Source organism: Pantoea sp. X-Soil-TKNS-1280 (assembly GCF_059730475.1).
Genome location: NZ_AP035962.1, coordinates 1,089,554 through 1,316,111 on the forward strand (window position 1 = coordinate 1,089,554; position 226,558 = coordinate 1,316,111).

The following is a 226,558-nucleotide window of genomic DNA, read 5'->3' on the forward strand; positions in this document are numbered from 1 at the left end:
GGTACCCGTAAAGATTTGCAGGAAGCGCTCGATTTTGCTGGTCGCCACAAGGTGAAAGCCAATGTCGCCGTGGAGCCGCTGGTCAACATCAACGACATCTTTGCGCGTATGCATGCGGGTAAAATCGAAGGGCGTATCGTGGTAGATATGTCGCTGTAAACAACAAGCCCGACGCAAAGGTCGGGCTTGGTTTTAACTGCTGGCGAGCAGCGCTTCCAGTTCGACGCGGCTCGTCACCTTGCTGTCTATCTTGATATAAGCACTTTTCTCTTCCGGCACGATAAACACCGAGGCAACGCCCGGCTGTGCTTTCAGACGTTTTTCCAGGTTCGGCACCGCCAGCACCGCATCGCTCAGTACCAGACGCAGGCTGCTGACGTAGGGCGGTTCCTGCATGGACATACTGACGAATAACCAGATGGCTGCCACCACCGCGCCGACCAGAAACACCGTTTGTGCGTCAAAATGACCAAATACCCAACCGCCCATGCTGCCGCCAATCGCCACTCCAAGGAACTGGCTGGTGGAGTAGATACCCATCGCGGTGCCTTTGTAACCCGGCGGCGACTCTTTGCTGATCAATGACGGCAGAATCGCTTCCATCAGGTTAAAGGCGAGGAAGAACAGTTGCACGCCAATCACCAGCGTCCAGAAGTGATTGCCTGCACCCCATAGCACGATTTCAGCGATGACAATTAAGGCGACGCAACTGACGAAGACGCGCTTCATGCGGCGTTTCGCTTCGGCATAAATGATGAACGGAATCACGCTGACGAAGGAGATCAGCATGGTCACCAGATAAACCTTCCAGTGCTCAGAGGCTGGCAGGCCAGCCTGCTCAAACTGACCCGGCAAGGCTACAAAGCTCGACATCAGCAGAATATGCAGACACAGAATGCCGATATTGAGTTTCACCAACCGGGTGTTGGTTAATACCGCACGAATGCTGCCTTTCACCATCCCGGATTCACGGTTCAGCACATGATGCGGCGCATGGGGTACCACCAGCAAAGTAATGACAATGCCAAGGCTGGCAAGAATGGCAATCATCCAGAACAGTGCGTGCAGACCCAGTGCATGGGTCACGATCGGGCCAATCACCATAGCGATGGCGAAGGTGACGCCAAAGCTGATGCCGATAAAGGCCATCGCTTTGGTGCGATTCTGTTCGCGGGTGAGGTCAGACAGCAGGGCCATCACCGCAGCCGCGATGGCACCCGAACCTTGCAATGCACGGCCAAGAATGACACCCCAGATGGATGTGGTCGTAGCAGCAATCACGCTACCCAGTACAAACAGCAGCAGGCCGCCGACGATCAGCGGCTTACGACCGATACGGTCGGAGAGTAAGCCAAAAGGGATCTGAAAAACCGCCTGTGCCAGGCCATAAATACCAATTGCCAGACCAATCAACGTTTCACTGGCACCCTGTAACGCCATGCCATAAGTGGTGAGTACCGGCAGCACCATAAACATTCCCAGCATACGCAGGGAAAAAACCGTACCTAAGCCCCATGTAGCGCGCAGCTCTACTGGAGTCATTTTATTGTCGTTCATTCCAACCTCTGTAAGTTTGCTGCACTTATTTTAGGGAGCAGGGCAGGGCGGGTAAAACAATTGTTTTTAAGCGATGGTAACAAAAAGAAAGGGCGCGAAATTCGCGCCCTTTCATGGATTTGCGGAGCTAAATTACCAGACGTAAGTCAGCAGGTCTTTTGACGCCGGGGTCATAAAGTCCACCGACATCATTACGCTCAATGCAGTGACAGCAACAATGGAGAACACAAACAGTTTACGCGCCCAAACTTTGTCGTTTGAGGTTTTGTAACCTGAAAGTGCCATCCCAAGCCACCAGACACTCACTGCCGCAGCAACCACCAGATATTTGTAGCCAGCGTAACCGCCCAGCGAAAGCATCAGGGTGGCAATCATAAACGCCAGGATATACAGCGTAATATGATTCTTCGCCACTGAAATGCCTTTCACTACCGGCAGAACCGGGATATTCGCTGCCTGGTAATCTTTAAAGCGGAAGATGGCAATCGCATAGGAATGCGGCATCTGCCACAGGCTAAAGATCGCCAGCAGAATCAGCGCGCCAGCATCAAACTCGTTGGTCACCGCGCAGTAGCCAATCACCGGCGGCATTGCGCCGGAAAGGCTACCAATCAGCGTACCGTAGACTGAATTACGCTTCATGTAGAGGCTGTAAATGCCGACGTATACCACGAAGCCCAGCACCGCCAGCCACATGGCCAGCGGGTTAGCTCCGAAATAAAGCAACGCAAAGCCAGCAATACCTAATGCGGTTGCATAAACCAGGCTTACTTTCGCCGAGATCAGGCCTTTCACCAGCACTCGATTCCGCGTTCTCTCCATCTTGATATCGATATCGCGGTCAATCACGTTGTTGAAAACACAACCTGATGCAACGACCAGCGATACACCAACCAGTGAGATGAGGAACAGGGTGTAATCAATGCTGCCTTTGGAGGCCAGCAGGAATCCACCGATCACAGAAATTAAATTGCCGAAAATAATTCCTGGTTTTGTTACTTGCAGGTATTGCTTAATCATCATGAGCGACTCTTAGTGGACCATCATGTTGTAGTTGAGGTTCCACATAATCCACAGTGAGCCTACGACGACAATCAGGATAATAACTGCCGCAAAGACAATGGCCACCATGTTCCAGCCACCCTCAGATTTGCTGTCCAGATGCAGGAAGTAAACCAGATGCACCAGCACCTGAACCACCGCACACACCAGAACCACACCCAGAATGGTGCCGTGAGAAGCGCTGCCATCCATCACCATCCAGAATGGGATTGCCGTCAGGATGATCGACAGGATGAAGCCAATCATGTAGGACTTCACGCTACCGTGAGATGCACCATGGTCAGTTACAGAATGACTCATTACATGGCCCCCATCAGATAAACAATGGTGAATACGCAGATCCACACAACATCGAGGAAGTGCCAGAACAGGCTCAGACACATGATACGAGTGCGGTTAGTCGCCGACAGGCCACGTTTGGAGATCTGGAACATCAGAACGGCCATCCAGATCAGACCAGAGGTGACGTGCAGACCGTGCGTACCAACCAGGGTAAAGAATGCCGACAGGAAGCCGCTACGGTCTGGACCGAAGCCTTCCATGATCAGGTGATGGAATTCATAGATTTCCATCCCGATAAATCCGGCACCGAACAGGAAGGTCAACGCCAGCCAGCTGATGACCGCACCCTTGTTCTGGTTGTTCATCGCGATAACTGCCATACCGTAGGTAATGGAGCTCAGCAGCAGCAGCGCGGTTTCTACCAGTACAAACGGCAGTTCGAAGATATCTTTACCTGCCGGGCCACCGGCAGTGTTGTTGACCATGACTGCATAAGTCGCGAACAGGGTTGCGAAGATGATGCAGTCACTCATCAGGTAGATCCAGAAACCAAAGACTTTATTGGCTCCTGCATCGTGATGCCCATGCTCCGCATGGGCGTCGTGGTGGTGTGTCGTCACAGTTTGAGTTGACATTATTTCAGACCTGCTTTGCTGATTTCGTCAAAGTGCTTCTTCTCGATCTGCTCGATTTCCGCAACCGGTACGTAGTAATCCACGTCTTCATCGAAACTCTTCACAATCCAGGAGATGATCATGCCCAGGAAGGCAACAACCACCAGCCACCAGATGTGCCAGATAGCCGCGAAACCGAAAATCGTACCGAAGGCAGCGATAACAATGGCAGCACCACTGTTTTTCGGCATATGAATTTCTTCATATTTAGCCGGCTGCTGATACGCTTCGCCTTTCTCTTTCATTTCCCAGAAAGCATCGCGCTCGTGAACGTGCGGGATTACAGCAAAGTTGTAGAACGGCGGCGGTGAAGAGGTTGCCCACTCCAGCGTACGACCACCCCACGGGTCACCGGTCAGATCACGGTTCTGGTCGCGGTCACGCACAGAAACGTAGAACATGATCAGCTGGCACAGGATGCCACAGGCAATCAGCGCAGCACCGCAAGCGGCAACCACCAGCAGTGAGTGGAACTGCGGATCGATGTCCTGGCTGATACGACGGGTCATACCCATGAAGCCCAGCGCATACAGCGGCATAAACGCAACGAAGAAGCCGATGATCCAGAACCAGAAGGCACGTTTGCCCCAGGTCTCGTTCAGGGTGAAGCCGAAGGCTTTCGGGAACCAGTAGGTCACGCCAGCCATACAACCGAATACCACACCACCGATGATGACGTTGTGGAAGTGCGCAATCAGGAACAGGCTGTTGTGCAGGACGAAGTCCGCACCCGGTACCGCCAGCAGAACACCTGTCATACCACCGATAGAGAAGGTGACCAGGAAGCCGATAGTCCACAGCATTGCTGAGTGGAACTCGACACGACCCTGATACATGGTGAACAGCCAGTTAAAGATTTTCACGCCGGTCGGAATCGCGATGATCATCGTCATGATACCGAAGAAGGCGTTTACGTTCGCGCCCGCACCCATGGTGAAGAAGTGGTGCAGCCAAACGATGAACGACAGTACGGTAATCGCGATGGTCGCCCACACCAGAGAGGTGTAACCAAACAGACGCTTTTTCGAGAAGGTCGCAGTGACTTCAGCGAAGACACCAAATACCGGCAGAACGAGGATGTATACTTCCGGGTGACCCCAGACCCAAATCAGGTTGACGTACATCATCATGTTACCGCCCATTTCATTGGTGAAGAAATGGAAGCCGAGGTAACGGTCGAGGGTCAACAGTGCCAGCGTGACGGTCAGAACCGGGAACGCAGCGATGATCAGGACGTTAGTACACAGGGAAGCCCAGGTAAATACCGGCATTTTGAACAGGTCCATGCCCGGCGCACGCATCTTCAGAATGGTCACGAAGAAGTTGATACCGGTCAGCGTGGTCCCGATACCGGATAGCTGGAGACTCCAGATCCAGTAATCGACCCCGACGCCAGGACTGTACTCCGCACCCGAAAGCGGCGGATAGGCCAGCCAACCAGTCTGCGCGAACTCGCCCACACCCAGCGACAGGTTAACCAGGATCACACCGATCGCAGTGAACCAGAAGCTCAGGTTGTTCAGGAACGGGAAGGCAACGTCACGTGCACCGATTTGCAGCGGTACCGCGATGTTCATCAGACCGACCACGAAAGGCATCGCCACGAAGAAGATCATGATCACGCCGTGGGCGGTGAAGATCTGGTCGTAGTGGTGCGGTGGTAGTATGCCTGCTTCCCCGGCGGAAGCCATAACCTGTTGGGTACGCATCATCACCGCATCGGCGAAGCCGCGCAGCAGCATGACAAACGCCATGATGATGTACATGACACCCAGTTTTTTATGGTCGATTGACGTCAGCCATTCAGACCAGAGATATTGCCATTTACCAAAGTAGGTGATGGCTGCAATGACAGCCAGACCACCTATGATGATACCGGCAACCGTGACCATGATAATCGGCTCATGATACGGCACTGCATCCAGTGTTAATTTTCCGAACATCGTATTATTCCTCGGCTCCGGCGTGACTCATGTCCATGCCTGCAGGCATGTCCATCTTCCCGTGGCTCATCTTGAACTTATCAATAACTTGCTTGAACAGTTCTGGATTGGCTGTTGAGAAATATTCCACCGGGTGATTTTCGCTTGGCGCAGCCAGTTTCTCGAAATCATCCATGGTGGTCAGCGTGTCAGGTGCCGCTTTAACTTTGGCGACCCACTGCTGGAATTCCGCGTCGTCTTTGGTGGCAATGGCTTTGAACTTCATACCAGAGAAACCGCGACCACTGAAGTTAGCAGAGATACCGTCGAAAATTCCCGGCTCGTTGGCGATCAGGTGCAGTTTGGTCTGCATGCCCGCCATCGCGTAGATCTGGCTACCCAGCGTAGGAATAAAGAAGGAGTTCATGACGGAGTTGGAAGTAATTTTGAAGCTGACTGGCGTGTTTGCCGGGAAGGCAATTTGGTTAACGGTTGCAATACCCTGTTCCGGGTAGATAAACAGCCATTTCCAGTCCAGCGCCACGACATCGATCTCAACCGGTTTCACGTCAGAGGCCAGCGGTTTGCTCGGCTCCAGCGCGTGGGTTGATTTCCAGGTCAGAACGCCGAGGAAGAGAATGATCAGGATCGGAATGGTCCAGACCACGGCTTCCACTTTGTTAGAGTGTGACCAGTTGGGGCTATACTTCGCTTCGGTATTGGTCGCCCGATATTTCCAGGCAAAAAATACCGCCATAAAGACTGCGGGGATAACGACGATCAACATCAAGCCGAAAGCTGTCAGAATCAACGAACGTTGCTCCAGTGCAATCTGTCCTTTGGGATTTAACAACGCACTATCGCAGCCGCTGAGTAATACAGCGCCTGCAATTAATGACAAAATCCCCAAACTTTTATTGTATTTCCTGAGTCTCATTTAACGACCTCAATGACAAAGGGCTCTATTGTCGTTTAAGTGTGCGCGCATTTTACGGGAAGGTTTATACAGTGTAAACCAGCTTAAGGATGTGTCAGGAGCCTGTTGACACCTTTTGCTAAGGGTGTCACAGATGTTGCGTAGGGTGACAAATTATTAAAAGAGACAAGTAGTTGGCGTTAATATAACAAAAACAAATGATAGTAACCGCAGTAAAAACAGGGAAAGCATAAACCGTACTTTTAATACCCATTTATTTAACAATTTTGCATCATTTATGCGATAAGAAAGCTACAAAATAATTGCTCACCGGGTTTTAATATTTTCTGCGATTGTTAATTTAATGTTTCTTTTTGTCGTTGCAAAAAAATGCTATCTACTAAAATTAGTCGCAGATATTTTTTCGTCAATTATTTCGCCAACGACAATATAGTGATTAAGACTGATACTGTTTTATCCGCGGGTGTTTTCGCAGCGCCAGGTAATCCAGTGTCACCCCAAATGCCACGGCGATTAAGGCCAGGGCCATTCCGGCTTCGAACAGATGTGTGACCAAATCCCCGCTTTGCCAGATTCCTGCGGCACCGAGCGCCAGCGCCAGCAACCACAGAGCCAACAAAGCACATCCGAGGCTGAACAGGCGTACGGTCCAGCGATACCCCTGCGGGCAATAGCTACGGGTGATAAATTCGCCACTTTCCTGGATCGCCTGAAGCGTGTTACGGCATACCCAGAGCAGCAGCAGGCCCGGCACGCCAGCGAAGACCGTAAAGGCGTAAAACGTTGACCAGCCCCAGAGTTCAACCAGCCAGCCAGCCGCAGGGCCGACATATACCCGGCCAACGGCGGAAAGTGCCGAGAGCAGGGCGAACTGGGTGGCGGAAAAGGATTTATTGCAGAGCGTCATCAGCAGCGCGACAAAGGCTGCCGTGCCCATCCCACCGCACAGGTTCTCGATAAATACCGCGCTGGCCATGCTCCACAAATGCGGTGGAGTAACCGCCAGCAACCAGTAAGCAAAGTTGGATACCGCCTGTAACACGCCAAAGATCATCAGCGCGCGGAACAGGCTGAGGCGCTGCATTAACACGCCGCCATACAGCGCACCCACGATGGTGGCCAGTAAACCAAGGGTTTTATTGACCAGCCCGACATCGCCTGCATTAAAACCGACGCCCCGGATCAGGAACGTGGTGGTGAGTGAGGCTGCGAACGCATCGCCCAGCTTATAAAGGATGATCAGCGTGATGAGCAACCAGGCATTGTTGCGCAGGAAGAAGTCTTTCAGCGGCAGCGAAACCGCCTGACGCAGGCTGTGCGGCTCATTGGCCGGGGCCGCCGGCTCTTTTGCCAGTAATGTGGCGATCAGGCCAGGCACCATCAGCCCGGCCATCAACCAGTAAGTGGCCTGCCAGCCCAGATAACGGTCAGCCAGCCACAGCGCGAGACCGCCGGAAATCAGCATCGCCAGACGATAACCTAATACGGTAATTGCCGCGCCGCTGCCACGCTCTTCGGGTGGCAAAACGTCGGTTTTCCACGCATCAAACACAATATCCTGTGAGGCGGAGCAGAAGGCGACCAGCACTGCAAGGGCCGCCAACAGCGTTAAATCGCGTGAGGGTTGCATATAGCCCATCGCGATAATGCCACCGATGAGCGCCAGTTGCGTAACCAGCAACCAGCCACGGCGACGGCCAAGAAAAGGCGGGGTGTAACGGTCCATCATCGGTGACCACAGGAACTTGAACACATAGGCCTGGCCGACAAGGGAGAAAAAACCAATGGTTTTCAGATCAACGTTCTCAACGGTCATCCATGCCTGCAATGTCCCTGCAGTTAACGCCAGTGGCAGTCCGGAAGCGAAGCCCAGCAGCAGTAAAACGGCGGCGTTACGTTGGGTAAAAATGCGCAGATAGTGAGAAGTCATAGCCAACCTGAAGTGAAGCCCGGCCAGAGGAGGCCGGGCGAAGAACGGCGAGATTAACGGGCGTTCTGTTTGATGAAGTTATGTACGCTGGTGTCCTGCGCCATATCAGCAATCACGTCGCCAAGCGTGGAGTTAACCGCGTTGGTGATCTTGTCGTTGGTCGCAGTGAATGCGCCTTCTACGCTGTAGGTCTGGCGGTAGTTTTTAATCTGTTTGTTACCATTTTTCGCGGTAGCAATAATAGAAATGTCCGCTTTAGTGGTAATGCTGTAACGCACGTTGCCCTGTGTCACATCGGCATACAGACCATTGACCACAATTTGCAGATCAACCGCGCCATTCGGGCCAACCATATAGCCACGTGCGGTCATCTGTTTCTCCAGCACTTCCTGCAGCAGGAAACGCAGGTCACGGGATGGTGTGAGGGTGACCAGCTGGCCGTCGCGGTTTACTTTTGCCAGTGCCTGATCGCTACGTTGATCGGCGCCATTGATGCTGACGGTCACGCCCATCAGGCTCGGATCCTGCTGTGGCAGCTGAATTTTTGGTTCGATATTCAGCGTCGTATTATTGCTGGCGCAGCCGGCCAAAATAAATGCAGCCAGCAGAGGGAATAACAGTTTTTTCAACATACTCATTCTCGTTAGCGGGTATATAGGTTGGTTTGCAAAACTGCGGCCATCATAGCATTGCGTGACAGCGAAAAAAGCCCTCCGCCAGTGGAAATTGATTGTAAAGGCTTTTTTCAGATTGACTGAGATAAACCCCCGTTGACCTGCGTGGCAGGCAGGTTAAGATGCGCAGCGCACATTATTTTTTCCAGCTTCCCTGCGGAAATGGTTAAAAACCTACTAATATTTAAACAGATGAGGCACAGCGCTCGCCGTAGAGGAGTGTTAACAATGATTCGCGAAGAAATAGAAGAAAAGCTGCGTAAGGCATTCGACCCTGCACACCTCGAAGTGCATGATGAAAGCTACCGTCATAACGTGCCTGCTGGTTCTGAAAGTCACTTTAAGGTAGTGATCGTCAGTGACTGCTTTACCGGCCAGCGTTTTTTAGCCCGCCATCGCTCCATTTACAGTGAGCTAACGGCAGAGTTTGCAGGAGGCGTACATGCGCTGGCACTGCATACTTACACACAAAAAGAGTGGGATGGCTTACAGGACACGGTGCTGGCTTCCCCTAATTGTCGTGGTGCTGGTACGCTCGCCTGATTTTTCTTACTTAATCTCTATAAAACGGCCTGCGGGCCGTTTTCTCTTCCTTATTTACTCCTAAACGCGATCTGCGGCGCAAAAAAGCAGCAAAACCGTTTAAAAGTGGTGACTTTGCAGCCTCGACTCGCCCCGGTGATGCCGCTATAATGCGGCGTCTATTTTTCCGGAATGTCTTCGGGAGCTTCTGACAACAGGGAACAGGTTCTGTCAGCAGATGCCCTCCCGCTAGTTGGATACGGCGCATTTCATATGTGTGGTGTCTGAAGTTGACCGAGCACGTGATTTTTTGAGGTAGCAAGATGACAGTTTCAGTAGAAACCACTCAGGGTCTGGGCCGTCGCATTACGATTACTGTTGCAGCTGACAGCATCGAAAGCGCAGTGAAGAAAGAACTGGTGGATGTGGCGAAGAAAGTCCGTATCGATGGTTTCCGTAAAGGCAAAGTGCCGATGCAGATCGTAGCTCAGCGCTACGGTGCATCTGTTCGCCAGGACGTGCTGGGCGATCTGATGCAGCGCAACTTTGTTGACGCCATCATTAAAGAAAAAATTAATCCGGCTGGTGCACCGAACTACGTTCCAGGTGAATACAAGCTGGGTGAAGACTTCACCTTTACGGTTGAATTCGAAGTCTATCCGGAAGTTGAGCTGAAAGGTCTCGACACCATCGAAGTTGAAAAGCCGGTTGTTGAAGTGACCGACGCTGACGTCGATACCATGCTGGAAACCCTGCGCAAGCAGCAGGCAACCTGGAAAGAGAGCGATGCAGCCGCTGGTGCTGAAGATCGCGCGACCATCGACTTCACCGGTTCTGTTGACGGCGAAGAGTTCGAAGGTGGTAAAGCCTCTGACTTCGTTCTGGCCATGGGCCAGGGCCGCATGATCCCGGGCTTTGAAGAAGGCGTTGTGGGTCACAAAGCCGGTGAAACCTTCACCATCGACGTGAAATTCCCGGAAGATTACCACGCGGAAAACCTGAAAGGTAAAGACGCGAAGTTCGAAATCGTACTGAAGAAAGTTGAAGTACGCGAACTGCCGGAACTGACCGAAGAATTCATCCAGCGTTTCGGCGTGGAAGATGGTTCAGTCGCGGGTCTGCGTACTGAAGTACGTAAGAACATGGAGCGCGAGCTGAAAGGCGCAATCCGTAACCGTCTGAAGTCTCAGGCGATCGACGGCCTGGTTAACGCCAATGCTATCGACGTGCCGGCTGCACTGATCGACAGCGAAATCGATGTTCTGCGTCGCCAGGCGGCTCAGCGTTTCGGTGGCAACGAGAAGCAAGCGCTGGAACTGCCGCGCGAGCTGTTCGAAGAGCAGGCGAAACGCCGCGTTGTTGTGGGTCTGCTGCTGGGCGAAGTGATTCGCACCAACGAGCTGCAGGCTGATGAAACTCGCGTTAAAGCGCTGATCGAAGAGATGGCTTCTGCGTACGAAGATCCGCAGGAAGTCATCGAGTTCTACAGCAAGAACAACGAGCTGATGAACAACATGCGCAACGTAGCGCTGGAAGAACAAGCAGTGGAAGCGGTGCTGGAAAAAGCAAAAGTTACCGACAAAGCGACTAACTTCCAGGAACTGATGAACCAGACTGCTTCAGCCTGATTCGTTAGTTAACACGAAGTGCGAAGCCCGCGACCAAAAAGTCGCGGGCTTTTTATTTTTTTCGCTAAAGTCCCTGGATTTGTCTTCTATTTGATTAATTAATCGGCAAATTATTCGCTAAGCTCTTTTTCCGTGTTAGCGATTAGGGAAAAGGTTGTTATGCTTGAAATAACTGGGCAGCATCCCCAGATACAGGGAGAATGCATGAAGACAGTGAAACTGACTGATTAACCGTCCTGTTGGTGTCGGAGTGAGGAGGCAGCGCATGGTTTTCGTCGCACGCCTCACGTAAAATCGGTACAGAATGTTGCCAACGAAATTTATCCAGGAGACGGTAATGTCATACAGTGGCGATCGTGAATTTACTGCACCGCAGATGGCGCTGGTGCCAATGGTGGTCGAACAAACCTCGCGCGGCGAGCGTTCTTACGACATCTATTCCCGCCTGCTCAAAGAGCGTGTGATCTTCCTGACCGGCCAGGTTGAAGATCATATGGCTAACCTGATCGTGGCGCAGATGCTGTTTCTGGAAGCGGAGAATCCTGAGAAGGATATCTACCTCTACATTAACTCACCGGGTGGTGTGATTACCGCCGGTATGTCAATTTATGACACAATGAAATTCATCAAGCCTGACGTAAGCACCATTTGTATGGGCCAGGCTTGTTCGATGGGTGCGTTCCTGCTGACCGCAGGCACGAAAGGCAAACGCTTCTGCCTGCCTAACTCACGTGTCATGATTCACCAACCGCTGGGTGGTTATCAGGGTCAGGCTACGGATATTGAAATCCATGCGCGTGAGATTCTGAAAGTTAAGCAGCGTATGAATGAGCTGATGGCTGAGCATACCGGTAAATCGCTGGAGCAGATCGAGCGCGACACTGAGCGCGATCGTTTCCTCTCTGCCAGTGAAGCGGTAGAGTATGGCCTGGTCGACTCCATTTTGACGCATCGCCAATAAGACACATCTGCCCGGCTCCTGCGCTATAGTTAACAGGACGAAGGGCAGGTGGGTTGAATGAATATCGGCCGTAAATGCACGGCCAGTGCCGTACGCCAGTATGGCCTGAGAACGAAAAGAGGTTAGCTGATGACAGATAAGCGCAAAGACGGTTCAGGTAAGTTGCTGTACTGCTCTTTTTGCGGCAAAAGCCAGCATGAAGTGCGTAAGCTGATTGCCGGGCCGTCAGTGTATATCTGCGACGAATGTGTCGATTTATGTAACGACATCATTCGCGAAGAGATTAAAGAGGTTGCCCCGCACCGCGAGCGCAGTGCGCTGCCGACGCCGCATGAAATCCGCCATCATCTCGATGATTATGTCATCGGTCAGGAAAAGGCGAAAAAGGTGCTGGCTGTGGCGGTGTACAACCACTACAAGCGTTTGCGCAATGGCGATACCAGCAATGGTATCGAGCTGGGCAAAAGTAACATTCTGCTGATCGGTCCAACCGGTAGCGGGAAAACTCTGCTGGCGGAAACGCTGGCACGTTTGCTGGATGTGCCGTTTACCATGGCCGATGCAACCACGCTGACTGAAGCGGGTTATGTGGGCGAAGATGTGGAAAACATCATCCAGAAACTGCTGCAGAAATGCGATTACGATGTGCAGAAAGCCCAGCGCGGCATTGTTTACATCGATGAAATCGACAAGATTTCACGCAAGTCTGACAACCCGTCAATCACCCGTGACGTATCGGGCGAAGGCGTGCAGCAGGCGTTGCTGAAACTGATCGAAGGCACCGTGGCTGCCGTACCGCCGCAGGGTGGCCGTAAGCACCCGCAGCAGGAATTTTTGCAGGTTGATACCTCGAAGATCCTGTTCATTTGTGGCGGCGCATTCGCCGGTCTCGACAAAGTGATTTCCCAGCGCGTAGAAACCGGTTCAGGTATTGGTTTCGGTGCGACGGTGAAAGGCAAGTCACAGAAAGCCAGCGAAGGTGAACTGCTGTCACAGGTGGAGCCAGAAGATCTGATCAAGTTTGGTCTGATTCCTGAGTTCATTGGTCGTCTGCCAGTGGTTGCTACGCTGAACGAGCTGAGTGAAGAAGCCCTGATTCAGATCCTGCGTGAGCCGAAAAATGCGCTGACTAAACAGTACCAGGCGTTGTTTAACCTGGAAGGTGTGGAGCTGGAGTTCCGTGATGAAGCGCTGACGGCGATTGCTAAGAAAGCGATGTCACGTAAAACCGGTGCGCGTGGTCTGCGTTCAATCGTGGAAGGTGCGTTACTTGAAACCATGTACGACCTGCCTTCAATGGAAGACGTGGAGAAAGTAGTGATTGATGAGTCGGTTATCGATGGTCAATCAGAGCCGATGTTGATTTATGGTAAGCATGAAGCGCAGGCTTCTGGCGAATAAATAAACAATTAAACCACGTTGTTATCTTAAAAAAGGGGAAAATCTTTCCCCTTTTGTTTTTCTCACGCCTGTGACATTGAATGTCGGATAAGCATCCCCATATACTCAATATCCTGTGGGTTTAACTGCAAATTGACTGTGTTCAGGCGGTTCCCATCACCTGGCGGACATTAAACTAAGAGAGAGCTCTATGAATCCTGAGCGTTCTGAACGCATTGAAATCCCCGTGTTGCCGTTGCGCGACGTGGTGGTTTATCCGCACATGGTAATTCCGTTGTTTGTTGGTCGGGAAAAATCGATTCGGTGCCTCGAAGCCGCGATGGATCATGATAAAAAGATCATGCTGGTTGCACAGAAAGAGGCTTCAACGGATGAACCTGGTATTAACGATCTCTTCTCTGTAGGGACCGTCGCTTCGGTATTGCAAATGCTGAAGCTGCCGGACGGCACGGTCAAAGTGCTGGTTGAAGGTTTACAGCGTGCCCATATCACCACGCTGGCAGACAACGGCGACCACTTTGTAGCCCAGGCTGAATATCTGATCTCGCCGGAAATTGAAGAGCGCGAGCAGGAAGTGCTGGTCCGTACCGCCATCAATCAATTTGAAGGCTACATCAAGCTTAACAAAAAAATTCCTCCTGAGGTCCTGACCTCACTGAATAGCATTGACGATGCAGCCCGTCTGGCTGACACCGTTGCGGCGCATATGCCGTTGAAACTGGCAGACAAACAATCGGTGCTGGAGATGTCCGACGTTAACGAGCGTCTGGAATATCTGATGGCGATGATGGAGTCTGAAATCGATCTGCTGCAGGTTGAGAAGCGTATTCGCAACCGCGTGAAAAAGCAGATGGAGAAAAGCCAGCGCGAGTATTACCTGAATGAGCAGATGAAAGCGATTCAGAAAGAATTGGGCGAGATGGACGATGCGCCTGATGAATATGAAGCGCTGAAACGCAAAATCGAAGCGGCAAAAATGCCAGACGAAGCGCGCGAAAAAGCCGAAGCTGAGCTGCAGAAGCTGAAAATGATGTCGCCGATGTCGGCTGAAGCAACCGTGGTACGTGGCTACATCGACTGGATGGTGCAGGTACCGTGGAATGCGCGCAGCAAAGTGAAGAAAGATCTGCGCAAAGCCCAGGAAACGCTGGATACCGATCACTACGGCCTGGAACGCGTGAAAGACCGTATCCTTGAGTATCTTGCGGTGCAAAGCCGCATCAGCAAAATCAAAGGACCGATCCTGTGTCTGGTCGGACCGCCGGGGGTAGGTAAAACCTCGCTGGGCCAGTCTATCGCCAAAGCGACAGGCCGTAAGTATGTCCGTATGGCGCTGGGTGGCGTGCGTGATGAAGCGGAAATCCGCGGTCATCGTCGTACCTATATTGGTTCTATGCCGGGCAAACTGATCCAGAAAATGGCGAAAGTCGGGGTGAAAAACCCGCTGTTCCTGTTGGATGAGATCGACAAAATGTCGTCGGACATGCGTGGCGATCCTGCTTCTGCATTGCTTGAGGTGCTGGATCCGGAACAGAACATCGCCTTTAACGATCACTATCTGGAAGTGGATTACGATCTGTCAGACGTGATGTTCGTGGCGACCTCAAACTCAATGAACATCCCGGCGCCGCTGCTTGACCGTATGGAAGTGATTCGTCTTTCCGGTTACACCGAAGATGAAAAACTGAACATCGCGAAACAGCACCTGCTGCCGAAACAGATTGAGCGTAATGCGCTGAAAGAAAAAGAAATCAGCGTCGATGACAGCGCGATTATGGGCATCATCCGCTACTACACCCGTGAAGCGGGCGTGCGTAGCCTGGAGCGTGAACTCTCCAAATTGTGCCGTAAGGCGGTGAAAGCGTTGCTGATGGATAAAGAGAAAAAACACATCAGCATCAACGGTGACAACCTCAAAGATTTCCTTGGGGTACAACGCTTTGACTATGGCCGTGCCGACAGCGAAAACCGTGTAGGTCAGGTGACGGGTCTGGCGTGGACAGAAGTGGGTGGTGATCTGCTGACCATCGAAACCGCCTGTGTACCGGGTAAAGGTAAACTGACCTATACCGGTTCACTGGGTGAAGTGATGCAGGAATCCATCCAGGCTGCTTTGACCGTGGTTCGCGCTCGCGCTGAAAAACTGGGTATTAACGGCGATTTCTACGAGAAACGTGATATCCACGTTCACGTGCCGGAAGGTGCGACGCCGAAAGATGGTCCGAGCGCAGGTATCGCGATGTGTACTGCGCTGGTGTCCTGTCTGACCGGCAACCCGGTGCGTTCTGATGTGGCGATGACCGGTGAGATCACGTTGCGTGGTCAGGTACTGCCAATTGGTGGCTTGAAAGAGAAACTGCTGGCAGCACACCGTGGTGGCATCAAAACGGTGCTGATCCCGGATGAGAACAAACGCGATCTGGAAGAAATTCCACAGAACGTGATTGCCGATCTGACCATTCATCCGGTGAAACGCATTGAAGAGGTGCTGAATCTGGCACTGGAAAATGCGCCTTACGGGATGCTGGTTGCGACCGCAAAATAGTGATTAACGGCAAAAACCGCTAAAAAGCGAGGCTGGCAGGCCAAATGGTGCTTGCCAGCCTTTTTTTGTGCCGCTAAGTTAGGGGGCTGCTGGATCAACGATTAAGATGAATACCGTTGTTTCGGCTCGAAAGGCTTGATATAACTGGCTGCGCGTTCGTACCCGGCGGGAAGCTCGGATACGATGTGAATAATAAAAGAGGGGATGAATAGAGTGAATAAGTCACAGTTGATCGACAAAATTGCTGCGGATGCGGATATTTCTAAAGCGGCAGCGGGACGTGTATTAGATGCATTCATGGGCTCCGTTTCTGATGCGCTGAAAGGCGGTGATGAAGTGGCACTGGTTGGTTTCGGTACTTTCTCTGTTCGTGAGCGCGCTGCTCGCACCGGCCGTAACCCGCAAACCGGTAAAGAAATCACCATTCCGGCTGGTAAAGTGCCGGGCTTCCGTGCTGGTAAGGCACTGAAAGACGCTGTCAATTAATGACTGTTGTCACATCCGTTGAAGCATTTTCTTCGATGGATTGAGGACGCAAAAGCCGTTCTCATGTAACATACGGGCACATCATTTTTGATGTGCCTTTTTTATTCTGATGCGCAGCAAAAAGCCTTTGGCTCTTGTCTCCGCAGGGTTGCCAGCTGCCAGCCTGAACTGCAGCTGCACGATGATGACATCGTGTCAGAGCTTTACATTCACACTACAGCGGAGTGTTGTCATACCATGATGGACAATTTACGTGCGGCGGGAAATCACGTCGTGCTCAAAATCATTCTGGGATTGATTATCCTGTCCTTTGTACTGACCGGGGTGGGCAACTACCTGATTGGCGGTAACAGTGATTATGCTGCCAAAGTGAACGGCCACGAAATCAGCCGGGCAGAGCTGGAGCAGGCTTATAACAATGAGCGCAATCGCCAGCAACAGATGCTGGGTGATCAATTCTCGCAGCTGGCCAGCAACGAAGGCTATATGCAGCAGATGCGCCAACAAGCGCTTTCTCAGTTGATTGATCAGGCTCTGCTTGATCAGTACATCAAAGATTTACACATTGGTATCAGCGATGACCAGGTCAAGCAGGCGATTTTCAGTCAGCAGGCTTTCCAGACCAATGGTAAGTTCGACAACGTCAAATATAACGGCCTGATCAGCAGCATGGGGTTCACCGCTGACCAATACGCTGAAGCACTGCGTAAGCAGCTGGCGACACAGCAGCTGATCAACGCTGTGGCCAACACCGATTTCATGCTGAAAGGCGAAACCAGCAAACTGGTTGACCTGGTGGCACAGCAACGTGAAATTCGTCAGGCGACGATTGATGTCAATGCGCTGGCGGCAAAACAAACCGTGACTGACGATGAAATCAGCCAGTATTACCAGCAGCATCAGAGCAGCTTTATGGCGCCTGAGCAGTTCCGCGTGAGCTATATCAAAATGGATGCCGCCAGCTTGCAGGAAACGGCCAGCGAAGCGGATATCCAGAGCTGGTTCGATCAGCACAAAGCCGATTATTCTCAGCCGCAGCGTAACCGTTACAGCGTGATTCAGACTAAAACTGAAGCAGATGCTAACGCTGTGCTGGATGCGCTGAAAAAAGGCGAAGATTTCGCGACGCTGGCGAAGAGCAAATCTATCGACCCGATCTCCGCACGCAAAGGCGGTGACATGGGCTGGCTGGAACCGAACACTACCCCTGATGAACTCAAAAACGCCAACCTGACGGAAAAAGGTCAGCTCTCTGGTGTCATCAAGTCATCCGTGGGCTTCCTGATTGCGCGTCTGGATGACATCCAGCCGGAGCAGGTGAAACCGCTGGCAGAAGTACATGCTGCCGTTGCTGACAAAGTGAAGCAGGAAAAAGCGGTGGATGCCTTCTATAAAATGCAGCAGAAAGTCAGCGAAGCGGCCAGCAACGATAACGAATCCCTGGCGGGTGCCGCCGAGGCTTCAGGTCTGAAAGTGGTGGAAACTGACTGGTTTAGCCAGGACAGCGTACCGCAGGATCTGGATTTCGACGCGGTTAAACAGGCGATTTTCAACGGTGGTCTCGTGGGCCAGAACGGTGCGCCGGGCAATAACTCGGACATCATTTCAGTCGATGGTGATCGCGCGTTTGTACTGCGTATCAGCGAACATAAACCAGAAGCAGTGAAACCGCTGGATCAGGTGAAAGCGCAAATCGCCGATACTCTGAAACATGATAAAGCCACGCAGCAGGCGAAAGAGCAGGCGAACAAACTGTTGGCCGATCTCAATGCCGGTAAGCAGGATGTGTTGCAGGCCGCCGGTCTGACGCTCAGCGCCAGCAAATCGGTTGATCGCAATGCGCAGGATCCGGTCGCGCAGTCAGCATTTAATCTGCCACAGCCAGCGGATAACAAACCGTCTTGGGGTGTGAGCGAAGATATGCAGGGCAATGTGGTACTGGTGGCACTGGATAAAGTCAGCGCGGGTAGCATGCCGCAGCCGCAGATTGACCAGATGGTGAAAGGTGTGACGCAGAATAACGCGCAGATCGCCTTCGAAGCCCTGCTGGAAAACCTGCGTAAAGACGCCAAAATCAAGTACGGCGCAGCCGCACAAATGCAGTAAGCCTCGCAAAAAAATCAGAACCGCTGAAACAATCAAAGGCCGCTTATGCGGCCTTTTCCATTTCTGATTATCCGCTTTTGAGCCTTTATCCATGCTGTGACACCCTGCATCTGCTGTTAAACACAAGGAGAGACACAGCATGGTCAAACACACTTTTCAGGTTTTATTCTTCTCGCTGGCCCTGGCTGGCACGGTCGCTACCTCCAGCCTGGCTGCGGCGGAAAGTCCCAGTGAAACTCAGGCCACACAGGTTTCGTCACCGGCAGAAGGGCAGATCAGCATCAATGAAGCCACAGCAGAGGAACTCGCCGCCGCCATGAATGGCATCGGTCTGAAGAAAGCCCAGTCCATCGTCAGCTATCGGGAACAGTACGGCCCGTTTACCGCGATTGATCAATTAAAGGAGGTGCCAGGCATTGGCAGTGCGTTGGTTGAACGTAATAGCGCCCGGCTGAAATTGTGAGAAAGCTCGCGACTCATGAAGGATGAAGCAAACCTGCCTATACGCTGTGCTATGCTCAACAGGTCCAACCAGTTGTCATTCTCAGCCTAATCAGGAGCAACAATGCAGACCACAATCAAAGTGCGCGGCTACCATCTTGATGTCTATCAGCATGTTAACAACGCGCGTTACCTGGAGTTTCTGGAGGAAGCGCGCTGGCAGTGGCTGGAAGATGTCGATGCGTTTAACTGGCTGGTACAGCAGAAACTCGCCTTTGTGGTGGTGAATATTAACATTAACTATCGCCGCCCGGCTGTGCTGGGCGACGTACTGACCATTGAGAGTGAGATTGCTCAATTGAATGGCAAGAGTGGTGTCATTTCGCAACGTGTGTTGCTCGCCAGCGATGGTTCGCCGGTTGCTGATGCGGCATTAACTTTTGTTTGTATTGATTTGCGCACACAAAAAGCAGTGCCAATGGAAGGGGAATTGCGTGAACGTCTGGCGGCACTGATGGTTTAGCTGACAGAGCTGGCGTCAGCGACGCCAGCCGATTTCGGAGGGATCAGGCCAGAGCACTTTTCTGTTTCATCTGCGCCATAATCGCCGCTGCATTCGCCTGGTAATCCGCCAGACCACGCGCACGTAAATGGCAGGCGGCACATTCGCCACAACCATCGCCTTTTACGCCGTTATAGCAGGTCAGCGTTTCAGCACGTACCAGTGGCAGTTGCTGCCAGTAGTCGGCCAGCGCCCAGGTTTCGGCTTTGTTCAGCCACATCAGCGGTGTTTCGAAACGAATATTGCGCGCCATTCCCAGACTGACGGCGTTATTCAGGGCCTTAACAAACTCATCGCGGCAGTCAGGGTAGCCGGAGAAGTCAGTTTCGCACACGCCGGTGATCACCGCTTCGGCTTCAACCTGATAGGCATAAATTGAGGCCAGCGTTAGAAACAGGATGTTGCGACCCGGCACAAAGGTACTTGGCAAACCGCTGGCTTCAGGATCATAAGCCGGGACCGGGATGTTATCGCGCGTCAGGCTGCTGACGGCTAATTCGTTCAGCAACGTCACATCCAGCACTTTGTGCGCCCGGGCACCGAGCTTATGCGCCAGTTCGGATGCCACCTCAATTTCTTCACGATGGCGCTGACCATAATCAAAGGTGACGCAATGCACTTCATCATATTGTTGCAACGCCTGAATTAAGCAGGTGGTGGAGTCTTGTCCGCCACTAAAAACTACAACGGCTCTTTTCATCTTTTCTTCCGTATAAAACCGAGCCGCTATGGTAATGGCTCGGGTGTGTGATGAACAGTATCGACTGCGGCTGGTGGTGGTATCCAGGCACGCGTGAAGTCGAACCAGCCCAGGCTATTGAGTTGAATGCCTTCCACGCCGGGCGGGGCTGAAATCTGGTAGCGATAATTAAATAATGGCAGCAGATAACCGGCGCGCATCAGTTGCTCAAACAGCTGGTGGCTAAGAATAGCACGCTGCTCCGGATTCTGTTGTTGAGCGATCTCGCGCAAATGTTGACGTAAATGGATGTCACTTTGTGCACCCCTGAGCGGTTGCCATACCGGATCGTTTTCCAGCCAGCTGATCAGGGTAAACAGTGGCGCATCGCCAATCAGACGGTCACCCATCACCACGTCTGCATCGGCCAGCTCGCGTTCATCGCGCCAGCTTTTCACATCATGGAATATGCAGGTCAGCTGGCAACCATAGCTGGCCAGCAGGGGTTTCAGTGCTTCAGTCATCACATGAAGCTCAACCGGCAGATGATAATGCAGTGTCAGTGTGGCGGGCAGCGGCGCATTTTCTTCGGCGGGTGGGGGGACTGGCCAGCCGGGCAGCAGCTCCAGGCTTGGCGTGATGAGTCCCTCATCCAGCGGTAATTGCTGAATCATGCCGCTACGCTGAATCAGTGAAATCAGGGTTTTGGCTTGTGCTGAGCTGAGCCGGGATGAGATGCGCGGTGCCAGGTAGCAGAATCCCAGGCTGATGCTGCGATCGACCGGGCGCAGAGCATCAAGCTCGTCAGGATCACCAATAGCAATTTGCACCGGATGACGACAACTGGTGCCAAGGGTACGATCAAACAATTGCGGGGTGATCCAGTACTCAACGGCCTGGATCAGCGGCCGTTGCAGATGCCAGCGCGGGTGGCTTTCCAGTCGCACCAGTTCATCGGTGAAATGCGCCAGTTTCCACGCACCGCTGCCGATGGTAGCAAGCTCCGGGTGTGGCAACAGGCAAAACTGATGCGCCAGTCGTTGTGGCAGCCAATAATCACTGTGGCGCAGGCGGATACGCAGCGCCAGCGGGTGAGGGGCCGTGATGCTTTCAACCGAAGCCAGCAAGCGTAATCCCGGTGCGCTACGCAGAATCTTGTGTAACTGCGTGACCAGTTGCGTGGCATACAGCGGTTCATCGTTATGCCAGCTGAGCTGCGGCCGCAGCCAGAAAAACCAGTCGCAGCCACTTTCATCATGCTGCCAGTGATGGGCTAAGTCGCCTTCAACATCATTGTCCCGAAAGCGCGTCAGCCCGGAAAAGATCTGACGGGCGAGGTGTTGTTCGGCGCGCCCGGTCAGATGCAGCGGCAGCAGCGCTTCGAGGGACCGATAGTAAGGAATACGCAGTACCGGGGCCTGATTGAGCCATTGTCCGCCCATTAATGGGCGCAGCATCGTTAGCAAATGCTCCGGTTGCACATCCAGCACCTGCAATGCCTGCGTTGCTTCCCCCGCCGCAAGCTGCTGCTGCAAAAGTTGCTGGCGTAGCTGGTCAGGGGTGGTGAGAAAGGTCAGCGTTCCCTGTTTACCGCGTCCCGCGGTGCCCTGCCAGCGCAGCCAGTCGGCCTCCTGCCATTGTCGTAACAGGGTGCGGATATGGCGTTCACTGCAAAAACAGTGCTGTGCCATCGTCGCGACACTTAGATGCTGCGTTTCACCCTGGCTAAGTTGCCAGAGACGCTGAAATTGATTGACCCGATTAAGCTGGCGCATCTCTAAACCCGGAACAGTTTTCTAAAAGTATTCACTATTAGTTCCGTAATTACCAGGCGATAGTAAAGGTCTCTAACCGACAGGAGAATTCGCATGGTCCGCCTCGCGGCATTTGATATGGATGGCACGCTGTTGCTGCCAACACATCGCTTAGGCAAAGAAACGCTCGCCAGTCTGCACGCCTTACACCATCGTGACGTCACGCTGACCTTTGCCACCGGACGTCATTTGCTGGATATGCAACCGGTGGTGAAGGAGCTGATTACGCTGCCTGCATGGCTGATTACCGGGAATGGCACGCGCGTGCACGATCTGGATGGCAACCTGTTATTTGGCTGCGATTTGCCACCATCGATCGCCGAAGAGGTGCTTCATCGCCATTGGCAAACTCCCGCGTCTATCCATGTATTCAATGATGAAGGCTGGTTTACCGACAAACCGTTGCCCTTTGTACGTGAAGCGCATGTGATGAGTGGTTTCCAGTATCAGCTACGTGACCTGAAGAAAATGTCAGCTCATGAAGTGACCAAGATCTGCTTTATTGCCCCGCATGAAACACTGCGTGCGCTGGAAATCGAACTGCGTGAAGCGCTGGGCGAACGTGCGAATATTTGTTTTTCTGCCTGGGATTGTCTGGAAGTATTGCCGCTGGGTTGCCATAAGGGTGCTGCGCTGACATGGCTGTGCCAGCACCTTTCACTGTCGTTAGCGGATTGCATGGCGTTTGGCGATGCCATGAACGATCGCGAAATGCTGGAGCAGGTAGGTAACGGCTTCATTATGGGCAACGCCATGCATCAATTGAAAGCGGTGTTGCCCCATTTACCGGTTATTGGCCATTGCGAGACACAGGCGGTGTCTCACTATTTAAATCACTGGATGACCACACCACACCTCGATTATTCCCCCGAATGCTGAGGTTTGCAGTGAACCGGACAGGATGTCCGGTTTTTTATTGCAGTTCACGCACCCACGGCGCGATATCGCCAATGTGATCAGCCACCCATTGGGTATCGTAATAGGTATCCGGATAACGCTCGCCACTGTCGCATAAAATGGTCACCAGTGACCCTTGCTCACCCTGTTCGCGCATGCGCTTCGCCACCTGCATCATGCCCCAGAAGTTAGTGCCGGTCGATGCGCCCGTTCGACGCCCTAGAATCTGCTCCAGTTTCAGCATCGCTGCAATGGTTGCGGCGTCCGGTACTTTCATCATTTCATCAATGACATCCGGCATGAACGAGGGTTCAACGCGTGGGCGGCCAATGCCTTCAACCATGCTGCCACGTTCGCTGCGCAGCTGGTTATCACGGCTATGCCAGTAATCAAAAAAAACCGAATGTTGTGGATCGACCACCAGCAGCCGGGTGTCAAAACCCTGATAGCGAATATAACGTCCCAGGGTAGCGGAAGTACCGCCGGTGCCAGCACTCATGATCAAGGTATGCGGCACCGGGAAAGGTTCATGCGCCATCTGGCGGAAAATACTTTCGGCAATATTGTTATTACCCCGCCAGTCCGTAGCACGTTCAGCGTAGGTGAACTGGTCCATAAAATGGCCATTCAGTTCACGCGCCAGGCGCTCTGATTCGCTGTAAAGCTGGCAGGGGTCGCTGACGAAGTGACATTCGCCGCCATAAAAGCGGATCTGCTCAATTTTACGTTTGGCGGTACTGGCAGGCATCACCGCGATAAACGGCAGCCCCAGCAGACGGGCAAAATAGGCTTCCGATACCGCCGTACTGCCGGAGGAGGCTTCAATAATTGGCGTTCCTTTGCGGATCCAGCCATTCGCCAGACCATACAGAAACAGCGACCGTGCCAGACGATGCTTCAGGCTGCCGCTGGGATGGGTGCTTTCATCTTTTAGATAGAAACGAATGCCGGGGAAATCATCCAGCGTAAAGCGAATCAGGTGTGTATCAGCAGAACGCTGAATATCAGCGTTAATTTCATTGATAGCGTGACGAATCCAGGGCGTTTGCATGCTGTGTTTCCGCAAAATTGAATGGCCACAGTTTAAGGCACTGGCAGGAAAAAGAGGTTGCTTTAATCCGGGTATAATGGCCCGATGAGAGAAAAATTTTCTCCCGGAGAGGTAAATGCTAGATAAAACTGACCGTAAACTGCTGGCTTTATTGCAGCAGGACTGCACCCTGTCGCTACAGGCGCTGGCGGATGCGGTCAATCTCACCACTACGCCGTGCTGGAAACGCCTGAAAAAACTGGAAGATGATGGCATTATTCGTGCGCGCGTTGCATTGCTGGACGGGGAAAAAATCGGCCTGGCACTGACGGCGTTTATGTTTGTCAAAACCCAGCAACACAGCAGTGACTGGTACCAGCAATTTGTCAGCGTCGTCCAGCAGATGCCGGAAGTGATGGCGTTCTATCGTATGGCCGGGGAATACGACTATCTGCTGCGTATTCAGGTAGCGGATATGAAAAGTTATGATGGTTTTTATAAGCGGCTGGTGAATGGCGTACCGGGCCTGATTGATGTGACCTCCAGCTTCGCCATGGAAGAGATTAAATATACAACCGCATTGCCGGTGGCACCCTGAACGGGTAAAGAAAGAGACAGTCTTGTGCGATTATTCAGCCAGTTAAGTTGGTATTTTCTGCGTGAGTGGCGGCGATATCTGGGCGCAGTCACGTTGCTAATCATTATTGCGCTTCTGCAATTATTGCCACCGCATCTGGTGGGGGTGATTGTGGATGGCGTCACCCAACATACCTTAAGCACCGGAAGGCTGATGATGTGGATCGGCGTGATGCTGATCACCGCTGTTATCGTCTATCTGCTGCGCTATGTCTGGCGCGTGTTGCTTTTTGGTGCCTCGTATCAATTGGCGGTCAAATTGCGTGAAGATTTTTATCTTCAGCTGAGCCGCCAGCATCCGGCATTTTATCTGCGCCACCGCACCGGTGATTTGATCGCCCGTGCCACCAACGATGTCGATCGCGTGGTGTTCGCCGCCGGGGAAGGGGTGCTGACACTGGTGGATTCGCTGGTGATGGGCTGCATGGTGCTGGTGGTGATGAGCGTGCAAATCAGCTGGCAGCTTACCTTACTGGCGCTGGTGCCAATGCCGATTATGGCGGTGATTATCCATCGTTATGGTAACCAGCTGCACAATCGCTTCAAACTCGCTCAGGCAGCGTTCTCCAGCCTGAACGATCAAACTCAGGAAAGCCTGACCAGCATTCGTATGATCAAAGCCTTTGGTCTGGAAGATCATCAGTCGCAGCAGTTTGCTGCTATCGCACGCGATACCGGTGAGAAAAACCTGCGCGTGGCGCGGGTGGATGCGCGTTTTGATCCCACCATTTACATCGCCATTGGTTTCTCAAACCTGCTGGCGATTGGTGGCGGTAGCTGGATGGTTTGGCACGGCAGCCTGACGCTGGGACAGCTCACCAGCTTTGTCATGTATCTCGGTCTGATGATTTGGCCGATGCTGGCGCTGGCGTGGATGTTCAATATTGTCGAGCGTGGCAGTGCTGCCTGGAGCCGTATTCGCGCGCTGCTGGCAGAGGCTCCGGCGGTGGAAGATGGTCAGACGGTCCTGCCGCCGGAAGCGGGAAATTTGCAGGTGGCAATTCGTGAATTTCGCTATCCGGCCACTGCCAGTGTGGCGCTGAGTCATGTCAATTTTCAACTCAGACCTGGTCAGATGCTGGGATTATGCGGACCGACCGGCTGTGGTAAAAGTACGCTACTGAGCCTGATTCAGCGCCATTTTGACCTTGAGCAGGGCGACATTCGTTATCACAACACACCGCTGCCGCAGCTGCGTATCGATAGCTGGCGCAGTCGCCTGGCGGTGGTCAGCCAGACGCCTTTTCTGTTCTCCGACACCGTAGCCAATAATCTCGCGCTGGGGCGACCTAATGCCAGCCAGCAGGAGATTGAACGCGTGGCGAAAATGGCCTGTGTCCACGAGGATATCCTGCGCTTACCGCAGGGTTATGAGACCGAAGTGGGTGAACGTGGTGTCATGTTGTCGGGAGGACAGAAGCAGAGGATTGCCATTGCGCGTGCGCTGTTGCTGAATGCCGAGATCCTGATTCTGGATGATGCGCTGTCTGCCGTGGATGGGCGCACCGAACACGATATCCTGCACAACCTGCGACAGTGGGGCCAGGGGCGAACCCTGATTATCAGCGCCCACCGTTTGTCGGCACTGACGGAAGCCAGCGAAATTCTGGTGTTGCAGCAGGGCATGGTGGCACAGCGCGGTGATCACGATGAGCTGGCGGCACAAAACGGCTGGTATCGCGATATGTACCGTTACCAACAGCTGGAAGCGGCGCTGGACGAGGATGAGATCACCGAAGGAGCGAGTCGTGGCTAAATCTGTACGCTTGTGGCCCACGCTAAAACGTTTACTGTCTTACGGTAAACCCTGGCGCAAATCGTTATGGCTGGCGGTGGGGATGCTGTGGCTGGCCGCGGCGGCGGAAGTCACCGGGCCGGTGCTGGTCAGTTATTTTATCGATCATCTGGTGGCGAAACATCAGATGCCGTGGGGGATTGTCGCCGGGCTGGTGGTGGGTTTTATTCTGCTGCAACTGCTGGCGGCCGGGTTGCATTATTTTCAGGCTTTGCTGTTTAACCGCGCCGCGATTGGTGTGGTACAGCAATTACGTTCTGATGTGATGAATGCCGCATTGCGTCAGCCGCTCAGCGCCTTTGATACCCAGCCGGTGGGGCAGATTATTTCGCGTGTCACCAACGATACCGAGGTTATCCGCGATCTTTATGTCACCGTCGTGGCAACGGTGTTGCGCAGTGCCGCGCTAATTGGTGCCATGCTGGTGGCGATGTTTGCCCTCGACTGGCGTATGGCGCTGGTGGCGATTGCCATTTTCCCGCTGGTACTGGTGGTGATGCTGATTTACCAGCGTTACAGCACGCCAATTGCCCGTCGGGTGCGTAGCTATCTCGCTGATATCAATAATGGCTTCAATGAAGTGATTAATGGCATGAGCGTGATCCAGCAGTTTCGCCAGCAGGCGCGTTTTGGCGAACGCATGGGGGAGGCCAGTCGCTCCCACTATCTGGCGCGTATGGAGACGTTACGACTTGATGGCTTCCTGCTGCGTCCGTTGCTGAGTTTGTTCTCTGCACTGATTTTGTGCGGTCTGCTGATGCTATTCAGCTTCGCCACTCCGGGCGTTTTTGAAGTCGGTGTGCTGTACGCCTTTATTACCTACCTCGGGCGTCTGAATGAGCCATTAATCGAACTCACCACCCAGCAATCCATGCTGCAACAGGCGGTGGTTTCTGGCGAACGTATTTTTGAGTTGATGGATGCGGCCCAGCAGGATTACGGTGCGGACAGCCGTCCACTGGCGTCCGGGCGTATTGCGTTGCGTGATGTCAGTTTTGCTTACCGTGCCGATCGTGATGTGCTGAGCCGGATCGATCTGGATGTGCCTGCGCGTGGCTTTGTCGCGCTGGTGGGCCACACCGGCAGCGGCAAAAGCACGCTGGCGAATCTGCTGATGGGCTACTACCCGGTCACGCGTGGCAGTATCGAACTGGATGGTCGGCCGTTGCCACAACTGACGCATCAGGTGTTGCGCCAGGGCGTGGCCATGGTGCAGCAGGATCCGGTGGTGCTGGCCGATACCTTGCTTGCCAATGTTCGTCTTGGCCGCGATATCCCGGAAGACACGGTATGGCAAGCGCTGGAAACGGTGCAACTTGCGCCTCTGGTGCGCTCGATGCCGGATGGCATCCATACCCGGCTGGGCGAGCAGGGCAATAATCTGTCAGTCGGGCAGAAGCAGTTGCTGGCACTGGCGCGGGTATTGGTGTCGCTACCGCAGATTCTGATTCTCGATGAAGCCACCGCCAATATCGATTCCGGCACCGAACAGGCCATCCAGCACGCACTGCGCGCGTTGCGCCAGCACAGCACGCTGGTGGTGATTGCGCATCGCCTTTCCACTATTACCGAAGCGGATCAGATTCTGGTGCTGCACCGTGGGCAGGTTGCCGAGCGGGGCACACACAGCGAATTGCTGGCGCAGCAGGGCCGTTACTGGCAAATGTATCAGCTGCAACAGGCAGGTGATGAACTCGCGGCGGGCATTCCCTTACCCATTGAAGGGTGAGTTGCACCTTTTTTGAGCGCCATTATCGGATTATTCTGTACAAATGCACTTCTTTGAGGCTGTGCGCACCAAAGAAGTGCAAATATTCCACTCCTTTCTTCCTATCCTTGTTGCATTTGTGTTGTCCATCACATAACGAAGCGTGCTGCCACGCGGCTAATGCGCTGACTCTGCGGTTTTTTTATTTATGGCACACCCTTTGCTTATATCCCTGCGTGTCCGGTAAGACTTACTCATTAAATACCTGGAGGGGATCGTATGAAGCTGGTTACCGTGGTAATCAAACCATTTAAGCTGGAGGACGTGCGTGAAGCCTTATCCTCTATTGGCATTCAGGGACTGACAGTTACCGAAGTGAAGGGTTTCGGTCGCCAGAAAGGTCACGCAGAGCTTTATCGCGGTGCCGAGTACAGCGTGAACTTCCTGCCAAAAGTAAAAATTGATATCGCCATTGCTGATGATCAGCTGGATGAAGTGGTCGATGTCATCAGTAAAGCCGCTTACACCGGCAAAATTGGCGACGGTAAAATTTTCGTCGCGGAACTGCAGCGCGTTATCCGTATTCGTACTGGCGAGACCGACGAAGCAGCACTGTAACTGGGCCTTGATTGTGATGGGATGGAAAGAAATGAATAAAATGATGACGAAGTTGGGCCTGACCAGCCTGGCGCTGTTACCGTCTCTGGCCATGGCGGCAGCACCTGCCGTTGCGGATAAAGCCGATAACGCGTTTATGATGATCTGCACCGCGCTGGTGCTGTTCATGTCAATTCCTGGTATTGCCCTGTTTTACGGCGGTTTGATTCGCGGTAAAAACGTGTTGTCGATGCTGACTCAGGTAGCGGTAACCTTCTCCCTGGTCTGCGTGTTGTGGATGATTTACGGTTACTCGCTGGCCTTCAGCGAAGGTAACGCCTTCTTCGGTAGCTTCCAGTGGGCGATGCTGAAAAACATCGAGCTGAAAGCACTGATGGGGACCTTCTATCAGTACATCCATGTTGCGTTCCAGGCTTCCTTCGCCTGTATCACCGTGGGCCTGATTGTCGGTTCTATCGCTGAACGTATTCGTTTCTCTGCGGTGCTGATTTTCGTTGCGGTATGGCTGACTCTGGCCTATCTGCCGATTGCACACATGGTCTGGGCTGGCGGCTTGCTGGCGACCGATGGCGCGCTGGACTTCGCAGGCGGTACTGTGGTGCATATCAACGCCGCGGTGGCTGGTCTGGTGGGTGCTTACCTGGTGGGCAAACGTGCTGGCTTCGGTAAAGAAGCATTCAAACCGCACAACCTGCCGATGGTCTTCACCGGAACTGCGATCCTGTATGTGGGCTGGTTCGGTTTCAACGCCGGTTCTGCCTCTGCTGCGAACGAAATCGCTGCCCTGGCGTTCCTGAACACCGTGATTGCGACTGCGGGTGCGGTACTGTCATGGACCTTCGGTGAGTGGGCGCTGCGTGGTAAGCCTTCTCTGCTGGGTGCCTCTTCAGGCTTCATCGCGGGTCTGGTTGCTATCACCCCGGCGTGTGGTTATGTTGGTGTTGGTGGTGCGCTGATTATCGGTCTGGTGGGTGGTCTCGCTGGCCTGTGGGGTGTCACTACCCTGAAGAAATGGCTGCGTGTTGATGACCCGTGTGACGTGTTCGGTGTGCACGGCGTGTGTGGCATCGTAGGTTGTATCCTGACGGGTGTGTTCGCTTCCTCTTCACTGGGTGGCGTGGGTTATGCCGAAGGCGTGACTATGGGTCATCAGGTCTGGATTCAGCTGTTCAGCGTGGGTACCACCATCGTCTGGTCCGGTGTGGTTGCCTTCATTGGCTTCAAACTGGCCGATATGATTGTTGGCCTGCGTGTTCCGGAAGATCAGGAACGTGAAGGTCTGGATGTTAACAGCCACGGCGAAAACGCTTACAACCAGTAAGAGCCAGGCTGAAGAAGAGCAGTGCGCTAAAACAATAAAAAGCAGAAGGGGCGAGAAATCGCCCCTTTTTTTATGCGTCGCGCTGGCGCATTACCCCTTCCTGCACCGTGGTTGCCACGAGCCGGCCATCCTGAGTAAAGAACTCACCGCGCACAAAACCACGCGCACCCGAAGCCGAGGTGCTGACAACGCTATACAGCAGCCATTCCGACAGATCAAACGGGCGGTGGAACCACATCGAGTGGTCGATAGTCGCTACCTGCATATCGGGTTCGAGAAAACCTTTGCCGTGCGGCTGAAGGGCGACAGGCAGGAAATTAAGGTCTGATGCATAGCCGAGCAGGTATTGATGAATCCGGCGATCCTGCGGCAACTGCCCGTTGGCGCGAACCCATACCTGACGTACCGGCTCATCGACGCGCCCTTTTAGCGGGTTGTGGATTTGTACCGGGCGGATATCCAGTGGCCGTTCGGCAAGAAATTTTTCCCGCAGCTTGCCAGGCAGATGTGCTGCCAGCTTATGTGCCAGATCCTGTTCCGATGGCAGATTATCCGGCGGCGGCACCTGCGGCATGACATTTTGATGCTCAAAACCGCTTTCCGGAGCCTGAAATGAAGCCGTCATATAGAAGATAGGTTGCCCGTTTTGCACCGCACTGACGCGGCGCGCGCTAAAGCTTTTACCATCACGCAGGGTTTCGACATCATAGATGATGGCTTTCTGGCTATCGCCTGGGCGCAGGAAGTAGCTGTGAAACGAATGGATGATACGTGCTTCCGGCACTGTCTGTTTCGCCGCATACAGGGCCTGACCAACCACCTGGCCACCAAACACCTGTCGCAGGCCGAGGTCTTCGCTTTGGCCGCGAAATAATCCCTCTTCCAGTTTTTCCAGATTCAACAAATTAAGCAGGTTGTGCAGGGCCTGGCTCATAACGGATTCCTCAGTGATACCGGTCGGGCAAGTGTGAAAGATCCGACCAGTTGTCGTCAATCTTTTTGCCGTGGTTTCAGCGATCTAAGACCAGTCTCAGGCGCAACGTGGATTTTTGTGCCAGAATTAATGGCATTCGGCGGTTGAAAAGTTGCACATTATTTTTACCACCGATAATCATAGTGTTCATAAGGAGACGACATCGATGAAACTCTGGCAAATCATTAGTGGTATGACGCTGGCCGTGGCGGTCGCAGGGTGCGCGGACCACAGCAAGCCGGTAGCAACACCGACCTTAGGTGCAAGCGTCGCAGGGCAGCAATCAACCATTGCGCAGCCGAATGTGAGTGGGACCATTTATATTCGCCAGCGCATTGCACTGCCACCCGATGCAGTCCTGACGGTAACGCTGTCGGATGCTTCGATATCCGATGCGCCATCCCGAGTGCTGGCGCAGCATGTGGTACGCACCGAGGGCAAACAGGCACCGTTCCAGTTTGTGCTGCCGTTCAATCCGGCTGACATCCAGCCGAACGCCCGTATTCTGTTAAGCGCGGCGATTGCCATTGATGGCAGACTGGCGTTTATCACCGATACCGTGAAACCTGTGATTAATCAGGGGGGCACGAAGGCGGAACTGCTGTTGGTACCGACCACCAATATGGCGATGCCGACGCAGCCGGGAGCCGCGACGACGGTACCATCGACCTCACCGACGCAGATCACGCCGTCTTCTTCGGTACCTGCGCCAACCAGTATGTAACATTGAAAGCGGCTTTAAGGATAAAGCCGCTCATTCAATCCTGATCCCAGCGATAACGCGCCAGTTCGATTTCCCCGGCGTCACTGACTTCAATGCCTTCGGCTTCCAGCGCGTCACGCTGACGAAACAAATCATCACCCTGGAGCGAAATACGACCATGACGGTTAAGAACGCGATGCCAGGGGAGCTGGCTACCAGGCGGCAAACGTTTCAATACGCCGCCCACCTGGCGTGCCGCACGCGGCGAACCTGCTAAGCGGGCGACATCGCCATATGTCATCACTTTCCCCGGCGGGATGGCGGCGATAATCTGCCATACGCGCTGTGGAAAGCTATCGTGCTCGCTCATCGAGGCAACCCTGAGTCATTGTAAAGGCCAGACTTTAGCATGAGTGTGGTGAATGAAGCAGCATCCGGTGGCTTGGCTGTTCAAGAAACCAACGGTCATCCGGGGTTTGCTTGCAATTGCCGGGGGCTTACCTGATAATGCCAGCGCTCTCGTAATGAGGGCTTGTCAATGGGGGCCCTGTTGGTTCTCCCGCAATGCTAACTTGTGAACTCGGTCAGGTCCGGAAGGAAGCAGCCGCAGCAGGCGACGCGTGTGCCGGGATGTAGCTGGCAGGGCCTCCACCATTTCAGCCTTCCGAAAAACCCCCATAATTCAACCCAATAGCGTAATGCTGGCACTCCTTTGCCAGTGGCATGGTCAATCCCTGAAATTCGGTTGCTATGGCAGGCCGTAGATGAGAAGGGGAAAACTTAGCGGACAAACTTCCAGACAGAACCGGGCACTTTATCGTAGAGCTTATTCATCGTCAGCTCTGCAAGGCGGTGATCGGCAGCAGAATAGAATACCGCTAACTCGTCATCGGACAATTCATACTTGTTTTTCTCAATCACCCGCTCAAGGGTGTCGATTGAGCGACAGCGGCGCAGTCGCATCAAATAATCGGTTTTGGTTAAGGCTTGGTTGCTCATAAATAAGTCGTTCTCACTCTGATGCTAAAAGGAATGGCTGGGTTGCTGTAGAAAAGCGCACTCTTCGGCAAACAGGTTAAATAGGCGTCGGGCTGAACGTTGCCAACGTTGAAGATCCTGAGTATTGATTCCGTAGCTGCTAAACAACATAAAGGTATCGTCAAGATATTCATCGATTTGCGTTATCAGTGCTTCATCTTCAACATGCTTAATTTTGTAATTCATCGTGAAAGACGCGATATGCTCAATCAAATCGTTGAGCTGTAAATTGCTTTCCGAAGTTGGATCATTAACCCAGCCATGATGACTGTCAGTTAATGTTGCCATACTTTCGTCAAACAGGTTCTCACACAGGAATTTAAGCTGGGCAATATCATGCCGTTTCGGTGAGTATTCGTCCATCTTTTTCCCCTCCATAGCTAGCACAGTTACCGCAGCGCGGCGAGATTAGGAAAAGCTACCTGGAAGCGATCACGAATAAAATGAATTCAGCGACTCCTTAAATATAATCCACAATCATTAGTTTTGCTCACCTCCATTACCAAATATTACAATTCATCGGCAGGAGAAGGGCGTGTATTGTCGATCACTTCAAACACCAGCGCACCGGGGACGATATGAAACAGAACATCTTCCTGGCGTGTAAAGGTTTCATTTAAATCCTGACAGGGACTAAATAAATTCCACATGAAATCGTAAAGCATTTTAAATCGATTATTAGGACCGGGCGTAATGGATATAATGCGAAAACTCTCGGGAACTAATCGCGCATTTTGTGAATACCATTGCAAATCACCCGCAAGTGCTTCCGCTATTTTGAGAATATTCCCCTGAATTATTGCCTGCAACTTAGTGCAGTCATCCTCACCTTCAGCAATATCACAATGAATAATGGCCTGCATCGTTAATCCGGTAAAAAAGAGGATGTTTATATCATTGGGGTTTCATGCGGATATTGCAAGCACGCCTTAAGCAGAAATAGCTATTGTTGTGATGGATTCCAGTACCTGTTGAGGAAGAAAAGGATGCAAACCGCACCGTAACCCCTTTGATCGGCGGTGCTGGTTAACTTTTGAAACACTTTCCTGCGCGGCAGCCTGGGGCATAATCTGATAGTGTGTTTGTTATGTTATAACATTTTGGTTGTGTCGTATGAATCATAGTGGATTACTTCTGTCTCTGGGCGGACGCCTGCTGGTCGCCCTGTTGCTGGTGGCGCTGCTGGGGATGGCGATTGTCTGGGGTATGCAGAAATGATGCAGTTTCACCATCTGCAGGCTGGTTATCAGGGACAAACCGTTACGCCGACAATTAATGGCGAGTTGCCCGCAGGGAGTATGACGGCGCTGATTGGCGCAAACGGCAGCGGCAAATCCACCTTACTGAAAACTATCGCCGGTTTGCTGACCCCAATTGCGGGACGTTGCGATCTTGCTGTTTCCCGTAAAGAACTCGGCTGGCTGCCACAACGCACCGAGCTGGAGACGCGTTTTCCAATCACCGCTTATGAGCTGGTGGCGATGGGATGCTGGCCGCGCTGTGGTTGGTTCGGTGCGATTAACCGTGCTTTACGCAAAGAAATTGATGCGGCGCTGGATGCGGTACAGATGCGAGATTTTGCCGATGCCCAGCCTGCCACCTTGTCCGGCGGCCAGTTACAGCGGGTACTGTTTGCGCGTCTGATGCTGCAACGTAGCAAGCTGTGGCTACTGGATGAACCTTTTAATGGTATCGACAGCCAGACGGTGACCTTGCTGATGTCAATCCTCGAACAGCAGCAGCAGGCTGGCACCACGTTACTGGTGGTGCTGCACGATCGCCCGCTGGTGGCTCGTTATTTTCAGGATGTGCTGTCGCTGGATGAACCCGAATCCGCCCATGCGCCGTTGCTGCGGAGGGTGGCATCGTGACCCTGCTGCAACCTTTTATTGAGTTCGGCTTTATGCGCCGCGCGCTGGTGGCCTGTGTTGCGCTGGCGCTCAGTGCCACGCCGCTGGGCGTTTTCCTGTCGCTGCGCCGTATGAGCCTGATCGGTGACGCGCTTTCTCACGCAGTGCTGCCAGGTGCGGCTATCGGTTATCTCATTTCCGGGCTATCGCTGGTGGCGATGGGAATCGGCGGTTTGATCGCCGGTCTGGCGGTGGCGTTGCTCTCCGGCGCGGTCAGTCGCTATACCCCGTTGAAAGAAGACGCCAGCTTTGCCGGTTTCTATCTTGGCTCTCTGGCGCTTGGTGTCACCCTGGTTTCCCTGCGCGGTTCCAGTGTCGATCTGCTGCATGTGCTGTTTGGATCGCTGCTGGCGGTGGATAACGCCGCCATCATGCTGGTGGGGGGTATCGCCGCATTCACCCTGCTGATGCTGGCCCTTATCTATCGCCCATTAGTCATCGATGCTTTTGACCCCGATTTCCTGCGCGCGCAGGGCAAATGGAGTGCGCCGCTGGTACACGGCATTTTTCTCACCCTGGTGGTACTCAACCTGGTGGCGGGATTCCAGGTGCTGGGCACACTGATGTCCGTGGGATTAATGATGCTGCCTGCCGCCAGCGCCCGTTTCTGGAGCCGTCATCTCGCCTGCATGCTGGCGATTGCCATGTTGCTGGCAGTCATTGCCGCGCTGATCGGCCTGATTTTATCGTGGCACTACTCGCTGCCAGCCGGACCCGCAGTGGTGCTAAGTGCCGCCGGACTCTTTCTGCTTTCTATTTTGACAGGACCATGTGGCGGTTTACTGCGCCGCCGATAACGAAACCAATAAGGGGATATGTATGAAGAAGTTACCGATTAGCCTGGCGTTGGGTGCCATGTTGATCAGCCCGCTGGCGCTGGCGAAAACAGTGGATGCGGTGGCGAGTTTTACCGTGCTGGCGGACATCGTTAAACAGGTTGGTGGCGATCACGTCAACGTGAAATCGCTGGTGGGGCCGAATGGTGACCCACACACCTTCGAACCGACGCCACAGGACAGCCAGGCACTGGCGCAGGCGGATGTGGTGTTTGTCAGCGGTCTGGGCCTGGAAGGCTGGATGGATCGTCTGGTCAGCGCATCGGGCTATAAAGGCTCGCTGGTGGTGGCTTCACAGGGCATCAATACGCGTGAAATGGTGGATGATGGTAAAACCATCACCGATCCGCATGCGTGGAACAGCATGGCAAACGGCGTGATTTATGCCACCAACGTCATGAATGCTTTGATCAAGGCGGATCCGGAAGATGCCGCAGCGATTCGCAAGCAGGGTGAGAACTATATCCAGCAATTACAAAAACTGGATAGCTGGGCGAAAACGTCGTTTGCTGCCGTGCCGCAGAGCAAACGTAAGGTGCTGACCAGCCATGATGCATTTGGTTATTTTGGTCAGCGCTATGGCGTGTCCTTCCTGGCACCGGTGGGCTTCTCCACTGAAGCGGAAGCCAGCGCGAGTGATGTGGCATCGATCATCAAACAGCTCAAGTCTGAGCACATCACGACTTACTTTATGGAGAACCAGACTGACCCACGTCTGGTGAAACAGATTGCCAGCGCGACTGGCGCGAAACCGGGGGGCGAGCTGTATCCGGAAGCCCTGTCGGAAGCCAATGGTCCGGCTGCCAGCTATGAAGCGGCGTTCAAACATAACGTCAATGTCATGCTGAAAAGTATGAAGTAATAAAAAAGGCCGGGGATTAACCCGGCCAATTATCACGACACATCCTAACGTTTTTTCTTCCTTCCCTGTACCGCTTTAAAGCGCGGATTGGTTTTGCAGATCACATAGATGCGACCTTTACGACGCACGACTTTGCAATCTTTGTGACGGGTCTTCGCTGACCGCAATGAACTCAATACCTGCATGATATTCTCCGTTATGCCTTACTGCGGCCCAGGAAACGGCCAAAACGCTGGTTGAAGCGTGCAGCGCTGCCTTCTTTGGCAAAGTCTTTCTGCTTACCGGTGTAATACACATGCGATTTCGAAGAGACATCAAGCGTGACGTAGGGCAGCACTTCACCTTCGAACTCGATGGTGCGTTCGGTTTTGATGGTGGAACCTACTTTGAAATATTCGTTCGCCGTGGTGTCGTGGAACACCACCGGACGGTAATGTGGATGGATATCAGGTTTCATGATTTTTCGCCTTATGCAATGTTATAATATAACAATAGTATGAACCTGAGCGCGTAACAATGCAACGCGTAGCGGCGCGATTTATCGCGCGGTTTTGTTTTTGTGCAGTGAAGATGCGCGATAAATAGCGCCGTTACGGTCTATGAGGAAAGAAAAAAAGGCCGCATCAGCGGCCTTTTAAGGAAGAGTCTATCTTAGTGGTTGACCGGATGGCCCTGTTCCAGCTCGCTCTTATTCTTGCTGAAACGACGGCGTACCACGACGAAGAACACCGGTACGAAGAAGATTGCCAGCGCAGTAGCGGTAACCATCCCGCCCATTACGCCAGTACCTACTGCGTTCTGTGCACCCGAACCGGCACCGGTACTGATTGCCAGCGGCAGTACGCCAAGGATGAAGGCCAGTGAGGTCATCAGAATTGGACGCAGACGCATACGGGATGCCTCCAGTGTTGATTCCACCAACCCTTTACCTTCTTTCTCCATCAGATCTTTGGCGAACTCAACGATCAGGATGGCGTTCTTCGCCGACAGACCTATGGTGGTCAGCAGGCCTACCACGAAGTAGACGTCGTTGCTCAGGCCGCGCACGGTGGTGAACAGCAGGGCACCGACGACGCCGAGTGGCACCACCAGCATAACGGAGAACGGAATCGACCAGCTCTCATACAAGGCTGCCAGACACAGGAACACCACGATCAGCGAGATAGCGTACAGTGCCGGAGCCTGGTTGCCGGACAGACGTTCCTGGTAGGACATACCCGTCCAGTCGTAGCCAATACCGGCAGGCAGTTTCGACGCCAGCTGCTCCATCAGGTCCATCGCATCACCCGAACTTTTGCCTGGTGCTGCCTGGCCGAGGATTTCCATCGATGGCAGACCGTTGTAACGCTCCAGACGCGGCGAACCATATTGCCACTTCGCACTGGAGAAGGCTCCGAACGACACCATCTCACCGGCGCTGTTGCGCACATACCATTTGCTGACGTCATCCGGCAGCATACGGGCATTGGCCTGGCCCATCACGTACACCTTCTTCACACGACCACGGTCGATGAAGTCGTTGACGTAAGAACCACCCCAGGCGGCACCCAACGTGGTGTTGATGTCAGACAGCGACACACCCAGCGCCGAGGCTTTTTCCTGATCGATAATCAGTTTGTACTGCGGCGTATCTTCCATACCGTTTGGACGCACACCCACCAGGGTATCCGGGTGCTGAGCCACCATGCCAAACAACTGGTTACGCGCCTCGGTCAGCTTCTCGTGGCCCAGGTTACCCTGGTCAATCAGCTGGAAGTCAAAGCCGGTGGCGTTACCCAGTTCGATAATCGCTGGCAGGTTAAACGGAATAACCATCGCATCTTTGATCGCACCCAGCGCGCGCATGGCACGGGCTGCAATAGCCGGCACTTTCATGTCGGAGCTGCCACGTTCGTCCCACGGCTTGAGGCTGACGAAGGCGATACCGGTGTTCTGTCCACGTCCGGCAAAGCCGAAGCCGTTAACGGTAAACACCGAGTTCACGCTGTCTTTCTCTTTGGTCAGGAAGTAATCCGATACCTGATCCAGCACTTTCTGGGTACGTTCCTGCGTCGCACCGGCAGGCAATTGCGCCTGAGCCAGCAGCAGACCCTGGTCCTCTTCCGGCAGGAACGAGGTGGGTAAGCGCAGGAACAGGTAGGCCATGCCGATCACGATAAGCAGGTAAAGCACCAGATAACGGCCGGTGCTGCGTACGATATGGCCGACGCTATCAACGTAGTGATGGGTGCTCTTATCAAACAGACGGTTAAACCAGCCGAAGAAGCCGGTGGTTTTGCCGTGGCTGCCTTTCTCCACCGGTTTCAGCATGGTGGAACACAGTGCAGGCGTCAGAATCAACGCCACCAGCACCGACAACGCCATGGCTGAAACGATGGTGATCGAGAATTGACGATAGATAACCCCGGTGGACCCGCCGAAGAAGGCCATCGGAATAAATACCGCCGAGAGCACCAGCGCGATACCGACCAGCGCGCCCTGAATTTGCTCCATTGAGCGTTTGGTGGCTTCCTTCGGCGGCAGACCTTCTTCCGCCATCACACGCTCAACGTTTTCGACCACCACGATGGCGTCATCCACCAACAGGCCGATGGCGAGCACCATCCCGAACATGGTGAGCGTGTTTATCGAGTAACCGCAGGCGGCAATGATCGCAAAGGTCCCCAGCAGTACCACCGGAACAGCAATGGTTGGGATCAGTGTGGCACGGAAGTTCTGCAGGAACAGATACATAACCAGGAACACCAGCACGATCGCTTCGAACAGGGTTTTCACCACTTCGAAGATGGAGATTTTAACGAACGGTGTGGTGTCATACGGATACACCACTTTCATGCCCGACGGGAAGAAAGGTTGCAGTTTTGCCAGCTCACTTTTTACCGCATCGGCGGTATCCAGAGCATTGGCACCAGTTGCCAGCTTGATACCGATACCGGAGGCTGGTTTGCCGTTATAACGGGCGATGATGTCGTAGTTTTCACCACCCAACTCAATCTTCGCGACGTCACGCAGGCGTACCTGAGAACCATCGGTGTTCACTTTCAGCAGGATATTGCCAAACTCTTCGGTCGAGGTCAGACGGGTCTGAGCAATGATCGAGGCGTTCAACTGCTGGCCCGGAACCGGTGGCGTACCACCTAACTGACCGGCTGCAACCTGGGTGTTCTGCGTGCCAAGCGCGCTGATCACATCCACTGGCGTCAGCTGGAAGTTATTGAGTTTGTGTGGGTCCAGCCAGATACGCATTGCATACTGCGCACCGAACACCTGAGTATCACCTACACCCGGGGTACGGCTGATCGGGTCTTTGATATTCGAGGCAACGTAGTCCGAGATATCGTTCTGCGTCATGTTCGGGTCGTCACTGACGAAACCGGCCACCATCAGGAAGCTGCTGGAGGATTTTTTAACCTGAATCCCCTGTTGCTGTACTTCCTGCGGCAGCAGCGGCATTGCCAGCTGCAATTTGTTCTGCACCTGAACCTGGGCGATATCCGCATCCGTACCGGACTGGAAAGTAATGGTCAGGGTGAGGGTACCGGACGAGTCACTGTTCGAGGACATATACATCAGCCCGTCGATACCGTTCATATTTTGTTCGATGACCTGGGTCACCGAATCCTGCAGCGTTTTCGCATCTGCACCCGGGTAGGTAGCCTGGATTTCAACCGCTGGTGGAGCAACATTAGGATATTGCTCGATCGGCAGGCTGATAATCGATAGCGCACCCGCCAGCATGATGATGATGGCGATTACCCACGCAAAAATGGGGCGATCGATAAAAAACTTAGCCATGTATTAACGGCTCCTGTTTATGAAGACGATTTCTGAGACTGCGCCTGAGATTCGGGTGCTGCTTTGGTATCGTCTGACACTTCTTGTGGTGTTACCTGCGCACCCGGTTTTGCACGTTGCAGGCCGACGGTGATCACGCGATCGCCCGCTTTCAGCCCTTCAGTGACCAGCCACTTATCGCCAATGGCCTGGCTGGCTGTCAGGTTACGCATTTCAACTTTATTGTCGGCACCGACCACCATGGCTGTGGCCTGACCGGTTGGTGTACGCGTTACCGCCTGTTGCGGCACCAGCAGTGCTGACGGGTTAGTCCCTTCATCCAGACGTGCACGAACAAACATACCTGGCAGCAGGCGATTATCCGGGTTCGGGAAGACGGCACGCAGGGTAATGGAGCCAGTGGTTTCATCAACCGTCACATCAGAGAACTCTAATGTCCCGTTCTGCGCGTAGGTGCTGCCGTTTTGCATCAGCAGGACGACATTGGCTTTGCCATCGTTCTGCTTCAGCTGACCGGATTCCAGCTCTGCGCGCAAACGCAGGAAGTCTTCACTGGATTGGGTCACATCGACATACATCGGATCGAGCTGCTGCACGGTGGCAAGTGCGGTGGTTTGCGCATTGGACACCAATGCCCCTTCCGTCACGGAAGATTTACCAATACGACCGCTGATAGGCGAGGTCACTTTGGTATAGGCGAGGTTAATACGCGCGCTTTCCACATTTGCCTGTGCGGCCTGAACGGCGGCGGCATTCTGTGCGGCGGTAGCAACGGCGGTGTCATAATCCTGCTGGCTGATATACTTCGTCCCCAGCAGCGGTTTATAACGTTTTACCGTCAAATCGGCGATACGGGCATTGGCCTGGGCCTCAGCCAGCGCGCCTTTGGCGTTATCGTAGGTGGCCTGATACGTTGCCGGATCGATCTGGTACAGGGAAACCCCGGCCTTCACGTCACTGCCTTCGACAAAATTACGCTTCAGAATGATTCCCGAGACCTGAGGACGAACTTCCGCTACCCGGAAAGCCGAGGTACGACCTGGTAGTTCTGTAGAGATGGTCAGTGGCTCGTTTTTTAACGTCACAACACCCACTTCTGGGGGCTGCTGCTGGGCGGCTTGTTGGGATTTATTATCATCACATCCTGTTAACACAAAGCTGCCTGAAAGCATCAGGACGGCCGCCAGAGGGGCTAATCCTCTGTTTTTATTCATAAATAAACCTCGAATGTCCGATATCAAATGATCAATGGATCACAAACCGATAAACCCATTGCTGCGTTAAAACACGGGTCGTGCTATGGTACATACATTCACAAATGTATGTAAACTTGCCAGTTTGTAAAAAAAGTCCTCTATGGCACGAAAAACCAAAGCGCAAGCGCTTGAAACACGTAATCAAATTCTCGATGCCGCGTTAGCACACTTCTCTGAACACGGTGTTGCTGCTACTTCACTGACGGATATCGCAACGGCTGCCGGCGTCACGCGGGGAGCCATCTACTGGCATTTCAAGAATAAAGCCGATCTGTTACATGAAATCTGGCTACAGTGTGACGCTGGGCTTGACGATGTGGAACTTGAGTATCAAACAAAATACCCCGGCGATCCACTCTCTGTTGTGCGTTCGATGTTGATCTATATCCTTGACGCTACTGCAAAGGATCCACAAAGACGCGCATTGATGGAGATCATTTTTCATAAATGTGAATTTGTGGGCGAAATGGCGACCCTGCAGAAGATGCAGCAAAGCTTATTGTTGGAATGTTACGACAGAATAGAAGATGTACTGCGTTTATGCATTGATGCGGGCCAGTTACCCGCCAGCCTCAATACCCGGCAGGCGGCGTTGATTATGCGCGCCAATATTAATGGCCTGATGGAAAGCTGGTTATTCAACCCGGAAAGCTTTGATCTGGCGGCAGAAGCGCCGTGTCTGGTGGATGCATTGCTTGATATGCTGCGCTTTAGCCCCACGCTGGCGGGGCCGCGTTAAACGTTATTCGCGTCGTTCTCTGCCGCGCTTTTCTGTTCATAATCGCGCTGGACAATCACCAGCGCCGCCAGCACCGTGGCGGTTGGGATACGGTTCTCTTCCAGCAGCTGAATTAAATCCACCGCCAGTTTGATCTCGTCTGATGCAGTTTCCAGGGACATCTTTGCTCCTAAATACGTAATTTTGCCACCACCAGCAACATCAGCAAGGCACCCGCCAGCGCCATGCCCGCCGTGGCCAGGCTCAGGGTCACCATATCACCGGCGTTAAAATAACTTGCGATATAACCGCCGATCAGCGCACCGATCACCGTCAGTACCAGCGTAACGAAAAATCCGCCGGGCCGTCCGGGAAAAATCACCCGTTTTATCCAGCCGACAGCAATACCTGTCAGAATCCAGGTGATAAAGGCCATGCGTAGCTCCTTCTGTCAGAAGAGAAGAGTATAGAAGAAAGAGCGATGGGCTTACCGTGCGGAAAATTGCAGTTCCAGCTTGTGTATCGCCTGACGGCAGCGGCCGAGGCGAACTTTTAGCTGCTCCACTTCGCGAATCAACTGCTGTTGGATGCTCAGCGTCTCGGCGCGTTGCAGATGCTGCTCGCGTTCGGCAATCATTGCCAGCAAACGGGTTTCATAGCCGCGATACTCTTCGCGTTTTTGCTGTCTGCTATCACCCCGCGGACGTTCGCGCGCCACGCGCAGCTGCTGGCTCTGGCACTCGCGTTGCAGGGCGGCAATCTGATCCAACACCTTATCGGCCAGCCACTGGCGACGTGCCACATCGGTATCCATGGCGGTGAGCTGCACGATATTGTGTTCCAGCTCCCGTAAATAATCGGCCAGTCGCGTTCCCTTGCAGTGAAATAACTGGGCGTCAAAGCGTGGCTGACGGCAGCGGCCATCCGGCTGCTGAGCAATTTGCTGACGCAGCAGATCGAGGGTGGATCGCAGGCGTTGCTGGGGTTGCGGTAGGGGCATCACTCTTTTCCCGACTGTGTTAACGTAGCGCGGTATTGATTTTATCAGGCATCGGGCATGCAACGCATTTTATTACTGACGCTTGGCTGGCTGGCAATCGTGCTGGGTACGCTGGGGATTGTATTACCTTTATTACCAACAACGCCATTCGTGTTGCTGGCGGCCTGGTGTTTTGCCCGTTCGTCACCGCGCTTTCATCACTGGCTGCTGTGGCGCTCACCTTTTGGCCGTTACCTGCGGCACTGGCAGCAGCATCGTGCCATGCCACCCGGTGCAAAAGGACGGGCCATGTTGCTGATTATTCTTACCTTTGCCGTGTCTATCTGGCTGGTTCACCTGCTGTGGGTACGTATCATGCTGGGGGGGATGTTGTGCATTTTGCTGCTGTTTATGTGGCGCATTCCGGTGGTGGCAGAAAGTACAGACGAACGCGAAACGGATTGACAGGGTTGCATTTAGGCGGCCATTTGCTTAGATTTGGGCCTCTTCGTGCGTGGCTTCCCTCTGTGAACTGACTTCGCTTAACCCGGTCCCTGGGTAATGGCGCTATGGGAGCTGCGCGAAATAGAGATTTCATCAGGCGTAACACTATGACCGCAACTGCCCAGCAGCTTGAACTCATCAAAAACAGCATCAAAAGCATTCCTGACTACCCTAAGCCGGGCATTCTGTTCCGTGACGTCACCAGTTTGATGGAAGATCCGCAGGCGTATGCCGCGTCGATCGCCATCCTGGTTGAGCGTTATCGTGACAAAGGCATCACCAAGGTGGTGGGGACGGAAGCGCGTGGTTTCCTGTTTGGTGCGCCAGTCGCACTGGGTTTGGGTGTGGGTTTTGTCCCGGTACGTAAGCCGGGCAAACTGCCGCGTGCCACTTACAGCGAAAGCTATGAACTGGAGTACGGCACCGATACGCTGGAGCTGCATCAGGATGCTATCCAGCCGGGTGACGTGGTGCTGGTGGTGGATGATCTGCTGGCAACCGGCGGCACTATCGAAGCCACCGTGAAACTGATTCGCCGTGCGGGCGGTGAAGTCAAAGACGCTGCCTTCATTATTAACCTGTTTGACCTGAGTGGCGAAGCGCGTCTGCAAGCGATGGGCCTCGACTGTTTCAGCCTGGTCAATTTCCCCGGCCACTGAGGCCAGTGCGCTCCGCCTTAGCGCGGGGCGCGACTTCCGCAAAGTAATAGGCATATCCTGTTGTGGCTGTTAGACTACTGCCAAAATAAACAGGGTTTGCAAAGCAGCATTTTTCCCCTTTTGACTTACGGCGGACTGCGGTTCTTCAGCCGTGCCGCTGTGCCAACTCAACCAAATCCAGTGATCGAATCCACATGAGCTATCAGGTACTTGCGCGAAAATGGCGTCCCCAGGCTTTTGCTGACGTAGTCGGTCAGGAACATGTGCTGACTGCGCTGGCCAACGGGTTGTCACTGGGACGAATCCATCATGCTTATCTCTTTTCCGGCACCCGTGGCGTGGGTAAAACCTCGATTGCGCGTTTGCTGGCCAAGGGCCTCAACTGCGAAACCGGCATCACCTCGACGCCCTGCGGCGTGTGTGATAACTGCCGGGAAATTGAGCAGGGACGTTTTGTCGATCTGATTGAGATCGATGCCGCCTCGCGGACCAAAGTCGAAGACACGCGCGACCTGCTGGATAATGTGCAGTACGCACCAGCGCGCGGTCGCTTCAAAGTCTATCTGATTGATGAAGTGCACATGCTGTCGCGTCACAGCTTCAACGCGTTGTTAAAAACGCTGGAGGAGCCACCGGCGCACGTTAAATTCCTGCTGGCCACCACTGACCCACAAAAACTGCCGGTCACCATTTTGTCGCGCTGTTTGCAGTTCCATCTCAAGGCGCTGGATGTGGAACAGATTCGTCAGCAGCTGGAGCATATTCTGCAGCAGGAGCAGATCACCGCAGAACCGCGAGCACTGCAACTGCTGGCGCGTGCAGCCGAGGGGAGCATGCGTGATGCCCTCAGTCTGACCGACCAGGCGATTGCCATGGGGCAGGGCAGCGTGACACGCGATAGCGTGGCGCAGATGCTCGGTACGCTGGATGATGAGCAGCCGCTGGCGTTAATCGAAGCGCTGAGCGACGGTAACGGCGAACAGGTGATGGCGCTGCTGAATCAGGCGGCGTCACGCGGTGTCGAATGGGAAGCGCTGCTGGTGGAGATGTTACGCCTGCTGCATCGTATTGCGATGGTGCAGTTACTTCCCAGCTCCCTCAGTGATGATGAGTTCAGCCAGGCGCAACGCCTGCGTGAACTGGCGCGCGTGCTGCCACCTGCGGACGTGCAGCTGTATTACCAGACGCTGTTGATGGGGCGTAAAGATCTGCCGCTGGCACCGGATCGACGCCTGGGCGTGGAGATGACTTTGCTGCGTGCGCTGGCGTTCCATCCGCAGGCGGCGATTGCTGAGCCGGTGGCGCGCCCGGTATTAACCCCCCAGGCGGTTCCGGCTCAGACCCCGACCCCGGTTGTGGCGGCTCAACCACAAATGGCACCGCCACAGACTGAAGCGCCGCCGATTCCTGCCGATTATCCTGATATGCCCCCCGCGGCGGAAAACCTGCCGGATGCGACCAGCCAGTTATTGCAGGCGCGTACCCAGCTGCTGCGTCAGGGAGCCAGCAAAGCAAAAAAGAGTGAGCCGGCAGCGCGTTCCGCGCGGCCGGCTAATGCGGCGCTGGAACGTCTGGCTAACGTCACGGAACGGGTACAGCAACGCAGCGAGCCGGCGGTAAAAGCGGCGGCGAAGCCGGAAGCGTATCGGTGGAAGGCGCAAACGCCGACTGAGGAAGTGATCGCTGCCCCGGTTGCGACGCCAAAAGCCTTGCGTTCGGCACTGGAGCATGAGAAAACGCCTGAGCTGGCGCTGCGTCTGGCGGAAGAAGCGCAGCAGCGCGATGCCTGGGCGGCTGAAATCGCTGCACTGACGCTGCCGAAGCTGGTGCAGCAACTGGCGCTGAACGCGTGGAAAGAGCAGGGTGACAACAGCGTCTGCCTGCATTTGCGCAGCAGCCAGCGTCATTTGAATTCAGGTTCTGCGCGCCAGGTGTTAGCGGAAGCGCTCAGCACGGCGGCCGGTCAGACAGTTGAACTGACCATTGTTGAAGACGATAATTCCACGGTAATGACGCCACTGGAATGGCGTCAGGCCATTTATGAAGAGAAACTGGCGCAGGCGCGTCAGTCGATCATTAGCGATACCCACATTCAGACGTTGCGTCGTTTTTTTGATGCCGACCTGGATGAAGAGAGTATTCGACCCGTATGAACACGCTGCCGCGCGATGAGCGCGCGACGCAGCCCCAGCAGAGAGAGAAAACTATGTTTGGAAAAGGCGGATTGGGCAACCTGATGAAACAGGCCCAGCAGATGCAGGACAAAATGGCCAAAGTTCAGGAAGAGATCGCCGCGCTGGAAGTGACCGGCGAATCAGGTGCTGGCCTGGTCAAAGTCACCATCAACGGCGCGCATAACTGCCGTCGCGTAGAAGTCGATCCCAGCCTGCTGGAAGATGACAAAGATATGCTGGAAGATCTGATCGCTGCGGCATTCAACGACGCAGCACGCCGCATCGATGAAACCCAGAAAGAGAAAATGGCTTCCGTATCTGCCGGTATGCAGCTGCCGCCAGGCTTCAAGATGCCGTTCTGATGCAAACCAGTCCACTGCTTGAATCTTTGATGGAATCGCTGCGTTGCCTGCCGGGTGTTGGTCCTAAGTCGGCGCAGCGTATGGCGTTTCATTTGTTGCAGCGCGATCGTAGCGGTGGCATGCGTCTGGCGCAGGCATTGACCCGCGCCATGTCGGAAATCGGCCACTGTGCCGATTGCCGCACCTTCACCGAGCAGGAAATCTGCACCATCTGCGCCAATCCGCGCCGTCAGCAAAACGGTCAGATTTGCGTGGTGGAGAGTCCGGCGGATATCCACGCCATTGAGCAAACCGGCCAGTTTGCCGGACGCTACTTTGTGCTGATGGGGCATCTGTCGCCGCTGGATGGCATTGGTCCGCACGATATCGGGCTGGATCGCCTTGAGCAGCGCCTGGAGCAGGAAAGTTTGCAGGAAGTGATCCTCGCCACCAATCCAACGGTGGAAGGGGAGGCGACGGCAAACTATATCGCCGAGCTGTGTAATCAGTATGGCGTTGATGCCAGCCGCATTGCGCACGGTGTGCCGGTGGGGGGCGAGCTGGAGATGGTCGATGGCACCACGCTGTCGCACTCGTTAGCCGGACGTCATAAGATTAAATTCTGAACACTTGCTGGTGTCGTCACTGACACCGGCTTGAAATTCTCCGCACCATCCCCATCTCTTCCTCAACGTTCGATCAACCCGATTCAGTTGAGGTAGCAATGACCATGAAAGGACAAGAGACGCGTGGCTTCCAGTCAGAGGTAAAACAACTTCTGCACCTGATGATCCATTCCCTCTATTCAAACAAAGAGATTTTCCTGCGTGAACTGATCTCCAACGCCTCTGATGCGGCTGACAAACTGCGCTTCCGCGCGCTGTCGGCACCGGATCTGTATGAAGGCGATGGCGAGCTGCGAGTGCGGATCTCGGTCGACAAGGAAAATCGTACGCTGACGCTGAGCGACAACGGCATCGGCATGCGTCGTGATGAGGTGATTGAGAACCTCGGTACCATCGCGAAATCAGGCACCAAAGCGTTCCTGGAGTCGATGGGTTCTGACTCGGCAAAAGACAGCCAGCTGATCGGCCAGTTTGGTGTCGGTTTCTACTCCGCGTTTATCGTTGCCGATAAAGTCACGGTACGCACCCGTGCCGCCGGTGCCAGCGCAGATGAAGGTGTGTTCTGGGAATCCGCTGGCGAAGGTGAATATACCCTCGCAGAAATCGAAAAAGCCGATCGCGGCACCGAAATCACCCTGCATATGCGTGAAGGCGAGGATGAGTTCCTTGATGCCTGGCGCGTGCGCAGCATCATCAGCAAATATTCCGATCACATCGCGCTGCCGGTAGAAATCGAAAGCAAAGATGAAGAAAGCGACGCGACCAGCTGGGAAAAGATCAACAAAGCCCAGGCGCTGTGGACGCGTAACAAAGCGGAAATCAGCGACGAAGAATACAACGAATTTTACAAACATATCGCCCATGACTTCAGCGATCCGGCGATCTGGAGCCACAACCGGGTAGAAGGCAAGCAGGAGTATACCAGCCTGCTGTATATCCCGGCGCGTGCCCCGTTCGACATGTGGAACCGTGACCACAAACATGGCCTGAAACTTTATGTGCAGCGCGTGTTTATCATGGATGATGCCGAGCAGTTTATGCCGAACTATCTGCGTTTCGTGCGTGGTCTGATCGACTCCAACGACCTGCCGCTCAACGTGTCGCGCGAAATCCTGCAGGACAGCCGTGTGACGCAAAGCCTGCGTGGTGCGCTGACCAAACGCAGCCTGCAAATGCTGGAAAAACTGGCGAAAGATGACGCGGAAAAATACCAGCAGTTCTGGAAAGAGTTCGGGCTGGTGCTGAAAGAAGGTCCGGCGGAAGATAACGCCAACCAGCAGCAGATTGCTAAGCTGTTGCGTTTTGCCACCACGCAAAGCGAAGGGGCGGAACAAACCATTTCGCTGGACGATTACCTGAGCCGTATGGTGGAAGGTCAGGATAAGATTTACTACATCACCGCCGATAGCTACGCCGCGGCGAAGAGCAGCCCGCATCTGGAGCTGTTCCGCAAAAAAGGTATCGAGGTTCTGCTGTTGTCCGATCGTATCGACGAATGGATGATGAGCTACCTTACCGAGTTCGACGGCAAATCCTTCCAGTCCGTGAGCAAAGCGGATGAATCGCTGAGCAAGCTGGCTGACGAAGAAACCGAAGAACAGAAGGAAGCGGAAAAAGCGCTGGAGCCGTTCGTTGACCGCGTGAAAACCCTGCTGGGCGAGCGTGTCAAAGAAGTGCGTTTAACCCATCGTTTGACCGATACTCCGGCGATTGTCACCACTGACGCCAATGAAATGAGCACCCAGATGGCGAAACTGTTCGCGGCTGCGGGCCAGGAAGTGCCGGATGTGAAGTATATCTTCGAACTGAACCCGGATCATACGCTGGTGAAACGCGTGGCAGATACCCAGGATGAAAGCCGCTTTGGCGAATGGGTGGAGCTGCTGCTGGATCAGGCGCTGCTGGCCGAACGCGGTACGCTGGACGATCCGAACCAGTTTATCCGTCGTATGAACCAGCTGCTGACAGCGTAAGGTTAAGAAAGGGCGCCCCCTGGGTCGCCCTTGCATCAATCGTAGCGGCGCGATTTATCGCGCGGGTTTTTCTGGCAGCGCGCGCTGAATTGCGTGATAAATCGCGCCGCTACAGATCGCAATCTAATGCAGCGCCTCATCCCGTAACCAATCGCGAAACAACGTAATCTCCGCATCATGCTGCCGCGAGGCTTTGGTCATCATCCAGGTGGCACGATCTACGCGCACAAAGCCAAGCGGAGCGATCAGCGTGCCGTCGTTTAACTCCTGACGTACCAGCAGGCGCGGTGCCATGATCACCCCCAGCCCATTTCTTGCCGCCTGGATACCCAGCGTAAGATTGTCGAAATGTTTACCCACCCAAAAATTCCCCCGGGTGCCGCTGGTTTTCGACCATTCAGCCCAGGCATGCAGCCGCGTGTCGGCATGCAGCAGCGGCAGCGTGGCCAGGTCCTGTTCATTCTGGAAACGCGCAGCAAATTGCGGAGCGCACAGCGGGCCGATGTAATCATCGCTGATCAGCGTGGCATCAATATCGTCATCAGGTGATTGTTCATAGCTGAGAATCAGCACATCGGTGTGTTCACTGCGCAGCAGATCGATCTCCACCAGTTGCTGAAACTGGATCTCGATGTCGGGATAACGCAGATAAAAGCTGCTGATACGCGGGATCAGCCATTGGGAAAGAAAACTGGGTGCGCAGGAGACGCTAAGGTGGTGGCGCATGCCGGTACGGATACTTTCGCAGGTGGTGGACAGTTCGCTAAAGGCTTTCTGGCAACTGACCAGCAAGCGCTCACCATGTGAGGTTAATTTGACGCGTCCATTGGTGCGAACAAACAGCGGCTTGCCCATCCAGCTTTCCAGCTGACGAACCTGATGGCTGATGGCGCTGTGAGTCACATGCAGGCGTTCAGCGGCGACGCTAAAACTGCTGTGGAGGGCCGCCTGGTGAAAATAATGCAGTGCACGTAACGAAGGTAGCCCGGTCATACTCATCCCCTGTGTAAAAACCTAACAGGGATTGTCAGTTTATATCATTTCAAAGTCCAGCCGCATTGGCCTAACCTTTCCCCCTGATTCTGGCGGGTTGACTGGCAGGCGTCTCTGTGTTTACGCCGGTGATTTTCGCCATGGACCTGAGCATCACCCGCCATCCCACACAGCAAAAAAATAAGAGAATAATCACGCGATGGCTCGACAGAATGCTTCTGCCAGGGCGGCGGCGCGCGATCGGCTTCGCGGCTTGCTTTCCCGTCACTACCGGCTTGAACAGTACGATCTGTTCTTCGTCCCTTCATTACATATTGCGCGGGTGCTGCTCTCGCAGCTGTTCTTGCGTCAGGAACAGGCACGCAATCAGTCACGTTACGCCTCGCAATATCGCGCCAGTGAATTAAGCGTGTTACCCGCGGTGCCGGTCATGGCGGGAAATATCGCGCTGGTTGAACATGTGGATCTGTTTTATGGCCGCGTGCGCCCGCTGGATGAATGCCAAAGCCAGGGGGTGACGGATGCGTCAGAGTCTTTTGCCTCGCAGTTGCACCGTCGTCTGATCAGTGAGGCGCGACTGTTTGTGGCACGACTGGATCGCCACGCTGAGTTGAGTGCAGATCTGGTGCTGATTGCGCTGCGTACCCAGGATTTCAGCACGCTGGTGCGCAGCGAGTTGCGGTTGTTCGAACAGGGTCTGGCCCTTGGTGATGCACCGGAGCAGGCGTTGGCGCAGATGGCGACAGCGGAGTGGCGGCCCTATAATATCGCCAGTGTTGACACAATCACGCTGGAAGCGCCATTTTCACTGCAATCACTCCAGCAGCCCGGTCTGCCGTTTGCAATTTTGCCGACAGTACCCGGCAAGCCGCCCCCGGAGCCGCATCCCGATTTGCAGCTGTGGCCTGCGCAGAGGCGCATGATGTTACGCGCTAATGTGCGCGGTAGCGCAACCAAAAGTCAGAATATGACCAGCAAACTGGCGAAACGTCTGCGCGAGCTGCTGAATAGCGGTCGCGATTCTGAAAAAGTGGAAAAATCCCGCATCGGGCTGGTATCCGTAACAAAAGGCAGTAAAGTAGGACATTAGGCGTAACCGCGCCCCCTTTCCTTGTGGTGTGCGGGTCATAATGGTATGGTCTTCGCCTTCTCAGATTGATCAATGCGATTCGCAAGGGGAATTACGCAATGCGTATTATTCTGCTCGGGGCACCGGGCGCAGGTAAGGGCACTCAGGCTCAATTCATCATGGAGAAATACGGTATTCCGCAAATCTCCACGGGCGACATGCTGCGTGCGGCAGTGAAAGCAGGCACCGAGCTGGGCCAGCAGGCGAAAGCCATTATGGATGCCGGCAAACTGGTGACCGACGAGCTGGTAATTGCGCTGGTTAAAGAGCGTATTACCCAGGAAGACTGCAAAAACGGTTTCCTGCTTGATGGCTTCCCGCGCACCATTCCGCAGGCTGATGCGATGAAAGAGGCGGGTATCAACGTCGATTTCGTGCTCGAGTTTGCCGTGCCGGATGAACTGATTGTGGATCGCATTGTTGGCCGTCGCGTGCATGCGCCGTCTGGTCGTGTTTATCACATCCAATACAATCCACCGAAAGTGGCAGGTAAAGATGATGTGACCGGCGAAGAGCTGACCACGCGTAAAGATGACCAGGAAGAAACCGTGCGTAAACGTCTGGTGGAATACCATCAGCTGACCGCGCCGCTGATTGCTTACTACAGCAAAGAAGCAGAAGCCGGTAACACGCAATATCACAAAATCGACGGCACCCGCCAGGTTGCTGAAGTGAGTGCACAGCTGGCAACCATCCTCGGTTAAGCCATCTCAGGGCCGGTTTACCGGCCCTTTTGCAGCAATTGCTTTCCCCTCCGGCTTTTTCCGCTACAATTTCTCCCGATTTTGACCCATTCGTTTTGACAGCAAGGAAATACAATGAGGCAAGAAAAGCCCGGGGTTTTACTGGTCAATTTAGGCACACCAGAGGCACCCACTACACCCGCAGTTAAACGTTATCTGAAACAATTCCTTGGTGACCCGCGAGTGGTTGATACACCGCGCTGGCTGTGGTGGCCGATTCTTAACTTCATCATTTTGCCATTCCGATCGCCGCGTGTGTCCAAACTGTATGCGTCGGTATGGATGGATGAAGGCTCACCGTTGATGGTGTTCAGTCAGCGGCAACGCGCTGCGCTGGCGCAGCAGCTGGATATGCCGGTCGAGCTGGGGATGAGCTACGGCCAGCCGAGTCTCGATAGCGCGCTTCAGCGCCTGCTGGCACAGGGCGTGACCAAATTGATCGTGCTGCCCCTCTATCCACAATTCTCCTGCTCAACGGTGGCGGCCGTTTGGGATGGGCTGGCGACCAGCTTCAAACCGCTGCGTTCATTACCCGAGGTGGCATTTATCCGTGATTATGCCGAGCATCCGGCGTATATCGCCGCCCTGAAAGCGTCAGTCGAGCGTTCGTTTGCACAGCATGGCGAGCCGGATCTGCTGGTCCTTTCTTATCATGGCATCCCGCAGCGCTTTGCTGACGAAGGCGATGATTATCCGCAGCGCTGTAAAGACACCACCGATGCGCTGGCGGCTGCGCTGGGGATCGCCCCGCAAAAAATTATGATGACCTTCCAGTCGCGCTTTGGTCGGGAGCCGTGGCTGACGCCTTACACCGATGAAACCATGCAGGGTTTACCTGCGAAAGGCATCAAACATGTACAGGTGATGAGTCCGGGCTTTGCGGCCGACTGTCTCGAAACGCTGGAGGAGATTAGCGAGCAGAATCGTGAGTTTTTCCTGCACGCCGGCGGTGAAAAATTTGAGTACATCCCTGCGCTCAACGCTGACGATGAACATATCGAAATGATGGTACAGCTGGTCAACGCACGTCGTTAAGGGAGCGGCAGAGAATGTGTTATCATTCTCTGCCTGATTTTCCACACGGCATCTCCCATGAAATTTCCCGGCAAACGTAAATCCAAACACTACTTCCCCGTTAGCGCGCGCGATCCGCTGCTGCAGGTTTCGCAACAGGTTCAGGAGGAGGGGAGCTGGGTGGTCGGTATTGACCAGACGCTGGTGGATATCGAAGCGAAAGTTGATGATGACTTCCTGCAACGCTACGGCCTCAGCGCCGGTCATTCGCTGGTGATTGATGACGCAACGGCCGAAGCGCTCTACAACGAGCTGTTGCGTGACCAGTTGATTAGCCATCAGTTTGCCGGAGGCACCATTGGCAATACGCTGCATAACTACTCAGTGCTGGCCGATGATCGTTCGGTGCTGTTGGGGGTGATGTGCAGCAACATCCAGATTGGCAGCTATGCCTATCGCTACCTGTGCAACACTTCCAGCCGTATGGACCTCAACTATTTGCAGGGAGTCGATGGCGCGATTGGCCGCTGCTTTACCCTGATTGGTGAGCAGGGCGAGCGTACGTTTGCCATCAGCCCGGGGTTGATGAACCAGTTGCAGGTCGCCAGCATCCCGGAAGAGGTGATCGCGGGCGCGTCCGCGCTGGTGCTCACCTCCTATCTGGTGCGTTGCCAGCCGGGTGAACCGATGCCTGAAGCGACGTTGCGCGCGATTGAATACGCCAAAAAACATAATGTGCCGGTGGTGCTGACGCTGGGCACTAAATACGTCATTCAGGATGATCCGCAGTTCTGGCGTGATTTTCTGCGCGATCATGTCGCCATTGTGGCGATGAATGAAGAAGAAGCTCTGGCGCTGACCGGTGAAACGGATCCGCTGCTGGCAGCCAATATGGCGCTGGACTGGGTCGATCTGGTGTTATGTACGGCGGGGCCGACCGGGCTTTATATGGCGGGCTTTACCGAACAGGAATACAAACGCAAAACCAACCATCCATTGCTGCCGGGGGCGATTGCGGAATTTAACCAGTTTGAGTTCAGCCGCGCGATGCGTCAGCAGGATTGTCAGCAGCCATTGCGTATCTTCTCGCATATCGCCCCGTATATGGGGGGGCCGGAGAAGATTATGAACACCAACGGCGCAGGTGATGCGGCTCTTGCGGCGCTGTTGCATGACATCACCGCCAACAACTTTCATCGCCAGAAAGTGCCGAACTCCAGCAAGCATGCGCGGGAGTATCTGACCTATTCGTCACTGGCGCAGGTGTGTAAATATGCCAACCGTGTGAGTTATCAGGTGCTGAACCAGCATTCTCCGCGTCTGACGCGTGGCCTGCCGGAGCGCGAGGATAGCCTGGAAGAGTCGTACTGGGATCGATAAGCAGTAGAGGCGCGATAAATCGCGCCGCTACGCAGATCATACGAATGACTTAAATCGGGCACTCACGCACAATCGGGTTTTGCGCGATCGCTTCTTCCAGCATATGCAGCATGCTGTTAGCGATCTCGCGTTCACCCATCACCACGCGATTGGCACCACGCTCAAGAATATATTCCACCTCGTCGTCATAATGGGCGCGGGCGATAATCTCAATATTGTCACGTTTTTCGCGGGCGGCAGTAACAATCTCACCGGCTTCATAGCCATTGGGGATGGTCAGCAACAGCCAGCGGGCGCAATCAAGCCGGGCCAGTTCCATGGTATCGCTGCGGGCGGCATTGCCCAGCACCGCTTTGATCCCTTGATCGCGCAGGGCTTCCACGCGCGCTCGTGAGTTCTCCACCACCACCAGCGGGACATCGGCTTCCATCAATTTTTGCCCCAACAGACTGCCGACACGGCCATAACCGACGATCACGGCATGATCGCAGATATCCACCGGAATTTGCTTTTCTTCTTCAATGGCTTCCTCCAGTGTCTGTTCTGCCATGGTCTCGGTTTTCTCGAGATAGCGCTCCAGCAGGGTGAACAGAATCGGGTTGAGCATAATCGAGAGAATAGCGGCGGCCAGCACCAAATTGCGTCCCTCCTGGCTCAGCAATCCCAGCGAAATGCCCAGACCGGCCAGAATAAAGGCGAATTCGCCAATCTGCGCCAGGCTGACGGAAATCGTCATGGCAGTACGGCGTGAGTGGCCCAGTAGCGTCACCAGCAGCCAGGCGGCTACGGATTTACCCACCACGATGATCACCAGCGCACCCAGCACCGCCAGCGGTTGCTCGATCAGGATCATCGGGTCGAACAGCATACCCACGGAGACGAAGAACAGTACGGCAAAGGCATCGCGCAACGGCAATGTATCGTGCGCCGCACGGTGGCTGAGTTCCGATTCATTCAGTACCATCCCGGCGAAGAACGCGCCGAGGGCAAAGGAGACATCAAAAAACTCAACCGCACCAAACGCGATGCCCAGCGCCAGCGCCAGCACCGCAAGGGTGAACAACTCGCGTGAACCGGTGGCCGCGCTTTTTGCCAGAATCCACGGTACCACACGACGGCCCACCACCATCATCAGCACCATAAAGGCGACCACTTTACCGATGGTCAGTAACAAATCCCACGCCAGTAGCGTCGGGCTGGCATTGCCTTGTTCCAGCATGCCAGCGATGGCCGGGAGCAGTACCAGCGTCAGGACCATCACCAGGTCTTCCACAATCAGCCAGCCGATAGCGATTTGCCCGCGCTGGCTGTCAATCAGTTGACGCTCCTCCAGCGCACGCAGCAACACCACGGTGCTGGCGGTGGAGAGACACAGGCCAAATACCAGACCGGTCATCACTGACCAGCCCAGCGCCCACGACAGCCCCATTCCCAGCAGCGTTGCCACGGCGATTTGCGCCACAGCGCCAGGAATGGCGACGGACTTTACCGACATCAAATCCTTCAGCGAAAAATGCAGCCCCACACCAAACATCAGCAAAATCACGCCTAATTCAGCCAGTTCGGGTGCCAGATTGGTATCGGCGACGAAGCCGGGCGTAAAGGGACCCGCGAGGACGCCAGCCAGTAAATAACCGACCAGTGGTGAAATGCGCAGGCGATTAGCCAGCATACCAAGGAGAAAGGCGAGGACCAGTGCCCCGACAATGGTGGTGATCAACGGTGTGGTGTGATGCATGCCTGTCTCCTTGTGTGCAAATGTATCCGCTTGTAACAACCTAGTTTACTGCACAATGGCTAACGGCGTTTATACATTTGCGCAGAATATGTAGAAAACTGACAAAAAAGCCGCCGAAGCGTCATTTTCATCAGTTATCCCCCTCTATCGGCAGGATTTATGCTGGATAGAGGGGGAAGGGAAAAATAATTCCCCCCGGAAACAGGCTCAGGCGTGACGATTATCAGGCAGGAAAGCAGTCAAAAGGCCAATAAGTGGCAGCCAGGCACAGATTTGGTATACCCATTCGATGCTGGTGTGGTCTGCAACCACGCCCAGTACCGCGGCACCCAGTCCACCCATACCGAAGGCAAAACCGAAAAACAGCCCGGAAACCATACCGATACGTCCCGGTAACAGCTCCTGTGCATAAACCAGAATGGCGGAAAATGCCGAAGCGAGAATCAGGCCGATAATCACGCTGAGTACACTGGTCCACATTAAAGTGGCATGTGGCAATAACAGCGTGAAGGGGGCAACGCCCAGAATTGAACCCCAGATTACATATTTACGGCCAATCTTATCGCCAATTGGCCCGCCAATAATGGTGCCAGCCGCCACTGCGCCCAAAAAGGCAAACAGATGAAACTGCGATGCCTGCACCGAGAGGCCGAATTTCTGCATTAAATAGAAGGTGTAGTAGCTACTCAGACTGGTGAGATAGAAATACTTGGAAAAAATCAGCAGCAACAAAATGCTGATCGCCAGCGCCACTTTTTTGCGTGGCAGCGGGTTCGCTGGTGTGATGGTGGTTTTGGCTTTAGCGGCGCGCTGCTGATGGCTGTACCAGCGGCTGACCTGTAGCAGCACGATAATGCCCAGCAGCGCTGCCAGCACAAACCAGCCGAGGTGACCTTTGCCATAGGGGGCGACAATCATCGCCGCCAGCAGTGGGCCGAGGGCGCTACCAAAGTTGCCACCGACCTGGAACAGCGATTGCGCCAGGCCGTGGCGTCCGCCCGATGCCATACGCGCCACGCGCGATGATTCCGGATGAAAGACCGATGATCCGCTACCCACCAGCGCGGCCGCCAGCAGAACCTGGACATAATCGCTGGCAAAGGTCAGCAGCACCAGACCACATAGCGTAAAACCCATCCCGACCGGGAGTGACCAGGGTTTGGGGTATTTGTCAGTGTAATAACCCACCAATGGTTGCAACAGAGAGGCGGTCACCTGAAAAGTCAGGGTGATCAGGCCAATCTGCACAAAGTTAAGGCTGAAGTCTTTTTGCAACAGCGGGTAAATCGCCAGCAGCAGTGACTGCAACATATCATTCAGCAGATGGGCGAGACTGATAGCCCCTAAAATGCCAAATGCAGTACGCGCTGGAGCGCGTGTCGGGGAAGTGAGGGTATGATCGCTTGCCATAAAAGTCCTGAAATGTGCCAATTTTCGTTATCAAGTTGTTACTTCTCACATGACTCTATAAGCCTTTCATCTTGAGTTAAAGTGCGATCTGTGCGACACAGAAGGGCGATAAAGCACATAAAGTCCACTGGTTAGTGGAAACACGCAGAATAAGGAGATCGGCTTTGTTGTTACTTCCACGCAGAACGCATTGGCTGGCATTGATCATCTTACTGTTGCCAATGCTGGCACAGGCCTGGCAAACCGATCGCACCTATCGTCTGACTATCCTGCATACCAACGATCAGCACGGCCATTACTGGCCCAATGCGCAGGGTGAGTATGGCCTTGCGGCGCAGAAAACCCTGATGGATTATCAGCGCTACGATGCGCAGTCCAAAGGGAACGGCGTGTTGATTCTGTCGGGGGGCGACGTGAATACCGGTGTGCCGGAGTCTGATTTGCTAGATGCGGAACCCGATATCCGCGGCATGAATCTGGTGGGCTATGATGCGATGGCGCTGGGGAATCATGAGTTTGATAAGCCGCTCAGCGTGTTACAAAAGCAGCAAAAATGGGCCAAATTCCCTTTCCTTTCCGCCAATATTTACGACAAAAGCACCGGTAAGCGGTTATTCAAGCCGTGGGCGGTCTTCAACCGTATGGGGCTGAAAGTGGCGGTGATCGGCCTGACCACCACCGATACGCTGCGCATCGCCAATCCCGCCAGCGTGGCGGGTCTGGATATTCGCGATCCGGTCACGGAAACCGAAAAGGCGGTGGCGGAACTGCGTGCCAGCGTAAAACCGGATGTGATTATTGCGCTGACCCATATGGGCCACTATGACGATGGCAGGCACGGCAGCAATGCGCCGGGGGATGTGGAGCTGGCACGCAGTCTGCCGCCCGGCACCATCAACCTGATTGTCGGCGGCCACTCGCATGATGCGGTTTGTATGGAAAAAGAGAATGTCAGCGTCAAAAATTATCAGCCAGGCCAGCCCTGTCAACCGGATCGCCAGAATGGTGTGTGGATTGTGCAGGCGAAAGAGTGGGGTAAATATGTCGGGCGCGGCGATTTTACTTTCCGCAACGGCGAGCTGTCGCTGGAGAACTACCAGCTGATCCCGGTTAACCTGAAGCACAAAGTGAAGAATTTCGACGGCAGCGAGTCGTGGCTGACCTGGCAGGAAGAGATTCCGCAGAATCCGGCGATGATGAAATTGCTGACCCCGTTCCAGAAACGTGCCGAAGCAAAACTGGATGTGAAGGTTGGCAGCAGCGATGGTGTTTTTGTTGGCGATCGTGACCAGGTACGTTTTGTGCAAACCAATCTGGGGCAGCTGATTTTACGCGCCCAGATGGCGGCGACCAAAGCGGACTTTGCGGTGATGAGCGGCGGCGGCATTCGCACCTCGCTGGCGCAGGGAGAGATCAGCTGGCGCGATTTATTGCAGGTGCAGCCGTTCAGCAATCAGGTGGTTTCCGTGACGCTGACTGGCCGGGAATTGCTGGCTTATCTGGCAAAGGTCGCCAACATCACAACCGATGCGGGCGGCTTTGCGCAGTTTGCCCATATCAGCCTGGTGGCCGATGGCAGCAGCGTCAGTGAGGTGAAAATCAACGGTGTCCCGCTGGATATGGATAAAACCTATCGTATGGCGACCAACAGTTTTAACGCCACCGGCGGTGATGGTTACCCGCGCATCGACAGCCATGCGGGCTATAGCAACACCGGGTTGCGTGATGCTGATGTCTTGCGTGACTGGGTCAGCCATCATTCACCGCTGAAGGTGAGTGATTACGCGCCAGGTGATGGCATTGTTCACCTGACGGAAGCACAGAAGCAGCAACGGGATAAAGCGCAGGAGCCACCGCAGGAGAAACCAAAGAAGCGCAGCTATCCGCAAACGGTGCTGGCGTGGATTCTGCCCCATGCGGTGGAGAAATAAATCTCAGGCCTGACAGGACTTACGCGTCAGCCAGCGCTGGCGCAACTTATCCCATAACCAGTTATACGCCACGGTATAAGGCAGGAAGAACAGGAAAAACGCCACTTCCAGCATAAAGGCTTCCAGCAGGGAAATACTGAGCATCCAGGCGGCGATCGGCAAGCCAATCACGATAAAGCCGCCTTCAAAGCCCAGCGCGTGCAGAATACGCAGCAGCGGACCCCGATGCACTTTACCTGGCGGGCAAAGGCGGTCAAAACCGGTGTTGTAAATCATGTTCCACAGCATGGCGACGGTTGACAGCATAATCGCCAGCGATCCCATCTGAAACAGCGGCTTTTCCATCGCCCAGGCTGCCAGAGGTGCTACAGTCAAAATCGCCAGAATTTCAAAGCATGCGGCGTGATAAAAACGCTCTTTTAATGAACGGGTACGCATAAAAACCTCCTGATTTGTTACGCGGCGCATTTTCTCACTTGCTGATACTAAGATAAAATGAACACCTATCGATAAAAGCGATGGATAACGATGAAATACTCCCCAGAATCCCTTGAGGCTTTTGTACAGACTGTGGCCAGCGGCTCCTTTTCTGCGGCCGCGCGTACGCTGGGCAAAAGCCAGTCCACCATCAGCAGTGCGGTGGCGAATCTGGAAGATGATTTAGGTTTTATGCTGTTTGATCGGCAGGGGCGTCAGCCGGTCATAACCGAGCAGGGCCAGCGTGCGCTGGCGCAGGTGCAGCAAATTCTGGCAGCCAGCCAGCGATTGGATGAACTGGCGGTGCGTCTGGCACAGGGCGTGGAGCCACGCCTCAGCCTGGCGATTTCTGATTTCTGGCAGGCGGATCATCATGAAAATCTGCTGACTCGTTTTGAGGCGCGTTATCCGGATATCGAATTTGAATGCATGATTGCGGAAGACGCCGATGTGCTGGATCTGCTACAGGCCGGGCGGGTACATCTGGGCGTGGTGCGCGCCCAGCCTGCGCTGCCTGCGGATATTGCGGTGACACGGTTGCAGGTGGGGGCGCAGATGGCGATTTATCTGCATCAGGATCACCCGCTGGCGCAACAGGCACAGGTCAATGAGGGGCAATTGGGCGATTTGCGCCAGCTGCGACTCAATACCTGGGTGGAAACGCGCGAACCGATGCCCGCTGGCCGGGTGTGGTCAGCGCCTTCCTATCTATTATTGCTGGAGATGGCTGAACAGGGGTTTGGCTGGAGCGTGCTGCCGCGCTGGCTGGTACAGCAGTTTGGTCATCAGGTATTGCAGGAGTTGCCGGTGCCGGGATGGCCGCAGCATATTGCGGTGGAAGCGGTCTGGTCGCGGCGCAATCCGCCCGGACCTGCCGGGCGTTGGATGATCGATCAACTCTGCGCTCAGCAGCCTGTTTAATCGCGACGGGCTACATCCGCCAGCGGCGCATCCAGCAGACGCGACAGATCCTGCGCCGCCAGTTCAATATCCAGCCCACGTTTCCCACCGGAAATAAAAATGGTGGCGAACTCTGCGGCCTGTTGATCTATCACCGTGGGCAGACGCTTTTTCTGCCCCAGCGGGCTAATCCCACCCACCAGATAACCGGTTACGCGCTGAGCCAGCAGTGGATCGGCCATGTCGGCTTTTTTCGCCCCCAATGCTTTGGCGACCTTCTTTAAATCCAGCTGGGTGGAAACCGGGGTGACGGCCACTGCCAGTTGTTTGGCATCACCGTTTAGTGCTACCAGCAGCGTTTTGAATACCTGACGTGCATCCAGATTCAGCTTACGCACTGCCTCGTCACCAAAATTGGTTTCATGGCTGTCATGTTCGTAAGGATGCAAAGTAAAGCTGACTTTTTGTTTTTCCAGCAGTTTTACGGCGGGAGTCATTTTTTTAATCCTTGCTAAGAAAAATCTTAAACTTATTGTGGCGAATAATGCTGGCGAAATTCTGAACTTTGCGCGAGAATTGGCCCGCGCCAGTCAGTAATGGCTGTGTGATAACCAAAATCATAAACAAATTCTTCTTTGACGGGCCAATAATAATATTGGCCTTCTTTTTTTAGCGCGTCTTTAACAGGCCCGGTAAATTATCATCCCCGTAAAGATGGAGCGCACCCACCGCCACCACATAACGCCCCGGCGGCAGTGCCAGCATCAATTCCCGCCAGTGCTGGTTGCGATTACGCATCAAAGTGTCATTCAGTTCATTGCTGAAGGTGGTAGGTAACGCCACCGGTTGCCGTTTCGGCGGGGCATCAAGCCACCAGCTGATCATGGTTTGCAGCAAACGGGCGTTGGTGTGCCAGTGCTCCAGCGTATCCAGCAGCAGCGGCAGGCCATCGTCTGGCAGCGATTTCAACAGGGCGATTTGCGTGTCAGGGCCTTCCAGCTCAATCACCGGCTTATTAACGTTTTTGGCCGCCTGCAACAACTGATAATCAATGCCATATTGTGGTCGCAGTCCGAGACGCTGCGCCTGTTGCGCCTGCAACATCAGGGCAATCTGCCAAAGGGGCAGATGATCAAATATCGCTATCGACAACGTCAGCTCGTCACACAAGCTGTTCAGCCTGCTAAAGGTGGCGCTATCCAGACGCTCCGCCAGCGACGGCAGCTCATCACTGTTGGCGAACGGTGAGCCACCCTGGGTGATATCGGCTTCAACGATCAATGCATCAGCTTTTGCTAACTGCCGCAGCAAACGGGCGGGCAGCGGCTGCATATCGCGTGTGCCCATATGAATGCTGCCGACCAGATGTAACCGGCGATCGCCCAGCTGAATATCCATCGCGGGCCAGGGGTAGCTGGCCGGAAACAGTCGCGCTATCAACTGTGTTACGCATTGCCACAGGCTGCGTCTCATTCCCTGTCCTTTTTAAGTCAAAAATCCATGCTAGCGATTTCGACGCACAAAAAACAGCGCAGGGCTTGCTATTAGCGCACCGGCGGCTTAAAGCGCAGCAAACGATTCGCGTTACTCACCACGGTTATTGAGGAGAGCGCCATCGCTGCACCGGCCACAATCGGGCTAAGCAGCATCCCGGTAAACGGATAGAGCACACCTGCTGCAATCGGAATACCTAAGCTGTTGTAAACAAATGCACCCAGCAGGTTTTGTCGCATATTACGCAGTGTGGCGCGGGAAATGGCCAGCGCATCAGCGACACAATGCAGGTCGTTGCGCATCAGCGCCATGGCGGCGGTTTCAACAGCGACATCGCTGCCGCCACCCATAGCAATCCCCACGTCTGCCTGCGCCAGTGCCGGAGCGTCGTTAATCCCATCGCCCACCATCACCACTTTGCGCCCCTGCTGTTGTAACTGCGCAATGGCCTGCGCTTTGCCTTCAGGCAATACGCCCGCAATAACCTGGTCAATGCCGGCTTCGGCGGCAATGGCCCGCGCGGTTTTTTCATGATCGCCGGTCAGCATGATCAACTGGTATCCCTGTTGATGCAGGCGTTGCAGCGCGTCGCGGCTCTCCGGACGCAGGCTGTCACGCAAGGCGATCAGCCCCAGCAGTTGGCGCTCATCCGCCAGCAGTACCGGGGTAGCACCCAGCGCTGCCAGCCGCTCGATATCATCGCGAGCGACTGCACAATCAACCTGCTGCGCTTCCATTAACGCAAGGTTACCCAGCAATAACGTTCTGCCTGCGACTTTAGCGCTGACGCCCTTGCCGCGTATTGTACGAAATTGCTCAATGTCGGCGGCAGGCAACTCTGGTGTAGCCGCAATGATCGCTTTTGCCAGTGGATGGCTGGAGCCTTGCTCCAGCTGTGCCGCCGCCTGCAGCAACTGCTGACGATCCCAGTCGGCATACAACAGCACATCGCTCACCTGAGGCGAGCCCTGCGTCAGGGTGCCAGTTTTATCAAACACCAGCGTGTCTACTTCGCTGGCGCGCTGTAGCGCATCAGCATCCCGTACCAGCACACCCAGCTCTGCGGCACGACCCACCCCGGCAATCACCGACATCGGCGTTGCCAGCCCAAGGGCGCAAGGGCAGGCGATAATCAGTACGGTGGTGACAATCACCAGCGTGTAAGCCAGCTGCGGTTGCGGGCCTGCCAGATACCAAATCAATCCACTAAGCAGCGCAATCGCCACCACTACGGGCACAAATACCGCAGAGATACGGTCAGCAAGACGTCCGATATCGGGTTTACTGCTCTGTGCCTGGCGCACCAGATTGATGATGCGTGCCAGGGTGGTGTGGCTGCCGGTAGCTCGCGCGGTAAAACGTAGCGTGCCATCCTGTACCAGCGTACCGGCGTAAACTTTGTCTCCGGGCTGTTTGCTTTGCGGTACGGCTTCGCCCGTCAGCATGGCTTCATCACACCAGGCTTCGCCACTGGCTACTTCGCCATCGACCGGCACGCGGTCACCGGTGACCAGTTTAATCAGCATGCCGGGCTGAACTTCACTCAGCGGCAGCAGGGTTTCACCCTGATCGCTGATAACGCGAGCCTGGGCCGGGGTTAAATCCAGCAAACGTTCCAGCGCCTGGGAAGCCCGTTGCCGTGCTCGCTGCTCAAGCGCATGGCCCAGATTGATCAGACCAATGATCATCACGCTGGCTTCAAAATAGAGATGACGCGCCTGCATCGGGAAAAATTCGGGCCACAGCGCCACGCTCATGGAATAGAGCCACGCTGCGCCGGTGCCGAGGGCAACCAACGTATCCATGGTTGCGGTGCCGTGGCGCAGGCTGCGCCAGGCGCTACGGTAGAAGTGGCCACCCGCTATCACCATCACCAGTAACGTTATGACCCCCAGTGTGCGCCATAACGTGATGTTGCTGGCGTTGAGCATCATATTGTCGCCCAGCATGCCCCAGATCATCATCGGGACGCCGAGCAACAATGCCAGTGCCGATTGCCAGCCAAAACGGCGCATCGCCTGACGGGCGCTGACCTGCTGGCGTTCACGGCGAGTTTGTTCATCTTCGATAATTTCTGCGGAATAACCGGCCTGATCGACCGCACCTATCAGGTCTGCGGGTTGTGCATCACCGAGCACCAGCGCGCTGCGCTCGCCAAGGTTAACGCGTGCCTGACTGACGCCAGGCACTTTTTGTAGTGCCTGCTCAACACGGCTGACACAACTGGCACAGCTCATACCACCAATTAATAAGTGATGGACAGGCTGGGTTTCATCTGCCGGGGGCGAATAGGACTCCGTTGCCAGCGCCTCCGGCTGCGGCTCTGATGCTGCCAACGGTTCAGACTTTGGGCTGTCTTTCAACGCTGCGTGATACCCCGCCTGTTCTACGGTGGCGATCAGATCGCTGGCGCTGGCGGCACCCGTGACGCGTGCTTCCTGCTGAGTCACTTCAGCCTGTTCAACATCGCCGCGCTGTTCCAGCGCCTCTTTGACCCGTTTGACGCAGTGGCCGCAGGATAAACCATCCAGCGCCAGCAACTGTGTATGTGACATGTTTAACTCCTTATGCGTTCAGGTTTGACTGCATGCAGACTTTGCATTAGTTATAAAGCCTAAACCTTCCATTCAGGGGAAGGTCAAGGGGAGCATATGAACATTAGCGATGTCGCCAAAAAAACCGGGCTGACCAGCAAAGCGATTCGTTTCTACGAAGAGAAGGGCGTAGTGACGCCGCCGCTGCGCAGCGAAAATGGTTATCGCAGTTACAATCCACACCATATTGATGAACTTAACCTGTTACGCCAGGCACGGCAGGTGGGGTTCACCCTTGAAGAGTGCCGCGAACTGGTGACGCTATTCAATGATCCCGCGCGTCATAGCGCTGATGTGAAGGCGCGAACGTTGCAAAAAGCGGATGAGATTGCTGCCCATATCGAGGAATTACATGCGATGCGAGCACGTTTGCTGGCGCTGGCCGAAGCCTGTCCGGGTGATGATGGCGCTGAATGCCCCATCATCAATCACCTGGCGGGATGCTGCCATCAGGGTGCAGGAAAGCGCGGCTGAATCCGTAGCGTGATGCCGACCACACCCGTGACCACCACCTGAGTACCGGCAGGTAGATCGTCTTCTGCCTGCACGCGCCAGCTGCTGTCGCCAATGCGTATATGGCCAGTGCCATCTTTCAGGGTGCTTTCCAGCGTGAAATGCTGCCCGATCAGTTGCGTACCGCGTTGATTAAGAACGTTAGGCTGCTGAGAGGCTTCGCGGTAGCGCAACCAGCGATACCAGAAAAATGCACACAGTAGCGTCAATACCGCAAACAGCAAGCCCTGGCTGGTCCACGAGAAGGGAAAAAACCACTCAATGATGCCAACCAGCACCGCTGCCAGCCCGCTCCACAGCAGATACCCACTGGTGCCAAGCATCTCAGCAGCCAGCAACAGGCCGCCGAGTGTCAGCCAGAACCAGTGCGGATGCGCAATCAGCTCCATCAGGATCACGGTTTGCGCTCCCGGCCACTCTCTTTCAGCAGCTCGCTAATTCCGGCCACCGAGCCGAGCAGGCTGCTGGCATCCAGCGGCATCATCACGACCTTGCTGTTGTTGGCTTCACCGATTTTTTGCAGAGCATCGGTATATTTTTGTGCCACAAAGTAGTTCACCGCCTGAATATCCCCGGCGGCGATCGCTTCGGATACCATACGTGTTGCAGTGGCTTCTGCCTGCGCTTGACGCTCACGTGCTTCGGCATGCAGGAACGCGGCTGTTCGTTCTCCCTCGGCTTTCAGGATCTGTGACTGTTTTTCCCCTTCAGCGCGCAGAATCGCTGCCTGACGCACCCCTTCTGCCGTCAGGATGTCGGCACGTTTGGTTCGTTCGGCTTTCATCTGCGCGTTCATGGCGGCAATCAGTTCCTGTGGTGGACGCACATCACGAATTTCGATACGGGTGATTTTCACTCCCCAGGGGTTGGTCGCTTCATCGACAATGTGCAGCAAACGGGTATTGATGTTATCGCGCTGCGACAGCATTTCATCCAGCTCCATGCCACCGAGAACGGTACGGATGTTTGTCATGGTGAGATTGAGTATGGCCAGCTCAAGGTTGCTGACTTCATACGCCGTGCGAGCGGCATCGATTACCTGAAGAAAGCAGACCGCATCGATAGTCACGTTGGCATTGTCTTTGGAGATCACTTCCTGGGAGGGGATATCGAGTACACGTTCCATCATATTGACCTTGCGGCCAATGCGATCCATGAACGGCACGACTAACGTCAGACCGGGTTGCAGGGTACGGGTATAACGCCCAAAGCGTTCCACCGTCCACTGATACCCCTGTGGCACAATTTTTACTCCGGCCCAAACGGTAACCAGCGCGAGTACGATGATTACCGGCATCACAGTCAACATATAACCTCCTGGTTGTCAGATGAGGGAGCTGAGTCTCTTCGCTCCCTTTTAACGCTAGTACAGCAGCGAATAGAGCTGGCGGCGATAGCGTGCAGCCAGTGCGTCACCCGTTCCCAGCGCGGCCAGAATTTCCTGCAACATCTTACGTACCTGGCCGTCACCGGCGTTGAGATCGCTTTTCAGAAAGCTATACAGAAGCTCAAGCGCTTCTTCATTACGGCCCACCTGATGCAGCTGTAAAGAAAGTTTAGCAGCCAGATCGGCGTTCGCGGGGTCCTTTGCCAGCTGTTCCTGCAAATGCTGAATTTCCGGGGTGTCGGCCGCCTTTTTGAGCAGTTCGATTTGCGCGACCAGACTCTGATAACGGGTGTCCTGATCCTGCAACGGCACCACGTTCAGCACCGCTTCTGCTTCATCGCTGCGGTTCAGGGTGATTAGCACTTCTGCCAGCAGAAAGCCAATTTCACTGGCCTGATTGCTTAACTGCCAGGCGTCTTTCAGCAGCGGCAGCGCTTCCAGCGGTTTACCTTCATCCATCAGGGCCATTGCCTGCTGTGCTTTCAATTCTTCTTCGCGCGGCAGGACTTTTTGCAGCAGGGCGCGAATAGCTTCTTCAGGCTGCGGTCCCTGGAAACCATCGACGGGCTGACCATTCTGGAACAGATACACCGTCGGGATTGAGCGCAGACCAAACTGTGACGCCACCATCTGCTCTTTATCGCAATCCAGTTTTGCCAGAATAAACTGCCCGGCATATTCCTGGGCCAGATGCTCCAGCACCGGCGTCAGTTGCTGGCAGTGCTGGCTGCGGTCGGACCAGAAATAAAACAGCACCGGCAACTGCATGGATTGTTCCAGCGTTTGATGCAGGTTGGATTCGTTGATGTCGATAATTAAAGCGTGTGACATGAATGCGTCTCTTTGCTGAAAGTGTGTTGAGGATATGGGGGCAAGCTGCCCGGCTTCAAGTTCAAATCAGGGTTGCAGGCTATTTGCTGCGCAAAATGCGATCCAGCATCCAGCCTGGCAAGATGCGTTTTAACAGGCTCATACTCCAGGCCACCAGCGTCACCGGATAGCGCAGGCGCGGGTGCTGACTTTCCAGCGCATGACGTAGCTTTGGTAAAATCGCCTCGGGCGGCAGGGTAAAGCGTGCGGCAATACCGGGATTGCGCACCGGTTTATCGCTCTCGCCCTGATGAACGTTATCGGTGAAGCGGGTACGAATCGGTCCTGGTTCAATCAGGCTGACACGGACGCCGGACTGACGCAACTCCATCCGCAGCGCATCACTCCAGGCTTCCAGCGCATACTTACTGGCGGCGTAAGCACCGCGTCCGGGGGTGGAAATCAGCCCCAGCACTGAGCTGGTGTTGATGATACGGCCATCACCGCTGGCTTGCAGCGCGGGTAGCAGACGCATCGTCAACTGATGGGTGCCGAAAAAGTTGGTGGAGAATTGCTGTTCCAGTTGCTGACGTGACAGGCTGGCGAGCGGGCCATAAATACCAAAGCCACCGTTGTTGAATAAACCGTGCAGGCGATTTTCCGTCAGTGCGATCACCTGGTCGGCAGCGGCATCAACGCTGGCGGGGTCGTCCAGATCCAGGGCAATCCCGATAAATCCCAGTGCGTTCATGCGCTCAACATCTTCCGCCTTACGGCAGGCGGCAATTACGCGATAACCGCGTGACAGCAGATCATTTGCGGCCACCAGGCCAATACCACTGGAACAGCCAGTGATCAGAATGGTTTTTTGCATGACTAACTATCCATCGAAATTAGACTTATTAATTGAATTTAAATCAATTTGTCTTTTTTGAGAACGCCGAGTTTGAACTGTTTGCTACCCTCTTGTCGCGATGGGAATGCGCGATTCGCGCTACGTTGTGAATTGCCAACGGGTTGATGTTGATGGAAAACCGGATGACAGTGCGCCTGTTTATCCCGCTGAACCGCCAGAGATCGCGTTTCTGGTCTGGCGACTGAGAGTTGATAGCAATAGCAAAGTCATCCTCTATTTGGCTGACCCTGACGTTTCCTCACTGACACCGGGGCATTGTGATGATACGCCATTGAGTCCCTCAGAATCCCGTGTAAAGGATATGAAGTGCTGCTGAGCATCAATCCGCACAATATACAATGAATCGAAATCTGATGATGGCCAGTCAGGAACCTGCCCGTCATCGCCACCTGTTTTTTTAACAAGTTCCCGGGCTGCGATGACCAGGTTCTTATGTTCCCAGGAGATAAACGTCAGGGGGACTTTTTTTTCTTCAAGCAGTGCGGATACCAACGGAAGGGGTTCATCGGCATTAAAGCGAATTACGACAGGTTTTGAAATTTGTATGGCTAAAGGGAGGATGGTGGTAAGTGGGCGCAGTGAGCTGCCGGTCTTGTCCTCGTTGGGTCCCGAGGCATAGAGTGCATCAGGTTGACCATAACGATTCAGCAATACAGACGGCAGGTTTAACGCCCGGTTCAGTCCTTTGCAGGTCAGTTGACCACTCCGGTTATCCGGTTTTTCTCCATGACGAAAAAACACATAAGTGCTGTCAGCGCTCGCCGCCAGCGGAGTGATGATTGCGACACTGAACAGCAGTGCAAAAAATTTATTCATTTCTATCTTCCTGTCAGTAATGGATTTTGTGCATTATTCCTTTTTGCAATGGATTGGAATGTGACAACCGATACTTGCTGTCGCCACATTGTCGCCATGCAGTTTTTCTTTATATTATTGTTTTAACGTGCTTTGTTTTCCATTTTGTATTTTTGCATAACTTTACCTGTTAAAAATCACGCGCCTGCGTTAATCATGCTTTACTAGCGGGGCCAGTGCTTTCGCCATCACATCGGCGATAAAGGGCTGTGCATCCGGGTTTGGATGTATGCCATCCTGTTGCATCCACTCCGGTTTCAGGTAGACCTGCTCCATAAAGAAAGGCACCAGAGGAATGTCGTACTGCTGTGCCAGCTGCGGATAAATCGCGCTAAACGCCTCCGTATAACGACGTCCATAATTTGCCGGTAAACGAATCTGCATCAGCAGCGGTTGAGCATTTGCTGCTTTTACCTCGTTGATGATTTTGCTCAGATCCTGCGCGATATTTTGTGGTGGGAAGCCGCGCAGACCATCGTTACCGCCCAATTCGATTAACACCCAGCGCGGTTGATGCTGTTTTAATAACGCCGGTAAACGCGCCAGTCCCTGTCCGGCGGTATCGCCGCTGATACTGGCGTTGATAATTCTGGGCTGCTGCTGCCATTGTTTATCCAGCAGGCTCGGCCAGGCGACGGTGGCGGACATCCGGTAACCGGCGCTGAGGCTATCGCCCAGCACCAGCAGGGTATCAGCCGCGGCAAGACGTGACACCAGCAGAAGCAATAACAACAGGAAGGGATAATGCCAGCGGAAAACATTGTTGAAGTTCATCATCTTACTAAGTCCGTCGGTCAGGGAGAGCATCAGCTGACCATCCTTACCGGAGTTGAGCTGGTTGTCAAACCAGCCGAGACCATTGCGTTGATTGGAGAGTCCGGCTCGGGAAAATCGACGCTGCTGGGCATCCTCGCCGGGCTGGATGATGGCAGCAGCGGCGAAGTCCATCTGCTCGGCGAACCCCTGCATACCATGGATGAAGAGCAGCGGGCTGCGCTGCGCGCCCGTGAGGTCGGTTTTGTTTTTCAATCCTTTATGCTGGTGCCAACGTTAAATGCGCTGGAGAACGTGCAACTGCCTGCGCTGTTGCGTGGCGTGAGCGATCGGGAAAGTCGCGCTCAGGCGGTGGATTTGCTGACCCAGCTTGGGCTGAAAGCGCGTTTGCATCATCTTCCCGCACAACTTTCCGGCGGAGAACAACAGCGGGTGGCGCTGGCGCGTGCCTTTAACGGACGGCCAGGTTTACTGTTTGCTGATGAACCGACCGGCAATCTCGATCGCCAGACCGGTGACCGCATTGCTGATCTGTTGTTTTCCCTGAACCGGGATTTCGCCACGACACTGATCCTGGTGACGCACGATGAACAGCTGGCGGCACGTTGCGATCGTCGCCTGCGGCTGCGTGACGGAAAATTGTGGGAGGAGTCATGATCTGGCGCTGGTTCTGGCGCGAGTGGCGATCGCCCTCGCTGTTGATCGTCTGGCTGGCGCTGACGCTGGCGGTGGCCTGTGTGCTGGCGCTGGGTTCGATCAGCGACCGCATGGAGAAAGGGCTAAGCCAGCAAAGCCGTGATTTTATGGCGGGCGATCGCACGTTGCGCAGCAGTTCCCCGGTACCGGAAGCCTGGCTGGCAAAGGCGCGCGAGGAGGGCTTGTCAGTCAGCCGCCAGCTCAGTTTTATGACCATGACCTTTGCGCAGCAAACGCCGCAGCTGGCGGATGTGAAGGCGGTTGATGATGCGTACCCGATGTTCGGTACCTTGCAAACGGATCCCCCTGGCCTGCGCCCTGTTGCCGGAACGGTGCTGGCAGCCCCGCGCTTGCTGGCGTTACTCAACCTGAAAACCGGCGACCAGATTGATGTGGGTGACACCACGCTGCGTATTGCCGGGGAGGTGATTCAGGAGCCGGATGCCGGTTTCAATCCCTTCCAGACCGCCCCTCGCCTGTTAATGAACCTGGCCGATGTGGAGAAAACCGGTGCTATTCAGCCGGGTAGCCGTCTGAGCTGGCGTTACAAATTCTCCGGCGATCCGGCCCCATTGGCACGCTATGACAGCTGGATTCAGCCGCAGCTGAAGCCCGATCAGCGCTGGATCAGCGTCGAAAACTCAGAAGATGCATTAGGACGATCGATGCAGCGGGCGCAGCAATTTTTGCTGCTTTCGGCGTTACTGACGTTGCTGCTGGCGATCGCCGCCGTCGCGGTGGCGATGAGCCACTATTGTCGCAGCCGCTATGATTTGGTGGCGGTGCTGAAAACCCTCGGTGCGACGCGGCGGGTACTGCAACGCTTAATCATCGGCCAGTGGCTGGCAGTGCTGCTGCTGGCAGCGCTGGCGGGGAGCGTGCTGGGGCAGGGAATTGAGGTCATCCTGCTGGTGATGCTGAAACCGGTCCTGCCTGGCGCGCTGCCGGCCGCCAGTTTCTGGCCCTGGCTGTGGGCGCTGGGGGCGATGTTTGTGATTTCGCTGCTGGTGGGCCTGCGACCTTATCGTTTATTAATGGCAACCCAGCCGCTACGCGTATTGCGGCGGGATGCCGTGGCGAATGTCTGGCCGCTGCGTTTCTATCTGCCGGTGATGGCACTGGTGGTGATTGGTCTGCTGGCGCTGCTGATGGGCGGCAGCAAAATGTTGTGGGCACTGCTGGTGGGCGTAGTGATGCTGGCAATATTGCTGGCGGTACTTGGCTGGGGCGCGCTGCTGCTGTTGCGGCGTCTGGTGGTGCGCAATCTGGCGATGCGATTGGCGATTAATCGTCTGCTGCGCCAGCCTGCCATGACCCTCAGCCAACTGGCGGCTTTTTCGCTCTCCTTTATGCTACTGGCACTATTGCTGGTGATGCGCGGTGACCTGCTGGATCGCTGGCAACAGCAATTGCCACCGGATAGCCCCAACTATTTTCTGCTGAATATGACGCAGGAACAGGTGCCGCAGGTACGTGATTTCCTCAATTCGCATCACATCAAAGCAGAAACCTTCTATCCGATTATTCGCGCGCGTCTGACGCAGCTGAACGGTAGAGATGCCGATCCGAATATGGATAACGCGCTGAATCGCGAGCTGAATCTGACGTGGCAGGCTGAACGACCGGATCATAACCCGCTGGTGGCGGGAACATGGCCGCCGCGTGCCGGGGAGGTTTCAGTAGAAACTGAGCTGGCGGATCGGCTGGGAGTGAAACTGGGCGATACCTTAACCTTCAGCGGCGATACCCAGCAGTTCAGCGCCAAAATTACCAGCCTGCGTAAAGTTGACTGGGAAAGCATGCGGCCAAACTTCTTCTTCATTTTCCCGCCGGGTGCGCTGGATGATCAGCCGCAGACGTGGCTGACCAGCTTCCGTATGGAGAGCAATCCGGCATTGCTGGCGCAACTGAATCGTAGCTTCCCGACCCTGAGCCTGTTGGATATTGGCAGCATGCTGCGCCAGATTGGTCAGGTGCTGGCGCAGGTCAGCCAGGCACTGGAAATTATGGTGGTGCTGGTGACGATTTGCGGCGTGTTGCTGTTGCTGGCGCAGATTCAGGTCGGTATGCGTCAGCGGCGTCAGGAACTGGTGGTGTATCGCACGCTGGGGGCGAGCAAGCGGCTGCTGCGTGGGACGTTATGGTGCGAGTTCGCGCTGCTTGGCGTGGTGTCGGGTGTGGCAGCGGCGCTGGGAGCGGAAGCGGCCCTGTGGGGATTACAGCGTAAAATCTTTGATTTTCCGTGGGAACCAGACTGGAGCCTGTGGCTGGCGTTACCGATCTGCGGAGCAGTTTTGTTGTCGTTGTGCGGCGGCTGGTTGGGTGTGCGCTTGCTGAAGGGGAAAGCGTTGTTCAGAAGGTTTGAGGCGGCGTGATAAATCGCGCCGCGTAACAGAACGGTCGCCATCAATGGCGACCGTTTTCGTTACAGTTTCTCCACTGCCCAGGCGATACCACTGGCGTACTCAGGCGGCAGCAAAGGCACCAGCGCGTTCAGCGCCGCAGCCAGGCGGGCCTGGTCGCTGTCCGTGAGATTCAGGTGACCCACTTTACGTCCCGGACGCACTTCTTTTTCGTACCAATGCAGATGCACCAGCGGCTGATGCAGCCACGCCAGATTCACATCAGTACCGATCAGGTTGACCATCACGGAAGGCGCATACACCACCGGCTGTGGCAGCGGTAAGCCCAGTACGGCACGTAAATGCAGCTCGAACTGGCTGATGGAGGCGCCATTCTGTGTCCAGTGCCCGCTGTTGTGCACGCGCGGAGCCAGCTCGTTGATCAGCAGGCCTTGTGGTGTGATGAAACATTCCATCGCCATCACGCCCACGTAGTTCAGCTCATGCATGATGGCGCTGAGCATGGCTTCGGCCTGTTGTTGCTGCGCGGCATCCGCCTGCGGGAAGGCCACGCTGGTACGCAGAATGCCGTCCTGATGCAGGTTATGAGTCAGCGGGTAGAAAACGGTGCTGCCGTCCTGACCGCGCGCGCCCACCAGTGAAACTTCGCCGCTGAAGTTGATGCCCTGCTCAACGATGCATTCACCGTAGCATTCATCCGGCAGGCTGTCGGCTTCATTGGCGCGCAGACGCCACTGACCACGCCCGTCATAACCACCGGTACGGCGTTTGACAATGGCAAGTTCGCCCAGTGAACTGAACACCTGTGGCCACTCGCTTTTATCCGCCAGCAACTGCCACGGCGCGGTGGCAAGGTTGAGCTGATCGAGCAGTTGTTTTTGCGTCAGGCGATCGGCCAGACGCGGGAAAATATCGCGATTCACAAACGCCGGATGGCTTGCCAGTTCACGCGTCAGCGCAGTTTCCGGCCAGCGTTCAATTTCGGCGGTGATAACGCTTTGTGCAATCGGCAGGGCAGAGGGTTCCGCATCCAGCCCTACCGGGTAGACAGCGATACCCAGCGGTTCACCGGCCTGACGCAGCATCCGGCCTAACTGACCATTTCCCAGTACGCAAACCGGCTTCATGCATCCCCCCGCGGGTCCGGGTTGTTCAGCACTTCATCAGTCTGGGTCTGACGCCAGGTTGCCAGGCGAGTTGCCAGCGCGCTGTCGTGAATCGCCAGAATCTGTGCGGCCAGCAGTGCGGCGTTCGCGGCACCGGCTTTACCGATTGCCAGCGTGCCTACCGGAATACCACGCGGCATTTGCACGATGGAGTAAAGGCTATCGACCCCGCTCAGCGCGGCGCTTTGTACCGGTACACCCAGCACCGGTACCAGCGTTTTGGCTGCCAGCATGCCCGGCAGATGTGCGGCACCGCCAGCACCGGCGATAATCACCTGAAAACCATTCTGGGCGGCGTTTTCGGCAAAGCTGAACAGTTTGTCCGGCGTACGGTGAGCAGAGACCACTTCAACGTGGAAGGGGACATCCAGGCTGTTAAGAATTTCCTCGGCGAACTGCATGGTAGCCCAGTCACTTTTGGAACCCATGACGATGGCGATACGAGCCGGGGCGGCGTTGGATGACATGCGGTCAACTCCTGTGAATATACAAACGAACCTGGCCGGGCGGGCAGGTGAAGAAGGGCACAGAGAATAGCATGAGATGGCAGCAAGGAAAACGGTTGCGTGGCCGGAAAACGGGCAAGATTGCCCGTTTGTCAGAACGGAAATTCGATAAGCCTGACGCCATCGGCATCGACCTGAACCATCGATCCCTGCTGATGCCAGGCACCGAGCACCACGCGTTGCGCGTTTTCACCCTGCAAAACAAACTCATGGAGTGCCGGGCGATGGGTATGGCCGTGAATCAATAGCCGCACCTGCTGGCGCGTCATGGCCTCGATAACCGCCTGTTGATTGACATCCATGATGCTCAGCGACTTATGCTGATTGGCCTGTTTGCTGTTGGCACGCATTCTGGCGGCAATCCGCATCCGCAAACGTAATGGTAAAGCGAGAAACAGTTTTTGCAGCCAGCGCTGATGCACTTTGGCGCGAAAACGCTGATAGCCTTCATCGTCGGTGCAAAGGGTATCACCGTGCATAATCAGCAGCCGCTGACCATACAGAGTTAACACCTGTTCTTCCGGTAGCAACGTCATGCCGCAGGCAGCAGCAAAACGCTGGCCGAGCAGGAAATCGCGATTGCCGTGAATAAAATACTTCGGCACCGGCAACGCCTTGAGCGCAGCGGCGATTTGCTGATGCAACGGATTGGGATCGTCATCGCCGATCCAGGCTTCAAACAGGTCACCGAGGATATAAAGCGCATCGCACTGATGCGCTTCACGCTGCAAAAAATGCAGAAAACCGGCAGTAATTGCCGGTTCGTCCTGACACAGATGAAGATCTGCGATAAACAGCGTGCGCGACATTACTCGCTAACGGTCACTTTCTGGATGATCACGTCATCTTTCGGCACATCCTGGTGCATGCCGCTGCGGCCGGTAGCGACCGCTTTGATTTTTTCGACTACGTCCATACCTTCAACCACTTCAGCAAACACGCAGTAACCCCAGCCCTGCAGGCTTTCGTCACGGAAGTTCAGGAAGTCGTTGTCGGCAACGTTGATGAAGAACTGCGCAGTGGCAGAGTGCGGGGCCTGAGTACGTGCCATCGCCAGGGTGCCACGGGTGTTTTTCAGACCGTTATTGGCTTCGTTACGGATTTCTTCTTTAGTGGCTTTCTGTTTCATGCCAGGCTCAAAACCGCCGCCCTGAATCATAAAGCCATTGATGACACGGTGGAAAATGGTGTTGTCGTAGAAACCATCACGGCAGTAATCCAGGAAGTTCTTTACGGTTGCCGGCGCTTTATCATCGAAAGTTTTAATTACGATATCGCCATGGTTCGTCTGGAAAGTGACCATCATTCTCGTCCTGTAAAGGTTGTCGTCGGTGCCAATAGCCGCGCATGCAAAGCAGCGGGCCTTTTTGTAGACGCTCCTTATATCACAAATTGTGATGACGCGTCAGCAAGGTGGCGGCTGTTGCTATGCTGGCGTCGCGCTGGCGTAAAAAATACGGCACAATACGCAGCTAGCCTGAATAGGCCTTCTTCGCACACGTTTATACGGAACCTTTCAATGTTAAAGATTTATAACACCCTGAGTCGACAGAAAGAGGAATTCAAACCCATCCATGCTGGCGAAATCGGCATGTACGTGTGCGGCATCACGGTGTACGACCTCTGTCATATCGGCCACGGGCGTACCTTCGTTGCGTTTGATGTGGTGGCGCGCTACCTGCGCTATGTCGGTTATACGCTGAAGTATGTGCGTAACATCACCGATATTGACGACAAAATTATCAAACGTGCCAACGAAAACGGCGAAAGCATCGAAACCCTGACCAATCGTATGATCGGTGAAATGCATAAAGATTTCGCCGCGCTGGGTATCCTGCCGCCGAATCTGGAGCCACGCGCCACGCGTCATATCGACGAAATTATCGAGCTGGTTGGCCTGCTGATTGAGCGTGGTCACGCTTATGTGGCAGATAACGGCGACGTGATGTTTGATGTCCTCAGCGACAAAGATTACGGTGCGCTGTCACGCCAGGATCTGGAGCAATTGCAGGCCGGTGCGCGCGTGGAAGTGGCTGAAGTGAAACGCAATCCGATGGATTTCGTGCTGTGGAAGATGTCCAAAGCGGACGAACCGGCATGGAGTTCACCGTGGGGCAATGGTCGTCCGGGCTGGCATATTGAATGTTCGGCGATGAACTGCAAACAACTCGGCACCCATTTCGATATTCACGGCGGCGGTTCCGATCTGATGTTCCCGCATCATGAAAACGAAGTGGCGCAGTCCACCTGTGCGCATGATGGCCCGTACGTTAACTACTGGATGCACTCCGGTATGGTGATGGTTGACCGCGAGAAGATGTCAAAATCCCTCGGCAACTTCTTTACCGTGCGCGATGTGCTGCAGCACTACGATGCGGAAACCGTGCGTTACTTCCTGATGTCGGGCCACTATCGCAGCCAGCTGAACTATGGCGAAGATAACCTCAATCAGGCGCGTGCGGCGCTGGAGCGCCTCTACACCGCGTTGCGTCACACTGATGCTGCTGCGGTGGCGGCGGGTGGTGAAGAGTTTGAAACACGCTTCCGTACAGCAATGGATGATGACTTCAACACGCCGGAAGCTTACTCGGTACTGTTCGATATGGCGCGTGAAGTGAACCGTCTGAAAACAGAAGATAAAGCGGCTGCCGATGCGCTGGCGGCGAAACTGCGTCAGCTGGCGGATGTGCTGGGCATTCTGCAACAGGACCCGGAGCAGTTCCTGCAAAGCGGTGCGCAGGCGAACGATGATGAAGTGGCGGAGATTGAAGCGCTGATTCAGATGCGTAACGATGCGCGTAAAGCGAAAGACTGGGCGCAGGCCGATGTGGCGCGCGATAAGTTGAATGCGTTGGGGATCGTGCTGGAAGATGGTCCGCAGGGCACGACATGGCGTCGTAAATAAGAACAAGGGCGAACTTCGGTTCGCCCTTGTTGTTTATGCCACAACGGTAATGCGTTGACCGGCAAATTCCACCGTTTGACCGGCGAAAATCTTACAACGTTTACGGGTTTCCACTGCGCCATCGACGAGCACTTCACCTTCGCCGATGACCGCTTTAGCCTGAGCGCCGCTCTCCACCCAACCTTCGAGTTTTAGTAGATCGCACAGATCAACATGCGGGTGTTTACCCAGAGAAAAACTTGCCATTATGCGTTCTCCTCATCGTGATATTCTTCGCACGCCTGCAGCGTGTTTTGGATCAGGGTGGCAACCGTCATCGGGCCAACACCGCCCGGCACCGGCGTGATATAAGAAGCGCGTTCGGAAGCCGCGGCGTAATCCACATCACCTACGACTTTACCGCTTTCCAGACGGTTAATACCCACATCGATCACGATCGCGCCCGGTTTAATCCAGTCACCTGGGATAAAGTTTGGTTTACCCACCGCGACGATCAACAGGTCAGCATGCTCAATATGGTGACGCAGATCTTTAGTGAAGCGATGGGTGACGGTGGTGGTGCAACCCGCCAGCAGCAGCTCCATGCTCATCGGACGCCCAACAATATTCGATGCACCAACCACCACGGCATTCAGGCCGTAGGTATCGATGTTATAGCGCTCCAGCAGCGTCACGATACCGCGCGGGGTGCAGGGGCGCAGTTTCGGTGCGCGCTGACACAGGCGACCGACGTTATACGGATGGAAGCCATCGACGTCTTTGTCCGGCACAATGCGTTCCAGCACTTTGACGTTATCGATGCCTGCCGGCAGCGGCAACTGCACCAGAATGCCATCGATCTCGTGATCGTTGTTCAGGGCATCGATTAAATCCAGCAGCTCGGCTTCGCTGGTGGTGGCAGGCAAATCGTATGAACGGGATATGAAGCCCACCTCTTCACAGGCGCGGCGTTTGCTGGCGACATAGATCTGTGAAGCAGGGTTTTCACCCACCAGAACGACTGCCAGTCCCGGGGCGCGTTTTCCGGCTGCCAGACGCTGCTGTACTTTTTCCGCAACCTCAAGGCGCACCTGCTGCGCAATCGTTTTACCGTCAATAATTTTTGCTGCCATCAGAGAGGAAATCCACTGTGTTATGTTGAAACGGGGAAAGGCGCCTATTCTGTCAGAAGCGCGCCGCGCTGTCAGGCACAGAATGATCCTGAGGTCTGCTTTTGTCACTTCAGATCGTCTGCGTTAACCCGTATCATGCCTGGCGATTAATTTAGTGGAATGCATATGATCTGGCTAATTCTTGCGACTTTAGTGGTGGTGTTTGTAGTGGGTTTCCGCCTGCTGACTGCCGGTTCTCGCCATGCGGCGCAGGCGCTGAGCAAGCGACTGCAATTGCCCCCGGTGCATGTGGAATCGATGTTGTCGCTAATGGGCAAAGAGGCGGCGAAAGAGTTTACCGACTACATCACCGGCGACCATGAAAGCCATTTGCAAAATGCCGCGGCGGTGCTGCTGATCTGGCAGGTGTTTATCGTCGATAGCGGGGATGCGAATATGCAGCGCTGGCATCAGATTCTGACGCGCGCGCATTTTTCTCCGGTCATCACACAGCAGCAACTGTTGCTGGCGATGGGTTTTCTGCGCGAGCTGGAACCAGACAGGCAGGAGATGAACGCGCTGCGTGAACGTTTCAACGGCAGTTTTGCCCAGGGAATCGAGCTGGAAGGCGAGGCGAAAGAAGAGACGAATCTGATCTCACTGAGTGAATATCGCAATCGTCACTGAGGGCCGATTGGCTGGCGGGTGCAAAAACGTGCAACCCATAATTTGGCGCAAGCGTACTTACACCGCAAAAAAATGTCCCCGTCTGTCACCCGGCGGGGGCATTTTTATTGCTGACACAGATGATTATTTGCGGTTTTTACGCATGAAATCATCCATGAAATTGGTCAGTTTTTCAGCCGCAGGCAGGGACAGTGCATTATAGATAGAGGCACGGATACCTCCGATGGCGCGATGGCCTGCCAGACCTGAGAAGCCTGCTTCATGGCTTTCAGCCAGGAATTTTTTCACCAGCATTTCATCAGGAAGTTTAAACGCCACATTCATTTGTGAGCGGTCTTCGACGCTGCTCCAGCCATTGTAGAAACCATCGCTGTTATCCAGCATGGCGTACAGCAACTCAGCTTTATGGCGGTTGGTTTGCGCCATATTTTCCAGACCACCAACATCATTAAGTAACCAGCGGGTAACCAGCAGTACAACGTAAATTGCAAACACCGGCGGTGTGTTGAGATTGGAATGGGATTCCACCTGACGGCGATAGTTCAGGAAAGAGGGCAACTCCTCAGAAGAGGCTTTTACCACGGTGTCATGTACCAGCACGATGGTGACGCCTGCCGGGCCGATGTTTTTCTGAGCATGGGCGTAAATCACCGAGAATTTATTGGCATCGCAAGGTTTTGACAGGAAATCAGAAGACATATCGCACACACGCGGAACATCATCGCGGCCCAGGATACGCTGGAATTGCAGTCCTTCAACCGTTTCGTTCGACACGTAATGCAGATAAGGCGCATCCGGTGAAAAATCGAGTTCATCATCAGCAGGCAGGCGGTTAAATCCGCAAGATTCCCCGCTCCAGAGCACTTTAACCGGGCCTTCGCGGCGAGCTTCAGTGACAACTTTACTGCTCCAGTAACCGGTATCAAGATATTCAGCGGCGTGTTTCTGACCGCGAAGCAGTGTCATCGGTACCATAGAGAACTGCTGCGTGGCACCGCCTTGCAGGAACAGAATGTGGAAATCTTTCGACAGTCCCAGCAGGGTGCGAATGTTGTTTTCAGTTTCTTCAACAACGGCAGCAAACCAGTCAGAACGATGGCTGATACCGAGGATGGACAGACCAACTTCTGGCACTTCTTTAATTGCAGCTTCAACCTGTGCGAGAACCGTTTCCGGCAATGCCCCAGGGCCACCGGAGAAATTCAGGGCGTTACGTGAAATCATGTTTATTTTTGTCCTTTTAACGCATCATCAGATGTGTCGGTGTGCGCAAAGGCACGGGATAACAGCAAATCGCGGCATGCTGTTTTAACTTTGTTCATGTGGATTTGTTTATGCGGGAACATCTCTTCCAGATCCATTGCATGGACGACCATTGCCGGGTCAATTTCAAACACCAGCAGTGTGCCTTCCGGTGTTTCACTGCAATCAATTCCCAGATAATCGAGCTGCGTGGTGTCGTAAATAGCTTTCAGCGCCTGCTGGTGACGGTCTGCAAAATCCTGGAAGTGATCCAGAAAAGCTGCTTCTTCTTCACGTTTTTTCGGATCTTCGTACATGAACGCGTTGACGTAATGCACCATCCAGTGTGATGAAATTGCCATGTGGCAGGCATAAGGCACACCGTCGATCAGCGAAATGCGGTACTTGCGGAACTGACCATCTTCATTGCTGTAATCAATAAAACGAGACAGGAAATAGTCTTCAACCTTAACGCGTGTCAAATATCCGGCCAGTTCGTCCTGGCTGGTGATTTTCTCCAGACCATGACCGCCATGCGACCCTGCCGGGCGCAGGATAACCGGGAAGTCACTGTCGGGCAGGGCATCGCGCAGTGTCATTTGTCCGGCGGCGACTGCGGCCAGTGTCGAAAATGTCACCGGATGTGCCTGCGCGATGGTTAAACCCGGTTTGTTCTGCAACACCCTGCTGGCTGTATGGCGCTCAGAACTCGGAATATGTTGTGGTGCATTGATCACCGGTACCGGCCACTGATTCGCGATGCTTTCAAGCTGTTGCAGCAGGAACAGATTTTCGGAGGTGGCACTGATGCCAATCATCAGTAGATCGTGTTCAGGGAGCGGGGATTCAAACGGGGCTTCTGGCGTAATGTAGTAATAAATCAGCTCGATATCGCTGTTTTCCAGCAGGCAATCGAGGGGCACATTAGCGGAAAGCGTGCCGGGAACCATCAGCATCAGTAAACGCAGCCTGGCGGGTTGTTGTGCAGCCCTGAGGGTGTAAACCTGTTGCATCGCCAGGGCTTGATTCTGAATCGTCAGCCCCAGGTCAGTGCATTGCAGGCACTGCATGACGGTGGAAAGATTCATCCACAATACCGCGTCATCAGGATGTTGCTCAGCGCGCTTGACCAGTTCCTGTGCGATCGGAGTACATTCATCGCCCGCAATACTCATGCGTAAAAACGGTGCCAGCCCAAGGAAATGTGTCGCGTCAAAAGCCCTGGGCGTTGAGTTCTGGTCCGGAGAGATGGGGGATAGTGTTTGCAAAGAAGTCGTCTCTTTTGGCCGTATGGTGCATCGAATACTGCATCGGTTTCTGTCCGTAGGATATCGAACCAGAGGGGGCACCAATCGCCAGAAAATCGCTAAATTATTCGTTGACTAATACTGATTAAGGGCTTTTTATCTGGCTTAAACAGGGTGGGTGTATCTAAACGTAAAAATTAATGTTGGTATGCTTCTGGCTGATAACAAAGAAAAAGGCAGCCACCCGTTTCCAGACATGGCTGCCTTTTCTGCCAGTCATCATCACATTCGGCATTGTTATCGTGATGCGGCACAGACGCTCAGCAAATGGCTGCAACTGCTTTCAATCCATATGGAATCGAACTGTAAGGTGAGACGAAAGAAGAGACGAATCTGATCTCACTGAGCGAATATCGCAATCGTCATTGAGGGGGGATTGGTTATATGATCATCACTCTGCACTTAGCGGGTGCAAAAACGTTGACGCGACAACGTGCCAACGTATAATTCGACGCAACCGCATATGCGCCCTTAGCTCAGCTGGATAGAGCACCGGCCTTCTAAGCCGTAGGTCACAGGTTCGAATCCTGTAGGGCGTGCCATTTTTTCCTCTTCCACCGTCTACTGAAGTCCACAAAATCCCAGCCAGCAAGCGCCTTCCCGCGAATGCCGTTATCTCAACGTCTAATAGCATCTATTGAAATCAACAATAATGTGGGGGTACATTTGGGGGTATAGTGCTGTTCAATGAAATGAGATACCCCCAAATTGAAACTAAATGCCCGTACAGTGGACACTTCAAAGGCCAAAGACAAAGCCTACAAACTTTCTGACGGCGGCGGTTTGTACCTTCTGGTTAATACCAATGGATCACGATACTGGCGTTTAAAGTACCGTGTAGCTGGAAAAGAAAAGCTGCTGGCGTTGGGGGTATATCCGGATGTCTCTCTGGCTGATGCAAGGGCAAAACGTAGCGAGGCCAAACGCACTTTAGCTGCCGGTGGTGACCCGGGAGAGGTCAAACAATCAGAGAAGCAGGCAAAGATTCTTGCCGTCAGCAACAGTTTTGAGGCGCTGGCGGTTGAATGGCATGAGCATAAACGCCCTAACTGGTCACAGGGCTATGCAAATGACATTCTCGAATACCTGCAAAAAGATGTATTCCCTTTTATCGGTAAACGCGCTATCGCAGAAATTAAAGCTGCTGAAATGCTACTGGTGCTCAGAAAGATGGAGCAGCGTGGCGTTCTGGATAAACTGAAGAAAACCCGGCAGGCTTGCCGCCAGATATTTACCTATGCTGTTATCACGGGCAGGGCAGAGCATAACCCTGTTGTTGATTTAGCTGGCGCTCTCAAAGCGCCAAAGCAAAAGCATTTCCCTCATTTGCTTGCTGACCAGATAGGCGAATTCCTTCGTGCCCTCAGTAACTATACAGGCAGCAGAGTGACACAGAACGCCACTCGTTTACTGATGCTCACTGGCACGCGCACGATTGAATTACGCGCAGCAGAGTGGGCTGAAATCGACACAGAAAAGGGTATCTGGCAGATTCCAGCAGAGCGAATGAAGATGCGCCGCCCCCATGTTGTTCCGCTTTCCAGACAGGCAAAAGCATTGCTGGAAGAAGTCCGCCAGCTTACAGGCCGCGGGCGCTTTGTCTTTCCAGGACGTAACGATGCCGGTAAGACAATGAGCGAGGCCAGCATTAATCAGGTAATCAAACGCATTGGCTACGATGGTAAAGCTACCGGTCATGGCTTCCGCCACACAATGAGCACCATCCTTCACGAACAGGGATATAACACTGCCTGGATTGAAACACAGCTGGCACACGTTGATAAAAACAGTATCCGGGGCACCTACAACCACGCCCAATATCTGGATGGTCGCAGAGAAATGCTCCAGTGGTATGCCGACTACCTAGATTCACTAGAGTTGTCGATAACTGGATGAATAGACAGCATCTGTAGGTTGCAGTAGACTTCATTGGACAATTAAGAATAAGGCTATGTCTAGGCTGATCACCGAAAACCAGTACCACCTCTACTGGCTGGCATGGCCCATAATTTAGAGGGCGTGAGGTGGTGTAATGATTAACGATAGGTTTTTAAAAATAAAGAAATGGATAGGGCTTGATGAGGCCGCAGAACGGCTTTCATCTTTAGTTGAGAGCAGTGTTACTATCTTGGATTTGATAGAGCTGAGCCTGTCGAAAGACCTGATCCTGTCTGTGAGATTACCTTATGGCGAAAAATTTGTTGGCCGTGAAATGGTTTATAAAGAAGTGCCAATTATTGACCATTATCAGGAAATTTTCCTTTTCACGCTGTCTTGCAAAATCGGCCTGAAATGTTCGAGCAAAGAGGATGTCCTGTCCGTATACGAAGAAGAGTTTCAGAAGTATTTGTTGGAAGAGTATCAAAAATCCATGGAGAAAATGTCCACTAAATATGGCTCTGAATACCAGGGAATGTCACTGGAAACATACCTCGAGAAAGGAATTTTTGGCGATTATGAATATGTAACCGGACCTGAGTATCTGACAGATGTTATTTATGATTTGCCGATGATTGGCGCTGAAGTGCTGGATGTTCAGCGGGTTTACTCTGCCAATAAAGGTTATGAATCAAATGGGTTGATAAATTTAAATGGTCCATTCTTGCGGGATATGGATGGACGATTGATTAACCTTATGGAGCCATTTGAAAAAGGAAAAATAAAGAAAGAAAAGAATGGTAATAGACGCTTGTTTGAATTGGATGAAATGAATTACTTCCCTACTGACGGACTTCCGACAAATAGTGAGCTAGGATTGCGCCCGGAAAATCTAATTGCTTTTGAGCGAACCATTACTGATACACAAGAATCTAATGTAATTGATTTCGGTTACTTGGTTGGTTCAATGATAAGCGTTCTGAAGAATACAAATAGTAAGCAAAGGCGCTGGACTCAAGACCTACTTAAAGAGGAATTGGTTGAAGCGTGCCCTCATTTCACTCGCCGTGCACTTGATAATTACTTTGCCGAAGCCAATAAGAAATACAAAGAAAAATTCAACTAAATCATACTGATAACTTCGCTGCGAAAATTATACTTTCGGTGCGATGACTTCGCTAGCTTGGTTGATTGTAATTGCTCCAGTTATCAAGACGTCTACAGGAGCTTACAATGTCAGCAACACTCATTCGTTTACCACAAGTACAGCGCCGAACCGGATATGGCAAGGCGTGGATTTATAAGCTTATTGCACAAGGCCGCTTCCCTCAGCCAGTAAAAATCGGGTCACGCTCGATCGCGTTCATTGAAAGCGAAATTGACGAGTGGATTAATCAGCGCATTGCTGAATCTCGTGCTGAGGTGGCCTGATGAATATCTTTATTCCTCCAACCCCTGAACAACGCCGCTCTATCCTCTCTGAATACGGCATCCAGTATGATCGCCGCATCCGCGAAGAAGAATGTGGCGAGATCACCAGTCTTTCCCGTTCCAGCCGCTGGAAGATGGAACAGGAGGGCCGCTTTCCTCCGCGCTGTCACTTTGGCCGCAATAGCTGCGCCTGGCTCCTTTCTGATGTGCTCTGGTGGGTTCGCAATCCACCGGCAGTGGAGAACGTCAATAACCCATACAGCCGCAAGTCGGCCTAACAGAATCACTATGCAATTACTCGCAAATTCGTCTGATCAGCGAAAGAAAATAACTTGCGAGAGTTTGCGTTCAATTTAATGCAGCATCACTAACGCTGTCGCGGCGGCTCTGAATAAATAACTTATTGGAGCATTAGAAATGAACCAGGAAAAAATTACTGGCTTAACTGGCAGCGGCCAGACTCAACCTGAAGCAAGCCAGAGAGAAATTCTTATTCAGCATAAGCAGGAGGCACGAATTGATTCACGTGTAATTTCACAACGCGCAGGAATCCAGCACGAAAGTTTGATGGCGACTATCAAATCGCATCAGGAAAAGCTGCGTCAGTTGGGTACGCTGCCGCGTCAGTCGCTGAGGGAGTTTTCCGATTTGAAATCGGAAAACCCCAAAAGCAAGGGAAAGGGTGGGCGTCCGGAAATCAGTTATCTGCTGAATGAGCCTCAACTCGATTACATTCTCCGCGTACTCCGTGGGCGCGATCCGGAGCGCATGAATCAGTTCAAACTGGATGTGACCAAAGCATTCTCCAGACGCCGTGCTGCCGAACCGATTCGCCGGGAATACCTGCCCGGATATCATGAAAGCCGTGACAGCCTCAAGGCGCTCGGCGCACAGCGTCGCCATTACATCAATTTGGCCCGTGCTGAAAATCGCGTTGTTGGCCTGTCCGATGGTGAGCGCGGCACTGCTGATGAGCAGCAGTTGGGCCTGCTGGTGGTAATGCAGAAGATTGAGCAGGCGGCTTTTGATGAAGCAGTGCATAACGGCATGAGTCCGGGCGATGCTGTTCGTGAAGTAGCACGCCGCATGGAAGCATTCGCCAGCCTGATCTCATCTTCGCCTGTGCTGGGAGTTCGTTAATGAGTCCTCAATCTGAAAATCTGAGCTCCCCCGTTTGGGGGCGCTCAAATCCGTTTGAAACAGCAGCGTGCAATTATCCGGGGCGTATTTTGCGGGTCAGCAATCCTGACGCACAAAAGCAAAGGACAGATTTGTCCCTTGCTCCAACTAAACGTAATCCTTTGATTATTTCGAAATCCTCCAACGGAGGACTTTGGAATGATTGGTTTTTCAATCATGAGGAAAATCAAGATTATCCAAATCTGGATTACGGAAACCAACTATCTTTTAGCGAGTCGGTAAACCAATCCTCTTTCAGAGGGGCAGTTAATCGCATGGGGGGTTACGAAAATTTCGTAGGTGAAGAATCAACCTACACAAAAAGTGCAGGTCACCGCATTTCGGGGAACATGCCTGTTTATCGTCAATGCGCCAGATATTGGATGGCGGCTTTAATCAGCAATCCAATCCAGTATGGAGATGAGGCCAGGACAACCAGCAGTGTTACGGCAATCGCATCTTTATATTTCATTTCCGGTATTCCGACTGGTGAAGCCGTCAATATTTGCAAGCTCCCTCTTCAGATAGCCCCTGCATTTAGAAATAGCGGTTGCAAGAAGAAAGGCTCTTCTCCATTGAAAGTAAGTAATGGCCGGGAGCCTGACATAAGTGGTGCGAGTACTATCACTAAAAACTCGGACTCTTATAGTCCTTGGGTCTGTCTCTTCGAATTCGATGTCGTAACCGCTGAACGCGCTTCTGATTACGTCATATGCCTCGGTCTTATTGTATCGCATATGCTCACCCTACAGCTTAATAAGGGGAATAGACACCGTAACGGTTATATCGTGCGGTACAACCAGAAAAAATACTCCAATCAGTCCTTTGGCTCATTTTCGCCACGGCCCAACATTTTTTTGCAGACAGCGGTCAACTGGTCCTTCAGAAGTTTGCTGCATGTTGCTGGTGGTGCGGATATGAATTTAAAAGCCAGAAATGCCACTGCAACGATGATTATCAGGATTATCCATCTGCGCATCATTTATCCCTTGGATGTTCAGTGCCTAGAGAAAAACAGGAACATACAGAAAGCAACTGTGATAACTACGATCAAAACTGACTGCCACGGTCTGATCATCTCACGGCCTCCTTTAGTCGATTGCTATCAGCCTGAAAGGCTCGGGTCTGTGGAGCGGTCTTTAGTTTTTGCTCGCTGGCGGCGCTTGATCTCTCCTTTAGCTGCAATCACCAAAAAACCAGCCGTGCTCTCACCTTCTTCTTTGAGGCGTTCAATATCTTCAAGTACATCATGGGGTATGCGAACCGTTGTCATTTGTGATTTTGCGTTCTTCGTACCAGTTGCCATTACTGAAGCTCCTTTAGTTAGGTGTATTTCAGTATACGCAAAAAAAATGACAAGAAAAGACTTGAGGTGTATTTCACTATGGGCTAGCTTTAAAAAAGAAGGTGACATACACCTTTTAAGCGCGAAGCCCGGAAGTGGTGGAACACTAACCGGGCCTCTGACCAAACCGCTAGTTGGAGTAACGATTATGGCTGAGCAACAGCATACCCAAACTCGTCCCAAATATCAGTATCGTTTTCTGGCACTCAGCGCCACTGAAAGCAACGTCATTCACATCACCGCCACCACTGAACATGAAGCCCGTAAGCAGTCACCGGCTGGCTGCGTGATGGTCTTTGCTGGCCGTCTGCCTGCTCAGGAGGTGCGCCATGCGTGATCTTACTCAATCAGAAGTGCTCGAAGTGGTAACCGGTATTGAGAATGCCCTGTGCTTCAGTGCTCAGGCTCTGGCCGTCATGGATTTATGGATGGATAGCCTGACCAGAGATGATGAAGGCGAGTGCAACCGGCTGTCAGCAATTTACACCCTTCTCCATGAGATGAAATCCCACCTGGAAAAAGCAATGGAGCAGAGCCATGTGTGAAATCACTTTAGAGCAGGCCGCTGAAATGGCACATCAGGCCGAGGTTATCTGCCTGCTGGCAGAAGATACCCCTCACCAGCTTGATCAAGTGGATATCGAAGCGATTTTCTCATTGCTGAGAGCGCTGACCGGGAAAGTTGCGGGTTGTCTCATCAACGAAGTTGCAAATCAGGAGGCAGGGAATGCGTGAACCTCAGATTAACGACCGCTGGCAGGATGTGCGGGGCGAAGGCGTGACAGTCACTGACGTGGCATTTAACCGCGTGTCGTTTCGGCGGGATGGCTATGAGCATCCCTGTGTTTACCCGGTCAGCCGGTTTGTTAAGGAATTTCAGTTTGTGAGCTGGGGGATGCCTGAATGAGTGACGCAGCAATGAAATATGAAGAAATGTCTGACCCCCTTTTTTCCTGCGTCTACAAATGGGTTAACGGGCACATTCTGGACAAAAAGGAAACGGTAGCAGCGGCGGCTCGCCATAAGGACAAATCCTCTGCATATGGTGCGCTGGCAGAGCAGCTTAAAGGGCTGGTGGTTGGTCATGGCGTCACACCTGATGAGCTGATTAATCGCGGTCTGCTGCTGACTGATTCCGCTAAACAGAAACAGAACCGTATCGGGCTGGTGGCGGGGTTGATTGGTGATGACGGTATTAAGTCGGTGCTAACGGATTCGGACCGTATTAACCGTCTCTGGCCTCTGCCAAAGCCGGAGAAGAAAAAGCGTATTACCGATGCGGCCACCTCATCACTGGCGCAGATGGGGCCAAGCCAGCGCGGTGAGGTGCTGCTGAGCCACTATGATGGCCTGCTGTCACTGCACGGCGATTCAGACACCGTACACCATTATAACGGAGTGATCTGGCAACCGGTTAGCGATAAAGAGCTGGCGCGGGAAATGGCAAATATCTTCCGTGAATCGGACGTTCCCTATTCGATGGCCGCAATGAAAAACACTGTGGATACCATGAAGCTGAGCCTGCCAGTAATGGGGGTGACAGAGCGTAATCTCATCGGTTTCCGCAACGGTGTTTTTGATACCCGGAAAGGCGAATTCAGGGAGCACAGTCAGGATGACTGGTTGCTGATCGCCAGCGATGTTGATTTCATCCAGGTTGTAGAGGGGGAATCATTGCAGGACCATGCACCGGCTTTCTGGAAGTGGCTCAACTGGTCAACGGCCGGTAATCAGCGTAAAGCTGACCGCGTGCTGGCGGCGCTCTATATGGTCATGGCAAACCGCTATGACTGGCAACTGTTCCTTGAGGTCACCGGCGCGGGTGGCAGCGGCAAGAGCGTGATGGCTGAAATCTGCACTATGCTGGCCGGTAAAGGTAACACTGTCTCAGCCAGCATGAAGGCGCTGGAAGATCCACGCGACAGAGCGCTGATTGTGGGTTATTCACTCATCGTCATGCCTGATATGACACGCTATGCCGGTGACGGTGCGGGCATTAAGGCGATTACGGGCGGTGATAAGGTGGCGATTGACCCCAAACATAAACCGCCCTATTCAACACGTATCCCTGCTGTCGTGCTGGCCGTCAACAATAATGCCATGACGTTCAGTGACCGCAGCGGCGGCATATCGCGGCGGCGGGTGATTTTCAATTTCTCCCAGGTGGTGCCGGAGAACGAACGTGATCCAATGCTGACGGAAAAGATTGAGGCAGAACTGCCGGTGATTATCCGGCATATGCTGAATCGCTTTGCTGTTCAGTCTGAGGCAAAAGCGCTGTTGTTCGAGCAGCAGAAGTCTGAAGAAGCCCTCGCCATCAAGCGAGAGGGCGATTCACTGGTGGACTTTTGCGGGTATCTGATGGCGCTGGTGGAGTGCGAGGGGATGATTGTGGGTAATGCTGAAATGGTGCCATTCAGCCCGAGACGTTACCTCTATCACGCATACCTGGCTTATATGTCCGCTCATGGGCTGGGCAAGCCCGTATCGTTAACCCGGTTTGGTACGGATATGCCCGGCGCTATGTCAGAGTATGGCAAGGAGTATAAGCGCAGGCAGTGCACCAGAGGGGCAGATAAAGGAAGAACCATTTCCAACATCCTGCTGGGTGATGATGCTGAAGGGTGGTTGCCGTCAGCAGCAGGAGGCAAGGAACAGGTGTAAGGTCAGATATAAAAAATTATTCAAAAAGTGTCTACCGTGTCTACTCAGTAATATTACATATTAACTATCAGTAACTTAATAGGGTAGACAGTTGGTAGACACTCTTTAAAAAGTGTCTACCGTGTCTACCATTTGGTTAATTATCACCCAGAAAGTAGAGAGTCTGGTAGAGAGTAGTAGACAGTTCAACAGCCTACTCCCTACCACTTAAAAATATGATTTGAATGAATAAATAAACCCCGGTAGACAGGTAGACACTTAAACGCATAAATTTTATTTTTATACCCCAATCCATCATCAAGCAGGAGCAGATATGCCGATCACAATGAAGGACATAAGAGAATATCAGGAGCAGTTTGGTATCCATGACCTGAGCGCTATGCCAACGAGTGAATACCGTCAGGCGCTGGACTCAGGTGCATTCGTCTGGTTAGACCACCATGAACAAATCAGAAGCACTTTTTCTGATGAGGTTCTGGCGACGAACCGCGAGCAGGTTGATGCATTAATTCAGCGACTTCAGGAGTTTAGAGAGCGGATGGCGACGCCACCAGACTGGGTGAGTGAAAAGTAAGATAATGGTTTGGCACAAGAATAGCGGGGGGTTATAGGGAGGTTAATTGGTAATGAGCTATATATTTTCTTAGATATTTTTGAGAAACAATCTATTTATTAACCCTCAATAAAAGTCATGGAGGTATTTTGAATATCAGTTCTGATAGAATGGTAGAATGGATTTATCAAAGGCGGGAGTCAGTTGTCGGTTTAGTCTCTCATTTTTTTGCTGCTTTATTTCTATTCAAAAATCACCCAATCCTTGCTTACGTTATAGTTTATGCCTTTAGCTTATGGAAGCTCAATGATATTAAAGATGTAGTGGTGAAATTTACCAAAAGCACCATCGCCATTAAGTTTTACAATATCGCTGTCTGGTATATTTCCTACCTTTTATCCACCAAGCTCCTGAGCTATCTATTCTCTATAAATGAAAGCAATCTTAAATTTTCCCCGGGAATTCTAGCTATTCCCGTTTCCATCATCCTTATTTATTTGTTGATTTTGATTTTTGCACTATTTCCAATGATAATCATGCAAATTATTCCTTTCTTATCAATATTCATCAGTCGAAGCATCAGGGATAAGATCTCAGAATCAACATTCTATAAAGTATGCAAAAACTATTACCACCTGATAATAGTACTGTCTCCCATATACATTCTTGTTGCCTTCGCAATTCCATATGTTGTGAAAGTATCTCTTTTAGCGGATGCGCAGTATGTTTCTGATTGTGGGCCAAAGCAACGTGACAAAATGTACCTTACAATTAACGACAAAGAATGTTATGAGCTGACACTGGACAGAAACTTCCTGTTCTCAAATCCCCAACTAAAACCAAAGCCCGTAAAGAAAGAAATGTAAATTATTTGCTCTCATGCTTGCCAGTGTTTAGCCTGATTAATTTCGGGCTTTTCTTTATATTTTTCATGTATATGTTGATTAGTGGCACTCAGACGTGAGCCGCCACTGGCCGTTAAATCAAGCTGCGCGAAGTAGCCTGCGAGATGCAGAAAAAGGTTTAACGGCCACCCCCTTCCGAGCTGGTTTCACGTCTCAACTTCCTTATTGCTACGAGAAACCATTCATGAAAAAACTGTTTGAACTGCGCCAGCAGAAAACCACCCTCAAAGACCAGATGCGCTCCCTGCTGACCACCGCTGACGGTGAGAAACGCAGCCTGACCGAAGAAGAAGGCAAACAATTCGATGAGCTGCGCGGCAAAGTCGCTGAGCTGGATATCGAGATCACCCGCCTTGAAGCCGTTCAGGATGAAGACCGTAATCTGCCCGGCACTCAGGTGGATGGCAAAAAGGTCAGTAACGACGAACTGCGCCACTACATCATGACCGGTGACACCCGCTCACTCTCCACGCTGGTGCAGGCTGACGGCGGCTATACCGTTATCCCTGAGCTGGATACGCAGATTATGCGCCAGTTGCAGGATGACAGCGTGATGCGCTCCATCGCCACCGTTAAGACCACCAAAACCAACGAATACCAGAAGCTGGTATCTGTGGTCGGTGCAACGGTGAATCGCGGTACTGAGGGCGAAGATCGCACCGAAACCGCTACTCCGAAACTGGAAGAAGTCAGCATCAAGCTGAATCCGATCTACGCCTACCCCAAAACCACGCAGGAGATTCTCGACTTCTCCGAGGTGGATATTCTGGGCTGGCTGTCCTCTGAAATTTCCGACACCTTCAGCGCCACCGAAGAAGACGACTTTGTAAACGGTGACGGCACCAAAAAGGCCAAAGGCTTCCTGGCTTATCCGCGTGTGGCGACCGGTGATAAAACCCGTCCGTTCGGCACGCTGGAGAAAGTGGAAACCGCAGCCGTTACTGCTGATGGCCTGATCGACCTGCTTTACAAACTGAAAGCGAAATACCGCAAAAATGCCACCTGGGTGATGAATTCCAACACCGCCGCCACCCTTCAGAAACTGAAGAACGGCAACGGTGATTATATCTGGCGTGATCGTCTGGTGACCGGTTCCCCGGATACGCTGCTTGGCCGTCCGGTGCAGTACGTGGAAACCATGCCGGATGCGGCAGCGGGCGCTGCGTTCCTGGCTGTGGGCGACTTCCAGCGCGGTTACTTCATCGTGGATCACACCACTGGTGTGCGTACCCGCCCGGACAACATCACCGAACCGGGCTTCTACAAAGTCCACACTGACAAATATGTTGGCGGCGGCGTGGTGGACTCAAACGCTATCAAAGTTCTGGAACAATCAGGCGCTGGTTCCTGATTTGGTTCGTGAGGGGCTTCGGCCCCTTTTCAGTCTTTGTGGAGCACACCAATGAAAACAAAAGAATTTGAATTAAGGACCGCAGATTTTCAGCGTGAAGGCCAGAAAATAAAGGGCTATGCCGTCCGCTGGATGGATGAGTCACATTTATTATTTGGCGAGTTCAGAGAACGATTTGCGCAGAAGGCATTTAGCCAATATTTATCTACTTCGCCCGATGTGCGTTTTCTGTTTGAGCATCAGTTTTCGTCACTGCTTGGCCGCACAACGTCTAAAACACTGCTGGTGGAAGAAGATAATACCGGCCTGCGCTTTGAATTAGATATCCCTGACATTCAGATTGGCCGTGACGCCGCAACCATGATTGATCGTGGTGATATCACCGGCGTCAGCTTCGGGTTCAGGGCGTTAAGTGATGAATGGATTACTGCAAGCACGCCCTATCTCAGAACCGTTCTGACCGCTGAACTGAGCGAAATCAGCCTGACCAGCGTTCCGGCATACCCGACGAGCAGCGTTGAAGTGGCTCAGCGTTCTCTCTTTATCCAGCATCCTGAGCTGCGCCGCCGTTACGACAACCGCCGCCGCTGGGCCGAATTAGCGGGGCTGTGATATGTGGCCTTTCAGCCGTAAAAAAGAAGAAAAACGCAGCATGACCATTGATGAATGGTTAGCGATGGCAGGGATTCCCAATACCGGCTCAGGTGAGTATGTCTCGTCCGGTACAGCGGAATCTCTGCCGGCGGTCATGAATGCAGTGTCAGTCATCAGCGAAGCGGTAGCGACCATGCCCTGCTATCTGTATCAGGTACGCCATCAGAAAGGGCAGGAAACGCGGGAATGGCTCAGCAATCACCCGGTGGATTTTCTGCTAAATGAGCGCCCCAACGAGGTGCAGACCGCCTATCAGTTCAAGCGCACCATGATGCGCCACTGTCTGCTTAACGGTAATGCCTACGCGGTGATCCAGTGGGGGAATGACGGCCAGCCGCAGGCGCTGTATCCGTATGCGCCCGGGTCGGTTGTGCCGGAACGGATTGGCGAGCGGAAATATCGCTACACCATCACCGAACCCTATACCGGCAGCGTCCGTGCTTACCTTCAGGAAGAAATCCTGCATCTGCGCTATGCCTCAGACGATGGCTTTATGGGGCGCTCGCCCATCACCATCTGCCGTGAAACGCTGGGGCTTGGCCTGGCTCAGCAGCGTCACGGTGCCAGCATTATGAAAAACGGCATGATGCCATCTTCAGTCATCACCACCAGTGAGTGGTTTGACAGTATCAAAGGCAAGCAATCTATGGATGCTTTGGATCGTTATAAAGGCGCTAAAAACGCCGGTAAGACGCCGATCCTTGAGGGGGGCATGAAATACGAACAGCTTGGCATGAGCAATCAGGATGCCGAGTGGCTCTCATCACGCCGCTTCACCATTGAAGACATTGCCCGCATGTTCAACGTGTCTCCGATCTTCCTTCAGGAATACAGCAACAGCACTTACAGCAACTTCAGCGAAGCGAGCCGGGCCTTTCTCACCATGACCATGCGCCCGTGGCTGGCGAACTTCGAGCAGCAGATTAAATCCGCGCTGATTGCTGCGTCATCCGTTCCGGGTGTGCGCTACCAGGTGGAGTTTGATTCTGCTGACCTGCTGCGCGCCACCCCAACCGACCGTTACGCCACCTACGAGAAAGGCATCAAAAACGGGATTCTCAGCCCGAATGAGGCCCGCGAGCGTGAAGGCATGGCCCCGCGAGAAGGGGGCGACGAGTTCAGCCAGGCATGGAAGCAGGAAGTCAGTATCAAGAAATCCGGGGAGGCTGACGAGTGAGAGCAGGAGACATGAATCGCCGTGTGACGGTGCAGGCCTATGTCAGCGTGCAAAGCCCGACGACCGGCGCTGTCACCAGGCAGTGGCAGGACCTGTGCACTGTCTGGGCTGATATCGCTGATGTGAGCGGCAGAGAAATCATCGCATCCGGTGCTGTAATGAGTGAGATCACCACCCGCATCTGGATTCGCTACCGCCCGGATATTGTGGCCGCTTATCGCGTTCTCTGGCAGTCACCCAACGCACGCGGCATGGTCTACACGATTCAATCTGTTATCCCGGACAGGAACCACACCCGGCTTGAACTGCTGTGCAAGGGGGGCATTTTCAATGGCTGATTTCATTACTCTGGCAGAGGCAAAGCTGCACTGCCGTATCGATGATGACTATGAAGACACGCTGATTCAGGCCTATATCGCTGCCGCGCTGGAAGTTTGTCAGAAGCACATCGGCAAGCGGTTCGACAGCGACACACCGGATATTGATTTCAATCCGGCGCTGAAGGTGGGTTGCATGATGTACATCTCACAGCTGTATGAGTACCGCACCACCATCAGCGATATCGAGGCCAAAGAGGTGCCGTTTGCCATCTCTGCGCTGTGGTCTGCTTACCGTGACCCGGGAGTTTACTGATATGCCGTGGCAACCCTTACGCCGGTGTACTGAGCCGGGATGCAATAAGCGCGTGAAGTCAGGTAAATGCGATGAGCATAAGCGCGTGGCACAGCGTGAGCTGGATAAACGCAGAGGCGGACGCCGCGAGCGGGGCTACTCCGCATCGTGGGAGAAATACCGCCTGACGTTTCTGAAGGCAAACCCGTTGTGCGTTGAATGCCTGAAGCTGGGCCTGTATGTGCCTGCCAGAGTGGTGGATCACATCATCCCGATTGTAGGCGGCGATGACGTGCTGTTCTGGCCTGTCTGGAATCACCAGCCTTTATGCCAGACACACCACAATCAGAAGACGGTTCAGCAGGACCCGACCACCAAAGCAAACCGCAGGGCTGGTATGTACTGCGAGCAGGAAGCACGCGCTGCCAGCCGCAATGACTGGATGTATGAGGCAGACCATGAATGAGAAAGAGCTGGCGAACCTCTACCGCTCACTGATGAACAGCCGCGATGATTTCACCCGGAAGCGCAGCAGGATGAATGAACGTCTCAGTGAGCCACGCCTGACACCACGCGAACGGGACATCCGGGAATGCATGCGCAACCGATGATGATTCAATCTGAAATGATTGCATTTGAAACCATTTCAAATGGGAATGATTCTCATCAGAGGGGTGGGGGAGTCTTTCAGGACAAAGCCAGAGGCCGCAGGCACCAGCCGCCCCCTCAGATTTTTACGCGCGGTGATTTTTTTGATAGCAGTAAGCCTTAAGGAAACAATAAGTTATGGCAAGACCACCCAAACCACCTGCCTACCTTGATGAAATTGCGGTGCAGCAGTGGAAAGCAAAGGCAAAGCAACTGGCCGAACGGGAAGACCTGACCCCGGCTGACTGGAACAGCCTGGAATTATATTGCGTCAACTACTCGATGTATCGCCGGGCCGTTGAAGACCTTGCGGTGCGCGGGTTTACCGTCGAAGGTTCGCGGGGCGCAGCGACCAGCAACCCGGCACTGAAGGCAAAATCTGACGCCGAGCGGATCATGATAAAAATGTCGTCGCTGCTGGGCTTTGACCCGGTAAGTCGCCGCAGAACGCCGGTAGAAACGGATGAGAGAGACGAGCTTGACTGCCTGGAATGAGTACGCCAGCGCTATAAAATCGGGCGAAATTCCGGCCTGTAAGCGCGTAAAACAGGCCGTGGACAGGTACTTTTCCGACCTGAACGACCCCCGATACGGGTTCGATACGGCGACTGTGGAGCGGTTTATCGCGTTTTCCCGGCTGTGCCCCCACGTCAAAGGGCCACTGCGCGGCAAACCGATTGAGCTGGAGCCGTGGCAGCAGTTCGCCTTTGCCTGCCTGCTGGGCTTCAGGGTGAAGGAAACCGGGCGGCGTAAATACAAAAGCGCTTACATTCAGGTGCCCCGTAAGAACGCCAAATCCACGGTGGCCGCGATGCTGGCTAACTGGTTTCTGGTCATGGAAGAAGGTCAGCAGGATATTTACACCGCTGCCGTCAGCCGGGATCAGGCCCGTATCGTGTTCGAAGATGCGAGGCAGATGTGCCTGCTGTCAAAGCCGTTGAAAAAGCGCCTGACCATTCAGCAGCATAAAGTCATCTTTGCCAAATCTAACAGCCTGCTGAAACCGCTGGCGGCCAAAGCAGCTACCATTGAGGGCACTAATCCCAGCCTTTCAATTGTGGATGAGTACCACCTGCACCCGGATAACGGCGTGTATTCGGCGCTTGAGCTGGGCATGGGCGCTCGTCCTGAAGGCGTGCTCTTTGCCATCACCACCGCTGGCAGCAATATCGTCTCAGCCTGCAAGCAGCACTATGATTACTGCTGCCAGATACTGGCAGGCGAGGAAGTGAATGAATCGCTGTTCGCGCTCATCTATGAGCTGGACGACGAAGCGGAGATTGATGACCCGGCGCTGTGGGTGAAGGCCAATCCCAACCTGGGTATTTCTGTTGATGCGGCCGCACTGAGCGACACGATAGCCAAAGCACGCGGCATTCCCTCGCAATGGGTGGAAATGCTGACCAAACGTTTCAACATCTGGTGCCAGGGTGCCACGCCGTGGATGGGTGCCGGTGCATGGGAGGCATGCGGCGCTGATTACAGTGAATCCGATTTGCGCGGCATGGAGTGTTACGCCGGGCTGGACCTTTCCTCAACCGGTGACATTGCCAGCATATGCTATGCCTTCCCGTCAGACCGTGAAATCCGGTTACTGACCCGGCACTATCTGCCTGAAGCGCAGTTGCAGAACGTGGCGAACAAGAATCGTGCCATTTACCGCCAGTGGGCCAGAGCGGGATGGATACGCACCACGCCGGGTGACTGCATCGACTATGACCGTATCCGCGACGATATCCTGCGCGATGCGGAGATGTTTAGTATCCGGCTGGTGGGCTTTGACACCTGGAACGCCACGCATCTGCGAACCCAGCTACAGGGTGCCGGTCTGGACGTTGAGCCGTTTTCACAGACCTATCTCAAATTCAGCCCGGTAGCGAAATCACTGGAGGTTTTCGTTAACCGTAAGGTGATACGCCATAACGGTGATCCGGTCCTGGCATGGGCCATCAGTAACGTGGTGATGGAGAGTGACGCCAACGCCAACATCAAGCCCAACAAAAAGAAATCGGCCAACAAGATTGACCCGGCTGTTGCGGCGCTGATGGCGTTCGGCACCTGGCAGGCTGAGCACGAAGATTTCAGTTTTGATATGTCCGAGGCCCACAAAAAACGGCTGGCGACCTTTACAGGTATCTGAGGTGCAGATGGACCACAAAGACGTTGCAGAAGCACTGGCCGCCGCCATGAAACAGGATGGCTGCGAGCTTGACGGCACCGACAGGCTGTTAATTCGTAAAACTGTATCAGATGGGCTAGTGGCACAACGGCATAAGGAGAGCCAGAAACGAGCCGCAGCCGGATCGTTCACCTGGCAGAAACCGCGCAACCCCCGACTACGCTAATTTGTGACTCATGTTTTTGGGGGTACATTTGGGGGTATGTGTGATTTTGAATATTAAAAAAATAATTAAATAACAGGTTATTAGTTTTTATTATTCAATCCTGTAGGGGCCGAAACATTCCTCCCCGCATCCGGTGCCAGCCTCACCATATCCACCACCCCAATCAGCGTAATAATAGCAATCACCACAAATCCCACCTTAAACCCCATACCGGGCACCGATCCATAGCCTAAATCATCCCCCAGCACCGTTCCCAACCGAATACACAGCGCGCCCAGCGTCACGCCCAGCCCGCTTGCCAGTTGTAATGACGTACTAAACAACGTATTTGCCGAACTCATTTCCTGGGCGGGTACTTCGGCAAACGCCAGAGAACTGATCCCGGTAAATTGCATCGAGCGGCTTAGTCCTCCTAAGAAAAGCAGCACCAGCGTAATCACATGCGGCGATGTCGGCGTCAGGAAAGCACACAGTAACAACGTCAATACGCATGCCACTCCATTACCAATCAGCAATTTACGGAAGCCAAAATACCGAATCAGCGGAGTCGTGGCGGGTTTCATCGCCAGGTTGCCAGCAAATACCGCCAGTACCAGAGAACCCGCCTGAAATGCATTCATACCAAAACCCACCTGGAACATTAGCGGCAGCATAAATGGCGCGGAACTGATGGTGGCGCGCAGCAGAAAACCCCCGCGCATGGTGATACGAAAAGAGGGCACAGTCAGTGATGACAGCCCAATCAGCGGCGCTTTGCTGCGGCGCAAATGCCGGATGCTCCAGACCAGCGTTCCCAGCCCGATGGCAATTGTCACTGCCGCACTCGTCAGGTTTGCGCTTTGCTGGCTCAGCATCTCCAGCCCGGCGACCAGGCACAGCATCGTGATGCCCGTGGCAACAAATCCGGTGAAATCGAATGAACGTCGCTCGTGCGCCGACTGGTTTGGCATCATGCGCAGGGACAGCACGATGGCGATAATCCCCAGAGGCACGTTGAGGAAAAAGATCCAGTGCCAGCTGGCGTAAGTGGTGATAAATCCTCCCAGCGGTGGTCCGATGATCGGGGCCACCAGCGCGGGCCATGTCAGGGTAGCAATGGCTTTTATCAGCTGATTTTTAGGTGTGGTGCGCAGTACCACCAGACGTCCGACAGGCACCATCATGGCACCGCCAACACCTTGCAGAATTCGCATCAATATGAATTCTGTGACGTTATGCGTCAGGCCGCAGAACAGTGATGACAGGGTAAAAATACTCAGCGCGAGGGTGAAGACATTCCGTGCTCCAAAGCGCTCCGCCACCCAGCCATTGGCCGGAATTAATACTGCCAGCGTCAGCAAATAAGCACTGATACCAATATTCAGATCGACGGCTGAGACACCAAACGCTTTCGCCATATCCGGCAACGCGGTAGCGATCACCGTGCCATCAAGGAATTCCATAAAGAATGCGCTCGCCACCAGCAGCGCCAGCCCTGAAATGCGGCCCGAACCAGAACGGGAAATATCGTCCCCGGTTGAATCAGATAAAGCCATGAGGCGTCCTTAGCATGCAACTTTTCAAAGCAGAGGTTGATGTCTGACAGGTTTGAAAAGTTGTTATACCAAAAAAACAATTGGCATAAGAACCCTCTCTTCATACTTCTTCGCTAAATATTGATATTTGACAATCATTTCCCTCTCTGATGATGCACGCAATTTCCATCACAAGCCGTTCTGCAACCGGTGTTCAGGATGGTAAGATACGGCAATAATCAGCCCCGGAAGAGGTCAGAATGAGTCAGGTCGCCACCGCGAAACAGCGAGAAGTGCAGCGTATTGTTGATGCGTTGTCGCTGGCCATTGCGCAACATCGTCTAAAGCCCGGTCGGCGCTTGGTCGAAGCGCAGATTGTTGAGGCGCTGAAAGCCAATCGCAACCATGTTCAGGCCGCTTTGCAGCGCCTGGCGTTGCAGCATATTGTCACCATTGAACCGAATATCGGGGCGATGGTGGCTCATCCCGAAGCGACCGAAGCGCGCGAGATTTTTATCGCGCGTCGGGCAATTGAGAGCGCCATTGTGGCCTCCATCACCCCTGAGCAAATGGCGCAGTTTGCCGATGAGATCGAGGCGCAGCAAACGGCGGAACATGCTGCCACCGGGCAACAGGACCGTCGCCACATTGTGCGTGAATTAAGTGCGTTTCATCTGCTGCTGGCAAAGGTCAGTGGCAACAAGGTGCTGAGCGAGATCCTGTCCAACCTGATGGTGCGCAGTTCCCTGATAGTGGCGCTCTACCAACGCAATGATGTGCCGTCCTGTCAGTGTGCTGAACATGGAGCCATTCTGGCGGCATTAAAAGCGGGCAATATTGCAGAAGCGCAGCAAACCATGCTGGCGCATCTGGATGAGCTGGAAGCCGAGCTGGATTTAACCGAAGTGGTTTCTGAGGATTTGTCGCTTAGCCAGGCATTGATTTAGCGGCGCAATTTCGTACGCCGCTTCAGGCTTTCAGGGGCGATAGAGCGTTGCCTGCGGACGGGAAAAGGTTTGCCGCCCGCGCTTAAATCCGGCGATCGGCGGCGCTATCTGCGCCACAATCTGGTCTGCGCGTTCCACATCAAACACCACCATATCAGCCAGACATCCCGGTGCTAACCCGTAGTCGGTTAAGCGCAACAGCTTTGCAGACTGGCTGGAGATCCAGCTCAGGCAGCGTAGCAAATCCGCCTGTGTTCCCAACTGACGCACGTTGGCGAACAAATTTGCCTGACGCACCAGCGAAGCATCGCCAAACGGCGTAAAGGGATTGGCGATATTATTGGTGGAGAGCGAACACACCACGCCGCAGCGATCCAGTTCATCCAGCGGGGCTACGCCACGCGGTTGCAGTGCAAAGCGATCGCGTGCGGTGAGGAACAGGTCGGTGGCGGGCAGGGCAGTGACCTGCACTCCGGCCCCGGCCAGTTTCCGGCCTAACTCATGCAGCTTATCCCTTGCCAGAATCGACAGCTTAGTGACGTGCCCAACAGTGACGCGGCCACCCCAGTTGGCACCTTGCGTTTCATCGATGACGCAGTCAATCAGCCGATTCTCTGGCGCGAGATCGAAATCGAGGTGGAAGTCGATATCGACATCATAGCGCTGGGCCAGAGCGAATAGCCTGCGAATCTGTCCAGCCGGATCGCTGTCGGTATACGGACATCCCCCCAGCAGATCCGCGCCCGATGCCAGCGCTTCACACAACAGTTCCTCGGTGCCAGGATTATTCAGCATCCCTTCCTGCGGAAACACGCAAAGTTGCAGATCCATCGCCCAGGCATATTCCGTCTGTAAACGGCGAATGGCACGAAAACCTTTCAGACCGACTACTGGATCGATTTCGATATGGGTACGCATACGCGTGGTACCCTGCGCAATGGCTTGTTCCAGCACGCGCGCGCCGCGTTGATAAACATCTTCTTCACTGAAATCGGCTTTGGCGCGTGCCGTTTCACGAATCGCCTCAGCCAGCGTACCTTCCTGCTGATGGCAACGATCAATGATGCAGGCTTTGTCGAGGTGGATATGGGTTTCCAGCAGACCGGGCAGCACCAGCGCACCGGCAAAATCCAGCGTTTCTGCCGCTCCATTCTGCGTAGCAACAAAATGCTCCCCGGCGATGTGCAGGGTCTGCAATGCATCTTCACCCGGCACGCGGGCGTTGATTATGGTGAGTCGCTTCATGCGTTTCCTGCTCCCAGCCAGGCTTCTGCCAGATCCGCCTGCGCCAGCAAATCCTGCGCACGTCCGGCTTTTACCACTTCACCCGATTCCAGCACCAGCGCCCGGTCAGCAATGGTCAGGGCGAGGTTAGCCATCTGATCGACCAGCAGCAGCGTGACGCCTTCATTACGTAATCCCGCCAGCGCATCATATAACTCGCCAATCATCGCTGGCGACAAGCCCAGGCTGGGTTCATCCAGCAATAGGATCGAGGGGCGGGACATCAACCCGCGACCAATGGCCACCATTTGCTGCTCACCGCCAGAAAGCAGCCCCGCCTGGCTGTGCAGACGTTCGCGCAGACGGGGGAAGCGGCGCAGAATCGACTCCACTTCTGCCTGCGGATCGAGGCGTTGGCTACAGGCATATTGGCCGATCAACAGGTTTTCCAGCACGGTCATTTGCGGGAACAGCTGACGGCCCTCCGGTACCAGCGCCAGGCCGCGAGCGGCGATCTGGGCGGCATTGAGTTCCTTGATCGAGTGATCGTGCAGATAGATCGCGCCGCTGCGTGCCGGATGCAGGCCCGCCAGCGTTTGCAGAATGGTTGATTTTCCGGCTCCGTTCGCCCCGAGGATGGCGACGGTTTCGCCCGGATTTACGCTAAAGCTGACATTACGCACCACCGGTGCGGCACCATAATCCAGCGTCAGCTTATCCACCACCAGGCCAGGTTCGCCGGTGGATCGCAGCGGCATCACGCGTGGCTTGCCGCGATATTCTGTCCCGCCGAGATAGGCGGCGATCACTGCTGGATTGCGCTGCACTTCAGCCGGGTTACCCTGTGCCAGCGGCTTACCGGCATCCAGCACCTGCAAACGGTCGCTCACGGCCATCACCAGTGCCATGTCGTGTTCAACAACGATCACTGCCAGACCAAAGCCAGCCAGACGACGCAGCAGCGGGATCAATGCGTCGGTTTCTTCCCGGCTCAGTCCGGCGGCAGGTTCATCCAGCAACAACAGGGCGGGATCCAGCGCCAGCGCACGGGCAATCTCCACCAGACGACGATCAACATGGGGCAGATCTTCTGCCGGGGTGTGCACCGAACCGCGATATCCCACCAGCGCCAGCAGTGCCATCGCCACCGCCTGTGCCTCCCGGCCCGGATGACGCCACGGCAAGCCCTGACGGCCACGCTGCTGCGCCACCAGCAGGTTTTCCAGTACGCTCATGCCGCTGAATAACTGGGTGGTTTGATAGGTGCGGGCGATACCGGCACGCGCCACCCGCCATGCAGGCAGACCACGCAGTTCCTGTTGCAGACGGATGCTGCCGCTGTCGGCGCGATAGAACCCGCTGATCATATTCAGCACCGTGGTTTTACCGGCCCCATTTGGTCCCATCAGTCCCAGGATTTCTCCGGCGCGCACGTTGAAGCTGACGTCTTTTGCCGCCTGCACGCCACCAAAACGGATGCCAATACCTTCAACTTTCAGGACATCCTGGCCCGCACGCTGGAAGTGGCGTTGCAGCAGAGATTCATCCGGGGTGTCCGGGGCAAATTGCGGAGCGGGTTTGACCAGCCAGCGCGCCAGTGTGCCCAGCAGGCCACGCGGTGCCAGCCACAGTACGCTGAGCAGCAGCACGGCGAAAATCAGCAGACGATATTCGGCAAAGGATGACAGCAACTCCGGCAGCACCACAATCAACAGCGCACCGAGCACCGGGCCGAACAGCGTGCCGCTGCCGCCCACCACCACAGCCAGCACAAACAGGATCGATTGAGAAAAAGGGAAGGAGTCCGGGTTGATAAACATCATCAGTGGCGCAACCAGGGTTCCGGCAGCACTGGCCAGCATGGCGGAGAGGGTAAACGCCAGAGTTTTGCTCACCACCGGATTAAAACCCAGCGAGCGCGCGGCAATATCGCTGGCCTTGACGGCACGCATTGCCAGTCCCCACTGGCTGCGTTGCAGCCGGGCAAACAGCGTCAGCGCCACAATCATCAGCAGGGCGCAACACAGCGCCAGACCCACCGTGGGATCCAGCGGCCCGAAGTCCGGCATCGGGATCCCCATCAGCCCGTTCGAGCCACCCGTCACCTCGCGCCACTCAATCAGGACATGGCGCACCACCAGCGCAAAGGCGATGGTGATCATCGCCAGGAACGGACCGCTGACACGCAACGCCGGAATTGCCAGCAGCCCGCCAATCACTCCACATACCAACATGGCTGCCAGCATCGCGACGCCCAGTGGCACGCCGTTCATGGTCAGCCCTGCCGAGATATAGGCTCCGACAGCATAAAAAGCGATATGACCGAAGGAGATTTGCCCGCTCAGTCCCAGCAAAATATTCAGCCCGACCACCGTGGTGACGGCGAGGGCAAACAACGAAAACACCAGCAGGGCATAGCTGCCGAGCACGAAGGGCAGCAGCAGGCTCAGCAGCGCGACGGCCACCAGCGCGAATGCATTGAAGGGGAGGGTTTTGATCATACTTTTACCCTTAATTTTTGCCCAAACAAACCGTTCGGACGCAGCGCCAGCGCCAGAATCACCAGTGAGAAAGTGAAGATTTGCGTGAAGGCGGAACCAAACCACAGCGTGACCAGCGCTTCGCTGAGGCCAAACAATAAACCGGCGACCCAGATACCGCTGCTACTGGCGAGGCCACCAAGGATCGCCACCGCAAAGGCTTTCAGCCCGAATAGCGTGCCCATATCACTTTGGATGCTGAACAAGGGAGCGATCAGCAAACCCGCCAGCGCGGCAAATACGGTAGAGAGGGCAAAGGCCGCAGCCACCACCCGGTTGACCCGGATCCCCATTAACTGCGCAGCTCGCGGATTTTGTACCGTGGCTTCCAGCACTTTGCCGATGCGGCTGTAACGCCGCACCAGCGTCAGAGCCACGACGATCACCACGCCGGTCAGAGGGATCAGCAGGTTGATCAGTGACCATGAGGTACCGAACAGGGTAAAGGTGACGTCGGTCACCGGGAACTGGCGCGGTTCTTTACCAAAGGTGAACATCGCGAGGTTATCGACCAGGATCCCGCCCGCCACCGTTGCCATCAGCCAGGCTTCAGAATTGCGCGCCACAAACGGGCGCACCAGCAGGCGTTCAATCACTACGCCATACAGCGCGCAGCACAGCAGCGTGGCGGGTAAGGCCAGCCACAAGGGCCAGCCAAATGTCACGTACAAACTGTAGCCAAGGGTAGCACCGACCATCATTGCGCTACCCTGAGCAAAATTCAGGGTGCGCGATACAATCCAGGTGATGTGAAAACCCAGCGCCAGCAGGGCATACATGCTGCCGAGGCTCAGTCCGGTGGACAGGGCGGTGCTCCACATAATCCGTCTCCTTACTCAGTGACTGGCAGGATCTGCTCGCCTTTGAACTGGGCGAAAACATAATCTTTTGGTCCCAGCGCATCGTGCTGCTGCACTGTGAACGGTTGCTGGTAGTGCTTAATCAGCCCGTCATAGTCTTTAATGGCGTAGAAACCGTCACGAATGGCGGTGCCATCGAGGCTGCTGGCGTTGTTAAGTGCCATCGCTGTCAGGTGCATCGCATCGTAGGCGTTGGCGATACCCACAGCCGGGGTGACATCCGCCAGCCCTTTGATTTGCGGATACTGTTTTTTCAGTTCATCCATCACCTGGTTGCCTTTGGCCGAATTGTGGTCGGTGAAGACAAAGGTCTGGATAAAGGTCACCTGATCGGCTCCCGGTCCTGCCAGCTCGCTGAAGCGTCCACCGGCTGGTCCCCAGTGCGAAACCACCGGCACCTGCCAGTTCATCTTATGCAGCGATTTGACCACCTGAGCAGAAGGTCCGACGTTGCCGACCATCAGCAGGGTGTCGGCACCGTCGTTTTTCAGCCGGGTCAGCTGCGGCACCAAATCAACATCGCTGTCTTCAATACGCTCGACGCCCGCTACCGGGATGTTGTTTTTCTGCAACGCGGCACGGAAGCCTTTCTCGTTTGATTCACCCCATGGGTTGTTGACCAGAATCATGCCGGCTTTTTTCATGCCTTTCTTTTCGCTGGCGTATTCCACCAGCGCTTCATCCACCAGCTCATCCACGGCAGAGACGCGGAACACGTAGTTTTCCTTCGCACCGTTATGGGTAATGCCAGTACCGGCGGCCCACAGTCCGACAAACGGGGTTTTCAGTTGATTAGCCAGCGGGACGATCGCCAGAGATACCGGGGTATCGAGGCCACCAAACAGCACGGCGACTTTTTCCCGTTGGATCAACTCACGAGCTGCCAGCATCCCTTTGCCGGGGTTACTTTCGTCATCACGGCGTACCAGCTCCAGTGGATGGCCTTTCACACCACCCGCTGCGTTGATCTCGTTGATGGCGATGGTCAGCCCGCGCGTCAGGGCTTCACCTGATTTTGCTGACTGACCGGATAAGGCCGTGACCAGGCCGACTTTGATCGGTTCTGCTGCGATAGTGGCTGCTGACATCATGCTCATCACGGCCACGACAGCGCATTTACGCCAGTTTTTCAGTAACGATTTTCCGGACATCTCTCACCTCAGGTAGATTGCTAGCAATAATATTTTTATTTCTAGCAATTACGATGCCAGTTTGATATTGCTTAGAAACAGGCGCTTTTTGCCGCAAGTTAGCGGAAAAACTGCGTCATTTTGGTGCTGGTGCGCCAGCGTTGTGCAAATTACCTTCAGGGGGTGTTATGTCTGGCATTGAGCAGGCAGTAGAAGTGGTGAAGAAGTTTCTGGCGGCATCGATGGCACCCGATGCGGTGTTAGCAGCAACCTATATGCATCCGCAGGTGAGCATTACCTTTACCGGTAAACGTGAGTTTCCTGGCACTAAAGGGATCACCGATTTTAATGGTACGCGTTATAAATGGGTGAAGAAGTCGCTCGGGCAGTTTGACTGGATGGATCGTGGCGATCACGTGGTGGTGTACTCCAACGGCACGCTGTATGGGGAATGGCCGGATGGTAAGCCTTTTGCCGGTAACCGTTATCTGGATCGCTATGAAGTGCGTGATGGGCTGATCGTGAAAATGGATGTGTGGAACGACAGCGCCGAATGGATATTAATGCCGGAAATTGGTCGGGTGGCGTAGTTCTGAGCCATGGCGGCGTGATGAACTGCGCGATAAATCGCGCCGCTACAACCTGGCACTGGCTAGCTGCTGACGTTTTGTGCATCGAAACTGATATACAGATTTTCCGGCATGCTGAAAATCCTTTCCAGTGACAGTATGTTTTTCGCGCCGGTATCAATATGAGCTGGAACCAGGCGCGGACCTTCAGCATTATTTTTTGATTCAGTGGATTTAATAACGTGTGGCACTATCATTCCCGTTATTTTCTTATTATCACAACCAATAAGAACCAGACAGCACAGCAGTGCGGTGAGTATCGGCCAGTTATTCATTTTCCTCGTCCCTGTAAGTAACAGTAGGGGGAATATAAAGGCATATCCCGGACGAAATACTGATTACCCGCAAAATTTTCTGTGATAATTAAATTTCCCCACTTCCGTTTAACTCCGGTTAAATGTTGTTTGTGCTACACAGCCAGCCATGACACGATATTAAAGGTCAGCAGGCCTACTAATGTAGTGGCGATAATAGCGCCAAAAACAAAGAAGATAATCAATGTAACTAATTGTTTTTTCATTGTTTGTTTTGAAACCTTTTCGTCTGTCAAAAACAGAATAAACAGCCAATAACCTCTTATTATTTGTGGATTAGAATCTTCTTACCCTGATAATAATTTACCCTTGTTACTAGCCCGCACTGAATTATCGTGGCAGCTTTTAACTGAAGAAAACATGATGCTGGTCATCACGCTAGCGGGAAAGATTATTAAAGTATGTTTTTTGTTTTTCTTGTCATTTATTGATTGAACCGCGCGGGGTAATTATGACTATCATTCCTTTTGAGGCGAGACGAACGGAAGTATCCGATCGTCCCTTATATCAGCAAGAGAGTACGGCGGCATTTGCGGCGTTAAATAGCTCACCGGCAGGTTTAAGTGGCGAAGAGGCACAGGCGCGGCTACGCGATCATGGCCCCAATGTTTTGCCGCAGAAGCGGGGCAAATCTGCCTTCATGCGTTTTATTGCCCACTTTAAAGATGTGCTGATTTATATCCTGCTGGCCGCTGCGGTGATCACCGCACTGATGGGCCATTGGGTCGATACCTTTGTCATTCTCGGCGTTGCTGTCATCAACGCACTGATTGGATTTATCCAGGAAAGTAACGCCGAGAAGTCATTGAAAAGCATTCAGAATATGCTGTCGAACGATGCCATCGTGTTACGTGAAGGGCTGCAGGCTACCGTGGCAACGCAAAATATCGTGCCAGGGGATGTGGTGATGTTGCGTCCAGGCGACAAGGTCCCGGCCGACTTACGTCTGTTCGAAGTCCATAATCTGCGCGTTGAAGAAGCAATTCTGACCGGTGAATCCACCGTGGTGTCGAAAAACACCGCTGCGCTGGAGGGGGAAAAATCCCTCGGTGACCGTTTCAATCTGGCTTATTCCGGCACCACCGTCAGCTCCGGTACTGCCATGGGTATGGTGATTGCCACCGGTGGCGACACTGAACTGGGGCATATCAATGCGATGATCTCCTCGATTGAGGAGGCAAAAACACCGTTGCTGGTGCAGATCGATAAACTCGGTAAAGCCATTTTCGCCATCATTCTGCTGATGATGGCGGGTCTGTTCGTGTTTGGTTTTCTGCTGCGCGACATCCCGCTGGGGGAGTTGTTGCTGTCGGTGATCAGCCTGGCGGTGGCGGCGGTGCCGGAAGGGTTGCCGGCCATTATCTCCATCATTTTGTCTCTTGGTGTGCAGTCGATGGCGCGCAATCAGGCCATTATTCGCAAATTGCCGACGGTGGAAACCCTCGGGGCGATGTCAGTGATCTGCTCCGACAAAACCGGCACTCTGACCATGAACGAGATGACGGTGAAGGCGGTGGTGCTGGCCGATAGCCAGTGGCGTATCAGCGGCCATAGCTATGAACCTAAAGGTGAGTTTCACGCCGAAGTCAGTGCCCGCGGCGTGCCCGCGGCACAGGATGAGGTGTTGCAGGGCTTTTTACAGATTGTCGATATCTGCAACGAAAGCCAGCTGCATCAGGACGCCAGCGGTCATTGGGGCATCGTCGGCGGCCCCACCGAAGGGGCGTTAAAGGTGCTGGCGGCAAAAGCGGGTATCAGGTCCGACAGGGTTGACGTGGTCAGTAAGCTGCCGTTTGATTCGCTGTACAAATATCAGGCGGTCAGTGCGGTCATTGATGGCAAACCTGGCATTATGCTGACCGGTGCGCCGGATGTGCTGCTGTCTCTGTGCCAGCAGCAGCAGGGTGATCAGGGCGTCGCGCCGCTCGATAGTGCGTATTGGGAGCAAGCCATCAGCACCTACGCCAGTGAAGGTTTACGCACCGTAGCTGCCGCATGGCGCTGGTTACCGACGGCTAAACAGACGCTGGAACATGACGATCTGCGTGAGGGCATGGTGTTGCTTGGCCTCGCCTGCATGATGGATCCGCCGCGCCCGGAAGCCATTACCGCCATTCGTGACTGCCAGCAGGCCGGTATCCGCGTGAAGATGATCACGGGCGATCATCAGGAAACGGCGATGGCGATTGGTCAGATGCTGGGCATCGGCAACAGTCAGGCGGCGGTGACCGGTTATCAGCTGGAGCATATGGATGATGCCGAGCTGAGCGTGGCGGCGCAGAAGTATGACATTTTTGCCCGCACCAGCCCGGAGCATAAGCTGCGCCTGGTGAAGGCGCTGGCGTCGGTTGGCGAAATTGTTGGGATGACCGGCGATGGCGTGAATGATGCGCCTGCGCTGAAGCAGGCCAACGTGGGTATTGCGATGGGGATCAAGGGCACGGAAGTGACCAAAGAATCCGCAGATATGATCCTTGCCGATGACAACTTCGCGACCATCGCTGCGGCGGTGAAAGAGGGGCGTCGTGTCTATGACAACCTGAAGAAAACCATCCTGTTTGTGATGCCGACCTGTTTTGCTCAGGGGTTATTGATCATCATTGCGATTCTGATGGGCAACCTGTTGCCGTTAACCCCGGTGCAGATCCTGTGGATGAACATGGCGACTTCCGCCACGCTCTCCTTTGGCCTCGCCTTTGAACCGGCGGAACAGAACATCATGCGGCGTCCACCACGTAACGTGCGCAGCAATGTGATGGATGGGTTCGCCATCTGGCGTGTGGTGTTTGTCGGCCTGTTGATCTCGGTCAGCGCCTTTATGCTGGAAGCCTGGTTACAGCCACGCGGTTACAGCCCGGAATTTATCCGCACCGTGCTGTTGCAGATGCTGGTCACGGCGCAGTGGGTGTATATGCTCAACTGCCGTAACAGCGACGGCTTCTCACTGGATGCTGGCCTGCTGAAGAATCGGGGGATCTGGCTGGTGACCGTGGTGCTGATTCTGCTCCAGGCGTTGATCATCTATGTGCCGTTGATGAACACCTTGTTTGGTACGCAACCGCTGCCGCTGAAATACTGGTTGATCGCCTTAGTGGTCAGCGCCGGTATCTTTGTGCTGGTGGAGATAGAGAAACGCCTGACGCGCGGCTGGCGTGCATCAGGCGAACAGGGGATGGTGCGATAATTCTCGTGGCGGGTGCCGTTCGGCACTCGCCCTCAATCGCGTTTTTTACCCTCTTCGATAAATTCTTCGTCAATTTCCTCAACGTTATCGCGATTGTCACGTCCGGAGAGCAGATTCCAGCAGGCGATAAACAGCGCGGCGATGAGGGGACCGATAACGAAGCCGTTGATGCCATACACTTCCATACCGCCGAGGGTGGCAATCAGAATCATATAGTCCGGCATTTTGGTGTCTTTCCCCACCAGCAATGGGCGCAGAATATTATCCACCAGACCCACCACCACGACGAAAAAGCCGATCAGGAAGAACCCTTTCCACAACGCGCCGGTGGCGAAGAAGAAAATGGTTGCCGGTACCCACACGATCGCGGAACCAATCGCCGGAACCAGTGACAGGAACGCCATCAGCGCGCCCCACAGCAGACTGCCGTCAATGCCAGTGAACCAGAAGGCCAGTCCCCCCAGTATCCCCTGAACTATCGCGACCACCACCGTTCCTTTAACCGTGGCGCGGGATACGGCGGCAAATTTCAGCAGCAGGTGATGCTTAACGTGAGTGGAGAGCGGCAGTGATTCCAGGATCAGGCTGACCAGCCAGGCACCGTCTTTCAGCAGGAAAAACAGCAGGTACAGCATCACGCCAAAACCCACGGTAAAGGTGAAGGTACCTTTGCCAATGATGAACACGCTGCCTGCCATGTACTGGCCGCCCTTGAGGGCAAAACCGGAGAGTTTTTCCTGAATTTGTGCGGCATTATTCAGGTGATGGTCAGACAGGTAACTGCGCGCCCACCCGGGCAGATGCTGAAACAAATCGGCAAACACCGCTGGAAACTGGGAGGAGTTGTTTTGCAGTTTGTTGTAGACGGTATTGATCTCCACCACCAGCGACGACGTGACGATTGCCAGCGGTGTGAAGACGATCAGGCAGATAATCAGCAGCGTAATCAGCGAAGCCAGTCCATTACGATCCCCCAGTTTTTGCCGCAGCAGTGATTTCAGCGGATGGAAAATCACCGCCAGAATCGCCGCCCACAAAATGGCGGAGAAGTAAGGTGCGAGCACATCAAAAAACGCCACCGTGACAATCGCCAGGATGACAATGAAAAAGCCGATATTCAATCCTTTAACTTGCATTAACACGTCTCTTAGAAAATGGGGACGAATGAACTATAGAAGGTCTGAAGAGGAATGGAACAAATTCGGATGACAGGAAACCGGCCAGCTGATGTCCCGATTTGTCCCTGCTTCGTCCGGCCAGGGGCTGGTCACGTACCCTCGGCACCCGCGATGATGGCATTTTACCGACAGGAGAAAACCATGCTGGAATTACGTCCCAACTGTGAATGCTGCGATAAAGATTTACCGCCGGAAGCACCTGACGCGCGTATCTGCTCGTTCGAATGTACCTTCTGCGCCAGCTGTGCCAGCGAGGTTCTGCATGAACGTTGCCCTAACTGTGGCGGGGAGCTGGTGCGACGCCCCATCCGCCCGGCTGCTGAGCTGCTACGGCATCCGGCTTCGACCACGCGCCATAAAGCGACGCTGCGTTGACTGACATTTTTTCTACCGGCGGTTTCTGCCAAAGCAAATACCTGAACATGAGTATTACACAGGGTATTATTCGCTTCATCTTTAAGGTGGAAAAAGAAAAGAATCTCCAGAAGGCTGATTCAGGCAGAATTAACGCATCTTATAAACTTCGTTAATAATGCTAATATTGAGCTCTGTATTAATCACTGTTGTGTATTAAATCTTCCTGGCAGGAATTTATACCAGTTGGTGAAAAATAAATTTTTTCTGAGTGGACGCGAGGCGTAAAGTCTCGTCAGTGATGAATGGCTTTTTATGTTGATTTTAATGATTTTTTTATGATTTCAGGGTTTCATCTCCCTGAAGTTAGTTGATCCGGTAAAATATTGTATGATTTGTGCTGGTCGGAGCACAGACCTTATTCTCTGTGAAATGACGTTGCGCAATACATTATTTCTTTAATCCGCTAACTCTTTACGTATTTTTCCGAAAAATAGTCATTTTTAAAAGTTTTTTTCATTTTTAAATGGTATTGTTTACCGGCAATGCTAGTGATGTGGCGTTGTGTGCTTCAGTTTTACCCTCACTTTTTGCAGGGTTCTCCCTCTTTATGCAATAAATGGAAATTGATTCCTCCCGATCCCTGCGATCGGGCTTTCTTTTCTCTTCCGCTGGTTTCCGCATGGCAAATATTGCTGCTTTTTCGGTCCATTTAATGTCAGTCCAGACACAAGTGTTAAGGAAGCGATAAATCGAGGTAATTTATTGTAAGACGACGGTTTTTTAGGAATTTTGGAAATGCGCTTTTGCCTTCCTATAATCAATAGTAGTGCTTAACGGCGCAACCATTGCCGTTATCATTGGAGGCAACACCATGAAAAAAACAACATTAACGCTAGTCGCTTCGCTTATTGCATGCAGCTCACTGATTTCCAGCGTATCCTGGGCCGATGGTCCGGGCGATCAACACTGGCAGCCACACGGTGGCAACCAGCATCAGGATCACGGTAATGGCCCCGATCGTGGTGGCAATCGTGGTCCTGACCATGGCTATGACCGTGGTCCGGATCATGGCCATGATCATTATGCTGGCCGTCCGATGCCGCAAGACCATCATGGCGGCGATCGTTTCGCCTGGAATGGTCATGACTTCCGTCGTGGCTACCCGGCACCTCCGGAATTCCGTGGTCCGCATTATCGCGTTGATGACTGGCGTGGACGCGGTCTGTACGAGCCGCCACGCGGCGAGCACTGGGCATATATCGACGGTAACTATGTTCTGGTCGCGGCAGCCACCGGTATCATCACCGCCATTCTGCTGAATAACGCGTTCAACTAATCTCCCGCAGACGGATGGCACTCGCCATCCGTCTTTTCGCTGTTTTCTCCTCCCCGCCAGGCTATCCTGTAAAGCGTCTGTTTTCCTTTCAAAGCGCTAAGGAGTGATGATGGCCGTGGTAAAAATGGTGGCGGTGGATATGGACGGCACCTTTCTCGACGATAAAAAACAGTACAATCGCGCACGTTTTCAAGCCTGTTACCACCAGATGCAACAGCGTGGCATCAAATTCGTGGTCGCCAGCGGTAACCAGTATTATCAACTCAAATCTTTCTTCCCCGATATTGCCAGTAACATCGCTTTTGTGGCGGAGAACGGCGCGTGGATTATCGATCGTGATGAAGAGTTGTTCTGCGGCTCTTTCTCGCGTGATGACATCCATGCGGTGATGGATACGCTGCAACGCGGTCACTATCCCGACCTGAAATACCTGATCGCGGGTCGTAACAGCGCTTACTACTTCTCGGGTGTCGATGAACAATGGCTGACGAAGATGCGCCATTACTGCCATCGGCTGACCGCCATCGACAGCCTGAGTGATACCGGTGATGACAAACTGTTCAAGTTTGCCCTCAACCTCTCCGACGACTATGTAGCGATTCTGATGGCCGATATCGAGCGTTTGCATCATGGGGCTGCGGCGGCGACGTCCAGCGGCCATGGTTCGGTGGATTTGATTGTGCCGGGCCTGCATAAAGCCAATGGCCTGCGGTTGCTGCAAAGCCGCTGGGGCATCAACAATGATGAAGTGCTGGCTTTTGGTGATGGCGGCAACGATCTCGAAATGCTGGTGCAGTCCGGCTTCAGTTTTGCCATGCAAAATGCCCCGCAGCGCGTGAAACAGGCGGCGCGCTATCAGGCTCCGTCCAACAATGACGAGGGCGTGTTGCAGGTGATTGAGCAGATGCTGGCAGGGCAGGGACCGTTCGAGGTTTGAGGGCATTATGGTAGCGGCGCGATTTATCGCGCGGGTCTATTTCGGCGATGCTGCCAAAGACGCGCAATAAATTGCGCCGCTACGAATGGGGCGTGTATGTCTGGCTTAATCAATCGGCCAGGCGGCGGCGATCATGTCGCGCAGGATCTCTTTGTCGTAGCTGACCCAGCCGTTTTTACTGTTCGCACGGGCCACTATCCACTCCACCTCGGTGGTGGATAAGGCAGGTCCATCCAGCCAGAACGGCATGATGGCATGTTGTTGCAGCCAGGCTTTCAATGCCAGCGCCGGTGGTGCCGGATCATCGGGCAACAGTTGCTGCGCCAGTTGTGCCATCAGGCGCTGCTGTTCGGGATGTTCACTTTCGGCCAGTACCTCAAGGAACGGAAACAGCAAACGCCCGCAGACTTCCCCATGATGGAAAGGTTTAATCGCCCCCAGCTCACCGGCGATGCCATGGATCACACCTAATCCGGCGCTGCTCAGGCACACGCCGCCCAGCCAGGAAGCCATCATCATTGCTTCGCGCGCGTCATCACCTGCCTGGTCGTTGCGATTGAGCGCAGGCCAGGCTTTAAAGAACAGTTGCAGACCATTCAGCGCCATTTGCTGACTGAACAGATTGCCTTTGCGTGACAGATACGCCTCAAACAGATGGGTGAAGGCGTCAATGGCGCAGGTCGCCAGCACCGAATCCGGCGTTCCTTGCAGTAAATCCGGGTCGAGAATTGCCACCTGCGGCACAAACACCGGATGGCGTAGCGAGGCTTTCACCTGGATATTTTGCTGATCGGTCACGACGGCATTCTGCGTCGCTTCGCTGCCGGTACCGGCGGTAGTGGGAATGGCAATCAGTGGCAATGTTACGGGCTGCACCGGTGTATCACCGACCTTTTCCAGATAACGCGCGGTCGGCAGCGGGTGTTGCATCATGGCACTAAAGGCTTTGGCTGCGTCCAGCACGCTGCCGCCACCGATCGCTACCACGCGATCCACATGACCCCGCCAGCGCGTTACCCAGGCATCGATCTCAGCGGGCGATGCCTCATGGCTGACGATCTCATAACCAAGAATGTGATCGTTGAGCGCTGTACCGAGGCGCGCCCAGGCCGGACCGTTAAGAAACGAGCGACCACAGAACAGCAACGTGGGCTGTGGATTAGCGGCAAGCAACGGCACCAGCCGGTCAATACTGCCGCGGGCAAACAGGGTTTGTTGATTACTGTACAGCTCAATCAGATTCTCACTCACCTGCAGATCCTTTTTCATGGGCGGAAAACCCTTAGTTTAACCAAACCCTCCAGGCTGTCGGGGCAAACATTCTGATAACTGACTGGCAAAAATTTGATCACCTTCTCAATTCAGAAATTCACCTGGCGTAGCAGGTGATTTCTTCATCTTGTTACCCTTAACATGATACCGGTAACAAGATGCATCGCGATGTAACAACATCTCAAACGCTGCTGTATCCATCGTCCTCAGGACTTATCACAACAAACCGCTGCCGGTGGAAGACCGTGCAAAAAGGTGGAGAAAAATTATGCCATTACTCTACGTGGCAATTGGCGTGGCGTTACTGCTATTGCTGATGATTCGCTTCAAACTGAACGGATTTATCGCGCTGATTCTGGTGGCGCTGGCGGTCGGCATGATGCAGGGCATGCCCGTCAACAAAGTGATTGGCTCGATCAAAACCGGTGTCGGCGGCACGCTGGGCAGTCTGGCGCTGATCATGGGGTTTGGTGCCATGCTGGGCAAGCTGCTGGCCGATTGTGGCGGCGCACAACGTATTGCCACCACGCTGATTGAAAAGTTCGGGCAAAAGCATATCCAGTGGGCACTGGTACTGACGGGCTTCACCGTGGGCTTTGCACTGTTCTACGAAGTGGGCTTCGTGCTGATGCTGCCGCTGGTGTTCAGCATTGCCGCGTCAGCGCGCGTGCCATTGCTGTTTGTGGGCGTGCCCATGGCGGCAGCCTTGTCGGTTACGCACGGCTTTTTACCGCCGCACCCGGGTCCAACTGCGATTGCCACGCTGTTCAATGCGGATATGGGCAAAACACTGCTGTTTGGCACCCTGCTGGGCATTCCTACCGTTATTCTGGCGGGACCGGTCTACGCACGTTTTCTGAAAGGTATCGATAAACCGATTCCGGAAGGACTGTGGAATCCGAAAACCTTCAGCGAAGCGGAAATGCCGGGCTTTGGTGTCAGTGTTGGCACCGCGCTGGTGCCGGTGATTCTGATGGCTCTGCGTGCGGTGGCCGAAATGGTCCTGCCAAAAGGACATGTGATCCTGCCTTACGCTGAGTTCTTTGGCGATCCGATCATGGCGACGCTGATTGCGGTGCTGATTGCTATCTTCACCTTTGGTCTGAATCGCGGACGCAGCATGGATGAAGTGATGGGCACATTAAGTGACTCCATCAAAATCATCGCCATGATGCTGCTGATTATCGGTGGCGGCGGGGCGTTTAAGCAGGTGCTGGTGGATAGCGGTGTCGATAAATATATCGCCAGCATGATGCATGAAACCAATGTCTCCCCGATCTTTATGGCCTGGTCAATTGCGGCGGTACTGCGTATCGCACTCGGTTCCGCTACCGTGGCCGCAATTACCGCAGGTGGTATTGTGGCACCGCTGATCGCTACCTCCGGTGCCAGCCCGGAGTTGATGGTGATTGCCGTTGGATCGGGCAGCGTGATTTTTTCTCACGTCAACGATCCGGGGTTCTGGTTGTTTAAGGAGTATTTCAACCTGACGATCGGCGAAACCATCCGCTCATGGTCAGTGCTGGAGACCATCATCTCAGTGTGCGGTTTAGTGGGTTGTCTGCTGCTGTCGATGGTAATTTGATGTGAAAATGCTGAGGCATGGCACCTCAGCATTCGCGGTCTACTGCGCCAGTGCGCGGAAGGCCGCCAGTTCTTCTTCCGGCATCCCCGCCTGTAAAGCCGCCTGGCAAATTTTTTCCCAGCTATTGGTATCCAGCGGAATGCCTTCGCGTTCCCGCTCCAGACGATTGTTCTCTTCCCATTCGCCCGGTATCTGAATTGGCGCATCGCCGCTTTGTGGCGAACGTTTTACCCAACTGAGGAAGGCTTCCGCTTCCTGCTGCATCGCGGGTGCATCGAAGGCTTCCGGATTCACGATGATGGTGGTCATGCAGTTGAAGATGGCATCGTGGCAGCTCACCAGGGTTTCGTCATGTGTGGTGCGTCCACCTGACAGTGCGCCGCCGAGAATTTCACACATGGTAGCCAACGCATAACCCTTATGTAGCCCAAATGGCAACAGCGAGCCATAAGGTTCCTGATGCATCACGCCGGGTTCGGTGGTGCCTTTGCCCTGGTGATCGATCAGATAACCCGGTGCAACCTGCTGTTCTTTGTTCCATGCCACACGGGTTTTGCCGAAGGCAATGCCGCTGGTGGCGAAATCAAGCAGCAGCGGTTTGGCGTTGGTGCGCGGGAAGATCGCACAGAAGGGGTTAGTACCAAAACGCCGGTCGCTGCCGTTGAACGGTGCAACCATCGGGTCACCCGCGACGTTGACGAAGTGAAAAGAGACAAACCCGGCAGCCGCACATTGTTCAGCCCAGTGACCGATGCGCCCGATATGATGTGAATCGTGCAGGCCAACGGCGGCGATACCAAATTTAGCCGCGCGCTCGATCCCCATCTTCATGGCTTCCCATGCCGCGACCTGGCCAAAACCATTATGACCGCTCAGGGTGATCACTGCGCCGACATCTTTCTCAACCGTGGTGTGCTGGTTAAGCTGGAGAAAACCCTGAGAGAGAGAAACCATATAACTCGGGATCATGCCTACGCCATGCGAATCATGACCCGCCAGATTCGCTGCTACCAGGTGGTCGGCGACCAGCCGTGCTTCGTCGGCACTACTGCCTGCATGTAACCAGATAGCCTGTACAAATTGATGGAGCCGGGAAGAAGGGATACGAAGAAGGGCACTCACGCGGTTGATCTCCTTTCAAAATAGGTACTCCATCCTGCGACGAATGCTTAATAACGGCAAGTGAGAATTGTCGAAAGCAAAGGGCCACAAGATGTGGCCCAAAAACTCAGTGCGGTTGTTCGAAACCCGCTTTAACCATTTGGTCGCGCAAGGCGCGGGTAATTTCACGGTTCCCGCCCGTGACAGGGTAAATGACATTGTTGACGACATCGTCAAGATAATGTTCTTCAAACTCCTGCATGGTGAGCTGGGTGCCACCTTCGTCATTGATGGCAATGCTTCCTCTGATGTGATTGCCATAGTCCTTTGCCTTCAGGCTATAACGTCCCATGCTGGTATTTATCGTGCTCATATAATCTCCTTGTTACTTAGGCAGTGATAACAATTGAGGCCTGCTACAGGCGCTGTAAGTTTAGACAGTAGGCGGCGGGAGAACGAAGCGGCAAAGTTAAGAAAAATCTGTAGCTGCGACCGGCCTCGCAGAAATAATCATCAGGTAAACGAAATCACAGCATGATGACGTGATGGCTATCGCACCTGACAGCAGAAGCAGGATCTTCATCTATACTTGAGTTAACTGGCGCTATTAATGATGTAAAAAGGAGCGGAAAATGAAAATAATCCTGTGGATCATCGCTATCATCTTCATTGTTGGGTTGTTAACCATTACCGGCGTGTTTAAATTGATTTTCTGACGCGTACAGGCACCCGTGGGTGCCTGTTTCCGTTCATTCGGCTTTGGTGAAGGCAGGTGAGTGGGGACGCGAGAAGGGCAAAATCACATCCCGCAGATTGAGCGGCTTTTGACACTCAGCACAACAGGCACCGTGGTGGCTTTGCTGCCTGGTTTGTCGGGTTCCGGGCAGCGTATAAAAAAAACGCACACACCCACAGCGGCTACAACGAATAGTCATCAGCATTCCTCCTTATCTCCCTCCTGGAATGCTGAGATTTATCTCATTCATCTGATTAGTTCAATCGATAAATTTCATTAATTTATTTACGTTATCAACAATGAAGCACAGATTGCTGAAAATTAAGTCATTTCCGGCGGGGATTGTTAAGAGAAGACTGCACATTTTATCAATTCTGCCAATAGCCCCTTCGTTTATCCCCGGTTCCGGTAGCATTTAGTCATTATGGTAAAATGCGCCCTTCGCGTGTCGGAAATTCCAGACAATGCCTGGAGTGTTTCAGGAAACTTTTCACTAAACTTTTCAGACAGTAGCGTTAATTTTTTGGCAGACGCCGGGAAGGATATCCGTGGCTCTGTCGTCTTAAGGATTGTTTTACAGGAACCTTCGTTGTGAATCGGTACATTTCGGCAGCCTGTGTTGGCTGTATTTTAACCCTCGGAAGCGCGTTTTCTGCCTCGGCCTCTACCATCACTCAAAACATCAAATCAGGCTGGAATACCTTTACTGACAATGTGAGTGATACCTGGTCGCAGCCGCAAAATTATGATTTTTATCTGCCCGCTATTACCTGGCATAACCGCTGGACATACGATCAGGAGCATATCGACAGGTACAACGAACGCCCATGGGGCGCGGGCGGTGGTGTTTCGCGCTGGGATGACAAAGGTAACTGGCATGGCCTCTACCTGATGGCGTTTAAGGATTCCTTCAACAAGTGGGAACCGATTGGCGGTTACGGCTGGGAAGCTACCTGGCGTCCGCTCAGTGACGACAATTTTCACATCGGTGCCGGCTACACGGCGGGCGTCACTGCCAGGGATAACTGGAAATATATCCCGATTCCGGTTTTATTGCCGATGGCTTCTATCGGATATGGTCCTGTTACCTTCCAAATGACTTATATTCCAGGCACTTATAACAATGGTAATGTCTATTTTGCCTGGTTGCGATTTCAGTTTTAGCGGATGAAGACGGATGGAAAGTGTGAAGGTTGGCGAAAAACACGATATTTATCACTTTTTCATCAATTCGCACTGGACAAATGTCACCGCAATTGCTGTACTAGACGCCGACACAGTTTAGTGTCCATTTTTCATGTAAAGGTAATATAGATGTCCAAGATCAAAGGTAACGTTAAGTGGTTTAATGAATCTAAAGGATTCGGTTTCATTACTCCTGAAGATGGCAGCAAAGATGTATTCGTACACTTCTCTGCAATCATGAGCAATGGCTTCAAAACTCTGGCTGAAGGTCAGCGTGTAGAGTTTGAAATCACTGACGGCGCTAAAGGCCCATCTGCTGCTAACGTTATCGCTCTGTAAGTTAACACGCAGAATTCTAAAAACCCGCCTTATGGCGGGTTTTTTTATGCCTGCCACCAAATGATGGCCCAGGCGATCAGGGCGAAGGTGCTGATGGATAAGGCCAGCATTTCATCCAGGGTACGTGGGATCATACTCTTCATTGCGTTGTCTCCTGTGGCGTTCAGGCCAGCATGACAAGGCAATATTAATTCTGCCTTAAGCGCTGATGACAGACGCATGACAGGGCACAAACTGCGGCGTTTCTCACAGATAATCTCTGTAACATCCCCATAACAATCCTTACTTGCAGCTTTTTAGCTGACAACGCTATATAACAGCAGGAAACGGATTACTGAGGAGGCAGGATGAAGATACGTCAGGCACAGGCGAAAGACAGTTTTGCTCTGAGTGCGCTGCTGACCGAACTGGGTTATGCCGGCACTGAAAGGTTTATTGAGACACGATTAACACAGCTTTGTAACCATCCCGATGAAGTGCTGCTGGTGGCCGAGCATGGCACCCAGGTGCTGGGTTTTCTGTCGCTCCACTTTATCCCGCAACTGGCGCTGTCGGGCGATTTTGCCCGTATCAGCTATTTCTGCATAGCCGAAGGCGAGCGCAGCAAGGGGAGCGGGCAGCAGTTGCTCAGCTATGCCGAACAACTGGCACGCGAGCGTGGTTGTGATCGCATGGAAGTGCATTGCCATGCCTCACGCCTCAAAGCGAATCAGTTCTACGCGCGCGAAGGCTATGTGGAATCGCCGCGTTATCACATCAAAGATTTGGGCTAAGGTTAATTTCCCGACCAGATGCAATCACCAGTGCGTCAGCAATGCTGTCAAGTTGTTGCAATGGCAACATGGCGGTGCTGACGCGAATGAATTGTTCGGCATTGATGCTGTAGCGTTCACCCGGCACGGCGGCGATACCTCGGGCGGCAAGCGTAATCATGGCATATTGTTCTGACGCCACCGGAATATATAGACTGAGGCCATCACGTTCGGCCAGCACCAGCCCACGAGCTTGCAGGGCATGCAGCAGCTGCTGGCGACGCTCCCGATAGGTGTTTTTTGCCTGTTCTACCTGCTGCCGCGTGGTGGCGTCTGTCAGCATCCAGGCAACCGCATCCTGCAAAATTCGGCTGGTCCAGCTGACACCAAAGTTACGCCATGCCTGAATACGTTTCACCAGTTCACAGGGGGCGGAAAGTACAGCAAGCCGCAGGTCCGGTCCGTAGGCTTTCGAAAACGAGTGGACATGCACCACGCGTTCGGGAAAGTGGTATCCGAGGCTCCACACCGGCCAGCGCGACAAATCGCCAATCCCATCATCTTCCACAATCAGCGTTTTGCTATTAGCCAATACGCGTGCCAGCTCCGCGCTGCGTTGCTGCGTCACGGTATGTCCGGTGGTCGAATGGGTACGCGGCTGGTAGATAAACATCGCCGGTGATTTGTGCAGATGTGCGGCTAAAGCGGAGGGAATCGGCCCCTGTTCATCGCAGGGCAGTGGCAGAATCTCCGCGCCGATATTGTCCAGCATATCCAGCAAACGTGTTGCGGTGGGATCTTCGAGCACCACCCGATCGCCAGGAGACAGCAGCGTTTGCACGATTAAATTCATCGCATCAAAGCCACCATCGGTCGCCAGCCATGCCTCTGCCGGGTAGGGCCAGCGTGGTGTAATCGCCGCCAGTAACTGAGGTGAAATGGCTTCACGATGATAGCTATTCAACTGGGGCGACTGAAGGCCAGCCAGCATCGCTGGCTGCAAATCGGGTAACAGCGCCGGGTCCGGAGAAGCCATTGCCAGATCGGCCTGGATGTTATCGCCATAGTTGCCGATTTTTTCAAAACGAATCGGCCGCGGCATCACCGTATTGCCACACACCCACACGCCACTGCGACCTTTACCGGCCAGCACTTTCTGTTTTTTCAGCTGCGACCAGGCTGCCGATACCGTCGCCGGACTGACGCCCAATAGCTCTGCCAGCTCGCGTACGGCGGGCATTTGCATACCCACTGCAATCTGACCATCGCGAATCAATGTGGAAGCGGTAAGCGTAATGCCCTTCACCGACGCATCGGTAATTTGCGCGCTGAACCAGTCAATATCTACCGTTTGCGTCATAAGAAAAACCTTTGTTCAGTAACAAAGAATTTATTGTTCAGGTTAGTATTCCCGATTTAGTATCAAATTCAAGCACTATTTGCTGAATAACTAAACGCAGCCTGACTGCAATCGGAACGAACGGGGAAACAACAACTATGGTAACCATCAGACTGGCGGTTCGTGACTGGGATTACTTTACACCGCTGGCACTCGGCGATATCAAGCCGGAAGGATTTCAGCTGGAAATTGACCGAGTCGGCACGCTGGTTGATAACCTGGGCAGCAGCGACAAATACGATGCCGGTGAGGTGTCGTTCAGCCGTTATGCCCAGTCACGTGCGAAAGGCGACACCTCGCTGCTTGGTCTGCCACACTTTCTGATGCGTGGCTTTCGTCAGCGTTGCATCATCACCACTGCCGAGAGTCCGATTACCACCCCGGCGCAGCTGAAAGGAAAAAAAATCGGTGTCACGGGCTGGCAGGATTCCGGCAATACCTGGACGCGCACCGTGCTGCGTGAAGCCGGTGTTGGTATTGATGATGCGTACTGGTTTGCGGGCCGCCTGACAGCGGAGCACCCGATTGTTGACCGTCTCGCGGGCTTTGGCCGTCCGGGACGTATTGAAGTCGCCCCCGGCGAACGCCCATTAATCGAGCTACTGAAAGCCGGTGAGCTGGATGCGGTTTTCACCCCGTTTATGCCGGAAGGTTTCTTTCTGCCGGAATCAGGGCTGCGTCAGTTACAAGTTGATTTCGCCAGTGCCGAGCGTGATTACTTTAATCGTGTTGGTTATGTGCCGGGGATTCATATTCTGGCGCTGAAACCCGCACTGGCGGAACAACATCCGTGGTTGCCACAGGCGTTGAGTGAGATCATCGATCGTTCGTACCAGTTATGGATGAAGAAACGCGAGAAATACGCCGACACCACGCCGTGGTTGCTGGATGATTTGCGACGTACCGCGCAGGAATTACCGGCCGACTGGAATCAAAACGGATTTGCCGCTAACAAAAAGATGATTGCCGATTTTGCCAGCGAGTTGTTTGAACAGGGCTTAACCAAAACATTGCTGACGCCGGAAGCGATCTTTCCGGCGGTGGCGCAGGGGGAATGATGATGAAAGTAGCGATGGGGCAATTTGCGGTCAGCCGCGAATGGCAGGAAAACGCCGATATCTGCATCGGCCTGATGAATAACGCACTGGCGGGCGGAGCTGATTTGCTGGTGCTGCCGGAAGGCGTGTTGGCGCGTGATATTGCCGATCCGGATCTGGTGCTGAAAGCAGCCCAACCGCTCGATGGCCCGTTTCTGACACAGATCCTCGCGGCTAGCAAAGGTAACACGCTGACCACCATGATGAGCGTGCACGTGCCAACCGAAGGGCAGAAGGCGCTTAACGTGCTGATCGCCATTCGTAATGGCGAAATTATCGCGGAATACGAAAAATTGCACCTGTATGACGCCTTTGCCATGCAGGAATCACAGCGTGTTAACCCCGGCCATGTCATTCCGCCACTGGTTGAAGTGGCGGGAATGAAGGTGGGCCTGATGACCTGTTATGACGTCCGTTTCCCTGAGCTGGCGCGTCGTCTGGTACTGGATGGTGCCGATGTGCTGGTGCTGCCTGCGGCCTGGGTGAAAGGGCCACTGAAAGAGATGCACTGGGAGTTATTGACCACGGCACGTGCGCTGGAGAACACCTGCTATATGGTGGCAGTGGGAGAATGTGGTCCGCGCAACATCGGCAACAGCCTGGTTATCGATCCGCTGGGTGTAGCGATTGCCAAAGCACCGGAGTCAGCGGCACTGGTATTTGCCGACCTCGATCCACAACGTATTGCCTATGCACGTAGCGTATTGCCGGTCCTTGAGAACCGTCGCTTTGCTCGCCCTGAACTGAAAACTCACTGACAGCACTGGGAAATTGAAGAATGAAAAAAATGACTCTCGCTATCGCGCTGGCTCTGGGCCTGTCGGCATCATTCGCTCAGGCGGCTGATGCGATTCCCAGCCAGAAAGTTGACCAGGCGCTGCACGATCGCCTGCCCGCAGATATCAAAAGCGCTGGCAAAATGATCGCTGTGAATAACGGCTCTTTCCCTCCGTATGAGATCGTCAATGGCACGCACTCGATGGAGGGTGCTTCTGCCGATCTGGCGGTGGCGCTGGGGCAATTGCTGGGGGTGAAAATCGAACATGCCACCGTCAGCGGCTTGTCCGGGGTGCTGGCAGGGATTAATTCCGGCCGTTATCAGCTGGCGATTGGGCCGATTGGTGATTACCCGGATCGTCAGGAGAAAGTCGATTTTATCGATTTTGTGCAGGAGTTCGTGGTATTTGGCGTACCTAAAGGCAATCCGGCAAAAATTAATGGCCTTGATGATACCTGCGGCAAGCGTATCGCGGTGATGGCGGCGGGTTCTGCGGAGCAGGTGATCCGCAAGCAATCTGATGCCTGTGTCGCTGCCGGTAAACCTGCGGTGGTGGTGCAGTCCTTCACTGACCAGCCTTCTTCGATTCTCGCGGTGCGTTCGAAACGTTCTGACGCCTTCTTCTCGTCACAGGCACCGCTGACGTACTTTGTCGAGCAGGCCAATGGTCAGCTTGAGTTGTCTGGCAAAGGTCAGAAAAATGGCTTTGGTGATATCTTCCAGGGCACCGTGGTGCCAAAAGGTTCCGAGCTGGGTAACGTGGTACTGGATGCGTATAAAGAGTTGTTCAGCAACGGGACTTACGCTGCCATCATGAAGAAGTGGAAGCTGGACGGTAACATGTTGCAGGCACCGGGCCGTAATCTGGCGCAAGGGGCGGCAAAATGAGTTCAAACACCAACGATTCGCGAGCCAGGGATAAGGCCGACGTGCAGCAGCGCGACGTGGCTTTTGCCCGCAACGCGCCCACTTATGGACGCTGGGTCTCATGGATTGTGGTGCTGGTGATCGCCTCCAACTTCCTCTGGCTGGTGGCGACCAACCCAAACTTTGAGTGGATGGTGGTGCTGAAATGGTTCACCGAAGGTTCGGTGCTGAAAGGATTACAGGTGACGCTCGGGCTGACGGTGGTGTCGATGATCCTCGGCACCCTGCTGGGCCTGCTGCTGGCGGTGTGGCGTCTGTCGGAGAACAAGCTGCTGAGTGGCATCTCGTCGCTCTACATCTGGTTCTTTCGCGGTACCCCGCTGCTGGTGCAATTGATCTTCTGGTATAACCTGTCAACGCTGTTCCCGACGTTGTCGATCACCATTCCCTGGACCGGCATCACCTTTGCCAGCTGGAATACCAATGATCTGATCACGCCATTGACCGCCGCAATTGCCGGTCTGGCTTTGAATGAAGCCGCGTATATGGCGGAAATCATTCGTGCGGGTTTGCTCTCGGTCGATAACGGCCAGGTAGAAACCACGCAGGCTTTCGGCATGAGCCGCACGCGTGCACTGCGCCGCATCATCATTCCGCAGGCCATGCGTTCCATTATTCCCCCCACTGGCAATCAGTTGATCAGCATGATCAAAGCGACCTCGCTGGTGAGTGTGATAGCGATGGGCGATCTCCTGTATTCGGTGCAGGCGGTCTATAACCGTACCTTTGAAATCATTCCCATGCTGATGGTAGCGGTGATCTGGTATCTGCTCATCACCTCAATTCTCAACGTTGGTCAGTCGGCTATTGAACGTTACTACGCCCGCGGTACCCGACGCACGGTGGTTGTCACCAAACGCCGCAATCAGAGTGACGATATCAGCCAGCGTGCCCTGGTGCAGAAGGAGGATGTATGAGTGATGTTCAGCCGCTGGTGCGCGCCCGCAATGTGCAGAAAAGCTACGGTGATAATGAGGTCCTGAAAGGTATCGATCTGGATGTGTTCCCGGGCGAAGTGGTGGTGATCCTCGGGCCGTCCGGCTCGGGCAAATCAACCTTTCTGCGCTGTATTAACCATCTGGAAGATATGAACGCCGGTTCGATCATGGTGGGTGATGAGCAAATTGGTTATGAATTAAAAAAAGGCATTTTGCATCGCCTGTCACCACGCCGGATTGCCCATCAGCGCCAGAAGATTGGCATGGTGTTTCAGCAGTTCAACCTCTATCCCCATATGACGGTATTGCAGAACATCATTGAAGCGCCGATTGGCGTGCATAAGTTCCCACGCCAGGACGCGTTAAAACATGCCCATGAGCTGCTCTCAACGGTCGGGCTGAGTGATAAAGCGGATGCCTGGCCACGTCATTTGTCCGGTGGTCAGCAGCAGCGGGTAGCGATAGCGCGCGCGTTGGCGATTAAGCCATCACTGATGTTGTTTGATGAACCGACCTCGGCGCTCGATCCTGAGCTGGTGGGGGAAGTGCTGGCGACCATGCGCACGCTGGCGGATCAGGGATTAACCATGATTGTGGTCACCCATGAAATTGGTTTTGCCCGTGAAGCCGCTGACCGTGTGGTATTTATGGATGGTGGCGTGGTGGTGGAGCAGGGCAGTCCGGAGCAGGTGATTGGCAATCCGCAGCACCCGCGTACCCAGGCGTTTTTGAGCCGTTTTATCTGAAAATTATCAGGTGGCCGATCTTACTCTGTTACAGATTGCAGTTGAGCTGGCAAGCGATCTGCGCGTAAATATCAGTCACCGTTTTTCGCTAAGGTTGAAAGGTTAATTATGGAAGGTATCAGTATTGCCAAACTGCTGATCATCGGTGCTCTCATCGTTCTGCTTTTTGGCACCAACAAGTTACGTTCACTGGGTGGCGATCTGGGTTCCGCAATCAAAGGCTTCAAAAAAGCCATGAAAGATGATGAATCCACCGCAACCAAAAGCACTGCTGAAGAAGCACCGGCAGAACGTGTCAGCCACAAAGAGTAATCTCTGCGGCTAACGTCAATAAGTGTAAAAATTTATTACGTTGTAAAAAACCAGACTGATGCCAGTCTGGTTTTTTGTTTTGTATCGCGCGCGATGTGTTTTGCGCGCCTTTTAAAAAACCGCGCGATAAATCGCGCCGCTACAAATTTACTTCACTTCCAGTCCTTTGGCCTGCATGTCGGCATGGTAAGAGGAGCGCACAAACGGGCCACAGGCCGCGTGGGTGAAGCCCATTGCCATTGCTTCAGCTTTCATCTCATCAAACTCAGCAGGGCTGACATAACGCTGCACCGGCAGATGATGACGGCTCGGTTGCAGATACTGGCCCAGTGTCAGCATGGTGACGCCATGACGACGCAGATCGCGCATCACCTCAACAATTTCCGCATTGGTTTCACCCAGACCCACCATCAGGCCGGATTTCGTCGGCACGTCCGGATGCGCTTCTTTAAAACGCTCCAGCAGCTTGAGTGACCACTCGTAATTGGCGCCCGGTCGTACCTGACGGTAAACGCGTGGTACGTTTTCCAGGTTGTGGTTGAACACATCTGGCGGCGTCGCGGTGAGGATTTCCAGCGCACGATCCATACGACCACGGAAATCGGGTACCAGGGTTTCAATCTTGATCGACGGGCTTTTTTCGCGGATAGCACTGATGCAATCGGCAAAGTGCTGGGCACCGCCGTCGCGCAGGTCATCGCGGTCAACCGAGGTGATAACCACATAACGCAGCGCCATATCAGCGATGGTTTGGGCCAGTTTCACCGGCTCATTAGCATCAGGGGCGTTCGGGCGACCGTGTGCCACATCGCAGAATGGGCAGCGGCGGGTACAGATCGCGCCAAGAATCATAAAGGTAGCGGTGCCGTGGTTAAAACATTCCGCCAGGTTCGGGCAGGATGCCTCTTCACACACCGAATGCAGGCCATTTTTGCGCATGGCGGCCTTGATGCCCTGGATACGGCTGGAGTCGGCAGGAAGTTTGATCTTCATCCACTCCGGCTTACGCAGAATTTCCTCACGCTCAGTGACCACGGTTTTCACCGGAATCAGCGCCATTTTGTCGGCATCGCGATATTTGACGCCACGTTCCATCTGAATTGGTTTACTCATAAATCTGCAGGTTCCGGTCGGGATTGCGATTTGAAAGCTTCCTCACTCAAACTGAGAACCAGGCTTTCAACTTTATTTGAAAAAATTGCAAAAATTATATCATCTCGCAGCGCGGGAAGCAGCCGCTGTGAATGTCATCAGGTTACAAAATTGTAAATACGCACTGACAGACATCAGAGCGCGGGTTCATCGTTTAGCCACTCGCTGGCAGTAAAGCCGGTCAACTGCGCAAAATGCTGCACCAGGCGCGGCTGGACATCAGCAGTGGTGACACCTGGCTGGAACTGCCCCAGCTGTGTCATGCGCATACCGGCATAACCACAGGGATTGATGCGCAGGAAAGGGGCGAGATCCATCGCCACATTCAATGCCAGGCCGTGAAACGAACACCCTTTGCGGATGCGCAGACCGAGCGAGCAAATCTTCTCTTCACCCACGTACACACCTGGGGCATCCGGTCGCGCATGGGCGCTGACACCGTAATCCGCCAGGGTAGCAACCACGGTTTCTTCCAGCGCCGTCACCAGTTGGCGCACACCAAGCTTACGGCGTTTAACATCGATCAGCACATACATAACCTGCTGGCCGGGACCGTGGTAAGTGACCTGGCCGCCGCGATCGCTTTGCACCACGGGAATGTCGCCGGGCATCAGCAGATGCTCAGCTTTGCCAGCCTGGCCCTGGGTAAACACCGGGTTATGCTCCACCAGCCAGACTTCATCTGGGGTGTCGCTGTCGCGTTGATCGGTAAAGCGGTGCATGGCGTCAGAAATCGGCTGCCAGTCGCGCTGGCCGAGTTGACGAACAAGAAGCGTATTAGCTGACAAAACGGGCATCCGGTAAAGAGTGAGAGGCAAAGTATAACGCTGGCAAAGATCCCTTTGCCAGCGTCAGCATTACAGCACCATGCGCACGATATCGATGTTGCCTAACTCTTCATACAGGGTTTCAACCTGTTCAATGTGTGTGGCCATGATGGTGATGGAAACGGAGTGATAATTGCCTTTGCTGCTCGGCTTCACATCTGGCTTGTAGTCGCCGGGCGCATGACGCTGCACCACTTCAACCACTTGATCAACCAGCTCCGGTTGCGCCAGACCCATCACTTTATAGGTAAAGGAGGTAGGGAATTCGAGCAGTTCATTCAGTTTGGTTTTCATATTGACTCCGGTGCATAAAAAACAGGCTCCCGCCTGAGCGGGAGCAATAATCCCCGTCATATTTCAGTCTGCAGGTGCGTTGGCTACGTTCGTTCACCCCAGTCACTTACTATTGTAAGCTCCCGGGGATGAACTCGCTTGCCGCCTTCCTGCACCCTGAACTATTTAGGGGATATTAAATATATGATGGTATATGGCGGGTTTTTCAACCATACGGCCTTAGCCGAACCAGTGGTGGAACATCAGTTTGATGTAATCGATGATACGACTGATGAAACCGCCTTCCTGAACTTCGTTCAGCACCACCAGCGGACGCTGTTCAATGGTTTTGCCATCCAGCTGGAAGTTGATGCTGCCCACTACCTGGTTTTTCTGTAGCGGCGCATGCAGTTCGGTATTGTTCAGCACGTAGCTGGCTTTCAGATCTTTCATGCGGCCACGCGGGATGGTCAGATAAGCATCTTTCTCCACGCCGAGCTGGACACGGTCGCTGTTACCAAACCACACCGGCTCAGAAGCAAATTCTTTACCCGCCTTCAGCGGTGCCACGGTTTCAAAGAAACGGAAGCCCCAGGTCAGCAGTTTTTTGCTCTCAGTTTCACGGCCTTTGTAGGTATGGCCGCCCATCACCGCCGAAATCAGACGCATCTGGCCTTCGGTCGCTGACGCCACCAGGTTGTAACCTGCGGCATCGGTATGGCCGGTTTTGATACCATCGACATTGAGGCTGGTATCCCACAGCAGGCCGTTACGGTTCAGCTGGCGGATGTTGTTAAAGGTGAACTCTTTCTCGTGATATACCGCGTATTCATCCGGTACGTCACGAATCAGTGCCTGACCGATCAGCGCCATATCGCGCGCGGAGCTGTACTGGCCGTCTGCATCCAGGCCGTGTACGGTCTGGAAATGGGTGTTTTTCAGACCTAACGCCTGCACGTAATTGTTCATCAGGTTGACGAAGGCATCCTGGCTGCCCGCCACATAATCGGCCATGGCAACACAGGCATCGTTACCGGATTGCAGCACGATACCGCGCGTCAGCTGCGAAACGGGAACGCGATCGCCCGGTTTGAGGAACATCAGCGAGGAGCCTTTAAATACCGGGTTACCGGTAGCCCACGCATCTTTACCCACGGTGACAATATCATCCTGATGGATTTTACCCGCTTTAACTGCCTGGCCGATGACGTAGCTGGTCATCATTTTGGTCAGACTGGCGGGGTCGCGACGTGCATCGGCGTTCTTTTCCGCCAGCACCTTGCCCGAGTTATAGTCGATCAGAACGTAGGCTTCAGCATCAATGTCCGGAACGCCCGGAATCATGGTTTTGAGGTTAACATCGTCCGCCAGGGCGGCATGGCTGAGGGAAAGGGCGACCAGTGATCCCACTGTCAGGCGTTTCAGAAAACGAGAAGGTTTCAGCGTATTCATGTTCAGGACTACAACATCCGTGAGGTTGAGAGTGAAAAAAAGTGCCTTGACTCAAGCAAACGCCTGATTGGGCGACATCTTGCTTTGCAAAACTGTTGTCACCAGGCAGCACTATGCCTGGTGGTTATTATCACATGCCGTTATGTGACGTGGTAATAAATGAACTCATTTGCGCTTCGTTGTTAAGGCGCTGCTGCAATGCAGCAGCTTCCGCGCGGGATTTATAGCCACCCAGCTGCACGCGATAAACGTTGCCATTGGCCTCAACCGAACCCGGTACGCCGAAACGTTTGCCGAGGCTGGTTGCCAGCTGGCGTGCGCGAGCGGCATCGTTAAGTGCGCCCACCTGCACCACATAACCGCCAGCGCTCTGGCTGGCTGGCGTTGCAGCTGCGGCTACCGGGGCTGCGACCGCAGCAGTCGCCGCAGGTGCAGCCACGGTGGCGGCAGGCTGCGGTTCGCTGCCTTCCAGTACGCCACTGGCTAAGGGTTGTGGTGCGCCAAGAAAACCATTGCTGCGCACCGGTGCACCCATGCCATCGCTGCTTTGCAGCGTGCTGTTATCCACCGCACGGACATCCTGCGCTGGAGGTGTGGCGCTTTGGGTGCTGGCACTGCCGCCCATCATCACCATGCCGCCGCCCAGGTCAGGGCGTGCTGGCAGTGCGTAACTTTGTTTGGCGACCGTGGTACCAATGGTACCGGGGCCCGACAGCGTACCGTCCGGTGCGACATTGATATAGTCAACGCGCACACGGGTATTATTCGAGATATTCAGGCGGTCGGCTGCGGCGCTCGACAAATCGATAATGCGGCCCGGTGTGTAGGGACCGCGATCATTGACGCGCACGACAATCTGACGACCATTCGCCAGGTTAGTGACGCGCACATAGCTGGGTAAAGGCAGGGTCGGATGAGCTGCGCTCATGGCGTTGGGATCGAAGGTCTCACCAATCGCGGTACGATTGCCCTGGGCTTCAGTGCCATAGGAGGTGGCTAAACCCACTTCACTGAAGTTAGAAGGATCTTTCACGATACGGTAGGTTTTACCGTTGACGCTATAATCCTGGCTGGTTGACGGATTGATCGGTTCATAGCGCGGTTCCACTCCCGGGATTTCAACTACCGGGCCGTTGTAAGCCGGTTGTGGTGGGGCGGTATTCTGCGGTTCCTGAGAGGAACAGGCAGCCAGTACCAATGATGCCAGAGCAACCCCAAGCCAGTCCTTACGCATGTGCAGCCTCTTAAACGCTTTTAGATAACATTTTTCGATGAGTATGGATCGACATGACGATGCCAAATCCGGCCATTAGTACAATCAATGCCGATCCGCCGTAGCTGACCAGCGGCAGCGGTACGCCGACCACCGGTAAGATACCACTAACCATGCCAATGTTAACGAAAACATAAACGAATAAAATCAGCATCAAACCTCCCGCCATCACGCGACCAAAGGTGGTTTGTGCCCGTGCTGCGATAATCAAACCACGCATAATCAGCAGCAGATACAGCACCAATAGCAGCAGCACGCCGACCAGTCCCAGTTCTTCTGCCAGCACGGCAAAGATAAAGTCAGTATGGCGTTCAGGCAAAAACTCCAGTTGAGACTGGGTGCCATGCAGCCAGCCCTTACCACGCAGGCCACCTGAGCCGATGGCAATTTTGGACTGAATGATGTGATAACCGGCACCCAGTGGGTCGCTCTCGGGGTTCAGCAGCATCATCACGCGGTCGCGTTGATAATCGTGCATCAGGAAGAACCACAGCACCGGGATAAACGCCGCAATCAGCAGTACCGCAACGCCAATCAATTTCCAGCTCATGCCAGACAGGAACAGCACGAACAAACCTGATGCAGCGATCAGGATTGAAGTCCCCAGGTCAGGCTGCGCCGCAACCAGCAGGGTGGGGGCAAAGATCAGGATCAGTGCGATGCCGGTGTTCTTCAGCGTTGGCGGACACACATCGCGGTTGATAAAGCGCGCCACCATCAGTGGCACGGCTATTTTAGCGATCTCCGACGGCTGGAAGCGCACGATACCTAAATCCAGCCAGCGCTGTGCCCCTTTACTGATATGGCCGAAGGCATCTACGGCAATCAGTAATATCACGCAGATGATGTAGAGATAGGGTGCCCAGCTCTCGTAAACGCGCGGTGGCACCTGCGCCAGCACGATCATGATCACCAGACCCATCACAATCTGGCCGATTTTACGTTCCATCATACCGGGATCCTGGCCACTGGCGCTCCAGATAACGAAAGCGCTGTAGACCAGCAGGCCGAGGATCACCAGCATAAAGAGGGGGTCAATATGGATGCGCGTCCAGATCGTTCTTTTCTGCGGACTATCGTTCATGGACATGCTTATTCACCTTCGTAACCGGGTGGCGTCGGTGCGGCTTCTGGCAGCACCGTATTGTTATCGCCTAACATAATGTGGTCGAGAATCTGACGCATCACCGAGCCGACGGCCGGGCCCGCACCGCCGTTCTCCAGAATCATAGTGACCGCGACACGCGGTTTATCGAACGGCGCGAAGGCGGTCATCAGTTTGTGGTCACGCAGACGCTCAGCGATTTTGTGTGCGTTATAGGTTTCATTCTCTTTCAGACCGAATACCTGGGCCGTACCGGATTTGGCAGCAATTTTATAGGGTGCGTCGGCAAAGCTCTTATGCGCAGTGCCGTTAGGGCGGTTGGCAACGCCATACATCCCGTCTTTGGCGATTTCCCAGAAACCAGAGTGGATATCGCCAATCGGTTCATCTGCTGGCTGGCGATACGGCACCATGGTGTGGCCTTCACGGGTGGCGTGCAACAGATGCGGCACTTTTATTACCCCGTCGTTTATTAAAATCATCATCGCTTTGTTCATCTGCACCGGTGTGGCGGTCCAGTAGCCCTGGCCGATCCCCACCGGGATGGTATCGCCCTGATACCAGGGTTTCTTAAAGCGTTTCAGCTTCCAGTCACGCGTCGGCATATTGCCGGGGCTTTCCTGTGGCAGGTCAATGCCGGTGCGATGGCCGTAGCCAAATTTGGTCATCCATTCTGACAGGCGATCAATCCCCATGTCATAAGCAACCTGATAGAAGAAGGTATCGGCGGATTCTTCCAGTGCTTTGGTGACGTTGAGACGACCATGTCCCCATTTTTTCCAGTCACGATAACGCTTTTCAGAACCCGGTAACTGCCACCAGCCGGGGTCAAACAGGCTGGTGTTGCGGTTAATCACCCCGGCGCTGAGCGCTGATACCGCGACGTAAGGTTTCACTGTGGATGCCGGAGGGTAGGCGGCCTGCAAGGCGCGATTATAAAGTGGACGATTTTCATCGTTGAGCAACGCTTTGTAATCTTTGCTGGAGATACCATCGACAAACAGATTTGGGTCATAGCTTGGTGTGGAAACCAGCGCGAGGATTTCCCCGCTGCGTGGATCGCTCACTACCACTGCTGCCCGGCTGCCCGCCAGCAGCGTTTCGATGTACTGCTGCAATTTGAGGTCGATGGTGAGATAGATATCGCGCCCGGCCTGAGGTGATTGTTCATGCAACTGACGGATCACCCGGCCACGGTTATTCACCTCGACTTCTTCATAACCGGTGGTGCCGTGCAGCACATCCTCGTAATAGTTTTCAATACCCAGCTTGCCGATGTCATGCGTTGCCGCATAGTTCGGCCATTTACCTTCCTGATCGAGACGCGCGACATCACGATCGTTAATTTTCGACACGTAGCCCACCACATGGGTCAGCGTTTGTCCGTAGGGATAGTAGCGGCGCTGGTAGCCTTTCACTTCCACACCCGGGAAGCGGTACTGATTGACAGCAAAACGCGCCACCTGCACATCGCTCAGGGCGGTTTTAACCGGAATGGAGGTGAAGCGGCGAGAGCGCTTGCGTTCTTTCTCGAACGCGTCCAAATCGTCATCGGTGAGATCGAGGATCGGGCGCAGGTCCTGTAGCGTTTGCTTCAGGTCATCGACTTTTTCCGGCACCAGCTCGGCCTGATAAATGGTGCGGTTCAGCGCCAGCGGCACGCCGTTGCGATCAAAAATGATACCGCGGCTCGGTGCCACCGGCACCAGCTTGATGCGGTTGTCATTGGAGCGGGTGCTGTAATCAGCAAAACGCAGAATTTGCAGGTGGTACAGGTTGACCACCAGAATACCGGAAAGCAGCAGGATGCCGAAAAAGGCCACCAAAGCCCGACGGACAAACAGCTTTTGTTCGGCAGTGTAATCGCGAAAAGCGTTGCTTTGTAATTTCATCCGCTGCGTTTAATGTCCGGGGTTGGCCTGGCGTTTATTCACGGTGATAAGGATGATTGGCGGTGATGCTCCAGGCACGGTACAGGCTCTCGGCCACCAGCACACGCACCAGCGGATGTGGCAGCGTCAGGGCCGACAGTGACCAGCTTTGCTCTGCCGCCGCCTTACAGGCAGGCGACAGGCCTTCAGGCCCGCCGATCAACAGGCTGACATCGCGGCCATCCTGCTTCCAGCGCTCCAGCTGCTGTGCCAGCTGCGGGGTTTCCCACGGTTGCCCGGGAATATCCAGCGTCACAATGCGGTTACCTTTGCCCACGGCCGCCAGCATCGCTTCACCTTCTTTTTCAAGAATGCGTTTGATGTCAGCATTTTTGCCGCGTTTGCCTGCTGGCACTTCGGTCAGTTCCAGCGGCATATCTTTAGGGAAGCGGCGCAGATACTCGGTGAAACCGGTCTGAACCCAATCCGGCATTTTGGTGCCGACGGCCACAAGCTGCAATTTCACCGCTTAGCTCCAGAGCTTTTCCAGCTCATACAGCTGACGGCTGTCTTCCTGCATGACGTGCACAATCACGTCACCAAGATCGACGACCACCCAGTCGGCTGCCGCTTTGCCTTCAACGCCTAATGGCTTCAGGCCAGCAGCGCGTGACTCCTGCATTACATGGTCAGCAATGGAGGTCACATGACGGGTTGAGGTGCCGGTGCAGATAATCATGCAATCGGTGATGCTGGATTTGCCCTGAACGTCAAGCGCGACGATATCCTGGCCTTTGAGATCATCAATCTTATCAATAACGAACTCTTGGAGTGCTTTACCTTGCAAAAGGTTCCCCTTAAATCAGGTGATTACGGGCAGGCTGAATGCCCTGGAAACGCAGCCAAAAATGAAGCGGCGCAGTATAGCATGCCGCGATTGGTCGCGATATATACCCGTTATACATCAAATTGCAGGAGCGTTAACTGTCAGCAAGCCTGCAAGCCGAATTATTTAAGGTATAGGCCGGCGCGATCGATATAGTCGATGACCGCTGCGGGCAGTAAATCCGCGCAGGACTCGCCCTGTAAGCGGCGCTTGCGGATCTCAGTGGCTGAAATATCGAAAAGCGGCGTATCGGCCAGCCAGATAAGGCCAGCCGGAAGGCGATGCAGTTGTTGCACATCGCGCGCGAGATGCTGATCCAGCCACTGCTGCATCTCAGGGGTGTCCATTTGCGCCGGATAACCCGGGCGTTTGCACACCAGCAAATGACACAGCGACAACAAATCCTGCCAGCGGTGCCATTTGGCTAACGTTAGCAGAGAATCCTGGCCGATGATAAACCCCAGGGGCTGCTGATCACCACGTTGTGCACGCAATGCTTCCAGCGTAGCCACCGTCCACGATGGCGTTTCCCGCTCCAGCTCGCGCGTATCGATATCAAACAACGGGCGGTCAGCAATGGCGCAGTGCAACATGGCGACGCGCTGTTGCGCACTGGCCTGGGGTTGCGGGCGATGTGGCGGCACATTGTTCGGCAGCAGCGTGACTTTTTTCAGGCCGATCTGCTGGGCCAGTGCTTCGACCGGATGCAGATGTCCATAATGGATGGGATCAAAGGTGCCGCCGAACAGGGCGTCAAGTTCAGGCATCAGCAAAGCTCATCGGGAAATCACGGTGGCATAGCAGCAGCGACAGGGTCTCCAGCTGCGGCCACAGGTTTTGACCATAGTCCTGTTTCAGCGACAGCTCCAGCTCCGCCAGCAGATGCACCGCGCGCTGTAAACGACGGGCATCCAGTCGTTGTAATGCTTCCATAAACAGCGCCCGGCGGTTCTGCCAGATACGTTGTTGATCCATCAGCGTGCGCAGCGGTTGTCGGGCCTGATGGCGTTGCAGATGCAGTAACGTCAGCAGATCGCGTTGCAGGCTGCGCAGCAGGATCACCACTTCGCTGTCTTCCTTCTCCAGCTGATGCAGGATATGCAGGGCGCGCTTACTTTTGCCCGCCAGCAGGGCATCAACCCAGTGGAACGGCGTAAAGTGGGCGGCATCATTTACCGCTTCTTCGACCCGTGGCAGGGTGAGTTTGCCATCCGGCCATAACAACGAGAGGCGCTCCAGCGCCTGAGCCAGCGCCAGCAGGTTGCCTTCATAACAGTAGCAAAGCAGCTGGATTGCGGCATCATCGACGCTCAGCTTCATGGCTTTGGCGCGATTTGCCACCCAGCGTGGCAATTGGGCCTGTTCGGGGGTCTGGCACGGCACCAGCACGGCCTGCGCACTCAGCGCTTTAAACCAGGCGCTGTTTTCCTGCGCTTTGGTCAGCTTCGCCATGCGCAGCACCAGCAGGATATCGCTGTGCAGCAGGCTGGCAAGTTTGACCAGTTGCTCGGCCATAGCGGCGTTCGGGCCATTTTCCGGGAATTGCAGCGTCAGTGTCTGCCGTTGGGTAAACAGGCTGAGCGACTGGCAGCTGGCAAACAGGTCATCCCAGCTGGTTTGTGCATCCAGAGTGACACTGAAATGTTCTTCGAAGCCCTGAGCCGTTGACGCGGTGCGAATGGCGTCAGCGCTTTCCTGAATCAGCAGCGGTTCATTACCGGTCAGAAAATAACAGGCGCGCAGCCCCTCACGGAGTTGCGCGCTGAGTTGTTCAGGATAGATCCTGATCATTGCAGACTGGTAGCTGACGAGGAAGGTGCTTCCGGTGAGCTTTCTCCGGGTAAGATCGTCTCAGGCTGCGGCAGGGTATCTTTGTTGCTTTCCTGTGCCGCATGCACTGTCAGCAGCTTACGTACCAGCTGTTCGGCGGCACGCTGACGCATCTCCTGCATGATCTTGTCCTGCTCGGCATCCTTCGCCAGTGCGGCGTTCGGGTTGTCGAAGAAAGAACGATACACGGTGGTGCTGATCGGGTAGATACCTTTACCTGGCAGCAGTACCTGAGCCGACACTGACATCACCAGTGAATATTCAGCGGTGGTGCCGCTGATAAATATGGAGGCAGTATCACGACCAAAGCCTTCACCGCCGAGACGTAACGTCGGCACGTTATTGCGCGTCTCTTTGGTGTCATCAACAATGCGCACGTTATTGAGGCGCAGTTGCTGACGGACGGTACGCGCCAGTGGTCCATAAGGGTCACCAGTGGAGACGATCAGCGTTTTCATTTCAGCGGGCACCTGAGTGGTGCCACGCGGATGAAAACCACAGCCAGCGGTGATCATCACCGCCAGCAGGACAAACAGCCTGATTATCAGTTGTCGCACAGTTCCTCCTGAACTTAACCTACGACCAGGTTAAGCAGTTTGCCGGGGACATAAATCACTTTACGAATGGTGACGCCTTCCAGATATTTCGCCACCAGATGCTCCTGCGCGGCACGCGCCTGCACCTGCTCCTGGGTGGCATCGGGCGCAACGGTGATTTTGCCGCGCACTTTGCCATTAACCTGAACGACAACCAGCAGTGAATCTTCAACCATAGCGGCTTCGTCTGCAAGCGGCCAGCTGGCGTCATCAATACTGCCTTCACCGCCCAGTGCTTCCCACAGTACGTAGCAGGTGTGCGGGGTGAACGGATACAGCAGACGGGTGACGGCAATCAGCGCTTCCTGCAGCAGTGCACGATCCTGGTCGCTATCCTGCGGGGCGCGGATCAGTTTGTTCATCAGCTCCATAATCGCGGCAATCGCGGTATTGAAGGTCTGACGACGGCCAATATCATCCGCCACTTTGGCGATGGTTTTGTGCAGATCGCGACGCAGTGCTTTCTGATCATCGTTCAGCGCGTTGACATCCAGCGTGGTGGTCGCGCCTTTTGCGACGTGTTCGTAAGCCAGTTTCCACACACGTTTCAGGAAGCGGTTTGCCCCTTCCACGCCTGATTCCTGCCACTCCAGCGTCATTTCCGCCGGGGAAGCAAACATCATGAACAGACGAACAGTATCAGCACCGTAACGTTCTACCATCAACTGCGGGTCGATGCCGTTGTTTTTCGACTTCGACATTTTGCTCATGCCCGCGTAAACCACTTCACGGCCCTGATTGTCGATCGCTTTGACGATACGACCTTTTTCGTCACGCTCTACGCTCACGTCAACCGGAGACACCCAGTTACGCTCGCCGTTAGCGCCGACGTAGTAGAAGGCATCCGCCAATACCATGCCCTGACACAGCAGACGTTTGGCTGGCTCATCAGAGTTTACCAGGCCCGCATCACGCAGCAGCTTATGATAGAAGCGGAAATACATCAGGTGCATGATGGCGTGTTCTATACCACCCACATACTGATCGACTGGCAACCAATAGTTTGCTGCAGCCGGATCCAGCATGCCTTCATTATAGTTAGCGCAGGTATAGCGCGCGTAGTACCAGGATGACTCCATAAAGGTGTCAAAGGTATCGGTTTCACGCAGCGCAGGCTGGCCGTTTACGGTGGTTTTTGCCCACTCCGGGTCAGCTTTAATCGGGCTGGTAATACCATCCATCACCACGTCTTCTGGCAGGATCACCGGCAGTTGATCCTCCGGCGTTGGCATCACGGTGCCATCTTCCAGCGTCACCATTGGGATCGGTGCGCCCCAGTAACGCTGACGGGAGACACCCCAGTCGCGCAGACGGTAGTTCACTTTACGCACGCCGACGCCTTTGGCGGCCAGCGCGTCAGCGATGGCGTTAAAGCCTGCTTCGTGGCTGAGGCCGTTGTAGTCGCCGGAGTTGAACAGCGAGCCTTTTTCGGTCATCGCTGCGGCGCTGATGTCTGGCTCGGTGCCATCAAGGTTCAGGATTACCGGTTTGATCGGCAACGAGTATTTAGTGGCAAATTCCCAGTCGCGCTGGTCATGGCCCGGAACAGCCATCACCGCACCGGTGCCGTATTCCATCAGTACAAAGTTGGCAACCCATACCGGGAGCTCTTCGCCGGTCAGCGGATGGATAACATGCAGGCCGGTGGCCATGCCTTTTTTCTCCATCGTCGCCATATCAGCTTCAGCCACTTTGGTATTGCGGCATTCATCGATGAAGTCAGACAGCGCCGGGTTGGTCGCTGCGGCCTGCTGTGCCAGCGGGTGACCTGCGGCGACGGCGACATAGGTGGCACCCAGGAAGGTATCCGGACGGGTGGTGTAGACCGTGACTTTTTCTGCGCTGAAGGCCACGTCAAAGGTGATTTCCACCCCTTCTGAGCGACCAATCCAGTTGCGCTGCATGGTTTTAACCTGCTCAGGCCAGTCTTCCAGCTTGTCGAGGTCGTTCAGCAGTTCTTCTGCATAATCGGTGATTTTGACAAACCACTGCGGGATCTCTTTGCGCTCAACTTTGGTGTCGCAACGCCAGCAGCAGCCGTCGATAACCTGCTCGTTCGCCAGTACAGTCAGATCATTTGGGCACCAGTTAACCGCTGAGGTCTTTTTGTAAACCAGACCTTTTTCATACAGTTTGGTGAAGAACCACTGTTCCCAGCGATAGTATTCAGGCTGGCAGGTCGCCAGTTCACGGCTCCAGTCATAGCCAAAACCCAGCAGTTTGAGCTGGTTTTTCATGTACTGGATATTGTCATAAGTCCAGGGGGCCGGGGCAGTATTGTTTTTTACCGCCGCGCCTTCAGCAGGCAGACCAAACGCATCCCAGCCGATTGGCTGCAGCACGTTTTTGCCCAGCATACGTTGGTAGCGGGCAATTACATCACCGATGGTGTAGTTACGCACATGGCCCATGTGCAGGCGGCCGGAAGGATAGGGTAGCATAGAGAGGCAGTAGTATTTCTCTTTGCCTTCCTGCTCGGTCACTTTAAAGGTTTCATTTTCGTCCCAGTGCTGCTGGACGCGGGATTCTATCTCTTCCGGGCGGTATTGCTCTTGCATGGCTGCCTGTGGTCCTTAATGAATATCGCACTTAGCGTACTTTTAGATCCGCATAGCATACCCATAAGGTAGCCCCTCAACAACACTTCACGCCTTTGCCTGGGCGATTTCTGCCGAATGCGCCGCCGTATTCACCCTTTTGCGATTTCCCCCGCGACCTGACTCGCAAGTGACTAAACTTATTCAGAGCATTCGCAGCAGAAAGGAGAACAAAATGAATAACGTGGCGCAGGTATATCGTGCAACGGTAGCGGCATTAACCCAGCGGCTGGAACGCGGTGAACGTGATATTGATGCGCTGGTCGCCAGTGCGCGTCTGCGGCTACTGGCGCAGCAGGATTTAACGCCGGATCAGGTTGATGAAGTGTTACATGCCGTCAGGCGAGATTTGCAGGAATTTGCCCTTAGCTATGAAGAGTCTTCCAGCGTGCTGGGCGATTCGGTGTTTATGCGGGTGATTCGCGAGAGTATCTGGAAGGAGTTGGCGGATATCACCGACAAGAGCCAGCTGGAGTGGCGCGAGGTGTTTCAGGATCTGCGCCATCACGGTGTCTATCAAAGCGGCGAGGTAGTGGGGCTGGGAAACCTGGTATGCGAGAAATGTCAGTTTACCCGCGCTATTTATACCCCGGAAACCCTAACCCGTTGCCCGGAATGTGGGCACGATCATTTCCAGCGCCAGCCGTTTGAACCCTAAAAAACATCGGGCAGCGTTGCTGCCCGATGCATTCCGTGTAGCGGCGCGATTTAGTGCAAGATCTTCGCGAGGAAGTCTTTGGCACGATCCGACTGCGGATTGTTAAAGAAGTCATCCTTATTGGTGTCTTCAACAATTTTGCCTTCATCCATAAAGATCACGCGGTTAGCCACTTTGCGTGCAAAGCCCATTTCATGGGTCACCACCATCATGGTCATCCCTTCCTGTGCCAGTTCCACCATCACATCCAGCACTTCGTTGATCATTTCCGGGTCAAGCGCGGAGGTCGGTTCATCGAACAGCATCGCCACCGGGTCCATGCACAGCGCACGGGCAATCGCCACACGCTGCTGCTGACCACCAGAGAGCTGGCCAGGGAATTTATCCGCATGGGCAGATAAGCCAACGCGCGCCAGCAGTTTCAGGCCTTTTTCCCGCGCCAGCTTCTTGTCACGCTTCAGCACTTTCACCTGCGCCAGGGTCAGGTTGTCAACGATGCTCAGATGCGGGAACAGTTCAAAATGCTGGAACACCATCCCGACCTTGCTGCGTAACTGTGCGAGGTTGGTTTTTTTGTCGTTAACTTCGATGCCCGTAACCTGAATGCTGCCCTGCTGAATCGGCTCCAGGCCATTTACCGTTTTGATCAGCGTTGATTTACCGGAACCCGACGGACCGCACACCACCACCACTTCACCGGTTTTGACTTCGGTGGAGCAATCGGTCAGCACCTGAAAGTGCCCGTACCACTTAGAAACATTTTTCAGGCTAATCATTTAAACCGTCCTTTTTCTTTTCAGATAGCTAACCAACAGCGAGGCGCTCAGGCTGATGACAAAGTAAACCAGGCCCGCAAACAAAACCATTTCGACCTGGGTACCGTCACGCTCACCAATGGTTGAAGCGGTACGGAAGAAATCAGCCAGGCTGAGGACATAAACCAGCGAGGTATCCTGAAACAGGACAATCCCCTGGGTGAGCAACAGCGGCACCATGGCACGAAACGCCTGCGGCAGGATCACCAGTTGCATCGATTGCCAGTGGGTCATACCCAGTGCCAGCGCGGCGTTGGACTGACCGCGCGCGATACTGATGATGCCGGCGCGGATAATCTCCGAATAGTACGCAGCTTCAAACAGCGAAAAAGCCACCATCGCCGAGATCAGACGGATATCGGTTTTCGGCGACAATCCCAGCACCTGTTGCAGAAAACTTGGTACCACCAGGTAGAACCACAACAGCACCATAACCAGCGGTACTGAACGGAACAGGTTTACGTACAGTTTGGCAAACCAGCGGATGGGGGCGAAGGAGGACAGGCGCATTACCGCCAGAATGGTGCCCCAGATGATGCCAAATACCACGGCAGTGACGGTAATTTTGAGCGTAATCACCATACCTTCCAGCAGGAAGGGCAGGCTGGGAGGAATTGAGCTCCAGTCAAAATCGTACATTATTTCCCTCCCACATTGCCGGGCAGACGCACTTTACGTTCTACCAGACTCATGAGCAGCATGATCACCACGTTGATACCAATGTAGGCCAGGGTGATGGCGGTGAAAGATTCATAGGCATGTGCCGAGTAATCCAGCAGCTTACCGGCCTGTGCAGCCATATCCACCAGGCCAATGGTGGAGGCGATGGCCGAGTTTTTCACCAGGTTAAGCATCTCCGACGTCATCGGCGGCACAATCACGCGATAGGCGTTCGGCAACAACACATAGCGGTACGTTTGCGGCAGGGTCAGGCCCATCGCCAGACCGGCATTTTTCTGCCCGCGCGGCAATGACTGAATTGCGGCACGTACCTGTTCAGACACGCGTGCGCCGGTGAATAGCCCAAGGCAAATCACCGACGAAGAGAAGAATTGGATGTTGGGATCCAGCTCCGATTTAAACCACATACCGAGGCTCTGCCCCACCAGTTCCGGTGCGACCAGATACCAGAAGAAGAACTGCACAATCAGCGGGATATTACGAAATAATTCCACGTAGCAGGTGCCGAGGGTGGCAAGCCAGCGATTAGGCACGGTACGCAGAATGCCAAAGAAGGAACCTACGAAGAAAGCGATAATCCAGGCGCAGCAGGAGACGGCAATAGTCACCTGAAAACCGGACCACAGCCAGCCGAGATAGGTCGTATTGCCGAACGGGGCCTGTTGTAAAAAGATGCCCCAGTTCCAGTCGATACCCATAATAGCTCCGGTAAAAAAAGGGTAGCTGAGCTACAGCTACCCAGAAGATTGATGAACGGTGTCTTGTTTACTCTTTACAGGGGAACGACCTGAGAGAGTCTGTCTGTCCGCACCGCGTTTTCAGCAATCGAGAGGGCAACGAGGCTGCCCTTGTTGTCGTTGTTAGTTAGAGTGCTTTATCGTTCGGTGATTTGAACAGCGCTTTCATATCGTCTGACAGTTCAAAGTTCATGTTCAGATTTTTCGGCGGGATCGGCTGTTTAAACCAGGTATCAAACCATTTAGCGGCTTCACCTGAGGTCTGGGCTTTTACAATGGTGTCGTCAACCAGCGTTTTGAACTGCGGGTCTTCTTTACGCATCATACAGCCGTAGGCTTCTTTGGATTGCGGCGTGCCAAGGATTTCCCAGTCACCTGGTTTCTTCGCTTTGGCTCGTTCGCCCGCCAGCAGCGCGTCATCCATCATAAAGGCAACAGCACGACCGGTTTCCAGAGTACGGAAGGAATCACCGTGGTCCTTGGCGCTGATGATGCGCATATCCATTTTTTTCTCGTCATTCAGCTTATGCAGCAGAACTTCAGAGGTGGTACCTGAAGTAACAACCACGGTTTTGCCTTTCAGATCGGGAAAATCATGGATTGGGCCGCCTTTTTTCACCATCAGACGGGTGCCGATGACAAAGATGGTGTCAGAGAAAGCCGCCTGTTGCTGACGCTCCAGGTTATTGGTGGTAGAACCACACTCAAAGTCGTATGTGCCGTTTTGCAGCAACGGAATACGGTTTTGCGAGGTGATCGGCAGCATTTTTACCTGCAGATCAGGTTTGTTCAGTTTGGCTTTAATCGCAGCAACAATCGCATTGGAGTAGTCCTGTGAATAGCCCACAACTTTTTGCTGATTATCGTAATAAGAAAAGGGAACTGATGATTCACGGTGCCCAACGACAATCACGCCGCTGTCGTTAATCTTTTTCAGGGTGCCAGCGAGATCTTCCGCCTGGGCCGTTCCCACTGCTGCACCTAACAGCAGAAGAGATAGTGCCACTTTGCGCATCTGCATGTTCCAACTCCTTCGTATGGATATCGCGCAGCACATTTACTACGCATATTTGTGATGTTGTGTGTATTTCCTGCTGCTTTTCTGGTTATCCCCGCACACAATGGCGCGCAGTTCAGGATTAACATAGCGAATTGTTAACACAATGAAACAGACAAGTTTCTTTTTTGCGAGCCGCGCCGCACCAATAAGAGGCAAAATTTCCCCTCTGCGCAAAAACAGTGCGCATTAGCGCTTTTTTATGGTGCGTAACCCTTTGCACTGTGCTGACAAAAGCTGATGTTTACGAAAAACACTGAAATAAATAGCAATGATCGTGCCAAAGCAGTTAAAGAGTGTAAGAAACCAGCAGAGAATGCGGCAAAGCAGGGGGAAAGGGAGCGGAAAAATGCGATAAAAAAGGCGAAGGGTGAACTTCGCCTCAGGGAGGGAATGGCGAATCAGCGACGACGGCGGATCAGGCCCAGCACCACACCCAGCAGGGTCAGCACCCATACTGGCCACACGCCGGCTTTGGCGTAAGGTGTCTCACCGGTGGTGGGTGTTACTTTCGCTGACAACACATCACGGGTGAACTGCGGCAGCATCTTCTCGACATCACCGTTTGCATTAACTACCGCGGTAACGCCATTGTTGGTATCACGCAGTAGCGGGCGGCCCAGCTCCAGCGCACGCATTCTTGCCATCTGGAAATGCTGCCACGGGCCGATGGAGTGACCAAACCAGGCATCGTTCGACACCGTGAGCAGGAAATTGGTGTCCGGCCGGAAATTGGCGCGTACCTGTTCTCCCAACACGATCTCATAACAGATGGCGCTGGTCAGGTTGTAGCCCGCCACTTTTAATTGCGGCTGAATATAATATCCGCGGCTAAATGATGACATCGGCAAATCAAAGAACGGAGCCAGTGGCCGTAACAACTCTTCCAGCGGTACAAACTCACCAAAGGGCACCAGGTGATTCTTCTGATAACGGTTCTGGCTCTGGTAGCTGTAAGGGTGCTCGCCGCCCAGCACAATCACGGAGTTGTAATCGTGGTAGCGGTTGTCACCTTCCAGACGAGAATCGACGATACCGGTGATCAGTGAGCTGCCACGTGCGCGCAATTCTTCATCCAGCGCATGCAGGAAGGGTTGCTGGTTGCTTTCCAAATCGGTAATGGCTGATTCCGGCCAGATAATGATCGGCGCTTTACCCATCCACGGCTGGCTGTACGAGGTGTAGATGCGCAGTGTGTTGAGCAATTGCTGCGGATCCCATTTCATCGATTGCGGAATGTTGCCCTGAACCATTGCGACATCGACGCTGCGATCAGGCAGTGGCTGATACCACTGCAGCATGCGTAACGGCCACGGCAGCAATAACAACAGAACGGCAGCAATCAGGCTTTTCACGTTGCGGTGATAGAGCGCATATACCAGCAGACCGGTAATCACCATCAACAGGAAGGTGATGGTTTCGACGCCCGCCAGCGGGGCCAGTCCTTTCAGCGGGCCATCAATCTGGCTGTAGCCGAACTGTAACCACGGGAACCCCGTCAGGATCCAGCCACGCAGGAACTCGGTGATTTGCCATAACGCCGGAGCCGCCACGGCCAGACGCCACAGCGTGGCACGCGGCCACAGGCGATTAAGCAGAATGGCAAATAGCATCGGGTAGAGAGACAAATACGCTGCCAGCAGCACCACCAGGAACACGTTAACCGGTCCGGGCATACCACCGAAGGTGGCGATGCTGACGTACACCCAGTTAATGCCGCTACCGAACAGGCCAAAACCCCAGGCAAAACCGATGGCTGAAGCCTGCGCGGTGCGGCGATCCAGCAGCAACAGTTGCAGGCCGAACAGCGAAATCAGGGCGGCGGGCCAGAAATCATAAGGGGAAAAGGAAAGGGTGCCGATGGCACCCGTTATTAACGCCAGCAGCAGGCGAACCCGCTGCCGCGAGTAAAGAGAGGCTAAAGCCATAAAATTATTCGTCATCCAGTTGAGGGAGCGGCGAGTCTTCCGGAATTTTTACATGCACCTGGATGATACGGCGGCTGTCAGACATGGCGACCTTGAATTGGTAACCATCAATTTCAATGCTTTCACCGCGCGCGGGAAGGTGGCCGAATCCCTGCATCACCAGACCGCCAATGGTATCCACTTCGTCATCGCTGAAACCGGTGCCGAACACGTCGTTGAAGTCTTCGATCGGCGTCAGCGCACGCACCGTATAGGTGTGGCGGTTCAACTGACGGATATCGCGATCTTCTTCATCGTCATATTCGTCTTCAATTTCTCCGACGATCAGTTCGAGGATGTCCTCAATGGTCACCAGACCGGACACACCGCCAAACTCATCAATCACAATCGCCATATGGTAGCGCTGTGAACGGAACTCTTTCAGCATGCGATCAACACGCTTACTTTCTGGCACCACCACGGCGGTGCGCAGCACTTTTTCCATGCTGAATGGTTCTGAGGCGCTGCTCATAAAGGGCAGCAAATCCTTGGCCATCAGAATGCCTTCAACATGATCTTTATCTTCGCTGATCACCGGAAAGCGTGAATGGGCCGATTCAATGATCACCGCCAGACATTCTTCCAGGCTCTGGTTACGTTTCAGGGTGATCATTTGGGAACGCGGGATCATGATGTCGCGCACGCGTTGTTCGGCAATATCCAGCACCCCTTCCAGCATGTCGCGGGTGTCCTGGTCGATCAGTTCTTTTTGCTCAGAATCGCGGATTAGCCCCAGCAGTTCGTCACGGTTTTTAGGTTCGCCGTGGAACAGTTGGTTGATTAACAGGGAAAAAAATCCCTTTTTACTACTGGGTGCATCGCTGTTTTGAGAATGGTCGTCGCTCATGGCGTTTTTATTAAGTTCTCTCTGGTGAGGGAAGGAAACTGCTGGCATCCGCGCCAGCAGCGTAAATATCTGAGCCAGGGGCTCATGCGTCTTCTTTCTCCGAAATGTACGGGTCCGGATAACCAAGGGCAAGCATTATCTCGGTCTCCAGTGCTTCCATTTCTTCGGCTTCGTCATCTTCGATATGGTCATAGCCCAGCAGATGCAGCGTACCGTGGACCACCATATGCGCCCAGTGGGCTTCTACGGTTTTCCCTTGCTCTGCGGCTTCCGCTTCCACCACCTGACGACAAATAATCAGATCGCCAAGCAGCGGCAGTTCGATGCCCGGAGGCGCTTCGAAAGGAAAAGACAGCACGTTAGTGGGCTTGTCTTTACCACGATACGTCAGATTGAGTTCATGGCTTTCCGCTTCATCAACCAGACGAATGGTGACTTCGCTTTCCGGTTGAAAAGGTGTGACTGCCGCTTCCAGCCAGCGCTGGAAAGCGGCTTCGTCGGGCAATCCCTGGCTTTCGGCACAGGCCAGTTGTAAATCAAGAATTACCGCGCTCATGAAGGCTCCTGCGGGCTGGGTTGGGTGGCGGCGAGCGCTTCACGTTTGCGCTCTTCTGCCTGTTTGTCACGGCGTTTCTGGTCAGCTTCTTCCCAGGCTTCATAGGCGATAACGATGCGAGCCACCACCGGATGGCGTACCACGTCTTCGCTGTGGAAGAAGTTAAAGCTTAACTCATCCACTTCCGACAACACTTCAATCGCATGGCGCAGGCCAGACTTAGTGTGTCGCGGCAGGTCAATCTGCGTGACATCACCGGTAATGACGGCTTTTGAGTTAAAACCAATACGCGTCAGGAACATCTTCATCTGTTCGATGGTGGTGTTCTGGCTTTCATCCAGGATGATGAAAGCATCATTCAGTGTACGACCACGCATATAGGCCAGAGGGGCAACCTCGATCACGTTGCGCTCCATCAGCTTCTCAACCCGCTCAAATCCGAGCATCTCGAACAGCGCGTCATACAGCGGGCGCAGATAGGGATCGACCTTCTGGCTGAGATCGCCTGGCAGGAAACCGAGTTTCTCCCCGGCTTCAACGGCAGGACGCGTCAGCAGAATACGGCGGATTTCCTGACGTTCAAGGGCATCAACCGCAGCAGCCACCGCCAGATAAGTTTTACCGGTACCCGCTGGGCCGATACCGAAGGTGATATCGTGATCGAGAATATTGGCGATGTACTGTGCCTGGTTCGGCGTGCGGGGTTTAATCACACCACGCTTGGTCTTGATATTCACCGCTTTACCGAACTCCGGTACGCTTTCGGCGGTTTGTTCCAGTACGCGGCTTTCTTTAATCGCTAAATGGATTTGCTCTGGCTCGATATCCTGAATCTGGCCACGCACCGGTGCCGTATCGACATACAGCGTGCGCAGAATATCTGCCGCTGCGTTGACGCACAGGGTGCGGCCAACCAGTTTAAACTGGTTATCACGGCGGTTGATTTCGATCCCCAGACGCCGTTCCAGCTGTTTCACATTGTCATCAAACGGGCCGCACAGGCTGAGCAGGCGGCGGTTATCTACCGGTTCAAGGGCGATTTCACGAGTTTCGATATTCAAATGAATCCTTTGGGTCACTCAGGGCCAGTTGAAAAAATGTATCCGACGCGCGGCAGCAGGCCATACGCATCATTACGGAATTATTTATGGGGTCACGCCTGGGCGCAAGCATCAGGGGAGATATTTGGGCAGCACCGTCAGAATGCAAGTGCTGCCTGGGGAAACAGGCGACAGCGTTTTGTGCGCTGTCGCTCAAAGGTCGGGGTTTCAAGGCTGGAAAAGACCGACGCCGATTTCGTTTTCTTTACGCGTGCGCGCAATGACCGAAGCCGGGCTTTCCACCACACGCAGACCCATCTCGTCTTCAGTACGGACCACTTTGCCACGCAGCGAGTTGGTATAGACATCAACGATTTCGACGTCAACAAACTTACCAATCATCGCGACAGAACCTTCGAAGTTCACCACGCGGTTGTTGGCAGTACGGCCAGACAGCTCCATCACGTTTTTACGTGAGGTGCCTTCCACCAGAATACGCTGTACGCTGCCGAGCATGCGGCGGCTGATCGCCATTGCCTGCTGGTTAATACGGTCCTGCAGGATGTAGAGGCGCTGTTTCTTCTCGTCTTCCGACACATCATCTGGCAGGTCAGCCGCTGGCGTGCCGGGGCGAGCTGAGTAGATAAAGCTGAAGCTCATGTCGAAATTGACATCGCCAATCAGTTTCATGGTCTGCTCGAAATCCTGCTGGGTTTCACCCGGGAAGCCGATGATGAAATCAGAACTGATCTCAATATCCGGACGCGCAACGCGCAGCTTACGGATGATCGCTTTGTATTCCAGGGCGGTGTGCGCACGCTTCATCAGCGTCAGGATGCGGTCAGCGCCGCTCTGTACCGGCAGATGCAGGAAGCTGACCAGCTCCGGCGTATCACGGTAAACATCAATGATGTCATCCGTGAATTCAATCGGGTGGCTGGTGGTAAAACGGATGCGGTCGATGCCATCGATAGCCGCCACCAGACGCAGCAGCTCGGCAAAGGTGCAGATATCGCCGTCAAAGGTTGCGCCGCGATAGGCGTTTACGTTCTGGCCCAGCAGGTTAACTTCGCGTACACCCTGCGCCGCTAACTGTGCAATCTCCAGCAGGATATCGTCACTCGGACGGCTGACTTCTTCGCCACGGGTGTAAGGCACCACGCAGAAGGTACAGTATTTGTTACAGCCTTCCATGATGGAAACGAATGCGGTTGGGCCTTCTGCGCGCGGTTCCGGCAGACGGTCAAATTTCTCAATTTCCGGGAAGCTGATGTCAACGATCGGGCTTTTGCTGCCACGCACCGTGTTAATCATTTCGGGCAGGCGGTGCAGCGTTTGCGGACCAAACACGATATCAACGCAGGGTGCACGCTGGCGAATATGATCGCCTTCCTGTGAAGCGACGCAGCCACCGACGCCAATGATCAGGTCGGGATTATGATCTTTCAGCTTTTTCCAGCGTCCTAACTGATGGAAAACCTTCTCCTGCGCCTTCTCACGGATCGAGCAGGTGTTGAGCAGCAGAATATCTGCCTCTTCGGCTTCCTCAGTCAGGGTGTAGCCGTGGGTGCTGTTCAGCAGGTCAGCCATCTTCGATGAATCATACTCATTCATCTGACAGCCCCAGGTTTTGATATGCAGTTTTTTGGTCATCGGACTAGCCATTCAATTCAGTGCAGGTAAGTGCTGGGCGCGTATTGTAATGCTTTGCTGCTGTTGTGACCAGTATAAGGGTAAGGGCTTTTCTGTTTGTAGCGTGAATTTCCGGTACACTTCGCAGAATGAACGCTGCGGTAAGAAGAGGGATAACAGGCAATGCAGGATTCACATTTTGATGTGGTGGTGATTGGTGGCGGTATGGTCGGCGCGGCGCTGGCCTGTGGCCTGGCGCAGCAAAAGTTTCGGGTGGCGGTTGTCGAACGTGCCGAACCTGCGCCATTTGATGCGGCGCGTGCACCAGATGTGCGTGTTTCGGCCATCGGTGCGTCCTCGGTAGCCTTGCTCAGGCAGCTGCATGTCTGGCCACGTGTGCAGGCGATGCGCTGTACACCTTACCGCAAGCTTGAAACCTGGGAGTGGCAAACCGCGCACGTCACGTTTGATGCGGCCTCACTTGGGCTGCCCGAGCTGGGTTATATGGTGGAAAACAGCGTGCTGCAACGCGCGTTGTGGGAAAAAATGCAGGAAGATGGAGTGACGTTGTGCTCCCCGGCCACGCTGGAAAATCTGTTGCCACACAGCGGTGGCTGGCATGTCCAGCTGGATAACGGCACCACGCTGGATGCCCGGCTGGTGGTGGGGGCCGATGGTGCCAATTCGCGCGTACGTCAGCTGGCTGGCATTGGCGTGCATGGCTGGAACTACGCACAATCCTGCATGCTGATCAGTGTGGAATGCGAGCATGAAGCGGGAGACGCCACCTGGCAGCAGTTCACGCCAGAGGGGCCGCGCGCATTTCTGCCGTTGTTTGACCGTCATGCCTCGCTGGTATGGTATGACGCTCCCTCACGCATTCGTCAGTTGCAGAGCATGCCGTTGCCCCAGCTGGAGAAAGAAATTCATGCTCACTTCCCGGCGCGTGTCGGACGGTTTCAGGTAACCGCGGCCGCATCGTTTCCGCTGGTGCGTCGTCACGCCACGCGCTATGTCACCGCCGGATTGGCGCTGGTGGGGGATGCGGCACATACTATCAATCCGCTGGCTGGGCAGGGCGTCAATCTCGGTTACCGTGATGTCGAAGCGTTGCTGGATACACTGGTAGAGGCGCGGAGTCAGGCGGAACTGTGGTCATCTCTGGCGGTGTTGCAGCGTTATCAGCGCCAGCGCCGTAAAGACAATTTGCTGATGCAGGGTGGGATGGACCTGTTCTACTTCGCCTTCAGTAATAAATTACCGCCACTGCGTTTTGCCCGTAATCTGGGGCTGATCGCGGCTGAACATGCGGGTGTGTTGAAGCGTCAGGTGCTGCGTTATGCGCTGGGCTTGTAATCCTGGCCGGCATTAATGCCGACACTACGCTGAATGTAGGGAGCGTATTTATGCGCTCCTGGCTGACGAAATAAGCAAACGCAGAAAACAACAAAGCCCGCAAAAGCGGGCTTTGTTGTGCAATTTGGCTGGGGTGCAGGGATTCGAACCCCGGAATGCCGGAATCAGAATCCGGTGCCTTACCGCTTGGCGACACCCCAATAGGTGTTAATTCAAATTGTCTTTTGTATGGCTGGGGTGCAGGGATTCGAACCCCGGAATGGTGGAATCAGAATCCACTGCCTTACCGCTTGGCGACACCCCAATAATATGGTGGCTACGACGGGAATCGAACCTGTGACCCCAGCATTATGAGTGCTGTGCTCTAACCAGCTGAGCTACGTAGCCAAATTGTACTGCTTTACATCACATCCGACGATGGCTGGGATACCTGGATTCGAACCAGGGAATGCCGGTATCAAAAACCGGTGCCTTACCGCTTGGCGATATCCCAATATTCGACTCGTATCCACGAGAGTGCATCGGATTGGCTGGGGTACCTGGATTCGAACCAGGGAATGCCGGTATCAAAAACCGGTGCCTTACCGCTTGGCGATACCCCATCCGGCTGCCGAAGACTGAAATGGTGCGGGAGGCGAGACTTGAACTCGCACACCTTGCGGCGCCAGAACCTAAATCTGGTGCGTCTACCAATTTCGCCACTCCCGCAAAAAAGATGGTGGCTACGACGGGAATCGAACCTGTGACCCCAGCATTATGAGTGCTGTGCTCTAACCAGCTGAGCTACGTAGCCATCTTTTTTTCGCGTTACCTTCATCGGCGTTGCGGGGCGCATTATGCGTATTGAGCTTTGTAGCGTCAACAAATTTTTTACCGATTTTTGCCTTAACGCGCCTGTTTGTCTGGCTTATAACCAGGCTGATGATTTATTCGGCAATTTTCGATCGCTTACAACGCAATTACAAAAAAAAGGGGCCTTTTCAGACCCCTTTTGCACCAGGTCAAAAACCTTATTTATAGGCTGACTGATGCACGCCTACCGCACGACCTGATGGATCGTCCATTGATTTGAACGCTTCATCCCATTCAATCGCTTTCGCGGAAGAGCAGGCCACCGACGGGCCACCCGGTACGCATTCGGCCGCGCTCGGCAGCGGGAACAGCTCCTCAAAAATCTCGCGATACAAATACGCTTCTTTCGAGTTCGGCGTGTTGTAAGGGAAGCGGAAGTGCGCCGTCGCCAGTTGCTGCTCGCTAACCTGTTTTGCCGCCACTTCTTTCAGCGTATCGATCCAGCTGTAACCCACGCCGTCAGAGAACTGCTCTTTCTGACGCCAGGCGACGCTTTCCGGCAGATAAGAGGAGAAGCATTCACGCAGGATGTGTTTTTCCATCTTGCCGTTGCTGCCACACATTTTATCTTCCGGGTTGATACGCATGGCGACATCAAGGAATTTCTTGTCGAGGAACGGCACACGCGCTTCCACACCCCAGGCAGACATCGCTTTGTTGGCACGAGCGCAGTCATACATATGCAGGGCCAGCAGTTTACGCACGTTTTCTTCGTGGAACTCTTTGGCGTTCGGCGCTTTATGGAAGTACAGATAGCCACCAAACACTTCATCAGCACCTTCACCAGACAGCACCATCTTGATGCCCATCGCTTTAATTTTACGCGACATCAGATACATCGGCGTTGAAGCACGGATGGTGGTCACATCATAGGTTTCGATGTGGTAAATCACGTCACGGATGGCATCCAGACCTTCCTGCACGGTGAAGTGAATTTCGTGGTGCACGGTACCGAGATGATCAGCAACAGATTTGGCGGCTTTCAGATCCGGCGATCCTTCCAGGCCTACGGCAAACGAGTGCAGCTGCGGCCACCAGGCGTCGCTTTTGTCATGATCTTCAACACGTTTTGCTGCAAAGCGTTTGGTCACAGCTGAAATGATGGAGGAATCAAGGCCGCCAGACAGCAGCACGCCATAAGGCACATCTGACATCAGGTGGCTTTTTACGGATTCTTCCAGCGCGGCTTTCAGGCCAGCGGCATCCGTCTCGTTGTGCTCAACGCTTTTGTAGTCCATCCAGTCACGCTGCCAGTAACGACGGATTTCGCCATCGATGCTGGAGAGGTAGCTTCCCGGCGGGAATTCTTTGATGGAACGGCACACCGGCACCAGCGCTTTCATTTCTGAAGCAACATAAAGGTTGCCGTGTTCATCGTTGCCCATATACAACGGGATGATGCCGATATGGTCGCGGCCAATCAGATATTGCTGCTTCACGCTGTCCCACAGAATGAAGGCGAACATGCCTTCAAGATCGTCAAGGAAATCAACGCCTTTTTCCTGATACAGCGCAAGGATCACTTCACAGTCAGAGCCGGTCTGGAACTGGTAGCGGTCGCTCAGTTCAGCGCGCAGTGCCTGGTGGTTGTAGATTTCACCGTTAACGGCCAGTACGTGGGTATGGTCGGCGTTGTACAGCGGCTGTGCACCGTTGTTAACGTCAACAATCGACAGGCGCTCATGCGCCAGAATGGCTTTGTCATCGGCGTAAACGCCCGACCAGTCTGGGCCGCGATGGCGCATCAGACGGGAACATTCCAGCGCTTTCTTGCGCAATTCAATTGGATCGCTTTTCAGATCCAGCACACCAAAAATCGAACACATAACTGACTCCTGATCTCACCCTGTGGGGATGTTATTTCTACGTTTGTCCGGCAGCATCGCTGCGTGATGTATAAGAAAATGCGCTATTTGATGGTGGTAATGCAAGCAAATTAACGATTGGCTGATAAAAAGAATGTTGCTATGGCAATAAAATTGAATTTCATCTAATGAAATAATGTTTTTATTAGATGTTATCTAATGGTTTCGTGTTTTTGCTGGTTTTGTGAGCGTAAGGAGGGGGCTGATTCAGGGAGAAAAGAGAGACCCGGCGGCGATGATGAGCCAGCCGGGTCATAAGTGGAGGTGATGGTGAAAATCAGAATAAATCGATATCCGCGACGGAAGGGTAGATCCAGTCCGGACGGAACGGCATGGCATCAATATCGCTGAGCGTCGAGACCCCTGATAACACCAGCACGGTTTCCAGACCCGCCTGGAAACCGGCGAGAATATCGGTACGCAGATTATCGCCGACAATCACCGTTTCTTCGGAGTGAGCCTGCATCTTGTTCAGCGCGGCACGCATGATGTACGGGCTGGGTTTACCAACATAAAACGGTTTGCGACCGGAGATTTTTTCGATACCGGCACAGAGCGCGCCACAGGCCGGGACAAAATTGCGCGCGTGGGTATCCGGGTTGGTCGCGATAAAGCGCGCACCGTTGGCGACAAAAAACGCCGCCTTATGCATCATGTCCCAGTTGAAGGAACGGGTTTCTCCAACGATAACAAAATCAGGATTGATATCAGTGATGGTGAAACCGGCTTTGTAGAGTTCATGAATCAGCGCACCTTCACCAATCACATAGGCTTTCTTGCCTTCCTGACGGCGCAGGAAGTCGGCGGTGGCCATCGCCGAGGTGTAAAAAACCGAATCCGGCACTTCGATACCGGAGGAGGCGAAACGGTTAGCCAGATCTTTCGCCGTTTGCGATGGGTAGTTAGTCAGCACCACCAGCGGCATCTTTTTTTCAAGGATGCGCTGCAGGAATTCCTGGGCGCCGGGAACGGCGGTGTTGTCGTGCATCAACACGCCGTCGATGTCACAAATTACGCTTTTAATTGTCATAGATTGCATCCGGTCTGGCCTGCTCCAGGCAGGCGTCGGTTACTCTTCCAGCAGATGTTGCAGCAGAATGCCATTCAGCATAGCGCGTTTTGCCAGCGCAAAAGCGCCAATGGCCGAGCGATGATCGAGTTCTGAGCGTACCACAGGCAAATTTTTACGAAACGCATTCAGTGCCTGGGTGTTGATGCAGCCCTCAATTGCCGGAAACAATACCTTGTCTGCGTCGGTGATTTCACCCGCCAGCACCACTTTTTGCGGATTAAACAGGTTAATAGCGATGGCTATCGCTTTACCGAGATAGCGGCCAACGTATTCAATCACCTCACACGCCAGCGCATCGCCCTGATTGGCGGCCCGGCAGATTTGCGGCATCTGGCAATCATTAAGGGTCAGCGAACTGGGATAGCCCTGATTGAGCAGATGGCGTACCCGGTTTTCAATCGCACCATTGGCGGCGATGGTCTCGAGGCAACCGAAGTTACCGCAGTGGCAGCGCTCACCGAGCGGATCCACCTGGATATGACCGATTTCACCTACGTTGCCATTGCTGCCGAGAAAAATGTGGCCGTTGGCGATGATGCCCGCACCGGTACCGCGATGCAGGCGCACCAGAATGGAGTCTGCACAGTCGCGACTTGCACCGAAGTAGTGCTCAGCGAGGGCCAGACTGCGGATATCATGGCCGACGAAACTGGTGACGTTGAAACGTTTTTGCAGGCTGGAAACCAGCGGCCAGTGGCTGACGGCAATATGCGGCATATAGCGAATAATGCCGTTAATCGGATCCACCAGTCCGGGCAAAATCACTGCAATGGCTATCAACTCATGAATTTTGCGCTGATGCGCTGCCATAAAGGCGCTAATGGCGTTAAATAGCGCATTCTCCAGCGTTTCCTGAGTACGTTCCGGCAGCGGATAATCTTCCTGCGCCAGTGATTTACCACTGAGATCAAATAATGTCAGCGTGGCATCGTTACGTCCGAGGCGCACGCCGATAGTATGAAAATGACGGGTTTCGGTAATGATGGAGATGGCGCGGCGTCCGCCGGTGGACGCTTGCTGGTCCACCTCTTTAATCAGGCCGCGCTCAATCAACTGGCGGGTAATTTTTGTGACACTGGCTGGCGCAAGCTGGCTGACTTCGGCGATTTGAATGCGCGAAATAGGCCCCTGTTGATCAATCAACCGGTAAACGGCTGCGCTGTTGAGTTGTTTGACAAGATCGACATTTCCTATTTGAGTCTGGCCGCCAGTGGTCATTCAATGCTTACTCGCTGAGGACGTTGTCTCCATTGACGAACGTCTTAATGATTTGATAATCGCGGGTAAAGACAGTCAGGTTGGCGACTTTTCCGGCTTCGACCGTACCCAACTGTTTCTCCACACCCATCGCCTTTGCCGGATAAAGTGTTGCCATGCGCAGTGCCTCATCCAGCGCAATGCCACAATGTTCCACGCAGTTCCGTACCGTTTCAATCATGGTAATCGCGGAACCACTTAAGGTGCCGTTTTCATCAACGCAAAGGCCATTGCGATAGTATATTGTTTTGCCTGCAAAAATAAATTTATCAATCGATGCACCTGCCGGGGCAGTGGCATCAGTGACCAGCACCAGCTTGTCACCTTTGATACGTTTCGCATTGCGCACATTAGCGTAGTGGACATGTAAACCATCTGCAATGATGCCGCAGTATACATCAGGCGAATCAAACAGCGCACCGATCAGGCCGGGTTCGCGACCAGCGAAAGTGGGCATCGCATTGTAAAGATGCGTCGCAAAACTGACGCCTGCGGCAAAACCGGTTTTGGCTTCTTCATAAGTGGCGTTGGAGTGGCCTGCGGAAACGATAATGCCTGCGTCACGTAATTTGCGGATCACTGCACTGCCGGCATTTTCCGGGGCCAGCGTCACTTTAGTAATCACATCGGCGTTGGCGCAAAGAAAATCCACCAGCTCAGGATCCGGCAGACGAATCAGTTGCGGATTGTGCGTGCCTTTCTTCACTTTATTCAGCCACGGACCTTCCAGGTGCAGGCCGAGCGCCTGATGCTGATGTTTTTCCTTGTAGGCGCGCATGGTGGTAATGGCGCGCTTCATCAATTCATCCGTGCTGGTGATAAGCGTTGGCAGGTAGCTGGTGCAGCCCGATTTCTCATTGGCGCGCTGCATGATTTCCAGCGTTTCAACGGTCAGTGCATCGATATCATCGTTAAATTGCACGCCGCCGCAGCCGTTGAGCTGCAAATCAATAAAACCGGGAGCGATAAACGCACCAGCAACATCCTGTTGTGGCAGGGTGGCATCCAGCGCATCGCGTGGACAGACACGTTCAATCAGGCCATCGGCAATCACTACCGCATGGTTGTCCAGAATTTCATGACCAGTAAAAATCCGGCCGTTTACTAATGCGTACATCGTTTCTCTCTCCCGGCTATACCCACTGCGTGATAGCAGCAGGTTTTTTACAACGTGCTCTTACACACCTTTCATATTTTCCGCTTCCATTTCGCGGAAATATTTCACGGTTTTCACTTTCAGTTCCATGGTGGCGGGTTCGTCACAGACCACCACGGATTTCGCATGCAGCTGCAGGCAACTGATGGTCCACATATGGTTAACGTTGCCTTCTACGGCGGCCTGCAATGCCTGCGCTTTGACATGACCGGTGACCAGAATCATCACTTCTTCCGCATCCAGCAGCGTACCCACGCCAACAGTCAGAGCGTATTTTGGCACCTGATCCACGTCACCGTTAAAGAAACGGGAATTGGCGAGGCGGGTTTCGTGTGTCAACGTTTTGATACGGGTACGGGATGCGAGCGAGGAGGCTGGTTCGTTAAAAGCAATATGACCATCATTGCCCACCCCACCCATAAACAGATGGATTTTGCCCAGGGCGCGGATCTTCTCTTCGTACTGACGACATTCTGCGTCAATATCTTCCGCATTGCCATTCAGAAGATTGATATTTTCCGGTTGAATATCAATGTGATCGAAAAAGTTACGATACATAAAACTATGGTAACTTTCCGGGTGTTCTTTTGGCAGACCAACGTATTCATCCATGTTGAAGGTGACAACATGTTTGAAGCTAACCTGGCCCGCTTTATGCATCTCGATCAGGTGCTTGTAAGCTTCCAGCGGTGTACCACCGGTTGGAAGACCTAGCACAAAGGGACGATCTGGGCCAGGATTAAACGCGTTAATGCGGTTAACGATATGGCGCGCGGCCCATTTACCCACCTGGGTAGGTGTGGCTAAAGGGATCAGTCTCATGTCTTCACCTCAGTTAAAGATTGGAAAAGTGGAGTCGCCGTTCTCTCTACAGATTGTTCTTAAGCGTAATCCGTTTAAGCTCAACCATGCAGGGAAAAGTGCGTCTTGATATTTTTCATCATAAAATAAGTTTGGGGTGCTGGCTAGTCGTACGGGTATTAAAACGTCATTTTTGGTGATAAAAATCACAGTTATCGTGGTTTTAATTTGCGAGGCGAATTAATTTATCTTTACACTGCGCCACGTGGTCAGTCGTGTCATCAAGGTACCGGATGCCGGGATAATAAAATCAACCCGCACCGGGAAAACGCCAGTCTCAAAGGGGGAGAATAAGGTGAGTGTTCTAGGATATCTGCAAAAGGTCGGCCGAGCGCTTATGGTGCCGGTAGCGACCCTGCCGGCAGCGGCAATTTTAATGGGGGTAGGGTATTGGATCGATCCAGACAGCTGGGGGGCGGGTAACGCTCTGGCTGCGCTGTTGATCAAATCTGGTGCCGCTATCATTGAACATATGTCCGTGCTGTTTGCCATCGGTGTGGCTTATGGCATGTCCAAAGATAAAGATGGTGCTGCGGCACTGACTGGCTTTGTGGGTTTCCTTGTGGTGACCACGCTGTGTTCGCCAGCTGCTGTCGCGATGATTCAAAAAATACCTGTCGATCAAGTGCCTGCTGCATTCGGCAAAATCGAAAACCAGTTTGTCGGTATTCTGGTGGGGATTATCTCGGCGGAAGTGTACAACCGCTTCAGCCATGTTGAGCTACCTAAGGCGCTGTCGTTCTTTAGCGGCCGTCGTCTGGTACCGATCCTTGTCTCCTTCCTGATGATCCTCGTTGCTTTCATCCTGATGTATATCTGGCCATTGGTGTTTAATGGTCTGGTGAGCTTTGGTGAGGAGATTCAGAAGCTGGGTTCCGTCGGCGCAGGTGTCTATGCCTTCTTTAACCGTCTGCTGATTCCGGTTGGCCTGCATCACGCGCTGAACTCGGTGTTCTGGTTCGATGTTGCCGGTATCAACGATATTCCTAAATTCCTTGGTGGCGCGCAGTCCATCGCCAATGGTACCGGTATTCCGGGTATCACTGGTCGTTACCAGGCTGGCTTCTTCCCGATCATGATGTTTGGTCTGCCGGGAGCAGCGCTGGCGATTTATCACTGCGCTCGTCCGGAAAACCGGGCCAAAGTCGGTGGTATCATGCTGGCAGCTGCCTTTGCTGCTTTTTTCACTGGTATCACCGAACCGCTGGAATTCTCCTTTATGTTCGTGGCACCGGTGCTGTATGTCATCCATGCGGTACTGACAGGTCTCTCGGTGTTTATCGCGGCCAGCATGCACTGGATTGCTGGTTTCGGCTTCAGCGCCGGGCTGGTGGATATGGTGCTGTCAACGCGTAACCCGCTGGCGGTGCATTGGTGGATGCTGATTCCACAAGGGCTGGTGTTCTTCGTCATCTACTACGTGGTGTTCCGCTTCACCATCCAGAAATTCAACCTGATGACGCCGGGTCGTGAACTGTCTGCTGATGATGAAACTGATGGCTATGACGTCAACGTTGATCACAGTGGCAGCAACGAAAGCCAGACCGAATCCCTTGCCCGTCGCTATATCGGTGCGGTAGGTGGTTCTGACAATCTGACCAATATCGATGCCTGTATCACCCGTCTGCGTCTGAACGTGAAAGATTCCTCGCAGGTTAATGACAGTGTGGCGAAACGTCTTGGCGCTTCTGGCGTGATTCGTCTGAACAAACAAAGCGTGCAGATCATTGTCGGTACTCAGGCTGAAAGCATTGCTACGGCAATGAAAACGGTGCTGACCAAAGGCCCGGTGGCCGCGGCAGCGACTGCCTCAGTGGCGGCGGCTCAGCCTGCTGCTTCTGCACAACCTCAGGCGGTGCTGAACAGCGAAAAACGCGTGGTAGCCACGCTGCTGGCTCCGGTCAGTGGTGAGGTGGTGGCACTGGATGCGGTGCCGGACGAAGCCTTCGCCAGCAAAGCGGTCGGCGATGGTCTGGCGATCAAACCCACCGGTAAAACCGTGGTGGCACCGATTGCCGGTACTATCGTGAAAATCTTCAACACCAACCATGCGTTCTGCCTCGAAACTGACAACGGCGTCGAGATTGTGGTGCATATGGGCCTTGATACCGTCGCGCTGGAAGGCAAAGGCTTCACGCGGCTGGTGGAAGAGGGGGCGACCGTTGCGGCGGGACAGCCGGTGCTGGAGATGGATCTGGATTTCCTCAACGCCCATGCGCGTTCGATGATAAGTCCGGTGGTGGTCAGCAACAGCGATGATTTCGCGGGCCTCAATCTGCTGGCGAGTGGTTCCGTCGTGGCAGGTGAAACCCGTTTGTACGAGGTTAAAGGCTAAGTCCTTGTGATGAACCCGTAAGGCAGGAAGCGATTCCTGCCTTTTTTGTTTTAAAACGGCCAACAAACGGTTGTTTCCCTCCTGCGCTTTGTGGATCATACTCCGTTACTTCGTAGTACAAATCACCCGTATTGTATTTGAGGATTTTGAGATGAGTGAGGCTGAAGCCCGCCCAACGAACTTTATTCGTCAGATTATCGACGAAGATTTGGCGAGCGGTAAGCACAACAGCGTGCATACCCGTTTCCCGCCTGAGCCCAATGGTTACCTGCATATTGGCCATGCGAAATCGATCTGTCTGAACTTTGGTATCGCACAAGATTACCAGGGTCAGTGCAATCTGCGCTTCGACGACACCAACCCGGTGAAAGAAGATATGGAATTCGTTGAATCCATCAAGCGCGACGTGCAATGGCTGGGCTTTGAATGGAGCGGAGACGTTTGTTACTCCTCAGACTATTTCGACCAGCTGTACAGCTACGCAGTGGAACTGATCAACAAAGGCCTCGCCTATGTTGATGAGCTGACACCAGAAGAAATCCGTGAATACCGTGGCACCCTGACTGCGCCGGGCAAAAACAGCCCATACCGTGATCGTACCCCGGCTGAAAACCTCGCGCTGTTTGAAAAAATGCGCGATGGCGGTTTCGAGGAAGGTAAGGCCTGTCTGCGTGCCAAAATCGATATGGCATCCAACTTTATCGTGATGCGCGATCCGGTGCTGTACCGTATTAAGTTTGCTGAACATCATCAGACCGGCAAAAAATGGTGCATCTATCCGATGTACGATTTCACCCACTGCATTTCCGATGCGCTGGAAGGTATCACCCATTCGCTTTGCACCCTGGAATTCCAGGATAACCGTCGTCTGTATGACTGGGTGCTGGACAACATCTCCATTCCGGTTCATCCGCGTCAGTATGAATTCTCGCGCCTGAATCTGGAATATGCCGTGATGTCGAAGCGCAAGCTGACGCAGCTGGTGAGCGAGAAGATCGTCGAAGGCTGGGATGATCCGCGTATGCTGACCGTTTCCGGTCTGCGCCGCCGTGGTTACAGCGCCGCCTCGATTCGTGAGTTCTGCCGCCGCATTGGCGTAACCAAGCAGGACAACATCGTGGAAATGGCGTCGCTGGAGTCATGCATTCGTGACGATCTCAACGAGAACGCACCGCGTGCGATGGCGGTCCTCGATCCGCTGAAAGTGGTGATTGAGAATCTGCCTGCGGGTCATGAAGAAATTATCACCATGCCAAACCATCCCAACAAACCGGAGATGGGTACGCGTGATGTGCCGTTCAGCCGCGAAGTGTGGATCGATCGTGCGGATTTCCGTGAAGAAGCCAATAAACAGTACAAACGTCTGGTGCTGGGCAAAGAAGTTCGTCTGCGTAATGCTTACGTGATCCGTGCAGAGCGCGTGGCGAAAGATGAAGAAGGCAATATCACCTGCATCTACTGTAGCTGTGACGTTGATACCCTGAGCAAAGATCCGGCTGATGGCCGCAAGGTGAAGGGTGTGATCCACTGGGTTTCCGCGATCCACGCGTTACCTGCGGAATTCCGTCTCTACGATCGTCTGTTCAGCGTGCCAAATCCGGGAGCGGCTGAGGATTTCCTCACCACCATTAACCCGAATTCACTGGAAATCAAACAGGGCTTTGTCGAGCCTGGACTGCGTGACGCCGATGCGCTGGCGCCGTATCAGTTTGAACGTGAAGGTTATTTCTGCGCGGACAGCGTTTACTCACAGCCCTCTAAGCTGGTGTTTAACCGCACTGTCGGTTTACGTGATACCTGGGCGAAAATCGGCGATTAATCCTTTTTGTCGTTATCACCATATCATCATGAAAGGGCGAGCAATCGCCCTTTTTTATTGGCTGTAATTTCGGGCTGGCAACCTTTTATGCTGTGGGGTGTGAAATGCGTTTGTTACCGGGATTTGCAACTAATCTGACTTTAGTAAAATTAATCCATTTGCGAGTGTGAAAAACTGTATTTCAGGTAGGCTATGCGCTCCCAGACGTTGCTCCGCGGGTTGAAAAAGGAAAAAAAATGACGAGTCTCGCTCAGGAAGCCAAACACAGCGTAGTGGTTTTACATCAGCTTATAGAACGTATTTTTAATCAGTCAGAGGGCACTGACGACAGCATTGAGTTGTTTCTCTCGCATTTTCACCCGGATTTCAAAATGGTGACCCCGCAGGGTAAACAGCTGGATTTAAATGCGATGGAGGTGTTGTTCCGCCAGTTGCGTGGTCAGCGGGAAGGGATGCGTATCGCGACCAGCGAACATGCCATCATTTCACAGCAAAGCCAGGAAGTGACCATTCAATATCGTGAGTTGCAGATGATGAACGGCAACAACCAGAGTCGTATTTCTCTGGCGGTGCTGGATTGCACCACCTCCATTCCGCGCTGGCGTTACCTGCAGGAAACGCTGGTTCTGTAATCTCAGGAATAAAAAAACCGGTGCCAGGCACCGGTTTTTTCATACTGCATAGCACATTTTATTGCTTATCGTGGAGCGTCTCGTCTTCGCGGCAGTCTCCCAGCGCACAGTGGCCGTACAGGTACAGGCTGTGGTTGGTGAGTTTGATACCGTGACGTGTTGCGATTTCACGTTGACGCGTCTCAATAGACTCATCACTGAACTCGATCACTTTGCCACAATCCAGGCAGATCAAGTGGTCATGATGATGCTGTTGCGTCAGTTCAAAGACGGATTTGCCACCTTCAAAGTTATGACGAGTCACGATACCCGCGTCATCAAACTGGTTAAGAACGCGATATACCGTTGCCAGACCAATCTCTTCGCCCATGTCGATCAGGCGTTTGTACAAATCTTCCGCACTGACGTGATGGCACTCGGGTTCCTGAAGCACTTCCAGAATTTTCAGTCTGGGTAGAGTGACTTTCAGGCCAGCCTTCTTCAATGCGGAGTTGTTGTCAGTCATGCGGATATTGTCCTGTTACTTTGCTAGTCACTTGCGGCGCAGGGCCTTGAATGTCGATCACGCGCATTCTCATTTGCGTCTCATTATAGAACTCAAGCAGTGAAATGAAAACCAAGGGCACGTCCTGAAATCACCAATGGCTGTAGGGAAAAATGTCGCTAACGCCGGCGGGGATCGTACAGGTCTTTGTTTCCATTTCACTCAGCCTCATTCTGATGCCAGAGGAATAAGCGGATGACCGTTACGGGTATTCTACAGATTTGCAGGTAAAAGTTAAAAAAACGTGGCTATTATTTTTATAGGAATTTCCGATTCTCAATGTGAGCCAGCGCCCACATTGAGTAGGAAAGGGGATCAGGCTTCGATAATGTCTTTCAGCTGCAGCTCATCGAAAATCTGTTTCACCCACTTATCAACACGTTCGTTGGTCAGTTCCGGCTGACGATCTTCATCGATAGCCAGACCAAGGAAGTGTTTGTCATCGGCCAGACCTTTGGACGCTTCGAAGTGGTAACCCTCGGTCGGCCAGTGACCGACAATCACCGCACCATTTGGCTCGATAATGTCACGGATGGTGCCCATCGCATCGCAGAAGTATTCTGCATAATCTTCCTGGTCACCACAGCCGAACAGCGCAACCAGTTTGCCATTGAAGTCGATCTCTTCCAGCGTCGGGAAGAAATCATCCCAATCACACTGTGCTTCGCCGTAGTACCAGGTCGGAATGCCCAGCAACAGAATATCGAATGCTTCGAGATCTTCTTTAGTGCTCTTGGCAATGTCATGCACTTCGGCCACGTCTTTACCCAGTTGTTTCTGGATCATTTTTGCAATGTTTTCAGTGTTGCCGGTATCGCTGCCGAAGAAAATGCCTACGATTGCCATGGGTTAAGTGACCTCTTAAATCCTGATATTGAATATGTGATGACAGCGAATGATAGCAGACCGGGCAAAGTGGCGGAACTTGTAAAGCCGTGACTTTTGTTCCTGCGTGCGGTCTGCGCCTGTTACGACAGTTTGAGCTGCGCCAGCAGCATTTGTTCAATTAATTCGCTGCGGCTGATGTTTTGTTGCTCAGCCAGGGTGTTGAGTGCATCAACGGCCTCGCTGCTCATTTTCAGCTCAACACGACGCAATCCTCGCACTTTATCGCGTTTCAGCTGATTGCGTTTGTTAATCCGCAACTGTTCGTCACGCGTCAGCGGACTGGTTTTGGGGCGACCGGGACGCCGCTCATCAGCGAAGAGATCGAGCGTGGTACGGTCAGTCTGTTCTTTTGCCATGATTTGTAAAACTGAGTGGGCGCGAACGGCGGAAAGGCGCTGCGCGATTTATACATTATCGGCCCGGCCACGGTGAAAAAATCATCCGTGGCAAATTTTTAGCGCGACATCATACTCCAGCGCCCCTGACTACGCCAACCTTAAACGGTTCGCGGCAAGCTTTTGCTTTTACAGTACAAAAAATCGGCGCGCTGCGCGCAAAACGGCTTCAGGTTTTTCGGCATGGACCCAGTGCCCGGCGCCGCTGATGACATGCGCATGTGCCTGGGGGAACTGGCGCAACAACGCATCACGGTGCTGATTATCCAGATAGGGTGAATCACCACCGCGGATAAACAGCGCCGGATGTGGCCATGCAGGTACCTCTTCCCAGCCGGAGATAGTGGTGTAGTTATCCCACAACACCGGCACATTGAAGCGCCATTCACCGTCCTGGAACGATTTCAGAATGAACTGAATCACGCCTTCTTCATCCAGCAGGGGGCGCATCACCTCAGCGGCTTCGCTGCGGCGTGTCACACCTGCTGCGCTTACGGCACGGATAGCGGCGAAAATTTCATCATGGCGACGCGTCTGATAATCGACCGGGGCGATATCGATCATCACCAGTTTTTCAATGCGGTGTGGTGCGATGGCGCTTAACGCCATGGCGATTTTACCGCCCATCGAATGACCAACGACGCTGACACGATCGATGCCCTGGGCATCCAGCGTTTCGACAATATCCTGCGCCATCGCCGAATAGTTCATGATTTCGCTGCGGCCGGAGAGGCCGTGATTACGCACATCAACCTGCAGGGTAGGGCAGGCATCGCGCAGGCCACGCGCCAGTACACCGAGGTTATCCAGGCTGCCAAACAGGCCATGAATTAACAGAATAGGGGTAGCTTCGGGGGCAGATTGTTCAGTTTGCAGACGGGCATTCAAAATCATGGCAAAGTTCTTACGGTTGTGAGCTTCGCTTAGGTTATCATGGATCCACCTGTCCAGGAGCCAGCCAGGTGGGTATTAGGGCATTATCTGACTTTTGCCCTGAAACGATGCCAGCGCTATCGGCAGCCTGGGATTTAACTTTATAATCCTCATGTTAGAACCCGCTCACATTTTGCACGGCAGGATTTTGCTAAGGCCTTTGCAGAAATGCGTGGTTCTGTCATTTGCCAGAATCGTACGGAAAAAGATGAAAACGATTGAAGTTGACGAAGAACTCTACCGTTATATTGCCAGCCACACCCAGCACATTGGCGAAAGCGCCTCCGAAATTTTGCGCCGCATGCTGAAGTTCACTGCCGGTCAGAGTGCCCCTGCAACCCCTGCTGTGGCTCAGGCTGCAGCAAAAGAATCACAGCCAGTGCGCAGCGAACCGCGCCCGCAGGATCGCGTTCGCGCGGTACGTGAACTGCTACTTTCCGATGAGTATGCGGAGCAAAAAAAGGCGGTTAACCGCTTCATGCTGGTCTTGTCAACGCTCTATCGTCTTGATCCCGCAGCCTTTGCTGAAGCCACTGCGTCACTGCAGGGGCGTACCCGTGTTTATTTCGCGGGTGACGAGCATACGCTGTTGCAAAATGGCACCCATACTAAGCCGAAGCACGTGCCCGGCACGCCGTATTGGGTGATCACCAATACCAATACTGGTCGCAAATGCAGCATGGTGGAGCACATCATGTTAGCCATGCAGTTCCCACCGGAGCTGACAGAGAAAGTTTGCGGCACCATTTAAACTGAAGCGTCAGGGAGAAGCGCCAATGGCCAATCACCCCCGTGCCGGGCAACCCGCCCAGCAGAGCGATTTGATTAACGTTGCACAATTAACCTCTCAGTACTACGTTTTGCAGCCTGATGTGGCTAATCCGGAACATGCGGTGAAATTTGGCACTTCCGGCCATCGTGGTAGCGCAGGACGTCAGAGCTTCAACGAAATGCACATTCTGGCGATTGCTCAGGCGATTGCGGAAGAGCGTAAAAAGAACGGCATCACTGGCCCGTGCTATGTCGGTAAAGACACGCATGCGCTGTCTGAACCGGCGATTCTGTCTGTACTGGAAGTGCTGGCGGCTAACGGCGTGGATGTGATTGTGCAACAGGACAACGGTTATACGCCGACGCCGGCGATTTCTAACGCCATCCTGGAGCACAACAAACGCGGTGGTGCCCAGGCTGATGGCATTGTTATCACACCGTCGCACAACCCACCGGAAGATGGTGGCATTAAATACAACCCGCCGAATGGTGGTCCGGCCGATACTAACGTCACTAAAGTGGTGGAAGATCGTGCTAACCAGCTGATGAAAGGTGGATTGAAAGAGGTGAAACGTCTGCCACTGGATCAGGCGTGGGCCAGCGGTCATATCGTTGAACAGGATCTGATTCAGCCATATGTGGCAGGTCTGGCGCAGGTGATTGACTTCCCGGCGATTCAGAAAGCGGGCCTGAAAATTGGTGTGGATCCGCTTGGCGGTTCCGGCATGGCCTACTGGCAGCGTATTGCCGAGCACTACAAGCTGGACATCACCATCGTTAACGATGCGATAGATCAGACGTTCCGCTTTATGCATCTGGATAAAGATGGCGTAGTGCGTATGGACTGCTCGTCAGAATGCGCCATGGCTGGCCTGCTGGCGTACCGCGACAAATTCGACCTGGCATTCGGTAACGACCCGGATTATGACCGCCACGGTATCGTGACTCCGGCTGGTCTGATGAATCCAAACCACTATCTGGCGGTAGCGATCAACTACCTGTTCCAGCATCGTCCGCAATGGGGCAAAGATGTCGCCGTGGGTAAAACTCTGGTGTCCAGTGCGATGATTGACCGTGTGGTGAACGATATTGGCCGCAAGCTGGTGGAAGTACCGGTTGGCTTTAAGTGGTTTGTTGATGGCCTGTTTGATGGCAGTTTTGGTTTCGGCGGTGAAGAGAGCGCCGGGGCATCTTTCCTGCGTTTCGATGGCACAGCCTGGTCCACTGATAAAGACGGTATCATCATGTGCCTGCTGGCCGCAGAAATTACGGCGGTAACCGGTAAAAACCCGCAGCAGCATTATGATGAGCTGGCTGCGCGTTTTGGTGCACCGAGCTACAACCGTTTACAGGCCTCAGCAACGTCGGCACAGAAAGCAGCGCTGTCGAAACTGTCTCCGGAAATGGTCAGTGCCGATACCCTGGCAGGTGACCCGATTACCGCGCGTCTGACGGCCGCACCCGGTAACGGCGCGGCGATTGGTGGCCTGAAAGTGATGACGGAAAATGGCTGGTTCGCTGCTCGTCCGTCAGGCACCGAAGATGCCTACAAAATCTACTGTGAAAGCTTCCTTGGTGCTGAGCATCGTCAGTTGATCGAGAAAGAAGCGGTAGAGATTGTCAGCGAAGTGCTGAAGAACGCGTAAGCGATACAGGATCAGGCATACAATATATTGCCGATCTTGCAGATTTTATTGACCTGCTAATGGTTGATGCAGAAGGGTTCATGTTGATCATGAACCCTTTTTTATTGGTAATTTCACCGTGGAGGACACAGTTCACTTCACCAAATCGACACGCTAAGGTGAGGTCCACATTTCAGGTTGCAGGATAGGACATCATGCTTGAACCAGAGGAAGGATTGCTGACATTTCGCGCCGAAGGTAACAATGTTAAATCAAGTCGAAACTATTCAAGGGTTATTCACTGGCCTGGGAATTTATCTCTTTGCCGCAAACAGCTTTCGGGCGTGACTCTTGGCAGAGGGTTCGATCTTGGTGATCGCTCAACAATAAGCGTTTTAAACACATTGATAAAAGCTGGAATAAAAAAAGAACAGGCAGAACTGATCTCTGAAGCTGCAAAATTAAAAGGATGTGCTGCATATGATTTTGTCAAAAAGAATAAAGAAAGAATAGGTGAGATATCTGAGCGTCAGCAGGTTAATTTATTTAACATAGCATATGTTGAATTAAAGAAGGATGTTGAAAGAATATGCAAAAAGAAAGATATATTAATCAAATATCACCCGAGGCCAGATACTCCTCCTGATGTGGCATGGAATAATATTCCAGGGAAGATTAAAGATATTCTAATCGATTTGAGATATCGTGGCGATTATAAAGATTACGCAAGAGAACTCCTGCAACCTATGGCATATGCAGGAGATTTGATTGGTTTTGGCAAAACGTTGTCGAATAGATCATTATGGGCGGGAGTGCCAATAGATAGATTTAACAAAAGGGTTGAATATTATGAGAGATATTAGATTTTTTTGTTTGTTAATAGCCTTTTCTTTAAATGTGCATGCAGCATTTACCGAACCAGAAATGAGCCAGCTTGCAGAGATTAATGAAAAAGCACTGGAGAAAGTCGAGGTAGCAAAAAAAGATCTCGATAAAACAATAAAGGAAACAATAAAAACCATCCCGGAAGAAAAAGGGCGAATATTAGATCTAAAAAAATCATGGGAAGTGACCATACAAAAAAAATGCACACTGGGAATATTAGAATCACTTCATAGAGATGCTGAAATAGCTGAGAGGAGTTCGTGCCTTGTAGATGAGTATAAAGCAGAAAGTGATTTTTTTTACAAACTTAGATTTTAGTCTAAATTACCCCCCTTTCCTGAGGTGAAAAGGGGGTAATATTGAAGGGAAATAGTTACCTCAATGATTTACTAAAAGTAAGATGCCGATTCTTTTATATTCCACCCCATACGAGTCTCCGCCCCTTTCACTCCTGAAGCACATTGCTCCCAGTACTGGAATTTGACCCTGTCTGCCTGGAATTCATATTCAACGTCTGTCATTGAACCACTTTCATTCAAAAGTACTTCGATGATGATGACACTCTCCAGCGTAATTCGATAATATTCCATCTGACTTCCGCCAGCCTTGCATGTTGATATTTCCACTTTCTTTATCTTATTACCATTTGAAGCATACATAAGCGCGCCAGCAGTCGCTTTGTCAGCCTGGCAATGTACGGTGAGATGATGATAATTTGTTGCACCTGATCCCGGTGTATCACCTTTTCTTCTTACACCCCATGAGTAAGTGCCAATATCAATCCATCCCAGATGCGCTGAGTCCTTTGACTCTCCCATTAGCCCATCTATTTTAAGAAAAACATTATTCATTTAAATCTCCCTATTTATTTCATAATGCTCGTAACGTAGCGGCGCGATTTATCGCGCTGTTTTTATGCGGTGTTGTAAAACGCGCGATAAATCGCGCCGCTACGACTGACTGAGGAAACTCAAATATCGCAGTGAAAATTATGCAGGTCATCCTTAATGATTAACATTTGCGGATTAACACACATTTTTACGGCATAAATCGATACCCAATACCGGTCTCGGTCAGTAAATGGTTTGGCTGAGTGGGATTGGCTTCCAGCTTCTGGCGCAAATGTCCCATATAAATACGCAGATAATGGCTATGTTGCACCGCATTCAGCCCCCATACTTGATTCAGCAGCTGATCGAGAAAGAAGCGGTAGAGATTGTCAGCGAAGTGCTGAAGAACGCGTAAGCGATACAGGATCAGGCATACAATATATTGCCGATCTTGCAGATTTTATTGACCTGCTAATGGTTGATGCAGAAGGGTTCATGTTGATCATGAACCCTTTTTTATTGGTAATTTCACCGTGGAGGGCACAGTTCACTTCACCAAATCGACACGCTAAGGTGAGGTCCACATTTCAGGTTGCAGGATAGGACATCATGCTTGAACCAGAGGAAGGATTGCTGACATTTCGCACCGAAGGTAACAATGTTAAAACCAGCAGAGATTACTCAAGGAAAATACATTGGCCTGGCGTATCGTCTTCATGTAGAAAAAATGCTTCCGGGGTTACAATTGGCCGTGGTTTTGATCTTGGGAGTAGAACCAAAATAAAGGCATTGAGCGTGTTAAAAAGATCAGGGATAAAAAAAGAACAGGCGGAGCTTATTTCAGATGCGGCTGGATTGAAAGGATGTGCTGCATACGATTTTGTAACCAAGTACAAAGATAAAATAGGTGAAATTTCTGAGGTTCAGCAATTGTCTTTATTCGAAATAACATATAATGAATTGAAAAGAGATGTAGAGAGGATATGTAAGGATAGGGCTACAATAAAAAATTTCATCCGAAAAAAGATATTGATGCGAATGAGGCTTGGCAGAATATACCAGAAAAAATCAAAGCAGTATTGGTAGATCTGCGATATAGGGGAGACTACAGTGAAAAATCGAGGGAAATTCTGCAACTTCAGGCAACTTCAGGCATATTCAGGTGATATAGAGGGATTCGGTAAGGTGTTATCGACCAGAAGTTACTGGCTGAACGTAAGTAATGACAGATTTAAACGACGGGTGGATTATTATGAGGAAAATTAATCTTTTTATATTTTTAAATTTTTCTTATTCAATGCTATGCTATTCTGCTGGGACAGAGATAGAAATAAAACAACTTCAGGGAATTAATGATCGATCATTTAAAAAAATGGAAGGGGCTCGGGCAGAGGCAAATAACGCTATTAAAAATCAGATAAAAAACACTCCCGAAAAGAAAAAACTCATCCTTGATTTAAAAAAATCATGGGAGTCAACTATACAAAAAAAGTGCACGGTTGAAATATTTGAATCGCTAAACACTGATGGAGAGATAGCTTACAGGAATGATTGTTTAGTGAGAGAATATCAGCAGGAAAAAATATTCTTTGATAATATATATCCTTAGTGATTTATATGATGTTTTTAATGATTTCTCTGGCAGAGGAAATATAATGAAATTGCAACTGTCAGACCAGGTTTGCTTGATCAGAAAGTAGCGGCGCGATTTATCGCGCTGTTTTTATGCGGTGTTGTAAAACGCGCGATAAATCGCGCCGCTACGACTGACTGAGGAAACTCAAATATCGCAGTGAAAATTATGCAGGTCATCCTTAATGATTAACATTTGCGGATTAACACACATTTTTACGGCATAAATCGATACCCAATACCGGTCTCGGTCAGTAAATGGTTTGGCTGAGTGGGATTGGCTTCCAGCTTCTGGCGCAAATGCCCCATATAAATACGCAGATAATGGCTATGTTCCACCGCATTCGGCCCCCACACCTGGTTCAGCAACTGGCGTTGCGTCAAAACCTTACCAGCATTATTCAGCAGCAGGCTGAGCAGACGAAATTCTGTCGGGGTCAGATGGACTTCCTCACCCGCGCGTAAAACGCGCCGTGCTGCAATATCGACACTGACATCACCAAAATTCAAGACCGGCTCAGGTTGGTTGTTCTGATGACGGCGCAATGCCACGCGGACGCGTGCCAGCAATTCGCCAATACCAAAAGGTTTGGTGAGATAGTCATCGGCACCGGCATCCAGTGCATCGATCTTGTCCTGCTCATCGGTGCGTGCTGACAACACAATCACCGGCATGCTGCTCCACTGGCGCACTTCGCGGATAAAATCATTACCATCACCATCGGGCAGACCCAAATCCAGGATCACCAGGTCAGGCTTGCGTGTTGCGGCTTCGATCAAACCACGCTGCAACTGTTCAGCTTCCACAATTTTTAACCCTTCGCCTTCCAGCGCCAGGCGCACAAAACGGCGAATCTCCTTTTCATCTTCGACGATCAAGATGGTGGTCACATGGACTCCTGCGGCAAAAAATGGATAACAGCTCACTGTAGCAATAAATCGTTCTGACGTCCGCGTTGGAGTTTGTTACCTGGTGAGAACTTAAAGTTTACACTTATGTAACTTAATTTCAGGCCGGTGAGAAAATGGACAAAAAAAGATCAAAAAAGTGGTCGGATGAGTAGTAAAATTACACAACCAGGCGTAATATTCGTGTCAGATCACATTTTCTATGACTCACCAGGAGGCAATCATGTATCAGGCATATCCGTTCTACAAAGTTGTGCTGCGCCGTGCGCTGGTGGTGTTACTGGGCGTGCTGGCGCTCCCCGTGATGCTGTTCCGTGCCGATCGCGCACGTTTTTACAGCTATCTGCATCGTATGTGGTGCAAAACCAGTGCTAAGCCAGTGTGGCTGGCACAATCTGAAGCGGCAGGCGGTATTTTCTGGTAACGCTGCTCCGCAGCAGACAGACCCGGTGTCTTCCCTGAAGCACCGGGTTTTTTTGTCTCAATTTTCCATTCAACGCAGTGCTGACGCTGTGTTCAGCGTGCATTTCAGCTACACTTAAAACCTCTACAAGATTTCAGAGGTTGTACAACTATGCGCGAGAAAATTCCTGTCGGTATCAGTGCCTGCCTGCTCGGGGATAGCGTTCGTTTCGATGGCGGCCACAAGCGCTTTGCCTTTGCGACCGACGAACTCGCCCCATTTGTGCATTTTGAACCGGTCTGCCCTGAAATGGCGATTGGTCTCCCCACGCCACGCCCGGCGTTGCGCCTGGTAAAAGATGAGGACGCACATGTGCATCTTTGTTTCAGTAAAGAGGGTGGGGATGAAGTCACTGATGAAATGGCGCAATGGTCAGCGCAACGGGTGAAATCGTTGCATCACCTTTGTGGCTATATTCTGTGTGCCAAATCACCCAGTTGTGGCCTGGAACGGGTGCGGGTGTATGAGCCGGAAACCAATAACAATCGCAAGGCGGGCACCGGCGTTTTCGCTGCGTTTCTGCAGCGTGAATTACCCTGGTTACCGCTGGAAGAAGATGGACGGCTCCATGACCCTCACATCCGTGAAAACTTTATCGGGCGTGTGTATGCCTTGCACGAATTCAATCAAATGTGGCGCAACGGCCTGACGCGCTATCAACTGATGGCATTCCACAGCCGTTACAAGCTGCTGTTGCTGTCCCATTCTCAGGATGAATACCGTGAACTGGGGCGTTTTGTGGCGAAGATGGATCAGTGGGATTCACTGGACGATTACGCCTTTGAATACCGCAATCGCCTGATGCAACTGCTGGCGCATCAATCGACCCGGCGCAACCATACCAATGTGCTGATGCATGTGCAGGGCTATTTCCGTCGCCAGCTGACCTCGCCGCAGCGTCAGGAACTGGCGCAATTGATTGACCGCTACCGTCTCGGGGTACAGCCGTTACTGGCGCCCATCACCATGCTGAAACACTACATGGCCGAGTTTCCGCATCCGTGGCTGAGCCAGCAGCGTTATTTTGATCCCTACCCGGAAGCGCTGCGACTGCGCTACGGCCAATAATGTCAGGAGTATTATGACCACCCATCTCGTCTGGCTGCGTAACGATTTGCGCATTAATGACAACAGCGCCCTGTACGCTGCCTGCCGTGACGCGCAAGCGCAGGTTATTGCGTTATACATCGCGACGCCGGGCCAGTGGCAACAGCATCATATGGCCCCTAAACAGGCGATGTTTATTTATCAAAGTCTGTGTCTGTTGCAGGCAACGCTGGCGGAACGTGGCATCAAACTGCATTACTATCAGTGCGATGATTTTGCCGCATCGGTGGATTATCTGGCGGACTTCTGCCAGCAGCACAAGGTTGATCACCTGTTCTATAACTACCAGTACGAAATCAACGAACGTCAGCGTGATGCGGCGGCGGAAAAGCGTCTCGACGATCAGGGCGTGATTTGTCAGGGTTTTGATGACAGCCTGCTGTTGCCGCCAGGCAGCGTGCAGACCGGCAACAACACCATGTTCAAAGTGTTTACCCCGTTTAGCAAAGCGTTTGTCCGTCGCCTGCATCAGGGGCTACCCGAGTGCTATATGGCCCCGCGCGCGCGCGAAGGCGCGCCAGTCTCCGCCGGAAAAAAAATACCCGCCTTCGATTATCCGATGGAAGCGATCGATGACGAGCTGTTCCCGCCAGGCGAGGAGGCCGCCCTTAAGCAGTTACGTCATTTCGCGCAGCAATCCGTGGTTGATTATGCAACCGAGCGTGATAAACCGGCGGTGGATGGCACCAGCAGGTTGTCGGTGTATCTGGCGACAGGCGTGTTGTCGCCGCGTCAGTGCCTGCATCGCATCCTGAAACAGCACCCGGATGTTCTTGATGGCGGGAAAGCCTTCGTCTGGCTGAATGAATTAATCTGGCGTGAATTTTACCGCCATCTGATGGTGGCGTTTCCGGCGCTGTGTAAGCATCAGCCGTTTGTTGGCTGGACGCGTAACGTACGCTGGCAGGAGAATCAGACCCATTTTTCCGCCTGGCAGCAGGGCAAAACCGGCTACCCGATTGTCGATGCCGCCATGCGTCAGCTCAATGCGTTGGGCTGGATGCATAACCGGCTGAGGATGATTGTTGCCAGCTTTCTGGTGAAGGACCTGTTGATCGACTGGCATGAAGGTGAACGTTACTTTATGCAACAGTTGATGGATGGCGATCTGGCTGCCAATAACGGTGGCTGGCAGTGGGCGGCGTCTACCGGCACCGATGCAGCACCTTATTTCCGCATTTTTAATCCCACCACCCAGGGTGAGCGTTTCGATAAACAGGGAGAGTTTATTCGTCAATGGCTCCCCGAGCTGGAAAGTGTGCCTGATGCGCATATCCATCAGCCGCACGTATGGGCGCAGAAAAATAACAAGACGCTCGATTATCCCGAGCCAATCGTGGAACATAAGGACGCACGTAAAAAGACACTGGACGCCTTCGAGCGCGCGCGCAGCGCGGCCTGATGGGTCAGGGAGCCATTATGAATCATGTCGAATTAGAACACATCGTTAACCAGCAATTGAACACCAGCGCCTTCAGCGACTACGCGCCGAACGGGTTGCAGGTGGAAGGGCGGGCTGAGGTGAAAACCATTATTACCGGTGTCACTGCCTGTCAGGCCTTGCTGGACGAAGCGGTACAACGTAATGCCGATGCCGTGTTGGTGCATCACGGTTACTTCTGGAAAAGCGAAGCCCCGGTGATTAAAGGGATGAAGCGCCAGCGCCTGCGCACGTTACTGGCCAATGATATCAATCTCTATGGCTGGCATCTGCCGCTTGATGCGCACCCCCATCTCGGCAACAACGCGCAGCTGGCACGATTGTTTGATATTGAGGTGAAGGGTGAAATCATGCCGCTGGTGCCCTGGGGAGAGCTGGCAGAACCGCTGAGTGGTGAGGCACTGGCGCAGCGCATCACCCAGGCGCTTGGGCGCACGCCGCTGCACTGCGGTGATAATGCGCCAGAGAAAATCAAACGCATCGCCTGGTGTAGCGGCGGCGGCCAGGGTTTTATTGATAGTGCGGCGGCTTTTGGTGTTGATGCCTTTATCACTGGCGAAGTATCGGAGCAAACCATTCACAGCGCGCGTGAGCAGGGATTACATTTTTTTGCCGCCGGGCATCATGCTACCGAACGTGGCGGTATCAAGGCGCTGGGTGAGTGGCTGGCGCAAAGCTATGGCCTCGACGTGACCTTTATCGATATCGATAATCCTGCCTGATTTTTCATCTGTTACGCCCTTAGCTGCGGCTGAGGGCGCAAATCGGTTGACACATCTCTGACACTTTCGCATAACTGATGGCCTTTAAATCATTAGCATCATGGGCTGGCTGCCCGTGAGAAAGTGAATCAGGAGGTGGGTTTTGCAACGAGCACGTTGTTATCTGCTGGGTGAACGCGCGGTGGTACTGGAACTGGAACCCCCGGTTTCCCTGGCCAGCCAGCAACGCATCTGGGGATTGTGCCAGCGGTTACAGGGTCATGACACGGTGTCGGAAGTGATCCCTGGCATGAATAATCTGACGCTGCTGCTGCGCGATCCGCAACGCAATGCACTGGATGCGATCGAGAATCTGCAACGCTGGTGGGAAGAGAGTGAAGCGCAACTGCCGGAATCGCGTCTGGTGGAGATCCCGGTAATTTATGGTGGTGACGTGGGGCCAGATCTCCAGGTGGTCGCCGATCATGCCGGTATGACGCCACGTCAGGTGGTTGAGCTGCACAGCAGCAGCGCATACGTGGTTTATTTCATTGGCTTTCAGCCAGGATTCCCCTATCTCGGTGGTCTCGACAGCCGCTTACACACGCCGCGTCGGGCAGAACCTCGCGTCATCGTACCTGCGGGGTCGGTGGGTATCGGCGGCAGTCAAACCGGTGTTTATCCGCTGGCAACCCCCGGTGGCTGGCAGTTGCTGGGACAAACGTCCATCAGCCTGTTCGATCCTCAGCTGCAACCCCCCACGCTGTTACGCCCCGGTGATAACGTGCGCTTCGTGCCGCAAAAGGAGGGCGTATGTTAAAAATTCTACGCGCCGGATTGATGACCTCATTGCAGGACCAGGGCCGCAACGGCTGGCGACAGTTTGGCGTCAGCGTCAGTGGCGCTCTGGATCAACCCGCGATGCGCACCGCCAACATGCTGGTGGGTAACGATCAAAACAGCGCGGTGCTGGAGATTGTGCTGGGGCAGTTTAAAGCACAGTTCCAGCGTGATGGCTGGTTTGCTCTGACCGGAGCGGGCTGCAACGCGGAACTGGATGGCAAAGCGGTCTGGACCGGCTGGCGTTTGCCGGTGAAAAAAGGGCAGGTGCTCAGCTTGTCGATGCCGGTACATGGGATGCGCAGTTATCTGGCGGTCAATGGTGGCTTTGCTGTGCCGGAGATGCTGGGTTCCGCCAGTACCGATCTGAAAGCCGGGTTTGGCGGTTTTGCCGGACGCAGGTTACAGGATGGCGATCAGCTGCCGCTGGGTAAGGCTACGCGCAGTTTCAACCGTAAGGCTGGGGTACGTCAGTTGCTGTGGGGTAACCGTCTGCGTGCCTTGCCTGGCCCGGAATATAATGAATTCACCCGCGAAGCGCAGGAAGGATTCTGGCGCAGTGCGTGGAAGCTCAGCCCGCAAAGTAACCGCATGGGTTACCGTTTGCAGGGTCGCACATTACATCGTAAAGCCACGCGTGATTTACTGTCGCACGGACTGGTGCCGGGTGTGGTACAGGTGCCGCCCAATGGGCAACCCATCGTATTGATGGCCGATGCGCAGACGACCGGAGGCTATCCGCGTATTGCCTGCATTATCGAAGCCGATCTCTACCATCTGGCGCAAATTCGTCTCGGCGAACCGATCCATTTTGTCCACTGTACGCTGGAAGAAGCCATGCAGGCGAAGCAGCAGCAACAACGTGTATTCGATCAAATGACCTGGGGACTCTCACATGAAGATTGATCTCAACGCCGACCTCGGTGAAGGCAGTGGCAGCGATCAGGAGCTGCTGCAACTGGTCAGCTCCGCCAACATCGCCTGTGGTTTCCATGCGGGTGATGCCGTCACCATGCTGCAATCGGTGCGCTGGGCGAAAGCGGCAGGCGTCGCGATTGGCGCGCATCCCAGTTTTCCTGATCGGGAAAACTTTGGCCGCACCGCCATGCAGCTGCCTGCGGAGACGGTCTACGCGCAGATGATTTATCAGGTTGGCGCACTGAAAAGCCTGGCAGAAAGCGAAGGCGAACGGCTGGTACACGTCAAGCCGCATGGCATGTTGTATAACCAGGCGGCGGCCGATCCGCTGCTGGCGGATACTATTGCGCGGGCGGTAAAAGCGGTGGATGCGCGCCTGATTCTGGTGGGGCTGGCGGGCAGCGAGTCGATTCGTGCGGCGGCGCATTATGGCCTGCAAACCCGGGAAGAAGTGTTTGCCGATCGTGGCTATCAGGCCAGTGGGGCGCTGGTGCCTCGCAGCCAGCCGGGGGCACTGATCGAGGACAGCGCTCAGGCGATCGCCCAGACGCTAACTATGGTGCAACAGCGTAAAGTACAAAGCATCAGTGGCGACTGGGTAGCGGTGAACGCGCAAACCGTTTGCCTGCATGGCGACGGTGCGCACGCGCTGCAATTTGCTCATGCGTTGCGCGCGGCATTTGCTACCCAGCAAATCACCGTGACCAGCGCATAAGTTTTGACGGATTGCCCGGCTTTACGCCGGGCTTTTTATTTTCTGACAAGGGGGGAGAAAACATGGAAAGCGTGGTGAATCTCTGGCCGCTGCTGGGTATTGCGACCATCGTGCTCGGCTTTGTGCTGCGGTTCAATCCGGTGCTGGTGGTGATTGTTGCCGGTTTTGTTACCGGGCTGTCGGCGCATATGCCGCTGGCTGACATTTTAGAAAAACTGGGATCCGGGTTCCTGAATACCCGTAACCTGCCACTGATTCTGCTGTTGCCGCTGGCTGTTATCGGCTTGCTGGAGCGGCACGGTCTGAAAGAGCGGGCGCAAACCTGGATCGCCCAGATCAAAACAGCCACCGCAGGACGTTTGCTGATCGTCTACTTGTTTGTGCGTGAAATTACAGCCGCGCTGGGACTGACCAGCCTCGGTGGCCATCCGCAAATGGTCCGTCCGCTGCTGGCACCGATGGCGGAAGGGGCGACGGAAAACCGCTATGGCGAGGTGTCGCCGGAGGTGCGCCATCGTCTGCGTGCGATGTCCGCCGCCACCGATAACGTGGGGTTGTTCTTCGGTGAAGATATCTTCGTTGCCTTTGGTGCCATCATCTTTATGCACAACTTTATGCAACAGTCGGCGGGCATCCAGACCGAACCGCTGCATATCGCGGTATGGGGCATTCCGACCGCGATTTGTGCCTTCCTGATTCACTCCGCCCGCCTGATCCGTCTCGATCGCCAGCTGGCTCGTGAACTGGGCGCACTGAATCATCAGGCGTTGCAGGTGAAAGGAGAACAATGATGTTCCAGCAAGAATATCTGATGTGGCTGGCAGGCATTATTCTGCTGGTGGTTGCCGTCTTCTCGTGGCGGGATCATGCCAATCCACGCCGTCTGACTACCGGGCTGTTCTGGGCGCTGTATGGCCTGATTTTCCTGATTGGTGATGGCGCTTATCAACTGATGGGCCATCTGGCAGGGAATGCCGAACAGGGCCAGCGCTGGCTGCATATTGGCGTGGGTATCGCCGTGGTGGTGATGGCACTGATCGCCGGATTTGGCGGGGTGCGCCTCGGCAGTTATCACCAGCGCAGCGACGCAGAAAAACAGGCCAGTGCCAAACGTCTCGGTAACAAGCTGTTCCTGCCCGCACTGGCGATTCCGGTGGTGACCGTGATTGGCGTGCTGGCGTTCAACAATCTTCCTGGTTTGCAGCAGGCGGTGTTTGGTGCCGGTAATCATTCAACGCTGATTACCCTGTTCTCGATGATGCTGGGCTGCCTGATTGGCTGGCTGGTGGCATTGAAAATGACCCATGAAAAACCGGCGCAGTCGATGCAGGAGACGCGTCGCTTACTGGATGCGGTGGGCTGGGCCTTTATCCTGCCACAGATCCTCGCCACCCTCGGCCTGCTGTTTACCAGCGCCGGTGTGGGTAACGCGATATCGCATCTGACTGAAACCTACCTGGCGGTGGATAACCGTTTTGTTGCGGTGGCGGTGTATGCCATCGGCATGGCACTGCTGACCATGGTGATGGGCAACGCCTTTGCCGCGTTTCCGATTGTCACCGCCGGGATCGGTATCCCGATTCTGGTGCTGCAACATCACGGTAATCCGGCGGTGATGGCGGCGATTGGCATGTTCTCCGGCTATTGCGGCACGCTGATGACACCAATGGCGGCCAACTTTAACCTCGTCCCGGCACGTCTGCTGGAGCTGCCGGACCGCAATGCGGTGATCAAGGCTCAGGTGCCGACCGGTGTGCTACTGTTGGTGGTCAATATTTTCCTGCTGTGGTTCATGATGTTTTTGTGAGGATGCAATGAAAACGGTATTAATGACCGCGTTTGAGCCTTTTGAAGGCGAAAGCATCAATCCCTCATGGGAAGCGGTACGATCTTTTGACGGCAAGGTGATTGACGGCGCGCGCGTGGTGGCACGTCAGCTGCCGGTGGCGTATAGCCGCTGTGGTGCCGTGCTGATACAGGCGCTGGAGGCGTTGCAACCAGACCGCATTCTCTGTATTGGTCAGGCGGGCGGGCGCAGTGAAATCACCGTGGAACGGGTCGCCATCAATATCGATGATGCACGCATTCCTGATAATGAGGGGCAACAACCGATTGATCAGCCAGTAGTGGTGGAGGGGCCAGCGGCGTATTTCTCAACGTTGCCGATAAAGGCGATGGTTGCCGCAATTCGTGAGGCGGGGATTCCGGCATCGGTATCGCAGACTGCGGGCACCTTTACCTGTAATCATGTGATGTATCGCCTGTTGCATTGGCTGGCAACACAGCAAAGCAGTGCACGTGGCGGTTTTATTCATATTCCTTATCTGCCGGAGCAGGCGGTGAAACATCCCGGAGCACCGAGCATGGCGGCGGCCAGCGTCATTCAGGCGCTGGAGGTGGCAGTCCGGGTGGCGCTGAAAGTGGAGAAGGATCTGCATGTCGCGGGTGGCGCGACGCATTAACAGGAGCAGAGATGCCTGAAGGACCGGAGATCCGCCGCGCGGCGGATCAACTGGCAGCGGCGATGACGGGCAAACCGCTCACCGATGTGTGGTTTGCCTTTCCGCAGTTGAAAACCTATGAACCCGCCTTGCTGGGGGAGACCGTCACCACTATTGAAACGCGTGGCAAGGCGCTACTCACCCATTTTTCAAATGGTCTGACGCTGTATAGCCATAACCAGTTGTATGGCGTGTGGCGTGTGGTGCCCACCGGTACCGAACCGCAAACCACGCGTCAGTTACGCGTGCGGCTGGCGAATGCCGACCAGACCATCTTGCTCTACAGCGCCTCGGATATTGAGCTGCTTAATGCCGAAACACTGGCAGCGCATCCTTTCCTGCAACGTGTCGGGCCAGATGTACTGGATGCCGGCCTGACTGTCGATGAAGTACAACAGCGGCTGTTGTCACCACGTTTTCGGCGGCGGCAATTCAGTGGTCTGCTGCTCGACCAGGCGTTTCTCGCTGGGTTGGGAAATTATCTGCGGGTAGAAATTTTGTGGCATGCACAGCTGCTGGCGCAACATCGTGCCCAGGATCTGGATGCCGCACAGCTACGCGCGCTGAGTGAAGCGATGCTGGCGGTGCCGCGTCTCTCGTATCAGATGCGTGGCAGCATGAAGAAGTATCATGAAGAAGCGTCGTTTCGCTTTGAGGTTTTTCATCGCCAGGGGAAAACCTGTCGGCGCTGTGGTGCGGTGATTGAGAAGGGCGTGTTGTCATCACGGCCATTTTACTGGTGTCCGGGATGCCAGAAATAACAAGGGCGGGATAACCCGCCCTGACACTTATTTTTTCACCGCGGAGGTGAAAGGACGCTCGGTATAACCGGTGTACAGCTGACGCGGACGGGCAATCTTCATGCCTTCGTCGTGCATTTCTTTCCAGTGGGCAATCCAGCCAACGGTACGCGCCATGGCGAAGATCACCGTGAACATTGAAGACGGAATACCCATCGCTTTCAGAATAATGCCTGAGTAGAAATCAACATTCGGATAGAGTTTGCGCTCGATAAAGTACGGGTCGTTCAGCGCGATATGTTCCAGCTCCATCGCCACTTCCAGCAGGTCATCTTTCATACCCAGCTCGTTCAGCACTTCGTGGCAGGTTTCACGCATCACGGTGGCACGCGGGTCATAGTTCTTATACACGCGGTGACCGAAGCCCATCAGACGGAACGAATCGTTCTTGTCTTTCGCACGACGGACAAATTCCGGGATGTGATCGACGGTGCTGATCTCTTCCAGCATACGCAGTGTCGCTTCGTTAGCACCGCCGTGTGCCGGTCCCCACAGGGAGGCGATACCGGCTGCGATACAGGCAAACGGGTTAGCGCCCGATGAACCCGCAGTACGCACGGTAGAAGTCGAGGCGTTCTGCTCGTGGTCGGCGTGCAGAATCAGAATACGGTCCATTGCGCGTTCCAGCACCGGGTTAACTTTGTACTCTTCGCACGGTGTGGCGAACATCATGTGCAGGAAGTTACCGGCGTAGGAGAGGTCATTGCGCGGATAAACGAACGGCTGACCGATGGAGTATTTGTAGCACATCGCCGCCATGGTCGGCATTTTTGACAGCAGACGGAACGCAGCAATTTCACGGTGGCGCTCAATATTCACGTCCAGCGAGTCATGATAAAACGCCGCCAGCGCACCGGTCACACCACACATCACCGCCATCGGATGAGAGTCACGACGGAAACCGTGGAACAGGCGGGTGATTTGCTCGTGGATCATGGTGTGGCGGGTAACGGTGGTGCAGAATTCTTCGTACTGTTCCTGGGTTGGCGCTTCGCCATTGAGCAGGATGTAACACACTTCCAGGTAGTTTGAGTTTGTTGCCAGTTGATCAATGGGGAAACCGCGATGTAACAAAATACCTTCATCACCATCTATAAAGGTGATTTTGGATTCGCATGACGCTGTAGACGTGAAGCCGGGGTCGAAGGTAAACAGGCCTTTAGATCCGAGAGCGCGGACATCAACGACATCCTGTCCCAGCGTGCCTTTCATCACATCCAGTTCAACAGGCGTATTGTCTTGTAGGGTTAGCGTCACTTTTTTATCTGTCATTTTTCGTCTCCATAGCGCCTTGGTAGGTAAGGATCTTAGACACCTAAACCGCCATCATGTTGCATAAAACCACAATCTTCACAGTATCACTCTGCGGTCATGTTTGTCGTGCAGGGTAGAGTACAGAGCGAACGATGTGTTTGGGCCAGTGGCGTCCGGGCATGACATGCTGCAAATCGCGGATGTTAAAGATCCTGTCACGACATAACTTCTTGGTAACCAATAACCTGATGCTTTGTAATGCTCTGAGTTGCAATGTTACATAACTTCAGCTTAGGGGAAAGTGTATCCCCATAACTTTTGTGCATCATAGGGTTTTAATGCGTTCGTTTGTAACCGAATTGTTGAACTTTTGTCAAATCAGATAATTAAAAATGTATGAAATGTGAAATTCGTGAGGGGGATCACTGTTCAGCTTAAATGTGACCAAAGAGATTGTAGGGGAATTGTAATCAGAATGTGATCCTCCTATACTGCCGCCAGGTCTCCGGAATACCCTGACACCAGGAGCCACCCAGCGTTTTCCCCGCGTCATTGAACACTGGATGTTGCTTCTTTGGTGACGGTTGCTGTCTGAACACGTCCTGTGTCTCTGATGTAACCCAGGACCGGAGGAAGCAAAATAAAAAAGAGCTGTGTGGGCAAAACCGTGAAAAAACAAAGACCTGTTAACTTGGATCTCTCGACGATCCGGTTTCCCGTTACTGCAATATCGTCCATTCTCCACCGCGTCTCCGGCGTGATCACCTTTGTCGCTCTCGGAATTCTGCTCTGGTTACTGGGTCTCTCGCTCTCCTCTCCCGAAGGTTTCCTGCAAGCGGCGTCCATTATGGATGGCTTCTTCGCTAAGTTCATCATGTGGGGCATTCTTACCGCGCTGGCATATCATGCCGTGGGCGGCATTCGCCATATGTTGATGGACTTCGGCTATCTGCCGGAAACCCTGGAAATGGGCACCCGTTCCGCTCAGGCGGCTTTTGGTATCACTGTCGTGCTTTCAATTTTGGCTGGAGTCCTCGTATGGTAAGCAATGCTTCTGCATTAGGACGCAACGGTATTCATGACTGGCTGTTACTGCGTGCTGCTGCAATCTTAATTACGCTCTACATTCTCTACATTCTCGGTTTTGTAGTGATGACAGGCACGCTGACGTATGACGTCTGGCGCGGCTTCTTCGCTTCCTCCTTCACGAAAGTGTTCACGTTGCTGACGCTGTTCTCCATTCTGATTCACGGTTGGATCGGGATGTGGCAGGTGCTGACTGACTACGTGAAACCGCTGGCGACCCGTCTGGTGTTGCAGCTGGTGATTGTGGTCGCGCTGTTGTCCTATGCAATTTATGGAACCGTTGTCGTGTGGGGTGTGTAAATGAGTTTGCCAGTCAGAGAGTTTGATGCCGTGGTGATCGGCGCAGGTGGTGCAGGTATGCGCGCTGCTTTGCAAATCTCCCAATCGGGCCAGACCTGCGCCCTGTTGTCGAAAGTTTTCCCTACCCGTTCCCATACCGTTTCCGCCCAGGGCGGCATTACCGTGGCGCTTGGCAACACCCACGAAGATAACTGGGAATGGCATATGTACGACACCGTGAAAGGTTCCGACTATATCGGTGACCAGGACGCGATCGAATATATGTGTCATGTCGGCCCGGAAGCGATTCTGGAGCTGGAACATATGGGATTGCCATTCTCCCGTCTTGATGACGGCCGCGTGTATCAGCGTCCGTTTGGTGGTCAGTCGAAAAACTTCGGTGGTGAGCAGGCGGCGCGTACCGCTGCGGCTGCCGACCGTACCGGCCACGCCCTGCTGCATACGCTGTATCAGCAGAACCTGAAAAACAAAACCACTATCTTCTCCGAATGGTATGCGCTGGACCTGGTGAAAAATGCCGATGGTGCCATCGTCGGTTGTACCGCCATCTGCATTGAAACCGGTGAAACGGTCTACTTCAAAGCCAAAGCTACCATTCTGGCGACCGGCGGCGCAGGTCGTATTTACCAATCCACCACCAACGCCCACATCAACACCGGTGACGGCGTCGGTATGGCCCTGCGTGCAGGCGTACCGGTGCAGGACATGGAAATGTGGCAGTTCCACCCAACCGGTATCGCCGGTGCGGGTGTACTGGTGACCGAAGGTTGCCGTGGTGAAGGTGGTTATCTGCTGAATAAACACGGCGAACGCTTTATGGAACGCTACGCACCTAACGCCAAAGATCTGGCGGGCCGTGATGTGGTGGCGCGTTCGATGATGATCGAAATCCGTGAAGGTCGCGGCTGTGATGGCCCGTGGGGGCCGCACATTAAGCTGAAGCTCGACCATCTGGGCAAAGACGTGCTGGAATCCCGTCTGCCGGGCATTCTGGAGCTGTCGCGTACCTTCGCGCATGCTGATCCGATAAAAGAACCGATTCCGGTGATCCCAACCTGTCACTACATGATGGGTGGTATTCCGACCAAAGTGACCGGTCAGGCGCTGTGCGTGAATGAGCAGGGCGAAGATGTTGTCATCCCTGGCCTGTTTGCGGTGGGTGAAATTGCCTGCGTATCGGTTCACGGCGCCAACCGCCTCGGCGGTAACTCACTGCTCGATCTGGTGGTATTTGGTCGCGCGGCGGGTCTGCATCTGCTGGAGTGTATCCAGGAGCAGGGCGAACTGCGTGATGCTACCCAGGACGAGATCGATGCAGCGATGGCGCGCTTCAATCGCTGGGAAAATAACACCACTGGCGAAGATCCGGTTGAGATTCGCAAGGCGCTGCAACGCTGCATGCAGAACAACTTCTCGGTGTTCCGTGAAGGTGATGCGATGGCGCAGGGTCTGGAAGAGTTGAAAGTGATCCGCGAACGCCTGAAATCAGCGCGTCTCGATGACCGTTCACCGGACTTCAATACCCAGCGTATCGAGTGTCTGGAGCTGGATAACCTGATGGAAACCGCTTACGCCACGGCCGTTGCGGCGAACTATCGTACCGAAAGCCGTGGCGCGCATAGCCGCTTCGACTATCCGGATCGCGATGATGCCAACTGGCTGTGCCACAGCCTCTATGTTCCGCAAACGGAAAGCATGACGCGCCGTGAGGTGAACATGCAACCGAAACTGCGCGCGGCCTTCCCGCCGAAAGTGCGTACTTATTAATTGCGGAGATCATCATGAGACTCGAATTTTCAATCTATCGTTACAACCCGGAAGTTGATGACGCGCCGCGTATGCAGGAGTACAGCCTGGAAGCGGAAGATGGTCGCGACATGATGCTGCTGGACGCGTTGATCAAGCTGAAAGAGAAAGATCCGACGCTGGCGTTTCGTCGCTCCTGCCGTGAGGGCGTGTGCGGGTCTGATGGCCTGAACATGAACGGTAAAAACGGTCTGGCGTGTATCACTCCGGTGTCTGCGCTGGGCAATGGTACGAAGAAAATTGTTATCCGTCCGCTGCCTGGTCTGCCGGTAATTCGCGATCTGGTTGTGGATATGGGGCAATTCTACGCACAGTATGAGAAGATTAAGCCTTACCTGTTGAATAACGGGGAAAATCCACCGGCGCGTGAGCATCTGCAAAGCCCGGCTGAGCGTGAGCATCTGGATGGTCTGTACGAGTGTATTCTCTGCGCCTGCTGCTCAACCTCGTGCCCGTCGTTCTGGTGGAACCCGGACAAATTCATCGGTCCGGCCGGTTTGCTGGCGGCTTACCGCTTCCTGATTGACAGCCGTGATACCGAAACCGATGCACGTCTGGACAATCTGAACGATGCTTTCAGTGTATTCCGCTGTCACAGCATCATGAACTGTGTGAGCGTGTGCCCAAAAGGACTAAACCCGACGCGCGCCATCGGCCATATTAAGTCGATGCTGCTGCAACGCGGAGCATAAGAAGACCCACTGTCCGGGAACCTCAGGTTCCCGGCAGTTTACGGAAGCCTCTATAAGCGCGGTCTGAACCACGCTTATAAAGGTTCCCTTACGAGTCGGGCGCCGATAGCGCAAGGGCTCGTATCGCTGAACTCACTACGGCAAGCCGCGAAAGCGGCAACAATGAAACCTCAAAAAAAGCATACTAATGCTTAAGGGATCACAATGCAGAACAGCGCGATGAAGCCCTGGCTGGACTCCTCCTGGCTGGCCGGCGCGAACCAATCTTACATAGAGCAACTCTATGAGGATTTCCTGACCGATCCTGACTCTGTTGATGCAGTGTGGCGCGACATGTTCCAGCAACTGCCCGGCACTGGCGTGAAACCTGAGCAGTTTCACTCCACCACGCGTGATTACTTCCGCCGCCTGGCCAAAGATGCAACGCGTTACACCTCCACAGTCACTGACCCGGCCACCAATTCCAAACAGGTTAAGGTGCTGCAGCTGATCAACGCCTTCCGCTTTCGCGGACACCAGCACGCTAACCTTGATCCGCTCGGCCTGTGGAAACAGGACGCCGTACCGGATCTCGACCCGACTTATCACGATCTGACCGACGCCGATTTTCAGGAAAGCTTTAACGTTGGCTCTTTTGCTATCGGCAAAGAGACCATGAAGCTGGCCGATCTCTTCGAAGCGCTGAAGCAGACCTACTGTGGCTCTATTGGTGCTGAGTACATGCACATCAATAACACCGACGAGAAACGCTGGATTCAGCAGCGTCTCGAATCGATCGTGGGCCACGCAAGTTTCAGTGCTGACGAGAAAAAAGGTTTCCTGAAAGAGCTGACGGCGGCAGAAGGTCTGGAAAAATACCTTGGTGCTAAATTCCCCGGCGCGAAACGCTTCTCACTGGAAGGTGGTGATGCGCTGATCCCGATGCTGCGCGAAATGATTCGTCACGCGGGTAAAAGCGGTACGCGTGAAGTGGTGCTGGGTATGGCGCACCGCGGCCGTCTGAACGTGCTGATCAACGTACTGGGTAAAAAGCCGCAGGATCTTTTTGACGAGTTTTCCGGTAAGCACAAAGAACACCTCGGCACCGGTGACGTGAAGTACCACATGGGCTTCTCGTCAGATGTGGAAACCGAAGGTGGCCTGGTGCATCTGGCGCTGGCATTTAACCCGTCGCACCTTGAGATCGTGAGTCCGGTGGTAATGGGTTCGGTGCGTGCGCGCCTGGATCGTCTGGCTGAGCCGAGCAGCAATAAAGTGCTGCCAATCACCATTCACGGTGATGCTGCGGTGACCGGCCAGGGCGTGGTGCAGGAAACCCTGAACATGTCGCAGGCGCGGGGTTACGAAGTGGGCGGTACGGTTCGCATCGTGATCAACAACCAGGTGGGCTTCACCACCTCAAATCCGCAGGATGCACGTTCAACGCCGTACTGTACTGACATCGGTAAAATGGTTCTGGCCCCGATCTTCCACGTTAATGCGGACGACCCGGAAGCCGTTGCCTTTGTCACCCGTCTGGCGCTCGACTATCGCAACACCTTCAAACGTGATGTGTTTATCGACCTGGTGTGCTATCGCCGTCATGGCCATAACGAAGCCGATGAGCCAAGCGCAACCCAGCCGTTGATGTATCAGAAAATCAAAAAGCATCCGACACCGCGTAAAATCTACGCTGACCGCCTGGAAGCAGATGGCATTGCCAAACTGGAAGATGCCACCGAAATGGTCAATGTGTATCGCGATGCGCTGGATGCCGGTGAATGCGTGGTGCCGGAATGGCGTCCGATGAGCCTGCACTCCTTCACCTGGTCGCCGTACCTGAATCACGACTGGGACGAAAGCTACCCGGCTACCGTTGAGATGAAACGCTTGCAGGAACTGGCTCGTCGTATCAGCCAGGTGCCGGAAGCGATCGAAGTCCAGGGCCGTGTTGCCAAGATTTATAACGACCGCAAAGAGATGGCCGAGGGCAATAAAGCCTTTGACTGGGGCGGCGCAGAAAACCTGGCTTACGCCACGCTGGTTGATGAAGGTATCCCGGTGCGTCTGTCAGGTGAAGACTCCGGCCGTGGCACCTTCTTCCATCGCCATGCGGTGGTACACAACCAGGCGAACGGTTCCACCTATACGCCGCTGCACCATATCCATCATGGTCAGGGTCAGTTCAAAGTCTGGGACTCGGTGTTGTCGGAAGAAGCGGTACTGGCATTCGAATACGGTTATGCCACCGCAGAACCGCGCGTGCTGACCATCTGGGAAGCGCAGTTTGGTGACTTTGCCAACGGTGCGCAGGTGGTTATCGACCAGTTCATCAGTTCCGGCGAGCAGAAGTGGGGCCGTATGTGTGGCCTGGTGATGCTGCTGCCACACGGTTATGAAGGTCAGGGTCCGGAGCACTCCTCTGCACGTCTGGAACGTTATCTGCAACTCTGCGCCGAGCAGAACATGCAGGTGTGTGTGCCGTCTACGCCAGCGCAGGTTTACCATATGCTGCGTCGTCAGGCGTTGCGCGGTATGCGTCGTCCGTTGATCGTGATGTCACCGAAGTCGCTGCTGCGTCATCCGCTGGCGATTTCCACCCTCGACGAACTGGCTAACGGTAGCTTCCAGCCAGCGATCGGCGAGATCGATGCGCTTGATGCGAAACAGGTGAAACGCGTGGTGATGTGTTCTGGTAAGGTTTATTACGATCTGCTGGAGCAGCGTCGTAAGAGCGAGAAGAACGACGTCGCGATTATTCGTATTGAGCAGCTGTATCCGTTCCCGCACAAAGCGGTACAGGAAGCACTGAAACCCTATTCTCATGTCCAGGATTTCGTCTGGTGTCAGGAAGAACCACTGAATCAGGGTGCATGGTACTGCAGTCAGCATCATTTCCGCGAAGTGGTTCCGTTTGGTGCTTCACTGCGCTATGCAGGCCGCCCGGCTTCTGCTTCACCGGCCGTGGGCTACATGTCCGTACATCAAAAACAGCAGCAAGACCTGGTTAATGACGCGCTGAACCTTGGTTAATAAAAAGGAAAGATAATGAGTAGCGTAGATATTCTCGTTCCCGATTTGCCTGAATCCGTAGCGGACGCAACGGTAGCAACCTGGCATAAAAAACCCGGCGACGCGGTCAGTCGCGATGAAGTAATTGTCGAGATCGAAACCGACAAAGTAGTGCTGGAAGTGCCGGCATCGGCCGACGGCGTACTGGATGCGGTGCTGGAAGATGAAGGTTCAACCGTAATTTCTCGCCAGATCCTCGGCCGTCTGAAAGAAGGCAACAGCAGCGGGAAAGAGACCACCGCGAAAGTGGATAGCAAGGAATCAACGCCTGCACAGCGTCAGACGGCTTCTCTGGAAGAAGAGAGCAATGACGCACTCAGCCCGGCGATCCGTCGCCTGATCGCTGAACATGACCTCGATGCCAGCCAGATTAAAGGCAGCGGCGTTGGCGGTCGTATCACGCGTGAAGATGTCGAAAAACATCTGGCGAAGAAACCGGAAGCCAAAGCGGCACCGGCTGCAGCACAGCCTGCTGCTGCACCGCAGACCGCGATTGCCAACCGTAGCGAGAAGCGCGTGCCAATGACGCGTCTGCGTAAGCGTGTTGCTGAGCGTCTGCTGGAAGCGAAAAACAGCACCGCAATGCTGACCACCTTCAACGAAATCAACATGAAGCCGATCATGGATCTGCGTAAGCAGTACGGCGATGCCTTCGAGAAGCGTCATGGCGTGCGTCTGGGCTTTATGTCTTTCTATATCAAAGCCGTGGTTGAAGCGCTGAAACGCTACCCGGAAGTGAATGCTTCCATCGACGGTGAAGACGTGGTGTACCACAACTATTTCGATGTCAGCATCGCGGTATCCACCCCGCGTGGTCTGGTGACGCCGGTGCTGAGAGATGTTGATGCGCTGAGCATGGCCGACATCGAGAAGAAAATTAAAGAACTGGCGGTGAAAGGCCGTGACGGCAAACTGACCGTTGACGAACTGACTGGCGGTAACTTCACCATCACTAACGGCGGTGTCTTCGGTTCGCTGATGTCCACTCCGATCATCAACCCACCGCAGAGTGCGATTCTGGGCATGCACGCCATCAAAGATCGTCCGATGGCGGTGAATGGTCAGGTTGTGGTACTGCCGATGATGTATCTGGCGCTCTCTTATGATCACCGTCTGATTGATGGCCGTGAGTCTGTCGGTTATCTGGTGGCGGTGAAAGAGATGCTGGAAGATCCGGCACGTCTGCTGCTGGATGTCTGATTTTCATAGGGCGCGCCAGGTTCAGGGCGCGTCCAAAACTCATTAGTCTTTACTAGACCTGAATGGATAGAACATCATGAACTTACACGAATACCAGGCTAAACAGCTGTTTGCACGGTATGGTATGCCGGCACCGACTGGCTACGCCTGTACTACACCACGTGAAGCAGAAGAAGCCGCATCAAAAATTGGCGCAGGCCCGTGGGTAGTGAAATGTCAGGTTCATGCCGGTGGCCGCGGTAAAGCGGGCGGTGTGAAAGTGGTGAAGAGCAAAGAAGAGATCCGTGCCTTTGCTGAACACTGGCTGGGTAAACGCCTGGTAACCTATCAAACAGATGCCGAAGGTCAGCCGGTAAACCAGATCCTGGTTGAAGCAGCGACCGACATTGATCAGGAACTCTATCTGGGTGCGGTGGTTGACCGTGCCAGCCGTCGTGTGGTCTTTATGGCCTCTACCGAAGGCGGTGTTGAGATTGAGAAAGTGGCGGAAGAAACCCCGCACCTGATCCACAAAATGGCGCTGGATCCGTTAGCCGGTCCGCAGCCGTATCAGGGCCGTGAGCTGGCATTCAAACTGGGCCTGACCGGCAAGCAAGTCAGCCAGTTCACCAAAATCTTCATGGGCCTGGCGACCATGTTCCTGGAGCGCGACCTGGCGCTGGTTGAGATCAACCCGCTGGTGGTGACGAAGCAGGGCGATCTGGTGTGTCTTGATGGCAAACTGGGTGCCGATGGCAATGCCCTGTTCCGTCAGCCGGAACTGCGTGAAATGCGCGACCCAAGCCAGGAAGACCCGCGTGAAGCACATGCGACGCAGTGGGAACTGAACTATGTCGCGCTGGAAGGCAACATTGGCTGTATGGTCAACGGTGCGGGTCTGGCAATGGGTACCATGGACATCGTGAAACACCACGGTGGTCAGCCTGCTAACTTCCTTGATGTCGGCGGCGGCGCAACCAAAGAGCGCGTAACCGAAGCCTTCAAAATCATCCTGTCTGACGATGCAGTTAAAGCTGTATTCGTTAACATTTTCGGCGGCATCGTGCGTTGCGACCTGATCGCAGACGGCATCATCGGTGCAGTAGCGGAAGTGGGTGTGAACGTACCGGTGGTGGTACGTCTGGAAGGTAACAACGCCGAGCTGGGCGCTAAGAAACTGGCGGACAGCGGTTTGAACATCATTGCAGCAACCAGCCTGACAGACGCGGCACAGCGTGTTGTTGCTGCTGCGGAGGGTAAATAATGTCCATTTTGATCGACAAAAACACCAAAGTCATTTGCCAGGGTTTCACTGGCGGCCAGGGGACTTTCCACTCTGAGCAGGCGCTGGCCTATGGTACGCAGCTGGTTGGCGGTGTGACCCCAGGTAAAGGCGGCACCACCCATCTCGGTCTGCCGGTGTTCAACACCGTGCGTGAAGCTGTAGAAGCTACCGGCGCAACCGCTACGGTGATCTACGTTCCGGCTCCGTTCTGCAAAGACGGTATTCTGGAAGCCATCGACGCGGGTATCAAGCTGATTATTACCATCACTGAAGGTATCCCGACGCTGGATATGCTGACCGTGAAAGTGAAGCTGGATGAAGCTGGCGTGCGGATGATCGGCCCGAACTGTCCGGGTGTGATCACCCCAGGCGAATGTAAGATCGGCATTATGCCGGGCCACATTCACCTGCCGGGCCGCGTCGGTATCGTGTCACGTTCAGGCACCCTGACCTATGAAGCGGTTAAGCAGACCACTGACATCGGCTACGGCCAGTCAACCTGCGTCGGTATCGGTGGTGACCCGATCCCGGGTTCTAACTTCATCGACATCCTGAAAATGTTCCAGGAAGACCCGCAGACCGAAGCGATCGTGATGATCGGTGAGATCGGCGGTAGCGCTGAAGAAGAAGCGGCTGCCTACATCAAAGAGCATGTGACCAAACCGGTTGTGGGTTATATCGCCGGTGTGACTGCGCCGAAAGGTAAGCGTATGGGTCACGCAGGTGCGATCATTGCCGGTGGTAAAGGCACAGCAGATGAGAAATTTGCTGCGCTGGAAGCGGCCGGTGTGAAAACCGTGCGCAGCCTGGCTGATATCGGCGATGCCGTGAAAGAAGTCCTGCCAGCTAAATAAGCCTGGGCTACTGAAAGTGCTAAGCCGCTACCCTTTGAGGGGAGCGGCTTTTTTGTTGCTTCTGTAGACTGCAAGTAGATTTAAAGGCGTGGTTGTTAGTTAGTATTGGTGTGTATAAACGACGGACACCAATACATTCTTATTTTGTTCGATCGTGCCAACTGTCACTGTTACCTCCGGATTTTTACCTCTCCAGCAATCGCCACTCACTACGCAATCGTTGTGTTTACTGTAGCCAAGAGATGCCAGGTATGCGCTAATCTTGCTGGTATCCGTAGTATCGTGAAATGTGACGGTATAGCCCTGTGATTCCGGGCCCGAGACATTGTAAAAGGCGAATTCATAGCGATCAGATATACGTGGCATTTTTTTCAGGATGTCAGGGGTAAAATGTTCATACAGCCTGGTTTCCTGTTCGGTGTAATGTGCACTACCGTCAAATCCTGGTTCTATTATCGGCCAGTAATAAGCAATCACACCTGTAAGAACGGCCACCAGAATGGCGATGATGCTGGTTGCGATTTTAAAAGGCCTTTTCATTCCGTCATATCCGTCTGATTCCCACCCTGCATATAAGTACCGTCAGCGGTTGCTATGCCTACATTGCCAGACTTCCAGTCATTGTAGGGGCGGATGGTTTGCATAAAACCGGGAAGCTGGCCTAAGTGAGGTCGAGCTCTGGGAAATCGCTCCGGGTCAGGGAACAACAGCGGCTGAAAAGTCTCATTTTTCCAGGAACCGATTTTGCCATAATAATCCCAACGTTTGAGTGCCTCCTCTTTGCTGACGGGGCGCAATAATGGGAATGGATTGCGAATCGACATTACGCGGTAAAAACCCAGCAGGTCTGAGCAGAGATCTTCGCCACTGAATCCACTATCGGTTACCAGATTGATGGGGAATGTATTTTGCATAGCTTCAAAACGCCTGGCTAACGTCATCATCATTGCCAGCGCAATACTCTGACGCTCCTGATAAGGGCGGCCTGTGCGGATACGCCATTTAATAAATTTGCCCATCCGAAGGGTTTTCCAGGGATCAACCATCGACTGGGAATACGTAATGTCGTAGCGAGCCACACCCATCGCTTCACCGTAGTTTATTTTATTCATCAGTTTTCGGATGTCCTCTCCCTGGGCATGACCGAGGTCCACCCAACCCAGCACTTCCGTGTAAACCAACCCGTAATTGGTTTGCGCCGCATCTGCACCCTCAATAATCTCACTCCGTTTACTCATCCTTAAATCCTCATCATCCTTTCAGCACACCCTATGCGGTTTTCACTTTACTCAAAACATCGGAAAAGTTGAGGTGTTAATGACTGGATTGTGATGGCCATCGTATCCTGTTGAAAATAAGTTAAAATTTTACTCAATAAGGGTTAGGGCAATCACTAACAATTCCTTACCGCTGGGGCGACTGTCGGCCAGGTTGCCTGGCCAGGGGCAGTTTTTGCTGCCTTTACCCATGCAAAAAGTGGGAAAAGTCCGACGAGGTCAAAATTGGCAGCTATGATTATTTTGTCAGAGGGTAAAGAAGGGCAAATTCGATGGTGTCTGATTGAAAATTAAGAAAGTCTTGCCAGTCGTTTCGTTAAAAAATTATGGCAAAGGTAATTATTTTCTTAATTACGTCATCATCTCATGACATCTAATTAACAATAAGCTCCACAATACATATCTGGAAATTTTATGCGTTAATCCAGATCAACAAATGCTGAGTTATAACAAACTTTACCACTGGCAAAGCGCAACTTAACCGGTATAAATTGCGCTACATCAATTCAATCTTTTTCACGCATTTTCAGGAGTTTGTGCCAGGCGTTGTTATATCAATTCTGTCGCCTCCTCTCTCACTCCTGTCCGAAACGGATTGTTGCGATACGTTTTCAGGGAATTTTCGTCACTGTTACTCGCTCACTTCGGGCAGCAGATTTCTCTGTTCTGTCGGTAACAAAACTGGAATCAATAATCAGTCGTTCCTGACTCTTCTTCTGCACGTCAATGTCTGTTGTTTGCCGTTGTCGCCCGCAGGGAGAGTTCATGCGAGGAGCAAGGAGTCATCATGTTAGATATTGTCGAGCTGTCGCGTTTGCAGTTTGCCCTGACGGCGATGTATCACTTCCTGTTCGTGCCATTAACGCTGGGTATGGCGTTTTTGCTGGCGATCATGGAGACCGTATACGTCCTGACGGGAAAACAGATTTACAAAGATATGACCAAGTTCTGGGGCAAGTTGTTTGGCATCAACTTCGCACTCGGTGTAGCAACCGGTCTGACCATGGAATTTCAGTTCGGGACTAACTGGTCCTATTACTCACACTACGTCGGCGATATCTTCGGTGCGCCGCTGGCCATTGAAGGCCTGATGGCGTTCTTCCTCGAATCCACCTTTGTTGGCCTGTTCTTCTTCGGCTGGGATCGTCTCGGTAAGGTACAACACCTCGCGGTGACCTGGCTGGTGGCGCTCGGTTCGAACATGTCGGCTTTGTGGATCCTGGTGGCGAACGGCTGGATGCAAAACCCGATTGCCTCTGAGTTCAATTTTGAAACCATGCGTATGGAGATGGTGAGCTTCTCCGAGCTGGTACTGAACCCGGTGGCGCAGGTGAAATTCGTTCACACCGTAGCAGCGGGCTATACAGCCGGTGCTATGTTCATTCTCGGCATCAGCGCCTGGTATCTGCTGAAAGGCCGTGACATTGCCTTTGCTAAGCGTTCTTTCGCGATTGCAGCCAGCTTCGGTATGGCAGCGGTGCTGTCAGTGATCGTGCTGGGTGATGAATCTGGCTACGAAATGGGTGATGTGCAGAAAACCAAACTGGCTGCTATTGAAGCCGAATGGGAAACCCAACCGGCTCCGGCGTCGTTTACGCTGTTTGGCCTGCCGGATCAGGACGCGCAGCAAAACAAATACGCGATCCAGATACCTTATCTGCTTGGATTGATTGCTACTCGTTCGGTCGATACCCCGGTAACCGGCCTGAAAGAGTTGCTGGCGCAGCATGAAGTGCGTATCCGCAACGGTATGAAGGCTTATGCGTTACTCAACGAACTGCGTGCCGGTAGTAAAGATCCTGCGGTGCGTTCCGCATTTGAGCAAAGCAAGCAGGATCTCGGATATGGTTTGCTGTTGAAGCGCTATACGCCGGACGTGGCCAACGCAACCGAAGCGCAGATCCAGAAAGCGACAGCAGACTCGATCCCCCGTGTAGCGCCGCTCTATTTTGCCTTCCGTATCATGGTGCTGTGTGGAATCCTGCTGCTGGCGGTGATTGCACTGTCGTTCTGGAGCGTGATTCGCAATCGTATCGGCAAGTGCCGCTGGCTGCTTAAAGCCGCGTTATACGGTATTCCGCTGCCGTGGATTGCCATCGAATCGGGTTGGTTTGTCGCTGAGTATGGCCGTCAGCCGTGGGCAGTGGGTGAGGTGTTGCCAACGGCGGTCGCGAACTCATCACTGACTGTCGGCGACGTTCTGTTCTCAATGATTCTGATTTGCGGTCTGTACACCCTGTTCCTGGTGGCGGAAATGTATTTGATGTTCAAATTTGCCCGCCTTGGTCCAAGCAGCCTGAAAACCGGCCGCTATCATCATGAGCAGATTGCGGCATCAGCCCAACCGGCGCGTGGATAAGGAGAGCTACCATGTTTGACTATGAAGTATTGCGATTTGTCTGGTGGCTATTGATCGGCATTCTGCTGGTTGGGTTTGCCGTCACTGAAGGCTTCGACATGGGTGTGGGGATGCTGGTCCGTATTATGGGCCGCTCCGATACGGAACGCCGTGTCATGATTAACACCATTGCCCCGCACTGGGACGGTAACCAGGTGTGGCTGATCACCGCCGGTGGCGCGCTGTTTGCTGCCTGGCCGATGGTCTACGCCGCCGCGTTTTCTGGCTTCTATGTAGCGATGATTCTGGTGCTGGCCTCTTTGTTCTTCCGTCCGGTGGGTTTTGATTACCGTTCCAAGATTGAAGATGTGCGCTGGCGTGGTATGTGGGACTGGGGCATTTTTATCGGCAGCTTTGTACCGCCGCTGGTGATTGGCGTAGCGTTTGGCAACCTGTTGCAGGGTGTGCCGTTCCACGCAGACGAGTATCTGCGTCTGTTCTACACCGGCAACTTCTTCCAGCTGCTGAATCCGTTTGGACTGCTGGCGGGTGTGATCAGTGTGGCAATGTTCCTGACCCAGGGCGCAACCTATCTGCAAATGCGCACCACCGGTGAACTGCATGTCCGTGCACGTTCTCTCGCGCAGGTTACCGCATTAGTGATGATGGTGTGCTTCATTCTGGCTGGGGTGTGGGTGAAATACGGTATTGACGGTTACGTGGTGAAAAGCGTTATCGATCACCATGCTGCGTCTAACCCGCTGGGTAAAGATGTGGTGCGTGAAGCCGGTGCCTGGCTGGTGAATTTTGAGCAGACCCCGATTCTGTGGATCTTCCCGATATTGGGTGTGGTAATGCCGCTGCTGACCACTCTGTGCTCACGCATGGAGAAAGGGGCCTGGGCATTTATCTTCTCTTCACTGACGCTGGCAGGTGTGATCATGACCGTGGGCATTGCGATGTTCCCGTTCATCATGCCATCAAGCACCGTGCCGGGTACCAGCCTGACCATGTGGGATGCGACATCAAGTGTGCTGACGCTGAAGATTATGACCTTTGCCGCCATCATTTTTGTTCCACTCATTCTGCTGTACACCACCTGGTGTTACTGGAAAATGTTTGGTCGCATCACGAAAGAACACGTTGAGAGCAATACGCACTCCCTGTACTGATTAAGGAGCTAGAACATGTGGTATTTTGCCTGGATTCTTGGCACCCTGCTGGCCTGTTCGTTCGGTGTGATCGCGGCACTGGCGCTGGAGCGTGCTGAAGAGAGCGCAGCGAAAGGCGATAAAGCCTGATGCGCCAACTGTTTCAGACCCTGTATCGTCTGATGGATAAAGGCCCGTTACGGGCCTTTTCACTGTTACTGGCCTTATGGCTGGCGGCTTGTGTGTTCTGGGATCCGTCGCGCTTTGCGGCAAAAACCAGCGCACTTTCGGTCTGGCATGGTGCGGTACTGATTTGGGCGGTGTGTACCGGCGTGATTCACGGCACAGGGTTCCGTCCACGTCGGTTACGCTGGCAGGCGTTCTTCACGCCATTACCGGCGATGATTGTCCTGCTGGCGGGGATTTTCTGGTTTTATCGTTAAGTCCTCGGTCAGGACAAATTAAGTCCATTTATTGCCGCTATTTCAGGCGCTGATGTGAGGTTTTGTCAGCGCCTGGTCAAGAAATCTGCCGAAAATCCTTCCGGTTGTTACCGTCTGATAATTATTTTCTCGGGGCGCCAGCGGGCCATTCCCAAGCCGATCTCACTTGCGTATAGTAGCAACGTTTAAAATGATACCGGGATGTAGAGTGAGTACAACGCTGTTTCGCTGGCCGGTTCGGGTCTATTACGAAGATACCGACGCCGGTGGTGTGGTTTATCACGCCAGCTATATCGCTTTCTATGAACGAGCACGTACCGAAATGTTGCGCCAGCACCATTTCAATCAACAGACCCTGCTGGAACAGCAGATCTGCTTTGTGGTGCGACGTATGACGGTGGACTATCTTGCGGCAGCACGTCTTGATGACCTTCTGGAAATCCAGAGTGAGGTAAGTTCAATGACGCGAGCCACCATGACGTTCTCTCAGCGTATCGTGAATGCAGAAGGCAAAGTGCTCAATGAGGCAGAAGTCCTGATTGCCTGCATCAACCCACATCTAATGAAGCCGATTGCGCTTCCCAAGTCTATTGTCGCGGAGTTCAAGCAGTGACTGACATGAATATTCTTGATTTGTTCCTGAAGGCGAGCCTTCTGGTCAAACTTATCATGTTGATTTTGATCGGCTTTTCTATTGCCTCATGGGCAATCATCATCCAGCGTACCCGCATTCTGAATGCTGCCGGGCGTGAAGCCGAAGCGTTTGAAGATAAATTCTGGTCAGGTATCGAACTGTCTCGTCTTTATCAGGAGAGCCAGGGGCGTCGTGACGAGCTGAACGGTTCTGAGCAGATTTTCTATTCCGGGTTTAAAGAATTTGCGCGTCTGCACCGTGCCAACAGCCATGCGCCAGAAGCGGTGGTCGAGGGTGCCAGCCGTGCGATGCGTATTTCGATGAACCGTGAACTGGAAGCACTGGAAAACCATATTCCTTTCCTTGGCACCGTCGGTTCCATCAGCCCGTATATCGGTCTGTTTGGTACGGTGTGGGGGATCATGCACGCCTTTATCGCCCTGGGTGCCGTGAAGCAGGCCACGTTGCAAATGGTCGCGCCGGGTATCGCCGAAGCGCTGATCGCGACGGCAATCGGTCTGTTTGCCGCGATTCCAGCGGTGATGGCGTACAACCGTCTGAACCAGCGCGTCAATAAGCTGGAGCAGGGTTACGACAACTTTATGGAAGAGTTCACGGCTATCCTGCATCGTCAGGCTTTCTCCACCGACAACACGAAGTAAGTCGAGGTAAACGATGGCCAGAACCCGTGGTCGCGCTCGCCGCGATCTTAAGTCTGAAATCAACATCGTTCCGCTGCTGGACGTGCTGCTGGTGCTGTTGCTGATCTTTATGGCAACCGCGCCGATCATTACCCAAAGCGTGGAAGTGGATCTGCCGGATGCAACCGACTCGAAGACGGTCTCCAGCGATGATAATCCGCCGGTGATTGTTGAAGTTGCGGGGGTAGGGCAGTACAGCCTGGTGGTGGATCACGATCGTATGAATCAGCTCCCGCCTGAGCAGGTGGTGAGCGAAGCACAGCGCCGACTGGAAGCCAATCCGAAGACGGTCTTCCTGATCGGTGGCGCAAAAGACGTGCCTTACGACGAAATCATCAAGGCGCTTAACCTGCTGCATCAGGCTGGCGTGAAATCTGTCGGTTTGATGACGCAGCCGATTTAAAGCGAACCGTTTTTGGGAACCGAGAGTGTCGAAGGCAACCGAGCAAAACGAGAAGTTAAAGCGCGCGATAATCATTTCGGTGATTCTGCACATCGTGCTGATCGCCTTGCTGGTCTGGAGCTCGTTTAACGAAAAAGTTGAATCCAGCGGTGGTGGTGGCGGTAGCGATATCGACGCAGTGATGGTGGACCCGGGTGCCGTGGTCGATCAATACAACCGTCAGCAGAATCAGCAGAGCGATAGCCAGCGTGCCGAGCAGCAGCGCCAGAAGCAGTCGCAGCAGCAGGCAGAAGAGTTGCAGCAGAAGCAGGCCGCCGAACAACAGCGTCTGAAAGAGCTGGAAAAAGAACGTCTGCAGGCACAACAGGATGCCAAAGAACAGGCGAAGCAGCAGGCTGAACAGCAAAAAGCGGCTGAAGCGGCGGCGAAGCAGGCGCAGGAAGAACAGAAAGCCGCAGAAGCCGCGGCAGCTAAAGCCAAAGCCGATGCCAAAGCGGAGGCGGATGCCCAGGCGAAAGCCGCAGCGGATGCGAAGCAGAAAGCGGAAGAGCAGGCGAAACAGGCTGCGGCTGAAGCGAAGAAACAGGCAGAGCAGGAAGCGAAAGCTGCCGCCGCCGAGGCCGCGAAAGAAAAAGCGGTTCAGGAGGCGAAAGCAGCCGCTCAGGCGAAGGCCAAAGCAGATGCGGAAGCCAAAGCACAGGCAGCGGCAGATGCGAAGGCGAAAGCCGCGCAGGAAGCTAAAGCTGCCGCCGCCGAGGCAGCGAAAGAGAAAGCGGCTGCAGAAGCAAAAGCCGAGGCAGCGGCCAAAGCTAAAGCGGATGCCGCAGCGAAAGCCAAAGCGGATGCTGCTGCGAAAGCCAAAGCAGCTGCGGATGCGAAGAAGAAAGCCGCAGCCGAAGCTGCGAAAAATGAAAACGCCGTTGACGATCTGCTGGGTGGCCTCTCATCCGGTAAGAATGCACCGAAAAGTGGTAACGCTTCTGCTTCCGGTGGTGGGGCAGCGGCGGGACAAGGTAATCAGAAGAAAGCCGGAGCCTCGGGAGCTGAAATTAACTCCTATATGGGCCAGGTGGTTGCGGCGATTCAGAGCCGTTTCTATGATGCCGATTCATACAAAGGTAAAGAGTGTAACCTGCGCATCAAGCTGGCTCCGGATGGTCTGCTGATTGATGTGAAAGCGGAGGGCGGCGATCCGGCATTGTGCCAGGCGGCGGTCTCGGCAGCCAAGCAGGCACGTATACCGAAGCCACCTTCACAGGCGGTGTATGAAGTGTTCAAAAACGCACCAATGGATTTCAAACCACAGTAATGCAGTAACAAACGGCAGGTTGAACTAAGGTTAGCTTGCCGTAATCTATGAGTACCCGTTTTTTTTCAGGAACAGTGCGAATTATCGTGAACTGAGGTTCAGATAAGGGAGAAAAGATGAAGCAGGCACTTCGTGTAACCTTAGGTTTTTTTGTACTGCTATGGGCAGCGATGCTGCACGCGGAAGTACGCATTGAAATTACGCAGGGCGTGAATACTGCGCGTCCTATTGGTGTGGTTCCTTTCCAGTGGGCCGGTCCGGGTGCTGCACCAGAAGATATTGGTGGCATCGTCGCAGCAGACTTGCGCAACAGCGGTAAATTCAATCCGCTGGATCGCTCACGTCTGCCGCAGCAGCCGACCAGTGCACAGCAGGTCCAGCCTGCCGCCTGGAGCGCACTGGGTATTGATGCCGTGGTAGTGGGTCAGGTCACCCCGAACCCGGACGGCAGCTACCAGATCGCCTATCAGCTGGTTGATACCGGTGGTGCGCCTGGTACGGTGCTGGCACAGAACTCTTACAAAGTGACGAAGCAGTGGTTGCGCTATGCCGCACACACCGCCAGTGACGAAGTGTTTGAGAAGCTGACCGGCATCAAAGGTGCATTCCGTACGCGTATCGCCTATGTGGTGCAGACCAACGGCGGTCAGTTCCCGTATGAGCTGCGCGTATCGGATTACGATGGCTACAACCAGTTTGTGGTTCACCGTTCACCAGAGCCGCTGATGTCGCCGACCTGGTCACCAGATGGCAGTAAACTGGCGTATGTCACCTTTGAAAGTGGCAAATCTGCGCTGGTTATCCAGACGCTGGCCAACGGTGCTATTCGTCAGGTTGCCTCTTTCCCGCGTCACAACGGAGCACCGGCGTTCTCACCGGATGGTTCTAAACTGGCTTTCGCCCTGTCGAAAACCGGTAGCCTGAACCTGTATGTGATGGATCTGGCATCAGGTCAGATTCGTCAGATCACGGATGGCCGCTACAACAGCACTGAGCCGACCTGGTTCCCGGATAGCCAGACTCTGGCCTATACCTCAGACCAGGCGGGTGCACCTCAGATTTACAAAATTGGCATTAACGGCGGTGCGGCACAACGTATTACCTGGGAAGGTTCACAGAACCAGGATGCGGATGTAGCAGCCGACGGTAAAACAATGGTGATGATTAGCAGCGCCGGTGGCGCTCAGCACGTCGCCAAACAGGATCTGGAAACGGGAGCCGTTCAAACGTTAACGGACACGTTCCTGGATGAGACGCCAAGTCTGGCTCCTAACGGCACGATGGTAATCTATAGCTCTACTCAGGGGATGGGTTCCGTGTTGCAGTTGGTTTCAACCGATGGGCGTTTCAAAGCGCGTCTTCCGGCAACTGATGGACAGGTAAAATCACCTGCCTGGTCGCCGTATCTGTGATGCATCTATCCCCCGCTGAGGTGGGGGGTAAATATGTATGGCAAACAATATAATAGGATAAAGAAATGCAACTGAACAAAGTGCTGAAGGGTTTGATGCTGGCTCTGCCGGTTATCGCAGTGGCTGCATGTAGCTCTCACAAAAACAACAACAATGACCAGACTGGTATGGGTGCTGACGGCGCTAACGGTTCTGGCATGAACAGCGGCAACATGTCTTCTGACGAGCAAGCGCGTCTGCAAATGCAGCAGCTGCAGCAGAACAACATCGTTTACTTCGGTCTGGACAAGTATGACGTGCAGTCTGAGTACGCTCAGATGCTGGATCAGCACGCTGCTTTCCTGCGTAGCAACCCGTCATACAAAGTGACCATCGAAGGTCACGCGGATGAGCGCGGTACGCCGGAATACAACATCGCCCTGGGCGAGCGTCGTGCTACCGCAGTTAAAATGTACCTGCAGGGTAAAGGCGTGTCAGCTGATCAGATGTCTATCGTTTCTTACGGTAAAGAGAAGCCGGCAGTTCTGGGTCACGACGAAGCGGCTTACGCCAAAAACCGTCGTGCCGTTCTGGTTTACTAAGATAAGCACATGATGAGTAACTTCAGACTTCATCTCTTGAGTCTGTCGTTACTGGTTGGTGTAGCGGCCCCCTGGGCCGCTACTGCCCAGGCGTCAATCAGTAGCGTTGGCTCAGGCTCGGTCGAAGACCGTGTCACCACTCTTGAACGTATCTCCAATGCCCAGGCTCAGCTAATGCAGCAGTTGCAGCAGCAGATGAGTGATAACCAAAGCGATATCGATTCGCTGCGCGGGCAAATTCAGCAGAACACCTATCAGCTTAATCAGGTGATTGAGCGCCAGAAGCAGATCTACCAGCAGATCGACAGTTTGAGCAGCGGTAATAACGGTGCCCAGGCCAGTGGTGGCGGTGGTGATGCGACGGCAGCCGCAGCCGGTGCTGGTGCAGGTGCAGCAGCCGCTGATGCGGGCAGCAGTGCAGCCGCAGCCGCAGCACCGACGCAAAGCGGCGATGCCAACAGCGACTACAATGCGGCCGTGGCGCTGATTCTGGAGAAGAAGCAGTATGATCAGGCCATTACTGCGCTGCAGGCATGGGTGAAGCGTTATCCTGATTCTACCTATCAGCCGAATGCGAATTACTGGCTGGGTCAGTTGTTTTACAACAAGGGCAAAAAGGACGATGCGGCCTATTATTTTGCCACTGTGGTAAAAAACTACCCGAAATCGCCTAAAGCCGCTGAAGCGTTGTTTAAGGTTGGGGTGATCATGCAGGAGAAGAACGATACGGCGAAAGCCAAAGCGGTCTACCAACAAGTGATCAAACAATTCCCAAACAGCGAATCGGCCAAACTGGCTCAGAAGCGTCTCGCCGGGTTGTAATTTGTGCAGCACAGACCGGATTTCGTGTGATTTCTGGTCTTGCCGCATGAAAGGTAAGCAATTGAGTCAGTTGGTGGAAAATAAGGGTTGCGCTACCCCGCTAAATCAGTAATATATGCCGCCGTTGCCGGGACATATCTTAACAAGTGTCGGCAGCGCTGAAGATGGGTCGTTAGCTCAGTTGGTAGAGCAGTTGACTTTTAATCAATTGGTCGCAGGTTCGAATCCTGCACGACCCACCATCTCAACCCCAGCCGGTTCAGTGTTTTCTTCAGTTTGCTTCACAACCACGATGGGTCGTTAGCTCAGTTGGTAGAGCAGTTGACTTTTAATCAATTGGTCGCAGGTTCGAATCCTGCACGACCCACCATCTGGTAGTTCTGGTTGTAAGCCCTCATCGAGCGGGTCGTTAGCTCAGTTGGTAGAGCAGTTGACTTTTAATCAATTGGTCGCAGGTTCGAATCCTGCACGACCCACCAATGTAGAAAGGCGCCCTAAAGGCGCCTTTTTGCTATGCGCGCAAAGTGCAGGATGAGAACCTGCAGCAGGTTCGACTGAATCGCCGGGAGCGATTCAGGCTGATGCGGCAGCATCACCCGCAGGGCGAGGCCCCGGATGGGCCGAGGCATATCCTGCACGACCCACCAATGTAGAAAGGCGCCCTAAAGGCGCCTTTTTGCTTTTCTGTGTCTGTAGCGGCGCGATTTATCGCGCTGTTTTCAGCCAACGTGCCGCATCATAAAACCTGCGCGATAAATCGCGCCGCTACAAACCAATGCTTAAACCACGCCTTAACTGGCAGACATTACGCGATTAATTGCGCCGCTACGCCAGATATGCAGCACCGCATAGCTGCGCCACGGTCGCCACACCTGAGATAACCGTTCTGCTTCCTTCGCACTGACGCCGCCGAGATTATTACGAATGGCGATATCTTCTTTGGGAAATGCATCCGGCCAGCGCAGGGCACGCATCGCAATATAGCTGGCGGTCCACGGCCCGACGCCTTTCAAGGTCAGTAGCTGTTGTACCACCACATCGGGATGTACCGCGCCATTAAAGCGTAACGCGCCTGAGGCACAAGCCTGCGCCAGTGCCATGATCGCCTGGGCACGTGCGCTGACGATGCCAAGACTGGCAATATCATCCTGCGTCGCCGTTGCCAGCGATTCAGCACTGGGGGACAAACGGGATAACTCAGGCCATGGCGTCTCCAGCGGCTCGCCAAAACGCTGCGCCACCCGGCTGCTTAACGTGGTGGCGGCTTTGACGGTGACCTGCTGGCCGAGAATCGCCCGCACGCCCAGTTCAAAACCGTCAAATGCCCCCGGTACGCGCAGACCAGGAGAATTTGCCAGGCTCGGGGCCAGCAGAGGGTCCTGAGACAGCTGATCGGCGATACGCTGGGGTTGGGCATCCAAATCAAATAAATCGCGCAGACGGCGCAGCAGGGCGGGTAGCACCGGGGTCAGGCTGGTAGTGAATTGCACCTTCAGCGCCTGTTTCTCAGGATAATGGCTGACACGCACCCAGCCGCGACAGCCACCCAGCGCCACGGTGCGGTGATAAACGCCATCCGCCACCCATTCCACTTCCTTCATCACACGCTGTTGCAGAAAATCGAGTATCGCGTCCCAGTCATAGGGGGGACGATAGCTGAGGCGCAGCTCCGCGCTTTCCTGCAACTGTGTGCCAGAGGCGGGGCCGCTTTCTTTACGTAGCCGGGACGGGGTCATGCGATAACGCGCCTGGAATACATCATTAAAGCGGCGCAGGCTGCGGAAACCGCTGGCGAAGGCAATTTCCGTGACCGGCAGCGTGGTTTCGGTTAACAGCTGCTTTGCCAGCAACATGCGGCGTGTCTGGCGCAGTTCGAGCGGAGAGACGCCCAGCTCCTGTTGCACCACACGCCGCAGCTGGCGCTCGCTCAAACCAAACTCGGTGGCAATGTCGGCCAGCGTCTCCTGTTCCTCAAGCAGGCCCTCCTCAATACGCCGAATCAGCCGATCGGCGATGCGATGATGGCTATCGACCGGTGCGAAGCCGGGGGCCAGTTCAGGACGACAACGCAGGCAGGGGCGGAAATGCGCTTTTTCTGCGGCTTCGGCGCTGGAAAAAAACAGGCAATTCTTCTGCATCGGCGCTTTGACCGGGCAAATTGGCCGGCAATAAATACCGGTCGATGTCACGCCGACAAAAAACAAGCCGTCGAAGCGGCTATCGCGTGAAGTCAGCGCCTGGTAGGCAATGTCGGGATCAAACATCTTTGTCTCCAGCAAATAAACCGCATCCTCGCGCAACCCTGATGAGAAAACTGGCTGCTTTCGGACAGCTAACCAGTTTATCTGCATGACCGAAAACAGCCAGTTTATTACGCCAGAAGTGCGATAATGCTCCCCTGATATCAAGCCGGAGGCGCACCATGTATCATGCAAAAATTATCCCGACGCCGGTCGGAGAACTCACGTTAATTGCCAGCAATAAGGGACTGTCAGCGATTCTGTGGGAAAACGAAGGTTCACAACGCATCCCGCTGAAGCCTATCAGCCGGGACGATCAACATCCGATCCTGTGTGAAACCGAACGCCAGCTGCGGGAATATTTCGCCGGGGAACGCCAGCATTTTGATCTGCCGTATGACACCGTCGGGACTGAGTTCCAGAAAAAGGTGTGGCAGGCGTTAATCACCATCCCGTTTGGTGAAACCCGCAGCTATCGCCAGATTGCCGAGCAAATTGGTAATCCGAAAGCGGTACGCGCGGTGGGGGCCGCAAACGGCAAAAATCCGCTGTCGATTGTGGCACCCTGTCATCGTGTCATCGGCAGCAACGGCAAACTGACCGGCTTCGCGGGCGGGCTGGCGGTCAAAGCCTTCCTGCTGGATCTGGAAACCACGCCAAAAAGCTAAGCGGGTCACAGCCCGTATTTTCTGCATAAAAAAAGCACGACACTCCCGGTCAGATCCGCTATCTTGTTTAGCATATAAAACAAGATGGCGGATATGATGCCATCTTAATGGTCAGAAAAGGCCGTTTTGTTAAATTAAGAAAACCGAGAGCCGTGTCATGAGCCTGATGTTCGATCCAGAAAGTGCGATCTATCCCTTCCCGCCGAAACCGGCGCGTCTCAGCCAGGATGAAAAAGCCTTTTATATCGCCGAAATCAAGCGGTTGCTGCAAGAACGCGATGCGGTTATGGTGGCGCATTACTACACCGATCCGGAAATTCAGGCGCTGGCGGAAGCCACCGGTGGCTGCGTGGCAGATTCGCTGGAGATGGCGCGCTTTGGCAGTACTCACCCGGCTTCGACGTTGCTGGTAGCTGGCGTGCGTTTTATGGGTGAAACCGCGAAAATCCTCAGCCCGGAAAAAACCGTGCTGATGCCCACGCTACAGGCGGAATGTTCGCTCGATTTGGGCTGCCCGATTGAAGAGTTCAACCGTTTTTGCGATGCGCATCCGGATCGCACCGTGGTGGTGTATGCCAATACTTCAGCAGCGGTGAAAGCGCGTGCTGACTGGGTGGTGACCTCAAGTATCGCCGTTGAACTGATTGAACATCTCGACAGCCTTGGTGAGAAGATTATCTGGGCACCGGATCGCCATCTCGGCCGTTACGTGACGCAGAAAACCGGGGCCGATGTGTTGTGCTGGCAGGGAGCCTGTATCGTCCATGACGAATTTAAAACCCAGGCGCTGCAACGCATGAAGGCGCTCTACCCGGAAGCGGCGGTACTGGTGCACCCTGAGTCGCCGCAGGCGATTGTTGATCTGGCTGATGCGGTGGGTTCCACCAGCCAGCTGATTCAGGCCGCGAAAAGCCTGCCGCATCCGCAGATGATTGTCGCTACCGACCGTGGCATCTTCTACAAAATGCAGCAGGCGGTACCGGAAAAAGAATTGCTCGAAGCCCCCACCGCCGGAGAAGGGGCCACCTGTCGTAGCTGCGCCCATTGTCCGTGGATGGCGATGAACGGTTTGCAGGCGATTGCCGAGGGCTTAGCGCACGGTGGCAGCGAGCACGAGATCCATGTGGATGATGGATTGCGTGAAGCGGCATTGCTGCCGCTCAACCGCATGCTATCCTTTGCAGCGGAACTCAAACTCAAGGTGAAAGGGAACGCCTGATGCGCTGCACCTTTCAGACAGGTGCCCGTTATGGATTTCTTTAGCACACAAAACATTCTGGTTCATATTCCTCTTGGTGTCGGCGGCTACGATCTCTCCTGGATCGAAGCGGTCGGCACCGTGGCGGGCCTGCTGTGTATCTGGCTGGCCAGCCTGGAAAAAATCATCAATTACTTCTTCGGCTTGATTAACGTTACCCTGTTCGCGGTGATTTTCTTCCAGATCCAGCTGTATGCCAGCCTGCTGTTGCAGCTGTTTTTCTTTGTCGCCAATGTCTATGGCTGGTATGCGTGGAGTCGGCAAAATGCTGCCCAGGAAGCTGAGTTGAAAATTCGCTGGCTGCCGCTGCCAAAAGCGCTGGTCTGGGGAGCCGCCTGTGTGCTGGGTATCGGCCTGATGACGCTGTATATTGACCCGGTATTTGCCTTCCTCACCCATATTGCAGTGAGTATGATGCAGGGCATCGGCCTGCATGTGGTGATGCCGCAATTGCAGCCGGATGCGTTCCCGTTCTGGGATTCCTGCATGATGGTGCTGTCGATCGTGGCGATGATCCTGATGACGCGCAAATACGTGGAGAACTGGCTGCTGTGGGTGGTGATTAACGTGATAAGCGTGATGATTTTTGCCCGCCAGGGAGTGTATGCCATGTCACTGGAATACGTCATCCTGACGTTGATTGCCCTGAACGGTTCACGGTTGTGGATACAAAGCGCACGCGAACATGGCTCGCGCGCGCTTTCTTCTTAATGACGATGTACGTGGCCTTCCAGCGCCTCATGATGATGATTGTGCTGGTCGTTGCCATCATCAAAGCACAGTTCACAATCCGGCCCGTTACAGGGCTGGTATTCCATCTGTACCGTGGCGTGAGCGATTTGATAATGCGTATGCAGGTAACGATGAATGCGCAGCAATAGCGCATCATGATCGTAAGGCGGGATCACCTGCACATGCAGCGTCAGCACCGGTTTCTCGCCCACCTGCCACAGATGCACATGATGAACATTGCGCACTTCCGCGATATTCAACGTCAGATCGCGCTTCAGCTTATCCACATTGATATTACCCGGTGCGCCTTCCAGCAACTCATGCAGGCTTTCACGCAGCAGTGACCAGGCGCTGCGCACCACCAGCAGCGACACCAGTAACGACAGAATCGGATCGATCGGCGTCCAGCCGGTCCACATGATGATCAGCGCAGCGACAATCGCCCCCACCGAACCCAGCAGATCGCCCAGCACATGCAGGGCGGCGGCACGTACGTTGAGATTCTTTTCTTCGCTGCCATGATGCAGCAGCCAGAAGGAGAGCAGATTCGCCAGCAGCCCGGCAACGCCAATCGCCAGCATCAGACCACCCGCCACCGGCTGTGGCTGGTAAAAGCGCCGCAGCGCTTCCCAGACGATCAGCACGGTAATCACCAGCAGGGCGATAGCGTTAACAAAGGCGGCGAGGGTCGTCAGCCGCAGCAAACCAAAAGTATGACGGGCATTGGGTTTACGCGCAGAGAATTGCACAGCCAGCAATGCCATCAGCAGCGCGGCGGTATCAGTGAGCATATGGCCCGCATCAGCGAGCAGTGCCAGCGAGCCGGAGATCCAGCCTCCGATGGCTTCCACCAGCATAAAAAGGGCGGTAATACCAAACGCCGCCGCCAGTCGCGTACGGTTGCCGTCAGGCCCGCTGTGAGAATGGGTGTGTGCCATAACTTTCCAGTTGTTTCAGTAACCTGTTGGTTAATGATATCAGTAAATCGAACGATTCAGGTTTCAGCCGTTGCTGTTTTGCCGCATCCGTCAGTTGCTGGCAATGGGTGGCGATATCATCGATACCCAGCAACAGCCAGCTGCCTTTCATGCGATGAGCAGCCCGCGCCAGCTCTGGCCAGTTCTGCCCCTCGTGCGCCGCCAACAGGGCATCACGATCCTGCATCAGGGTGCGCTGTAACGTCTGGCAGATGCGCGGAATAAAGCTTTCGTTATGCTGAGCCAGGATGCGCAGGCTATCTGGCAGATGGCGTAACGGGTCGTGCGTCGTACGCGCCAGCAGGGGGGCGATAGCCGCCAGAGTGATGGGTTTAATCAGCAAAGCTTCATCGGGTTGTAGCGGCTGCTTTGCCAGTTGCGCATCAGCGGAACAAAGAATACGTAATGCGGCGCTGCCACGCTGACGCTGGCGGCGGCGCAGGATGCCCAGCAGAGTGAAGCCATCGGGACGTGGCATCATCTGGTCGATAAACAGCACGTCAAATGGCTGCCTGGCATCAGCGCGCAGCAGCGCACGTCCGTCATCAAACACCTCCGCATGGATGGCAAATGTCGCCAGCTGCTGCTGCATGACCAGTAAATTGGTGGGATGGTCGTCAACGATGGCCACACGCAGTTGTGGATAATGCGGCCAGCTGCTGACGGTGGCTGCTGGCTCGCCATCGGCTAATTGCAGAGGCAACGTCACCTGAACAGTCGTGCCCACGCCGGGTGCGGAAGTCAGCGTTAGCGTGCCGCCCATCCGCTGCACGATCTCGCGGCAAATAAATAAACCGAGACCGCTGCCCTGCACCGCATGAGTTTTCCCCGAAGGAGCCTGATACCAGGGTTCGAACAGCTGCGCTTGTTCTGCCAATGGAATACCACTGCCACAGTCGGCAACCATCAGCACGATGTCATTACTCACCGCCAGCGTCAGGCGTATATCGCCGGCACGGGTAAACTTCAGCGCATTCGCTACCAGATTATTCACCACCTGTTGCAGACGATCGCCATCCAGCAGCACCGCCGCAGGCAGGGTGGTCAGCGCTTCCACCACCAGCTGTGGGCCAGCATCACGCATCAGGGGATGATAAAACTGCTGCTGTTGCTGCAACCAGTGCGCCAGATCGATGGGGCGGGGCGACAGGCGGAAGCTGTGGCTTTCGATGCGGGCGTGATCCTGCAAATCATTCAGCAGCGCCATCAGCGAACGTGCGCTGCTGTGCATCAGCTCCAGCCGCGGGCTGGGATGCTGCTCCTGTTCGAGTTCAAGCAGGCCGAGGATCGCTTGCATCGGCGTGCGCAGCTCATGGCTGGCGGTGGCCAGAAACTGGCTTTTCGCCGCATTGGCGCGTTCGGCCTGTTCACGTTGCAGCCGTTCGCGCCGCTGTTGCAGATAACGACGCACCAGTAGTATCAGCAGCACCAGAATGGCGATGCCTGCGGCGATCAGCACCAGCAGCGGCACATTGCGCATCGTCATGGTGGTGCCGGGCTGTGGTGGCATCGACCAGTTATCGCGCATCTGGCTCAGGGTTTCCGGGGGGATTTGTTGCAGCGCCCGGTCGAGTAACGCGCGCAGCACCGGTTGCTGTGCACTGATCTCCGGGGCCAGCGGCCAGGCAATATCACTGGCGGCAAACGCCAGATGGATACGATCGCCATAGTGACTGGCGATGCGCCAGCGGGCCGACAGCACATTATCCACCAGTGCATCGATCTGACCGCTGTTCAGGGCCTGCCACAGCTGGCCGCGATCGTCAAAAATCTGCGGCGTGACCCCGGCGGGCAGCATGCGTTGCGCCAGGTCGGCACGCAGTATCCCCACTCGCTGTCCCTGTAGTCCCTGCCAGTTCATCGGCTGATGCGATGTCAGGGTATAAATACCCCAGATGGCACGCCACACCGGCAGCGTGGTGGCTCCGTCCAGCGGTGGCAGCACGCTCAGCATCACCTGTTGCTGTTGCAGCAGGGTTGCGGCTTGTTGCGGATTAGCGACCCAACGCGGGGTAAAACGCAGCCCGGTGCTCTGGCTGAGGGCATTGAGTAAATCGATGGCAAAACCACGCGCATTGCCGCTGGCGTCGCGATAACTCCAGGGCGCGTTATCGGCTTCGGCGGCGTAGGGAATTTCCCGATGCTGCGCCAGCCACTGCTGCTCGGCGGGGGATAGCATCAGGGTTTGCGTGTCCTGATAGCGCAGCAGAGGAGGGCTCCAGCGCTGTCTCACCCGGTTACTGAATTCGGCAGGCAGCAGGCGCAGCTGTTGATTCAGCCACTGGATCAACGCCGGATCGCGCGCCATCGCCCGCAAAGTAATGTCTCCGGCACCAGGATCAGCGGTGATTTGGTAAATCTGCCCCTGTTGCAGCTGGCTGAGCAGAAACCCGGCGCTGGCCTCGTCGGCCACCAGGTAATCACTTTGCTGATTGAACAGCGCATACAGCGCCTGGAGATCCCCCGGCAGGCTATGCCAGCGGTGGGCGCGGACAAAATTGTCCGGCAACTGGTCCAGCGTGGATTGCGCCACGGTAAGCTGCGCATTGTGACTGTTGAACATCACGGCACGCTGATTGTCCCGGTTGCGATAAATACGTACCGGACTGCTATACCAGCTGTCGCTCAGCCTGATAGCCGGCGACAGCGCTGCATGTTCAGTGCTCAGCACCAGATCCACCTCGCCACGCGCCAATGCGGCCAGTTGCTGGCTAAGGTCGGGATAGCTTTCCAGCACGAAGTGGTTACCGGTGAGCTGGCTGAGGGCGCTGAGATAATCTGCGTCGATACCCCAGATTTGGTCACCGATGCGCATCGCCCAGGGGGCGCTGTTTTGTGCCGGTACTGCCACGCGCAGCGGCGAGGTGGGCCAGGGGCTGCTGTGTGGCGCGGGCATCATTGCGGGCAGCATCACGCTACTGGCCGGTTGTAAATCCGCCTGTGCCAGCGTGCTGCACAGTAATGTCAGCAACAGGAGCCAACGCCTCACTGCTGCGCTTTCCACAGCTCGGCCAGTTCAATCACCGATTGCACCCCGGTTTTCTCCAGAATGTTCTTTTTATGGGTGCTCACGGTTTTGTTGCTGATATGCAGCTGCTCGGCAATCTGCAAATTGGACAGGCCACGCGCCAGCAGGGCCACAATTTGCTGCTCTTTCTCCGTCAGCGGCAAATCAATGCGCTCGGGCAGGGCGGGAAACGCCTGTTGTCCACCCAGCACCGCGAGGATGGCACTCAGTAATTGCGCCATGCTCTGGCTTTTCACCACATAACCGGCGGCACCGAGCGAAGCGGCGCGTAATAAGGTATGACGACTCTGCTCTGCCGAGTAGATCAACACCGGGCGCTGCGGATGGTGAATCCGCAGACGACGCAGCAGCTCCAGACCATCGCTATCCGGCAGGCCAATGTCGAGAATGACGAGATCAATCACCTGTTGTTGCAGCAACTGACGCGCTCCGGCTTCATTGCTGGCCGCGAACAGCTGTAAAGGAATCGGGGATTTAGCGCAGGCCGCTTCCAGCGCGACCTCAACTAACGGGTGATCATCAATAAGCAGCAGCGCAGCCATAACCATATCCTGTCTTTTCATTGCTTCAGCATAACGGAAAAGGGGGAAGGTGTTCATTATCTCATCCTTTCCCTGCCGTATGAGTGTTAACATCGTGCGGTGTCCCTTTATTAATAACGACGAAACGCCATGAATCTTCGGGAAAATATTGTCAGCCAGTTCAGCCTGCTCTCGCCGGAGTTACAGCGTGCCGCCGAGTTTTCACTGCAACATGCCAATAAACTGGTGGTGCTATCGATGCGTGCCTTTGCCGCAGAAGGTGGCGTGAAGCCTGCCACGCTGCTGCGCCTGGCCCAGCGCCTGGGTTTTAACGGCTGGGGTGAATTGAAAAACGCCATGATTGACGATCTTGGCTTACGCAATGATACATATGTATCCAAAGCAGAAAAACTGATCGCTAAAGGGACGCAGCCTGCGCTGTACGAAGAGGTGTTTCTGGCGCATCAGGCTAATCTGGCTTTCACTCAGACAGAAAATCAGCAGGCGATGCAACAGGCTGTCACCCTGCTGGATGAGGCTGAAAACGTCTATATCTGTGGTTTTCGCGCCAGCTTCCCCATCGCCTGGTCGCTGTTTTATGTTTACCGGCTCTTCAATCGCCAGGTGTCGTTGATTGACGGGCTGGCGAGCAATATCGAAGTCTTTACCCGTGAGCTGACAGCGAAAGATTGTGTGTTGCTGACCAGCTTCGCCCCTTATTCGCGCGAGTCACTGGATGTGTTAAACGCCGCGACCGAGGCCGGTTCACGCATCATCGCCATCACTGATTCTCCCGTATCACCCCTGGCGCAGGCGGCGAATTGCACGTTGCTGTTCTCCATTGATAGCCCCTCATTCTTCCCTTCGGTCGTCTCCGGTATGGGGTTGGCGGAGTGCCTGCTGGCGATGCTGGTGGCGCGACATGGGCGTGAAGCGGTCAGCAAAATCGAGAACGCGGAACGTTATCTGATCGATTCTGGTGCCTACGTGATCCCCGGTAAATCCTGAGCATTGATCCATTTGTTTCCATCATAAGAAAATACAATGCATTTGAATCATATTTGCATTGACGTGATTCAAATGGATCATGCAAGATGTTTTCAATCTATCGCGCAAGCGTTTTCAGGAGCAGGAAAAGAGCATGAGTCAGATCATTCACCGCAGCCTTCGTACCACGCCAGCCGTGGCGGTGAGCGCAGAGGGGGCTTACATCACGGATGTCAGTGGTAAGCGTTATCTTGATGCCTGTGGCGGAGCTGCTGTTTCCTGCCTCGGGCATAGCCATCCTGAAGTACTGGCAGCGATGCATCGTCAGATTGATCAACTGGCCTATGCCCATACCAGCTTTTTCACCAGTGAAACCGTCGAGCAGCTTGCAGAACAGCTGACCCGCACTGCGCCAGGCGATCTGAACTATGCCTACTTTGTCTCCGGTGGTTCTGAAGCGGTCGAAACGGCACTGAAACTGGCACGCCAGTATTTTGTTGAGATCGGTCAGCCGGAGCGCACCACCTTTATTGCCCGTAAGCAGAGCTATCATGGCAATACGCTTGGCGCGCTGGCGGTTGGCGGCAACGAATGGCGTCGTCGTCAGTTTGCCCCGTTGCTGATGGATGTGGTGCGAGTCTCAGCATGCAACGAGTACCGCGATCGCCGCGACGATGAAAGCCAGCAGCAATATACCCAGCGTCTGCTGAATGAACTGGAAGAGGCGATTCTGACTACCGGGCCGGAGAAAATCATCGGCTTTTGCGCGGAAACCGTAGTGGGTGCCACTACCGGAGCTACCCCGCCGACGCCGGGCTACTTCCAGGGCGTACGCCGTCTGTGTGACAAATACGGCATCCTGTATATCGCCGATGAAGTGATGTGCGGCATGGGACGCACCGGTACCCTACATGCCTTTGAACAGGATGGCGTGGTACCGGATATCGTCACCATCGCCAAAGGCTTAGGGGGCGGTTATCAGCCGATTGGTGCGGTGCTGGCGAGTGAAAAGATTGTCGCGGCGTTACAGGCGGGAAGCGGCCTGTTCCAGCACGGCCATACTTATATCTGTCATGCCACGGCCGCGGCCGCCGCACTGGCAGTGCAGCAAATCATTGAGCGCGATAACCTGCTGGAGCAGGTGCAGCAGCAGGGGGCGTATCTGCACCAGGCACTGCGCGAGGTGCTGGGAGAGCTGCCGCACGTCGGCGATACCCGTGGGCGCGGTTTGTTCGCGGGCGTGGAGCTGGTGCAGGACAAGGGCAGCAAAACCCCGTTCGATCCGGCACTGAAGTTACATGCCGCGATTAAAGCACAATGTATGGAGCGTGGTCTGATGGTTTATCCCATGGGCGGCACCCTCGATGGGCAATATGGCGACCATATCCTGATCGCACCACCGTTTATCGTCTCCCGTCCGCAGCTGGATTTTGTGGTGGAGACGTTACAGCAGGTGATTAGCACAGAAACGCGCAAGCTGGCGGGGCGTTAATCATGAATCGTTTACCGCCGCTCGCGGAGCATCAATGGAGCGATGAACAACGCCAGCTGGCCGAAGAGATCATCAACGGACCACGTGGCGCGTTGCTGCCACCGTTTGAACCGCTGTTGCGTAGCCCGGAGTTAATGGCTCATGCGCAGCGGATGGGCGAATACCTGCGTTATCGTAGTGCGCTGGGTCAACGTCTGTCGGAACTGGCGATTCTGCTCACCGCGCGCCACTGGTCGCAGCCGGTAGAGTGGGCCATTCATGCCTCAATCGCCCGTGACAAGGGGATTTCCGCCCGCGCGGTGCAGGCGATTAATGAACAGCGTCTGCCTGATGATTTGCAGGCTGACGAGTGGGTGGTGTATCACTTCTGCCAGCAATTGCATCAGCAGAAAAAGGTGCAGGACGACACCTGGCAACAGGCCATCGCCCTGTGGGGCGAAAAAGGTGTGGTCGATCTGATCGGTATTAACGGTTATTACAGTTTTCTTTCCATGATTATGAACGGTGCACAGACGCCGGTACCCGACACCCGGGATTTTATTATCCCCGCATAAGTGGTTCACTCGAAAATAAGAGCCGACCGATAACGCATGTGTTGTGCTCTTATTCCCCGTGCTGAATAACATTGACTTTAAATGGTGGCGCAATGATTTATTGCGCTGCGCGAAGGCTACTGCCTGCTGTTTCACTGACGCCGAGGATTATTATGTCTGCATTTTTTACTAAATTAAAAGTCACACTGGCACTGGTTGCCTGTTCCGCGAGTTTTGCTGCGATGGCTCAGGATAAATTAGTGGTGGGTGTTGATACCGCATTTGTTCCTTTTGAATTCAAACAAGGTGATAAATATGTCGGTTTTGATATCGACTTATGGAATGCCATTGCGCAGAAAATGCATGTCAGCTATGAATTACGTCCGATGGATTTCAGCGGATTAATTCCGGGTCTGCAATCACGCAATCTTGATGTGGCGATGGCAGGGATTACCATCACCGATGCCAGAAAACAGGTGGTTGATTTCAGCGAAGGTTATTACAATGCTGATCTGTTAATCGCGGTAAAAAGCGGTGATAACAGCATCACCAAATTCAGCGATCTGGCGGGTAAAAAAGTCGGCCTGAAACAAGGTACTGCCGCTGCCAGCTTTATGAAAAGCAAATATAAAGCGGATTACGTCGAGTTCCCGAATATCGACAATGCCTATCTCGATTTGCAGGCGGGTAATCTGGATGCCGTGGTACACGACTCCCCCAACGTGCTGTACTACGTGAAGACCGCCGGGGATGGCAAAGTGAAATCGACCGGTGAAACCGACAGCATTCTGCCGCAGCAGTATGGTTTTGCGATGCAGAAAAACAGCAGCTGGACACCGAAAGTTAATGCCGCATTGCAGGCGCTGCGCACCGACGGCACCTACAACAAGATCTATGTGAAGTGGTTTGACAAGCAACCTAAATAATCCCATCGGGCCGGTATTTACCGGCCTGAATTGAGACAATCTGGTCGATATATGAATTTCGAAACAAAATATATATGGGAATCCCTGCCGTTATTATTGCAGGGGTTACAGCTGACACTCATCATCTCGCTGACGGGTTTGTTAGGTGGCTTTGTTATTGGTCTGCTGGCCGGCACCTGTCGTGCACTGGGTGGTCGGGTATCGAAGACGATATCGCTAATTTTCGTCGAGTTGATTCGTGGTACACCGATTATGGTGCAGGTGATGTTTATTTACTTCGCCTTGCCGATGGTGTTGCCCATCCGTATCGATCCGGTAACCGCCGCGATAGTTACCATTATTATCAACTCCGGCGCTTATATTGCGGAAATCACCCGCGGAGCCATTTTATCGATTAATAAAGGTTTTAAAGAAGCAAGCCTCGCGATGGGGTTATCCCAGCGTCGTACGCTGTGGTACGTCATTATGCCGTTGGCGCTGCGTCGCATGATTCCGGCATTGGGTAACCAATGGATCATCAGCATTAAAGACACATCGCTGTTTATTGTGATTGGTGTGGCTGAGTTAACGCGTCAGGGGCAGGAAATTATCGCCGGAAACTTCCGTGCACTGGAAGTGTGGACTGCCGTAGCGTTGATTTATCTGCTGGTGACGCTGTGCCTGAGCTTCCTGCTGAAGCAACTGGAGAAAAGGATCCATATTTTATGAGCATGGTTGAATTCAATGCGGTGTCGAAGCATTTCGGTGCGACCCAGGTGCTGCACGATATCAATTTAAAAATTGAAGCCGGCGAAGTGGTGGTGATTATCGGTCCGTCGGGATCGGGGAAATCGACGCTGCTGCGCTGTATCAATAAGCTGGAAGAGATTTCATCCGGCACCCTGCTGGTAGCGGGCATGCATATCACCGACCCACACGCCAATGAATGCGATATCCGGCGCGAGGCGGGGATGGTGTTTCAGCAGTTTCATCTGTTTCCACACCTGACGGCGCTGGAGAATGTGATGTTCGGCCCGATTCGCGTGCGTAAGCAGAGCAAAGCGGCGGCGCGTCAACAGGCGCTGGCGCTGCTGGATCGAGTGGGTCTGCGTGAGCGTGCGGATCATTATCCCTCGGAATTATCGGGCGGCCAGCAGCAGCGTGTTGCCATTGCCCGCGCGCTGGCGGTAAAGCCAAAAATGATGTTGTTTGATGAACCAACCTCGGCACTCGATCCGGAGCTGCGTCATGAAGTATTGAAGGTGATGCGCTCGCTGGCAGACGAAGGGATGACGATGGTGATCGTGACCCATGAGATCGGTTTTGCCCGTGATGTGGCATCGAGACTGATTTTTATTGATGGCGGTACCATTGCTGAAGATGGTCCACCTGATATCCTGCTGAATGCCAGCCGCAATCCGCGCCTGAAAGAGTTTTTGCAGCACGTTTCCTGAACACAAGTGAATGATAACACCATGAAAAAAATCGCAATCAGGGGTTCCGCCTTTGCCATCGGCCAGCAGTTGGGTGAGTTTGGCCGTGATGCCTGGCATCGGGAGCTGACGCAAACCCGGCTGTGGCAAACCGTGGTCGCCATGCAGGGCTCTGAACAGTTGCAGGCGATGCGCGCGATGGTGATCGCGCAATATCCGCTGATTTGGCAGGAATTACAGGGCATGGCGCAGGGGCTGGCAGCCTCCATCGATGAAGTCTTTGCCTGGAACTGCCGTGGCGATTTAGTCCGCTCCACCTCGGATGGTTGCACCACGGTGGCGGGTTGTACCCCAACCGGTGAGGTGCTTATCGCCCATAACGAGGATGGTTTCCCTCAGTTGCGTGATGATTGTGCGCTGGTGAGCGTCACGCCGGATGAAGGGCTGGGTTTTACCAGCTTCGCGTATCCCGGGTCCATTCCCGGCCATACCTTTGCGGTTAATGAAAAGGGTATCGTTAACACGGTAAATAACATCCGGGCGCAGCATCGCCCGCTGGGTTTACCGCGCCAGGTACTGGCCCGTGCAGCGCTCAATGCCAGCACGCTGGACGAGGCGGTCCTGCAGTTGACCACCCCTACGCGCGCGGGTGCTTTTCACCATACGCTGGGTCAGATGGGCGATAGCCGGGTGTTTAGCGTTGAAGCCACCGGTTCAGGTTGTTCAGTGGTACAACTGACGTCGGTCATGGGCCACGCCAATCATCTGATTCATCCGGTGATGGCCGATGTACAGCAGGTGATCACCGCCAGCTCCGCCTCACGCCAGAGCCGGTTGATCGCCTGGCAGGCTGGCCCGCAGCAACTCAATATCGATGCCGCCAGAGCGATTTTATCGGATCAGCATGATGCTGAGCTGCCGATCTATCGGCTTTCACCGCAGGACCCGGACGAAGAAAACACCCTGGCGACGGCGGTATTCACCCTCGGCGCACAGCATGTTGACTGGCAGGTGTTTGGTCTGAATCGTGAAGTCGCAGCATGGCAGGGAAGGGTAGACTAACGGCAATGCCGTCATCCGCCAGGATGACGGCCTGATAAAAAGTCATTTACTGGCTGGTGCCGTCAGTTTTGCTATTGACGTCATCACTACCGGTTTTGGTTTTGACTTTCTTATTTATGTCCGGACATTTTCCGTCTTTACACTGACTATTTTTATTCACTTCGCTGGCAGACATATTACTGCTACTCCCACCTGAAGTGGCTGCGCTATTGGTGTTGCTATCAGTGTTATTAATTTTGCTGTTATCGACTTTATTGGGCGGCAGATTCTGTTTTGCGCCACCGGCAGCCGCACCAGCATCAGCCGCCTGATTGGTGGTGCCGTTATTGTCAGCCGCCGCCATTGCAGCGCCACTGCCCAGAGTCATTGCTGCTGTCAGAAAGATCATTGCAAACTTATTCATCATTTTGCTCCTGTAGTTTATGACAGTCGCCGTCTTAAACCCGATGGTGCGGTTTGACGAAAACAAAGCACCCCGACGGAATATAATTCCATCGAAGATGTGTCGTCTGAATATAAATAATGCAGGTGATTAATTACGTAGTGCTTACTATTAAAAGCCTAGTGCAAAACCGCATAAATGCAAATTTCACTTATACCCTTTCCCCGCATGGGCAATTTACAGCTGTTGCCTGACGGGCTACATTGGACGGGTTGCGTCCGGCGCGCGCCGGGCCAGAAATTGAATGGAATAAGCATGAATTACCAGAACGACGATTTACGTATTCGAGAAATCAAAGAGTTATTGCCTCCTGTTGCGCTGCTTGAGAAATTTCCTGCGACCGATAACGCGGCACAAACCGTTGCTAAAGCCCGTCAGGCTATCCACCGTATTCTGCATGGTGCAGACGATCGCCTGCTGGTGATCATCGGACCCTGTTCGATCCACGACACCACTGCGGCAAAAGAGTATGCAGAACGTTTACTGCAGCTGCGCGATGAGCTGAGCGGCGAGCTGGAAGTGGTGATGCGCGTCTATTTTGAGAAGCCGCGTACCACGGTGGGCTGGAAAGGGCTGATTAACGATCCTTACATGGACGGCAGCTTCCAGATCAACGATGGCCTGCGTCTGGCGCGTAAACTGCTGGTGGATATTAATGACACCGGCCTGCCCGCTGCTGGTGAGTTCCTCGATATGATCACCCCGCAATACGTGGCTGATCTGATGAGCTGGGGCGCAATTGGTGCGCGTACCACTGAATCACAGGTGCACCGTGAGCTGTCCTCCGGTCTGTCCTGCCCGGTTGGCTTCAAAAACGGCACTGATGGCACCATCAAAGTGGCGATTGACGCTATCAACGCTGCCAGTGCGCCGCATTGTTTCCTGTCAGTCACCAAATATGGCCATTCGGCGATTGTCGAAACCAGCGGTAATGAAGATTGCCATATCATCCTGCGTGGCGGTAAAGAGCCGAATTACAGCGCCCATCATGTGGCTGCGGTAAAAACCGGGCTGGAAAAAGCGGGCCTGACGCCGCAGGTGATGATCGACTTCAGCCACGCCAACAGCAGCAAACAATTCCAGCGCCAGATGGTGGTTGCGGAAGATGTTGCGCAGCAGATTGCGGGTGGCGAGCAGGGGATTACCGGTGTGATGCTGGAGAGTAACCTGGTGGAAGGTAATCAGAGTCTGGAGAGCGGTGAACCGCTGGTGTACGGCAAAAGCGTGACGGATGCCTGCATTGGTTGGGAAGATACAGATAGAGTGTTGCGCCAGTTGGCGCAGGCGGTTAAACAGCGCCGCGGTTGATTTGTGGCACTGATTCGTAGCGGCGCGATTTATCGCGCTGTTATAAAACCCGCGCGATAAATCGCGCCGCTACAAAGTGAAAGGCCAGACTTGCGTCTGGCCTTATTTTTTTATTTCGCTTTACCCTGGTTCGCGACGGCTGCGGCTTTCGCAGCAATCTCATCAGCATCACCCAGATAATAACGTTTGATCGGTTTGAAATTCTCGTCGAACTCATACACCAGCGGAACGCCGGTCGGGATGTTCAGTTCGAGGATTTCATCTTCGCTCAGGTTGTCGAGGTATTTCACCAGCGCACGCAGGGAGTTACCGTGTGCAGCGATGATCACTTTCTCACCGCTCTTAATGCGCGGCAGAATGCTGTCGTTCCAGTAAGGAATAACACGCTCGATGGTCAGCGCCAGGCTTTCGGTGGTCGGCAGCTGGGCATCTGTCAGTGACGCATAACGCGGGTCGTGGCCAGGGAAACGCTCATCGCTGCGATCCAGTTCCGGCGGAGTCACGGCAAAACCACGACGCCACTGTTTCACCTGATCGTCACCGTATTTCGCCGCGGTTTCAGCTTTGTCCAGACCCTGCAGTGCACCGTAGTGACGCTCGTTCAGACGCCAGCATTTTTCTACCGGCAGCCAGGCTTGATCCAGCTCATCCAGTACATTCCACAGGGTGTGGATGGCACGTTTCAGCACGGAAGTGTAGGCAAAATCGAATACGAAACCTTCTTTCTTCAGCAGCTGACCGGCTGCTTTGGCTTCGGTGCGACCCTTATCGGACAGATCCACATCGTACCATCCGGTGAAGCGGTTTTCCTGATTCCACTGGCTTTCGCCGTGGCGCACCAGAACCAGCTTAGTTACAGCCATAGCTTAACTCCTTAATGCTTGATGATTATAGAAACCGGCGGCGGCCACCTGATTGAGCGGCTCACTAATAGCGCCATACCATAGCGGAAAACATCGCACTGCGTAAGCCTGTCCACGACGCAGTGCGCGTTTTTCAGCCTGCTGATCAGTGCGGGGTGAGGCGGTAACGCGTCACAGACTGCCAGCTGTCGCCAGGTTGCAGCCAGCAATCTGGCTGTGGCCACTCAGTATGGTTGGGCGAATCCGGTAAAAATTCACTCTCTAAGGCGATGCCCTGGAAAGCAGTATAGCTTCCCTGCTCGCGGGCGCGTGTTCCGTCCAGATAGTTGCCGGAGTAGAACTGCAGCGCCGGGGCAGCGGTAAACACGCTCAGCTCCAGTTTGCCGTCAGCCGACCACAGTCGGGCTGCGGGCTGGCTGCTGTCACCTGTGGTATTCAGCAGAAACGCATGGTCATAACCTTTTACCGCTTTCTGATCGTCATCGGCGAGGAAGTCATCAGCAACGGTTTTCGGCTGGCGAAAATCGAAGCTGGTCCCCTCCACCGCTTTAAGCGGCGCATTGGGGATGCCTTCACTGTTGACCGGCAGATAACGGTCCGCCAGCAGTTGTAAGCGATGCTGGCGTGCATCGCCATGATGCGCGTCAAGGTTGAAGTAAGCATGATTGGTCAGGTTAACCGGGCAGGGCTTATCGGTGCGGGCCTCGTAGTGGATCGACAGACAATTGTCGTCATCGAGGTGATAGCGCAGATCAGCAATCAGATTACCGGGGAAACCCTGATCGCCATCAGGCGAATCGATACGATAATGCACCTCAGTTTCGCTCTGGCTGAGAATTTGCCAGCGGCGCTTATCAAATCCTTCCGGTCCGCCGTGCAGCTGATGTTTACCCTGATTGGCGACCAGCGCCAGATTCAGCGGTTGCAGCGTGGCGTTGGCAATACGGTTGGCATAGCGGCC

The 226,558-nt window shown here is 53.9% G+C and carries 229 protein-coding genes, 11 tRNA genes, 2 other RNA genes, 1 pseudogene and 1 other annotated feature (2 of these 244 cut by a window edge); of the genes and pseudogenes, 136 read left to right on the forward strand and 107 right to left on the reverse strand.

What is annotated here, in order from left to right; genetic code table 11:
* Positions 1-159, forward strand: partial view of an alcohol dehydrogenase AdhP gene (gene adhP, locus AC6I8X_RS04965; RefSeq protein WP_313682183.1) — the final stretch only. 882 nt of this gene lie to the left of the window's left edge; the window shows 159 of its 1,041 coding nt (coding positions 883-1,041); its start codon lies off the left edge, out of view; the stop codon is at positions 157-159.
* 33 nt (positions 160-192) lie between these two features.
* Here adhP and AC6I8X_RS04970 read toward each other — a convergent pair whose 3' ends face one another.
* The 8 genes from AC6I8X_RS04970 to AC6I8X_RS05005 form a co-directional block, all read right to left on the reverse strand.
* Entirely contained in the window at positions 193-1,557 is a 1,365-nt protein-coding gene (locus tag AC6I8X_RS04970) for an MFS transporter (protein ID WP_313682185.1), read from the reverse strand.
* Between the two features lie 132 nt (positions 1,558-1,689).
* Positions 1,690-2,577, reverse strand: a complete 888-nt coding sequence (gene cyoE / locus AC6I8X_RS04975) for a heme o synthase (RefSeq protein ID WP_084878335.1) — start codon at positions 2,575-2,577, stop codon at positions 1,690-1,692.
* Between the two features lie 12 nt (positions 2,578-2,589).
* Complete coding sequence (locus AC6I8X_RS04980) at positions 2,590-2,919, reverse strand: cytochrome o ubiquinol oxidase subunit IV (RefSeq protein ID WP_084873144.1); 330 nt, start codon at positions 2,917-2,919, stop codon at positions 2,590-2,592.
* Positions 2,919-3,536 carry a cytochrome o ubiquinol oxidase subunit III gene (locus AC6I8X_RS04985; protein ID WP_084873146.1) on the reverse strand — a complete coding sequence of 206 codons (618 nt, stop codon included), beginning with the start codon at positions 3,534-3,536 and terminating at the stop codon, positions 2,919-2,921. Before AC6I8X_RS04985 ends, AC6I8X_RS04980 begins: the two co-directional genes overlap by 1 nt.
* Positions 3,536-5,518 (reverse strand): cytochrome o ubiquinol oxidase subunit I, encoded by a 1,983-nt coding sequence (gene cyoB, locus AC6I8X_RS04990; protein WP_299456974.1) that lies wholly within the window; start codon positions 5,516-5,518, stop codon positions 3,536-3,538. The genes AC6I8X_RS04985 and cyoB overlap by 1 nt, the downstream gene beginning before the upstream one ends.
* A gap of 4 nt (positions 5,519-5,522) precedes the next feature.
* Positions 5,523-6,434: a cytochrome o ubiquinol oxidase subunit II gene (gene cyoA / locus AC6I8X_RS04995; RefSeq protein WP_299456972.1), complete on the reverse strand. Its 912-nt coding sequence runs from the start codon at positions 6,432-6,434 to the stop codon at positions 5,523-5,525.
* A gap of 436 nt (positions 6,435-6,870) precedes the next feature.
* The gene (gene ampG / locus AC6I8X_RS05000; RefSeq protein ID WP_497840662.1) at positions 6,871-8,364 is read right to left on the reverse strand and encodes a muropeptide MFS transporter AmpG; all 1,494 of its coding nucleotides are present in this window, start codon (positions 8,362-8,364) and stop codon (positions 6,871-6,873) included.
* 53 nt (positions 8,365-8,417) lie between these two features.
* Positions 8,418-8,996, reverse strand: a complete 579-nt coding sequence (locus tag AC6I8X_RS05005; protein ID WP_084873154.1) for a lipoprotein — start codon at positions 8,994-8,996, stop codon at positions 8,418-8,420.
* Positions 8,997-9,266: 270 nt separating this feature from the next.
* On the opposite strand from AC6I8X_RS05005, the gene bolA reads away from it, so the two are divergent.
* The 9 genes from bolA (at position 9,267) to AC6I8X_RS05050 (ending at position 19,651) form a co-directional block, all read left to right on the forward strand.
* Positions 9,267-9,581, forward strand: a complete 315-nt coding sequence (bolA, locus tag AC6I8X_RS05010; protein ID WP_084873155.1) for a transcriptional regulator BolA — start codon at positions 9,267-9,269, stop codon at positions 9,579-9,581.
* A 302-nt stretch (positions 9,582-9,883) separates the two neighbouring features.
* Entirely contained in the window at positions 9,884-11,188 is a 1,305-nt protein-coding gene (gene tig, locus AC6I8X_RS05015) for a trigger factor (protein WP_084873158.1), read from the forward strand.
* 337 nt (positions 11,189-11,525) lie between these two features.
* A complete protein-coding gene (gene clpP, locus AC6I8X_RS05020) occupies positions 11,526-12,149 on the forward strand; it encodes an ATP-dependent Clp endopeptidase proteolytic subunit ClpP (RefSeq protein WP_084873160.1) in 624 nt (207 codons plus the stop codon).
* 129 nt (positions 12,150-12,278) lie between these two features.
* Entirely contained in the window at positions 12,279-13,550 is a 1,272-nt protein-coding gene (gene clpX / locus AC6I8X_RS05025; protein WP_167136586.1) for an ATP-dependent protease ATP-binding subunit ClpX, read from the forward strand.
* A 190-nt stretch (positions 13,551-13,740) separates the two neighbouring features.
* Positions 13,741-16,095, forward strand: a complete 2,355-nt coding sequence (gene lon / locus AC6I8X_RS05030; RefSeq protein ID WP_497840663.1) for an endopeptidase La — start codon at positions 13,741-13,743, stop codon at positions 16,093-16,095.
* A gap of 213 nt (positions 16,096-16,308) precedes the next feature.
* Positions 16,309-16,581 carry a nucleoid-associated protein HU-beta gene (hupB, locus tag AC6I8X_RS05035; protein WP_014606441.1) on the forward strand — a complete coding sequence of 91 codons (273 nt, stop codon included), beginning with the start codon at positions 16,309-16,311 and terminating at the stop codon, positions 16,579-16,581.
* A gap of 237 nt (positions 16,582-16,818) precedes the next feature.
* On the forward strand, positions 16,819-18,687 hold the full coding sequence (ppiD, locus tag AC6I8X_RS05040; RefSeq protein WP_299456938.1) for a peptidylprolyl isomerase: 1,869 nt from the start codon (positions 16,819-16,821) through the stop codon (positions 18,685-18,687).
* A gap of 139 nt (positions 18,688-18,826) precedes the next feature.
* Positions 18,827-19,150: a helix-hairpin-helix domain-containing protein gene (locus tag AC6I8X_RS05045; protein WP_084873166.1), complete on the forward strand. Its 324-nt coding sequence runs from the start codon at positions 18,827-18,829 to the stop codon at positions 19,148-19,150.
* Between the two features lie 102 nt (positions 19,151-19,252).
* Positions 19,253-19,651, forward strand: a complete 399-nt coding sequence (locus AC6I8X_RS05050; protein WP_299456934.1) for an acyl-CoA thioesterase — start codon at positions 19,253-19,255, stop codon at positions 19,649-19,651.
* 43 nt (positions 19,652-19,694) lie between these two features.
* Here AC6I8X_RS05050 and queC read toward each other — a convergent pair whose 3' ends face one another.
* Together queC and AC6I8X_RS05060 are read right to left on the reverse strand one after the other, a co-directional pair.
* Complete coding sequence (queC, locus tag AC6I8X_RS05055; RefSeq protein ID WP_299456933.1) at positions 19,695-20,390, reverse strand: 7-cyano-7-deazaguanine synthase QueC; 696 nt, start codon at positions 20,388-20,390, stop codon at positions 19,695-19,697.
* Between the two features lie 26 nt (positions 20,391-20,416).
* Positions 20,417-22,144: an SgrR family transcriptional regulator gene (locus tag AC6I8X_RS05060; protein ID WP_497840664.1), complete on the reverse strand. Its 1,728-nt coding sequence runs from the start codon at positions 22,142-22,144 to the stop codon at positions 20,417-20,419.
* Positions 22,145-22,237: 93 nt separating this feature from the next.
* On the opposite strand from AC6I8X_RS05060, the gene cof reads away from it, so the two are divergent.
* A complete protein-coding gene (cof, locus tag AC6I8X_RS05065; protein ID WP_299456929.1) occupies positions 22,238-23,062 on the forward strand; it encodes an HMP-PP phosphatase in 825 nt (274 codons plus the stop codon).
* Between the two features lie 34 nt (positions 23,063-23,096).
* On the opposite strand, the gene AC6I8X_RS05070 is transcribed toward cof, so the two are convergent.
* Positions 23,097-24,131, reverse strand: coding sequence for a PLP-dependent cysteine synthase family protein (locus tag AC6I8X_RS05070; RefSeq protein ID WP_313682202.1), 1,035 nt, complete (start codon positions 24,129-24,131; stop codon positions 23,097-23,099).
* 115 nt (positions 24,132-24,246) lie between these two features.
* Between AC6I8X_RS05070 and AC6I8X_RS05075 the strand changes: the two genes are divergently transcribed.
* The 5 genes from AC6I8X_RS05075 to amtB all read left to right on the forward strand — a co-directional run bounded on the left by AC6I8X_RS05075 (position 24,247) and on the right by amtB (position 30,188).
* On the forward strand, positions 24,247-24,708 hold the full coding sequence (locus tag AC6I8X_RS05075) for an Lrp/AsnC family transcriptional regulator (protein WP_084873177.1): 462 nt from the start codon (positions 24,247-24,249) through the stop codon (positions 24,706-24,708).
* A gap of 24 nt (positions 24,709-24,732) precedes the next feature.
* Positions 24,733-26,502 (forward strand): SmdA family multidrug ABC transporter permease/ATP-binding protein, encoded by a 1,770-nt coding sequence (locus AC6I8X_RS05080; protein ID WP_497840665.1) that lies wholly within the window; start codon positions 24,733-24,735, stop codon positions 26,500-26,502.
* Entirely contained in the window at positions 26,495-28,270 is a 1,776-nt protein-coding gene (locus tag AC6I8X_RS05085) for a SmdB family multidrug efflux ABC transporter permease/ATP-binding protein (RefSeq protein ID WP_313682206.1), read from the forward strand. Before AC6I8X_RS05080 ends, AC6I8X_RS05085 begins: the two co-directional genes overlap by 8 nt.
* Positions 28,271-28,528: 258 nt before the next feature.
* Positions 28,529-28,867: a P-II family nitrogen regulator gene (gene glnK / locus AC6I8X_RS05090; RefSeq protein ID WP_007886947.1), complete on the forward strand. Its 339-nt coding sequence runs from the start codon at positions 28,529-28,531 to the stop codon at positions 28,865-28,867.
* Between the two features lie 31 nt (positions 28,868-28,898).
* Positions 28,899-30,188: an ammonium transporter AmtB gene (gene amtB / locus AC6I8X_RS05095; RefSeq protein ID WP_299456865.1), complete on the forward strand. Its 1,290-nt coding sequence runs from the start codon at positions 28,899-28,901 to the stop codon at positions 30,186-30,188.
* Between the two features lie 70 nt (positions 30,189-30,258).
* Here the strand turns inward: amtB and tesB are convergent, their stop codons facing one another.
* Positions 30,259-31,122, reverse strand: coding sequence for an acyl-CoA thioesterase II (tesB, locus tag AC6I8X_RS05100; protein WP_299456863.1), 864 nt, complete (start codon positions 31,120-31,122; stop codon positions 30,259-30,261).
* Between the two features lie 205 nt (positions 31,123-31,327).
* Here tesB and AC6I8X_RS05105 point away from each other — a divergent pair, with 205 nt between their 5' ends.
* Positions 31,328-31,885, forward strand: coding sequence for a YbaY family lipoprotein (locus tag AC6I8X_RS05105; protein ID WP_299456861.1), 558 nt, complete (start codon positions 31,328-31,330; stop codon positions 31,883-31,885).
* Between the two features lie 34 nt (positions 31,886-31,919).
* Here the strand turns inward: AC6I8X_RS05105 and AC6I8X_RS05110 are convergent, their stop codons facing one another.
* Entirely contained in the window at positions 31,920-32,234 is a 315-nt protein-coding gene (locus AC6I8X_RS05110; protein WP_299456858.1) for an MGMT family protein, read from the reverse strand.
* A gap of 178 nt (positions 32,235-32,412) precedes the next feature.
* On the opposite strand from AC6I8X_RS05110, the gene ffs reads away from it, so the two are divergent.
* Positions 32,413-32,509, forward strand: an RNA gene (ffs, locus tag AC6I8X_RS05115) — signal recognition particle sRNA small type.
* A gap of 135 nt (positions 32,510-32,644) precedes the next feature.
* Here the strand turns inward: ffs and hha are convergent.
* The 3 genes from hha to AC6I8X_RS05130 all read right to left on the reverse strand — a co-directional run bounded on the left by hha (position 32,645) and on the right by AC6I8X_RS05130 (position 33,765).
* Positions 32,645-32,863 (reverse strand): hemolysin expression-modulating protein Hha, encoded by a 219-nt coding sequence (gene hha / locus AC6I8X_RS05120; RefSeq protein WP_013508151.1) that lies wholly within the window; start codon positions 32,861-32,863, stop codon positions 32,645-32,647.
* 24 nt (positions 32,864-32,887) lie between these two features.
* Positions 32,888-33,265, reverse strand: a complete 378-nt coding sequence (gene tomB, locus AC6I8X_RS05125; RefSeq protein ID WP_021185827.1) for an Hha toxicity modulator TomB — start codon at positions 33,263-33,265, stop codon at positions 32,888-32,890.
* A gap of 146 nt (positions 33,266-33,411) precedes the next feature.
* A complete protein-coding gene (locus AC6I8X_RS05130) occupies positions 33,412-33,765 on the reverse strand; it encodes a hypothetical protein (protein ID WP_299456853.1) in 354 nt (117 codons plus the stop codon).
* A gap of 351 nt (positions 33,766-34,116) precedes the next feature.
* Here AC6I8X_RS05130 and AC6I8X_RS05135 point away from each other — a divergent pair, with 351 nt between their 5' ends.
* Genes AC6I8X_RS05135 through AC6I8X_RS05145 form a run of 3 tightly spaced genes read left to right on the forward strand, consistent with a single transcriptional unit; the run spans position 34,117 to position 36,510 of the window.
* Positions 34,117-34,773 (forward strand): metal ABC transporter ATP-binding protein, encoded by a 657-nt coding sequence (locus tag AC6I8X_RS05135; RefSeq protein WP_332666673.1) that lies wholly within the window; start codon positions 34,117-34,119, stop codon positions 34,771-34,773.
* Entirely contained in the window at positions 34,770-35,609 is an 840-nt protein-coding gene (locus AC6I8X_RS05140; protein WP_084873195.1) for a metal ABC transporter permease, read from the forward strand. The genes AC6I8X_RS05135 and AC6I8X_RS05140 overlap by 4 nt, the downstream gene beginning before the upstream one ends.
* A gap of 22 nt (positions 35,610-35,631) precedes the next feature.
* Entirely contained in the window at positions 35,632-36,510 is an 879-nt protein-coding gene (locus AC6I8X_RS05145) for a metal ABC transporter substrate-binding protein (protein WP_299456846.1), read from the forward strand.
* Positions 36,511-36,554: 44 nt separating this feature from the next.
* Here AC6I8X_RS05145 and ykgO read toward each other — a convergent pair whose 3' ends face one another.
* From ykgO to AC6I8X_RS05165, 4 genes are all read right to left on the reverse strand, one after another.
* Positions 36,555-36,695, reverse strand: coding sequence for a type B 50S ribosomal protein L36 (gene ykgO / locus AC6I8X_RS05150; protein WP_008103894.1), 141 nt, complete (start codon positions 36,693-36,695; stop codon positions 36,555-36,557).
* 11 nt (positions 36,696-36,706) lie between these two features.
* Positions 36,707-36,967, reverse strand: coding sequence for a type B 50S ribosomal protein L31 (locus AC6I8X_RS05155; RefSeq protein ID WP_084873200.1), 261 nt, complete (start codon positions 36,965-36,967; stop codon positions 36,707-36,709).
* 194 nt (positions 36,968-37,161) lie between these two features.
* The gene (locus AC6I8X_RS05160) at positions 37,162-40,305 is read right to left on the reverse strand and encodes an efflux RND transporter permease subunit (protein ID WP_313688468.1); all 3,144 of its coding nucleotides are present in this window, start codon (positions 40,303-40,305) and stop codon (positions 37,162-37,164) included.
* A 17-nt stretch (positions 40,306-40,322) separates the two neighbouring features.
* Positions 40,323-41,519 (reverse strand): efflux RND transporter periplasmic adaptor subunit, encoded by a 1,197-nt coding sequence (locus AC6I8X_RS05165; protein ID WP_497840666.1) that lies wholly within the window; start codon positions 41,517-41,519, stop codon positions 40,323-40,325.
* A gap of 142 nt (positions 41,520-41,661) precedes the next feature.
* On the opposite strand from AC6I8X_RS05165, the gene acrR reads away from it, so the two are divergent.
* Positions 41,662-42,300 carry a multidrug efflux transporter transcriptional repressor AcrR gene (gene acrR / locus AC6I8X_RS05170; protein ID WP_313688464.1) on the forward strand — a complete coding sequence of 213 codons (639 nt, stop codon included), beginning with the start codon at positions 41,662-41,664 and terminating at the stop codon, positions 42,298-42,300.
* On the opposite strand, the gene rsmS is transcribed toward acrR, so the two are convergent.
* The 3 genes from rsmS to priC are packed head-to-tail and all read right to left on the reverse strand — an operon-like array spanning position 42,297 to position 43,279.
* Positions 42,297-42,461, reverse strand: a complete 165-nt coding sequence (rsmS, locus tag AC6I8X_RS05175; protein WP_313688462.1) for a pleiotropic regulatory protein RsmS — start codon at positions 42,459-42,461, stop codon at positions 42,297-42,299. The genes acrR and rsmS overlap by 4 nt on opposite strands.
* Positions 42,462-42,469: 8 nt before the next feature.
* Positions 42,470-42,715 (reverse strand): GlsB/YeaQ/YmgE family stress response membrane protein, encoded by a 246-nt coding sequence (locus tag AC6I8X_RS05180; RefSeq protein ID WP_299456830.1) that lies wholly within the window; start codon positions 42,713-42,715, stop codon positions 42,470-42,472.
* A 51-nt stretch (positions 42,716-42,766) separates the two neighbouring features.
* Complete coding sequence (gene priC / locus AC6I8X_RS05185; RefSeq protein WP_497840667.1) at positions 42,767-43,279, reverse strand: primosomal replication protein PriC; 513 nt, start codon at positions 43,277-43,279, stop codon at positions 42,767-42,769.
* Between the two features lie 57 nt (positions 43,280-43,336).
* On the opposite strand from priC, the gene AC6I8X_RS05190 reads away from it, so the two are divergent.
* The 6 genes from AC6I8X_RS05190 to htpG all read left to right on the forward strand — a co-directional run bounded on the left by AC6I8X_RS05190 (position 43,337) and on the right by htpG (position 49,535).
* Positions 43,337-43,723, forward strand: coding sequence for a DUF454 family protein (locus AC6I8X_RS05190; RefSeq protein ID WP_313688457.1), 387 nt, complete (start codon positions 43,337-43,339; stop codon positions 43,721-43,723).
* A gap of 146 nt (positions 43,724-43,869) precedes the next feature.
* Positions 43,870-44,421, forward strand: a complete 552-nt coding sequence (gene apt / locus AC6I8X_RS05195) for an adenine phosphoribosyltransferase (protein WP_299456824.1) — start codon at positions 43,870-43,872, stop codon at positions 44,419-44,421.
* A gap of 194 nt (positions 44,422-44,615) precedes the next feature.
* Positions 44,616-46,574, forward strand: a complete 1,959-nt coding sequence (gene dnaX / locus AC6I8X_RS05200) for a DNA polymerase III subunit gamma/tau (protein ID WP_497840668.1) — start codon at positions 44,616-44,618, stop codon at positions 46,572-46,574.
* Positions 45,916-45,977 (forward strand) — a sequence feature (DnaX frameshifting element). (Overlaps the previous gene by 62 nt.)
* Positions 46,575-46,627: 53 nt before the next feature.
* On the forward strand, positions 46,628-46,957 hold the full coding sequence (locus AC6I8X_RS05205) for a YbaB/EbfC family nucleoid-associated protein (RefSeq protein WP_021182290.1): 330 nt from the start codon (positions 46,628-46,630) through the stop codon (positions 46,955-46,957).
* Entirely contained in the window at positions 46,957-47,562 is a 606-nt protein-coding gene (recR, locus tag AC6I8X_RS05210) for a recombination mediator RecR (protein WP_084873223.1), read from the forward strand. Before AC6I8X_RS05205 ends, recR begins: the two co-directional genes overlap by 1 nt.
* A gap of 98 nt (positions 47,563-47,660) precedes the next feature.
* The gene (gene htpG, locus AC6I8X_RS05215; RefSeq protein ID WP_299456818.1) at positions 47,661-49,535 is read left to right on the forward strand and encodes a molecular chaperone HtpG; all 1,875 of its coding nucleotides are present in this window, start codon (positions 47,661-47,663) and stop codon (positions 49,533-49,535) included.
* Between the two features lie 123 nt (positions 49,536-49,658).
* On the opposite strand, the gene AC6I8X_RS05220 is transcribed toward htpG, so the two are convergent.
* Positions 49,659-50,528 carry a LysR substrate-binding domain-containing protein gene (locus tag AC6I8X_RS05220; protein WP_084873227.1) on the reverse strand — a complete coding sequence of 290 codons (870 nt, stop codon included), beginning with the start codon at positions 50,526-50,528 and terminating at the stop codon, positions 49,659-49,661.
* A gap of 199 nt (positions 50,529-50,727) precedes the next feature.
* On the opposite strand from AC6I8X_RS05220, the gene AC6I8X_RS05225 reads away from it, so the two are divergent.
* The 4 genes from AC6I8X_RS05225 to AC6I8X_RS05240 all read left to right on the forward strand — a co-directional run bounded on the left by AC6I8X_RS05225 (position 50,728) and on the right by AC6I8X_RS05240 (position 54,794).
* Positions 50,728-51,618, forward strand: a complete 891-nt coding sequence (locus tag AC6I8X_RS05225; RefSeq protein ID WP_497840669.1) for a DUF6024 family protein — start codon at positions 50,728-50,730, stop codon at positions 51,616-51,618.
* A gap of 98 nt (positions 51,619-51,716) precedes the next feature.
* The gene (gene adk / locus AC6I8X_RS05230) at positions 51,717-52,361 is read left to right on the forward strand and encodes an adenylate kinase (protein ID WP_299456812.1); all 645 of its coding nucleotides are present in this window, start codon (positions 51,717-51,719) and stop codon (positions 52,359-52,361) included.
* A 114-nt stretch (positions 52,362-52,475) separates the two neighbouring features.
* Positions 52,476-53,435 carry a ferrochelatase gene (gene hemH, locus AC6I8X_RS05235; protein ID WP_313687461.1) on the forward strand — a complete coding sequence of 320 codons (960 nt, stop codon included), beginning with the start codon at positions 52,476-52,478 and terminating at the stop codon, positions 53,433-53,435.
* Between the two features lie 57 nt (positions 53,436-53,492).
* Positions 53,493-54,794 (forward strand): inosine/guanosine kinase, encoded by a 1,302-nt coding sequence (locus AC6I8X_RS05240; protein WP_497840670.1) that lies wholly within the window; start codon positions 53,493-53,495, stop codon positions 54,792-54,794.
* A gap of 49 nt (positions 54,795-54,843) precedes the next feature.
* Here the strand turns inward: AC6I8X_RS05240 and ybaL are convergent, their stop codons facing one another.
* On the reverse strand, positions 54,844-56,532 hold the full coding sequence (ybaL, locus tag AC6I8X_RS05245) for a YbaL family putative K(+) efflux transporter (RefSeq protein ID WP_299456804.1): 1,689 nt from the start codon (positions 56,530-56,532) through the stop codon (positions 54,844-54,846).
* A 207-nt stretch (positions 56,533-56,739) separates the two neighbouring features.
* A complete protein-coding gene (locus AC6I8X_RS05250) occupies positions 56,740-57,942 on the reverse strand; it encodes an MFS transporter (protein ID WP_416413006.1) in 1,203 nt (400 codons plus the stop codon).
* A 221-nt stretch (positions 57,943-58,163) separates the two neighbouring features.
* Between AC6I8X_RS05250 and ushA the strand changes: the two genes are divergently transcribed.
* The gene (ushA, locus tag AC6I8X_RS05255) at positions 58,164-59,873 is read left to right on the forward strand and encodes a bifunctional UDP-sugar hydrolase/5'-nucleotidase UshA (RefSeq protein ID WP_497841014.1); all 1,710 of its coding nucleotides are present in this window, start codon (positions 58,164-58,166) and stop codon (positions 59,871-59,873) included.
* 3 nt (positions 59,874-59,876) lie between these two features.
* Here ushA and AC6I8X_RS05260 read toward each other — a convergent pair whose 3' ends face one another.
* Positions 59,877-60,311 (reverse strand): multidrug/biocide efflux PACE transporter, encoded by a 435-nt coding sequence (locus AC6I8X_RS05260; RefSeq protein ID WP_084873244.1) that lies wholly within the window; start codon positions 60,309-60,311, stop codon positions 59,877-59,879.
* 90 nt (positions 60,312-60,401) lie between these two features.
* Between AC6I8X_RS05260 and AC6I8X_RS05265 the strand changes: the two genes are divergently transcribed.
* A complete protein-coding gene (locus AC6I8X_RS05265) occupies positions 60,402-61,271 on the forward strand; it encodes a LysR family transcriptional regulator (RefSeq protein WP_497840671.1) in 870 nt (289 codons plus the stop codon).
* On the opposite strand, the gene ybaK is transcribed toward AC6I8X_RS05265, so the two are convergent.
* The 3 genes from ybaK to copA form a co-directional block, all read right to left on the reverse strand.
* Positions 61,268-61,747 (reverse strand): Cys-tRNA(Pro)/Cys-tRNA(Cys) deacylase YbaK, encoded by a 480-nt coding sequence (gene ybaK, locus AC6I8X_RS05270; protein WP_208714235.1) that lies wholly within the window; start codon positions 61,745-61,747, stop codon positions 61,268-61,270. The genes AC6I8X_RS05265 and ybaK overlap by 4 nt on opposite strands.
* Positions 61,748-61,919: 172 nt before the next feature.
* Positions 61,920-62,723 (reverse strand): TraB/GumN family protein, encoded by an 804-nt coding sequence (locus AC6I8X_RS05275; RefSeq protein ID WP_313688950.1) that lies wholly within the window; start codon positions 62,721-62,723, stop codon positions 61,920-61,922.
* A 71-nt stretch (positions 62,724-62,794) separates the two neighbouring features.
* Positions 62,795-65,299 carry a copper-exporting P-type ATPase CopA gene (copA, locus tag AC6I8X_RS05280; RefSeq protein ID WP_497840672.1) on the reverse strand — a complete coding sequence of 835 codons (2,505 nt, stop codon included), beginning with the start codon at positions 65,297-65,299 and terminating at the stop codon, positions 62,795-62,797.
* A gap of 96 nt (positions 65,300-65,395) precedes the next feature.
* On the opposite strand from copA, the gene cueR reads away from it, so the two are divergent.
* The gene (gene cueR / locus AC6I8X_RS05285) at positions 65,396-65,812 is read left to right on the forward strand and encodes a Cu(I)-responsive transcriptional regulator (RefSeq protein WP_084873257.1); all 417 of its coding nucleotides are present in this window, start codon (positions 65,396-65,398) and stop codon (positions 65,810-65,812) included.
* Here cueR and AC6I8X_RS05290 read toward each other — a convergent pair.
* The 6 genes from AC6I8X_RS05290 to tesA form a co-directional block, all read right to left on the reverse strand.
* Positions 65,788-66,246: an NfeD family protein gene (locus AC6I8X_RS05290; RefSeq protein WP_313682829.1), complete on the reverse strand. Its 459-nt coding sequence runs from the start codon at positions 66,244-66,246 to the stop codon at positions 65,788-65,790. The genes cueR and AC6I8X_RS05290 overlap by 25 nt on opposite strands.
* Positions 66,246-67,160, reverse strand: a complete 915-nt coding sequence (locus AC6I8X_RS05295; RefSeq protein ID WP_497840673.1) for an SPFH domain-containing protein — start codon at positions 67,158-67,160, stop codon at positions 66,246-66,248. Before AC6I8X_RS05295 ends, AC6I8X_RS05290 begins: the two co-directional genes overlap by 1 nt.
* A 54-nt stretch (positions 67,161-67,214) precedes the next feature.
* The gene (locus tag AC6I8X_RS05300) at positions 67,215-68,069 is read right to left on the reverse strand and encodes a tetratricopeptide repeat protein (protein ID WP_313682732.1); all 855 of its coding nucleotides are present in this window, start codon (positions 68,067-68,069) and stop codon (positions 67,215-67,217) included.
* A gap of 79 nt (positions 68,070-68,148) precedes the next feature.
* The gene (locus tag AC6I8X_RS05305; RefSeq protein ID WP_313682734.1) at positions 68,149-68,922 is read right to left on the reverse strand and encodes an SDR family oxidoreductase; all 774 of its coding nucleotides are present in this window, start codon (positions 68,920-68,922) and stop codon (positions 68,149-68,151) included.
* A gap of 255 nt (positions 68,923-69,177) precedes the next feature.
* Positions 69,178-69,780: a histidine phosphatase family protein gene (locus tag AC6I8X_RS05310; RefSeq protein ID WP_313682736.1), complete on the reverse strand. Its 603-nt coding sequence runs from the start codon at positions 69,778-69,780 to the stop codon at positions 69,178-69,180.
* Between the two features lie 189 nt (positions 69,781-69,969).
* Entirely contained in the window at positions 69,970-70,596 is a 627-nt protein-coding gene (gene tesA / locus AC6I8X_RS05315; protein WP_313682738.1) for a multifunctional acyl-CoA thioesterase I/protease I/lysophospholipase L1, read from the reverse strand.
* Between tesA and ybbA the strand changes: the two genes are divergently transcribed.
* Both ybbA and ybbP read left to right on the forward strand, forming a co-directional pair.
* Positions 70,564-71,250 (forward strand): putative ABC transporter ATP-binding protein YbbA, encoded by a 687-nt coding sequence (gene ybbA / locus AC6I8X_RS05320; RefSeq protein WP_299456785.1) that lies wholly within the window; start codon positions 70,564-70,566, stop codon positions 71,248-71,250. The two genes, tesA and ybbA, sit on opposite strands and share 33 nt — an antisense overlap.
* Positions 71,247-73,664, forward strand: a complete 2,418-nt coding sequence (gene ybbP / locus AC6I8X_RS05325) for a putative ABC transporter permease subunit YbbP (RefSeq protein ID WP_497840674.1) — start codon at positions 71,247-71,249, stop codon at positions 73,662-73,664. Before ybbA ends, ybbP begins: the two co-directional genes overlap by 4 nt.
* Before the next feature lie 50 nt (positions 73,665-73,714).
* Here the strand turns inward: ybbP and purK are convergent, their stop codons facing one another.
* The 4 genes from purK to ppiB all read right to left on the reverse strand — a co-directional run bounded on the left by purK (position 73,715) and on the right by ppiB (position 76,627).
* Complete coding sequence (purK, locus tag AC6I8X_RS05330) at positions 73,715-74,779, reverse strand: 5-(carboxyamino)imidazole ribonucleotide synthase (RefSeq protein WP_313682742.1); 1,065 nt, start codon at positions 74,777-74,779, stop codon at positions 73,715-73,717.
* Entirely contained in the window at positions 74,776-75,285 is a 510-nt protein-coding gene (gene purE / locus AC6I8X_RS05335) for a 5-(carboxyamino)imidazole ribonucleotide mutase (RefSeq protein ID WP_310616360.1), read from the reverse strand. The genes purK and purE overlap by 4 nt, the downstream gene beginning before the upstream one ends.
* Before the next feature lie 131 nt (positions 75,286-75,416).
* Positions 75,417-76,133, reverse strand: a complete 717-nt coding sequence (locus AC6I8X_RS05340) for a UDP-2,3-diacylglucosamine diphosphatase (RefSeq protein ID WP_313682746.1) — start codon at positions 76,131-76,133, stop codon at positions 75,417-75,419.
* A complete protein-coding gene (ppiB, locus tag AC6I8X_RS05345; protein ID WP_084873276.1) occupies positions 76,133-76,627 on the reverse strand; it encodes a peptidylprolyl isomerase B in 495 nt (164 codons plus the stop codon). Before ppiB ends, AC6I8X_RS05340 begins: the two co-directional genes overlap by 1 nt.
* 216 nt (positions 76,628-76,843) lie before the next feature.
* Between ppiB and cysS the strand changes: the two genes are divergently transcribed.
* Positions 76,844-78,229: a cysteine--tRNA ligase gene (cysS, locus tag AC6I8X_RS05350; protein WP_299456775.1), complete on the forward strand. Its 1,386-nt coding sequence runs from the start codon at positions 76,844-76,846 to the stop codon at positions 78,227-78,229.
* Between the two features lie 33 nt (positions 78,230-78,262).
* On the opposite strand, the gene ybcJ is transcribed toward cysS, so the two are convergent.
* A complete protein-coding gene (gene ybcJ / locus AC6I8X_RS05355) occupies positions 78,263-78,475 on the reverse strand; it encodes a ribosome-associated protein YbcJ (protein ID WP_084873280.1) in 213 nt (70 codons plus the stop codon).
* The gene (folD, locus tag AC6I8X_RS05360; protein WP_497840675.1) at positions 78,475-79,341 is read right to left on the reverse strand and encodes a bifunctional methylenetetrahydrofolate dehydrogenase/methenyltetrahydrofolate cyclohydrolase FolD; all 867 of its coding nucleotides are present in this window, start codon (positions 79,339-79,341) and stop codon (positions 78,475-78,477) included. The genes ybcJ and folD overlap by 1 nt, the downstream gene beginning before the upstream one ends.
* A 165-nt stretch (positions 79,342-79,506) precedes the next feature.
* Between folD and AC6I8X_RS05365 the strand changes: the two genes are divergently transcribed.
* A complete protein-coding gene (locus AC6I8X_RS05365) occupies positions 79,507-80,007 on the forward strand; it encodes a DUF1198 family protein (protein WP_497840676.1) in 501 nt (166 codons plus the stop codon).
* 123 nt (positions 80,008-80,130) lie between these two features.
* Here the strand turns inward: AC6I8X_RS05365 and AC6I8X_RS05370 are convergent, their stop codons facing one another.
* Together AC6I8X_RS05370 and AC6I8X_RS05375 are read right to left on the reverse strand one after the other, a co-directional pair.
* Positions 80,131-81,231: a phosphoserine transaminase gene (locus AC6I8X_RS05370; protein WP_299456769.1), complete on the reverse strand. Its 1,101-nt coding sequence runs from the start codon at positions 81,229-81,231 to the stop codon at positions 80,131-80,133.
* A gap of 2 nt (positions 81,232-81,233) precedes the next feature.
* Positions 81,234-82,517: an ATP-grasp domain-containing protein gene (locus AC6I8X_RS05375; protein WP_497840677.1), complete on the reverse strand. Its 1,284-nt coding sequence runs from the start codon at positions 82,515-82,517 to the stop codon at positions 81,234-81,236.
* Between the two features lie 504 nt (positions 82,518-83,021).
* Here AC6I8X_RS05375 and AC6I8X_RS05380 point away from each other — a divergent pair.
* The 6 genes from AC6I8X_RS05380 to AC6I8X_RS05405 all read left to right on the forward strand — a co-directional run bounded on the left by AC6I8X_RS05380 (position 83,022) and on the right by AC6I8X_RS05405 (position 87,005).
* Positions 83,022-83,098 (forward strand) — tRNA-Arg (locus tag AC6I8X_RS05380).
* A gap of 166 nt (positions 83,099-83,264) precedes the next feature.
* Entirely contained in the window at positions 83,265-84,452 is a 1,188-nt protein-coding gene (locus tag AC6I8X_RS05385; RefSeq protein ID WP_497840678.1) for a tyrosine-type recombinase/integrase, read from the forward strand.
* Between the two features lie 136 nt (positions 84,453-84,588).
* Positions 84,589-85,560 (forward strand): hypothetical protein, encoded by a 972-nt coding sequence (locus tag AC6I8X_RS05390; RefSeq protein WP_497840679.1) that lies wholly within the window; start codon positions 84,589-84,591, stop codon positions 85,558-85,560.
* Between the two features lie 107 nt (positions 85,561-85,667).
* Entirely contained in the window at positions 85,668-85,865 is a 198-nt protein-coding gene (locus AC6I8X_RS05395) for a helix-turn-helix transcriptional regulator (protein ID WP_497840680.1), read from the forward strand.
* Positions 85,865-86,143: a helix-turn-helix transcriptional regulator gene (locus AC6I8X_RS05400; protein ID WP_497840681.1), complete on the forward strand. Its 279-nt coding sequence runs from the start codon at positions 85,865-85,867 to the stop codon at positions 86,141-86,143. Before AC6I8X_RS05395 ends, AC6I8X_RS05400 begins: the two co-directional genes overlap by 1 nt.
* Before the next feature lie 289 nt (positions 86,144-86,432).
* Positions 86,433-87,005, forward strand: coding sequence for a Rha family transcriptional regulator (locus AC6I8X_RS05405; protein ID WP_497840682.1), 573 nt, complete (start codon positions 86,433-86,435; stop codon positions 87,003-87,005).
* 1,144 nt (positions 87,006-88,149) lie between these two features.
* Here AC6I8X_RS05405 and AC6I8X_RS05410 read toward each other — a convergent pair.
* The gene (locus tag AC6I8X_RS05410; RefSeq protein WP_497840683.1) at positions 88,150-88,350 is read right to left on the reverse strand and encodes a YlcI/YnfO family protein; all 201 of its coding nucleotides are present in this window, start codon (positions 88,348-88,350) and stop codon (positions 88,150-88,152) included.
* A 187-nt stretch (positions 88,351-88,537) separates the two neighbouring features.
* Here AC6I8X_RS05410 and AC6I8X_RS05415 point away from each other — a divergent pair, with 187 nt between their 5' ends.
* The 17 genes from AC6I8X_RS05415 (at position 88,538) to AC6I8X_RS05495 (ending at position 99,298) form a co-directional block, all read left to right on the forward strand.
* Positions 88,538-88,726 carry a host cell division inhibitor Icd-like protein gene (locus AC6I8X_RS05415; RefSeq protein WP_497840684.1) on the forward strand — a complete coding sequence of 63 codons (189 nt, stop codon included), beginning with the start codon at positions 88,538-88,540 and terminating at the stop codon, positions 88,724-88,726.
* Positions 88,719-88,934: a hypothetical protein gene (locus AC6I8X_RS05420; protein WP_497840685.1), complete on the forward strand. Its 216-nt coding sequence runs from the start codon at positions 88,719-88,721 to the stop codon at positions 88,932-88,934. The genes AC6I8X_RS05415 and AC6I8X_RS05420 overlap by 8 nt, the downstream gene beginning before the upstream one ends.
* Positions 88,927-89,124, forward strand: coding sequence for a hypothetical protein (locus tag AC6I8X_RS05425; protein WP_497840686.1), 198 nt, complete (start codon positions 88,927-88,929; stop codon positions 89,122-89,124). Before AC6I8X_RS05420 ends, AC6I8X_RS05425 begins: the two co-directional genes overlap by 8 nt.
* Positions 89,117-89,296 carry a DUF4222 domain-containing protein gene (locus AC6I8X_RS05430; RefSeq protein WP_497840687.1) on the forward strand — a complete coding sequence of 60 codons (180 nt, stop codon included), beginning with the start codon at positions 89,117-89,119 and terminating at the stop codon, positions 89,294-89,296. The genes AC6I8X_RS05425 and AC6I8X_RS05430 overlap by 8 nt, the downstream gene beginning before the upstream one ends.
* Positions 89,293-91,053 carry a DNA primase family protein gene (locus AC6I8X_RS05435; protein ID WP_497840688.1) on the forward strand — a complete coding sequence of 587 codons (1,761 nt, stop codon included), beginning with the start codon at positions 89,293-89,295 and terminating at the stop codon, positions 91,051-91,053. Before AC6I8X_RS05430 ends, AC6I8X_RS05435 begins: the two co-directional genes overlap by 4 nt.
* 313 nt (positions 91,054-91,366) lie before the next feature.
* Positions 91,367-91,627: a hypothetical protein gene (locus tag AC6I8X_RS05440; RefSeq protein ID WP_497840689.1), complete on the forward strand. Its 261-nt coding sequence runs from the start codon at positions 91,367-91,369 to the stop codon at positions 91,625-91,627.
* A 128-nt stretch (positions 91,628-91,755) separates the two neighbouring features.
* On the forward strand, positions 91,756-92,472 hold the full coding sequence (locus AC6I8X_RS05445; protein ID WP_497840690.1) for a hypothetical protein: 717 nt from the start codon (positions 91,756-91,758) through the stop codon (positions 92,470-92,472).
* 223 nt (positions 92,473-92,695) lie between these two features.
* Complete coding sequence (locus AC6I8X_RS05450; protein WP_497840691.1) at positions 92,696-93,862, forward strand: phage major capsid protein; 1,167 nt, start codon at positions 92,696-92,698, stop codon at positions 93,860-93,862.
* A gap of 51 nt (positions 93,863-93,913) precedes the next feature.
* Complete coding sequence (locus AC6I8X_RS05455) at positions 93,914-94,474, forward strand: HK97 family phage prohead protease (RefSeq protein ID WP_497840692.1); 561 nt, start codon at positions 93,914-93,916, stop codon at positions 94,472-94,474.
* A gap of 1 nt (position 94,475) precedes the next feature.
* Entirely contained in the window at positions 94,476-95,693 is a 1,218-nt protein-coding gene (locus tag AC6I8X_RS05460) for a phage portal protein (protein WP_497840693.1), read from the forward strand.
* Positions 95,694-95,704: 11 nt separating this feature from the next.
* Complete coding sequence (locus AC6I8X_RS05465) at positions 95,705-96,031, forward strand: phage head closure protein (RefSeq protein ID WP_497840694.1); 327 nt, start codon at positions 95,705-95,707, stop codon at positions 96,029-96,031.
* Positions 96,024-96,326, forward strand: a complete 303-nt coding sequence (locus tag AC6I8X_RS05470) for a head-tail connector protein (RefSeq protein ID WP_497840695.1) — start codon at positions 96,024-96,026, stop codon at positions 96,324-96,326. The genes AC6I8X_RS05465 and AC6I8X_RS05470 overlap by 8 nt, the downstream gene beginning before the upstream one ends.
* 1 nt (position 96,327) lies before the next feature.
* Positions 96,328-96,771 (forward strand): HNH endonuclease signature motif containing protein, encoded by a 444-nt coding sequence (locus tag AC6I8X_RS05475; RefSeq protein WP_497840696.1) that lies wholly within the window; start codon positions 96,328-96,330, stop codon positions 96,769-96,771.
* Positions 96,764-96,916 carry a hypothetical protein gene (locus AC6I8X_RS05480; protein ID WP_497840697.1) on the forward strand — a complete coding sequence of 51 codons (153 nt, stop codon included), beginning with the start codon at positions 96,764-96,766 and terminating at the stop codon, positions 96,914-96,916. Before AC6I8X_RS05475 ends, AC6I8X_RS05480 begins: the two co-directional genes overlap by 8 nt.
* Positions 96,917-97,091: 175 nt before the next feature.
* Complete coding sequence (locus AC6I8X_RS05485) at positions 97,092-97,448, forward strand: phage terminase small subunit P27 family (RefSeq protein WP_497840698.1); 357 nt, start codon at positions 97,092-97,094, stop codon at positions 97,446-97,448.
* Positions 97,432-99,093, forward strand: coding sequence for a terminase large subunit (locus tag AC6I8X_RS05490; protein ID WP_497840699.1), 1,662 nt, complete (start codon positions 97,432-97,434; stop codon positions 99,091-99,093). Before AC6I8X_RS05485 ends, AC6I8X_RS05490 begins: the two co-directional genes overlap by 17 nt.
* 7 nt (positions 99,094-99,100) lie before the next feature.
* Positions 99,101-99,298, forward strand: coding sequence for a hypothetical protein (locus tag AC6I8X_RS05495; RefSeq protein ID WP_497840700.1), 198 nt, complete (start codon positions 99,101-99,103; stop codon positions 99,296-99,298).
* An 80-nt stretch (positions 99,299-99,378) separates the two neighbouring features.
* Here the strand turns inward: AC6I8X_RS05495 and AC6I8X_RS05500 are convergent, their stop codons facing one another.
* Entirely contained in the window at positions 99,379-100,833 is a 1,455-nt protein-coding gene (locus AC6I8X_RS05500; RefSeq protein WP_497840701.1) for an MFS transporter, read from the reverse strand.
* A gap of 239 nt (positions 100,834-101,072) precedes the next feature.
* On the opposite strand from AC6I8X_RS05500, the gene AC6I8X_RS05505 reads away from it, so the two are divergent.
* Positions 101,073-101,759, forward strand: a complete 687-nt coding sequence (locus AC6I8X_RS05505; protein ID WP_084873323.1) for a GntR family transcriptional regulator — start codon at positions 101,073-101,075, stop codon at positions 101,757-101,759.
* 30 nt (positions 101,760-101,789) lie between these two features.
* Here AC6I8X_RS05505 and AC6I8X_RS05510 read toward each other — a convergent pair whose 3' ends face one another.
* From AC6I8X_RS05510 to AC6I8X_RS05525, 4 genes are read right to left on the reverse strand one after another with little or no spacing between them, the layout of a single operon-like run.
* Positions 101,790-103,004: an amidohydrolase family protein gene (locus tag AC6I8X_RS05510; RefSeq protein ID WP_497840702.1), complete on the reverse strand. Its 1,215-nt coding sequence runs from the start codon at positions 103,002-103,004 to the stop codon at positions 101,790-101,792.
* Positions 103,001-105,484 (reverse strand): branched-chain amino acid ABC transporter ATP-binding protein/permease, encoded by a 2,484-nt coding sequence (locus AC6I8X_RS05515; RefSeq protein ID WP_497840703.1) that lies wholly within the window; start codon positions 105,482-105,484, stop codon positions 103,001-103,003. The genes AC6I8X_RS05510 and AC6I8X_RS05515 overlap by 4 nt, the downstream gene beginning before the upstream one ends.
* Positions 105,481-106,344: a branched-chain amino acid ABC transporter permease gene (locus AC6I8X_RS05520; RefSeq protein WP_208714269.1), complete on the reverse strand. Its 864-nt coding sequence runs from the start codon at positions 106,342-106,344 to the stop codon at positions 105,481-105,483. The genes AC6I8X_RS05515 and AC6I8X_RS05520 overlap by 4 nt, the downstream gene beginning before the upstream one ends.
* 11 nt (positions 106,345-106,355) lie before the next feature.
* The gene (locus AC6I8X_RS05525; RefSeq protein WP_313682817.1) at positions 106,356-107,534 is read right to left on the reverse strand and encodes an ABC transporter substrate-binding protein; all 1,179 of its coding nucleotides are present in this window, start codon (positions 107,532-107,534) and stop codon (positions 106,356-106,358) included.
* 167 nt (positions 107,535-107,701) lie between these two features.
* Between AC6I8X_RS05525 and AC6I8X_RS05530 the strand changes: the two genes are divergently transcribed.
* Positions 107,702-108,103, forward strand: a complete 402-nt coding sequence (locus AC6I8X_RS05530; protein WP_313682819.1) for a nuclear transport factor 2 family protein — start codon at positions 107,702-107,704, stop codon at positions 108,101-108,103.
* 62 nt (positions 108,104-108,165) lie between these two features.
* Here AC6I8X_RS05530 and AC6I8X_RS05535 read toward each other — a convergent pair whose 3' ends face one another.
* The gene (locus AC6I8X_RS05535; protein WP_313682821.1) at positions 108,166-108,417 is read right to left on the reverse strand and encodes a hypothetical protein; all 252 of its coding nucleotides are present in this window, start codon (positions 108,415-108,417) and stop codon (positions 108,166-108,168) included.
* Positions 108,418-108,907: 490 nt separating this feature from the next.
* Between AC6I8X_RS05535 and AC6I8X_RS05540 the strand changes: the two genes are divergently transcribed.
* A complete protein-coding gene (locus tag AC6I8X_RS05540) occupies positions 108,908-111,640 on the forward strand; it encodes a cation-transporting P-type ATPase (RefSeq protein WP_497840704.1) in 2,733 nt (910 codons plus the stop codon).
* 32 nt (positions 111,641-111,672) lie between these two features.
* Here the strand turns inward: AC6I8X_RS05540 and AC6I8X_RS05545 are convergent, their stop codons facing one another.
* Positions 111,673-112,776 (reverse strand): AI-2E family transporter, encoded by a 1,104-nt coding sequence (locus tag AC6I8X_RS05545; protein WP_497840705.1) that lies wholly within the window; start codon positions 112,774-112,776, stop codon positions 111,673-111,675.
* A 183-nt stretch (positions 112,777-112,959) separates the two neighbouring features.
* Here AC6I8X_RS05545 and AC6I8X_RS05550 point away from each other — a divergent pair, with 183 nt between their 5' ends.
* The 3 genes from AC6I8X_RS05550 to AC6I8X_RS05560 all read left to right on the forward strand — a co-directional run bounded on the left by AC6I8X_RS05550 (position 112,960) and on the right by AC6I8X_RS05560 (position 115,448).
* Complete coding sequence (locus tag AC6I8X_RS05550; RefSeq protein WP_313682827.1) at positions 112,960-113,193, forward strand: DUF1272 domain-containing protein; 234 nt, start codon at positions 112,960-112,962, stop codon at positions 113,191-113,193.
* 853 nt (positions 113,194-114,046) lie between these two features.
* On the forward strand, positions 114,047-114,511 hold the full coding sequence (locus AC6I8X_RS05555) for an RcnB family protein (protein WP_299454959.1): 465 nt from the start codon (positions 114,047-114,049) through the stop codon (positions 114,509-114,511).
* A 109-nt stretch (positions 114,512-114,620) separates the two neighbouring features.
* Positions 114,621-115,448: a Cof-type HAD-IIB family hydrolase gene (locus AC6I8X_RS05560; protein ID WP_299454957.1), complete on the forward strand. Its 828-nt coding sequence runs from the start codon at positions 114,621-114,623 to the stop codon at positions 115,446-115,448.
* A gap of 105 nt (positions 115,449-115,553) precedes the next feature.
* On the opposite strand, the gene AC6I8X_RS05565 is transcribed toward AC6I8X_RS05560, so the two are convergent.
* Positions 115,554-116,717, reverse strand: coding sequence for an iron-containing alcohol dehydrogenase (locus AC6I8X_RS05565; protein ID WP_497840706.1), 1,164 nt, complete (start codon positions 116,715-116,717; stop codon positions 115,554-115,556).
* A 271-nt stretch (positions 116,718-116,988) separates the two neighbouring features.
* On the opposite strand from AC6I8X_RS05565, the gene gntT reads away from it, so the two are divergent.
* A complete protein-coding gene (gntT, locus tag AC6I8X_RS05570) occupies positions 116,989-118,305 on the forward strand; it encodes a gluconate transporter (protein ID WP_208714277.1) in 1,317 nt (438 codons plus the stop codon).
* 39 nt (positions 118,306-118,344) lie between these two features.
* Here the strand turns inward: gntT and AC6I8X_RS05575 are convergent, their stop codons facing one another.
* Positions 118,345-119,427, reverse strand: a complete 1,083-nt coding sequence (locus tag AC6I8X_RS05575) for a malate/lactate/ureidoglycolate dehydrogenase (protein WP_497840707.1) — start codon at positions 119,425-119,427, stop codon at positions 118,345-118,347.
* A 106-nt stretch (positions 119,428-119,533) separates the two neighbouring features.
* Entirely contained in the window at positions 119,534-119,779 is a 246-nt protein-coding gene (locus AC6I8X_RS05580; protein WP_084873357.1) for a hypothetical protein, read from the reverse strand.
* Positions 119,780-120,038: 259 nt separating this feature from the next.
* Between AC6I8X_RS05580 and AC6I8X_RS05585 the strand changes: the two genes are divergently transcribed.
* From AC6I8X_RS05585 to AC6I8X_RS05600, 4 genes are all read left to right on the forward strand, one after another.
* A complete protein-coding gene (locus AC6I8X_RS05585) occupies positions 120,039-120,122 on the forward strand; it encodes a small membrane protein YohP (protein ID WP_017346848.1) in 84 nt (27 codons plus the stop codon).
* A 611-nt stretch (positions 120,123-120,733) separates the two neighbouring features.
* Positions 120,734-121,306 (forward strand): lipid IV(A) palmitoyltransferase PagP, encoded by a 573-nt coding sequence (gene pagP / locus AC6I8X_RS05590; RefSeq protein WP_313688610.1) that lies wholly within the window; start codon positions 120,734-120,736, stop codon positions 121,304-121,306.
* A gap of 150 nt (positions 121,307-121,456) precedes the next feature.
* Entirely contained in the window at positions 121,457-121,666 is a 210-nt protein-coding gene (gene cspE / locus AC6I8X_RS05595; RefSeq protein WP_034829024.1) for a transcription antiterminator/RNA stability regulator CspE, read from the forward strand.
* Between the two features lie 347 nt (positions 121,667-122,013).
* A complete protein-coding gene (locus AC6I8X_RS05600) occupies positions 122,014-122,439 on the forward strand; it encodes a GNAT family N-acetyltransferase (RefSeq protein WP_299454929.1) in 426 nt (141 codons plus the stop codon).
* Here AC6I8X_RS05600 and AC6I8X_RS05605 read toward each other — a convergent pair.
* Complete coding sequence (locus AC6I8X_RS05605) at positions 122,423-123,778, reverse strand: aminotransferase-like domain-containing protein (protein ID WP_416412974.1); 1,356 nt, start codon at positions 123,776-123,778, stop codon at positions 122,423-122,425. The two genes, AC6I8X_RS05600 and AC6I8X_RS05605, sit on opposite strands and share 17 nt — an antisense overlap.
* 137 nt (positions 123,779-123,915) lie before the next feature.
* Here AC6I8X_RS05605 and AC6I8X_RS05610 point away from each other — a divergent pair, with 137 nt between their 5' ends.
* The 6 genes from AC6I8X_RS05610 (at position 123,916) to tatE (ending at position 128,615) form a co-directional block, all read left to right on the forward strand.
* Complete coding sequence (locus AC6I8X_RS05610) at positions 123,916-124,875, forward strand: ABC transporter substrate-binding protein (protein WP_416412973.1); 960 nt, start codon at positions 123,916-123,918, stop codon at positions 124,873-124,875.
* A gap of 2 nt (positions 124,876-124,877) precedes the next feature.
* Complete coding sequence (locus AC6I8X_RS05615) at positions 124,878-125,672, forward strand: deaminated glutathione amidase (RefSeq protein WP_299455008.1); 795 nt, start codon at positions 124,878-124,880, stop codon at positions 125,670-125,672.
* 20 nt (positions 125,673-125,692) lie between these two features.
* On the forward strand, positions 125,693-126,580 hold the full coding sequence (locus AC6I8X_RS05620) for an ABC transporter substrate-binding protein (RefSeq protein ID WP_313683981.1): 888 nt from the start codon (positions 125,693-125,695) through the stop codon (positions 126,578-126,580).
* Positions 126,577-127,536, forward strand: coding sequence for an amino acid ABC transporter permease (locus AC6I8X_RS05625; RefSeq protein WP_313683979.1), 960 nt, complete (start codon positions 126,577-126,579; stop codon positions 127,534-127,536). The genes AC6I8X_RS05620 and AC6I8X_RS05625 overlap by 4 nt, the downstream gene beginning before the upstream one ends.
* Positions 127,533-128,303 (forward strand): amino acid ABC transporter ATP-binding protein, encoded by a 771-nt coding sequence (locus tag AC6I8X_RS05630; protein ID WP_084873389.1) that lies wholly within the window; start codon positions 127,533-127,535, stop codon positions 128,301-128,303. The genes AC6I8X_RS05625 and AC6I8X_RS05630 overlap by 4 nt, the downstream gene beginning before the upstream one ends.
* Positions 128,304-128,411: 108 nt before the next feature.
* Entirely contained in the window at positions 128,412-128,615 is a 204-nt protein-coding gene (gene tatE, locus AC6I8X_RS05635) for a twin-arginine translocase subunit TatE (RefSeq protein WP_084873392.1), read from the forward strand.
* A gap of 147 nt (positions 128,616-128,762) precedes the next feature.
* On the opposite strand, the gene lipA is transcribed toward tatE, so the two are convergent.
* The 13 genes from lipA to leuS all read right to left on the reverse strand — a co-directional run bounded on the left by lipA (position 128,763) and on the right by leuS (position 142,438).
* The gene (gene lipA, locus AC6I8X_RS05640; protein ID WP_310615897.1) at positions 128,763-129,728 is read right to left on the reverse strand and encodes a lipoyl synthase; all 966 of its coding nucleotides are present in this window, start codon (positions 129,726-129,728) and stop codon (positions 128,763-128,765) included.
* Positions 129,729-129,901: 173 nt separating this feature from the next.
* Positions 129,902-130,555 carry a lipoyl(octanoyl) transferase LipB gene (gene lipB / locus AC6I8X_RS05645; protein WP_313683969.1) on the reverse strand — a complete coding sequence of 218 codons (654 nt, stop codon included), beginning with the start codon at positions 130,553-130,555 and terminating at the stop codon, positions 129,902-129,904.
* Between the two features lie 69 nt (positions 130,556-130,624).
* Positions 130,625-130,888, reverse strand: a complete 264-nt coding sequence (gene ybeD, locus AC6I8X_RS05650) for a DUF493 family protein YbeD (protein ID WP_299454913.1) — start codon at positions 130,886-130,888, stop codon at positions 130,625-130,627.
* Between the two features lie 219 nt (positions 130,889-131,107).
* Complete coding sequence (gene dacA, locus AC6I8X_RS05655; protein ID WP_084873402.1) at positions 131,108-132,319, reverse strand: D-alanyl-D-alanine carboxypeptidase DacA; 1,212 nt, start codon at positions 132,317-132,319, stop codon at positions 131,108-131,110.
* A 130-nt stretch (positions 132,320-132,449) separates the two neighbouring features.
* Positions 132,450-133,553, reverse strand: coding sequence for an endolytic peptidoglycan transglycosylase RlpA (gene rlpA / locus AC6I8X_RS05660; RefSeq protein ID WP_313683966.1), 1,104 nt, complete (start codon positions 133,551-133,553; stop codon positions 132,450-132,452).
* A gap of 10 nt (positions 133,554-133,563) precedes the next feature.
* Positions 133,564-134,676 carry a peptidoglycan glycosyltransferase MrdB gene (mrdB, locus tag AC6I8X_RS05665; RefSeq protein ID WP_313683988.1) on the reverse strand — a complete coding sequence of 371 codons (1,113 nt, stop codon included), beginning with the start codon at positions 134,674-134,676 and terminating at the stop codon, positions 133,564-133,566.
* 8 nt (positions 134,677-134,684) lie between these two features.
* A complete protein-coding gene (gene mrdA / locus AC6I8X_RS05670) occupies positions 134,685-136,589 on the reverse strand; it encodes a peptidoglycan DD-transpeptidase MrdA (protein WP_497840708.1) in 1,905 nt (634 codons plus the stop codon).
* A gap of 34 nt (positions 136,590-136,623) precedes the next feature.
* Positions 136,624-137,094: a 23S rRNA (pseudouridine(1915)-N(3))-methyltransferase RlmH gene (rlmH, locus tag AC6I8X_RS05675; RefSeq protein ID WP_084873413.1), complete on the reverse strand. Its 471-nt coding sequence runs from the start codon at positions 137,092-137,094 to the stop codon at positions 136,624-136,626.
* A gap of 3 nt (positions 137,095-137,097) precedes the next feature.
* A complete protein-coding gene (rsfS, locus tag AC6I8X_RS05680) occupies positions 137,098-137,415 on the reverse strand; it encodes a ribosome silencing factor (protein ID WP_084873416.1) in 318 nt (105 codons plus the stop codon).
* A 161-nt stretch (positions 137,416-137,576) separates the two neighbouring features.
* Positions 137,577-138,221, reverse strand: a complete 645-nt coding sequence (nadD, locus tag AC6I8X_RS05685) for a nicotinate-nucleotide adenylyltransferase (RefSeq protein ID WP_313683960.1) — start codon at positions 138,219-138,221, stop codon at positions 137,577-137,579.
* Complete coding sequence (gene holA / locus AC6I8X_RS05690; RefSeq protein WP_313683958.1) at positions 138,214-139,245, reverse strand: DNA polymerase III subunit delta; 1,032 nt, start codon at positions 139,243-139,245, stop codon at positions 138,214-138,216. Before holA ends, nadD begins: the two co-directional genes overlap by 8 nt.
* Entirely contained in the window at positions 139,242-139,841 is a 600-nt protein-coding gene (gene lptE / locus AC6I8X_RS05695) for an LPS assembly lipoprotein LptE (protein ID WP_313683956.1), read from the reverse strand. Before lptE ends, holA begins: the two co-directional genes overlap by 4 nt.
* A gap of 14 nt (positions 139,842-139,855) precedes the next feature.
* Positions 139,856-142,438, reverse strand: coding sequence for a leucine--tRNA ligase (leuS, locus tag AC6I8X_RS05700; protein ID WP_313683954.1), 2,583 nt, complete (start codon positions 142,436-142,438; stop codon positions 139,856-139,858).
* A gap of 214 nt (positions 142,439-142,652) precedes the next feature.
* On the opposite strand from leuS, the gene AC6I8X_RS05705 reads away from it, so the two are divergent.
* Complete coding sequence (locus AC6I8X_RS05705; protein WP_299454891.1) at positions 142,653-143,135, forward strand: zinc ribbon-containing protein; 483 nt, start codon at positions 142,653-142,655, stop codon at positions 143,133-143,135.
* Positions 143,136-143,185: 50 nt separating this feature from the next.
* On the opposite strand, the gene AC6I8X_RS05710 is transcribed toward AC6I8X_RS05705, so the two are convergent.
* From AC6I8X_RS05710 to miaB, 9 genes are all read right to left on the reverse strand, one after another.
* Positions 143,186-143,911, reverse strand: coding sequence for an amino acid ABC transporter ATP-binding protein (locus tag AC6I8X_RS05710; protein ID WP_084873434.1), 726 nt, complete (start codon positions 143,909-143,911; stop codon positions 143,186-143,188).
* Positions 143,912-144,589: a glutamate/aspartate ABC transporter permease GltK gene (gltK, locus tag AC6I8X_RS05715; protein WP_084873437.1), complete on the reverse strand. Its 678-nt coding sequence runs from the start codon at positions 144,587-144,589 to the stop codon at positions 143,912-143,914.
* Positions 144,589-145,329: an amino acid ABC transporter permease gene (locus AC6I8X_RS05720; RefSeq protein WP_299454885.1), complete on the reverse strand. Its 741-nt coding sequence runs from the start codon at positions 145,327-145,329 to the stop codon at positions 144,589-144,591. Before AC6I8X_RS05720 ends, gltK begins: the two co-directional genes overlap by 1 nt.
* Positions 145,330-145,495: 166 nt before the next feature.
* Positions 145,496-146,389 (reverse strand): amino acid ABC transporter substrate-binding protein, encoded by an 894-nt coding sequence (locus AC6I8X_RS05725; protein WP_084873443.1) that lies wholly within the window; start codon positions 146,387-146,389, stop codon positions 145,496-145,498.
* A 437-nt stretch (positions 146,390-146,826) separates the two neighbouring features.
* The gene (gene lnt / locus AC6I8X_RS05730; protein ID WP_497840709.1) at positions 146,827-148,353 is read right to left on the reverse strand and encodes an apolipoprotein N-acyltransferase; all 1,527 of its coding nucleotides are present in this window, start codon (positions 148,351-148,353) and stop codon (positions 146,827-146,829) included.
* A gap of 4 nt (positions 148,354-148,357) precedes the next feature.
* Positions 148,358-149,239, reverse strand: a complete 882-nt coding sequence (gene corC, locus AC6I8X_RS05735; RefSeq protein ID WP_313683946.1) for a CNNM family magnesium/cobalt transport protein CorC — start codon at positions 149,237-149,239, stop codon at positions 148,358-148,360.
* A gap of 82 nt (positions 149,240-149,321) precedes the next feature.
* A complete protein-coding gene (ybeY, locus tag AC6I8X_RS05740; RefSeq protein ID WP_299454875.1) occupies positions 149,322-149,795 on the reverse strand; it encodes an rRNA maturation RNase YbeY in 474 nt (157 codons plus the stop codon).
* Positions 149,792-150,856, reverse strand: a complete 1,065-nt coding sequence (locus tag AC6I8X_RS05745; protein ID WP_084873452.1) for a PhoH family protein — start codon at positions 150,854-150,856, stop codon at positions 149,792-149,794. Before AC6I8X_RS05745 ends, ybeY begins: the two co-directional genes overlap by 4 nt.
* A gap of 207 nt (positions 150,857-151,063) precedes the next feature.
* Positions 151,064-152,488: a tRNA (N6-isopentenyl adenosine(37)-C2)-methylthiotransferase MiaB gene (gene miaB, locus AC6I8X_RS05750; RefSeq protein WP_299454834.1), complete on the reverse strand. Its 1,425-nt coding sequence runs from the start codon at positions 152,486-152,488 to the stop codon at positions 151,064-151,066.
* Positions 152,489-152,650: 162 nt separating this feature from the next.
* Between miaB and ubiF the strand changes: the two genes are divergently transcribed.
* Positions 152,651-153,823 (forward strand): 3-demethoxyubiquinol 3-hydroxylase, encoded by a 1,173-nt coding sequence (gene ubiF, locus AC6I8X_RS05755; RefSeq protein WP_313690163.1) that lies wholly within the window; start codon positions 152,651-152,653, stop codon positions 153,821-153,823.
* A gap of 125 nt (positions 153,824-153,948) precedes the next feature.
* Here the strand turns inward: ubiF and AC6I8X_RS05760 are convergent.
* From AC6I8X_RS05760 to nagB, 12 genes are all read right to left on the reverse strand, one after another.
* Positions 153,949-154,023 (reverse strand) — tRNA-Gln (locus AC6I8X_RS05760).
* Between the two features lie 29 nt (positions 154,024-154,052).
* Positions 154,053-154,127, reverse strand: a tRNA-Gln gene (locus AC6I8X_RS05765).
* Between the two features lie 6 nt (positions 154,128-154,133).
* Positions 154,134-154,210, reverse strand: a tRNA-Met gene (locus tag AC6I8X_RS05770).
* Positions 154,211-154,241: 31 nt separating this feature from the next.
* Positions 154,242-154,316: transfer RNA gene (locus tag AC6I8X_RS05775), tRNA-Gln, on the reverse strand.
* 34 nt (positions 154,317-154,350) lie between these two features.
* Positions 154,351-154,425, reverse strand: a tRNA-Gln gene (locus tag AC6I8X_RS05780).
* A 21-nt stretch (positions 154,426-154,446) separates the two neighbouring features.
* Positions 154,447-154,531: transfer RNA gene (locus tag AC6I8X_RS05785), tRNA-Leu, on the reverse strand.
* A gap of 8 nt (positions 154,532-154,539) precedes the next feature.
* A tRNA-Met gene (locus AC6I8X_RS05790) sits at positions 154,540-154,616 on the reverse strand.
* Positions 154,617-154,833: 217 nt separating this feature from the next.
* The gene (asnB, locus tag AC6I8X_RS05795; protein ID WP_313688404.1) at positions 154,834-156,501 is read right to left on the reverse strand and encodes an asparagine synthase B; all 1,668 of its coding nucleotides are present in this window, start codon (positions 156,499-156,501) and stop codon (positions 154,834-154,836) included.
* Between the two features lie 316 nt (positions 156,502-156,817).
* Positions 156,818-157,570 carry an HAD-IIA family hydrolase gene (locus AC6I8X_RS05800; protein WP_084873462.1) on the reverse strand — a complete coding sequence of 251 codons (753 nt, stop codon included), beginning with the start codon at positions 157,568-157,570 and terminating at the stop codon, positions 156,818-156,820.
* Positions 157,571-157,609: 39 nt separating this feature from the next.
* On the reverse strand, positions 157,610-158,830 hold the full coding sequence (gene nagC, locus AC6I8X_RS05805) for a DNA-binding transcriptional regulator NagC (protein WP_084873464.1): 1,221 nt from the start codon (positions 158,828-158,830) through the stop codon (positions 157,610-157,612).
* A gap of 7 nt (positions 158,831-158,837) precedes the next feature.
* Entirely contained in the window at positions 158,838-159,986 is a 1,149-nt protein-coding gene (gene nagA, locus AC6I8X_RS05810) for an N-acetylglucosamine-6-phosphate deacetylase (protein WP_497840710.1), read from the reverse strand.
* A gap of 60 nt (positions 159,987-160,046) precedes the next feature.
* Positions 160,047-160,847 (reverse strand): glucosamine-6-phosphate deaminase, encoded by an 801-nt coding sequence (gene nagB / locus AC6I8X_RS05815; RefSeq protein ID WP_084873469.1) that lies wholly within the window; start codon positions 160,845-160,847, stop codon positions 160,047-160,049.
* Positions 160,848-161,181: 334 nt separating this feature from the next.
* Here nagB and nagE point away from each other — a divergent pair, with 334 nt between their 5' ends.
* The 3 genes from nagE to AC6I8X_RS05830 all read left to right on the forward strand — a co-directional run bounded on the left by nagE (position 161,182) and on the right by AC6I8X_RS05830 (position 165,672).
* The gene (gene nagE, locus AC6I8X_RS05820; RefSeq protein ID WP_497840711.1) at positions 161,182-163,221 is read left to right on the forward strand and encodes an N-acetylglucosamine-specific PTS transporter subunit IIBC; all 2,040 of its coding nucleotides are present in this window, start codon (positions 161,182-161,184) and stop codon (positions 163,219-163,221) included.
* A gap of 151 nt (positions 163,222-163,372) precedes the next feature.
* Positions 163,373-165,040, forward strand: coding sequence for a glutamine--tRNA ligase (gene glnS, locus AC6I8X_RS05825; RefSeq protein ID WP_299454815.1), 1,668 nt, complete (start codon positions 163,373-163,375; stop codon positions 165,038-165,040).
* A 236-nt stretch (positions 165,041-165,276) separates the two neighbouring features.
* Positions 165,277-165,672, forward strand: coding sequence for a hypothetical protein (locus AC6I8X_RS05830; RefSeq protein WP_299454812.1), 396 nt, complete (start codon positions 165,277-165,279; stop codon positions 165,670-165,672).
* A gap of 58 nt (positions 165,673-165,730) precedes the next feature.
* On the opposite strand, the gene fur is transcribed toward AC6I8X_RS05830, so the two are convergent.
* The 4 genes from fur to ybfF all read right to left on the reverse strand — a co-directional run bounded on the left by fur (position 165,731) and on the right by ybfF (position 168,393).
* Positions 165,731-166,177 carry a ferric iron uptake transcriptional regulator gene (gene fur / locus AC6I8X_RS05835; protein ID WP_013508277.1) on the reverse strand — a complete coding sequence of 149 codons (447 nt, stop codon included), beginning with the start codon at positions 166,175-166,177 and terminating at the stop codon, positions 165,731-165,733.
* Positions 166,178-166,531: 354 nt separating this feature from the next.
* Complete coding sequence (gene fldA, locus AC6I8X_RS05840; RefSeq protein ID WP_084873479.1) at positions 166,532-167,062, reverse strand: flavodoxin FldA; 531 nt, start codon at positions 167,060-167,062, stop codon at positions 166,532-166,534.
* A 122-nt stretch (positions 167,063-167,184) separates the two neighbouring features.
* Entirely contained in the window at positions 167,185-167,460 is a 276-nt protein-coding gene (gene ybfE / locus AC6I8X_RS05845) for a LexA regulated protein (RefSeq protein ID WP_013508279.1), read from the reverse strand.
* A gap of 168 nt (positions 167,461-167,628) precedes the next feature.
* Positions 167,629-168,393 carry an esterase gene (gene ybfF, locus AC6I8X_RS05850; protein WP_313689764.1) on the reverse strand — a complete coding sequence of 255 codons (765 nt, stop codon included), beginning with the start codon at positions 168,391-168,393 and terminating at the stop codon, positions 167,629-167,631.
* Between the two features lie 247 nt (positions 168,394-168,640).
* On the opposite strand from ybfF, the gene seqA reads away from it, so the two are divergent.
* The 4 genes from seqA (at position 168,641) to AC6I8X_RS05870 (ending at position 172,031) form a co-directional block, all read left to right on the forward strand.
* Positions 168,641-169,183, forward strand: coding sequence for a replication initiation negative regulator SeqA (seqA, locus tag AC6I8X_RS05855; RefSeq protein WP_497840712.1), 543 nt, complete (start codon positions 168,641-168,643; stop codon positions 169,181-169,183).
* Positions 169,184-169,208: 25 nt separating this feature from the next.
* A complete protein-coding gene (gene pgm, locus AC6I8X_RS05860) occupies positions 169,209-170,849 on the forward strand; it encodes a phosphoglucomutase (alpha-D-glucose-1,6-bisphosphate-dependent) (protein ID WP_299454800.1) in 1,641 nt (546 codons plus the stop codon).
* A gap of 194 nt (positions 170,850-171,043) precedes the next feature.
* A complete protein-coding gene (locus AC6I8X_RS05865) occupies positions 171,044-171,691 on the forward strand; it encodes a DUF8812 domain-containing protein (RefSeq protein ID WP_497840713.1) in 648 nt (215 codons plus the stop codon).
* Entirely contained in the window at positions 171,678-172,031 is a 354-nt protein-coding gene (locus AC6I8X_RS05870; RefSeq protein WP_497840714.1) for a hypothetical protein, read from the forward strand. Before AC6I8X_RS05865 ends, AC6I8X_RS05870 begins: the two co-directional genes overlap by 14 nt.
* Before the next feature lie 71 nt (positions 172,032-172,102).
* On the opposite strand, the gene AC6I8X_RS05875 is transcribed toward AC6I8X_RS05870, so the two are convergent.
* A complete protein-coding gene (locus AC6I8X_RS05875; protein ID WP_497840715.1) occupies positions 172,103-172,564 on the reverse strand; it encodes an Hcp family type VI secretion system effector in 462 nt (153 codons plus the stop codon).
* Between the two features lie 187 nt (positions 172,565-172,751).
* Positions 172,752-172,907, reverse strand: a pseudogene (locus AC6I8X_RS05880) (winged helix-turn-helix domain-containing protein); the annotation flags it as partial.
* A gap of 245 nt (positions 172,908-173,152) precedes the next feature.
* On the opposite strand from AC6I8X_RS05880, the gene AC6I8X_RS05885 reads away from it, so the two are divergent.
* Genes AC6I8X_RS05885 through AC6I8X_RS05895 form a run of 3 tightly spaced genes read left to right on the forward strand, consistent with a single transcriptional unit; the run spans position 173,153 to position 174,152 of the window.
* The gene (locus AC6I8X_RS05885) at positions 173,153-173,629 is read left to right on the forward strand and encodes a pesticin C-terminus-like muramidase (RefSeq protein ID WP_497840716.1); all 477 of its coding nucleotides are present in this window, start codon (positions 173,153-173,155) and stop codon (positions 173,627-173,629) included.
* A complete protein-coding gene (locus tag AC6I8X_RS05890) occupies positions 173,623-173,709 on the forward strand; it encodes a hypothetical protein (protein ID WP_497841015.1) in 87 nt (28 codons plus the stop codon). The genes AC6I8X_RS05885 and AC6I8X_RS05890 overlap by 7 nt, the downstream gene beginning before the upstream one ends.
* A 56-nt stretch (positions 173,710-173,765) precedes the next feature.
* Positions 173,766-174,152 carry a hypothetical protein gene (locus AC6I8X_RS05895; protein ID WP_497840717.1) on the forward strand — a complete coding sequence of 129 codons (387 nt, stop codon included), beginning with the start codon at positions 173,766-173,768 and terminating at the stop codon, positions 174,150-174,152.
* A gap of 239 nt (positions 174,153-174,391) precedes the next feature.
* Here the strand turns inward: AC6I8X_RS05895 and kdpE are convergent, their stop codons facing one another.
* On the reverse strand, positions 174,392-175,066 hold the full coding sequence (kdpE, locus tag AC6I8X_RS05900; protein WP_299454789.1) for a two-component system response regulator KdpE: 675 nt from the start codon (positions 175,064-175,066) through the stop codon (positions 174,392-174,394).
* Positions 175,067-175,307: 241 nt separating this feature from the next.
* Between kdpE and AC6I8X_RS05905 the strand changes: the two genes are divergently transcribed.
* The 11 genes from AC6I8X_RS05905 (at position 175,308) to nei (ending at position 184,531) form a co-directional block, all read left to right on the forward strand.
* Entirely contained in the window at positions 175,308-175,508 is a 201-nt protein-coding gene (locus AC6I8X_RS05905; RefSeq protein ID WP_021182396.1) for a DUF2517 family protein, read from the forward strand.
* A gap of 150 nt (positions 175,509-175,658) precedes the next feature.
* Complete coding sequence (locus AC6I8X_RS05910; protein WP_497840718.1) at positions 175,659-176,615, forward strand: YbgA family protein; 957 nt, start codon at positions 175,659-175,661, stop codon at positions 176,613-176,615.
* Between the two features lie 13 nt (positions 176,616-176,628).
* Entirely contained in the window at positions 176,629-178,056 is a 1,428-nt protein-coding gene (gene phrB, locus AC6I8X_RS05915) for a deoxyribodipyrimidine photo-lyase (RefSeq protein WP_497840719.1), read from the forward strand.
* A gap of 17 nt (positions 178,057-178,073) precedes the next feature.
* Positions 178,074-178,817, forward strand: a complete 744-nt coding sequence (locus AC6I8X_RS05920) for a type 2 GTP cyclohydrolase I (RefSeq protein WP_299454775.1) — start codon at positions 178,074-178,076, stop codon at positions 178,815-178,817.
* Positions 178,818-178,959: 142 nt separating this feature from the next.
* Positions 178,960-179,616 (forward strand): 5-oxoprolinase subunit PxpB, encoded by a 657-nt coding sequence (pxpB, locus tag AC6I8X_RS05925; RefSeq protein ID WP_313686844.1) that lies wholly within the window; start codon positions 178,960-178,962, stop codon positions 179,614-179,616.
* On the forward strand, positions 179,610-180,542 hold the full coding sequence (gene pxpC, locus AC6I8X_RS05930; protein WP_299454770.1) for a 5-oxoprolinase subunit PxpC: 933 nt from the start codon (positions 179,610-179,612) through the stop codon (positions 180,540-180,542). The genes pxpB and pxpC overlap by 7 nt, the downstream gene beginning before the upstream one ends.
* The gene (pxpA, locus tag AC6I8X_RS05935) at positions 180,532-181,269 is read left to right on the forward strand and encodes a 5-oxoprolinase subunit PxpA (RefSeq protein ID WP_084873510.1); all 738 of its coding nucleotides are present in this window, start codon (positions 180,532-180,534) and stop codon (positions 181,267-181,269) included. The genes pxpC and pxpA overlap by 11 nt, the downstream gene beginning before the upstream one ends.
* A 62-nt stretch (positions 181,270-181,331) precedes the next feature.
* Positions 181,332-182,060, forward strand: a complete 729-nt coding sequence (locus tag AC6I8X_RS05940) for a DUF969 domain-containing protein (protein ID WP_313686849.1) — start codon at positions 181,332-181,334, stop codon at positions 182,058-182,060.
* Positions 182,057-183,076 carry a DUF979 domain-containing protein gene (locus AC6I8X_RS05945; RefSeq protein WP_497840720.1) on the forward strand — a complete coding sequence of 340 codons (1,020 nt, stop codon included), beginning with the start codon at positions 182,057-182,059 and terminating at the stop codon, positions 183,074-183,076. The genes AC6I8X_RS05940 and AC6I8X_RS05945 overlap by 4 nt, the downstream gene beginning before the upstream one ends.
* Positions 183,077-183,083: 7 nt before the next feature.
* Complete coding sequence (gene pcp / locus AC6I8X_RS05950; protein ID WP_497840721.1) at positions 183,084-183,731, forward strand: pyroglutamyl-peptidase I; 648 nt, start codon at positions 183,084-183,086, stop codon at positions 183,729-183,731.
* Between the two features lie 11 nt (positions 183,732-183,742).
* Positions 183,743-184,531 carry an endonuclease VIII gene (nei, locus tag AC6I8X_RS05955; RefSeq protein WP_313686855.1) on the forward strand — a complete coding sequence of 263 codons (789 nt, stop codon included), beginning with the start codon at positions 183,743-183,745 and terminating at the stop codon, positions 184,529-184,531.
* 27 nt (positions 184,532-184,558) lie between these two features.
* Here the strand turns inward: nei and AC6I8X_RS05960 are convergent, their stop codons facing one another.
* The gene (locus AC6I8X_RS05960) at positions 184,559-185,842 is read right to left on the reverse strand and encodes a citrate synthase (RefSeq protein WP_313686857.1); all 1,284 of its coding nucleotides are present in this window, start codon (positions 185,840-185,842) and stop codon (positions 184,559-184,561) included.
* Positions 185,843-186,479: 637 nt separating this feature from the next.
* Here AC6I8X_RS05960 and sdhC point away from each other — a divergent pair.
* The 8 genes from sdhC to sucD all read left to right on the forward strand — a co-directional run bounded on the left by sdhC (position 186,480) and on the right by sucD (position 196,077).
* Positions 186,480-186,869 (forward strand): succinate dehydrogenase cytochrome b556 subunit, encoded by a 390-nt coding sequence (sdhC, locus tag AC6I8X_RS05965; protein WP_084873516.1) that lies wholly within the window; start codon positions 186,480-186,482, stop codon positions 186,867-186,869.
* On the forward strand, positions 186,863-187,210 hold the full coding sequence (gene sdhD / locus AC6I8X_RS05970) for a succinate dehydrogenase membrane anchor subunit (RefSeq protein ID WP_013508297.1): 348 nt from the start codon (positions 186,863-186,865) through the stop codon (positions 187,208-187,210). Before sdhC ends, sdhD begins: the two co-directional genes overlap by 7 nt.
* The gene (gene sdhA / locus AC6I8X_RS05975) at positions 187,211-188,977 is read left to right on the forward strand and encodes a succinate dehydrogenase flavoprotein subunit (RefSeq protein ID WP_299454744.1); all 1,767 of its coding nucleotides are present in this window, start codon (positions 187,211-187,213) and stop codon (positions 188,975-188,977) included.
* Between the two features lie 14 nt (positions 188,978-188,991).
* The gene (locus AC6I8X_RS05980; RefSeq protein ID WP_084873518.1) at positions 188,992-189,708 is read left to right on the forward strand and encodes a succinate dehydrogenase iron-sulfur subunit; all 717 of its coding nucleotides are present in this window, start codon (positions 188,992-188,994) and stop codon (positions 189,706-189,708) included.
* Positions 189,709-189,912: 204 nt separating this feature from the next.
* Positions 189,913-192,720: a 2-oxoglutarate dehydrogenase E1 component gene (gene sucA / locus AC6I8X_RS05985; protein WP_497840722.1), complete on the forward strand. Its 2,808-nt coding sequence runs from the start codon at positions 189,913-189,915 to the stop codon at positions 192,718-192,720.
* A 15-nt stretch (positions 192,721-192,735) separates the two neighbouring features.
* Entirely contained in the window at positions 192,736-193,959 is a 1,224-nt protein-coding gene (gene odhB, locus AC6I8X_RS05990) for a 2-oxoglutarate dehydrogenase complex dihydrolipoyllysine-residue succinyltransferase (RefSeq protein WP_084873520.1), read from the forward strand.
* A gap of 76 nt (positions 193,960-194,035) precedes the next feature.
* The gene (sucC, locus tag AC6I8X_RS05995) at positions 194,036-195,202 is read left to right on the forward strand and encodes an ADP-forming succinate--CoA ligase subunit beta (RefSeq protein ID WP_013508302.1); all 1,167 of its coding nucleotides are present in this window, start codon (positions 194,036-194,038) and stop codon (positions 195,200-195,202) included.
* Complete coding sequence (sucD, locus tag AC6I8X_RS06000; protein ID WP_084873521.1) at positions 195,202-196,077, forward strand: succinate--CoA ligase subunit alpha; 876 nt, start codon at positions 195,202-195,204, stop codon at positions 196,075-196,077. The genes sucC and sucD overlap by 1 nt, the downstream gene beginning before the upstream one ends.
* Positions 196,078-196,176: 99 nt before the next feature.
* On the opposite strand, the gene AC6I8X_RS06005 is transcribed toward sucD, so the two are convergent.
* Both AC6I8X_RS06005 and AC6I8X_RS06010 read right to left on the reverse strand, forming a co-directional pair.
* The gene (locus tag AC6I8X_RS06005; RefSeq protein ID WP_497840723.1) at positions 196,177-196,617 is read right to left on the reverse strand and encodes a hypothetical protein; all 441 of its coding nucleotides are present in this window, start codon (positions 196,615-196,617) and stop codon (positions 196,177-196,179) included.
* Positions 196,614-197,315 (reverse strand): hypothetical protein, encoded by a 702-nt coding sequence (locus tag AC6I8X_RS06010; RefSeq protein ID WP_497840724.1) that lies wholly within the window; start codon positions 197,313-197,315, stop codon positions 196,614-196,616. The genes AC6I8X_RS06005 and AC6I8X_RS06010 overlap by 4 nt, the downstream gene beginning before the upstream one ends.
* 826 nt (positions 197,316-198,141) lie before the next feature.
* On the opposite strand from AC6I8X_RS06010, the gene cydA reads away from it, so the two are divergent.
* From cydA to AC6I8X_RS06085, 15 genes are all read left to right on the forward strand, one after another.
* Positions 198,142-199,713: a cytochrome ubiquinol oxidase subunit I gene (gene cydA / locus AC6I8X_RS06015; protein ID WP_497840725.1), complete on the forward strand. Its 1,572-nt coding sequence runs from the start codon at positions 198,142-198,144 to the stop codon at positions 199,711-199,713.
* An 11-nt stretch (positions 199,714-199,724) separates the two neighbouring features.
* On the forward strand, positions 199,725-200,864 hold the full coding sequence (gene cydB, locus AC6I8X_RS06020; protein ID WP_299454723.1) for a cytochrome d ubiquinol oxidase subunit II: 1,140 nt from the start codon (positions 199,725-199,727) through the stop codon (positions 200,862-200,864).
* A gap of 15 nt (positions 200,865-200,879) precedes the next feature.
* A complete protein-coding gene (gene cydX / locus AC6I8X_RS06025; RefSeq protein ID WP_084873526.1) occupies positions 200,880-200,993 on the forward strand; it encodes a cytochrome bd-I oxidase subunit CydX in 114 nt (37 codons plus the stop codon).
* Positions 200,993-201,286, forward strand: coding sequence for a cyd operon protein YbgE (ybgE, locus tag AC6I8X_RS06030; protein WP_313689855.1), 294 nt, complete (start codon positions 200,993-200,995; stop codon positions 201,284-201,286). The genes cydX and ybgE overlap by 1 nt, the downstream gene beginning before the upstream one ends.
* Positions 201,287-201,476: 190 nt before the next feature.
* Positions 201,477-201,899 carry a tol-pal system-associated acyl-CoA thioesterase gene (ybgC, locus tag AC6I8X_RS06035; protein WP_244989061.1) on the forward strand — a complete coding sequence of 141 codons (423 nt, stop codon included), beginning with the start codon at positions 201,477-201,479 and terminating at the stop codon, positions 201,897-201,899.
* Positions 201,896-202,582, forward strand: coding sequence for a Tol-Pal system protein TolQ (tolQ, locus tag AC6I8X_RS06040; protein WP_013508309.1), 687 nt, complete (start codon positions 201,896-201,898; stop codon positions 202,580-202,582). The genes ybgC and tolQ overlap by 4 nt, the downstream gene beginning before the upstream one ends.
* A gap of 13 nt (positions 202,583-202,595) precedes the next feature.
* Complete coding sequence (gene tolR / locus AC6I8X_RS06045; RefSeq protein ID WP_208714349.1) at positions 202,596-203,024, forward strand: colicin uptake protein TolR; 429 nt, start codon at positions 202,596-202,598, stop codon at positions 203,022-203,024.
* Between the two features lie 25 nt (positions 203,025-203,049).
* The gene (tolA, locus tag AC6I8X_RS06050; RefSeq protein WP_497840726.1) at positions 203,050-204,333 is read left to right on the forward strand and encodes a cell envelope integrity protein TolA; all 1,284 of its coding nucleotides are present in this window, start codon (positions 203,050-203,052) and stop codon (positions 204,331-204,333) included.
* A 116-nt stretch (positions 204,334-204,449) separates the two neighbouring features.
* Positions 204,450-205,745, forward strand: a complete 1,296-nt coding sequence (tolB, locus tag AC6I8X_RS06055) for a Tol-Pal system beta propeller repeat protein TolB (protein ID WP_299454703.1) — start codon at positions 204,450-204,452, stop codon at positions 205,743-205,745.
* A gap of 65 nt (positions 205,746-205,810) precedes the next feature.
* The gene (gene pal, locus AC6I8X_RS06060) at positions 205,811-206,326 is read left to right on the forward strand and encodes a peptidoglycan-associated lipoprotein Pal (RefSeq protein ID WP_084873532.1); all 516 of its coding nucleotides are present in this window, start codon (positions 205,811-205,813) and stop codon (positions 206,324-206,326) included.
* Between the two features lie 9 nt (positions 206,327-206,335).
* On the forward strand, positions 206,336-207,148 hold the full coding sequence (gene cpoB, locus AC6I8X_RS06065; RefSeq protein ID WP_416412943.1) for a cell division protein CpoB: 813 nt from the start codon (positions 206,336-206,338) through the stop codon (positions 207,146-207,148).
* 166 nt (positions 207,149-207,314) lie between these two features.
* Positions 207,315-207,390, forward strand: a tRNA-Lys gene (locus tag AC6I8X_RS06070).
* Positions 207,391-207,442: 52 nt separating this feature from the next.
* Positions 207,443-207,518, forward strand: a tRNA-Lys gene (locus AC6I8X_RS06075).
* Positions 207,519-207,551: 33 nt separating this feature from the next.
* Positions 207,552-207,627 (forward strand) — tRNA-Lys (locus AC6I8X_RS06080).
* A 31-nt stretch (positions 207,628-207,658) separates the two neighbouring features.
* A non-coding RNA gene (locus AC6I8X_RS06085) (RtT sRNA) lies at positions 207,659-207,795 on the forward strand.
* A gap of 144 nt (positions 207,796-207,939) precedes the next feature.
* On the opposite strand, the gene AC6I8X_RS06090 is transcribed toward AC6I8X_RS06085, so the two are convergent.
* Positions 207,940-209,412, reverse strand: a complete 1,473-nt coding sequence (locus tag AC6I8X_RS06090) for an AlkA N-terminal domain-containing protein (protein ID WP_313689025.1) — start codon at positions 209,410-209,412, stop codon at positions 207,940-207,942.
* A 158-nt stretch (positions 209,413-209,570) separates the two neighbouring features.
* Between AC6I8X_RS06090 and AC6I8X_RS06095 the strand changes: the two genes are divergently transcribed.
* The 3 genes from AC6I8X_RS06095 (at position 209,571) to pnuC (ending at position 212,025) form a co-directional block, all read left to right on the forward strand.
* Entirely contained in the window at positions 209,571-210,056 is a 486-nt protein-coding gene (locus AC6I8X_RS06095; RefSeq protein WP_497840727.1) for a methylated-DNA--[protein]-cysteine S-methyltransferase, read from the forward strand.
* A gap of 157 nt (positions 210,057-210,213) precedes the next feature.
* Positions 210,214-211,275, forward strand: coding sequence for a quinolinate synthase NadA (gene nadA / locus AC6I8X_RS06100; RefSeq protein WP_084873536.1), 1,062 nt, complete (start codon positions 210,214-210,216; stop codon positions 211,273-211,275).
* Positions 211,276-211,305: 30 nt separating this feature from the next.
* Entirely contained in the window at positions 211,306-212,025 is a 720-nt protein-coding gene (gene pnuC, locus AC6I8X_RS06105) for a nicotinamide riboside transporter PnuC (RefSeq protein WP_497840728.1), read from the forward strand.
* Here pnuC and zitB read toward each other — a convergent pair.
* From zitB to AC6I8X_RS06120, 3 genes are read right to left on the reverse strand one after another with little or no spacing between them, the layout of a single operon-like run.
* The gene (zitB, locus tag AC6I8X_RS06110; RefSeq protein WP_084873538.1) at positions 212,022-212,984 is read right to left on the reverse strand and encodes a CDF family zinc transporter ZitB; all 963 of its coding nucleotides are present in this window, start codon (positions 212,982-212,984) and stop codon (positions 212,022-212,024) included. The two genes, pnuC and zitB, sit on opposite strands and share 4 nt — an antisense overlap.
* Positions 212,953-216,012 (reverse strand): ATP-binding protein, encoded by a 3,060-nt coding sequence (locus tag AC6I8X_RS06115; RefSeq protein WP_497840729.1) that lies wholly within the window; start codon positions 216,010-216,012, stop codon positions 212,953-212,955. Before AC6I8X_RS06115 ends, zitB begins: the two co-directional genes overlap by 32 nt.
* Positions 216,009-216,593, reverse strand: coding sequence for a response regulator (locus AC6I8X_RS06120; RefSeq protein WP_497840730.1), 585 nt, complete (start codon positions 216,591-216,593; stop codon positions 216,009-216,011). The genes AC6I8X_RS06115 and AC6I8X_RS06120 overlap by 4 nt, the downstream gene beginning before the upstream one ends.
* 129 nt (positions 216,594-216,722) lie before the next feature.
* On the opposite strand from AC6I8X_RS06120, the gene AC6I8X_RS06125 reads away from it, so the two are divergent.
* From AC6I8X_RS06125 to AC6I8X_RS06155, 7 genes are all read left to right on the forward strand, one after another.
* Positions 216,723-217,580, forward strand: a complete 858-nt coding sequence (locus tag AC6I8X_RS06125; protein WP_313690239.1) for a MurR/RpiR family transcriptional regulator — start codon at positions 216,723-216,725, stop codon at positions 217,578-217,580.
* 133 nt (positions 217,581-217,713) lie between these two features.
* On the forward strand, positions 217,714-219,051 hold the full coding sequence (locus AC6I8X_RS06130; protein ID WP_497840731.1) for an aspartate aminotransferase family protein: 1,338 nt from the start codon (positions 217,714-217,716) through the stop codon (positions 219,049-219,051).
* Between the two features lie 2 nt (positions 219,052-219,053).
* Entirely contained in the window at positions 219,054-219,605 is a 552-nt protein-coding gene (locus tag AC6I8X_RS06135) for a carboxymuconolactone decarboxylase family protein (RefSeq protein ID WP_313689814.1), read from the forward strand.
* Between the two features lie 152 nt (positions 219,606-219,757).
* Positions 219,758-220,510, forward strand: coding sequence for a glutamine ABC transporter substrate-binding protein GlnH (gene glnH / locus AC6I8X_RS06140; RefSeq protein ID WP_313689816.1), 753 nt, complete (start codon positions 219,758-219,760; stop codon positions 220,508-220,510).
* A 51-nt stretch (positions 220,511-220,561) separates the two neighbouring features.
* Positions 220,562-221,218 carry a glutamine ABC transporter permease GlnP gene (gene glnP / locus AC6I8X_RS06145; protein WP_208714361.1) on the forward strand — a complete coding sequence of 219 codons (657 nt, stop codon included), beginning with the start codon at positions 220,562-220,564 and terminating at the stop codon, positions 221,216-221,218.
* 2 nt (positions 221,219-221,220) lie between these two features.
* Positions 221,221-221,943, forward strand: coding sequence for a glutamine ABC transporter ATP-binding protein GlnQ (glnQ, locus tag AC6I8X_RS06150; RefSeq protein WP_497841016.1), 723 nt, complete (start codon positions 221,221-221,223; stop codon positions 221,941-221,943).
* A 21-nt stretch (positions 221,944-221,964) separates the two neighbouring features.
* Positions 221,965-222,984, forward strand: coding sequence for a C45 family autoproteolytic acyltransferase/hydrolase (locus tag AC6I8X_RS06155; RefSeq protein WP_497840732.1), 1,020 nt, complete (start codon positions 221,965-221,967; stop codon positions 222,982-222,984).
* A 46-nt stretch (positions 222,985-223,030) separates the two neighbouring features.
* Here AC6I8X_RS06155 and AC6I8X_RS06160 read toward each other — a convergent pair whose 3' ends face one another.
* Entirely contained in the window at positions 223,031-223,390 is a 360-nt protein-coding gene (locus AC6I8X_RS06160) for a YbgS-like family protein (RefSeq protein WP_299454661.1), read from the reverse strand.
* 291 nt (positions 223,391-223,681) lie between these two features.
* Between AC6I8X_RS06160 and aroG the strand changes: the two genes are divergently transcribed.
* A complete protein-coding gene (gene aroG / locus AC6I8X_RS06165) occupies positions 223,682-224,734 on the forward strand; it encodes a 3-deoxy-7-phosphoheptulonate synthase AroG (RefSeq protein ID WP_497840733.1) in 1,053 nt (350 codons plus the stop codon).
* 110 nt (positions 224,735-224,844) lie between these two features.
* Here aroG and gpmA read toward each other — a convergent pair whose 3' ends face one another.
* Both gpmA and galM read right to left on the reverse strand, forming a co-directional pair.
* Positions 224,845-225,597 carry a 2,3-diphosphoglycerate-dependent phosphoglycerate mutase gene (gpmA, locus tag AC6I8X_RS06170; protein ID WP_084873550.1) on the reverse strand — a complete coding sequence of 251 codons (753 nt, stop codon included), beginning with the start codon at positions 225,595-225,597 and terminating at the stop codon, positions 224,845-224,847.
* Between the two features lie 145 nt (positions 225,598-225,742).
* Positions 225,743-226,558 carry the 3' portion of a galactose-1-epimerase gene (galM, locus tag AC6I8X_RS06175; RefSeq protein WP_497840734.1) on the reverse strand. Its footprint extends 219 nt past the window's final position, so the window shows 816 of its 1,035 coding nt (coding positions 220-1,035); its start codon lies beyond the right edge, outside the window; it ends in the stop codon at positions 225,743-225,745.

Excerpts from the sequence above, each read along its gene's own strand:
- pcp (WP_497840721.1), top strand. The coding sequence starts at position 183,084 with ATGAAAACGGTATTAATGACCGCGTTTGAGCCTTTTGAAGGCGAAAGC.
- ybaL (WP_299456804.1), bottom strand. The coding sequence starts at position 56,532 with ATGCATCACACCACACCGTTGATCACCACCATTGTCGGGGCACTGGTC.
- AC6I8X_RS05130 (WP_299456853.1), bottom strand. The coding sequence starts at position 33,765 with ATGCAGGCCATTATTCATTGTGATATTGCTGAAGGTGAGGATGACTGC.
- AC6I8X_RS05145 (WP_299456846.1), top strand. The coding sequence starts at position 35,632 with ATGAAGAAGTTACCGATTAGCCTGGCGTTGGGTGCCATGTTGATCAGC.
- AC6I8X_RS05705 (WP_299454891.1), top strand. The coding sequence starts at position 142,653 with ATGAATAACGTGGCGCAGGTATATCGTGCAACGGTAGCGGCATTAACC.
- ubiF (WP_313690163.1), top strand. The coding sequence starts at position 152,651 with ATGCAGGATTCACATTTTGATGTGGTGGTGATTGGTGGCGGTATGGTC.
- glnK (WP_007886947.1), top strand. The coding sequence starts at position 28,529 with ATGAAGCTGGTTACCGTGGTAATCAAACCATTTAAGCTGGAGGACGTG.
- AC6I8X_RS06010 (WP_497840724.1), bottom strand. The coding sequence starts at position 197,315 with ATGAGTAAACGGAGTGAGATTATTGAGGGTGCAGATGCGGCGCAAACC.
- queC (WP_299456933.1), bottom strand. The coding sequence starts at position 20,390 with ATGAAAAGAGCCGTTGTAGTTTTTAGTGGCGGACAAGACTCCACCACC.
- ppiD (WP_299456938.1), top strand. The coding sequence starts at position 16,819 with ATGATGGACAATTTACGTGCGGCGGGAAATCACGTCGTGCTCAAAATC.
- AC6I8X_RS05600 (WP_299454929.1), top strand. The coding sequence starts at position 122,014 with ATGAAGATACGTCAGGCACAGGCGAAAGACAGTTTTGCTCTGAGTGCG.
- AC6I8X_RS05050 (WP_299456934.1), top strand. The coding sequence starts at position 19,253 with ATGCAGACCACAATCAAAGTGCGCGGCTACCATCTTGATGTCTATCAG.
- cspE (WP_034829024.1), top strand. The coding sequence starts at position 121,457 with ATGTCCAAGATCAAAGGTAACGTTAAGTGGTTTAATGAATCTAAAGGA.
- odhB (WP_084873520.1), top strand. The coding sequence starts at position 192,736 with ATGAGTAGCGTAGATATTCTCGTTCCCGATTTGCCTGAATCCGTAGCG.
- tolR (WP_208714349.1), top strand. The coding sequence starts at position 202,596 with ATGGCCAGAACCCGTGGTCGCGCTCGCCGCGATCTTAAGTCTGAAATC.
- AC6I8X_RS05265 (WP_497840671.1), top strand. The coding sequence starts at position 60,402 with ATGAAATACTCCCCAGAATCCCTTGAGGCTTTTGTACAGACTGTGGCC.
- sdhA (WP_299454744.1), top strand. The coding sequence starts at position 187,211 with ATGAGTTTGCCAGTCAGAGAGTTTGATGCCGTGGTGATCGGCGCAGGT.
- AC6I8X_RS05555 (WP_299454959.1), top strand. The coding sequence starts at position 114,047 with ATGAAAAAAACAACATTAACGCTAGTCGCTTCGCTTATTGCATGCAGC.
- glnP (WP_208714361.1), top strand. The coding sequence starts at position 220,562 with ATGAATTTCGAAACAAAATATATATGGGAATCCCTGCCGTTATTATTG.
- dacA (WP_084873402.1), bottom strand. The coding sequence starts at position 132,319 with ATGAATACGCTGAAACCTTCTCGTTTTCTGAAACGCCTGACAGTGGGA.
- AC6I8X_RS05485 (WP_497840698.1), top strand. The coding sequence starts at position 97,092 with ATGGCAAGACCACCCAAACCACCTGCCTACCTTGATGAAATTGCGGTG.
- holA (WP_313683958.1), bottom strand. The coding sequence starts at position 139,245 with ATGATCAGGATCTATCCTGAACAACTCAGCGCGCAACTCCGTGAGGGG.
- cydA (WP_497840725.1), top strand. The coding sequence starts at position 198,142 with ATGTTAGATATTGTCGAGCTGTCGCGTTTGCAGTTTGCCCTGACGGCG.
- AC6I8X_RS05425 (WP_497840686.1), top strand. The coding sequence starts at position 88,927 with ATGTGTGAAATCACTTTAGAGCAGGCCGCTGAAATGGCACATCAGGCC.
- AC6I8X_RS05415 (WP_497840684.1), top strand. The coding sequence starts at position 88,538 with ATGGCTGAGCAACAGCATACCCAAACTCGTCCCAAATATCAGTATCGT.
- AC6I8X_RS05620 (WP_313683981.1), top strand. The coding sequence starts at position 125,693 with ATGAAAAAAATGACTCTCGCTATCGCGCTGGCTCTGGGCCTGTCGGCA.
- AC6I8X_RS05405 (WP_497840682.1), top strand. The coding sequence starts at position 86,433 with ATGGCGACTATCAAATCGCATCAGGAAAAGCTGCGTCAGTTGGGTACG.
- AC6I8X_RS05725 (WP_084873443.1), bottom strand. The coding sequence starts at position 146,389 with ATGCAGATGCGCAAAGTGGCACTATCTCTTCTGCTGTTAGGTGCAGCA.
- AC6I8X_RS05515 (WP_497840703.1), bottom strand. The coding sequence starts at position 105,484 with ATGATCAAAACCCTCCCCTTCAATGCATTCGCGCTGGTGGCCGTCGCG.
- aroG (WP_497840733.1), top strand. The coding sequence starts at position 223,682 with ATGAATTACCAGAACGACGATTTACGTATTCGAGAAATCAAAGAGTTA.
- fldA (WP_084873479.1), bottom strand. The coding sequence starts at position 167,062 with ATGGCAATCGTAGGCATTTTCTTCGGCAGCGATACCGGCAACACTGAA.
- copA (WP_497840672.1), bottom strand. The coding sequence starts at position 65,299 with ATGTCACATACACAGTTGCTGGCGCTGGATGGTTTATCCTGCGGCCAC.
- AC6I8X_RS05205 (WP_021182290.1), top strand. The coding sequence starts at position 46,628 with ATGTTTGGAAAAGGCGGATTGGGCAACCTGATGAAACAGGCCCAGCAG.
- htpG (WP_299456818.1), top strand. The coding sequence starts at position 47,661 with ATGACCATGAAAGGACAAGAGACGCGTGGCTTCCAGTCAGAGGTAAAA.
- AC6I8X_RS05865 (WP_497840713.1), top strand. The coding sequence starts at position 171,044 with ATGCTTGAACCAGAGGAAGGATTGCTGACATTTCGCGCCGAAGGTAAC.
- AC6I8X_RS05075 (WP_084873177.1), top strand. The coding sequence starts at position 24,247 with ATGCTAGATAAAACTGACCGTAAACTGCTGGCTTTATTGCAGCAGGAC.
- pnuC (WP_497840728.1), top strand. The coding sequence starts at position 211,306 with ATGGATTTCTTTAGCACACAAAACATTCTGGTTCATATTCCTCTTGGT.
- AC6I8X_RS05560 (WP_299454957.1), top strand. The coding sequence starts at position 114,621 with ATGGCCGTGGTAAAAATGGTGGCGGTGGATATGGACGGCACCTTTCTC.
- AC6I8X_RS05495 (WP_497840700.1), top strand. The coding sequence starts at position 99,101 with ATGGACCACAAAGACGTTGCAGAAGCACTGGCCGCCGCCATGAAACAG.
- AC6I8X_RS06130 (WP_497840731.1), top strand. The coding sequence starts at position 217,714 with ATGAGTCAGATCATTCACCGCAGCCTTCGTACCACGCCAGCCGTGGCG.
- sucA (WP_497840722.1), top strand. The coding sequence starts at position 189,913 with ATGCAGAACAGCGCGATGAAGCCCTGGCTGGACTCCTCCTGGCTGGCC.
- pal (WP_084873532.1), top strand. The coding sequence starts at position 205,811 with ATGCAACTGAACAAAGTGCTGAAGGGTTTGATGCTGGCTCTGCCGGTT.
- AC6I8X_RS05160 (WP_313688468.1), bottom strand. The coding sequence starts at position 40,305 with ATGGCTAAGTTTTTTATCGATCGCCCCATTTTTGCGTGGGTAATCGCC.
- ybcJ (WP_084873280.1), bottom strand. The coding sequence starts at position 78,475 with ATGGCAAGTTTTTCTCTGGGTAAACACCCGCATGTTGATCTGTGCGAT.
- AC6I8X_RS05720 (WP_299454885.1), bottom strand. The coding sequence starts at position 145,329 with ATGGGTATCGACTGGAACTGGGGCATCTTTTTACAACAGGCCCCGTTC.
- tesA (WP_313682738.1), bottom strand. The coding sequence starts at position 70,596 with ATGATGAACTTCAACAATGTTTTCCGCTGGCATTATCCCTTCCTGTTG.
- clpP (WP_084873160.1), top strand. The coding sequence starts at position 11,526 with ATGTCATACAGTGGCGATCGTGAATTTACTGCACCGCAGATGGCGCTG.
- ybaK (WP_208714235.1), bottom strand. The coding sequence starts at position 61,747 with ATGACTCCCGCCGTAAAACTGCTGGAAAAACAAAAAGTCAGCTTTACT.
- gntT (WP_208714277.1), top strand. The coding sequence starts at position 116,989 with ATGCCATTACTCTACGTGGCAATTGGCGTGGCGTTACTGCTATTGCTG.
- fur (WP_013508277.1), bottom strand. The coding sequence starts at position 166,177 with ATGACTGACAACAACTCCGCATTGAAGAAGGCTGGCCTGAAAGTCACT.
- AC6I8X_RS06160 (WP_299454661.1), bottom strand. The coding sequence starts at position 223,390 with ATGATGAATAAGTTTGCAATGATCTTTCTGACAGCAGCAATGACTCTG.
- AC6I8X_RS05585 (WP_017346848.1), top strand. The coding sequence starts at position 120,039 with ATGAAAATAATCCTGTGGATCATCGCTATCATCTTCATTGTTGGGTTG.
- AC6I8X_RS05625 (WP_313683979.1), top strand. The coding sequence starts at position 126,577 with ATGAGTTCAAACACCAACGATTCGCGAGCCAGGGATAAGGCCGACGTG.
- amtB (WP_299456865.1), top strand. The coding sequence starts at position 28,899 with ATGAATAAAATGATGACGAAGTTGGGCCTGACCAGCCTGGCGCTGTTA.
- nadD (WP_313683960.1), bottom strand. The coding sequence starts at position 138,221 with ATGCCTGAACTTGACGCCCTGTTCGGCGGCACCTTTGATCCCATCCAT.
- apt (WP_299456824.1), top strand. The coding sequence starts at position 43,870 with ATGACCGCAACTGCCCAGCAGCTTGAACTCATCAAAAACAGCATCAAA.
- AC6I8X_RS06090 (WP_313689025.1), bottom strand. The coding sequence starts at position 209,412 with ATGTTTGATCCCGACATTGCCTACCAGGCGCTGACTTCACGCGATAGC.
- tig (WP_084873158.1), top strand. The coding sequence starts at position 9,884 with ATGACAGTTTCAGTAGAAACCACTCAGGGTCTGGGCCGTCGCATTACG.
- AC6I8X_RS05105 (WP_299456861.1), top strand. The coding sequence starts at position 31,328 with ATGAAACTCTGGCAAATCATTAGTGGTATGACGCTGGCCGTGGCGGTC.
- gltK (WP_084873437.1), bottom strand. The coding sequence starts at position 144,589 with ATGTACGATTTTGACTGGAGCTCAATTCCTCCCAGCCTGCCCTTCCTG.
- AC6I8X_RS05395 (WP_497840680.1), top strand. The coding sequence starts at position 85,668 with ATGTCAGCAACACTCATTCGTTTACCACAAGTACAGCGCCGAACCGGA.
- tolB (WP_299454703.1), top strand. The coding sequence starts at position 204,450 with ATGAAGCAGGCACTTCGTGTAACCTTAGGTTTTTTTGTACTGCTATGG.
- AC6I8X_RS05960 (WP_313686857.1), bottom strand. The coding sequence starts at position 185,842 with ATGACAGATAAAAAAGTGACGCTAACCCTACAAGACAATACGCCTGTT.
- AC6I8X_RS05550 (WP_313682827.1), top strand. The coding sequence starts at position 112,960 with ATGCTGGAATTACGTCCCAACTGTGAATGCTGCGATAAAGATTTACCG.
- hemH (WP_313687461.1), top strand. The coding sequence starts at position 52,476 with ATGAGGCAAGAAAAGCCCGGGGTTTTACTGGTCAATTTAGGCACACCA.
- AC6I8X_RS05250 (WP_416413006.1), bottom strand. The coding sequence starts at position 57,942 with ATGGCAAGCGATCATACCCTCACTTCCCCGACACGCGCTCCAGCGCGT.
- AC6I8X_RS05885 (WP_497840716.1), top strand. The coding sequence starts at position 173,153 with ATGCTTGAACCAGAGGAAGGATTGCTGACATTTCGCACCGAAGGTAAC.
- AC6I8X_RS05225 (WP_497840669.1), top strand. The coding sequence starts at position 50,728 with ATGGCTCGACAGAATGCTTCTGCCAGGGCGGCGGCGCGCGATCGGCTT.
- cydX (WP_084873526.1), top strand. The coding sequence starts at position 200,880 with ATGTGGTATTTTGCCTGGATTCTTGGCACCCTGCTGGCCTGTTCGTTC.
- corC (WP_313683946.1), bottom strand. The coding sequence starts at position 149,239 with ATGAGCGACGACCATTCTCAAAACAGCGATGCACCCAGTAGTAAAAAG.
- ybfF (WP_313689764.1), bottom strand. The coding sequence starts at position 168,393 with ATGATTTTGAATGCCCGTCTGCAAACTGAACAATCTGCCCCCGAAGCT.
- AC6I8X_RS05605 (WP_416412974.1), bottom strand. The coding sequence starts at position 123,778 with ATGACGCAAACGGTAGATATTGACTGGTTCAGCGCGCAAATTACCGAT.
- AC6I8X_RS05800 (WP_084873462.1), bottom strand. The coding sequence starts at position 157,570 with ATGACAATTAAAAGCGTAATTTGTGACATCGACGGCGTGTTGATGCAC.
- priC (WP_497840667.1), bottom strand. The coding sequence starts at position 43,279 with ATGCCCCTACCGCAACCCCAGCAACGCCTGCGATCCACCCTCGATCTG.
- AC6I8X_RS05710 (WP_084873434.1), bottom strand. The coding sequence starts at position 143,911 with ATGATTAGCCTGAAAAATGTTTCTAAGTGGTACGGGCACTTTCAGGTG.
- AC6I8X_RS05630 (WP_084873389.1), top strand. The coding sequence starts at position 127,533 with ATGAGTGATGTTCAGCCGCTGGTGCGCGCCCGCAATGTGCAGAAAAGC.
- pxpC (WP_299454770.1), top strand. The coding sequence starts at position 179,610 with ATGTTAAAAATTCTACGCGCCGGATTGATGACCTCATTGCAGGACCAG.
- cof (WP_299456929.1), top strand. The coding sequence starts at position 22,238 with ATGGTCCGCCTCGCGGCATTTGATATGGATGGCACGCTGTTGCTGCCA.
- AC6I8X_RS06120 (WP_497840730.1), bottom strand. The coding sequence starts at position 216,593 with ATGGCTGCGCTGCTGCTTATTGATGATCACCCGTTAGTTGAGGTCGCG.
- miaB (WP_299454834.1), bottom strand. The coding sequence starts at position 152,488 with ATGACCAAAAAACTGCATATCAAAACCTGGGGCTGTCAGATGAATGAG.
- ppiB (WP_084873276.1), bottom strand. The coding sequence starts at position 76,627 with ATGGTCACTTTCCAGACGAACCATGGCGATATCGTAATTAAAACTTTC.
- cysS (WP_299456775.1), top strand. The coding sequence starts at position 76,844 with ATGTTAAAGATTTATAACACCCTGAGTCGACAGAAAGAGGAATTCAAA.
- AC6I8X_RS05240 (WP_497840670.1), top strand. The coding sequence starts at position 53,493 with ATGAAATTTCCCGGCAAACGTAAATCCAAACACTACTTCCCCGTTAGC.
- folD (WP_497840675.1), bottom strand. The coding sequence starts at position 79,341 with ATGGCAGCAAAAATTATTGACGGTAAAACGATTGCGCAGCAGGTGCGC.
- AC6I8X_RS05470 (WP_497840695.1), top strand. The coding sequence starts at position 96,024 with ATGGCTGATTTCATTACTCTGGCAGAGGCAAAGCTGCACTGCCGTATC.
- bolA (WP_084873155.1), top strand. The coding sequence starts at position 9,267 with ATGATTCGCGAAGAAATAGAAGAAAAGCTGCGTAAGGCATTCGACCCT.
- nadA (WP_084873536.1), top strand. The coding sequence starts at position 210,214 with ATGAGCCTGATGTTCGATCCAGAAAGTGCGATCTATCCCTTCCCGCCG.
- AC6I8X_RS05455 (WP_497840692.1), top strand. The coding sequence starts at position 93,914 with ATGAAAACAAAAGAATTTGAATTAAGGACCGCAGATTTTCAGCGTGAA.
- ybbA (WP_299456785.1), top strand. The coding sequence starts at position 70,564 with ATGCCAGCGGAAAACATTGTTGAAGTTCATCATCTTACTAAGTCCGTC.
- cpoB (WP_416412943.1), top strand. The coding sequence starts at position 206,336 with ATGATGAGTAACTTCAGACTTCATCTCTTGAGTCTGTCGTTACTGGTT.
- cyoE (WP_084878335.1), bottom strand. The coding sequence starts at position 2,577 with ATGATTAAGCAATACCTGCAAGTAACAAAACCAGGAATTATTTTCGGC.
- recR (WP_084873223.1), top strand. The coding sequence starts at position 46,957 with ATGCAAACCAGTCCACTGCTTGAATCTTTGATGGAATCGCTGCGTTGC.
- AC6I8X_RS05980 (WP_084873518.1), top strand. The coding sequence starts at position 188,992 with ATGAGACTCGAATTTTCAATCTATCGTTACAACCCGGAAGTTGATGAC.
- glnH (WP_313689816.1), top strand. The coding sequence starts at position 219,758 with ATGTCTGCATTTTTTACTAAATTAAAAGTCACACTGGCACTGGTTGCC.
- AC6I8X_RS05500 (WP_497840701.1), bottom strand. The coding sequence starts at position 100,833 with ATGGCTTTATCTGATTCAACCGGGGACGATATTTCCCGTTCTGGTTCG.
- sucD (WP_084873521.1), top strand. The coding sequence starts at position 195,202 with ATGTCCATTTTGATCGACAAAAACACCAAAGTCATTTGCCAGGGTTTC.
- pxpA (WP_084873510.1), top strand. The coding sequence starts at position 180,532 with ATGAAGATTGATCTCAACGCCGACCTCGGTGAAGGCAGTGGCAGCGAT.
- purK (WP_313682742.1), bottom strand. The coding sequence starts at position 74,779 with ATGAAGCCGGTTTGCGTACTGGGAAATGGTCAGTTAGGCCGGATGCTG.
- leuS (WP_313683954.1), bottom strand. The coding sequence starts at position 142,438 with ATGCAAGAGCAATACCGCCCGGAAGAGATAGAATCCCGCGTCCAGCAG.
- AC6I8X_RS05615 (WP_299455008.1), top strand. The coding sequence starts at position 124,878 with ATGAAAGTAGCGATGGGGCAATTTGCGGTCAGCCGCGAATGGCAGGAA.
- AC6I8X_RS05830 (WP_299454812.1), top strand. The coding sequence starts at position 165,277 with ATGACGAGTCTCGCTCAGGAAGCCAAACACAGCGTAGTGGTTTTACAT.
- AC6I8X_RS04985 (WP_084873146.1), bottom strand. The coding sequence starts at position 3,536 with ATGTCAACTCAAACTGTGACGACACACCACCACGACGCCCATGCGGAG.
- seqA (WP_497840712.1), top strand. The coding sequence starts at position 168,641 with ATGAAAACGATTGAAGTTGACGAAGAACTCTACCGTTATATTGCCAGC.
- mrdB (WP_313683988.1), bottom strand. The coding sequence starts at position 134,676 with ATGAACGATAGTCCGCAGAAAAGAACGATCTGGACGCGCATCCATATT.
- AC6I8X_RS05525 (WP_313682817.1), bottom strand. The coding sequence starts at position 107,534 with ATGTCCGGAAAATCGTTACTGAAAAACTGGCGTAAATGCGCTGTCGTG.
- glnS (WP_299454815.1), top strand. The coding sequence starts at position 163,373 with ATGAGTGAGGCTGAAGCCCGCCCAACGAACTTTATTCGTCAGATTATC.
- AC6I8X_RS05875 (WP_497840715.1), bottom strand. The coding sequence starts at position 172,564 with ATGAATAATGTTTTTCTTAAAATAGATGGGCTAATGGGAGAGTCAAAG.
- rsmS (WP_313688462.1), bottom strand. The coding sequence starts at position 42,461 with ATGTCCCTGGAAACTGCATCAGACGAGATCAAACTGGCGGTGGATTTA.
- lnt (WP_497840709.1), bottom strand. The coding sequence starts at position 148,353 with ATGGCTTTAGCCTCTCTTTACTCGCGGCAGCGGGTTCGCCTGCTGCTG.
- nagA (WP_497840710.1), bottom strand. The coding sequence starts at position 159,986 with ATGTACGCATTAGTAAACGGCCGGATTTTTACTGGTCATGAAATTCTG.
- AC6I8X_RS05155 (WP_084873200.1), bottom strand. The coding sequence starts at position 36,967 with ATGAAACCTGATATCCATCCACATTACCGTCCGGTGGTGTTCCACGAC.
- ybbP (WP_497840674.1), top strand. The coding sequence starts at position 71,247 with ATGATCTGGCGCTGGTTCTGGCGCGAGTGGCGATCGCCCTCGCTGTTG.
- AC6I8X_RS06125 (WP_313690239.1), top strand. The coding sequence starts at position 216,723 with ATGAATCTTCGGGAAAATATTGTCAGCCAGTTCAGCCTGCTCTCGCCG.
- phrB (WP_497840719.1), top strand. The coding sequence starts at position 176,629 with ATGACCACCCATCTCGTCTGGCTGCGTAACGATTTGCGCATTAATGAC.
- AC6I8X_RS05340 (WP_313682746.1), bottom strand. The coding sequence starts at position 76,133 with ATGTCGCGCACGCTGTTTATCGCAGATCTTCATCTGTGTCAGGACGAA.
- AC6I8X_RS05920 (WP_299454775.1), top strand. The coding sequence starts at position 178,074 with ATGAATCATGTCGAATTAGAACACATCGTTAACCAGCAATTGAACACC.
- AC6I8X_RS04980 (WP_084873144.1), bottom strand. The coding sequence starts at position 2,919 with ATGAGTCATTCTGTAACTGACCATGGTGCATCTCACGGTAGCGTGAAG.
- cueR (WP_084873257.1), top strand. The coding sequence starts at position 65,396 with ATGAACATTAGCGATGTCGCCAAAAAAACCGGGCTGACCAGCAAAGCG.
- nei (WP_313686855.1), top strand. The coding sequence starts at position 183,743 with ATGCCTGAAGGACCGGAGATCCGCCGCGCGGCGGATCAACTGGCAGCG.
- rlpA (WP_313683966.1), bottom strand. The coding sequence starts at position 133,553 with ATGCGTAAGGACTGGCTTGGGGTTGCTCTGGCATCATTGGTACTGGCT.
- ybgC (WP_244989061.1), top strand. The coding sequence starts at position 201,477 with ATGATACCGGGATGTAGAGTGAGTACAACGCTGTTTCGCTGGCCGGTT.
- AC6I8X_RS05480 (WP_497840697.1), top strand. The coding sequence starts at position 96,764 with ATGAATGAGAAAGAGCTGGCGAACCTCTACCGCTCACTGATGAACAGC.
- tomB (WP_021185827.1), bottom strand. The coding sequence starts at position 33,265 with ATGGACGAATACTCACCGAAACGGCATGATATTGCCCAGCTTAAATTC.
- AC6I8X_RS05910 (WP_497840718.1), top strand. The coding sequence starts at position 175,659 with ATGCGCGAGAAAATTCCTGTCGGTATCAGTGCCTGCCTGCTCGGGGAT.
- glnQ (WP_497841016.1), top strand. The coding sequence starts at position 221,221 with ATGGTTGAATTCAATGCGGTGTCGAAGCATTTCGGTGCGACCCAGGTG.
- acrR (WP_313688464.1), top strand. The coding sequence starts at position 41,662 with ATGGCACGAAAAACCAAAGCGCAAGCGCTTGAAACACGTAATCAAATT.
- AC6I8X_RS05165 (WP_497840666.1), bottom strand. The coding sequence starts at position 41,519 with ATGAATAAAAACAGAGGATTAGCCCCTCTGGCGGCCGTCCTGATGCTT.
- nagB (WP_084873469.1), bottom strand. The coding sequence starts at position 160,847 with ATGAGACTGATCCCTTTAGCCACACCTACCCAGGTGGGTAAATGGGCC.
- AC6I8X_RS05435 (WP_497840688.1), top strand. The coding sequence starts at position 89,293 with ATGAGTGACGCAGCAATGAAATATGAAGAAATGTCTGACCCCCTTTTT.
- ybeD (WP_299454913.1), bottom strand. The coding sequence starts at position 130,888 with ATGAAAACCAAACTGAATGAACTGCTCGAATTCCCTACCTCCTTTACC.
- AC6I8X_RS05190 (WP_313688457.1), top strand. The coding sequence starts at position 43,337 with ATGCAACGCATTTTATTACTGACGCTTGGCTGGCTGGCAATCGTGCTG.
- asnB (WP_313688404.1), bottom strand. The coding sequence starts at position 156,501 with ATGTGTTCGATTTTTGGTGTGCTGGATCTGAAAAGCGATCCAATTGAA.
- lipA (WP_310615897.1), bottom strand. The coding sequence starts at position 129,728 with ATGAGTAAACCAATTCAGATGGAACGTGGCGTCAAATATCGCGATGCC.
- AC6I8X_RS05475 (WP_497840696.1), top strand. The coding sequence starts at position 96,328 with ATGCCGTGGCAACCCTTACGCCGGTGTACTGAGCCGGGATGCAATAAG.
- AC6I8X_RS05510 (WP_497840702.1), bottom strand. The coding sequence starts at position 103,004 with ATGAAGCGACTCACCATAATCAACGCCCGCGTGCCGGGTGAAGATGCA.
- AC6I8X_RS05945 (WP_497840720.1), top strand. The coding sequence starts at position 182,057 with ATGATGTTCCAGCAAGAATATCTGATGTGGCTGGCAGGCATTATTCTG.
- tatE (WP_084873392.1), top strand. The coding sequence starts at position 128,412 with ATGGAAGGTATCAGTATTGCCAAACTGCTGATCATCGGTGCTCTCATC.
- AC6I8X_RS05300 (WP_313682732.1), bottom strand. The coding sequence starts at position 68,069 with ATGTCACACGCTTTAATTATCGACATCAACGAATCCAACCTGCATCAA.
- lon (WP_497840663.1), top strand. The coding sequence starts at position 13,741 with ATGAATCCTGAGCGTTCTGAACGCATTGAAATCCCCGTGTTGCCGTTG.
- AC6I8X_RS05070 (WP_313682202.1), bottom strand. The coding sequence starts at position 24,131 with ATGCAAACGCCCTGGATTCGTCACGCTATCAATGAAATTAACGCTGAT.
- AC6I8X_RS05545 (WP_497840705.1), bottom strand. The coding sequence starts at position 112,776 with ATGCAAGTTAAAGGATTGAATATCGGCTTTTTCATTGTCATCCTGGCG.
- AC6I8X_RS05275 (WP_313688950.1), bottom strand. The coding sequence starts at position 62,723 with ATGAGACGCAGCCTGTGGCAATGCGTAACACAGTTGATAGCGCGACTG.
- AC6I8X_RS05295 (WP_497840673.1), bottom strand. The coding sequence starts at position 67,160 with ATGTTGACTGTGATGCCGGTAATCATCGTACTCGCGCTGGTTACCGTT.
- AC6I8X_RS06005 (WP_497840723.1), bottom strand. The coding sequence starts at position 196,617 with ATGAAAAGGCCTTTTAAAATCGCAACCAGCATCATCGCCATTCTGGTG.
- ybgE (WP_313689855.1), top strand. The coding sequence starts at position 200,993 with ATGCGCCAACTGTTTCAGACCCTGTATCGTCTGATGGATAAAGGCCCG.
- ushA (WP_497841014.1), top strand. The coding sequence starts at position 58,164 with ATGCTGGCACAGGCCTGGCAAACCGATCGCACCTATCGTCTGACTATC.
- sucC (WP_013508302.1), top strand. The coding sequence starts at position 194,036 with ATGAACTTACACGAATACCAGGCTAAACAGCTGTTTGCACGGTATGGT.
- zitB (WP_084873538.1), bottom strand. The coding sequence starts at position 212,984 with ATGGCACACACCCATTCTCACAGCGGGCCTGACGGCAACCGTACGCGA.
- AC6I8X_RS05045 (WP_084873166.1), top strand. The coding sequence starts at position 18,827 with ATGGTCAAACACACTTTTCAGGTTTTATTCTTCTCGCTGGCCCTGGCT.
- pgm (WP_299454800.1), top strand. The coding sequence starts at position 169,209 with ATGGCCAATCACCCCCGTGCCGGGCAACCCGCCCAGCAGAGCGATTTG.
- dnaX (WP_497840668.1), top strand. The coding sequence starts at position 44,616 with ATGAGCTATCAGGTACTTGCGCGAAAATGGCGTCCCCAGGCTTTTGCT.
- AC6I8X_RS05530 (WP_313682819.1), top strand. The coding sequence starts at position 107,702 with ATGTCTGGCATTGAGCAGGCAGTAGAAGTGGTGAAGAAGTTTCTGGCG.
- AC6I8X_RS05365 (WP_497840676.1), top strand. The coding sequence starts at position 79,507 with ATGATCTGGCTAATTCTTGCGACTTTAGTGGTGGTGTTTGTAGTGGGT.
- AC6I8X_RS05305 (WP_313682734.1), bottom strand. The coding sequence starts at position 68,922 with ATGCAAAAAACCATTCTGATCACTGGCTGTTCCAGTGGTATTGGCCTG.
- AC6I8X_RS05430 (WP_497840687.1), top strand. The coding sequence starts at position 89,117 with ATGCGTGAACCTCAGATTAACGACCGCTGGCAGGATGTGCGGGGCGAA.
- AC6I8X_RS05390 (WP_497840679.1), top strand. The coding sequence starts at position 84,589 with ATGATTAACGATAGGTTTTTAAAAATAAAGAAATGGATAGGGCTTGAT.
- AC6I8X_RS05440 (WP_497840689.1), top strand. The coding sequence starts at position 91,367 with ATGCCGATCACAATGAAGGACATAAGAGAATATCAGGAGCAGTTTGGT.
- AC6I8X_RS05060 (WP_497840664.1), bottom strand. The coding sequence starts at position 22,144 with ATGCGCCAGCTTAATCGGGTCAATCAATTTCAGCGTCTCTGGCAACTT.
- AC6I8X_RS05895 (WP_497840717.1), top strand. The coding sequence starts at position 173,766 with ATGACAGATTTAAACGACGGGTGGATTATTATGAGGAAAATTAATCTT.
- tesB (WP_299456863.1), bottom strand. The coding sequence starts at position 31,122 with ATGAGCCAGGCCCTGCACAACCTGCTTAATTTGTTGAATCTGGAAAAA.
- AC6I8X_RS05370 (WP_299456769.1), bottom strand. The coding sequence starts at position 81,231 with ATGATTTCACGTAACGCCCTGAATTTCTCCGGTGGCCCTGGGGCATTG.
- AC6I8X_RS06135 (WP_313689814.1), top strand. The coding sequence starts at position 219,054 with ATGAATCGTTTACCGCCGCTCGCGGAGCATCAATGGAGCGATGAACAA.
- AC6I8X_RS05220 (WP_084873227.1), bottom strand. The coding sequence starts at position 50,528 with ATGACCGGGCTACCTTCGTTACGTGCACTGCATTATTTTCACCAGGCG.
- nagC (WP_084873464.1), bottom strand. The coding sequence starts at position 158,830 with ATGACCACTGGCGGCCAGACTCAAATAGGAAATGTCGATCTTGTCAAA.
- AC6I8X_RS05565 (WP_497840706.1), bottom strand. The coding sequence starts at position 116,717 with ATGAAAAAGGATCTGCAGGTGAGTGAGAATCTGATTGAGCTGTACAGT.
- AC6I8X_RS05520 (WP_208714269.1), bottom strand. The coding sequence starts at position 106,344 with ATGTGGAGCACCGCCCTGTCCACCGGACTGAGCCTCGGCAGCATGTAT.
- AC6I8X_RS05870 (WP_497840714.1), top strand. The coding sequence starts at position 171,678 with ATGAGAGATATTAGATTTTTTTGTTTGTTAATAGCCTTTTCTTTAAAT.
- cyoB (WP_299456974.1), bottom strand. The coding sequence starts at position 5,518 with ATGTTCGGAAAATTAACACTGGATGCAGTGCCGTATCATGAGCCGATT.
- AC6I8X_RS05110 (WP_299456858.1), bottom strand. The coding sequence starts at position 32,234 with ATGAGCGAGCACGATAGCTTTCCACAGCGCGTATGGCAGATTATCGCC.
- AC6I8X_RS05180 (WP_299456830.1), bottom strand. The coding sequence starts at position 42,715 with ATGGCCTTTATCACCTGGATTCTGACAGGTATTGCTGTCGGCTGGATA.
- ampG (WP_497840662.1), bottom strand. The coding sequence starts at position 8,364 with ATGACTTCTCACTATCTGCGCATTTTTACCCAACGTAACGCCGCCGTT.
- AC6I8X_RS05400 (WP_497840681.1), top strand. The coding sequence starts at position 85,865 with ATGAATATCTTTATTCCTCCAACCCCTGAACAACGCCGCTCTATCCTC.
- AC6I8X_RS05005 (WP_084873154.1), bottom strand. The coding sequence starts at position 8,996 with ATGTTGAAAAAACTGTTATTCCCTCTGCTGGCTGCATTTATTTTGGCC.
- AC6I8X_RS05535 (WP_313682821.1), bottom strand. The coding sequence starts at position 108,417 with ATGAATAACTGGCCGATACTCACCGCACTGCTGTGCTGTCTGGTTCTT.
- cyoA (WP_299456972.1), bottom strand. The coding sequence starts at position 6,434 with ATGAGACTCAGGAAATACAATAAAAGTTTGGGGATTTTGTCATTAATT.
- AC6I8X_RS05610 (WP_416412973.1), top strand. The coding sequence starts at position 123,916 with ATGGTAACCATCAGACTGGCGGTTCGTGACTGGGATTACTTTACACCG.
- gpmA (WP_084873550.1), bottom strand. The coding sequence starts at position 225,597 with ATGGCTGTAACTAAGCTGGTTCTGGTGCGCCACGGCGAAAGCCAGTGG.
- purE (WP_310616360.1), bottom strand. The coding sequence starts at position 75,285 with ATGTCATCCAACGCCGCCCCGGCTCGTATCGCCATCGTCATGGGTTCC.
- ykgO (WP_008103894.1), bottom strand. The coding sequence starts at position 36,695 with ATGCAGGTATTGAGTTCATTGCGGTCAGCGAAGACCCGTCACAAAGAT.
- adk (WP_299456812.1), top strand. The coding sequence starts at position 51,717 with ATGCGTATTATTCTGCTCGGGGCACCGGGCGCAGGTAAGGGCACTCAG.
- ybfE (WP_013508279.1), bottom strand. The coding sequence starts at position 167,460 with ATGGCAAAAGAACAGACTGACCGTACCACGCTCGATCTCTTCGCTGAT.
- AC6I8X_RS05460 (WP_497840693.1), top strand. The coding sequence starts at position 94,476 with ATGTGGCCTTTCAGCCGTAAAAAAGAAGAAAAACGCAGCATGACCATT.
- AC6I8X_RS05260 (WP_084873244.1), bottom strand. The coding sequence starts at position 60,311 with ATGCGTACCCGTTCATTAAAAGAGCGTTTTTATCACGCCGCATGCTTT.
- AC6I8X_RS06155 (WP_497840732.1), top strand. The coding sequence starts at position 221,965 with ATGAAAAAAATCGCAATCAGGGGTTCCGCCTTTGCCATCGGCCAGCAG.
- AC6I8X_RS05505 (WP_084873323.1), top strand. The coding sequence starts at position 101,073 with ATGAGTCAGGTCGCCACCGCGAAACAGCGAGAAGTGCAGCGTATTGTT.
- ybeY (WP_299454875.1), bottom strand. The coding sequence starts at position 149,795 with ATGAGCGCGGTAATTCTTGATTTACAACTGGCCTGTGCCGAAAGCCAG.
- cydB (WP_299454723.1), top strand. The coding sequence starts at position 199,725 with ATGTTTGACTATGAAGTATTGCGATTTGTCTGGTGGCTATTGATCGGC.
- AC6I8X_RS05905 (WP_021182396.1), top strand. The coding sequence starts at position 175,308 with ATGTATCAGGCATATCCGTTCTACAAAGTTGTGCTGCGCCGTGCGCTG.
- AC6I8X_RS05940 (WP_313686849.1), top strand. The coding sequence starts at position 181,332 with ATGGAAAGCGTGGTGAATCTCTGGCCGCTGCTGGGTATTGCGACCATC.
- hha (WP_013508151.1), bottom strand. The coding sequence starts at position 32,863 with ATGAGCAACCAAGCCTTAACCAAAACCGATTATTTGATGCGACTGCGC.
- AC6I8X_RS05310 (WP_313682736.1), bottom strand. The coding sequence starts at position 69,780 with ATGAATAAATTTTTTGCACTGCTGTTCAGTGTCGCAATCATCACTCCG.
- AC6I8X_RS05450 (WP_497840691.1), top strand. The coding sequence starts at position 92,696 with ATGAAAAAACTGTTTGAACTGCGCCAGCAGAAAACCACCCTCAAAGAC.
- AC6I8X_RS05465 (WP_497840694.1), top strand. The coding sequence starts at position 95,705 with ATGAATCGCCGTGTGACGGTGCAGGCCTATGTCAGCGTGCAAAGCCCG.
- mrdA (WP_497840708.1), bottom strand. The coding sequence starts at position 136,589 with ATGAAATTACAAAGCAACGCTTTTCGCGATTACACTGCCGAACAAAAG.
- AC6I8X_RS05580 (WP_084873357.1), bottom strand. The coding sequence starts at position 119,779 with ATGAGCACGATAAATACCAGCATGGGACGTTATAGCCTGAAGGCAAAG.
- sdhD (WP_013508297.1), top strand. The coding sequence starts at position 186,863 with ATGGTAAGCAATGCTTCTGCATTAGGACGCAACGGTATTCATGACTGG.
- AC6I8X_RS05540 (WP_497840704.1), top strand. The coding sequence starts at position 108,908 with ATGACTATCATTCCTTTTGAGGCGAGACGAACGGAAGTATCCGATCGT.
- AC6I8X_RS05410 (WP_497840683.1), bottom strand. The coding sequence starts at position 88,350 with ATGGCAACTGGTACGAAGAACGCAAAATCACAAATGACAACGGTTCGC.
- AC6I8X_RS04970 (WP_313682185.1), bottom strand. The coding sequence starts at position 1,557 with ATGAACGACAATAAAATGACTCCAGTAGAGCTGCGCGCTACATGGGGC.
- AC6I8X_RS06095 (WP_497840727.1), top strand. The coding sequence starts at position 209,571 with ATGTATCATGCAAAAATTATCCCGACGCCGGTCGGAGAACTCACGTTA.
- AC6I8X_RS05135 (WP_332666673.1), top strand. The coding sequence starts at position 34,117 with ATGATGCAGTTTCACCATCTGCAGGCTGGTTATCAGGGACAAACCGTT.
- clpX (WP_167136586.1), top strand. The coding sequence starts at position 12,279 with ATGACAGATAAGCGCAAAGACGGTTCAGGTAAGTTGCTGTACTGCTCT.
- AC6I8X_RS05420 (WP_497840685.1), top strand. The coding sequence starts at position 88,719 with ATGCGTGATCTTACTCAATCAGAAGTGCTCGAAGTGGTAACCGGTATT.